Origin of the sequence: Streptomyces sp. NPDC050504, assembly GCF_044458065.1 — a bacterium.
In the GTDB taxonomy this organism is placed as follows: Bacteria; Actinomycetota; Actinomycetes; order Streptomycetales; family Streptomycetaceae; genus Streptomyces.
Map to the genome: position 1 here is coordinate 169,016 of NZ_JBITHO010000006.1, position 225,816 is coordinate 394,831.

Here is a 225,816-nt window from a genome sequence, read left to right on the forward strand (position 1 = left end):
CAGGGACTGCCGGTCATGGTGTATCCGGGATCTTTCAGCACCCTGTCGGAGATCGCCAAGGGCGAACATCCAGGAGCCCCGGAAGAACTGCGTGACCTCGCCGTGGTCTCCCTCCACCTGAAAGGCCGATGAGCATGGCATCCGAAGTGCGCAACCTGGTCCCCGAAATACGGCGGGGAAAAATATATCAAGACGTTTACGAGAAGCGTTCGCCCGACCGTCCCGCACTCGGCGAAGCGCGCCTCGAAAGGGCCCGCGCGGCAGGCGGGGGGCTGGACTTCGGTGGCACCGAGGCGCGCGACCGGGCGTTCAGGGACGGCGTCTTCCTCCTGGAGATCCCGGGCGATCTCGACGTGTCGACGGGTGACGCGTTCGCGCGCCAGTTCTACGAGGGTCCGGCCGCGGAGCCGTACGGCCGGTTCCGCGACATCCACAGCGACCGCTTCGGGGACCCGTTGCTCGGCTTCCACCAGCGGATCAACCAGATCGAGCAGTTCCTTCTCGAACGCCGCTTCTGGGCCACCGCCTACCCCCCGGAGATCAGCGCCCTGGGCGAGTCCCTCACCCGGCTCTCCCAGCACGTCCTGCGATCCGTCCTGTCCACCGTGGGCATACCGGAGCGGGACTGGCGGCGGGCGACCGGCGGCTGCTCCCAGAGCGCCGGCTCCTACCACCTGACGTTCAACCACTACCGGCCCGCACACCAGGACATCGGGCTCAGCTCCCACAAGGACGACGGGTTCCTCACCATCCTGCGGACGACCGCCCCGGGCCTCGAAGTCAGCCGCGAGGACCACTGGGAGACCGTCCCGGCCGACCCCGACTGCTTCATCGTCAACTTCGGCCTGTCCATGGAGATCCTGACCGCGGGCAGCCGCACGCCCGTGGCCGCCATCATGCACAGGGTCGCCCGGCAACAGGACGACCGGTCCAGCTTCGGGCACTTCAGCTCCAGCGGCTGCCTGCCGGGCGAGGACGAGGGCGTCTACCGCTACGCGCACGGCAGCGGACTGGAGCGCGTCTGCGGCTCGCGGGAACTCATCGACGAGAACGACCACGAGATCTACGCCGGTACGGACGCGCCGGACGGGACGGACACCACCGGCGCCCCGCGCCGCGCCGAACTCCCCACAGCAAGGGGCGTACGCCGATGACCGTGGACACCATGCCGCTCCAGCGCGCCACCGCGGCGGGCTCCGGCCTGAGCTTCGACGCCGCCGACGGCCTGCCCCGGGCCCTGCGGGACGGCTGCTTCCTGCTCGCCGCACCAGCCGGATTCGATCCGGGTCCGGGCATCGCGCTGTGCCGCGAGTTCCACCGGGCACCCGACGAAGGGCCGGATTCCACCCGGGCGTACCGCGGCTTCAAGGACGTGCCCGGCGTCTACTTCGACCGGGAGCACTTCCAGACCGAGCACGTGCTCATCGACGGCCCCGGCCGGACGCGGCACTTCCCGGGCGAACTCCACGCCATGGCGGAGGAGATGAGCGCCCTGACGCTCCTCGTGCTGCGTGCGGCGATGACCGAGCTGGGCATCGAGCACGCGCTGTGGAGCGAGATCACCGGTGGCGCCGTCGACGGCCTCGGCACCCACTGGTTCGCGGCGAACCACTACCGCTCCGAGCGCGCCCAACTGGGCTGCGCCCCGCACAAGGACACCGGATTCGTGACCGTGCTCTACAACGAGGAGCCCGGCCTGGAGGCGTCCGTCGACGGCGCCTGGGTGCCCGTCGATCCCGTGCCCGGCCACTTCGTGGTGAACTTCGGAGGCGCCTTCGAACTGCTCACCGCTGCCCTCGACCACCCGGTGCGGGCCATTTTGCACCAGGTGCGGCAGTGCGCCCCGGCCGAGGGCGGCACGGACCGCTTCTCCTTCGCGGCCTTCGCCAACCCACCCGCCACGGGCGACCTCTACCAGGTGCGCGAAGACGGCTCGGCCGCGCCCGTACGCAGCTCCGAGGACTTCCTGCGCGAGTTCAACGAACAGACCTGGTCCGACCGGCACGCCGACTTCGGCATCGCCAAGGCCGTCGGCGCGAGCGGAGGCGGTACGTCATGAGCGTCTCGCAGGACAGCCTCAGCACCCCGCGCCGGGGCAGGACCGTCGTCCTGCCGCAGGCCCCCGGAGCGCCCTTCCCCGGAATCGTCGCCCATCACGACGGACCCAGCCGGCTGCACGGCCACGCACCGGCGTTCCACGAGGCGACCGTGGTACGCGGTGAACCCGCCTCGCACTACTTCCGCGCTTCCGGCATCAGCGCCCGCGCCGAGGAGAACGACGGTCTGTGCACGTTCTGGATGGGCCCGAAACTCGCCGTCTACCAGATCACCAACGAACCGCTCGTCGGCGACGACGTCCTCGCGCCCTCCACCGATGCCAACCGCGAGCTGTTCGGCGACTTCATGGGCTCCTTGCCCCACGACCACCCGGACCGTCCGGGGAAGCGGGCCGTGGTCGAACGCTCGCTCGGCAACGCGAAGTTCGTCGATCGCCTGGAGCCCGCCGTCCGGCGGCACACGGCCGACCACCTCGGCCGCGCGGCGGGCCGGCCCGTCCCGCTCGACGAGTTCACGCTGTCCCTGACGGCGTACGTGGACAGCATGGTCCCCGGCGTCCTCGACCTCACGCAGCGGCCACTGCCCGAGTACCTGGACTCCGACGAGTACGGCCGTGTGGTGCGCGGCTTCTTCGACCTCGCCTCCGACGTCATCAGCAACGACAACCCAGCGGCGATGCGCGAGTTCGACGTCATCGTGCCGTTCGTGCGCGACCTGCTCACGGACAACTTCGACGCTCTGGCGGACGCACCGGAGTCCAACATGGTCCGGCGTCACTTCGCGCTGTGGGACGTGCCCTTCACCCGCCGGTCCGTGGCCGCGCTGGACGCCGCGCGGATCAAGGAGCTGGGGACGGTCGTCGTCGCCACGTACGACACGACAGCGCTCAGCCTGCTGTGGGCGATCGGCTACGTGGAGGCCACGCCCCACGTCAAGGAAGCCGTCGTGGCGGAGGCCGGGCGGGCCACGGGGGCGGGGTGCCCGTACGCGGACCCGTCTGCGCACGCGGGCGCCGCCCCGTCCGTGATCGACCTCGCGGTCCTGGAGGCCGTACGCCTCGGCGGCAGCAACCCCAGCGCCCTGTGGCGCCGTACGACCGCGCCCTTCGCCCTGCGCCGCCGGGGCGCCTCGGTGACCGTGCCACCGGGCACCATGATGTGGCTGGACCGCAGGCAGGCCAATCGCGACCCCGCCGTCTTCCCCGAGCCGTGCCGCTTCGCCCCCGCCAACATCGGGGCCATCGTCCGCTCCGACCGGGAGACGGTCTCCTCGCTGCTCTCCCGCGGCCGCTACGAGATCAACTCGTTCAGCATGGTCAACGCCGACCGGAACCCCCGCAAGTGCCCCGGCAGGCTCTTCTCGGTACGGATGCAGTCCATGGTCCTCTCGGAGCTGTACGGCCGCTGGACGGTCACCACACGGGACACCGACCTTCAGCTCAAGCACCACGCCTCCATGCCGCGCCCGGCACGACCGGGAACCATCACGATCAGGCCCGCCCCCGGCACGCCGCGCGACACCGCACCCCTGAGGGAGCCGACCCCATGACCACCGCCAACTCCCGTACCGTCCGGGCCCACTTCCACCCCACCACCGCCCGCGAGCCGGTCAGCCTGCCGCCCATGCCCGGCGAGCGGCAGGCACAGGCCTCCTACCCGCCCGTGGACCTCGAACGCTCCTGGTTCGACGGGGAGGAGCTGCGCTTCGCACGCGAGGGAGGCTTCGAACGCGCCCTGGACATGGGGTTCTTCCTGCTGCGCATACCCGACGGCCTCGACACCTCCCCCGGGGACCGGTTCGCCTCGCACTTCCACGAGGAACCGACCGGCGACGACCTGGACCCCTACCGGGGCTACCGCCACGTCGACGTCCGCGACGCCTACCAGGGCTACTTCGACCGCGAGCACGACCAGTGGGAGAACTTCTACGTCGAGCGCGCGAACTGGTCGCTGCTGCCGCCCGAGGTCACCGAACTCGGCCACCGGATGACCGCTCTCGGCGTCGCCGTCCTGCGCGCGGTGCTGCGGCACGTGGAGGTGCCGCACGACCTGTGGAGCGAGGTGTCCGGCGGCCTGACCGACGACGGCGGCCACCAGATGCTCGCCTTCAACCACTTCCGTTCGCAGAAGGAGACCCGCGGCTGCAAGTTCCACCGGGACTCCGGGTGGGTGACCGTGCTCCGCTCCGTCGAGCCCGGCCTCCTCGCGCTCATCGACGGAGAGCTGGCCGCCGTCAACCCCCGGCCGGACCACTTCGTCGTGAACTTCGGCAGCTCGCTCGAAGTGCTCACCGCCGCCCTGCAAAGGCCCGTGCGCGCGAACGTGCACGGGGTGGTCTCCACCGAGCGGGCGGCGGGACGCGCCGACCGCATCTCGTACGTGACGTTCCTGGACTCCGCTCTCGACGGCACCCTCTACCAGCTCGACAACGGCACGGCGCGCCCCGTGCAGTCGGTCGCGGACTTCGCCGCCCAGGAGGTGAGCCGGACCTATGACAACGACGGCGCGCTCTGACCGGGGCGCGGGCACGGCACCGGTGGAAACCGACCAGAACGGGAGTCGCACCATGACGGACACTGCGCAGATGGAGCGGGAGGGGGCCCGGCTCGCCCTCCCCGTGGCCGAGGTCGATTCGGGCACTCTGCGGTTCGCCACCGCGGACGACACCGAGCGGGCGCTGCGCATCGGCGCGTTCAACGTGGCGGTCCCCGAGGGCCTCGACGCGCGCGCCGGGCTCGACTTCTGCCGCACCTTCTACGAGCCGGGGACCGGCGATCCGGCCGACCGCCGCCGGGGGCACCGCGAACACGGCCACCCGGCCTCCAAACTGGGCTACGAGGACCGGCCCGACCAGGTCGAACAGCTCCAACTGGAGAGCTTCCTGTGGCAGGCGTACCTGCCGGACGACGTCACCGCGGTGCTGCGGCGCATGCGGCAGCTGACTCTGGACGTCCTGTACGGCGTGTTCGACGCGGCGGGGGTTCCCGGGGCGGACCGCGACCTCATCACCGGCGGTGCCGCGCGGGACACGGGCCTGTGCTACACGACGGTCAACCACTACCGTGCGGGACTGAGCGACCGCGCCGGGATCGTCGAGCACTCCGACAGCGGTTTCATCACCACCATCTGCACCGACCAGCCCGGCTACGAGATCCTCCACGAAGGCCGCTGGCTGCCCGTGCTGGAGCGCGCCGGCCACTTCACGGTCAACCTCGGCGACGCCTTCCGGGTCCTGACCAAGAACCTTCCCAGGCCGGTGACCGCCGTCTACCACCGGGTGCCGGAGCTGCGCCCTGACGCGGGCGTCCCGGACCGCTCCTCGTTCACCGTCTACATGGGGCCCCGCTACGACATGCCGCTCTACCAGTACGACTCCGGGGGGAAGCTGCGTGAACACCAGAGCTTCCGCGCCTTCTCGGTGGAGAAGGCGGGCAAGCTCGGCTACGACTTCCACTCCCGCGTATGAGCACGGCGGCAAGGCGCCCGCGCACCCTCACGTCGCAGGGCTGGCAGTATGCCGAACTGCGGGGCGGGGAGCTGCACTTCACCGCGGAGGACGGATTCCGGCGCGCGCTGAAGGACGGCTTCTTCTACGTACGGCAGCCCGCGGGGACGGACCTGTCGGCCGGGGACCGCTTCGCCCGCTCCTTCTACCTCCCGGACCCGGACCCGGCGGCCCCCGACGCGGAACCCTCCGATACCTACCGGGGCTTTCGCCGCTGGACGGCCGGGCAACTGGGCCGTCACCAGGGCTACTTCTGTCGCGACGCCGACCAGACCGAGCAGTTCTTCCTGGAGAGCGCCTGGTGGGACCAGGTCTACCCGGCCGCGCTCGCCCGTCAGGCCGAGCGCATGCGCGACTTCGCGCTCGACGTCCAGCGCGCGGTGCTCGCCCGCCTCGACCTGCCGCGCGCGCTGTGGGACGAGGCCACCGGGCACAGCCTGACCCCGCACGGCACCCACACCCTGACCTTCAACCACTTCCGTCCGGAGGTGGCCGCGCGCGGCCTGAACATCCACAAGGACTCCGGGTGGGTGACGGTGCTGCGCTCCACCGAGCGCGGACTCGAAGTGGACCGCGACGGGCAGTGGCATCCCATCGACCCGGTCCCCGGGACCTTCATCGTGAACTTCGGCTGCGCGATGGAGATCCTGACCCGCCGGACCGCCACGCCGGTGGCCGCGGTGGCCCACCGCGTGGTGCGCCAGCCGCCGAGCGGCGGGGCCAGGCCCGACCGCTTCTCGTACGCGCTCTTCGTCGACAGCAGTCTCGACGAGAGCGTCTGTCCCGGCCTGTTCGCCTACCAGCCGGGCAGCGGCCTTCACCTCACGTCGGGGTTCGGGGCCTTCCTCGACGACATCCTCGACAACACCTACCGGGAGGACACGAGCGGTCTGTACTGAGGCGGCGCCGCCCGTGGGGCGGCGGGCCGTCGGCGAAGCGTGAAGAAGGGTTCCCCCGGGCGGCCTTGACGCCCGGGGGAACCCTTCGGACGTTCACGGCCGGGCCACCGGAATTCCTCCTGGGCAGCACTTCCCGCCCTTATGCTTCTACATGCGTGTAGAAGCAGCGGGCGCGGCTGGGTTGTTTCCGGCTGCCCCGATGGCGTCGCGCGCGTTCCGATCCATCCGTACGTTCCCCGGGAGGACTGTCGTGGCTTCGATCGACCTGGACAAGGTGCTGGACAAGGCGTGGGCGGACAAGGGCCTGCCGGAGATCCTCGCCGCTCCGGTCTCCGCGCTGAAGGGGGTGTCGGACAGGGACGGCGAACTCCTCGACGAGGCGTTCGGCGTCAAGACCGTCTCCGACCTCGCCTCACTGAAGTACGCGCGCTGGGCGCAGGCCCTGGCCGCGCTGGACACCTCCGCCAACTGATCCCCGCCGCGGGCCCGGGGAACCCGCCGCGGCGGGTTCCCCGGGCCCGCGGTCGCGACATCCCGTACAACTGAAGGAGTGAACGCCACGATGGTGTTCAAGCGACTGCTCGGCTCGCTCGGCGTGGGCGGGCCCACCGTGGACACGGTCCTCGACCCGGCCCCGGCGGTGCCCGGCGGCACCCTGTCGGGGACCGTGCGCATCAAGGGCGGCGGTGCCGACTTCACGGTCGAGGCCGTCACCCTGGAACTGGTCGCCCGGGTCGAGGCCGAGCACGACGACGGGGAGTCGGAAGGCACCGTCGCCTTCGAACGGTTCACCGTGGGCGGTGGCTTCCGCCTCGCCGAGGGCGAAGAGCGCGGCGTCCCGTTCAGTGTGAGGCTGCCCTGGGAGACCCCGCTCACCGAACTGCACGGCCAGGGCCTGGGGGTCGTACTCGGGGTGCGTACCGAGCTGGCCGTCGCCGGAGCCAAGGACAAGGGAGACCTCGACCCGCTGGCCGTACGCCCCCTCGCCGCGCAGGAGGCCGTGCTGGAGGCGTTCGGCCGGCTCGGCTTCGGCTTCAAGTCCGCCGACCTGGAACTGGGCCGCATCCACGGCACCGGGCAGCGGCTCCCCTTCTACCAGGAGATCGAACTCACCCCCGCGCCCGAGTACGCGCACCTGGTCAGCGAGATCGAGGTGACCTTCCTCGCGGACCCGGCCGGGGTGGAGGTGGTCCTGGAGGCCGACAAACGCGGCGGGCTCTTCTCCGAAGGGCACGACGCGGTCACCCGCTTCACCGTCCACCACCACGATGTCGACCGCACCGACTGGAGCGCCGAAGTCGACCGATGGGTCAGGCAGTTGACCGAAAGCCACGCCGCCCGTCACGCCTCCCACGACGAGTACGCCCACAAGGAGGAGCACGGCCACGGCGGCCACCACGGGGAGGGGCGCCACCGCTCCGGGCCCGGCGTGGGCACCGCCGTCGCGGTCGGCGCCGCGGGGCTCGCCGTCGGGGTGGTGGGCGGCATGGTGGCCGCCGAAGTCGTCGACGAGGTGGGCGACTTCTTCGAAGGCGACGACGAAGAAGAGGACGACGAGGGATAGCCGTTCGATCGACGTCCATCCGGCTGGCCCCCCTCCGGAACGGGCGCAGGCCGGATGGCCGGACGCCGGTGCCGTTCCTAGCCTCGGGGCATGATCCTTCGTCGCTTGTGGTCATCGGCGGCCGTGCTGGCGCTGGCCGCGTCGTCCCTGCCGTCCGTGGCGGCCGCCGCCTTGCCGCGCTCGTCCGGCACGGCCTGGTCCGTGCAGCGCGACGCCGACGCGCTGCGGGACACCGGGGTCACCGGGGTGGCGGTCCGCCTGGAGACCCCGCGCGGCACCGTCACGGCTCGCTCCGGTACGGGGGACCCGGTGACCGGCCGTCCGGTTCCGAAGGACGGTTACCTGCGGCTGGGCAGTACCACCAAGACGTTCGTCGCCACCGTCGTGATGCAACTGGTCGGCGAGAAGCGGCTCTCCCTCGACCGGACGGTGGAAGAGGTGCTGCCCGGGGTCGTGTCCGGTGCCGGACACGACGGCCGGACCATCACCGTCCGCGACCTGCTCCAGCACACCAGCGGCCTGCCCGACTACATCGCCGACGTCTTCCCCGACCCCAGCGCCCGGACGTACTTCGCCCACCGATGGCGCGCCTACGAACCCGAGCAACTGGTGGGCCTGGCCCTGCGCCATGGGCCGGACTTCCCGGCAGGCACCCGCTGGGCGTACTCCAACACGAACTACCTGCTCGCCGGAATGATCGTCGAGAGGCTCACGGGCCGCACCTGGGAGCAGCAGGTCCACGACCGCGTCCTGCGCCCGCTCGGCCTGCGGCACACCGAAACCCCCGGCACCCGGCCCTTCCTTCCTCATCCGCACGCGGCCAACCACCAGCAGTTCACGGCGGGCGGCCCGATGGTCGACACCACGATCCCCTACCGTCCCTTCGACAGCGGGGCCGACGGCTCGATGACCGGTACGGCACGCGAGCTCAACCGCTTCTTCGCCGCGCTGGCCGGCGGCAAGCTGCTGAAGCCCGCCGAACTCGCCGCCATGCGGGAGACCGTGCCGGTGCCGCACGACAGCGGCCACCCCGAAGGCACCCGGGACGGACCGGGCCTGTTCGCCACTCCCCTGTCCTGCGGCGGCACCTACCTCGGGCACGGCGGAAGCGGCTTCGGATACGTCGTCCGGGCGGCGACGACCACGGACGGCCTGCGCACGATCACCGTCTCCGCGCACAGCCGCCCAGCGGACCCCCGGACCGCGGCGCGCCAGGAAGACGCACTGCGCGCTCTCATCGACCACGCCCTGTGCCGCACCGCCTGACCGCACGCCCGGCGCCGCGACGGGGCGCGGGCCGGTCCTGCCGTCGGCGGTGACCGGATGCGACTCGACAACGGCTTCGGACACGAAGGGCGCGCCGAGAACGTACCGTCGGTTCCGTCCCGGGGACGACAACGGCCGCCACCGGCAGCACCCGCGCGAGGGAGAGATCAGCATGGCGATTCAGCGAATGGACAACGTCGGCATCGTCGTCGACGACCTGGACGCGGCCGTCGGGTTCTTCGTGGAGCTCGGGATGGAACTGGAGGGCAGGGCCGAGGTCCAGGGCCCCTTCGCGGACCGGTGCACCGGACTCGACGGAGTGCGCTGCGACATCGCGATGCTCAGGACCCCGGACGGTCACAGTCGGCTCGAACTGGCGAAGTACCGCAGCCCCGCGCCGATCGACGCCGGGCCGCGCGACCGGCCGCACAACGTCCTGGGCACGCACCGCGTCATGTTCGCCGTCGACGACATCGAGGACACCGTCGCCCGCCTGCGCCCGCACGGCGCCGAACTCATGGGCGGGATCGCCCGGTTCGAGGACGTCTACCTACTCTGCTACGTCCGGGGCCCCGAGGGCGTCATCGTCGGCCTGGCCGAGCAACTGCGCTGAGCGACGGCCGAGCCGCACGGCCGGACCCGGTGCGGGACGCGATACGTCATGTCCATTAAGGTTCCACCGGGCCGACGCCCCGAAGTCGGCATACCTCCACCGAGAGCTGGGGAGGATGCGGCGAGTACCGCGGCGATACGACCGCGGACCTGAACGAGTGAAGGAACCGGTTATGGCGCAGGGCAGTGTGAAGTGGTTCAACGCGGAGAAGGGGTTCGGGTTCATCGAGCAGGACGGCGGCGGCCCCGACGTCTTCGTCCACTACTCCGAGATCCAGGGCAACGGCTACCGGTCCCTCGACGAAGGCCAGCGCGTCGAGTTCGAGATCGGCCAGGGCCAGAAGGGCCCGCAGGCCCAGCAGGTCCACGCCATCTGACCGGCGACGCGTGCCTGCGGCGCCCCGGCCCGCCTCTGTGGCGGGCGGGGCGCCGCGCTCGTGCTCGTGCCGGGTCAGGAAGCCCTGAACAGCTCGTCCTGGCGGTCGACGTACGGCTGGAAGAGTGCGGCGGGCCAGTTGGGGTCGATGTCCGAGACGCGCTCGATCACCTTCCACACTCCTGCGCGCCGCTCGAAGCGGTCCTGGTAGGTGCCGCTCGACACCACCCCCTCGTCGCCTTCCTTCCAGTTGACCCGCCAGCGCCACGAGACGGTGGCGAAGTCACCCGCGCCGGTGATCTCGAACCAGCCGACCTCGTGGAACCACATCGACAGCGGGAAGACGCTGTGCGCGTAGTCGTAGAGGTTCTTCAGCTCTTCGGGGCCGGTGAAGGTCTGGGTGCGCAGGTCGTGGACGGTGAAGCTGGCCTCCGGCCAGTACAGGTCCACGTACGCGTCGGCCGACGCGCGGCTCGCGTCGTTGTCGATGCGGCGCTGGTGGAGGGTGAGCTGTTCGAAGATCTCGAACCGGTCCACGGCGGTGAGGGGTGTCTGCTCGGTCATTTCCTCGGTCTTTCGGGTGGGGAGGGGTCTGCTCGGGCGCACGGACGCGGCCGGTCTCACAGGGCGGCGAGCGCCTCGTCGCGGGTGACGGCCCTGCCGAGCGCGCCGAACTCGTGGAGGTCGCCGAAGACCTCGATGCGGATCGACTCGTCGAGACCGCCGATCCTGACGGGGTCGAATCCCGCCGCGGCGATCAGTTCCGCGACCGCCTCGCCCGCCGCTTCGTCGTCGGCCGCGTAGAACCCGACCGCGGGCTCCGGGGTCCGGCGGGACGCGGAGGTCAGGGTGTCGGCGGAGAGCGTGCCGAACGCCTTGACGAGCTTGGCGCCCGCGGGCGCGAGGGCTGCCAGGAGCCGGCCGGAGGACTCCTCGGCGCCGATGGTCTTGACGAAGCCGCCGTCGCCGTCAGGGGCGATCGGGTTGGAGGGGTCGACCAGGACCTTGCCGACCAGCGCGTCACCGTACTGGGCGATGAGCTGCTTGGTCGTGTCGAACCACACGGCGAAGACGATCACGTCCGCCTTGTCGATCGCCTGGTCGACCGTCAGCGGGACGGCACGCTCCCCCAGGGAGGCGGCGAGCGTCCGCGCGGCCTTGAGGTCGCTGCCCGCGAGGAGCACGTCCTGGCCGCCCGCGACGAGGTTCGCCGCCAGACGGCCGCTGATGTTTCCGGTGCCGATGATCGCTGTGGTCATGGAGATTCTTCCTTCTGGTGATTGCGGTTGGGAGCACCGGGGTTGAGCCAGCGGCGCAGGGCGCGGGTGACGACGGGCATGGACACGTAGGTCATCAGCACGCTGAACAGCAGTGCGAAGACGGCCGTCCGGGCCACCGGCGGCAGCGCCGTCAGCCGGGGCGTGAGGTACAGGCTGCCGAGCAGGGAGATCGGGAAGATCCCGATGGCGGAGCTCGCCGCCATCTTCCAGCGGGGCGGGGCGCTCACCGTACTGCCGGGTTCGGTGAACCAGGCTTCGAGGCCCGCCAGTTCGCGGCGGGCGACCTCGTGGTGGTGGTGCCTCTCCTGGTGGGCGAAGAGCCCGGCCCGCTGCGGGGAGTCGAGCCAGCGGCCCAGCGCCTGTCGGTCGCGGAAGCGGTGGACGACGATCCACGGGCTGTCGTCGTCCACCGGGCGGAAGAGGCCGCCGCCCAGGTTGCCGGGGAGGGCGGCGGCCGCGGCCAGGACGTCCCGCGCCCACTCTTCGAACGCTTCCTCGTGTCCTGGCTCGACCATGCGCGCCGCGATCAGGGCCATGTCCCCGCGGGAGGTGAGGACGGTGCTTTCGGAAGGGAGGGTCACGGGACTCCTGGTCGGGTTCGGCTTCGGGGCGGGCCGGTGGTTCAGGCGCGCGGCGCGGCGTGGACGTAGTGCTTGGTCTCCTGGAACTCCTCCAGGCCGCGCACCCCGTTCAGCCGGCCCACGCCGGACTGCTTGAAGCCGCCCTCTTCGAACATGTCGTGGACGACGGCCCAGGTGTTGGTCCACACCGTGCCCGCGCCGATCTCGCGGCCGACGCGCAGCGGGCGGTCCACGTCGCGGGTCCAGATCGACGCCGCCAGGCCGAACTCCGTGGCGTTGGCGCGGGTGACGGCCTGCGCCTCGGTGTCGAAGACCTCGAAGGTGGCGACGGGGCCGAACACCTCCTGCTGCACGATCGGGGCGTTCAGGTCGGCGACCTCTACCAGGGAGGGCGTCAGGAACGCGCCGTCGCGCTCGCCGTGCACGAGGACCTTCGCGTACGCGGCCGCGTCGGCGACCACTTCCTCGACGCGCCGGGCGTTGCGCTCGTCGATCAGCGGGCCCATCTCGCTGGCCGGGTCGTCGCCGGGGCCGACCTTGACGGCCCGCAGCGAGGCGACCATGCGGCGGCGGAACTCGTCCGCGATGCCGCTCTGGACCAGAATGCGGCTGCCGGTCATGCAGAACTGGCCGGTGAAGGTGGTGATGGCCTTGGTGAGGACCGGAACGGCGGCGTCCAGGTCCGCGTCGTCGAAGACGATCATCGGGCTCTTGCCGCCGAGCTCCAGGGAGAGCGCCTTGAGGGTGGGGGCGGCGTTCGCGGCGATGACGCGGCCGACGACGGTGGAGCCGGTGTAGCTGATGACGTCCACGTCCGGGGACGTGATCAGCAGCGGGGCGCCGTCGTTGCCCGACTCGGTGAAGACGTTCATCACGCCGGCCGGGAGGCTTTCGGTCTGCGCGACGAGCTCACTGAGCAGGCCGTTGACCAGGCCGGTCTGGCCCGGGAGCTTCATGGCGACGGTGCAGCCCGCGGCCAGCGCCGGGGCGAAGGACCGGACGGCGAGGACCACGGGGGAGTTCCACGGTGCGATGACGGCGGCGACGCCCGCGCCCTCGCGGAGCGTCATGGAGTAGAGACCGGGACGGACCTCGGCCGAGCTGCCGTGGTCGCTCAGGGCGAGGGCGGCGTAGTAGCGCAGCTTGGGAATGGTGAGGTCGATCTCGAAGGCGGCCTCCTGGAGGATCTTGCCGTTCTCCCGGGCGAGCAGCGTGACGAACTCGTCGCGTCGCTCGGCCAGACGGTCGGCCATCTCGAACAGCGCCTTGGCGCGCAGGTTGCGGTCGCGCGCCCAGTCGGTGGTGTCGAAGGCGCGGCGGGCGGCGGCGATGGCGGCCGTCGCCTCGTCCGCTCCGGCGTCGGCGAAGGTGCCGAGGACCCGGCCGGTGGACGGGTTCAGCGACTCGGTCTTCTTGGCGGAGTCGACCCACTGGCCGTCGATGAAGTTGCGGGCGTGCTGCATTGCGGAAGTTCCTTGCATGGGTAGTGGAGCGGGCTCTGGTGCACGGAGCGTGCGAGGGGGGCGGCCCCGATGGGCGGTGCGCCCGGGTCGGGGCCGCAAGGGGCGGCGTCCACGGGCTTGTGCGTGGACGCCGCTCACCGGTCGGTCGGCCGGACGACTACGACGTTACGGAGGTCGGCGCGTCCCGAAATCGGTCACGGTATCGGTCATGGCGACCGGGACGCGGCGGGACGCCCGTGCGCACGGACGGGTTCAGGCGGTGCGGGCCAGCGACTTGTGCTCGGCCAGCACGACCAGCTCGGCCAGCAGGGCCCGCAGCAGGCTCTCGGTGAAGTCGTCCCCGGTGAACGTGCCGTCGGCGGTGAAGCGCTGGTGGGACTGGAAGACGGTGACCTCGGGGTGCGCCACGACGGGGGCCTGGATGCGGTGGAGGATCTGGCGCAGGACCAACTGGCCGCGGGCGGTGCCGAACTGGGAGGGCGAGGCACCGAGGATCGCGACGGGCTTGTCGCGCAGGACGGGGTCGACGTCGGCGGGGCGGGAGAGCCAGTCGAGGGCGTTCATGAGCACGCCGGGGATCGCCGAGTTGTACTCGGGGGTGGCGATGATGACGCCGTCCGCCTCGCGCACGCGCCGACGCAGGTCGGCGACGGCGGCCGGTCCCGCCCCGGTCTCCAGGTCCTGGTCGAAGAAGGGGAGCGCGCCCAGGCTCTCGTAGAGGTCGATGGTGACACCGGTCGGGGCGAGGGCCTGCACGGCGCGCAGGAGGCCGGTGTTGTGGGAGGACTTCCGCAGGCTGCCGGAGAGGGCGAGGAACGTCTTGTCGGACATGGTTGGGATCCGTTCGATGGTGGAGAAGGGGCCGGGAGCCGGCCCTGTTCGGTGGCGCCGCGCGAAGGGGCGTGAAGTGCCCTGTGCCGGGGCGCCGTTGTGTGGGGATCGGGTGTCAGCGGGTGGCGCGGTGGTGGATGAGCACGCGCCGACGCGGTGTCAGGTCAGCGCGGGGCTCGGACGTCCGGACGGTACGGGTCCGGTGCGGGTGACGACGCTCCAGACCAGGGCCGCGCAGGCCCAGGCGGCCGCGGCGAAGACGAGCGTGCTCACCAAGGAGTCCTCTCGCCAACTGGCCACCAGGGCCGCGATCGCGGCCGGAAGGAGCAGTGCCCATGCCAGTGACCGGCCCAGCGGTGTGCCCGGCCGGGTTCCGGGGTTCAGGAAGCGGTGGGCGGCGCGGTGGCTCGCGCAGGCCAGGAGGGTCGCGCCGAGCACGTCGCTGGGCCGGTGCCAGTACATCGCCTGGACCGCGCCCGCGGTCGTCGCGAGCCAGGCGGCACCGGCGGCCGTGACGTGGGGCCGCCACCTCTCGGAGGCGACGAGCGCGAGTCCCAGTGCCAGCGCGGCGGCGATCGCCGCGTGGCCGCTGGGAAAGCTCCCTTCGCTGAGGTTGTGGTCCGCGCCCACGAGGTCCGGACGGCCGAGGACGACGGTCTTGAGCGCTTCGGCCGCGGCGAGCGTGACGAGGACCGACACCACCGCCGTACAACCGGCGCGCCAGCTCCTGCGGACGGCGGTGATCGCGGCGATCGCGCCCAGGCCCACGGCGACGGTCTCCATGTCGTGGGTCAAGGGCGGCGGCCCCCAGGACTGGGCCGCGGGGAAGAACCACGCCTGGTCGGCGTAGCCGACGACCAGCGCGTTCTCCGCACGCTGGCCGAGCGGCGTCCATACCGCCGCCAGGTGTACGGCGGCGAACGCGAGGAGGAGTCCCGACGCGGCTCTGGTGCCCGCGGCCAGGAGACGTACGACGTGCGCGGGACGGGAGGTGGTGTGCTCCCCCGGTTGTGCCATGGTGCTCTTCCGCATTCGTGGGTGGGTGGACAGTGGGGTCCCGGGGCGGCCTACCGGGTGAGGCGGTCGGCGATGACGCCGACCGCCTCCTCGATCACCTCGCCGCCGACGGCACCCGCGAGGTTGAAGAGGTGGAAGGATCCGGCCAGCCGGTGCAGGTGGACGTCGACGTCGGCCGCGCGCAGCCGCTGGGCGTAGGCCTCGCCCTCGTCGCGCAGCGGGTCGAACTCCGCGGTGACGACCGTCGTGGGTGCCAGGCCGGTGAGACCGGGCGTGAGTCCGGGGGCCAGCAGCGTGTCGTGGTACTGGTCGGGGGTGGCGTAGTGCCGCAGGAACCAGGTGAGCAGGGCGTCCGTGAGGACGTGGCCGGTGGCGAACTCGGTGCGGCTGGCGGAGCCGGTCGCGGGTGTCAGCCAGGGGACGACGAGGATCTGGTGGTCCAGGCGCAGGCCTTCCCTGGCCGCGCGCTGGGCGACTCCTGCGGCCAGGTTGGCACCGGCGCTGTCACCGGCCACGGCGAGGCGGGCGGGGTCGAGCCCGAAGTCCTGTGCGTGGGCGGCGACGTGCCAGGTGGCGGCGTACGCGTCCTGGGCGGCGGCCGGGAAGGGGTGTTCGGGTGCCAGCCGGTAGTCGACGGCCACCACGGTGCGTCCGGTCGCGTTGGTCAGGGCCGCCGCCCAGGCGTGGTGGCTGTCGAGCCCGCCGACGACGAAGCCGCCGCCGTGGAAGTGGACGATGCCCGCCCGCGGCGGGCCCGCTTCCCCCGCGCCGAGCGGTTGGTAGATCCGCACGGGCAGGTCACCGGCGGAGGTGTCGAGTACGTGCTCGGTGACGGTCCCGGTCTCGGGGACGGGGCCGGCCAGGGCCGCGACCGCCGGGTCGGTGCGGGCGGCTTCGACGCTCGGCGGCAGCGCGTCGCCGCCGCCGTGGGCGGCGTGCAGGGCCAGGGCGCGTCGGGTGTGGGAGGTCCAGTTCATGGTGCCGTGTTCGTCGCGGGGCGGGTGGTCGTCGCGGGGCGGGTGGTCACGGGTGCTGGGTGGTCACGCGTGGTGGGTGAGGACGGCCTTGACCGCGGTGCCGTTCTTGACGTCGGCGATGGCCCGGTTGATGTCGGCCAGCGGGTAGGTGGTGACGAGCCGGTCCAGGGGGAAGCGTCCCTGGCCGTACAGGTCCAGCAGGCGCGGGATGAGGACGCCGGGGGCCTGGTGGCCCATGACGGATCCCGTGACGGTGCGCCCCTTGAGGAGTTCGAAGGCGTTGGCCTTGAGGTCGGCGTCCAGGGCGGCCACGCCGAGGACGGCGGCCGAGCCGAGCGGTGCGAGGACCGCGACGGCGGTGTTCATCACGGGGATGACGCCGGTGGACTCCACGCTGTGGTCGACCCCGCGCCCGCCGGTGAGGTCCATGACGGCCTGCGCGGTGTCGGCGGTGGAGGCGTCGACCAGGTCGGTCGCGCCCAGCTCCTCGGCGAGCGCGAGGCGTTCGGGCTTGCGGTCGATCGCGATGACGCGGGTCGCGCCGGACGCGACGGCGGCCATCAGCGCGGCGAGGCCCACGGTGCCGAGGCCGAAGACCGCCACGGAGCTGCCGGCCCTGACCCGGAGGGAGTTGAGGACGGCTCCCGCTCCGGTGATGACCCCGCAGCCCAGCGGGGCGAGCGTGGTCAGGGGCAGGCCGTCGTCGGTGACCTTGACCAGACCCCTGGGGTGTGCGAGGCCGTGGGAGGCGAAGGAGGACTGGCCGAAGAAGTGGTCGTGGACGGGGCGGCCCGCCGTGTCGCGCAGGCTCACCGAGCCGTCGGCGCGGCGGGAGTGGAAGTTGAGCGGGATGTGCTGCTCGCAGTAGGCGGGCTGGCCGGCCAGGCAGTTGCGGCAGCCGCCGCAGGAGTCCAGGCTCAGCACGACCCGGTCGCCCGGCGCGAAGCCGGTCACGGCCGCGCCGACGGCCTCGACGGTGCCGGCGCCCTCGTGGCCCAGGACGACCGGGTGCGGGGTGGGGAGGTGGCCCGCCGCCGCTTCCAGGTCGGTGTGGCAGATCCCGACGGCCTCGTAGCGGACCAGGACCTCGTCCGGGCGCGGGTCGTCGAGGGTCAGTTCCTCGATGAGGAACTCCTCACCGGCGTCACGGGACACGGCGGCGGTGACGGACGTGGACATGGTGGTGTGCTCGCATTCTCAGAAGGGGGGTGCGCTCTCGAAGAGGGGCGTCCTGAAAGGGGGCGTCCTCGAAGGGGCGCGCTCTCAACGGGGTGCGCTCTCAAGGAACAGGGGGCGCGGCGCCGCTGCGGCGCCGTGCGGTCCGGGGGCGGCGCCTGCCGCGCCGCCCCCGGACGGAGGGCACCGGCTAGCGCGCGGTGCGGCCGAGGACGAGGTCGGCGGCCTTCTCGCCGATCATGATGCTCGGGGCGTTGGTGTTGCCGCTGGGCTCGTGCGGCATGACCGAGGCGTCGGCGACGCGGAGGTTCCGCACCCCGTGGACCCGCAGCTCGGGGTCGACGACGGACAGGGCGTCCAGGCCCATGCGGGCGGTGCCGATCTGGTGGTGTCCGGAGACCACCGTCGCGCGCACGTGGTCGCGCAGTTGCGCACGGGTCGCCGTACCGGGACCGGGCAGTACCTCGCCGTCGTTCCACTCCTTGAGCGCGCCCTGTCCGGCGATGTCGCGGAGCGCCTCCAGGTTGTCGACCAGCGTCTCCAGGTCGCGCGGGTCGGAGAACACCTTCGGGTCCAGGACCAGCGGGGCCGCCGGGTCGGCGGAGCGCAGCCGGACTTCGCCCCGGCTGTACGGGTGCAGCAGCTGCCCCACCGCGGAGAAGCCGTGCTCGGGCAGCTCGGCGCCCGGCACCGGGTAGACGAACGACAGGAAGAGCGGCTGCACGTCGGGGACCGGCAGGCCCGGCCGGGTCGAGGCGAAGTAGTGGGCCTCCAGGCCCTGCGCCGCCCAGGCGGGCAGCGGCTGCTTCGACTTCCAGACCAGCGGCGCCGACCAGTGGTCCTGCAGGTTCTGCCCCACGCCCGGCAGGTCGGCCCGCACCCGCAGTCCGAAGTCACGCAGGTGGTCGGCCGGTCCGATGCCCGACAGCATCAGCAGCTGGGGGGTGCCGAACACGCCGCCGGAGAGCACCACGTCGCTCTCGGCGCGGGCGACGCGCTCCTCGCCGTCGACGACGTAGGCGATGCCGGCCGCGCGGTCGCCGTCGAACACGATCCGGGTCACCAGGGCGCCGGTGACCACCGTCAGCAGCGGGTTGTCCTGCACGGCGCGGCCGTAGGCCACCCACGTCGACTGCCGGCGGTGGTCCTTGATGGTGTGCTCGGTGTAGCTGACGCCGTGCTGGTCACCGCTGTTGTAGCCGTCGTTGAAGGGCAGGCCGTACTGCTGGGCCGCCTCCACCCAGGACCGCACCAGCGCGTCGGGGCCGGGGTTGCGCTGCACGTTCAGCGGGCCGCCCGTGCCGCGCCCTCCCGCCGGGCCGCCGTCGAAGTTCTCCATGCGGCGGAAGTAGGGCTCGACGTCCTTCCAGGACCAGCCCGCCGCGCCCTGGTAGGCCCAGGAGTCGTAGTCCGCCGCGGCGCCCCGTACGTAGATCATGCCGTTGAACGAGCTGGAGCCGCCCAGTCCCTTGCCGCGCGGCCAGGGCAGTCGGCGCCCGTCCGCGTGGGTCTGCGGCTCGGTCTGGAAGGCCCAGTCCCACGGGCTGTTCCACAGCTGGATCGAGCCGGTGGGGTCGTGGATGGCCTCGGTGTCGTCGACCGGTCCCGCCTCCAGGAGGAGGACCCTGCGGCCCTCGTCCACCAGGCGCCGCGCGATCACCGCTCCGGCCGATCCGGCGCCGACGACGATGTGGTCGAACTCGTTGTTGCTCATTGCTGTTCCTTCTGTTCCTGACCTGCTGTTCGGGCGGTTGCCCGTCTTCGGCCTGGCTCGTTCTGTCGGTGCGGCCCACTCTGTCCGTGCGGCGCTCGCACCGCATCGGTCATCGGATCCGTCACCCCCGGATCAGATCTGGCGGGCGATGTGCTCGGCCGCCGCGATGACGGTGAGGTTGGTGGCCGCGGACGGTACGTCGGGGAAGATCGAGGCGTCGACGACCCGCAGTCCGGGCACTCCGCGCACCGCGCCGAGCCGGTCGGTGACGGCCGTGGGGTCGTCGTCGGCGCCCATCGGGGCCGTGGAGGTCGGGTGGTGGTAGGTGTCCAGGGTGGCCAGGACGGATGCCTGGATCCCGGCGTCGTCCGTCGCCTCCGGGCCCGGGTTGAGCTCGCGGTCCACCAGCTCGGCCAGCGGCCTGGTGGCCCCGAGGCGGCGGGCGAGCTTGACGCCCTCGACGAGCCGGCGGCGGTCCTCGGGCTCGGCGAGGAAGTTGAGGTCGATCCTGGGGGCGTCCGCCGGGTCCCGGCTGACCAGGGTGAGGGTGCCCTGGGACTGCGGGCGGACCAGGGCGACGGCGAGCACGAAGCCGACGCCGGTCGGGCTGGTGGAGTGGTCGAACAGGTGGGTGGCGGTGATGTGCAGGTCCAGTTCGCCCGCGGCGGCGGCCGAGCTGGCGGTCCACGCCTTCGCGCCGATCACGGGGCTCTGCTCGCCGATCCGGTCGGGGTCGGCCGCGTACGCGTTGTAGTAGAAGGGGTGGTCCTGCAGGCGCAGGCCCACCGGGAGGTCGGCGACCACCGGGACGTCCAGCGCCCGCAGGTCGTCGGCCGGGCCGATGCCGGAGCGCAGCAGGATCGCCGCGCTGCCGTAGGCGCCCGCGCTGAGGATCACCTCGGCGGCGCGCAGTTCGGTGCCGTCGGCGAGGCGTACGCCGGTCGCCGTCCCGTCCTCGAAGAGGACCCGGTCCACGAGGGCGTCGGCGCGGATCGTCAGGTTGGGCCGGGAGCGGACGTCCTCGGTCAGGTAGGCCATGCCGGTGTTCACCCGGACCCCGTCCCGCACGTTCATCGGGTACGGGCCCACGCCGTGCGGGTCGGCGCCGTTGAAGTCGTCGACGGGCGGGATGCCGTCGGCGAGCGCCGCGTCGACGAAGGCGCGCTGCATGGGGCTGATCCCGTCGCGGGTGAGCTGGGTGACGGGCAGCGGGCCGGTGCGGCCGTGCAGCCGGTCCTCGCCCGCCCCGGTGGTCTCCAGTGCCTTGAACGCGGGCAGGAGGTCCTCGTAGGTCCAGCCCTTCAGACCGCGCTCCGACCAGCGGGCGAAGTCCGAGGGCAGGGAGCGGACCGCGACGGAGCCGTTGACGGCCGAGCTGCCGCCGAGGACCTTGCCGCGGAAGGCGTCGACGGGGTGGCCGATGACGCCGGGCTCGGACCGGTAGCCCCAGTCGTGGCCGGTCCAGCCGCCGAGCGTGCCGCTGTCGGCGACCTCCGCGGGATAGGCGTCCGGCTCGTAGGCGGGGCCCGCCTCCAGGAGGAGTACGCGGCGGTCGGGGCGCTCGGTGAGCCGGGCGGCCAGGACGGCTCCGGCGGAGCCGCCCCCGACGACGATGGTGGTGATCGCTGTGTCGTTCATGCCGACGACGCTAGGCAGCGGCGCCCGCCCCGACATCGGTCACCGTATCGGTCACGGTGGTGCGGCACCCGTCGTGTCTCACGGGACCAGCCGCAGTCCGTTGTCGAAGTCGACGCGGGCCAGTTCCGCGCGGGCCACGATCCCGAGCTTCGGGAACACGTTGGACAGGTGGTGGCCCACCGTCCTGGGGCTGATCAGGAGCCGGGACGCGATCTCCTTGTTCGTGAGGCCTTCCGCGCCGAGCCTGGCCACCCGCAGCTCCTGCGGTGTCAGGCCGCCGTCCTCGCCCGTGCCTGACGGCCTCAGCTGCTGCCCGGTCAGCTCCTGTTCGCTGCGGGCCCGCGCGAGCAGCGGCCGGGCGCCGAGCCGCAGGAAGACCTCGGCCGCCTCGGCGAGCTGGGCCCTGGCCTCGGTGCGCCGCCTCGCGCGGCGGAGCCACTCGCCGTAGAGCAGCCGGGTCCTCGCGTGCCAGAACGGCCGGTCGGCGGCTCCGGGGACCCGCAGCGCCCGCTCGAACCACTCCTGCGCGCCGTCGCCGCTCAGGAGGGCCGTGCTGCGGTGCGCCGCGGCCACGGCCCATGCCGCGCCCGTGCGCCGGGCCCAGCCGTCCAGTGCATCGGCAGCGGCCCGGCCCGCTCCAGGGCGGTCGGCGCGGACGGCTGCTTCCACCGTGTCGGCGGCGGCGAGGAGCGCGAAGGTGCCGTGCGCCGCCTCGTGACCGGTCTCGGTCAGCCGGACCAGCTGTTCCAGGGCCTCTTCGGCCCGTCCGGCGAACAGGGCCGCCTGGCCCTGGTTCCAGTAGGCGGCGGCGGTCAGCGCGCGCACCCGCCGCGGCACCGACAACCGCAGGGTGAGGGCACTGAGTTCGGCGACCTCCTGTTCGTCGCCGCGCAGCGCGGCGAGCCATGCGAGGGAGTTGCGGCACTGCGAGGCCGCGTGATCGGCGCCGATCTCCTCGGCGAGCCGCAGCGTCTCGGTGGCGTTCGCACGGGCCTCGTTCCAGCGGCCGGAGACGATGTCCAGGGTGGCCGTCTGCGGAACGGTCAGTACGAGGGCGCTCGCCGCGTCCGTGCGGCGCAGCGCCTCCAGCTTGCGGCCGAGCGCGTCCGACACCGCCTGCTCGGCGCCCCACGCCGCGGCGAGCGGCGCGGGCGGCATCAGCCGCCAGGACACCGTGCCCAGCGGGGCCACGGTCTCCTCGTCGACCGGTGTCACGGCGGGTCCCTCGCCGCTCCACCAGGGCATGAGGGCGGACAGTACGGCCACCTCGGGCGTGTCCGCCTCACGCGTCAGCTCCGACACCCGGCCCAGCGCCGCGGCCTGCCGGTCCGGGTCCCCGGCGGCCCAGCCCGCCCGGACCGCCAGGCACGCCAGTTCCACGGCCCTGGTCCGGTCGGACACCACGAGGGCGTCGCGCAGCAGCAGCCGGTGCGCGACCTCCTGGTCGCCGTGGGCGAACTCGATGAGACCTCTCAGCCCGCCGCTGTCCTCGGCCACCGTCTGCGCCGGCACCAGCCGTCCCGCCCGCTCCAGCAGGTCCCGGGCACCGTCCACCTGTCCGCACTCCCAGGCGGCGAGGGCCCCCAGGGACAGGCGACGGGCCGCGTCGACGGGGGCGGGCGACAGTTCGGCGGCCCGCAGCAGTGCGCGGGCGGCCGAGGTGTTGCCGCCCGACGTCCAGTCGTGCCGCGCGGTGTGCTCCAGCAGTTCCGCCACCGCTTCGTCGGGATCGTCGGTGGCCGCCGCCAGGTGCCAGGCCCGCAGTCCCTCTCCGTCCGCGTCCCCGTGCAGCTCCTGTGCCAGGGCCCGGTGCGCCGCCTGGCGGTCGAAGAAGGGTGCCGCGTCGTACACGACGGCGCCGACCAGCGGTGCCCGGAACCGGATGGTGGCGCCCTGGGCGGTGAGCAGCCCGGATGCCAGGACCTCGTCCCAGGCGGCCGTGCCCGCGCCGAGCGCTCCGGCGGCCCTGCGCACCAGGCGCTGGTCGCCGCGGTCCTCGGCGGCCGTCACGAGCAGCAGGGTCCGTGCGCCGGCGGAGAGCGCCGCGGTGCGGGCGCCGAAGGCCCGGCGCAACCGGGGGCCGACGGGCAGCCGCTCCCCGGAGTCGGCGGCGACGGCGGGCAGTTCCCGCAGGGCCAGCGGGTTGCCTCCGGCGGCCGCGACGATGCGGCGCACGCTCTCATCGGCGGTCGAGGGCCGCTCGGCGCGGACCAGCCGGGCCGCGTCGGCGTCCCGCAGCGGGGCCACCGCCAGGGAGGGCTGGCCCTCCCAGGGGCCCCCGGCCGTCGGATCGGTGTGTGTGGTGAGCAGCATCGCCACCGGTGCGGTGCGCAGTCGGCGGGCGACGAAGGCCAGGCACGCGGCGGTCGGCCCGTCCAGCTGGTCCGTGTCGTCCACCGTGATCAACAGGGGCCGTTCGGCGGCGAGTTCGGTGAGCAGGGTGAGGGTGGCGACGCCGATGAGGAAGCGGTCCGCCACGTCCTGGGTGTGCCCGAGGGCGCCGCGCAGCGCGTCGGCCTGGGGCGTCGGCAGGGTGCCGATCCGGTCCGCGAGGGGCCACAACAGCCCGTGCAGGGCGGCGAAGGCCAGTTTGGACTCCATCCGGCTGCCGCGGCAGCCCAGTACGGTGAAGTCGGCCGCTCCGGCGGTCGCGTACTCCAGCAACGCGGTCTTGCCGATGCCGGGATCCCCCCAGAGCACCAGGGCCGACCCGTTCCCCCGCCGCGTCTCCTCCAGGATCCGGTCGAGCTCCCGCTGCTCCTGGTCCCGCCCGTACACGTTCACTTCCGTACTCTCCACTCCCCTACGAACCTGCCACGCCCGCTTTGCCTCCCTCACGGGGGGGGCTCGGGTGGCAGGTGCGACCGATACGGTGCCCGATGCGCCCGTACGGCCGGATTCCCTACCGTCACCGCCATGACCAGTACTTCTTTCGAACACGGCGCTCAGCTCGCCGACCAGGTGGCCTCCGCGACGGGCGCCGATCCGGGCGACCGCCTCCTGCACACCCGTGGCGTCTGGGCGGCAGGTGAGTTCACGCCGTCGGCCAACGCCGCCTCCATGAGCGCGGCCGAGGTCTTCGCCGAGGCCGGCACTCCTGCCACCGTCCGGTTCTCCAGCACGCTCGGAGGCCCCGGCGGGCACGACGGGGACCCGTCGGACCACGGCATGGCCGTCCGGATCGGCGGCCTCGACCTCGTGATGTTCACGCTTCCGGTCTTCTTCGCGCGCACCGGCGCGGACATGGTCGAGTTCCTCAGGGCAGCCAACTCCCCCGACCCGTCGTCGGCCGTCCCCGCCTTCGTCGCCCGCCACCCCGAAGCGGCCGCCGCCCTCGGCCTGGCCCAGCAGGCCCGCCCCGCCGCGGGCTTCACGGGCCTGGCCTACCACTCGGTGCACGCGTTCGGCCTGGTGGACGCGGCGAGTACGACCCGCTGGGCCAGGCTGGGCTGGCGGCCGCACCGCCCGTTCGAGCCGCTGGCCCCCGAGGAGGCCCGCAGCCGGCCGAGCGACTACCTCGGCACCGGCCTGCCCGGCGAACTGCCCGCCCATTTCGACCTGGTGGCCCACCTACCGGCGGCGCGGGACGACGTGCACGACCCCACCCGGCTGTGGTCGTCCGAGCAGACGGTGACGCTGGGGATCCTCACCCTCGACCGGGCCGAAGCCCCTGACGTGGAGCCGGGTTTCGATCCGCTGCGCCTGCCGGAGGGCGTCGCCGCCCCGCTCGACCGGCTGGCTAGCGACCGCAGCGCCGCGTACGCGGCCGCGCGGCGGCGACGCGGCTGACCGGTCACCGGCCGGTGCGCACACGAAAGACGTGCGCGCCTCCTCTTTGGTGGTCGGTCCGGCCGGTCTCGTCGTGACGTTCATGCGGTCAGCCTCGCAGGCCGCACTGAACGCGCTCTCAACGTCCGCCGAACGCCGTGCCCGCGACGCGGCGCCGTTCATTCAGCACCGGACAGTTCTTCCAGACATGTCCCGACTTCGGCGGTGAACAGGGCCAGTCCCCGGGGTTCGGACAGCTCGCGGGCTTCCAGCAGGAGTTCGCGAGCGCGCTTCCGGTCACCGGCGTCGGCGCGGGCCCGAGCCAGGTCGATCAGGGCCGGGACCAGCTCGGTCAGGGCCTCGCCGCGGCGCAGGTGGTCCACCGCCTGCTCCAGCAGGGGCAGGTCGGTGCCTCCGGCGGAGGTCAGCGCGACGGCCCGCAAGGCGCGTCCGACCACCACGGGGGTGTCCCACCGCCGCGCGACGGCGAGTTCGGCCACCGCCAGCTCCCTGGCGCGCTCGCCTTCACCCGCCGTGAGCAGCTGCAGGGCGGCGGAGCTGCGCCAGGCGAGGTAGCCGGGGTTGTCCAGCCCCCAGGCGGCGTTGCGCCGACCGCAGTCGAGGAAGTACGCGGCGGCCTGGCGCGCCTGCCCGCGGGCCGCGCAGACCAGTGCGCGCACCCACTTCACCACCGTCCACTCCCACGTCTCGGGGTTCGCGTGCTCCGTCACGCTGTCGAGCCACTGGTCCGCCTCGTCCACCCGGCCCAGGCCCAGGAGCGCCTGGGCGTACTGGGCGACCAGGGCGGGCGGGCGGCGCGGCACCTGTTCGAGGGGCAGGTCGGCCATCGGGGCGCACGTGTCGAGCGCCTGCCGGTAGTCGCCGCGCCGCATGTGGACCTCCGCGCGCATGATGCGGCGGTAGATGTCCAGGGTGCCGAAGTAGTGGTCCTCGTCGAGGTCGCTCAGCTGCCCCGCGAGGGTGAACTGCCCGGCCCACTTGGCGATGTGCGTGAGGATGCCCACCACCTCCCGCGGCAGCCTCCCCCACTCCCCGCCCTTGTTGCACTCGGTGGGGAAACGGGACAGCGCCTCCGCGGCACTGCACCGTACGCCGAACGCGTCGTCCCAGGTGAGGACGGCGGTCGTCACCAGATCACCGGGTCCCTCGCCCGCTGCCCGCTCGGCGCGCAGCCGCCGCACGAACGCGGCCCAGCCCTCGTGGGTGAGCGCGGCCACCATCCAGGACGACGCCCGCACGGTCGCCGCCGCCACCGGATCGCGCCGTTCGGTCTCCGCGATCACCTCGTCCATGAGCGCGAGCGCTGCCCGGGACTGGCGGTTCGAGGCCATCGTCCAGGCCAGCGGGATCAGTGCCGTCGGCACCGCCTCCGTGGCACGCTGCCCTTTGAGCGCCAGCTGGAGGTGCGCCTGCGACGCGGCGGGGTTCACCCACAGCTCCAGCTGTCCGAGCTGCACGAGGACGGCGTCGCGCCGGTCGGGCCCGGCGATCCGCAGGGCGGCCTGGAGGTGGCGCAGCGCCTCCTGTACCGCGTTGTGCCGCAGACACTCGTCGGCCGCGTCCACCAGGACCGCCGTCCAGTCCGACCACTGCGTGCCCGTCAGGTCGTCCAGGTACCGGGCGGTCTGCCGGGTGCTGTGCCCGCCGCACAGGGCGTGCTGTGCGGCCGCCACCCGGAGGCGGGTGTGCTCCTGCGGCGAGCACAGCCAGCGCAGGGCGTTGAGGATGAGGGGGTGGCGGAAGGTCGGAGGGTCGGCCACGGCCAGGACGCTGCTCGTCGCGAACCGCTCGCACCGGTCCCGGATCGTCGCCACGGACTCCTGGCACACCGCCGCGAGCACGTCCGGCGTCGGCTGGCACTCGTGCAGGACGGCGATAGCCCGCAGCAGCAGTGAGCGGTCCTCCGTGTAGTTGTCCAGGATCAGTGCCAGTGCCCGTGTGTAGCGGACGTCCGGGGGGTGTGCGGGTACGTGCCCGGGGTCGAGGTCGGGCAGCGTGCACAGGTCGGCGATGAGTGCCGTCACGAGCATGGGGATGCCGGCCGTCGCCTGGTGGATGCTCTTGGCGAACTCCTGGACGTGCCGTGTCCCCACCCGGGGCGCCGCGAGTTCGGCGATCGCGGATTCACTGAGCCTGCCCACGTACAGAGCGGCCGACGCGGCGTTCCCCAGGACCAGGGCCCGTCGGCACACCTCCGGGTCCCACGGCCGGTCCTCCAGTCCCAGCACCATGAGGACGTGCGTGGTGCGCAACCTTCGTGCCAGGAGCGCGAGCACCCGCATCGAGCACTCGTCGGCGCTGGTGACGTCGTCGACCAGGAGGACCAAGGGGGCGCCTGCGGCGCTGTCGGCCAGGAGGCCGGCCACCCGGTCCGCCAGTTGACGGTCCGTCGTGCCGGTCTGGTCGGCAGTGGATTCCTGCCCGCCGACGGACGGTACCGGTACCGGTCCCACGCCGAGGTCGAGGCCGAGGCCGCTGAGGATCGCGTCCAGAAGGCCGTACGGAACGCTGTCGGCGGAGGGAGTCCTCGACAGGCCGACCCGTCGCGCTCCTGGTACCAGCCGCGCCACTTCGTCGAGGAAGCGGGACTTGCCGTGCCCGTAGATGCCGGAGACGACGGCCAGGCCGCCTTCGCCGGACGTGGCGCGGGCGGCCAGCGCCATGACCGTCGCGAGTTGGTCCTCACGCTCCACCAGCGGAGCCGCCTCGGAAGGCGCCTCGCCGGAGGGCCTGCGCGACACCGGCTGCACAGCGGTCGGCGCCGGGGTGGTCACGGCGGCCAAGGACGTCTGCTCGCGCGTGCCCGGGAGCGCCCCCGACAGGATCTGGCCGTGCAGCGTGCGCAGCTCGCCGCCCGGCTCGACCCCCAGCTCGTCGGCCAGGATCCGCCGGGTCCTGGCGTAGACGTCCAACGCGTCGGACTGGCGGCCGACCAGGTGCAGCGCACGCATCAGCAGGGCCCGGGGGCGTTCGCGCAGCGGGTGCTCGGCCGTCAGGACGCGCAGCCGGTCGATCACGGAGTCGGCGCGGCCGCGGGTGACGGCGATGTCGAGGCTGCCCTCCAGCGCGGCCAGGCGGCGCTCGGTCAACGTCGTTCGCCACATCGCGGCGTAGGGACCCGGTACGCCCGCCAGGGGCTCGCCGCTGTACAGCCGCAGCGCCCCCGCGTACAGCCGCTCGGCCGCCTCCCACTCGGAGCGGTCGCGGGCGCGCTCGCCCTCGGCGACCAGGCGGTCGAACTCGCACACGTCGATCCGCTCGTCCTCGATCCGCAGCTGGTAGCCGCCGTGGGCGTACAGCAGCACGGAAGGCGGGGTCCGGGGCCTCCGCTCCGGCTCCAGCACCCGGCGCAGTCCCGCCACGTGGGTCTGGATCACCCCGACGCCGCTCGCCGGTGCGGACTCCTCGTACAGGGCGGAGAGCAGGCTCTGGGCCGACACCCACTGACGGCGCCGGAAGGCCAGCGCGCACAGCACCGCCTTGCGCTGGGGCGGGCCCAGGAGCAGCGGCTGCTCGCCCCGGCGGGCTTCGACTCCGCTGAGGAACGTGAGGCGCACCTCCTCCGGCAAATGCCCCTTTTCCCCCGAGCGCCCCACAACACCCTCCGAACCCCGCTGATACGCGACCAAAGAGGCGTACTTTACCTGGGCCCACCAACCCGACGGGCACCCGCGCACCCAGCGGGTACCCCGTACGTCATCGGGTGCCTCGGAGGTCCCTGCCGCGTGTCGTGGAACGGGTGACGCGCGCCCCAGCGGCGGGGCATGCTCCTGACCGGCGCCCGTGGTCCTGACCGACGGCCCGTGTTCCGGACCGACGGCGTGACGGACGTGGTCGTGCCGCACGGAGTACGGAGTGCGGAGTGCGCGGAAACCGGTGCCGGGCGCGGCGGGCTCTTCTACCGTGAGAGCACCCACAGGAACGGCCACACGGGGGGCGGAGCTGGTGGACGCTCGGGCGGAACACCCTGGAAGACCGGACGTACCGGCGGACGGAGGCACCGGACCGGGACCTGCCCCCGGGGACGACGCCCGCCCGCCCGCGCCGCTCTCCGACACGCGGCTGCCCGGTCCTGCCGCTCCGGGTCCGGTGCGGCAGGACCCCGGACCGCTCGCCTCCGGGGAAGCGGTCCGCAACGACCTGTCGGGAACGGTCCACGGACCGGCGCTCCAGGCCGGAAGCATCCACACCCTCAACTACACCGTCGCCCCTCTGTCCGACGCGACGGCAGGGTGGCCGTTGCGGGTCGGCGCCGTGCCCGACCTCGCCACCGCCCACCAGCCCCGTACCGCGCTGCGGGACCACGTCGTGGCCGCCCAGGACGACTGCGGCACGGTCGTGCTCAGCCAGGTCCTGTCGGGCGGGGGCGGCGTCGGCAAGACCCAGCTCGCCGCCGCCCTCGCCCACCAGGCTCTGCACGGAGGCACCGACCTGGTCGTGTGGGCCGACGCCTCACGGCCCGAGCACGTCCTGGGAACGTACGCGAGGGCCGGAGCGGTCGTCCGGGCGCCGGGGGCCACGGGGCAGGACCTGGAGACGAACGCGCGGGCGTTCCTCGACTGGGCCGCCACCACCGACCGGTCGTGGCTGATCGTCCTGGACGACCTCGGCGATCCCGCCGCCCTGCGCGGCTGGTGGCCGCCGACCCACGCGGGCCGTACGACGGGACCCTCGAGGGGAGGCCCGTCGCGGCGGGCGGTGATCACCACTCGCCGCAAGGGTGCCGACATCGGCGGCGGTGGCCGGCAGGTCATCGACGTGTCCGCCTACACCGCCGCCGAATCCGCGAGCTACCTCCACGACCGGCTGACCGCCGCGGACGCCCCGCACCTCCTCGACGGTGCGGTCGAGGAGGTCGGCGAGGCACTGGGACACCTGCCGCTGGCGTTGGGCTACGCCGCCGCGTGGATGATCAACGAGGACCGGCCCTGCGCCGCCTACCTCCGGCACTACCGCGATCAGGAACGACGCTTGGACGACGTCCTGCCCGCGGACGGGGACGGCGACGGTTACGGACGCGAGGTCACCGCGGCGCTGCTGCTGTCCCTCGACGCCGCCCAGTCGGCCCGGCCTGCCGGACTGGCCGCCCCGGCCCTGGCCCTGGCGGCGTTCCTCGATCCCGCCGGACACCCGGCGGAGTTCTGGGAGACCGACGCCGTCACCGCCTTCCTCGGCGCGCGGCGGACCCCGCCCCCACCGGCGGAGCCCGGTCGTTCCCGGCCGACGGAGCCCGGTCGGCCACGGGTCGCCGGACGGCCGGCGGGCGAGGCGGGCCCCGAGGCCGCGGCGCCCGGAGCTCCGGTGGCCGCGGGGGCGGCGCGGTCGGCGATGCGGCTGCTGTACCGCTACGGCCTGCTCACCGTGCACCGGGACGACCCGCAGCGCACCGTGCGCGTACACGCGCTGACCGGCCGGGCCGCCCGCGAATCCCTGGAGTCGGGCGCACGGGCCGCTGCCGTACGGGCGGTCGCCGACGGGTTGCTCGCGCTGTGGCCCGCCGAAGACCACCAGGACCTGGCCCGCGCCGCCGCGCTGGCCGCCAACACCGACCATCTCCTGCCCCACACCGCCGACCTGCTCTGGCGGCCCGACGGGCACCTCCTCATCTACGCGACGGGCAACTACCACCGGGACTACGGCCTGCCCGCCACGGCCGTCGCGTACTGGGAACAGCAGACCGACCGCGCACGGCGGTTCTTGGGCGACCGGCACACCGAAACCCTGCTCACGCACGCCAACCTGGGCACCGCCTACCGCAAGGCAGGGCGCAACGCCGAGGCCACCCTCATCCGGGAGCAGGTCCTGGCCGACAGCGAAAGGCTCTTCGGGGAGGGGAACCCCCAGACCCTCACCGCCCGCGCCAACCTCGCCGTCTCCTACGCGAACGCCGGGCGCACCGACGAAGCGATCGCCCTCGAAGAACGCGTCCTGGCCGACCGCGAACGGTTCCTCGGCCGACAGCACCCCCAAACCCTCATCGTCCGCGCCAATCTCGCCGTCTCCTACGCGGACGCCGGGCGCACCGCCGAGGCCATCGCACTCCAGGAGGACGTCCTGGCCGACCGCGAACGGTCCCTCGGGCAACAGCACCCCGACGTCCTGCGGGCCCGTATCAACCTCGCCGCCTCCTATGCCAGTGCCGGTCGGTCCGCGGAAGCCATCGCACTGGAGGAGCGCGTCCTGGCCGACCGCGAGCGCCTCCTCGGGCACGACCATCCCGACACGTTGCGGGCCCGCGCCAACCTCGCCGACTCCTACCAGGACACGGGGCGCACCGCGGAAGCCATCGCGCTCCAGGAGGACGTCCTGGCCGCCAGCGAACGGCTTCTCGGGCACCAGCATCCCGACACCTTGCTGGGCCGGGCCAACCTCGCCGTCACCTACGCCAATGCCGGGCACACCGCGCAGGCCATCGCCCTCCAGGAGCGCGTTCTGCCGGACAGCGAGCGTCTTCTGGGACAGCAGCATCCCGATACCCTCACCGCCCGCGCCAACCTGGCCGACTCCTACCGAAGGGCCGGACGCACCGGTGTGGCCATCGTCCTCCAGGAACAAGTCCTGGCCGACAACACGCGACTACGCGGCCACCTGCACCCCGACACCCTCGCCTGCCAGACCAACCTCGCCCTCTCCTACTGGGACGCGGAGCGCGGAAAGGAGGCGACAGCTCTGTTGCGGCAGGCGGTGGAGGCGTCCCGCCAGGTCCTGGGGCCCGAGCACCCTCACACCAGGAGACGGCAGGAGAGGCTGAACGCGTGGACCGCCCCGGACCCTTCGGGCCCTTCCGGCGACGGGCCGTGAAAACCGCCCGGCCGTCAGCCCGACCCCTGGCCCGCCCGCTCTCTCGGCCGGGCCGCTTCCCGGCCCGAAGAGTCCGGTCGAGCGGCGGCGGAGGTGTGGGCCAGGAAGCCGACTCCGACGAGCGCGATCAGCGATACCCCGGCCAGGGCACCGAGGGTGTCGACGTCGGGGTGCGCAACGGACTGTCCGCGCTTCGCCTGCCAGGTGAGCACCGCGAACACTCCCGCGTACCAGAATGCGCACAGGCCGATGACGCGGGTCCTGGTGCCGTCGTCGAGCGGGCGGCCGCTGCGGGTTCCGGCGAGCCACATGACGGCGAGGACGAGCAGCAGTACGTGCAGGGCGTGCATGCCCATGAAGTGAGGGACCCTCAGGTCTCCGCCGGTCAGGCTCCAGTTGGTGAGCGGCATGCCCCGCCCGTCCGGGTCGCCGATCCCGTGGCCGCCGCTCAGCGGGACGGGGTTTCCTGCGGCGTCGGGGACGGTGCGCGGTGCCCCGGTGCCGCTGAGCCAGACCGCGACGCCCATGCTGGCAACCGCCAGCAGGAGACCGGCGGCCAGGGCGAGCTTGAGGGCCCGGTCGCGGGCGGGCTGGGCCAGGACCAGTACCGCGGCGACCAGCGTGGTGGCCATGAGCGGCATGACGCCGATCCCGAACGCCGTGTGCACGGTGTCGGCGACGTCGCCGGTGCTGTCGTTGAAGTGGCTGAACGTGCCGTGGGCGGCGGCGTAGGCCACGGCGCCGACGTCGATCGGTCCCGCGACGGCGAAGACGGTCCCGGTCCACCAGCCGGTGCGTCTGGCTCTGGTCAGTCTGCTCAACAGCCAGGCGAGGGTGAGACCGTAGGCGGCGAAGCCGAAGCCGAACTTCGCCGGCTTCAGCCAGACGGACTCGCCCAGGATCTGCCGGTCGTCGACGGCCATGCCGACTGCCGAGAACACGGCCAGGGCCATCATGAGCGCGGAACTCAGGGTCAACGGACGGTGCCAGCTGCGTAACGCGCCGAGCCGGACGATGCTGTTCATCACGGACACTCCGGGTGAAGGGCAGTGCGCGGCGGCGGCCTTCGTCGAGTGAGGACCGGTCCCGCCAGGACAGGTGAGCGGCCGCGGCGGGCCTGCTCACACCTTCCGACAGCGGCGGTGGCCCGGTCACTGCGGTCCCCACCCCACCCGAGGTGGGGATAACCCCACCCGGAACAACCCTCCCGGTCGGCCCCGATCAGCGCGGCGTACGGTCCGGCGCCCGCGCCTCACCGCTCATGGCGCATCCGCCGGGCCAACTGAAGCCCGCCAGAGGCCCGTTCACACGGTCGGTCAGGCGCGGCCTTCGACGGAGCCGACGTCGGGGAACTCCCCCAGGTACTTCCTGATCAGCTCGTACGAGCCGACGCGGTCGCGGAAGTCGTAGACGGGCGTGGTGAGCATCAGCTCGTCGGCCCCGGTCTCTTCGGCCAGTTGCGCGAGCCTGCGGACGACGGTCTCGGGGGTGCCGACGGCCTGCCGCGCACGGAAGCCGGCCAGGGCCCGCGCTTCCTCCTCCGTGAAGGGATGGGCGGCGGCCTCGGCGGGCGTGGGGAAGGGCAGGTCGCCGATTCCCTTGAGGAGCCCGGCCTTGACGACGTTCATCGGCCCCCCGCGCCACTGCGCCTCCTCCTCCGTCTCCGCGCACACCGTCTCCACGCACAGCAGGACCCTGGGCCGCGCGCACCAGCGCGAAGGGGCGAACGCGGCCCGGTAGTGCTCCACGACCGCACGGGTGTTCTCGGGCCTGATGTGGTGGGCGACGGCGACCGGCAGGCCGAGTTCCGCGGCGAGGGCGGCCCCGGCGGGGCTGGAGGCCAGGAGCCACGGCTCAGGCAGCGGGCCGAGTGCGACCTCCTCCACCAGGAAGGCCAGGATCGCGGCGACGTCGTCCCGGTACTCGGAGTCCGTCGCGGGTCCGGCTCCGCGGCGCAGGGCCCGTACGGTGGCCTCGTCGAAGGTGCCGGGGCCACGCCCGACACCGAGGTCGATGCGGTCCTCGTGCAGGGCGGCGAGGGTCCCGAACTGCTCGGCCAGTGTGATGGGCGCGTGGTTGGGGGCCAGCACGCCGCCCGAGCCCAGCCGGATCGCCGAGGTGGCGGCCGCGGCGTGCGCGATCAGCACGACGGGCGGGAACGCACCGATCGCGGGGGAATGGTGGTGCTCGGCGTACCAGACCCGGTGGTAGCCCAGCCGTTCCAGCTCCTGCGCGAAGGCCGCGGTGTCGCGCAGGGTGTCCACGGCCCGGGTGCCGGTCTGGACCATCGCGACTTCGAGCGCGGAGAGCGGGATGTCGATCATGCCCGCCATCATAGGTATCCGCCGCCGCGACGAAGGGCCCGGTGATCCCTTTCTCGCCACACGACAACATCCGCCCCCGGTATCCGCCACGCGGCGTCGGGGAGCGCTCCGGAACGGGGGTCGTGGACGTTGCGGGCCAGCGGGCGTCTCCGCCGTGCGGGCCGACCGGCTGGCTGATCGACATTGGCGGAATCATGAATTGCCGGGAACGGGCGACCTGTTGAGGATGTGCGCCATGGGGAACCAGGAGGGAACAGACCCGGAACAGGCTCAAGACCCCGCCGGCCTGGTCGCGCTGATGCGGGAACTGCGTGACCGCTCCGGACTCACCTATCGGCAGCTCGAACAGATCTCCGCCGACCACGGCACCGTTCTCGCGCGGAGCACCGTCTCCAACACGCTGGCACGGGAGACCCTGCCGCGCCCCGAGATGCTCGCCGCGTTCGTCGCGGCCTGCGGGCAACCGGACCGGGTGGAGGCGTGGCTGGCCGCGCGGGAGCGGATCGCCGCACGTGAGGCCGACGGGGCCGACGGGGCCGACGGGGCCGACGGGGCCGACGGGGCCGACGGGGCCGACGGGGCCGACGGGGCCGACGGGGCCGACGGGGCCGACGGGAGCATCGCCGGTACGACCGAAGCGGATGCGGATCCACTGGTCACGGCGGCCTTCGAGCCGTCACGTGAGGAGTCGCACAGCGACGGACGGGCCCGGGGCACGCGCCGCCGTCCGCTCGTGTTCCTGACCGTGCTCGTGGTCGTCTCACTGGGTTCGTGGGTGCTCGGCGGCGGGCCGGGCCTCGACTTCGAAGACGGCTCCGACGCTTCCGGCCCATCCGCCCCGGCATCGCCGACCGCCGTTCCCGGGACCGCCTTCTCACTCTTCGAGGGGCGTACGACGAGGGGCGCGACGTCCGCCAGCGTGGGTTACCGCTACTGGGACAGCGGGGACGGCTGGTACGGAATCGAGTACGTGATGCCGCGCTCCGTGGACGACCGCGCCTCGTACGGCGACGGCTGGGGCGGAAAGCTCCTCATGCACTACCAGGACCGCTTCGGCAGCCACACGAACGGGCTCACCGACAACCCCGACGGCGAGCAGGACACCGGCAAGGACAGCATCCGGTACGGCATGAAGAACGTCTGGTTCGAGGTCTGCGACTCCGACGGCCGTCGGCTCCGCGACTGCCAGAGGCTGCGCAAGGCCCGCGCCTGACACGTGGGGGACCACGGGCCAGGAGCTCGCCCGTCGGCCCTCTCACGCATACCGTGCCGTCCGCCCTGGGTAGGCGATCCGTCGGACGGCACCGCTCCGCCGCGGGTCTGCCCGTACCGCGCACGCCCCGGACGGACCACCCAGCCCAACACCGAGGAGAACACCGTGGACCGCACAGGTGACCACCCGTCGACACCGGGTCCCGGCAGCGACGTCGCGGCCGGGGAGCAGCACGGCGGCGCGGCGGGCCCCGCCGTGCCCCTCGCCCGCACCCCGGAAGGGCGCCGCGACGTCGCGCGGATATTCCGGGACATCGACACCTTCGACCCCGACAGGTTCGTCGCCCACCTCACCGAGGACGTGGTGTTCCGCTTCGCCAACGCCCCCGAACTGACCGGCCGCCCCGCGGTACGGCAGGGCGTCGCCGATTTCTTCGCCACCATCACGGGCCTCTCCCACCACCTGCTGCGCGTCTGGGAGGAGGGCGACACCGTCATCGTCCAGACCGAAGTCACCTACACCCGCACGGACGGCAAAGAGGTCACGGTCCCCAACGCCGACATCCTCACCTTCCGCGGCGACAAGGCACGGGACTGGCGCATCTACATCGACCTCGCGCCGGTGTACGCCGACTGAGGCCTGCGGCGGGCGCCGTTGGCGGCGGGCAGCCCGCCCCGGCCTCCGTCACAAGGCTTCCGTCATGAGGTTTTCGTCACGAGGCTTCCGTCACGAGGGCAGGGCTGCGAGCCAGTCGAGGAGAAGGGCGTTGGTCTCCTTCGGGCGCTCCTGCTGCACCCAGTGGCCGCAGCCGTCGAGGACGTGCGAGGCGGTCAGCGCGGGCATGGTCGTCGGGAACGCGGCGATGGCCTCGCCGAACCACCGGGTCGGCCCGTCCAGGCTTCCGCCGATGAACAGGGAAGGCTGGACCAGGGGGGCGCCGTGGTGCTCGCGCAGGTCCTGGCCGTCGTGGTCCATGGCCCGGTAGCGGTTGAGCCCTCCGGTCAGCCCGGTGCGCTCGAACTCGGCGGCGTAGCGGTCCAGGTCGGCCTCGGAGAGCCAGTCGGGCAGCGGCCCGGTGGGAAAGCGGTCGCGCATCCGGGCGCCCGGCGGGATCGTGAACGGGTCCGGGCGGCCGGGATCCGCCATGCCATCGGCCGCCAGGGCCGTGTAGAAACCGGCCAGCCAGCCGCGCACGTCGGGTTCGATCTCGGCTTCGGCCCGGCCGGGCCGCTGGAAGTAGTCCAGGTAGAACTCGCCGCCCCGGGCCAAGGGGGCCAGCGCCTCGGTGAGTTTGATGTCCGCGGGCGGCGCGTACGGCACGCTCAGCAGGCCCACGGCGCGGAAGGTCTCCGGGTACGACAGGGCGGAGGCGGTGGCGATGGGCGCACCCCAGTCGTGTCCGACGACGACGGCCGTCTCCTCGCCCAGAGCCGTGACCACGGCGTGGTTGTCTGCCGCGAGCGCTCCGATCCGGTACGCGTCCCGCTCGGCCGGTTTGGAGGAGCGGCCGTAACCGCGCACGTCGATGGCGACCGCGCGGTAGCCCGCCTCGGCCACCGCGGGCAGCTGATGCCGCCAGGAGTACCAGGACTCGGGAAACCCGTGGACGAACAGGACCAGCGGGCCGCTGCCCATCTCGACGAGGTGGATGCGCCCGGCCGGCGCGGAAACGACTCGGTGGGTGACGGGGGGCTGGGGCGACGGTGACACGAGCGCCTCCATGACGAGGGAGCGGAAAACCCGCCGGACGCCCTCCGAACAGGCCCCGGATCGGAATTTCCAGCCGCATCATGCCCCATCCCGACCTCCCCGAACCCGTCGCAGGACGCGAGCGCACCCGCGTCCGTGCGCCGCTGACGGCGAACTCTGCGGAGAACCGTTTCGCCCCGCCGTACCCCACATCCATCGGCCGCCTGTCACACTCCGCTGCCGGGGCGGGTCAGTCGGGCATGAACGCCAAAACCATCGCCCTCGGCATCGCACTGACCGCCACCGTGGTCTCCGCTCCCGCCACCGCGTCCGCCCGGCCCGCCCCCTGGCGCAGCGCCTGGGCCTCGTCCCAGCACGCGCCCGCCGACACCTCGTGGAACCCCAACTGGTCGACGGACGGTTTCGACAACCACTCCGTGCGCCAGGTAGTCCGCGTCGGTTCGGACGGCACCTCGCTGCGCGTCCGGGTCTCCAACGCCTACGGGACGGCTCCGCTCCGGCTGACCGGGGCGACCGTCGCGCGCAGCGCGGGGGGCGCGGCCGTTCGGCCCGAGACGGTGCGCGAGGTGAGGTTCCACGGTGGTGGGTCCGTCACGGTCCCCGCGGGCGGGGAGTCGTCCAGCGACCCGGTCGCGCTGCGGGTCCGGGCCTTCGAACGGCTCACGGTCACCTTCTACTTCCGGGGCGCCACGGGCCCGGCGACCTTCCACAACGCCGCGCTCACCACCTCCTACCGGGCCTCGGGGAACCACCTGCGCGACGCGTCCCAGGACGCGTTCGCGGGGCGGTCGAGCGCGTCCTGGTACTACCTGGCCGGGGTGGACGTGAAGGGCGGCGCGCGACCGTCGCGGTCCCGGAACGCGGTCGTCGCGTTCGGTGACTCCCTCACGGACGGCGTCGGCTCGACGCCGGACGCGGACCACCGCTACCCGGACGCGCTCGCCGACCGCCTCGCGCGGTCCGGTGCTCCGCGTCCCGTGCTCAACGCGGGCATCGGCGGCAACAAGGTGCTCACGGACTCGGTCTGCTCCGGCGAGAGCGCGCTGGACCGGTTCGGACGCGACGCGCTGGACCGCACCGACGTGGGGACGGTGATCGTCCTGGCGGGCACCAACGACATCGTGCAGCCCGCGATGCCCGACGACCTCTGCACGCTGCCCACGACGAAGGTCACGGCGGCGCAGATCATCGCGGGGCACCGGCGGCTCATCGGACAGGCCCACGCACGGGGGGTGCGCGTCCTGGGCGGCACGCTGCCGCCGTACGGGGCGTTCCCCTACTGGAACGCGGCGGGCGAGAAGCTCCGCGTCGAGGTCAACCGGTGGATCCGGACGAGCGGCGCGTGCGACGGGGTGGTGGACTTCGACCGGGCGGTGGCCGACCCGGAGCACCCTGAGAGGATCAGGGAGGAGTACGTCTTCCCGTTCGACGGGATCCACCTCAAGGACGCCGGGTACAAGGCGATGGCCGACGCGGTCGACCTGAACGTCCTCTGACGCGCGTGGGGCGGCTGGGCGGGGCGCGGACGAAGGCGCTCTGCCCGGCTGCGCGGAAGGCGCCGCGACCGTACGGATGCGACGGTCCGGTGCCTTCCGTACGCGTCACCGCAGTTCGGCCGATTCCTCCCGGGCCGAGGGCGCGGGCTGCGGCTGGTCAGGGACGTCGGTCGGCGCGGCGGCGCGCAGGGCCGCCTCGACCCGGCGGTTGCTGGTCATGGTCGCCGTGACCGCGGTCATGACGAGGAGGAGGCCGGCGGCGGTGTAGAGGGGGGTGCGTATGTCGTGGGTGGTGGCCAGCCAGCCGCCGAGGAAGGCGCCGAACGGGGCGGCGCACATGGCGAGCATGCGGGAAGTGGAGGCGACCCGGCCCATCAGGCGGGCGGGGACGATCGCTTGGCGGAGGGAGGGGCCGAGCACCATCGTGGCGCCCATGCCCGCTCCGCAGACGGCGAGCGCGAGTGCGGCGACGTATGCGTTCGGGGCGGTGGCGAGGCCCAGGATGGCGAGGCCTTCGACCGCTGCCGTGCAGGTCAGTGCGGTGCCGGTGCCGAGTCGTCGGCCGAGGAAGGAGGCGATGGCCGCGCCGAGCAGGCCGCCGGTGGCCTCCGCGGTGAGGAGCAGGCCGTAGCCGAAGGTGCCGATGCCGAGGCGTTCGTGCGCGAAGAGGGCGAGCACGGTCTCCACGGCGAGGAAGGCGACGTTCCCGACCGCCGGACGGAGCGCGAGCCCGAGCAGCAGCCGGTCCCGGAAGACGTACGCGGCTCCGGCCCTCGCCTGGCCGAGCAGCGACTCGCGGGCCTGCGGTGCGGGCCGGGGCGTGCTGGGCAGGGACCGTACGAGCAGTGCGGAGAGCGCGAAGGACACGGCGTCCGCGAGCAGCGGAACCGCCCGCCCGAGTGCGAGCAGCGCGCTGCCCGCCGGCGGTCCCGCGAAGCCGGACGCGGCGGTCTGGGTGCCGCGCAGGCGGGAGTTGGCGCGCTCCAACAGTGCGGGATCGCGGCCCAGCAGGTCCGGCAGGTAGGCCGTGGCGGCCGTGTCGAAGAAGAGTCCGCCGAGGCCGAGCAGGAAGGCGACGGCCGCGAGGAGCGGGATGCTCAGTACGTCGAGCGCGGCGGCGGCCGCCGGTACGGCGAGCAGCGCCGCACGCGCCGCGTCCGCGACCCACATCGTGCGGCGGCGGTCCCAGCGGTCCACCAGCGCGCCGCCGAGCACCCCGAAGAGCAGCCACGGCAGTGTCCCGGCCGCCGTGACGACGGCGAGCGCCATCGGGTCCCGCGTCAGGGTCAGCGCGAGCAGGGGAAGCGCGGCGTGCATCACTCCGTCGCCGAGCGAGGACACCGTCTGCGCGGTCCACAGCCGTCCGAACCCGGTCGGCAACTTGCCTGTTTCCGAGGTCACTTGGCGTCCCCCTCCGCCTCTCCGCGCGGTGCCGGGCGGAACAGCGCGAAGGCGAGCGAGACGTCGGGGAGTGACGGGTCGGACAGTTCCCGGTACTCGTCGGCCAGTGCCTGCAGCCGCTCCCCCAGCTCGGCGAACTGCTCTTCGGTGAGGCGCAGGTGTGCCATCCGTACGTGTCGTTCGCTGTCCGCCGGTACCGCTTCCAGGTCCGCCACCATGTGCCGCATCAGCACGTCCGGCTGCCCCGTTCCCGTCTCCGGCAGGACGATCGCCCGTGCGGCCATCGCGTAGTACCGCTCGGTGACTCCCCGCACCTTCCGCGTCCGCACCACCTTCACCAGGCCGGCGCGTTCGAGCAGCCGCACGTGGTAGCTGGAGCTTCCCTTCGCCAGGCCCACCCGCTCGGCGATCTGCGTGATCGTCGCCGGCTCGAAGCGGAGCACGGCCATGATCCGGTGACGGGTGAGGTTGGAGACGGCGCGCAGCTGCTCGTCCGTGGTGACGTGGAACGTCTCGGAAAGATCGTCGGTAGGCATGCGCCCAATGGTCAACGTTTCTTGACCATTGGGCAAGGGGTTTTCACCTGCCTTTTCGAACCGCATCGGCGGCGGGTAGGGTGAGCGGGCCCCGGGTGCTCGCAAGCTTGGGGACAGGGACCGGCGGCCGCGCAAGGTGTGCACTCGCGTTCGAGCGAGGTCGTCCACGGACGGGTTGCCGCCGGTTCAACGACGTGCGCGGCCGACACGGTCCCGACGGGAAACGCGCCGGAGGGGCGGCGTCAGGGCCTTTCGAGCTGTGCGGCGGCCCGCTCCAGGTCGGTGACGGTCCCCGACATGATGGTCCGCACGTGCTCGGTGACGTGCTGTACGGGCCAGTCCCACCAGGCCACGGCGAGGAGCCGGGCGATGCCCGCGTCGTCGTAGCGGGTGCGGATGAGACCTGCCGGGTTGCCGCCGACGATCCCGTAGTCGGGTACGTCGGCGGTGACCACGGCGCCGGACGCGACGATCGCGCCGTGGCCGATGCGCACGCCGGGCATGACCGTCGTGCCGTGGCCGAACCAGACGTCGTTGCCGACCACGGTGTCGCCCCTGTTCGGCAGGCCGGTCAGCAGGTCGAAGTGCTCGGCCCACGAGCCGCCCATGGTGGGGAAGGGAAACGTGGAAGGGCCGTCCATGCGGTGGTTGGCGCCGTTCATGATGAACCGCGTGCCCGTGCCCAGCGCACAGTACTTGCCGATGATCAGCTTCTCCGGACCGTAGTGGTAGAGCACGTTGCGCGTCTCGAACGCGGTCGGATCGTCCGGGTCGTCGTAGTACGAGTACTCCCCGACCTCGATCAGCGGGGACTTCACCAACGGTTTGAGCAGGACGACGCGCGGGTGCTCGGGCATCGGGTGGAGCACGGAGGGATCGGCGGGAACGGGCGTCACGGGAAGGGGAGTTCCTCTCGGCTGAACCACTAGAGCGACAACTGTCGTTTTAAGATGCTGGCACAGTACAGCCATGTCGATCAACCGGATGGGGAGTCGTCGATGACGGACCCGGCAGGCACCTCAGTCACGTCACCCGGCAGTCGTCCGGGCGGCCGCACGGCCCGCGTCCGCGCCCAGGTCCTCGACGCGGTGCGCGCCGAACTCGCCGAGAACGGCCACGACGGACTCACGGTGGAGGGCGTCGCGGCCCGCGCGGGAGTGCACCGCGCCACGGTGTACCGGCGCTGGCGTGACGTGGGCGGCCTGCTCGTCGACGTCATCGAAGCCGCGGGCGAGACCGACTGGCGGCCGCCGGACACCGGCTCCCTGCTCGGCGATCTGACGGCCCTCAACCAGGAGATCCAGGAATCCCTCGTCGTACGGCCGTCGTTCGCCGTCGCACTGATGGCCGCCTCGTTCCACTCGGAACGGGCCTCGCAGGCCCAGACACGGCTGTGGGCGGACCGGTACGCCCAGTGCGCGGTCCTCGTGGAGCGCGCCGTCGAGCGCGGCGAACTCCCCGCGCGGGAGACGGACGCACAAGGCCTGCTGGTCGCCGCCACGGCGCCGGTCTACCACCGGCTGGTGCTCCTGCGCTCCGCCCCCGACCCGCGGCTCCCCGAGCAGGCCGCGTCGGCGGCGGTGCTGGCCGCCGCGGCAGGCGCCTTCACCGTCCGCCGGGAGCGGACGTGAACGCGATGCGACCGTCCCGGCCTCGGCGCCGTACGCGCCGCCCCGCCCCTCTCTCTCAGTGCAGGATCTCGGCGCGCACCTTCTCCTGCGGGGTGGCGATGTCCGAGTAGCGCGCGGTGCCCCGGGCGTCCTTGAAGGCGCCCGTGCCGCCGGTGATGGCCATGTCGAGCGAACTCCCTTCGCCCGTGCGCAGCGCCTGCATGGTCAGGGTGCCGCGCCCGATCTCTATGGTGATCACGACCTGCGACATGGTCTTTCCGCCTTCGACGCGCACGACGTGGGACGTCCCGGCACCGTGCCCGACCTCCCGGCCGTTCTCCACGGCAGTACCGGAGTAGACGCTCATGTCCCCCAAGGTCGGCCCTGTCGCGCCGAGGTCGACGGCCTCGTACTGAAGCCCCTGGAGCTGGAGTTCCACGACTTCGACCCGGCCCCTGTCCGAGGTGTCGGCGTCGGCGCTGCCCACTGCGAAGGCACCGACCGCGGCGGTGGCCAGCGACAGGGCCGCGAACTTCCCGAGCACAGGGCGCGCGCTGTTCTTCCTCATGGTGAAATCCCCTCGTCGCGATCTGTGTGTGCGAACAACTCGACGCTATGCAGAGCGCGTTGAGGCGTCCAAGACCAATACCGCCATGACGTCATCACGCCGACGGCATGAGGTGGCGGGCTACGGTTGCGGCCCGCACCGGGGGAAGTCCACGTCGACGTAGGGCGCGTACGACCACTGCTTCGCCTGGGGCTCCCCCACGTCGTACCACTCCGCCTCCACGCGCAGCCGGTAGACCTGCGGCAGGCGGGAGACCAGTTTGACCACGAAGGCCGCCGTCTCGCCCTTCTCGAAGTTCAGGGGCTTGACCTGGCTGCTGAAGGACCTCGCGCGGACGTCGACGCGCGCCTTTCCCGGGGAGAGTTCGACCCTGTGCTGATAGACCTCGACCGGCGCCGCCGTGATGGTGCGGTGGAGCGTCCCGCTGGGCGCGAACGACTCCACGAACAGTTCCAGGGACACGAGGACGGCCGGTCGGCCGCCCGCGTTGGACACGGTGAAGCTCAGCTCGTGCGCGGTGCTCCACTCCGCGGGGCCGCTGAGGTGCAGCGCGGCGATCTCCAGCCTCGCGGTGTCCTCGGCCTTCTTCCGCCGCGCGTCCAGGGAGGGGCGCAGCAGGGCGACGACCGCGGCGAGCAGTCCGATCGCGGCGACGACGGCCGCGAAGACGCCCGCGTCAGCGGTGAGGAACCCGACGAGTGACGTCACCTCAGCCCCCGATCCCCTGGCGCGCGTCGGGCGCTAGCCGCTTCTGCCCCGGCGGAACAGCCGGGAGATCCGCGACGCGGCACCGCGTCCGGGCGTACCGGGTGAACCGGGCATGCGGGGAGGGACGTCCGGGGCGTCCGGGGCGTAGGGGTCGTCCTCGCCCTGTGGGCGCTCCCCCTGTCCTGGCCCGCCCCCGCGCCACTCCAGGTACTCGCGTCCGGTCACCTCCTGCATGAAGTTCTTGGTCACGTCGACGACGATCCCGGACTCGGGTCCGGTCTCGACCAGGTTCAGCACGTGGTCCTCCCAGATGACGTCCCCCATGTGGACCGTACGGATCCATTCCCCCCACCCGTGGGTGACGATCTCGATCGCCGCGTCGAACTTCTCGGCCTCCTGTGCGGAGAGCTGCGAGCGGTACTCCTCGCGCAGGCCCGAGACGGCCTCCCGGTAGAACTCCTCGGCTTCTTCGCGCCCCATGTGGGAAGGCCTCGGCACGCGGTAGTAGACGGCGCCCCGGTCCTGCCAGTAGAGCAGTCCGGGCGTGTCCAGCCGGGCGCTCGTGCCGCAGAAGACGCACTGCGCGCGGTTCAGCGAGTCCCTGAAGTAGAGGGTCCCGTTGCCCTCCGAGATGCTGGGGCTGTACTGGTCGAGGGCCAGGGGGCTCCGCGAGGAGAAGTGCATGGCGCAGTTCACGCACGGTCCGGCCCCCACCGGCCAGCGCTCCTTCGAGTCCGCGGGCATGCGGGCGAGGTCCACCGCTTCCAGGACGTCGGCGAGGTCCTCGACGGCCGCCGCACCGTGGGCCACTTCGCCCTCGGCCAGTCCCACGGCGAAACCCCGCAGCATCGTCACGTACCGGGCTAGGCCCTCGAAGGAGGCGAACCGCCCCGACGGCAGGATGGACATGGGAAGGCCGCCCCACTTCCCGTCGGGCGCGAACGCGAGGCCCATCAGGGGGAGCCGCGTGTACGGCCCGTCCATGAGCAGCAGATGCAGGTTCCACAGGAATTCGGAGACGATCGAGCCGAGGAGCTCCCCGTCCCCGCACGCCTCCACCGAGGCACGCAGGTCCGCGCGCAACCGGTCGATCCGTCGGCCGTTGCCGGGCAGCGTGCCGAACGAGGCGCCGAGCACGTCACGCGCCGTACGGATGTGGAGGGCCATCGAGCTGCCCTTCCCCTCGGACATCGCACGCACGTAGGCCTCGGCGGCGCCGTCGACGGCCTGCGGGGTGATCGCGCCGTCCTCGGCGCGCAGCCGCAGGTTCTCCCCCGCCGTCAGTACGGAGAGGGTCACCGAGATGTGCCCCAGCAGTTCCCTGCCCTGCTCCGGGGTGGCGTGCCGGGCACGGTAGTCCAGCTCCGAGAGGAGGCTCGGATGGAACCGGTCGCGGCAGAGGTCGACGGCCTCGTTCCACGCCTCTTCCGATCCCACCTCCATGACAGCGGCCAGGACTGAGATGTTGTCGAGACGTGTGCGGTGGCCGTAGGTGTGCGCGGTAGCGGAATGGTCCACGTCGTCTCCCCCGCCGAGGCTGCCGGACACCGGCACGCACTTCGGTATGTTCCGCACCATAACCGATCCACGCCTGTTTCCAAGGGAGTTGGCGAGGATTCGTACGGTTCACCCGGTGTTGGCCCCCGGGTCGGGCGCGAGAGCACGCGCCGGGGCGGGCGCCGGGCCTGCGCGGTGGTGCGGCGGCGCGATGGCACGGTGGTCCAGTGGGCCGCATATGCTCCTTGCCGCACGTGGCCACGCCCGCCCGGGGAGAATCGATGGACGTCCGCCAGCTCACGTACTTCCTGGCGATCGTCGACACCGGGGGCTTCCACCGGGCGGCGGGCACGCTGTACGTGTCCCAGCCGTCGCTCTCCCAGGCCGTCCGCGCGCTCGAACGCGACCTGGGGTCCGAGCTCTTCCACCGGATCGGCCGACGGGCCGTGCTCACCGAGGCGGGCAGGGCCCTGATCGAACCGGCCCGTGCGGCCGTGCGCAGCCTGCAGACGGCGCGGGCGAGCGTCGCGGCCGTGCACGAGCTGCGGTCGGGGCGGCTGGACGTGGCCTCGATGCCGTCCCAGGCGATCGAACCGCTCACCACGCTGATCCGCGCCTTCAGCCGCCGCCATCCCGGTGTGGTGGTGGGCGTGAAGGCGGTGTCCACCAGCCGTGACGTGATCGAGGCCGTGCGCACGGGTGCCGTGGAGTTGGGGCTGGCCGCGTCGCACGGCCCGCTGCCGCAGAAGGAGGTCTCGTCCCTCGAACTGGGTCGGCAGCGGTTCGTGCTGCTGGCCCCGCCGGGTGGCCCCTTCAGCGGCCGTACGGGCGTGGAGTGCGGGGAGCTGGCGGGCGAGCGGCTGATCGTGGGACAGCCGGGAACGGGCATGCGGGCCTACGTCGACTCCCTGCGCGAGCGGGGCGTGGCCTTCACCGTGGCGGCGGAGACCGAGCACCGGGCCGCGCTGCTGCCGCTGGTGCTCGCGGGTGTCGGGCTCGCGGTGGTGACCGAGTCCTGGCGGGACCTGGCACGCCGGGCGGGGGCCGAGGTCCTGGACATCGAGCCCGCGACCGCCTTGCGCATCGGCCTCGTCAGCCGCCGGGGCTCCTTGTCCCCCGCGGCCGCCGCCTTCCTCGACACGGTGCGCACAAAGACGGCGGCCCCCTAGAACTCAGCAGGTCAGGTTGGCGCCCGGGGTCGTACCGAGGATCTGCGTGAAGCGCTGGTAGCTGTTCACCCGGCTCTGGACCTGGGCGGGGTTGCGGCCGTCGCACTCCTGCGCGCCGTTGATGCTGCGGATCGTCTCGCCGAACCCCCGGCTGTTGACCATCGCGTCGTGCGGGGTCATGGTGCCGGGGCCGCGCTGGGTGTTCCAGTACCAGAGTGCCGTCTTCCAGGCCACGGCCGGGTCGTTCTGCACGAGCCAGGGGTTGTTCAGCAGGTCGATGCCGAGCGCGTCGCCCGCGGCCTTGTAGTTGAAGTTCCAGCTGAGCTGGATGGGGCCGCGCCCGTAGTAGGCAGCCTGTCCCGCCGGGCACCCGTAGGGCCGGCTCCAGTCGCAGTACGTGGGGTAGTTGGCGGTGTTCTGCTCGACGACGTGCACCAGGCCGCCGGTCTCGTGGTCGACGTTGGCGAGGAAGGCGGCCGCCTCCTGGCGCTTGACCGTGTCGCTTCCGGTGTTGGCGAAGCCCGGGTAGGCGCCGAGCGCGGCGACCAGGCCGCTGTACGTGTAGAAGCCGTTCCGGTTCGGGAACATCTGCCGGAACTGCGCTTCGCTGACGAGGAAGGGGCCGGGCTGCTGGCCCCCCTGACAGGTGTACGGATCCCAGTACCAGGTGCTGATCAGCGGGTCGTAACCGGGATTGTCGTGCTCGGCGACGTAGTAGCGGCCGTCGGTGTACTTCACGACCGTGCCCGCCGTGTACCAGGCCCCGGCCCTCCAGGCGGGTGCGGTGTCACAGGGCGTGGCGGCCGCGGGAGCCGCACCGGAGGCGGGGGCGGTGCCCATGACGGCGGCCACGGCCAGGGCGAAGGCCGACAGGGGTAGGGCAGCGATGCGGCTTCTTCTCATTCTCGGCTCCTGCGGGGGAGAGGGAGGGAAGAGGGACTGTCCTGCCGATCGGTGGGTCCCGGCGAGTGAAGCGCTAATGGTCTGTACCTGTCAATACCCGCAACGCCCGTCCAGGGCGCGGAGGAAGCGCGGGCCCCGCGCGCTCCCGCGCGATCCGCGCGGCGGTCGTGGCGCCCTGCCGCGGGCCGCCCACTCAGCGGCCCGCGGCCCCGCACGAGGCGGTGCGGCAAACGGTTCAGACGACGATGACCCGGCGCCCGCGCGTGTGACCGGCGCGGCTGTCGATGTGCGCCTTCGCGGCTTCGGTGAGCGCGTACGTCTTCTCGACCGGAATGCGGAGCGCGCCCCGCGCGACGAGGTCGGCCGCCTCGGCGAGGGCCTTCGGCACGTCCCCGGTGACGCCGGAGAAGCGGACACCGAATTCGGGCGCGCCGAGATCGGCGATGGACACCACCTTCCGGGGGTCTCCGGTCAGCCCGACGAGTTCGCGGATCACCCCCGAGCCGGCCAGGTCGAGGGCCGCGTCGACCCGGCCGACGCGCCGCACCCGCTCGACCCAGCCCTCGCCGTACGTCGTGGCGATGGCCCCCAGGCCGCGCAGGTACTCCTGATTGGCGGCGCCCGCCGTACCGATCACCGTGATGCCCCGGTCGCGGGCGATCTGCAACACCGCCGAACCGACTCCCCCGGACGCCCCGCTGACCAGCAGCGTCCCACCGGGCTCCACGCCGACCTCCCGCATCACGCGCAGCGCGGTCTCCACCACGGATGGGTACCCGGCCGCCTCCTCGAACGCCATGCCTTCGGGCATGCGGGACCAGGCCGACAGCACGGCGAATTCGGCGTAGGTGCTCGCGCCCCGCCCGAACACGCGGTCGCCGGCCTCGATCCCGACGACGCCCTCGCCGACCTCGTCCACCACTCCGGCCGCGTCCTGCCCGACCCCCGAGGGCAGCTCGACCGGACGGACCTTCTGGAACTGCCCTTCCCTGATCCTCCAGTCGACGGGGTTCACCCCCGCCGCCCGCACGGAGACGCGCACCTGGCCGGGGCCCGCATGGGGCTCTTCGGCGTCAATGAGTTGCAGGACGTCCGGACCGCCGAACTCGGCGAAGCTCACTTTTCTCATGGCACCGACCATAGGACTAACGGTTAGTGTTTCACAACGGATAGCTTTAAGTAACGGATGCAGTTTCGCATCTGGTAGCTTCGCCGCATGACCGCGCCCACCGGACGCCGCGAGCGCAAGAAGGCCGCGACCCGACAGAAGATCGCCGACACCGCCCTGCGGCTCTTCCTGGACCGCGGCTACGACGCGGTGGGCATCCGCGACGTGGCCGCCGAGGCCGACGTCGCCGTCACCACGCTCTTCTCCCACTTCGCCTCCAAAGAGGCCCTGGTGTTCGAGCAGGACCAGACCTTCGAACAGGGCCTCGTCCGGGCCGTCACCGACCGGGCACCGCACGAATCGGTCGTCCCCGCGTTGCGGCGCGAGATCCACGCCCTGGTCCGGCACTGCGCCGCGGACAGCGCGGATCCGGTCTGGCGCATGATCGCGACGTCACCGGCCCTGCGGGAGTACGAGGAGTCGATGAGGCTGCGCCACGCGGAATCGCTCGCGGCGGCCCTCGCCGCCGATCCCGAACTGCCGCAGACCGCGACGGCGTGCCGGGCGATCGCCAGGTTCGCGGTCGACGCCTACTCGCTGGCCCGCGAGGCCGCCGACCCGCAGGCCGCGGTGGACGAGATCTTCCACATGATCGAAGCGGCCTGGGAAGCAGCCGCGCCCCCTCGGCGCGGGTGAGGAACCGCCCTTGCGGACGGGGCGGAGGCCCACCTGGTCGTCGCATGCCGAACGCGTTGTCGTTTCTGTCCAAGACGGCCTCGGCCGCGCGTTCTACTGTTGCCCCAGTGGTTCGTTCAGTCTTGAGGAGACAGCATCATGCGCAAGTTGGTCTACACCGGTTTCATGTCGCTCGACGGCGTGGTGGACTCGCCCGGTGGGCCGGAAGAGGGACACCGCAGCGGCGGTTGGGTGGTCAAGGACCTCGACTTCGTCCCCGAGGCGTGGGCGTTGAAGGGCGAGGAGCTCGCCGACACCACCGCGCTGGTGTTCGGGCGGCGCAGCTACGAGGCGTTCGCCGCGGTGTGGCCGGGCTCGGAGGACCACGCCGCCTACAAGGACCTGCCCAAGTACGTGGTGTCGTCCACGCTGTCCGATGACGCCCTCGTCGAGGGCTGGGGACCGACGACCATCCTGCGCTCCACCGAGGACGTCGCCGCGCTGAAGGAGAGCGAGGGCGGGGCGCTCTTCATCCACGGAAGCGCGGAGCTCGCCGGACGCCTGTCGGACGCGGGCCTGATCGACCAGTACAACCTGCTCGTGTTCCCCGTGCTGCTCGGCGCGGGCAAGAGCCTGTTCGGCCGGACCGACCGCGACAAGCAGATGCTGGCACTGCGCGAGTCGGAGACCTACTCCAACGGAATCGTGAAGCTGGTCTACGACGTCAAGCACTGACCCGGGCCGAGGCCGGAGCCGTGGGACCGCGTGAGAGCCGATGCCGCCGCACCGGCGGTTGTCAGTGCCGGGTGCCAGGATCGTGGCATGCCTCTGTACGACTACTTCTCAGCTTCCGGTGACGACACGGCTGTCGGCGCTCTCGACCAGCTCGGTGGGCCCGGATCTTCGGGGTTCGACACAGTTCCCCTCAAGGGAGTCGATCCGATCGTGACGATGGCCTCCCTCGAAGCGATCCTCACCGGCCGCACCTACGACGAGGCGTCGGCGAGCCCGCGCGCCGGCCGCCTCGTCTCCCCTCCCGAACACGAGAGCGCGTTCGTCATCAGCCTGTCCGACACCCTGCGGGACGCCTTGGCCGCCGCCTCGCGCGACGGCCTGGCCGAGGCCGCGGGCACATGGGCCGAGACGGACGAGCTACAGGCGTACGGCATCACCGCCGACGGCGCCCGGGAGGTGCTGGCCCAACTGTCCGCTCTGGCAGCACGCGCCTCCTCGGGACGTCTCCGCCTGTACTGCTGGTGGGCCTTGTAGGGCAGGTCCCTGGCGGTGGGCCTTGTAGGGCAGGTCCCTGGCGGTGGGCCTTGCAGGGCGGGTCCCTCACCGGCCCGCCCTCCGGCGCTCTCCGCCGTCTTGGCCGAATCGGGGACCCCTCGCGCGTCTCTTTCCCCCGGGAAGCCCTGCCGAGGACGCGATCCCCCTACCGTGGGCTTCGCGGAGCACGTTGTCGGGACGTGCTGTCGGGACACGTCGCCGGGCAGGCGACCGAGGAGCGCCGGTGAGCGATCAGAGTGACGCTGCGCGGGCGGGCGCTGCCGGCTCCTCGTCGGGTACGGAGCCCGTGCGCAACGAGGTGTCGGGCAGTGCCGTGTCGGGCGGTGTGGTCCAGGCCGGGAGCATCGAAAGCTTCCAACAGCACGCGGCGTCGCCGACCGCCGTCGGCCAGGGCAGTGCGGCCATCGGCTTCGCCGCGCAGGTCGTGCTGACGGGCGCGCAACCGGTGCTCGTCGCGTGGCCGCACCAGACGGGTGTCGTTCCGCGCCAGGCCGACTGCTTCCGGCCCCGCGCCGAACTCGCCGAGGCCTTGCGCGCGGCGTCCGGCGACGAGGGAGCGGGCGAGTGCCTGGTCCTGTCGGGGGTCGGCGGGGTCGGCAAGACCCAACTGGCCGCCCATCACGCCCGTCGGGTCTGGCAGGCGGGCGAGGTGGACCTCCTGGTGTGGATCACCGCTTCCAGCAGGGAGGCCGTCATCGCGGCGTACGCCCAGGCGGCGAGCGAGACGCTGGGCGGGCCGCTGTCCGAACCCGACCGGGCGGCATCCGCGTTCCTCGCCTGGCTCCATCCCAGGCCGCGCTCGGCGGACGGCGACGCCCGCCGGTGGCTGGTGGTCCTGGACGACGTCGTCGATCCCGCCCATCTGCGGGGCCTGTGGCCGCCGCGCAATCCCGGCGGCCGGACGCTGGTCACCACCCGCCGCCGGGACGCCGCCCTGGCCGGTCACCACCGCAGCCTCGTGGAGGTCGGATTGTTCACTCCAGCCCAAGCGCTCGCCTACCTCAGCGACACCCTGGCTGTCCACGGCCGCCAGGAGGCGCCCGATGAACTCGCGGCCCTCGCCGAGGACTTGGGGCACCTTCCGCTGGCCCTGTCCCAGGCCGCCGCCTACCTCGTCGACGCCGACCTCGACTGCGCGAGCTACCGCGCCCGGCTGGCCGACCGGAACACCACCCTCCACACCCTGTTGCCCGAACCGTCCGGTCTGCCCGACGACCAGGCCGTCGCGGTGACCGCCGCCTGGTCGCTCTCCGTGGAACTGGCCGACCGCACGCGTCCGCGGAACCTGGCCGGTCCGATGCTCCAACTGGCCTCGGTGCTGGACCCCAACGGGATACCCGCCCACGTCCTGACGAGTCCCCCGGCCCTCGCCCACCTCGCCGACCGGCGCGCCGCCGCCACGTCGTCCGGCGCGCACCCCGGCGAAACGGCAACCGCCACGGCGGAGGAAGCCGCCGAGGCGGTACGCACCCTCCATCGGCTGAGCCTCGTCCACCACACGTCCAAGAACCCCTACCGGGCCGTGCGCGTCCACCAGCTCATCCAGCGCGCCGTACGCGACAGCCTTCCGCCCGGTCAGGTCGAGTCCTGCGGCCGGGCCGCCGCCGACGCCCTGATGTCCGTGTGGCCCGAGGTCGAGCGCGACACCACGCTCGCCCAAGCGCTCCGCGCCAACGGGGAGGCACTGCGGGAACTCGCCGAGGAGGCCCTGTGGCAGCCGACCCCCCACCCCCTGCTCCTCCGCATCGGCCAGAGCCTGGGCGGAACCGGACAGGTGACCGCCGCGTGCCACCACATCGGCCGCCTCGTGGAAACCTCACGAGCGCGCCTCGGCCCCGACGATCCGTACACACTCGACGCGCGCCGCGTGCTCGCCCTTTGGCGCGGGGAATCGGGGGAGGCCCAAAACGCGGTGGCCGAACTCGCCGACCTGCTGGCGCACCAGCGGCAGTTGCTGGGTCCCGACCACCCCGACACCTTGCGCACCCGGAGCAGCCTCGGCCACTGGCAGCGGTACGCCGGGGACACCGCCGGTGGCGTCACGACCTTCGCGGACCTGCTGGCGGACCAGCGACGGCTACTGGGAGCCGATCACCCCGACACGCTCGTGACCCGACGCGACCTCGCCCACTGCGAGGCCCGGAACGGTGATTTCGCCACCGGGGCGAACGCACTCGCGGAGGTGCTCCCCCGCCTCACGGAAAAACTCGGAGCGGAACACCCCACTACGCTCCTGACCCGCCACGACCTCGCCTTCTGGCAGAGCAGGGCGAGCGGCGACACCTGCCGCGCCGTCGAGGAGCTCACCCGGCTGCTGCCCGACATGGAGCGCGTGCTCGGCCCCGAGCACCACCACGCGCACATCACCCGCAGCAACCTCGGCAACTTCCAGGGCGAGGCCGGAGACGTGGCGGGAGCCGTGGCCACCCTCACCGCCCTGCTGACCGACCGCAAACGGGTGCTGGGCGCTGACCACCCCAAGACGCTGCTCACCTGCGGCGACCTCATCCGGTGGCAGGCCCGCACCGCGGATCCCGCCCTCGCCGCCGCGGCGTTCACCGATCTGCTGGAGAGGTTGCACCACGTTCTCGGCCCTGACCACCCCACCACGCTCAAGATCCGCAGCTACTTCGCCCTCTTCCGCGACGCGGCAGGGCGCTGAGGAGCGGACCGTGGCCCGGGGTCAGCGAGGGGAGAGGAGGCAGAATTCGTTGCCTTCAGGGTCGGCCAGGACCGTCCAGGAGATCGCGGACTGGTCGATACCGGGGTCGGTGGCGCCCAGGGCGCGCAGCCGGTCCGCCTCCGCTGCCGGGTCGTCACCGACGTAGGGGCCGACGTCCAGGTGGACCCGGTTCCACCCGCTCTTCGTGTCGGGAGTGCGAACGAACTCCAGGTAGGGGCCGACCCCCTCGGCCGAGCGCATGGTCGCGAAGTCGTCGGTGACCTCGTGCGTCGTCCAGTCCATCGCCTCGCCCCAGAAGCGGGCCATCTCCCGGGGGTCGGCGCAGTCGACCACGACGGCGGCGACCGGCCCGGTGTCCCGGTAGACCGGGCGGGGCTCCAGGACGCAGAACTCGTTGCCCTCCGGGTCGGCCAGAACCGTCCAGGGAACGTCGCCCTGGCCCACGTCGACGGGCGTCGCGCCGAGTTCCTTCAGGCGCGCGACCAGTTCCGCCTGGTGGGCGGTCGAGGTGGTGGCGAGATCGAGGTGCACCCTGTTCTTCACCGCCTTGGGTTCCGGACTGGCGACGAGGTCGATGCAGACGGCCACGGGGTCCGGGTAGGAGAAACCCACGGGTTCGAGGTTGGTGACGCCGGGGCCCTCGCTGTCGACGCCCCACCCCAGCGCCCGCGCCCAGAACCCGCCGAGCGCGGAGTCGTCCTCGGCCTTCATGTTGATCTGCACGAGCCTCGTTGTCATGCGCAGATACTAGACGCCGTCGCCGCCCCCCGGCCCGTGGACATGTGTGTGCGGCGGCCGACGCCGATCCCTGCTCCGAGCTGGGCATGTGCACTGCTCAGCGCCGCCGCCCCGAGCATCCCTCAACTACCCTGAACGGTCCCCGATCCGCCCCGGAGAAGTCCCTGACAGAGACATCGCGGGGGCGACGGAGCCTCTAGCGTGACAACCGTGCCCCCGGCCGGTCCGCACACCTGACACGACCGCTCTCGTCACCAGGAGGATCCATGTTGTTCAGGGGCAGATCCGCACCGAGGCGCCTCGCCGCGCGGGGTACGGCCATGGCCGTGGGGGCCGCAACGGCCGTCGTCACCGCTCTCGCCGCCGCCCCCGCGGTCGACGCATCGCCGTCCGCGGGCGGGGACTTACGGTGGGCGCCGTGCGGCGACCCGGCGAAGCCCGGAGCCGAGTGCGCCTCTCTTTCCGTGCCCGTCGACTGGGCCGACCCGGACGGGCCGAGGCTCGATCTGGCCGTGGCCCGCCGGAAGGCCACCGGACCCGGCGCCCGCGTCGGTTCGATGGTGTTCGGTCCCGGCGGGCCCGGCGACTCGGGCGTGGAGACGGTGGTGCGCCGCGCCGGCCGGTTCAGCCCCGAGGTCCGCCGCAGGTTCGACGTCGTCAGCTTCGACCCGCGCGGCGTGGGCCGCAGCAATCCGGTGGTCTGCTCCGACGACCTGCTCGCCGAACGGCCGTCACCGCGGCTGAGGAGTCAGGCGGACTTCGAAGCGACCCTGAAGTACAACGAGCGGCTCCGTGCCGACTGCCGGGCCCGTACCGGCCCGGTGTTCGAGCACCTCGACACCGCTCAGACGGTCCGCGACCTGGACGCCCTTCGGGCCGCCCTCGGCGAGCCGAAACTGACCTTCCACGGCAGCTCGTACGGCACGCTGATCGGGGCGCAGTACGCCGAGACCCATCCGGGGCGTGTGCGCGCGATGGTGCTGGAGAGCGTCATGGACCACAGTGTCGCCACCACGCGCGCCTTCCTGCGGGCCGAGGCGGCCTCGGCGCAGGATTCGTTCCGGGAGTTCGTGAAGTGGTGCGGCGTCGCACCGGACTGCGCGCTGCACGGCCGCGACGTACGCCACGTCTGGCAGGGCCTGTTGGCCCGCGCCGGGCGCGGCGAGCTGGCGGACCCGGCGCGGCCGGGGGTCTCGTTGTCCTCTTCGGACCTGGTCAACAAGGTCGCGTTCCGGAAGTTCTACCAGGCCGATTACGCCTTGCTCGCCACCGCGATCGCGGGGATGGAAGCGAGCGAGCCCCTGTCGGCGTCGCCCACCACGACGGCCCCGCTGCCTTCGGCCGTCCCGGTCTTCTGCTCGGACTGGCACCTGCCGGTGCGCGACTACCGGGAGTACGCGTCGCTCGTCGCCACGATGGGAGCGACCGCGCCCGATCTGCCCTACCTGCTGCCGATCCAGATGGTGGCGGCGTGTCTGGGCGCGCCGACCGCCAACCCGCAGCACCGCCTGGACGTGCGCGGCGCGCCGCCGATCCTGCTGTCCAACGCGCTGCACGACCCGGCCACCGGACATCCGTGGGCGGTCTCGGTGGCCCGGCAGCTCGGCCGCGGCGGCGTACTCCTCACTTACGAGGGACACGGGCACGGCAGTGTCACCAGCGGCCCGTGCATGGAGGGTGCGGTGGACGGCTACCTCGTCCGGCTGGCAGTCCCGCCACGGGGCACCAGCTGCCCCGCGGTTCCGTCCTGACGGCCCGCAGGACCGGGCAGGGCAGGGCCGGGCAGGGTCGGTGCCGACCGGCACCCCGGAGGCGGTCAGGGTGAGGGCGGTGACGCCGCCTGTGCCAGGAAGCGGTCCTCGCACCAGGCGACCGCGTCGTCGCGGGTGGCCGCCCAGAAGCCGGGGTGGCCTTCGGCGCGGCCCAGGAGGGGTTCTTGAACCGCGACGGCCACCTGGTGACCCCGTCGTTCGAGGTCCCTGAGGGCCGCGTTGATCATCGTGGCCGGTCCGCGGCTGATACCGGTGACCGCCGTGAGGTCAAGGACCATCCCGCCGGGCGCGGCGGGGACGGCCTGTGCCACCGCGTTCAGGAGTTGCTCGGTCTCGGTGAACTCCAGGTCGCCCTGGGCGCCGACGACGGCGATGAGCCGCCGGTCGCCGTCCAGGGCAGCGGTCCTTTCGGCATCGCGTGCGCGGGAGGACCGTGCCGCGTGCACGGTGTCGGTGACGGTGGCCGTCAGGTGCACGGGGGTGTTCATCAGGTGCAGTGCGAACTGCTGGGACATTTCGGTGAGGGCGGCCACGCCCCGTACCGAGTTGCCTTCCGCGTCCAGGGGCGGGCTGTAGACCGCGACGCCGAACCGCCCCGGGCTGGCCGCGATCAGCCCGCCCGCGACGCCGCTCTTGGCGGGCAGGCCGACGTTGAGCAGCCACTTCCCCGCACCGTCGTACATCCCGCAGGTGGCCATGACCGCCAGGGTCCGCACCGCGACGTCCTGGGCGACGACGCGCTCGCCGGTGACCGGGTTGCGGCCCCCCTTGGCCAGGGTCGCGGCCATGACCGCCAGGTCGGCGGCGGTGACCCGTACGGAGCACTGGCGGAAGTAGCTGCCGGTCACGGCGTAGGGGTCGCCCGCCAGCGATCCGGCCGAGCGCATCAGATAGGCCAGCGCCCGGTTGCGGTCACCGGTGGCGGCCTCGGAGGCGTACACCTCCTCGTCGTAGTCGAGGCGGCGGCCCGCGAACGCCGACAGCCACTCCAGGATGCGGGCGTCCCGCTCCTCGGGGTCGGCCGCCGCGACCAGCGCGGTGGTGGCGATGGCACCGGCGTTGACCATCGGATTGGCCGGTCGGCCCGTGCCAGGCTCCAGACTGATCGCGTTGAAGGCCTCGCCGCTGGGTTCGGCGTCGACGTGCCCGAGCATCTCTTCGGGCCCCAGGTCGGTCAGGGCCAGGGCGTAGACGAAGGGCTTGGACACCGACTGGATGGTGAACGGGGTGTCGGCCTTCCCCGCGTGGTAGGAGCGGCCGGCCATGCTGGTGATGGAGATCCCGAAGTCGTCCGGGTCGGCCTGGGCGAGTTGGGGAATGTAGGAGGCGACTTCGCCGTCCTTCAGCGCGCTGATGCGCCGGTGGAACTCGTTGAGGGCCTCCGTCACCGGATCCATGGTGTCTCGCGCTTTCTGGGCCGCCGGTCGTCCAGCGGACGGCGCTCGGTGGGCACCCTCGCCGCTCACGCTCCGGAACGTGGGGGACGATCCCGAGTGTGAGGGAAGGCCGGTCGCCCCGCACATCGACGGGACCGGGCGGGACGCGGGGCCTCGCTCCTGCGGCGTACGGCGTCCTGCTGTCCGTGGTGACCGGCGGAGGCGGGAAAAGCGGGTTCGGCCTTCCCTCGCCTCCGCCGGATGCGCGTCAGTCGCAGAACGCCTTGTCCAGGAGGGCGTCGACGGCATCGTCGGGGTCGCCTCGGAAGTCGGGCGTGAGCGCGATCGTGGCCTGCCTGCGGCCGTCCTCCGTGGAGAACGACCAGGACTGGTACGCCAGGGCATCGCCGTCGTTGCCGTACACCGGCACCCCGCACGAGGTGCCCCGCCGTCGCAGCCCCAGCCCGTACGTCCCGTCCGTGACACCCGGTGTCTTCATCTCGTCGAGCAGGTGACCCGGCAGGAGGCGCCCGTCGAGCAGCGCGGTCATGAACCGGTTGAGGTCGTTCGTCGTGGAGACCATCTCGCCGCCCGCGCCCATCACCGAAGGATTCATCACGGTGAGGTCGACGAGGCGCTTCTCGGCGCCCTGCTGTATCGGTACGTAGCCGTGCGGGTGCGGACCTCGAATGCGCGGGGACGTTCCCGGCAACGAGGTGCCGCGCAGCTTCAACGGGCGGATGATCCGGCGCTCGATCTCCTTGCCGTACGACCGGCCGGTCGCCTTCTCGATGATCTGACCGAGCAGGAGGTAGCCGGTGTTGGAGTACGCGTAGCCGGATGCCCGCGGTTCGGACGTCTGCGGGCCCGCCACCGCCCGCCGGATCAGCTCGGCCGCGGACCAGGTGCGCAGCCGGTTGTCCAGGAACTCCCGCGTCGGCGGCATCGGCAGCGTACGACGGTAGTCGGGCACCCCGCTCGTGTGGTTGAGCAGCTGCCGTACGGTGATCCGGTCGCCGCCCGGCACGGTGCCGGGCAGCCACCTCTCGACCGTGTCGTCCAGCAACAGCCGCCCCTCGTCGACGAGTTGCAGCACGACGGTCGCGACGAACGTCTTCGTGATGCTGCCCGCCCTGAACCGGTCGCGCGCCGAGACCGCCCGCGTCGTGCCCAGTTCGGCGACACCGCTCGTACCCCGCCACACGCCGTCCTCGTCACGCACCTCCATCAGTGCGCCCACCGCGCTCTCGGCGGTGATGCCGTCGAGCCCTTCCTGGAGCCCGGCACGGCCCGCGCCCTGCGACCTCGCCGGCTTCGTCGGCTCCTCCGACGCCGCAAGCGCGGCGGTCGGCGCCGCGAGCACCACCAACGCGGTCGTCACCGTCACCAGCATCCGGTGCGCTCGCTTCATCCCTGCCTCCCTCGGAACGCCCTGTCTCTTGGGCAACAAGCCTGCTGGAGAAGGCCGATGGCATCGATGGGGCCCGTCACCGTATCGAGCCTGGGGCTACCCCCACCGGTCGGAGCGCTCCGCATCGCTCAAAAGACATATGGGATGAACTGTCCTAAACTGGTTCACGGCTGGCCGTCACTGGACACAGTGACGACATTCCTATGAGGAGGCACCGATGCTTGCTCACCACACACCGCTTCTCACCGCTCCGACGGACACCGCGTTGCTCGGCAGCGTCATGGTGGAACCCGAAGCGGTTCTGAGCGACGCTCCCACGTACGCGCCGGAGGCCGCGGGCTTCCTGCTGCTGCTGGCGCTGATCTCGCCGAAGGAACCGAAGGAGCCGAAGGACAAGTGAGCCCCGATCGGTCGCAGGCCGCGTACGCGGGATCGGCGGCTGATCTGGCACTCCGTGCCCTCGATGCCCTGCGCGGCATCGGGGGCACCGCCATGATCGCCGGCCATGCCGAACAGACGGATGATCCGCAGGCGGCCCTCGCTGCCATCCGCATCGTCGGGGCGGACGCCTTCGCCCCCTGTGTCCTGGCCGGAGCGGAGTTCCACCCGGCGGACGCGGCAGCCGTCGCGCAGTCCTTCGCGGTGTTCCCGCCCCCCGCGCACGCCCCCGCTCCCCCGCCGACGGGCCCCGCCGAGCCCTGGCTCGCCGCGTGGCGGGACTGGGCGACGGCAGCGATGCTCACCCGTTTCACCGAAGACCCTCAGGGCCTCGCCACCGGAAGCCCGACCGGGCAGAACGGCAGCGCCGAGGGCGGCCGCGCGGAACCCCTCTCCGGTACGGGCCCCGGTGACGCCCTGGCCCCCCGGCCCTCCGTCGCCCCGCTCCTCGTGGACACGGAACCGGGACCGGAAGGCGGCGCGGAGGGCGGTCGGGCCGCCGACGGGCCGGGCGCGCCCTGGCAGGTCTGGTCCGTCCGGATGGGCCAGCTCTCCCCGCTCGCCCTGCCCGGACTCGACGGCCCCGTCCACGGCGCGGCCCGCTCCGCCCCGCTGGCCCTCGCCAGGGGCGCCACCCGGGCGGTCCTGCGCCGCGACTTCCCCACCGCCGCCCGCATCACCCGCTGGCTCGCCCTGCTGGCAGCCGACGGCGTGCCCCTGCCCCTCGATCCCGTACCGCTGGTCGAACACCTGCGGCTGCACGGCGGCGGCCCGCGCCTGGGCCTCGACGTCGCGATCGCCCGGCGCCTGCTCGCCCTGGAGGACGCATGACGGCATCGGTGACGCGTACCGCGCACGAGGTGAGCACCCGGGCGCTCGGCTGGCTCCACGCCCACCGGGAGCTCGGCGCCCTGCCCGCCGACACCACCGCCGACCTCGGCGACCCCGACAGCGTGTACAAACCGCTGGGCGAGAGCGCGCTCGCCGCCTCGCTCGTCCTGCGGGAGTCCGTGGCGGGCAGCACCGAGCTGCGGCAGGCCCGCGAGCTGATGGACTTCTGCTGGCTCCAGCTCAGCGACGGCGACATGCTCTACGAGCGGTTGCTGCGGTACTCGCTGATGACCGACCCGCTGGAGACGTACGCGCCCTTCGCCCGCGTCGGGCTGCGCCACGCCCCCCTGGAGAAGCTCCTCGCCCACACCAACGCCCTGCGGTCGGTGCGCGGCGCCGAGGTGCTGCCCAACCGGCGGCTGGCCGTCGCCAACGCGGCCCGCGTCGTCGGCCTCGAAGAGGACGCGCTGCCCTACGACTGGCAGGCACTGGGCCGCGCCACCTGGCTCGGTGCCGCTCCCGAACCCTGGCTCATCGACTGGATGACCGGCTACTGCGTCACCCACACGGTCTTCCACCTCACCGACTGGGGCGCACTGCCCGGCGGCCTGCCCGACGACCTCGCCGCCTACACCGCGACCTGGCTTCCCGTGTGGATCGACATCTGGGCCGAGATCGAGCAGTGGGACCTGGTGGCCGAGCTGATGATCGTAGGTTGCTGCCTCCCCGAGCCGTACTGCACCGCGACCGACTGGGCGCGGCTGGCCCGCGCCCAGCAGCCGGACGGCCTGGTGCCGCGCGACGGCTCGCCCGTGCCCGACGATCCCGCCCGGCGCTTCGCCGACCACCAGCACACCGCCGTGGTCGCGGCCATCGCGGGCACACTGGCCGTGTCCCGGACGCTCGGCGCGACGGCGTGACCCCACTCGGTTTCCCGTCCACCGCACACGGCCGCGCCCCGGCCGACCCCGTCTGGGCGGCGGACGCGCTGGCCGCCCTGCGCGGCGCCGCTCCCGGCGCGAGCGCGGTCGCCCTGGCCGTACGGCGCGGCTCCGAGCGGGTCCTGCTCACCACCGGTGCCGCTGATGCCGCGACCCGGCACCGCCGCACACCGGCCGATCCCGACACGCGGTTCGAGATCGGCTCCCTCACCAAGACCCTCACGGCCCTGCTGCTGGCCGAGATGGTGGCGCGCGGCGAGGTCGCCTACGACGATCCGATCACCCGCTTCCTGCCCCGGGGCGCCGCCCCCCACCTGCCGGGCGGCACCCTCACCCTCCTGCACCTGGCCACCCACACCTCGGGCCTGCCCCGCCTTCCGCCCGGTTTCCTGCGTCGCGGAGCCCCCGCGTGGTTCAGCAACCCTTACGCCGACTACTCCCCCGCCGACCTGCGCCACGCCCTGGCCCGCACCCGGCTCAGGACGGCACCGGGCACCCGCGTGCACTACTCGAACTTCGGCGTCGGCCTCCTCGGCGAGCTCCTCGCGCACGCCGCCTGCGGCCGTTCCGGCCCCGGTTTCGCCCCGCTGCTCGCCGACCGCGTCCTGGACCCGCTCGGCCTCACCCGGACCAGCTGCGCCACCGACCGGCCGCAGGCCACCGGCTACTGGCACGGCAGACCGCGCCCCGCCTGGCAGATCCCCGCGCTGCCCGCCGCGGGGGCGGGCCGCTCCACCGCCCGCGACCTGCTGACGGTGCTCGACGCGCTCCTGGACCCGAGCGTGCCCGACGCCGTCCCCGATGCGTTGCGCACGGCACTCGCCGACGTCGCCACGCCCAGGATCGCCCTGCCGCGCACGGGCCGGCGCATCGCCCTGATCTGGAACGTCCGGCCCAGGCCAGGCCACGACCTGTACCACCACTCGGGCGGCACCCGCGGGTTCACCGCCTTCGCGGGGTTCAGCCCGCAAAGGGGCGTGGCGCTCGCCGCACTGGCCAACACGAGCCCCACCCTGACCGGCGCGTTCATCCAACGCGCCTACCTGGAACTGTGGAGCCTGGCGCGTACGGCCGACTGACGACTGGGTCGGCCCCGAGGCGTGCCGTCCAGGGAGCCGCTCGGGGCCCTTCGGCCGCGGCCCGGCGTATCCTTCGCGCGTGGAACTGAGCTTCGAGGCACGCCAATCCGATTCGCCGTGGGTCGACACGGTGTGGACCTGCACGAGCGAGCGGGTCACGACGATGACGTCGGTCGCGGGGGTGCGCTGGGGCCTGGTGTTCTGGGAGTGGGACGGCCGGGGGTACGCGAGCGTCACCGGTCCCGAGACCCGGACCGGTACGTCGCCGGTGCCGGAGGGGGCGGTCTTCACGGGCATCGAGTTCGCCGTGGGCACGTCGTTGCGGGCCGTGCCCACGTCCTCGTTGGTCGACGGCGGGATCGAGCTGCCCGTCACCGGGCGCGGGACCTTCCAACTGGACGGCGTGCGGTGCGAGATGGCCGGTGCGGACGACGCCGAGGCACTGGTCGGACGGCTCGTCGGGGCCGGGATCGTGGTCCGTGACCCGCTGGTCGCCGAAGTGCTGCGCGGACACCGGCCGTCGGCCGTATCGGACCGTACGGTCGAGCGCCGGTTCCGTGCCGCGACGGGCCTGACGCAGGGCGCCGTACGGCAGATCGAGCGGGCCCGCACCGCGGCGGAGATGCTGGCGACCGGCACCCCGGCCGCCGACGTCGTCGCCGGCCTCGACTACTTCGACGAGCCGCACCTGGCGCGGGCACTGCGCGCCTACATCGGACGCACCGCCGGGCAGTTGCGCGGGGGCCTCTGCGAGGCGATCGCCCTCGACCTTGACTGCGTCCTCGACGCGAGCCGGTGCGTGACGCCGTAGCCCGGCCTCACGAGGTTCTCGACCGACCGACCGGCCGCGACAACGGAGGCGCCCCTGTGTTGAGGCGCCTCCGGGTCGGCCTGGCCGAGGTCAGCACATGACGTAGTCGTACCTGGTGGAGTTGTACGAGCAGGCGTCGACGCGGGCGCCGTTGGACTTCTTCAGCGTCGCGGTGTCCCTGTCGTTGTTCCACACGTACCAGGAGCGGCCCTGGTAGAGGTTGGTGGCGGTGTTCGTGCCCTTGCCGGTGCGGACCGTCACGGTCTTGCCCTTGCCCAGGGTGTACGCGCCGAAGGTGTACACGTGCCGGGACGCGTCGACCAGGGTCCAGCCGCGCAGGCTGACGGCTGCGTTCGTGGTGTTGCGGATCTGGACGTACTCCGCGTTGAGGCTGGTCCTGGAGCCGCGGTCCGAGCCGGGGCTGTCGTAGTAGATCTTGTACAGATGAACCGATCCGGCGGCGTGCGCGGGCGTGGGCAGGACTATGAGCCCGGCCAGCGCCGCCATGGTGGCAGCGGCGGCCAGTGAGCCAGTACGAGACATGGAGATCCCTTGCGTTCAGGGCCGGGCACCCCCCTTGAACCGGGCCCGGCAGACGGCCAGGATAGGCCGCCGGCGACGGACTTTCAGACGAACGCCTGTTACTGGCGGGAGAGCCGCGGAGAAAGCCGGGTCACCCGGCGGTGGGGGCACCCGGGACGCGGCGCTCGCCGCCGTTGCGCTCCTGCCAGAACCGGTACACCTCGACGGCGTCCTCCCGCTCCTCGTAACGCATCGGCATCCGGCGCTCCTGCCAGGGCTTGGCGATCTCGTCGTAGAACGTGGCGAGCTCGAAGTACTTGCGGTCGTCCACGTAGTGGGGCTCGTAGGCGTCGCGGGTGGTGAGGAAGACGACCTCGTCCGGGGAGCAGTAGTAGAGCGACCCCAGGCACATCGGGCAGGGGTGCGCGAGTACGTAGATGGTGGCGCCGGTCAGGTGCTCGGTGCCGAGCTTGGTGCAGGCGTCGCGGATGGCGAGGATCTCCGCGTGGGCGGTGGGGTCGCCGGTCTGGGCGACCTTGTTGGGGCTCTCGGCGAGGATCTCGCCGTCCTTGACGATGACGGTCGCGAACGGGCGGCCGCCCTCGGCGACGTTCTGGCGGGCGATGTCGACGGTGCGCTGGACGAAGTCCATGGAGGTCCTCCGGAGGCGGGCGGGGCGGGGCCGCCGGTCGGCGGCCCCGCGAAGACGAGTGGGGTTCGGGGGGCTACGGCTCCGTAGCGACGCGGGTCAGAAGGGCTTGGTCGGCAGGTACTTGCCGTCCAGTGTGATGACGGCGCGCTCGCCGCCCTCGGGGTCGGCGACCTTCCGCACGTCGAGCCTGAAGTTGATCGCCGAGATGATGCCGTCGCCGAACTGCTCGTGGACCAGGGCCTTGAGGGTCGTGCCGTAGACCTGGAGCATCTCGTAGAAGCGGTACATGGTCGGGTCGGTCGGGATCCGGTTCGGCATCGAGCCGCGTACCGGGACGGTCTGGAGCAGCAGCGCCGCATCGTCGCCAAGATCCAGCAGGTCGGCGACCGCCTTGGCGGACCCCTCGGGCAGCGGGTGCTGGCCGAGGACGGCGGCGGTGGTGAAGGCCACCGACAGGCCGGAGGCGTCGGCGATCCGCTGCCAGGTGAGGTCCTTGACGATCTTGGCCTCCACGGCCTTGGCGGCCAGGGCCTCGCGGGCGGTCGGGTCCAACTGGGCGTGCACCATGGTCGGTACGTCCTTTTCTCGGGTGTGCCGCTTCACGGACAACGAACAGGGGTGGGTGGAGCGGCGGGTGAACGGGGGTGTTCGAGGGCGTTCGGGGGGGCTTCCCGCGGGCGGACGCGGGCGGAAGTCCGGTCGGCGGGGGTCAGGCCGCGAGCGGTGCGGTGCGGCCGACGGCGGCTGCGGCGGTCAGGTCTTCGACGCGGCCGGTGGGGATGTCGTAGACCCAGCCGTGCAGTGCGACTTCCTCCGCCGCCAGGGCGTGGGCCACCGAGGGGTGCGTGGCCAGGTTCGCCAGCTGGGCCAGCACGTTCTGCCGCACCAGGGCGGGTACGTCGCCGCGGGTCGCGGTGCGGGCCCGGGAGGCGTCCGCGTGCCGCAGCCAGGTGGCGACCGCCGGGGCGCCGCTGAGGTCGTGCCCCTCGGCGATGGCGGTCATCGCGCCGCACGCCGAGTGGCCGCAGACGACGACGTCCCGCACGCCCAGTACGGCGACGGCGTACTCGATGCTCGCCGCGATCCCGTCGGCGCCGGGGGTGTGGGCGGGCACGAGGTTGCCCGCGGTACGGATGACGAACAGGTCGCCCGGCTCGGTGCCGGTGATCAGCTCGGGGACGACACGGGCGTCCGAGCAGCCGATGAACAGCGTGTGCGGCGCGTGGTGCGTGGCCAGACGGGCGAAGAGCTCCGCCTTGGCCGGGAAGACGTCCCGCTGGAAACGGGCGACGCCGTCGGCGAGATCCTGCATGGTCACTCCCTCCGGGTGGTGACCGACCCCTGTGGGCCGGTGAGATCAACCATGCATGACCTGCTTTTATAGTGTCCAAGAGCTGATACCGATAGAGGTCATTGATGACATCTATAGTTCGTTCCATGGCTGCTCTCGAACTGCGTCACCTGCGCTATCTGCTCGCCGTGGCCGAACACGGCAACTTCACCCGCGCCGCCGAGGAGCTGCACGTCTCGCAGCCCACGCTCTCCCAGCAGATCAAGCAGCTGGAGCGGACGCTGGGCGTGCAGTTGCTGGACCGTACGGGCCGTGCGGTGCGGCTCACCGACGCCGGAGCCGTCTACACCGACCACGCCCGGCGCGCGCTGCGCGACCTGGCCGCGGCCGAGCGCGCCGTCCACGACGTCCAGGACCTCTCCCGCGGCCATCTGCGCCTGGGGGTCACCCCCACGTTCACCGCCTATCTGGTCGGCCCGCTCACCGCCGAGCTCCACGCCCGCCACCCCGGTGTCGGCCTCACCCTGGCGGAGATGCCGCAGGACCGCATCGAGGCCGCCCTGCTCGCCGACGACCTCGATCTCGGCATCGCCTTCGCCGGAGCCCACCTCCCGGGCATCGCCGCGACCGCGCTGTTCACCGAGACGCTCAGCCTCGTCACCGGCGTTCCGCGCACCCCCGCGACGCCGGTCCCCCTACCGGTGCGCGACCTCAGGGACGAACAACTCGCCCTGCTCAGCGGCGACTTCGCCACGCGCGGCCACATCGACGCCTACTTCGAGCGGCACCGAGCCGCGCCGCGCATCACGGTCGAGGCCAACTCCATCCAGGCACTCACCGAAATCGTCCAGCGCACCGGCCTGGCCACCGTCCTGCCCGAGGCCATCACGCACGACCACCCCCGCCTCACGCCCGTCCCCCTCGACCCTCCCCTGCCCACCCGTACCGTCGCCCTCCTGCACCGCGAGGGCGCGTACCGCACCGCGGTGGCCCGCGCCTTCACCGGGCTCACGCACGACCTGGTCCGCGCCCGCGGCTACGCGCCCGCCCCGCGAACCGCCGGGCCGACGCCGTAGGCCACAGGGCCCGGCGCTCCGCCGATCGCCCTGTCGATGGGGTGAACAGGCATGTCCCCCGGTACGCACCGGTCGTTGCCCCGGACATGAAGAAGATCACCGCTACCGTCGTGCTCGCCCTCGCGAGCCTCGCCCTCGCCACTCCCGCCCACGCGGACGACGACACCGACTTCGGCCCCGGCGTCAACGCCGCCAACAACTGGAACTTCACCGCCGCCGCCGTGTGCTTCCAGGAACTCGCCGTGGTCCCCGTCGGCGGCGCCTGGAACGGCAACACCGTCAACCACTGCGTCAACGGCAACGTCCTCGACCACGCGTCCTGACCACCCCCACAACGCGCACGCTCCGGGCGCCATGCGTCCCGGAGCGTGCGGTGGGGTGCGGCTCCGCGCGAGCCGTCACCGGGGTTACTTGATGACCTCGACCTTCTTGTCACCCGCGGTCGCCTGGACGACCCACTTCACCGTGCCCGTCTCGCGGTCGCTCGCCGTGGCGGAGTCGCTGCCGAAGGGCGCGGCGGCGAGGGCGAGGGCAGCGGCGGCGACTGCGGCGAGAGCGGTCACGGCAATGGCGTTCTTCATGAACTTCCTCCCATGGGTGGCGCAATGTTGTGAAGGTGCAGTGAACCTATCGTGTGACAGGCGTTCTTGGAATGGGAGAAGTGGATCACTTGGGCCCGTGGTGCGGGTGTCAGCAGGAGATGCTGCCCCTGCGCAGGGCGTGCCCGCCGTCGTTGGCGTCGTCGGCCCAGTAGACGGGCTTCGAACCGGCCACGCATTCGCCGCCGCCCGCGAGGGCGAAGCCCTCGTTGTTGTAGTTGGGCATGCCGCTGGGGCGCTTGTGGACGGCGTTGACCGCGAAGGCGCCGGTGGCATTGATCTTCAGGGTGCGGTGCTGGCCGTCGCAGTTGTCGTCGCAGACCGCCCACAGGCGCGCGGCCTGCGGCTCCCACTGGAGTTCCATCACCGCGGACATGCCGCTGCCGAAGGACGCGACGCGGGTGTACGCGCCCGAGTCGGCGAGGACGTACCCGTGGATCGTGCCGGTGCCCTCGACGCCGACGAAGAAGACGCCGCCGCTGTGGGCCGCGTAGCGGGCCGGGTCGTAGGCCGCGCCGGTCGAGGCGTCCTTGAAGCCCGCGCCGGTGAGGTAGGTGTCGGGGATCCAGGTGATCCCCTCGAAGCCGAGGTTGGAGCCGGTCCTGGGCAGGTCCGAGGTGAGGTTCCACTCCTTGGACGCGGTCAGCGTCGTACCGGAGCCGCCTACGGCGTACTTCAGCACCGACAGACGGCTGGTGCCGGAAGCGTCGTCGTTGCGCTCGCTGGCGACGAACGCCCCGCCGGCCGAGCCCGAGCCGGTGAAGGTGACGCCCTCGCCGTCGGGGCTGCCAGAGCCGCCGGGGAAGCGCAGCTTCTTGCCGGAGGACCAGCCGCCGGCCGTGTCCGGCTTCCATCCGCCGGAACCGTTGCGCACCAGCCGCCACAGCTTTCCGCTGTTCTGCGCGCCCCACAGCACGTCGCCCTCCTGGTACAGGCCGCTGAGGTCCTCGCCGAACACGTTGGAGCCGTCCGCGGTCGCCACGCTGCCGCTGCCGGGCCACGCCACCGGCGTCGTCGAGCCGCCGTCTCCGCCGCTGGTACCGCACTTGTTGGGGCCGCCGAGGGTCACCGCCGCGGCCTGCTTGAAGCCGCCCGTACCGTCGGAACAGCGCGACCAGGACGGGTCGGAGTGCTCGCTCCAGGAGAAGCTGTCCACCGGGGTCCTGCCGTCCGCGAGGAAGAGCCGCGCCTTGTCAGCGGAGCCCAGGCCGAACTTCCCCTGGACGTCGAAGGCCCGGTAGCCGCCGGGTCCGAGCGTGGTCCCCGAGGCGATCTTGTACGTGTGGCTGTTGTCGTCGTCCTTCAGGACCCAGCCCGACACGTCGACCGCGGCGGTGCCCTTGTTGTACAGCTCGATCGAGTCGTTGACGTCGCCCGTGGTCACCACCTCGTTGACGCGGACGTCGTCGGCCGGGGCCGCGTGGGCCACCGGCGCTCCGGTCAGGGTGCCGGTGGCCAGCAGGGGCGCGGCGACGAGGATGCGGGCGAGAACACGACGCCGGCGGCGGGCGGTCGATGAGGTCACGGAGGTTCCGTCCTGACATTGTCACGGGCAGGGCGGGCCGAGATTCCCCGTCCAGGGCGAACGGGGCTCGTCCGCCGAGGAAGACTGCCCGCGAACGGCAGGCGAAATCCTGTGCCGCTTCCGGCGGCGAAGGCGCCCGCACACAAGGCGGGTTGGCCGTGCGCCCCGGCCCCGCCCCTCTCAAGGGGGCGGGGCCGGGGCGCGTTCCGGTCTCCGCTCACTTCGCGTTGAGCGGTGTGTCGAGGTCCCAGGTGACGGGGATCTCGTTCTGCCCGAACGCCTCGGCGATCAACGCGTCGTCCCGCTTGTCCTGCTCGGCGTACGGGTCGCCGGTGACCAGGGCCCGGGTGGGCTTGCGGCCGTGGATGTACAGGCGGTCGCCTACCTCCAACAGTTTGAAGAGCCGTTTCGCGTCCTTGACGTACATGTTCACGCAGCCGCCCGAGCCGGACTTGAACAGGTCCTTGTAGGTCCCGTGCAGGGCCTGGCCGCCGTTGAAGAACTGCGAGTACGGCATCGGGGCGCCGTCGTAGATCGTCGAGAAGAAGGTCCGCTTCTTCTGGTAGACGCGCTGCCAGCCCGTCCGCGTCTCCAGGCCCTTGCGCCCCGAGCGGATCGGGACCGGCGAGAAGACCACCTTCTTGCCCTTCTGCACCCAAAGGATCTGCCTCGTCAGATCGACGCAGGTCACGCGGTAGCGGCGCACGGGGCAGCGTTTGCGCGCGTTGGGGTTCTTGCGGACGTCGTCGACGAGCATCAGGCGGTACGTCTTGAGGTCCGGGTAGCCGTTCGCGGGCGAGATGTGCAGCCGCTTCTGGAGCTTGCGGATCGCCACGCAGTCGGCGGGTGACATCCGGCCGTCCTGCTTGAGCTTCAGCCGCTTCTCCAGGTCCCACTGGTACGGGCCCGTCGAAGCCGTGCACGCCGCCGGGCGCTTCTTCTTCGGCTTGGGCTTGGTGTTGTGCTTGGCCTTGGCCGGGCGTACGGGTTTCTTCTTGGGCTTCTTCTTGAGCCCGGCCTTGGCGGGGCGCGCGGGCTTCTTCTTCGGCTTGGGCGCGGGCCTCTCGGGCGCCCCGGGCCGTTCCGGGAGCGTCCGTGCCGTCTCGCTCCGCGCCGTCTCGCTCCGCACCGTACCGTTCCGCGGCACGCTCTCGTCGGCGACCGCGGCGGGTATCCCGGACGCGAGGAGTGCACCGAGTACAACGGTGCCCATCGCCGTCCGTATCCCTAGAGTCGCCATGTACCGCTCCTTGCTTCGGTCCGACACCGCTTCCGTCCCTCCCAGCAAGCCCCCTGCCCGCCCGGGAGGCCAACGCCGGGTGGGCCATGTGCCGCAGCCGCCCACCCTGAAGGCTGACCCCGGACCCGGCCGCCGCCGTCGGATGCCGCGTCACCTCAGACGGACGCCGTGCCGGGCCAGGTACGCCACCGGGTCGATGTCCGACCCGTAGGGCCGCCGCGCCCGGATCTCCAGGTGGAGGTGCGGACCGGTCGAGCGGCCCGTACTGCCGCTGTGCCCCAGCCGGGCTCCCGCGCGCACGCTCCCGCCCTTGCGCACGGAGATCCGGGAGAGGTGGGCGTAGATGGCGTAACGGCCGTCGCGCATGCGCACGGTCACCGCGTTGCCGTAGTCCCCCGAACGGCGCGCGAGGACCACGACGCCCGCCCCCACGGCGTGCACGGGGGTGCCGTGCGGCACCGCGAGGTCGATTCCGGTGTGGCGGCCCGCCAGCCAGTCGCCGGGGACGCCGTAGCGCGTGGTGACGCGGTAGCGCCTGCGCAGCGGTCTGGCGAACTTGCCCGGCGGGCCGTACCTCTCCTGCGGCAGTGCCGGCGCGTCCGGCACCTCGACGTCGGCGCGCGCGAGGTCCGCTTCGAACCGCGGATCGTGGCCGGTCGCCGCGCAGTCGTCGTCCTGCGCGGCGGCGGCCGTTTCGGGGAGGGCCGTCCCGACCAGCAGACCTGCGGCCGCGCCCAGTACCGCGCGCCGTCCCATCCGAGTGTCGGGTGGCCCGACTATGAACTCGTCCATGACCGCCACCTCACCCGGACGGAGCGACGACCGCACGTCCGAGGGGCCCGACCGGGGTAGTCGCCTGGGCCCCTCGAACGGTGGAACGGCGGTGCGCCAGGCCGCGGCGCCCGTCAGATGTCCCCGTCGGGATTCTTGTTGATCCGCAGGTTCTTCGGAATCGCGGGGAGGATGCGCCGTGTGGAGACCAGCTCGGGGATCCGCTCCGGACGCGTGTAGGTCTGCCGGTCGGTCCTGACGAACGTGACGACCGGACCGCCCTTCCTCAGGTTGCCGCCCTTCGGGGCCGCGCCGTTCAGGGCGGGCAGCCGGTAGGTCCTGGCCTTGAACAGCGCGTCGCACAGGAAGGCCGCGGTCAGCTGGGCGACCTGTGCCCGCGCGACCACCGGCTTGGCGATCCTGGCCGCCCGGCAGCCGCCGAGCCGACCGTCGTCGTCGCGGGTCGAGACGAGGTTGGAGTTGAGCATGCGGTGACCGGTCCCCGCGACCAGGACGTCGGCGGCGACCCCCGTCCTCCGGGACTTGGCCAGCGCCTTCATCGTGTCCCGCCCCGCGTCGGACCCGGTGTCCTCGTCGCACGCGCCGCGGATGTTGAGCACCGGCACCCGGTGCGTCGCCGGCTCCCCGCCCACGGCGGGCTCGACGGCCACGGCACCGAAGAGACCGGCGCGCCCGGCCGCCTTGGGCCCGAGGACGTAGCCGCCGCCCCTGCTGTGGCCGACCAGCCCCACCCGGGACGTGTCGATCCGCCCCCGCACCCCCTTGATCCTCAGACCGTGGTCGATGCCCCTGTTGAGGTCGGCGAGCAGCCGCAGGTGCGCGTCGACGAGTTTCGTGTAGCCCTTCTCCGGGTCGGTCTCGCCGCCCCACCAGACCTCGGGGGACAGTACGTCGATGGAGACCGCGACGAAGCCCTTGCGGGTCAGCGACTGGACCATGTACGACAGGCCCACGTCGTTGCGGAGGTAGTCGGGGCCGACTCCGGGAGTCGCCTTCGGCTTCTTCGGGTCCGCGCACACCAGCGGCCACCGCGTCTTCACCACGCGCCGGGCGACGCCGGGCGTCCTGCCCACGGTGACGCAGTTGGGGTGCAGCCCGTGCAGGACCACGACGACGGGACGGGGCCCCTGCCCCCGGGGCATGCCGAGGACCCCGTGCACCTGGCTCGGGTTTCCTCCCTTGCGGTCGTGGGTGATCTTCAGGAGGCCGGGGGCGAGCCGGTAGCCGGTCAGGAAGGACCGGCCGCTCGTGGTCATGGGGGCGCCCGGGGCCGAGGGGGCGGCGGAGGCCACGGGGGCGAAGGAGGTCGCGGACAGCGCGAGGGCGGTTGTCGCGGCGAGCAGGCTCAGCGGACGCGGGCGGGAGGTCGTCATGGCCTGGATGGTAGGGAATCAGACGTTTCGTTCCGGTGATACGAGCAGTCCGGTACGACGTGTCGGCCGCGCGAGGGTTCCGGCGGCCGTGACCGGCCCCCGGTCACCGGTCGCATGCCCCCGATGCCCCCGATGCCCCCGGTGGCGAGGACGGTCTTCCCCGTGCGGTGGTTCGGGCCGGTCATCCCGCCAGAGCGTGCGCGATGTGGTCCGCGAGGCGGGGCAGCCAGTCGGCTCGCGCGTTCCCGAGGAGGTGGTCGCCGTGCGGGACGCGGAGGTAGGTGCCGTGCGGCGCCAGACGCGCCAGGCGCTCGCCGTTCGTCACTCCGGGGATGACGTCCTGGCCGCCGTCCACGACCAGCAGCGGGGCCGCGATGCGGGGCGCCAGGGCGGCGAGGTCCACTTCGCGCACGAACGCGCGGGCCGCGTCCGCTCCCCCGGCACGCCGGGCCATGATGTCGCGTACGGGCGGAGGAAGTTGCTCCCAGTCGAGACGGAAGGGGCCGCTGACGGTGGCCACGGCCGCCGCACGCGGCTCCAGCGCGGCGGACCGGGCCGCGAAGTAGCCGCCCAGGCTCAGCCCGACGAGCCCGACGCGCTGGGCGCCGAGTGCGTCGACGACCCGGCTCACGACCCGCTCGTAGTCCGGTACGAAGGTCGTGGTGGCCGCGAGCGCACCCTGCCCCGGGCCGTCCATCGCGAACACCGCCAGCCCTCTGGCCAGCAGCGCGGACACCAGGTCGAGGAACTCCTCCTTGGCCGAGTCCAGGCCGGGGACGACGATCACGGTCCCCGGTGCGTCGGCGGGGCCGCGCAGCCAGCCGGTGAACCCCTCGCCGCTCAGCCGCCGCGCGCCGGGCTCCAGCACGGTGAGGGCCTCGCCCAAGGCGCGGTCCGCCTCCTCCGCGGCGCGCCGCGCTTCCTCGTACGGCGCCAGTGTGGCCAGGTGGAACCACCGGGCCGCCATCAGGAGGTGCGCACCCGCCGAGAGGGGCGACGCCGCGTCCCGCGCGCGCTGGAGGTGGCCGTGTGCGGCGCGGACGAAGGACGGCCCCCAGTCGGTGACGTGGGCGAGGCCGTCGGTGACGCGCCGGTATTCGTGCGGGTCCACGCCCGCGCCGGTGGCACGGGTCCACTGGGCCGCGGCGAACTCCGCGACGTTCATCGTGCTCCTCCTGGAATCCGTGCGGCTGTGGAACGTCGTGCTTCCGCGGCTGGTCGCGTCCCTCCGACGAGCAGGACCGCCTTGCCGCGTATCCGGCGCTCCCTCAGGTCGATCAGGGTGTCGGCGGTCTCCTCCCAAGGGGCGGTGCGGCCGATCTCCGGGTGCAGCCTGCCCTGTTCGACGAGACTCACCAGTGCGGTGAGGTCGGGGCCGTAAGGGGCGCCCGCGTAGTGGAAGTGCTGGATCGTGACGCGTTCGGGGCCGCCGAGGAGTTGGAAGAAGTCCAACGTGACCGGGGCGCGACCGGCTTGGCCGAACCAGACGAGCAGGCCGCCGGGACGCACCTTCAACAGGGCGGCGTGCAGGTCGGGCCCGCCTATGGACTCCAGCACGACGTCGAACGGGCCCCGCGCGGCCGCGACCTCGTGCACCACGCGCGCGCCCAGCTCCGCGAGCCGCGCGCCCCGCTCCGGCGTGGCCGTCACCGCCGTCAGCTCGGCCCCGCCGGCCACCGCCAGCTCGGTGACGAAGTGGCCGACGCCGCCCGACGCACCCGTCAGCAGCACCCGCCGGCCGACCAGGGAACCCGCCGTGCGCAGCAGCCGCAGGGCGGTGATTCCGGCCAGGGGCAGGGCCGCCGCCCGTACGCGGTCGACGCCGTCCGGGAGCACCGCGAGCGAGTGGGTGGGCACGGCCGCGTACTCGGCCCAGCCGCCCTGCGGCGGGTGCCCGACCACCCGGGCGCCGATGGCCGGACCCGATCCGTCGGCCGCCGCCTGTACGACGAGCCCCGCGACGTCCTTGCCGGGCAGCAGCCCCGGCCGGGGGTGTTCGAGGAGGAACGTCTCGCCCCTGTTCGGGGCGAACGCCTCGACCTTGACCAGCGCCTCGTCGGGCTCCGGTACGGGCTGGGGGACCTCGTCGAAGGCGACCGGGCTCGCCGGGTCCCCCGTGGGAATCAGTCTTCGCATGGAGGCGATGCAACTCCACGGCCCGCCCCGTGATCCAACAACGGACGGGCAAGACCGACAACCTTTGGTTGTCACCTCAGGTGAGGGTCCGGTGAGGGCCGTGGAAGCGTGGATCTAGGGTGAGGGCCATGGATCTCGACGTGGCGCACGTGCGTGCTTTCGTGCGCACCGCCGAGGAACTGCACTTCGGGCGGGCGGCGGGGACGCTCGCGATTTCCCAGCAGGCGCTGTCCAAGAGGATCGCGCGGCTTGAGTCCCTGCTCGGCACCGCGCTGTTCCTGCGCGGCGGGAACGGGGTGCGCCTCACCGGGGCAGGGGAGCGCTTCCTCGCCCCCGCCCGGCGGACCGTGGCCGCCGCCGATGCGGCGGTCGCGGCGGTGGTCGGGGTGGGGGCGGAACGACCGCTGCGCGCGGACGTGTGGGGGCACCTCTACGCGCCGATGCGGACGCTGGCGCAGGTAGCAGGACAGACGAAAGGCGCGGAGCGGGCGCGGGACACAGGGCGGGCGCAGGACGAAGGGCGGGCGCAGGTTGCCGGGCAGGCGCAGAACGCAGGGTGGGCCGGGGAGCTGGCGCTGGGGCACGGGCGCGATCTGCCGTCGGTGGCTTCGGCACTGCTGCGCGGCGACGTCGACGCGGCTTTCGGCCGGGTCCATCCTCCGCTGCCCGCCGGGCTGACACACCGCCTCGTACGCCTCGAACCGGTGGACGCCGTGCTGAGCGCGGACCATCCGCTCGCGGCCGAACCGGTGCTGCGGCCCGACCAGTTGCGCGACAGCGTGCTGTGGGCGCCGGGGGCGCTCGACCGGCTCGACTTCCTGCACCGGTTCGCCGACCGGTTCGGCATCCGGAACACCGCCACGAGCGTCAACCTGGGGCTCGCCCACTTCCTCGCCGAGGTGGCGGCTCGCCCCCGGCGATTCTCGCTGGTTCCCGCCGACGTACCGCTGCCCGAGGTCCCCGGCCTGCGCTCGGTCCCCCTGGCGGACCCCACGCCGCTGTACGCGTGGTCGTTACTGTGGCGCTCGGGGAACGCGCATCCGGGGCTGGTGGACCTCGCCGCCGCCTGTGCCGAGGAGGCAGGGCGGAGCCGGTGGCTGGAATACGACCCGACCCGGGACTGGCTGCCCGAACCACCCGCGAGCGGATGACAGTACTGCAAAATCACATATTTACTCGACCGGGAGCGACGCCCCCCGCACGGGATCCCGATATTCCGCAACAGCGTTCGGCCGCCGCCCCGTTGATCCCGCACGCCGCCGCGTCGCCCCGCCCCGCCGGCCCGCCCCCACGGACTCCGTGGCTTTCACGCGTACATCTGGCTTAAAACCACCGGTTAGGGTGACCTATCCCCCTGGGGTGACTTTCCCCCACCTCCCCCACAACTAGATACATAAGGTCTTCCCGCATGCACGGCACGATCGACGGCTTCTACTACGGCCTGGTCACTCCCATTTCCGGCTACCTCATGGCGTTCCTGGGCGCCGCTCTGGGGCTGCGCTGCACGGTCCGCTCGCTGCGGACCGACCGCTCGTGGAAACCGGCCTGGCTGGCGCTGGGTGCGGCGTCCATCGGCTGCGGCATCTGGACCATGCACTTCATCGCCATGCTCGGCTTCCGGGTCGACCAGGTCTCCATCAGCTACGACGCACCGCTGACCGTCCTCAGCCTCCTGGTGGCCGTCGTGGTCGTGGCCATCGGCATCTTCACCGTCGGCTACCGCGGCACCGCTCCGCGCGTACTGCTCAGCGCGGGCGTGCTGACCGGCGCCGGGGTCGCGGCGATGCACTACCTGGGCATGTCCGCGATGCAGATGCACGCCCGCGTCGACTACGACCCGACCGTCGTCGCCCTGTCGATCGTCATCGCCGTCGTCGCGGCGACCGCCGCGCTGTGGGCCGCCGTGTCCATTCGCGGGTTCCGCGCCAGCCTGGGCGCCAGCGTCATCATGGGCCTGGCCGTGACCGGCATGCACTACACCGGCATGGCCGCCGTCAGCGTCCGCGTCCACGAGCACTCCGTGGGCGCCACCCTCAAGGGCGCCCAGGCCCTGGAGATGCTGCCCATGCTCATCGGCCCGCTCAGTTTCCTGGTCGTCGCGGGCGCCATCGTGATGTTCGATCCCCTGCTGATCATGGGCGACGACGAGCCGCACCGCGCCGGGGGCGGCACCGGCCCCGCCCACGGCAGGACGACGCCGGTGGACGAGACCCGGACGGCACCCCAAGCGCCGCTTTCCGGGTCGCGGTACTGACACGGAGGATCCGTACTGACGCGGGGAATCCGTACTGACACGGAGGATCCGTTCCGCCACCAGCTCGACCGGCCCCGACGGGGCCGGTCGAGTTCTGCTTTCCAGCCGTGGAAACCCCCGGACGGGAAGAGACGGGGCGGGAAGGGGCGTTGCCCCGCGCGAGCCGACCGGCTTGTGATAGACCGTACGGCACAACTCACGCGTCACGTTGAGTCAGTTGGCGGTCACGCAGCCGGATCGGCCGTACTGGGAGGTGCCTTCGAGTGGTCGCGTCGAGCAGTTCCGTACTGTCTACGAGAGCAGTCGCCCACGCGTCGCGCGCGACGGGTGCGTCTCCCTGACGCGGCCCGTCCGCCTTCCCGCCACCCGTCACGCACCGGAGCCGTCCCGTGTCCCACCCTCCCCTGACGTACGCCGACATCGAGTCCGCCGCCGACACCATCCGCGGCCGGGTCCGCCCCGTCACCCTGTCCGCCCTGGCCCCAGGAACGGCCCCTGCCGGTCCGGACGACCCGCTCGACAACGGCTACCGCCCCGTCGGCGAGGTGCTGCTGGCCCACGAGTTCGAGCAGCACACCGGCAGCTTCAAGGCCCGCGGCGCGCTCACCTTCCTCGCCGCCCACCAGGCGACCGGCACCCTGCCCGACGCCGGAGTCACCATCGCGTCGGGCGGCAACGCGGGCCTGGCCTGCGCGTGGGCCGCCCAGCAACTGGGCGTGCGCGCCACGGTGTTCCTGCCCGAGACCGCCCCGCCCGTCAAAATCGCCAAGCTGCGGGGCTACGGCGCGCAGATCCACCTGGCGGGCCGCGAGTACGCCGAGGCGCTCGCCGCCTGCGAGGACTTCGCCGCCGCCACCGGAGCGCTGGCCAGCCACGCCTACGCCCATCCGCTGATCGCCGCCGGAGCCGGCACCCTCCTGGAGGAGATCGTCGCCCAGGTCCCCGACCTGGACACCGTGGTGGTCGCGGTCGGCGGGGGCGGTCTGTTCGCCGGTGTCGCCACCGCCGCGCGGAAGCACGGGGTGCACACCGTGGCCGTCGAGCCCGAGCACTGCCGCGCCCTCAACGCGGCGGTGGAAGCGCGCGAACCGGTCGACGTGAGCGTCGACTCGGTGGCCTCGGACTCGCTGGGCGCGCGCCGCGCCTGGCAAGGAGCGCTGGACGCGGCCCTCCACGACAGCGTCTCGTCCGTGCTGGTGTCCGACCCGCAGATCGTGGCCGCCCGCGAGGCCCTGTGGAACCGGCACGGCACAGCCGTCGAGCACGGCGCGGCGACCGCGCTCGCCGCGCTCCTCGCGCCCGCCCCCCACGGCTATCGGCCGCGGCAGGGCGAGAAGGTCGTCGTGGTCCTGTGCGGCGCCAACACCGACCCCAGCGATCTCACGCCGCCCGGCCCGACGCCCGACGCGGCCTGACAACCGCCAGAACCGCCCCACGCACCCCGCCGACACGTCTGCCGGGCAGGGCGGTCCCGTCGGTTCCCGGGCCTTCGCCGAGCAGGGCCCGCGCCCTTCGGACCACCACTCAAGGACCGCCGATGACCGGGCCCACCATCACGACAGCGCGCCATCAGGTGCCCGTCGACGTCCATCTGATCCTGCGCCGGGACGGCGCGCGCGGCGCCGAGGTGCTCCTGTCGCGGCGCGCGGGCGACGTGTACGCCACAGGGCTCCTCCACTGCCCTTCCGGTCACGTCGAACCCGGGGAGGACGTGGTCACGGCCGTCGTCCGGGAGGCCGGGGAGGAGACCGGAGTCGTCATCGACCCGGCCGACGTCCGTGCCGCGGTCACCCTCCACCACCGCAGTCCCGCCGGGCACATTCGCATCGGCTTCTTCTTCGAGGTGCTCGTCTGGCAGGGCGACCCCGGCATCAGGGAGCCGGACGTGTGCAGCGAAATGGGCTGGTACCCGCTCTCCGACCTGCCGACCGACATGGTCGCCTACTGCTGGGCCGGGCTGGACGCCTACCGGCGCGGCGCGCGGATCGCCCGCCACTTCCAGGAGCCCGACGACCCCGTTCCGTACCGGGCGGACGCCGGGCAGCGCCTCACGCTCCTGGCCGATGCCACGCCCCGTGGCGGCGGTCTGGACCTGCTGGACGAGGCGCGGCGGGCGTTCGCCGAGCACGCGGTCGGGCGCCTGGCCCGGGTGAGCGACGCCTCCCGGCCCCGGGCCTCCAGCCAGGTCTGGCGGATCGAAGGGGTCAACGGCGGCGTCTGGTATCTGAAGGCGCACCGGAGCGACCGCTTCCACCGCCGTGAGCGGCATGCGTACGAGAGTTGGGTGCGGTCACTCGGCGAGCGGGCGCCGCGCCTGGTCGCGGCCGACGGCGCACTGCGGGCGATCGTCGTCACCGAGCGACCGGGACGCAGCCTGCACGGTCTGACCCTGCGCCCGCCCGTCGAGCGGGAGGCGCACCGCCAACTCGGCCTGCTCACGGCCCGCTTCCACGCGGTGGCCCCCTCCGTCGCCGCCCCGCCGCGCGGCCCGGACGAGGTGGCTCGGCACTTGGAGCGCGCAGGGCCGCACCTCGCCGACGGGGACGCGGAGTTGGTGCGCGAGCTCGCCGCGCGGCGCGATGCGCTGCCCGAGGAGCGGTGGGTGCCGACGCTGGGCGGTCCGCGACCGACGAACGTCCTCCTGGACGACGCCGGTCCGGACCTCGCCGTCGGTTTGGTCGACTTCGAGCGCGCCGAACTCGGTCCACCGGTAAGGGACTTCGTGCGGATCGCCGACGTCTGGGACGGCCGCCCCGACCTGGCCGACGCGTTCTTCTCCGGGTACGGGGCCGTCCTCTCGCCCGAGCGGATGCGGCGCCTGGAGTGCGAGGCGGGCCTGGACGCGGTGAGCGGCGTGGGCCACGGAGCCGAGCACGGCGACCCTGAGCTCGTCACCCGCGGGCTGCGCACCCTGCGCCGCCTGCGCACCGGCGCCTTCCTGTGATCCGCCCGCTTCCCACGCCGAGGAGACCTGTCCATGGAGCACACCGCGCGCGCCGGATGGAACGAGTCGTACGCCTCGGGACGCCGGTACAAGTCGCTCTCCGACGCCGAACGGGCCCTGTTCGCGGCGCGGCTCCCCGCTCCGCCGGGGGCGCTCGCGCTGGAGGTCGGCTGCGGAACGGGCGGCCTGGCCCGGCACCTGGGCGGTGTCGGATACGCGGTGGACGCGGTCGACTTCTCCGAGGTCGCGATCGAGGCCGCCCGCGAACGGACCGGGTCCGGTGCGCGGGTGACGTACGTCCACTTCGACGTCGAGGAGGACGACTTCGCCGCGCTCCCCCACTCCGCGTACGACCTGGTGGTCTTCCGTCAGAGCTATCCGTTCGTCCGCGCCCGTACGCGGGTGGTCAACCGGCTCCGCGAACTGCTGCGCCCCGGCGGCGCGTTGTGCGTGATCACGCCGGTCGCCGACCTGGTGCCGCGGGACCAGCGCGGCATCGCCCTCGACGAGGGCGAGATCGACCTGCTGACGGCCGGGTGGGGGCTGGCCACCCGGGACGACGCCGACGGGCTGGCGTTCATCGTGCTGCGGGACCCCGTCCTGTCCGCAGTGACCACGGCCGACAAGCCCGGACCCGCACCGCGGGCACTGGTCGGCACGGGCGTGATCGTCACCGATCCGCGGGGCCGGGTGCTGCTGGGCCGCTCCGTGCACGGCACGTGGGAGCTGCCGGGCGGGAAGCCGGACGTCCTGGCGGACGGCCGGGCGGAAACCCCGGAGGAGACCGCCGTACGCGAACTCCGTGAGGAAACGGGGCTGGTGGCCTCCCCGGACGACGCCCGGGTCTTCGCGGTCCTCACCGACGCCACGCACGGCACCGTCCGCCAGACCACCGCCGTCCACGTGACCGCGTTCAGCGGCGAGCCCGCCGTGACCGAGCCGATCTTCACCCGGTGGGAGTTCATGGACCCCCACGACCTGGCGCACCTGCCGTCCCCGCTGTTCACCCCGGCGGCCCACATCCTGGAAGCCCGCTGGCCCGGTCTGCTCCCCCACCTGCCGCCGGTCGTCCACCTACGGGTCGACCGGCCGTCGGCACCGGTCGGCCGCGGCGGATCGGCGCGGCTCAGGCCGGACCGACCGGGTGGTGGGTGATCAGGTCGCCCGGTTGGCACTCCAGGACTTCGCAGATCTTCGACAGCGTCGAGAAGCGGATCGCCTTGGCGCGGCCGTTCTTGAGGATCGACAGGTTCACCACCGTGATCCCCACCAGCGACGACAGCTCCGTCAGGGTCATGCCGCGCTCGGCCAGCAACCGGTCGAGGTGGATCTGGATCGCATGCAGCTCCTCGTCGGACATCACACGGTCCCTTCGAGGTCCTCCCGCATCCCAACTCCCTGACGCATGATCTTACCCAGGATCAGCGCGGCGAGGCCCGCGAAGACCAGTGCCAGGGAGTCCTGCATCCGCACGTCCGATCCCACCATCGGCGCCATGCTCTCCACCAGCCAGGAGTGCGACCAGCCGACGACCAGGGAGGCCAGCGGGGCACCCAGGGTGACCACCCACCCCAGGCGCGTCAGCCCCCGGGCCGCGGCGTCGGTGAACGGGCCGTCCTTGATGACCGTCTTCAGCAGGAGGGCGAAGACCAGCAGGGCCACCGCCGCGAACACGCCCCACGTCACCTCGTCCCCCACTCCCGCGACCCGCTGGGCGAACGACGGATCCTTCTGGCACAGCCTCGCCGCGCTGCTGGACGCCTCCACTCCCCTGCCGACCGGCAGGGGCATCGCCAGGGGCGCGTTCGCCCAGAACCCGGTCTGCACGCACACCGACCCGTCGTCGGACAGGCCCACGACGCCCTTCCCCAGGGCGAACATCCCGAAGAGCACGGCCAGCAGCAGCGCGACCGAGCCGACTCCCCTGGTCAGACGCGTGTTCACAAGCAACCTCCCACATCAGGCATATCGAGTTTCGATACGTCTCACCTTAGGCGAACATATCGATAATCGACAAGCTCAGGGCCGGTCCGCGCACGCGAGCACGACGACCTGGTCCTCCTCCGACAGCCGCACCGCCCGCTCCCTGTCCGGGTTGAGCCTGATGCCGAAGTCCGGCGGCGTGCGCGCCTCGCGGCGCAGCCGGTAGCCGATGGCGACCTCGCCGCGCAGCCGGGCCGCCTCGGCCACCGTGCGGAAGGTCACCGCCGTGTCCGTACGCACATAGGAAGCGGCCCGGTGCAGGGCCACGGACCAGCCTCCCGGGCGGAACAACTCCTCGAACACGTCGTTGAGTCGGGGGTTCTCGGAGACCTGGGCCATGCACAGGCTCACCAGGTTCCCGCTGACGATGAAGTCGTCCGCGTGCGCGGCTTGCGCCAGTGTGCGGTTGCGGTCGTCGCCCATCTCCGTGGTGACCGAGTGGCGGTGGCCGTTCAGGGCCGCGAGGTCGCGCAGGTGGAGCAGTGTGATCAGGGTGCGCGAGTCGGCGTCGCAGGACCCGGTGCGGTCCCCGCTCACCACGATGACGTGGTCGTACGCCTCCAGGCGCAGGCTCTCCAGCAGTTCCCGGGAGGTGGTGTCGCCCTGTCGCCATTCCGGGCTGAGCACCTGGAGCGCGCCCGACGCCTTCCGTGCCGTCCCGGTACCGCCGTCCCCGGAGATGACGACGTCGAGCGTCGACCCGTGGGGCGCGTAGGCGTCGAGCTGCTGGACGACTTCCGCCGCGTGGTCGTTCCAGCCGAGCAGCAGGATGCGGCGGGCCGTCCGCGGGGCCTCCCGGCCGGGCGCGACGATCGCGGCGCGGTCGATCCGCGGTGGCCGCTCGGCGAGGACCATCGTGTCGTCGTCCTCCGTGATGGCGATGACCTTGTCGCCCGGGGCGATCCGGGTGTCGCCCGGCGGGCTCAGCAGGACCCGGCCGTCGTGCGTGGCCAGGCCGATGACGCTCGACGAGCGGTATCCGCCGACGGCCTCGTCGAAGGTGCGGCCCACGAGCAGGGGTTCGTCCGCCATGTAGACCTCGCACCCGTCGAAGTCGAGCAGTTGGGTGTAGATCGTGGACAGCCCCGACTGCAGGGCGGTCTGGACGAGCAGGCGGGCGATGAAACCGTGCACGTTGATCAGCAGGGCCCCGGACCCGCCCGCGATCCGCGCCGCCCGCAGGTTGTGCGCGTCCTCGATCCCCGCGACCAGGCGGGGGACTTCGCGCTCCGGGGCGTCCTCGATGTCGGCCAGCGGTCCCGCCGTGACGGCGAGCAGGGACTTGATGACCGTGATGTCGGGGCCGTCGCCGACCGGCGGGAGGACGATCACGGAGCGTGCGGTGCCCGGACTGGTGATCTGGACGTCGCGGATGTCCGTGGGGTCGCCCGCGCGGCAGACGACGCGGGTGGGCCCCGTGCGGGGCACCCGGCGGCGGATCGCGTCGTCCATCTCCACCTTGTCGCGGTCCGCGAGGACGACCACACAGGCGTCCCGCTGGTTGAGGTTGGCCTTCACCAGTTCGGAGACGACGGTGAAGACGTGCGGGGACCAGCCGAGGATCACCGTGTGGCCCGACTCGACGACGAGCGACCGGCCCTTGCACAGCAGGTCGAGCCGTTGGCTGATGCCCGTGCCCAGCACACCGACGAGCAGGCTCACCAGGAGCACGCCGCCCACGGTCAGCACGACCATCACCGCCCGCACCCACGGCGGCCCGTCCTCGCGCACGAGCATCGACCCCGGGCCCAGGGAGTGCAGGACGCCGTCCCACAGCAGGGGCAGCGTGCCCTTCCCCGTGCCGGAGACCAGGTCGGCGGCGATGTGCAGCAGTACGTACAGAACGATCAGCACGCCCATCGCCAGGCCGATGATCCCGATCATCGCGGGCGTGCCGCGCGCCATCAGGTTGTCGAATCGGTAGCGCATCCGGCGCGTCGTGATCCGGCTGTCTGCCACGTCTCCCCTTCCGTCGTTCCGCTGTTCGGTTGTTCCGGCGCCCCGTCGGGAACACCGGGCGGGGACGCGGTGCGGTGCGTGCGCGACCGAGCTCCGGACGTCACCGTCCCCGGTGCGACGGACAGCATCACTCCGGCCCGTGCGCCGGAAGCACGACACGCGGAGTGCGCATCCGATTGGTACGACAAGCGGGTGAGCGTTGCGCCCGCATCCGTGGTTCCGCACGCGCGCCACACGCGCGAGAGCCCCCGAGTGGCCCGACAGTGACCCCCATGAAGCCTGATCTGTCACGCCGCGTTTTCATCAGCGCCGGTGGAGCCGGGGCGCTGGCCGCCACGGTGTCGCCCGCCACCGCCGCCACGCCGTCGGCCGCCGCAGCGGCAGCACCGTCCGCCGGCGCCGCCGCGCCGTCGTGGGACGCCTGCCTGGCGGTGGCGCGCGCCGTGCTCCTCCTCGGGCCGGACGACGCGCCGCTGCTCCCCGAGTACGAACGCGTGCTCAAGGACGGCCTGCCGCGCTCGGGCGGCGGTCCCCGTCGGATCCTCGTCGTGGGCGCGGGCCCGGCCGGTCTCGTCGCGGCGGACCTGCTGGTCCGGGCCGGGCACGAGGTCACCGTCGTCGAGGCGAACGGCAACCGGGTCGGCGGGCGCGTCAAGACCTTCCGCACCGGCGGCCACGAGCACGCCGCGCAACCCTTCGCCGATCCGGCGCAGTACGCGGAGGCGGGTGCCATGCGCATCCCCGAGAGCCATCCCCTGGTGAACGGCCTCATCGAGTCGCTCGGGCTCGCCCGCCGCCCCTTCCACCTGGTCGACGTCGACGCCGCCGGTGCGCCGGTCGGGCGCACCTGGATCCACGTCAACGGCATCCGCGAACGCCGTGCCGACTACCAGCGCCGCCCCCGGCGGATCAACCGTTCCTTCGGCGTCCCCGCCGAGTTGGAGGACACCCCTGCGGCGGACATCCTCCGTACCGCGCTGGCTCCCGCGCGCGACCTGGTCACCGGCAAGCGGGACAAGGAACTGCTGGAGGGGTGGGCCACGCTCGTACAGCGCTACGGCGCCTGGTCCATGTACCGCTACCTCACCGAGCACGCCCAGCTGGACGACGCCACGATCGACCTGGTCGGCACGTTGGAGAACCTGACGTCGCGGCTGCCCCTGTCCTTTCTGCACAGCCTCGTCTCCAGCGCGTTGATCAGCCCCGACACCCGGTTCAACGAGCTGACCGGCGGCACCGCCGCCCTGGTCGACGCGCTGTACGCGCGGGTGAAGGACCGGGTGCGGCTCGACCGCCGCGCGGTGCGCGTCGAGCAGGACGACCGGGAGGTGCGGGTGCACACGGTCTCCGAGGGGCGGGACGCCCCGCCGGAGACCGAGGTGTTCACCGCGGACAGGGCGATCGTCACCGTGCCGTTCGCCGGACTGCGCCACGTCACGTTCCGGCCCGCGCTCTCCTACCCCAAACGGCGCGCGGTCACCGAGCTGCACTACGACGCGGCCACCAAGGTGCTGTTGGAGTTCTCCCGCCGGTGGTGGGAGTTCTCCGAGGAGGACTGGGAGCGCGAGCTGGAGGTCATCCGCCCGGGGCTCTACCGCGACTACCGGCTCGGCAGCGTGCCGGCCGACGGATCGCTCCTCGCCTCGCACCCGTCCGTCCCGCCCGGCCACCTCTCCGACGCGCAGCGGATCCACTACGCCGCGCACCGCACCGTCCAGGACCACGAAGGGCAGCCCCCCGCGGCCCGGGTCATCGGCGGCGGTTCGGTGAGCGACAACGCCAACCGGTTCATGTACGAGCCCTCCCACCCCGTCCCCGGCAGCGAGGGCGGTGTGATGCTCGCGTCCTACAGCTGGGCGGACGACGCGCTGAAGTGGGACGCCTACGACGGCGACGAGCGCTACCCCAGGGCCCTGGGAGGGATTCAGGAGGTCTACGGCCAGCGCGTCGAGGTCTTCTACACGGGAGTGGGCCGCACCCAGTCGTGGATGCGGGACCCCTATGCGTACGGGGAGGCTTCGGTGCTCCTGCCGGGCCAGCACACCGAGCTGCTGCCCCACGTGCCCACGCGGGAGGGCCGTCTGCACTTCGCCGGCTGCCACACCTCCGCCAAACCCGCCTGGATCGAGGGCGCGCTGGAGTCCGCCGTCCGCACCGCCGTCGAAGTGCAGCACTGACCGCTCGCGACAGCGGCCCGTCCGGGGCCGCGACGAGTGGTGGCCCGTCCTGAGCGGACGGGCCACCACCTGTGCGCCGTGCGGGCCGGCTCCCGCCTTCTCGGCCCGCTCCGCCGGTGGGCAGCTCTCCGGCGGACACCTCCTCGCAACTGGCGGTACGGGCCGTCAGGTGTTGCGGATGAGGGCGACGACGTCCTTGCGGCCCGACGCGGCGATGAGCGCGGTGTCGTCGGCCGAGGCCGCGGCGAGGCTGACGCGCGCCGCCTGGACGACCTGCACCACGGGGTTGGCCGCGCCGCCGGGTTCGTTCTGCTTCTCGTGGAGCTTCTTCGGGTTGAGGTAGTCGTACGTGTCGCCGCGCTCGCGGCGCGTGCTGATCGCTTCTTCGAGGCGCCGGACGTCGCGGGCCGCGATGTAGTCGGCCTGGGAGACGCCCGCCCAGACGCCGTCGCCTCCGGTGACGAAGAAGTGGTTGGGCGAGCCGTTGGGGTTCAGGGCGCTGTTGTCCACGAGGTAGGTGCGTCCCGAGCGGACCACGAGGCTCTTGCCGAACAGCGCCTGCCAACCGCTCTTGGGCTTCGCGAGGATCTTCTCGATCTGCTCGCCGACCTCGACGGCCTCGGCGGTGATGGTGGCGTCGTCGACGCTCGCGTGCAGGAGGCTGTTGGTCACCGCGGCGACCGTCGCGGTGGCGCAGTGGCGGTAGGAGTGACGTTGCAGGGACATGCCGATCTGGAGCGGAGTGGTGCCTTCGACCCTGACGTTGACGACGTTCCCGGTGATCGTTGCGGTGGCCATGGCGAATCCTCCCTCACGGGTCGGTGCCGGCGCTCCTGACGGACCGGCTACCTCGGCTTCACAGCACGATTACTATGTCAAGATTTAATTAACATGTCATCAATATTCACTAAATGCGTGACGTTCGGGGCTCGTCAACGGACCGGGAAGCCGAACGTGTAGCCCTGGTCCTTGAGCCAGGGCAGGAGGCGGCGCAGCGCCTCGACGGTCTGGGCGCGGTCGCCGCCCGCGTCGTGGAAGAGGAGCGTCGGGCCGTTGGACATCTCCCGCTTGACGGTGGCGACGATGGCTTCCGTACCCGGGCGCTCGAAGTCCTTGGTGTCCACGTTCCAGCCCAGCGGGCGCATGCCCCGCGAAGCGGCGAGCTTGCGGCTGTAGGGGGTGAAGGCCCCGCCCGGCGCCCGGTAGTACATCGGCCGGACGCCCCCGGACGCCTTGGTGATCATGCGCTCGGCATCGAGTATCTGCTTCGACTGGTAAGTCTGGGACTGCTTGTCCATGCCGGTGTCGTGCGACACCGAGTGGTCGCACAGCCGGTGCCCGTCCGCGAGCACCTTCTTCACGAGGTCCGGGTGGGCCTGCGCCTGCGTGCCCACCATGCAGAACGTGGCCTTCGCCCCGTGCTCCCGCAGCAGGTCGAGCATCTGGGGCGTCCACCGGGGGTCGGGGCCGTCGTCGATGGTGATGTTGACGCCGCGCGGCCCCTTGTCCGACGCGTGCACGATGCTCTCCGCGACCGGCTTGACGTCGCTGGTCGGCCTGGCGGCGGCCTTCGGGGCCGAGTCGCCCGACGAACCGGCCTGCGCGGTCCACACCGAGGCGCCGGTGGCGAGCAGCGTCACGCCGAGAGCCGCCCCGACTATCTTGCCGTTCCAGCCGCGCGCGCTGTGCCGTGCCATGTCCGCCCCTTTTCCCGCAGTCCCTCACCCGTACCCGGTCACCTTGCGACCAACCGGCAGGACGAGGAGCGGAGGCCGGGGGATCCCTCCGTTACCAATCGCGGACAATTCCAGGAGCGTTCGCGGACATCTCCGCGTGATCGGTGTCCGGAATCAGGCCAGTTGGCCCGTTCTCGCCCCCAGTGCGCCGCAGGAGCCGCCCCGGCTCCGGAAGCCTCGTACGCGCCGATCTCTTCCGGGTGATCCGCCCGCCTCCCTCCCCCGGCGGCTCGCCGCCGCACGGCGGGCTGAATTCGGAGTCCCGGAGCAAACGCCCCGGTGGCGTTCATTATCGGCGCCGACGAAGCTGAGTAGGATCGCCCCGGACATACGGCTGAAAGCCGTTTCCCCCCGGCCGAATTCGACCTCCTCGTACGAAAAGAGTGCGCATGGCGCCGCACGCGGCCGGGAATTCGGTGCGGCGTCAGAAAGCCCGCTCAGAAGGAGAAAGACCCATGACGCAGGACCTGCTGATCCGCAAGATCCTTCACGGCTTCGACCAGTTCGACGCGGACGGCAGCGGCGAGCTGACCGAATCCGACCACGTGCTCATGGGCCAGCGGACCGCCCAGGCACTCGGCCACGCGTCCGGGTCCGAGAGCGAGCAGGGCATCGTGGACGCGTACGTGAGCGTCTGGCGGAACCTGCACCTGCCCCGTCTCGCGCCCGGCACGGAGTCGATCACCCGGGAGCAGTTCGTCGCGTCCACCCTGGCCCTGGCCGACGACCCCGCGGCGGGCAGGGCCACCGTGGGGGCTCTGGCCGAGGTCTTCCTGACCGTCGCCGACGCGAACGGCGACGGCGTGGTGAGCCCCGACGAGTACTTCTGCTTCCTGCGGGGCCACTTCCCCCAGGTGACCCGGGAGGCCGCGGACATCGCCTTCGGGCACCTGGACCGTGACGGCAACGGCACGCTGTCGCCCGAGGAGTTCACCTCGGCGATCGTCGAGTTCTGGTCGAGCAGGGACCCGCACGCGCCGGGCAATTGGTGGACGGGCACGGACTTCACCGCGTAGTCCCCGCCGAGCGGCCCGGGATCGGCCGCTGCCCCGTACCGCGAGCGGTCGGCCCCGGAATTCCGGGGTCGGCCGAAAACGTGCGCGTCCGGTCACTTCGGCGGAACGCACCCGACCGAATCACAGGAGGGACCGGGTCGATGTGCCAACTATTGGCCAACAAGATTGATTTATCGTTCCTGCATATCGATATCGACCGCAACGGGGTCATCGAACGTCAGGATCTGCTCGGTCTGGCGGCGCGGCTGCTGCTCGCTCTCGGAGAGCCGTCGTCCACTTCGAGGGGGCAGCGGCTCCTGGGCGCCTTCGACCTGTTCTGGGACACGCTCGCCGCGCACTGCGACGTCGACCGCGACGGACGGATCACCCCGGTCGAGTACCGCACCGGCATGCTCACCGCGTTCGTCGACGGCGACCGCTTCGACGAGGTCTTCCTTCCCGCTGCCGCCGCGCTGGCGGGCGTCGCCGACACGGACGGCGACGGTCTGATCGACCGGCCGGAGTTCCAGACCCTGGAAACCGTGCTGGGCGTCGCGGAGCCCGACAGCCGCGCCGCGTTCGACCGGCTGGACACGGACGGCGACGGCACGCTGCGCGTCGCGGAGTACCTCGTCGCGGTACGCGACTACTACACCAGCCCTGATCCAGAGGCCCCGGGAAACTGGCTGTACGGAGCCGCGTTCCAGGTCCCACCCCCGAGGCGGGGATGACCCGGGGGCCGGCAGCGCCGACGGACACGGGCTGCCCTCCGCCGTCCGCAGGCGCCGCTGCGGCCCCCGTGGACACGAGCGCCTGGGCCAAGGAAGCACTGCCCCGGGCCAGCCGCTGGCTCCAGCTCCCCTGCCGCCGTCACCGCCACGCCTCCCTCCTGGAGCACCAGGCCAGGCGCTGGGCCGCGGAGAGCGGTCTGGCGACCGGCGCGGCCGGGTCCCGGCTGCGCGCCCACGGCCTCGAACGGCTGGCGGCCACCGCCATGTCCGAAGAGCGCGACGACCAGGTCCTGCTGTACGCCCACTGGCTGGTCTGGGTGTTCTGCCTCGACGACCACGTCGAGACCCGTACCGGGCCGCAGGAGATCGACGCCCTGTTCCGCGCGTTGACGGCCCGTACCGGCGGGAACCCGCCCGGGGACAGGGGCGGTCGGCCCCCGTGCGCCGTCGAAGCCGCGCTGGGCGACCTGTGGGAGCGGACCTGCCCCCGCACGAGCCACCACTGGCGCGCCCGCTTCCGACGCCATCTGCGCGAGCAGCACGCCGGGTGCCTGCGCGAACACCGGATGCGCCGCGCGGGCGCCGTCCCCACCCCCGAGGAGTATCCGCTGCTGCGCCGGCGGTCCAGCGGGCTGTGGCTGTACGACCTGCCCGAGGCGGTCCTGGACATCGAGCTGCCGCCCGCCTTCGCCGCCACCGCGCTCTGGCGCGAACTGGTCCGTCACATCAGCGACGCGGCGAACTGGTGCAACGACGTCCTGTCGCACCCCAAGGAGACCGCCGACGAGCTGACCGTCAACTACCTGCTCGTCGCCCGTCACCACCTCGGTCTGGCACCCGGCGCCGCACTCCACTGGGTCACCCGCCGCATCGTCGACCGGCTCGACCGGGCTGCCGCGCTGGGGACGCGCGTCCCCGACACCGCCCAGCGCCTCGGCCTGTCGCCCCACGCCGTACGCGGCGTCAGCCGCGTCGCCTGCGCCGTCCTCAACTTCCCTTCGGCCTACCTCTCCTGGGCCCTGGAGTCGGGCCGCTACACCGACCGCACGAGCCCCACCGCCCCGCTCTCCCCCACAGCCACCGGGGTCTCGCCGAGAGCCCCGACGGCCTACGCTGGCGCCCGGACGCTCCACCGCGCCCCGGCCGATCCGCCCGCACCCCGGCCCGCCCTCGGCCCGTACGTCTGAAGGGACCTTCCGCCGTGACGACACCGCCCGCCGCTCCGATCGTCCTCGACCCCACCGGATCCGACCCGCACGCCGAGCACCTGCGGTTGCGCGGCCACGGTCCGGCGGTCCGGGTGGACGTCCTCGGGGTCCCCGCCTGGTCGGTCAGCGATCCCGCGCTCCTCAAACAACTGCTGACCAGCCCCGACGTCTCCAAGGACGCACGCGCCCACTGGCCGGCGTTCGGTGACGTCGTACAGACCTGGCCCCTGGCGCTGTGGGTCGCGGTCCGGAACATGTTCACCGCGTACGGCCCGGACCACCGGCGGTTGCGCCGCATGATCGCGCCCGCCTTCAGCCACCGCCGCATCACCGCCCTGCGGCCGGACATCGACGCCCTCGTCGAGGGCCTCCTCGACGAACTCGCCGCGCTCCCCGCCGACCAGGACGTCGACCTGCGCGAGCACTTCGCCTATCCGCTGCCGATCGCGGTCATCTGCCGGCTCATGGGCGTCCCCGTCGAACAGCGCGCCGCGTTCCGTACCGTCGTCGACGGCGTCTTCGACACCACCTTGACCGGTGAGGAGTCCGCCGCCAACACCACCGAGCTGTACCGGGCCCTGGACGCGGTCATCACCGCCAAGCGCGCCGCGCCCGGTGACGACATGACCTCCCTCCTCGTCGCGGCCCGCGACGAGGAGGGCGACGGGACCGGGCTGTCCGAGGCCGAACTGCGCGACACCCTGCTGCTGATGATCAGCGCCGGGTACGAGACCACGGTCAACGTCATCGACCAGGCCGTCGCACATCTGCTCACCCACCCCGACCAGCTCGCCCGCGTCCGGGCCGGGCAGGCGCACTGGGACGACGCCGTCGAGGAGACCCTGCGCCTCGAACCGGCCATCAAGCACCTCCCCCTGCGCTACGCCCTCGCCGACATCCCCCTGCCCGACGGCCGGACCATCGCGCGGGGCGAGGCCATCCTCGCCTCCTACGCCGCTGCCAACCGCCACCCCGACTGGCACGGCGACAGCGCGGACGCCTTCGACGTCAGCCGGTTGAACAAGGAGCACCTGGCGTTCGGCCACGGCATCCACTTCTGCCTCGGCGCTCCCCTCGCCCGCCTCGAAGTCGCCACGGCCCTGCGCCTGCTCTTCGAGCGCTTCCCCGGCATCGAACTCGCCGTACCGGCAGCGACGTTGAGGCCGTCCGGGTCGCTGATCAGCAACGGGCACCAGGCCCTGCCGGTCCGCCTCGGCGCGGCCGCCCGCTGACCGGCGCGTGCCGCCCTACCGCGCGGACACCGCCATGGCGACGTCGTCGTCCGCGCCGCCCGCGATCAGGAAGCGGGGCCGGAACCCTTCCGGGACGACGAAGCAGAGGCGCGAGGAGGGCGGGGGCAGCGCGGCGACGTGCCCGTCGAAGGCACCGGGCGCCGTTCCGCACTCGTCGGCCTCCAGCAGCGAGGCCTTCCCCCTTCCACTGCCGATCAACTCCAGCTGGAGGTATCCCTCTTCCTTCCCTTCGTTGCGGACGGCGACGTCCGCGACGAGCACGCGCAGCCCGGAGAGCCTGCCGGGCGCCCCCTCCGGCGTCTTCTCCGCCATCGGGGCGCCGATGCGCAGCGAGTAGCCCCTGACGGTCGCCGCGTCACCGGCCCGCACCACCGTCTCGGGGAAGAACTTCGGGGAGTCGTAGACGCCCATGCCGTCGAGCGTCCAGGGACGCCCGCCGGGCGCGTCCGAAGTGAAGAGGGAGGCGGACACGGCGATCGCCCCCGCCAAAAGGGCCGCGGGAGGAACCAGTTGGCGTACGGCACCCGGGCGCAGCGCTCGTCGCGCGGCGACGAGGACGCGGCGACCGAGCCATGCCGTGACGCCGAGGAAGGCCACCGAGAGGGTGACCAGGACGAGGATCCCCGTGTGGTGGTGCAGGTTCACCTCGCCGTCGGGTCCGCTCACGGAGATCGCGCGGTCCGTGACGCGGGACCGCGCCACGACGACCGCGTCGCCCAGGTGGATCGGCTCCAGGATCCCGCCGCCTTCCCCGAGCGGCACCTCGGCGCCGCTGTCGGTCAGCGCCTCGACGAAGAAGCTGTTCGGTTCGCCCTCGTCGGTCCCGTCGCTGGAGTGGCCGATCACCGCGGTCTCCCGCACCACCGGCGCCACGGCTTCCGTACCCCACACGGCCAGGAAGGCCACCGCGGCTCCCAACACCGCCAGCCAGAGCAGCCCCATGACTCCCAGACTCCGGGCTCTCTCCGTGTCGGCCGCGTTCATCGGGCGCCTCCCGACGCCCTGGCGACCCGTACGGTTTCCCCGCTGTTCCCCCGGCCGACGTCCCACGTCCCCCGCATGCCCCGCACTTCCCCTCCGCGTGCCGTTCGTGACGGCACGAAGCTACGTCACCCGGTTGAACACCGGCATGAGCGCTCCTACTCAGGCATGCGCCGAGGCTCGGGAAGGGTGCGGCAGGGCGGGCGCGAGGCACTGCCTCTACAGGGGCGGCCACCATGATTTTCGGCCATATCTGCATGGTGCACGTACAACGTGGAGGCAGGGAGTGATCCGAAAGATCTTCACGATCAGGGCACACGCACAACGGAATCTGCACTTCCGGGGCGAATGGATGCTTGTCCCAAGCAAGATCGAAGACGGCGGCCGCCGCACGGCCCGTTGCAACATGTCCGCCGGACGACCCATCGGCCGGACGCCTTCTACCGCGAATGATCACCCTCCGTTTAGGTATGGCCAAGGCGGTCCCACTCCATCCGGGGTCGTCTTCAGCCATACCTTTAGGGGTTATCTGTCATGTTCAGACCCACCCGCCGTCAGGCCGTGAAAGCCGTCACAGGCGCCACCGCGGGCGTGGCGCTCGCCGGCATGGCCACCGCTTGGGCGGACACCGGATCCGACGACAGGGGCACGACCGCCCCGTTCGGCTCGAACACCGATCTCGCGTCCTTCGACGAGGTCTTCGAGGGCCGCCGCATCCAGGGGCAGCCGGTCCGGGCGGCCGGATCCCACGCGTCGGGAACGCGCGCTTCCGGGCACGGCAGCCACGGCGGACACGCGGGCCACGGCACCTTCCGCGTCCTGATCGACGGCCGGGACCTCCAGGTGATGCACCACGAGGGCACCGGCTGGAGCAGCGCGATCAACCACTACGAGAGGTTCGCGACCCCGCTCGACGCCGCACGCACCGCGGTCACCTCCCTCAAGGGTGCCTCCCTCGTCCCCTTCGACCCCACCGCCTGAGCCGGGAGCACTCGCCATGACCGTACGCAAGAACCAGGCGAACCTCACGGCCGCCGAGAAGAAGGCATTCGTCGACGCCGTGCTGGAGGTCAAGCGCATCGGCAAGTACGACGAGTTCGTCGCGGCCCACCGCCTCCGCTTCGCGCTGGACATGAACACCGGTGTCTACGTGGGCCACTTCGGCCCGTCGTTCCTGCCGTGGCACCGCAAGTTCCTCATCGACTTCGAGAACGAGCTCCAGAAGGTCGACGCCTCGGTGTCGATCCCCTACTGGGACTGGACCGCCGACAACACCGTCGCCTCCTCCGTCTGGGCGCCCGACCTGCTCGGCGGCACCGGACGCCCCCTGGACGACCAGGTGATGGACGGCCCCTTCGCGTACTCCGCGGGCAAGTGGCCGATCACGGTCCAGGTCGACAGCCGCCCGTTCCTCGCCCGCAACCTGGGCTACCGCGTCTCCACGCTCCCGACGAAGGCCGAGGTCGACGCCGCCCTCGCCGTCCCCACCTACGACTCCGCGCCGTGGCGCGACGGCTCGGCGGGCTTCCGCTCCGCGCTCGAAGGGTCGGCGGGGTACATGAGCATGCACAACCGGGTGCACACCTGGGTCTGGGGCCAGATGGAGTCGAGCGTCTCCCCGAACGACCCGGTGTTCTGGCTCCACCACGCGTTCGTCGACAAGCTCTGGGCCGACTGGCAGGCGCTCCACCCGGCCAGTGCCAAGTACCTGCCTGCCGGGGGCACGGCCGACGTGATCGACCTGAACGAGACCATGCCGCCCTGGACCGACACGACCCCGCAGAGCATGCTCGACCACACCCCGTTCTACACCTACGCCTGACGGCCGATCTGCCGCGCGGCAGGTGGTGCGGCGAGTCCCTCCGGCCGACGGCTGGAGGGACTCGCCGGTGCCGGGTCCGCCGGAGACCCCCGGTGCCCTGCCGCTTCGCCTCATGGCGGCGGGCCGCTTTCGGGCAAGAGCACGTCTCCCCCGGGAGCGGCCCGCCCCCTCACGAAAGCTGTGCGACACCCGTATCCGGAGGCGAGCACACCTCTGTCCGATTGTCGTACCCCCGGCCTAAAATGGCCCACATGCCCCCAACTCCTGCGCACCCAGGCCCCGCACGCCCCGCTGCGGTGATCAACGAGGAGATCCGAGCCCTCGTCGAGAGCGGGCACGTCGGCAGCGACGAATACCTCGCGCTGCTGGTCGAATGGGTCGCAGCCGCTCGCGCCGAGCAGAAGCACGCGGCGTAGCCGAGGCGTTCCGCCCCGGGCCCCGCCGTCGTCGCGCCGAGGGCCACGGCCTGGCCCCGGCCGCCGGTGGAGCGGCGGCGCCGCGAGCCCCCGGCCGCCTCGGTGCCCGCTTATCCCGTTGAGCCCGCACCCTGCGATCGTGTTGGCTGGCGGCACCGGACCGTCAGTGCCGCAGCTGTCCGCGCGGCCGCACCAGGGAGTTGAACGTGAAGGACATCGATGTCGACCCCGTCGCCCACAATCGGGCGGCCTGGGACAGGTACGTCCAGGAGGGCAACGAGTGGTCGACGCCGGTGAGCACCGAGGACGTCGAGCGCGCCCGCACGGGTGACTTGTCGATCGTCCTCATCGGGCACGAGCCGGTCGACCGCTCCTGGCTGCCGACGGACCTGACCGGCAAGGACGTGCTGTGCCTGGCCTCCGGCGGTGGCCAGCAGGGGCCGATCCTCGCCGCCGCGGGGGCGCGGGTCACCGTGTTCGACAACTCGCCCCGCCAGCTCGGCCAGGACCGGACTGTGGCGGCGCGCGACGGGCTCGAACTGCGCACCGTCCTGGGCGACATGCGCGACCTCGGCGACTTCGGCGACGCGGCGTTCGACGTCGTGTTCCACCCGGTCTCCAACCTGTTCGTACCGGACCTGGCACCGGTGTGGCGCGAGTGCTTCCGCGTCCTGCGGCCGGGCGGCACCCTGCTCGCGGGCTTCCTCAACCCCGACGCGTACCTGTTCGACCACGAGGCGCTCGACGAGCGCGGCGAGCTGATCGTCGCGCACAAGCTGCCCTACAGCGACGTCGCGCAGTACTCCGCCGAGGAACGCGCCACGAAGTTCGGCGCGGACGCCGCTCTTGAGTACAGCCACACCCTCACCGACCAGATCGGCGGGCAGCTCGCCGCGGGGTTCGCCCTCACCGGTTTCACGGAAGCGCCGCACCATTCGAACGCGTCCGCTCCCTACATGTCGAGCTATTTCGCGACGCTGGCGGTCAAGCCGGGTTGACCCGGCTGCGGGGCCCGCCGTCGATTCCCTTGACAACTCGCCATGCCCCTGACAGGAGTGACACCTGCACCACCCCCACTCCTGTGAACGGCACACCCCCAGAGGGAGCGATCAGCGGATGGCCAAGCCCGAGAGCGCGGGACCCGAGTACGACGTCGTCATCAGCGGAGCCAGTCTCGCCGGGAGCGCCGCCGCGATCCTGCTCGCGCGCCGCGGCGCGCGCGTCGCCCTGCTGGAACGCCGCTCGGATCCCGGGGCGTACAAAGTGCTGTGCACCCACTCCCTCACGGCCAACTCCTATCCGGTGCTCGACGAGTTGGGGCTCATCCCCGCCCTCGAAGAGACCGGAGCCATTCCCAACCACGCCCGCTGGTACACCCGTTGGGGGTGGATCGAGCCGAAGGACACGCCGAACGGGCCCGCGCTGCCGCACGCGTACAACGTCCGGCGCAGCACCCTCGATCCGTTGATCAGGGCCCGTGCGGAGCGGACGCCGGGCGTCGATCTGCTCCTCGGCCACCAGGTGACCGGGGTGGTGCGGGAGGCCGGCCGGGTCGCGGGGGTGCGCGTGTCGGCGCCGCGCGGCGAGCGCGAGATCCGGGCCCGCCTGGTGGTCGGCGCCGACGGGAAGGACTCGCCCGTGGCGAAGTTCGCCGGGGTGCCCGCCCGGCCGTACGAGAACGCGCGGTTCGGCTACTTCGCGCACTTCCGCGGCCTTCCGCTGCGCGACGGGATCAGCCACGTCTGGTTCCTCGAACCCGACATGGCGTACGCGTTCCCGAACGACGACGGGGTGACGGTCGTCGCCGTGCTCCCCGACAAGAAGCGGCTGCCGGCCTTCAGGGAAGACTTGGAAGGCAGCTTCTTCGCGTTCGTACGCGCCCTGCCCGAGGCGCCGCCCGTCGACTCGGCCGAGCGCATCACGAAGATCACCGGGACGGTCGACTACCCGCTCCACAGCCGCAGGCCGACCGCGCCGGGCGTCGCCTTCGTCGGCGACGCCGCTCTGACCAGCGACCCCTTGTGGGGCGTGGGGTGCGGTTGGGCCCTGCAGACGGCACAGTGGCTCGCGGACGCGGTCGCTCCAGCCGTCACCGGCCGGGGCGACCTCGACAAGTCCCTCGCGGCGTACGCCCGTACGCACCAGCGGCGGCTGCTCGGCCATCAGCGCCTGGCCGTCGACTTCGCGAGGTCGCGTCCGTTCAACCCCCTGGAGCGGCTGATGTTCTCGGCGGCGGCGCGGGACGAGGCGGTGGCGCGGCACATCCATCTGTTCGCCTCCCGGCTGATGAGTCCGCCGCGCTTCCTGAGTCCCACGGCGCTGGCCAGGGCGTCGGCCGTCAACCTCAAGCACCGCAGGGCGACGGCGCCGTCCGCGCGCCTGTCGCGCACGGGGGCGTGATCCTGGCGGCGTACGCACCCGTGGTTCCTGCCCGGCCCTGAACCGCCGCCCTGACGCCCCCTGCGGCTCTCGCCTACGCCTCGGTCCGCTTCTCCAGGCGGCTGCCGCGCGGCAGGGTGATGGACATGATGTCGCTGGGGGCGTCCAGGGCGATGCGGTGCCACCGTCCGCGCGGCACGACGACCGCGTGTCCTGCCGCCACCTCGATCTCCTCCTCGTCCTCCCCCGGCCGTCGCGGGCGCAGGTGGAGGCGTATGCCGCCGGTGAGGCAGGAGACGACCTCGTCCGCGGCGGTGTGCAGCTCCCAGTGGTCGCCGTGGACGTCGGCGTCGGTCTCCACGCGGAAGGTCATCACCTGCCAGGCCTCCCCTTCGTGGTTGAACACGGGCTTCTCGGCGCGCACCCTGCCGTCCTCGTCGAGGTGGACGAAGGAGGCGAAGAGGTCGAACGGGGTGACGGTCACGTCGTGACTTCCTTACGGTGACGGGGTTCGGGCGATGGGTTCTTCGGTGCGTGTGCCGCGGCGCGGCAACCAACTCGTCGCTCCGCGGCAGCGAAAGGGCCGCGTCGACGATGTGGTGACCGGCCGCTTCCAGGGCGCGGAGGGTCGCGTCGACCGCCGTCAGGAACGCCGGATCGACGGGCAGCCCGTCGACGGGCGGGGCGACGAGCACACCGGCCCGCAGGCCCGGCCGCGGCGAGTTCGAGCGCCGACGCGAACGGGTCGAATGGCTGGTGCGTCACGAACCTTCCCCTCCTGTACGGGTGTTGTGCCGCCACTTTCACCGCGCGCCCGGTGCCGCGTCTTGGACGAATGTTCCGCGGGCGGCGGCGGGGCACGGCGACGGGGCTCGTAACCTGGTGCCATGCGCCGCCCCGAGTCGACCCGCGCCGCCGCGGCCAGGTGGGCCATCGCCACCCCGTCGCCGCACGACCGGTTGCCCGGGGTCGACATGGCGGGGTTCCGCGACCTGAGCACGGACCTCGTCGACCTCCGGGTGGTCCCGTACCCGGCCGTCACGGTGGTCGTCGACTTCGGCGACGGGGTGCTCGTCGACGACGCCGACGGCCGGCAGCGGCGGGGCAGCGTCGTCCTCGGCCTCGCGCCCGGCGGCGTCCGGGTGAGCGGCCGGGACATCGAGTGCCTACAGGTGCGGCTGTCGCCGCCGGTCGCGCGCGCGGTGCTGGGCGACTTCCCCGGACCGGGGTCCGCGGCGCTCCCCCTCGAAGACCTCTGGGGCCGCGACGCCGTACGGCTGCGGGAGAGGCTGCGCGACGCCGCGTCCTGGGACGACCGGTTCGCGATCGCGCGGGCCGCGCTCGCCCCGGGGCGCGGGGCGGGCCCCGGGGTCGATCCGGAGGTCGGCCACGTCTGGCGGCGGATGGTGGACAGCCGGGGCCGGCTCCGGGTCGAACCGCTGGCGACCGAGGTCGGCTGGAGCCGCAAACGGCTGTGGTCCCGCTTCGGGGCGCAGATCGGCCTCACGCCCAAGCGCGCCGCGCAGTTGGTCCGCTTCGACCACGCGGCCCACCTGCTCGCGGCGGGGCACAGCGCTTCCCTGGTGGCCGTGGAGAGCGGCTACGCCGACCAGTCCCATCTGCACCGGGACGTCATGGCCTTCGCCGGGGTGACGCCCACGGCCGTCGCGGCCGCGCCCTGGCTCGCGGTCGACGACGTCGCATGGGCGGCCCCGGAGCACCCGGCGAGGCGCTGACCTCGCATTCCGGACTTTCGGCCTGACCGTTTCAGGACCAATAGCCCCCATTCCCCCGAAAGCGTGCGACTAGCTTTACCGGGTCTTGACGATTTCTTTAAGTGGGAGGGGATCCTGTGTCAGATGGCCCGCAGCGGCGCACGCTTCGCAGAGTGGGGGTGGTGAGCAGTTGTCTCGCGCTGTCCGGACTGCTCACCTTCGAAGCCGTGGCCTCGGGTGCGACCGCGCTCGAAGCGGTCGCCGCGCCGCGCCCCGACGGCGCGGCCACCGGCAAGCCGAAGCCCGCGACCGACGCCTCCGGCGCGCTGCTCGACGCGCGCCTCAAGGGCAGCCGCGTCGAGGTGCTCGACGCGCGCACCGAAACCCTCACCGTCTGGGCCAACCCCGACGGCACCCTGACGGAGGACCGGTCCGCCGGGCCCGTGCGCTTCCGCGACGCGGACGGCGACTGGACGGACGTCGACATACGCCTCGCCCGGCAGGCGGACGGCGGTGTCGCCGCCAAGGCACACCCCCTCGGCCTGACCCTCGCGGGCCCCGCCCCCGAGCGCGCCGACACCGCGGCCACCCGGCGGCTGCGCGCCTCCGCTCCGGTGCCCGCCGCCACGCCCCTGGTGTCCCTGGACTCCGGTGACGGCCGCCGCGTCGAACTCGGCTGGCGCGGCGCCCTGCCCGCGCCCCGCGTCGACGGCACGAAGGCCACGTACCCCGACGCCCTGCCGGACGCCGACCTCGTCGTCGACGCCACCCGCACCGGCTTCGAGCAGTTCCTCCTCCTCAAGTCCCGCGAGGCGGTGGACGAGGCGGGCACCCTGCGCATGACGCTCTCCGCCGAAGGCCTGACCGCCAAGGCGGCCCCGGACGGCGGCGTGACCTTCACCGACGCCAGGTCGGGGAAGGTCGCGGGCACCCTGCCCGCCCCCGTCATGTGGGACGCCCGCACCGACCCGCGCTCCGGCGACCACCCGCACCGCGCGCCCGTCGCGATGTCGTTCGTCCAGCACGGCGACGAGATCGACCTGACGCTCACCCCGGACGCGGCGTTCCTCGCCGACCCGAAGACGCGGTTCCCGGTCACCGTCGACCCGTCGGTGAACCTGCTGACGACGTTCACCACCTTCGTGCAGCAGGGCTACGGGACCGACCAGTCGACGTCCAAGGAACTGAAGCTCGGCAACAACGGGTCGGGCCAGGTCGCCCGCTCGTTCCTGAAGTTCGACAACAAGCCGGTGAAGAACGCCGAGATCGCCTCGGCGACGCTCAAGCTGTGGAACCACCACTCGTGGTCCTGCCAGGCCCGTGCCTGGGAGGTGTGGGACACCAGCTCGGCCTCGACCGCGACCCGCTGGGACAGCCAGCCCAAGTGGAACCGCAAGTGGGCGACGTCCACCCAGACCAAGGGCTTCGGCGCGGGCTGCGACGACGGCTGGGTCACCGCCGACGTCACGAACCTGACGCAGGCGTGGGCGGCGAACCCGTACAACGAGAACAGCATGGGCATCCGGGCCACGGACGAGAAGGACTCGTACGCCTGGAAGCGCTTCAACTCCCGCAACGCCGCGAGCAACGTGCCCGTCCTCTCGGTGACGTACAACCGGCTCCCCGCGGTGCCGGGCGCGGTGACGGTCGACCCGTCCTCCTACAACACGTTCAACAAGCGCACCTACGCCACCTCCGAGACGCCCACCTTCGCCGCGAAGGTCTCCGACCCGGACGGCGGCACGGTCAAGGCGCAGTTCGAGGTGACCGCCTCCCCCGAAGGCGGCGGCGGCTCGTACTCCTGGACCGGGACCAGCGCGGGCGTCGCGTCCGGCGCCACCGCCAAGCTGGCGCTGCCCGCCGACAAGAAGCTGGGCTCCTTCGGCTACCGGGTGCGCGTCCGCGCCCACGACGGCTCGGCCTACGGCCCGTGGAGCGGGTACACGCCCTTCCACGTGAACGTGCTCAAGCCGCTCCGCCCCGCGATCAGCTGCGACGGGTACGCGCAGGACCAGTGGACCGACAAGAACGGCGAGCTGACCTGCACGCTGGCCACCACCTCCAGCGACGGCCGGGGCTACCGCTACGGCCTGGACGACCCGAACACCCCGCACGAGGTCAACGACCCGGCGGGCACCGGAGGCAAGCCGCAGACGGTGAAGCTGAAGGCCGCCAAGGGCTGGCACACCCTGCACGCCCGCACCGTCGACTCGGCGGGGCTGCTCTCGGGCACCGCCTCCTACCAGTTCGGCGTCGGCCCCAAGCCCGTCGTGCTGCCCGTCCCCGACGTGCCCGGCACGCTCCAGGAGGGCGCGACCGACACCCCGACGCCGCTGCTCTCGGGCGTCGTGACCTCGGGCGACCAGTCCCGGGTGACCGGCGAGTTCGCGCTCTACGACGCCGCGGGCAAGGAACTGCCCGGTGTGGCCCTGCCCCCGTCCACCGAGGAGAGCGGCAACCGCGTCGCCACCGCCGTCCCCGAGGACACCCTCGTCCCGGGCCGCGCCTACCAGTGGGCGATGCGCGCCTGCGGCGACCACGCGTGCTCCGCGTGGACCCCGAAGCGCCCGTTCACCGCGAAGCCCCCGAAGGCCGACCCGGTCCCGGCCACGCGCACGGTCGAGATCACGGCCCTCTCGGACGCCACCGCCCCGGTCGGCGCCCGTGACTGCGCGGACCAGGACTGTGCCGCCGTCCGCGACGAGACGCTGCGCGTCGGCACGCCCGGCGGCGTCTCCTGGCGCTCCTGGCTCAAGGCCGACCTGTCCGCCGTCCCCGCGGGAGCGCGGATCACCGACGCCCGGCTGAAGCTGCACCGCGCCGACTGCTCCGCCGACGAAGGCTGCGAGGAGCCCGCCGCGACGCTGAAGGACCTCGCCGAGGCGTGGGGCCCCGAGCTGAGCGGTCAGGCGCTGGCCGCCGCCGCGAGCGACGAGCCGTTCGTGACCGAGGAGGAGCTGCCGCTCGCCCTGGGCGACCTGAACGTCGGCCCGCTGGTCGCGGACTGGCTGGAGACCGGCGAGAACCACGGGCTGAGCCTCCAGCTCGGCGACGAGACCGACCACGCCCCGGGCGTGGTGTACCACTCCTCGCGCGCCGCCGACCCGGCGAAGCGCCCCGTGCTCGTCGTCTCCTACGTCCCCTCGGGCGCGCCGGGCGCGCCCGAGGACGTCAAGGCGGTCCCGGCCGGCGGCGGTCTGCTGGCCACCTGGAACGCCCCGCGGGACCCGGGCGCGGCCACCGACGCGCTCACGTACACCGTGGTCGTCCGCAAGGGCGCGGACGAGGTCGCCCGCCGGACCGTGGACGGCACCCGCGCGGTCTTCGACGGGCTCGCCAACGGCGCCGACCACACCGTCACCGTCACCGCGGCGTCCGGGTTCGGCACGTCGAAGGCGGCTTCCGCCGCACCCGTGAAGCCGGTCGCGATCGCTTCCCAGGACCGCTACGCCCAGGCCGTACGGGACTACTTCACGGCCCGCGCCGCGCTGCTCACCGGCGCGCACACCAGCGCCGAGAAGGCCGCTGCCGCGTCCGCGCACGGGGCGATGTTCCGTGACCTCCTCGCCGCGCAGGCACCGGAGCTGAACCGGATCCGCGAGGCGGGCGCCCGGCACGGCCGCCGCATCACGGAGGCCACGGCCGTCCTGGACGAGCCGCTGACCGGGGCGGGTCCCGACAGCACCGTGGTCGTGCGCGGCCGGGTCACCGAGCGGACCGTCCTCACCCACGAGGACGGCACCCGGGAGCCGGAGGAGGGCGAGTCCCCCGGCCGGTTCGTGTTCGCCGGCGACGTCCTGCGCGTGGAGGCCAACGACGCGGCGGTGGAGGTCACCATGCCCTCCGGCACGGCCGCGGTGGAGGCCGCCACCGTCGCCCCGCCCGCCGAGGACAGCGTCGGCGACATCGTGTCGCCCGAGGACGAGGCGCTGCCCGTCGTGCTGGACGCCGACGGACTGGCCGTCGACGCCCCGGCCGGTGCCGCTCCGCCCGTCGCCTACGCGGCGCCGAACCACAGCGGCACGTCGAGCTGGGCCAAGCGCAACGTCAACATCAAGTGGGACCACGGCAACGACTGCGCCAACTTCGTCTCCAAGGCCCTGCACTACGGCGGCAAGATGAAGCAGCGCAAGGGCGGCCGCAAGAACCCGTCCCGCTGGTTCATGAACCGCATCGGCCCGATGAAGCTCGACAGCTACACCTGGGCCGCGGCGGCCAACCTGCGCCAGCACCTGAAGGACCACAGGGGCGGCCGGGAGATCTCCCGCTACGACGTCCGTCCCGGTGACGTGATCTTCGCGTACTACAAGAAGGACCGCCGCTGGAACCACGCGGGCGTCGTCACCGGCGGCAAGGGCGGCAACGTGAACATCAGTCAGCACGGCAGCAAGAACCACACCACGCTCAACCAGTGGCTCAAGCCGGGCAAGATCACGGCGGTCAGCATCATCAGGCCCGGGAGGCGCAGTTGAGACGAGCACGACGGACGGGCACGGGCCTGGCGGTGGCGGCCGCGCTGCTGCTGGCCGGGTGCACGACCGACCACACCCCGCCGTACGTCAAGGACGGCACCGCCGACCTCGACCTGTCGGTGACGGGCCGCCCGGTCCCCAAGACCCTGGCCCTGGTCGAGAAGGCCCTCGTCCGCATCCAGCGCGGCGACGCCAAGGGCCTGGCGAAGCTGTCGTACGACGGCGAGAACGCCGAGGAGACGGCCCGGGAGTGGGTGGACAAGTGGCGTGACGCCGCGCAGCGCCCCGCGGTCGCCGAGTTCCTCGTCAGCCCGAAGAAGTACGTGGACGTGGTGGTCCGCTTCGAGGGCTCGAAGGACCGGCTGCAGCTCACGCTCCAGGAGGACACCGACGACTGGTCCTACGGCGTCGTGACCCGTGAGGGGTTCTACGACGAGTAGGCCGCGACTGCCCCGGCCGGTCCGGGGAACGTGAACCGTGTGCCCCGCCGCCTCTTGGTGGCGGGGCACACGTGTGCGATCAGCGGCGGCGCAGGGCCGGGTCGAGCAGGGAAGGGGGCGTGTCGTTCTTCTCGTGGGCGGCCAGGTCGACGCCGGGCGCGACGACGGCGTCGATCGCGTCGAGGACGTCGGCGGTGAGCACCGTGTCGGCCGCCGCGAGCTGGGAGCGCAGGTGGTCCGGCGTGCGGGGGCCGATGAGCGCGCTGGTCACGGCGGGGTGCGCGGTCACGAAGCCGAGGGCGAGCTGGATCAGGGTCAGACCGGCCCCGTCGGCGATCGCGGCCAGTCGCTCGACCACTTCGAGCCGCGCCCGGTTGGCGGGCAGGGTCAGGTCGAAGCGCTGCGGCATGAGCGTCGAGCGGCTGGTGGTGACGGCGCGGCCCTCGCGGACGGCGCCGGAGAGCCACCCCGAGGCGAGCGGGCTCCACGCGAGCACGCCGAGTCCGTACTCCTCGGCCACGGGCAGGACGTGGGACTCGATGCCCCGCTGGAGGATCGAATAGCTGGGCTGTTCGGTCGCGTACCGGCCCAGGCGGTGCTCGCGGGAGACCCACTGGGCCTGCACGATGCGGTACGCGGGGAAGGTCGAGGTGCCGAAGCAGCGGATCTTGCCCGCGCGCCGGAGGTCGGTGAGGGCCGCCAGCGTCTCCTCGTCGCCGGTGCCGGGGTCCCACCGGTGGATCTGGTAGAGGTCGACGTGGTCCACGCCGAGGCGGCGCAGGCTGTTGTCCAGCTCGGTGACCAGCCAGCGGCGCGAAGCGCCGCGGTGGTTGCGCCCTTCGCCCATCGGCAGGCCCGCCTTGGTGGCCAGCACGACGTCGTCCCGCCGGCCCGCGATGGCCTTGCCGACCAGTTCCTCCGACTCGCCGCCGCTGTAGGCGTCGGCCGTGTCGATGAGGTTGACGCCCGCCTCCAGGGCCGCGTCGACCAGGGCGGTCACCTCTTCCTGCGAGGTGTTTCCGACCCTGCCGAAGTTCATCGCGCCGAGCGCGAGAGAGCTGACCTGCACGCCGGTGCGGCCCAATGTGCGGTACTGCATGACTGTGTCCCTTCGTCACGGACGGACGTCACGGGCGGACGGGCCCGGACGGAGCGGCCCGGATTGTCGTCCGCCCTCCGCTCTGGCACCATCGGCGACAGAAAAAGCGGAACGCCGCTCCGTTAAAGACGATACGGAGCAGTGTTCCGCTTTGCAAGGCCGGGATCGAAGGAGTGCCACGGTGAACGACGGCAAGCAGGACGCGGGAGGCCCGCCCACGCCCAGGCGGAAGGACGCCAGGCGCAACCAGCAGGCCCTGCTGGACGCGGCGGCGGCGGTCTTCGTCGCCTCGGGCGTGGACGCCCCGGTGCGCGACATCGCGGCCAGGGCCGGGGTCGGGATGGGAACGATCTACCGGCACTTCCCCACCCGCGCGGACCTCGTCGTCGCGGTCTACCGCCACCAGGTCGACGCCTGCGCCGAGGCGGGCCCTGCCCTGCTGGCGGCCGGGCCCACCCCGCACGCCGCACTCGCGCGCTGGGCCGACCTCTTCGTCGACTTCCTGGTGACCAAGCACGGCCTGGCGAGCGCGCTGCACAACGACGGCGACGGCTTCGACGCGCTGCACACCGTCTTCCTGGAGCGCCTGCTGCCGGTGTGCGCCGAGCTGCTCGACGCGGCGGCCGCGTCCGGCGAGATCCGGGCCGGCCTCGACGCGTACCAACTGCTGCGCGGCATCGGCAACCTCTGCATCGGCGACGACAGCGATCCGCGGTACGACGCGCGCGGCCTGGTCGCGCTCCTCGTCGCGGGGCTGCGCACACCCGCGCCCCAGGATTCCGGCCGGGCATGAGAGATGCCCCTGCGGGCCGACCGGAAGGTCGGCCCGCAGGGGCATCTCGGGGGCGGTGCTCGTGACGCCTACCGGGGGCCGAGGATCCTCCGGTCGGCCTCGGCGATGCGCAGGTCGTTGATGCTGGCCTCGCGCCGCCGCATGAGCCCGTTCTCGTCGAACTCCCACTGCTCGTTGCCGTGGCTGCGCCACCACTGGCCGTCGGCGTCGCGCCACTCGTACTCGAAGCGCACCGAGATGCGGTTGCCCGTGTAGGCCCACAACTCCTTGCGCAGGGCGTACTCCTGCTCCTTGGCCCACTTGCGGGTGAGGAAGGCGACGATCTCCTCGCGGCCGGTCAGGAACTCGTCGCGGTTGCGCCAGGCCGAGTCCGGCGTGTAGGCGAGCGAGACCCGCTCGGGGTCACGGCTGTTCCACGCGTCCTCGGCCGCCTGGACCTTGGCCGCGGCCGTCTCGGCGGTGAACGGGGGAACGGGGGGTCGTACGTCGGTCATTCCGGGCTCCTGATGATCGGTTGTCGGTCGGCGGTTGCCGCCCGGCGGTTGTCGGTCGGCGGTTGCCGCCCGGCGGCTGGCGGCTGGCGGCTGGCGGCTGGCGGCTGGAAGGGGAACGGGTCATCCGCACGCGCCCACGAGCGCGGGGACGGCGTCGAGTTCGGGAAGGGCCTCGATGGCGTCGAGTTCGGCGGCGGAGAGGACCAGGTCGGCGGCGGCCGCGTGCCCGGCCAGGTCGCGCAGGTCCTTCGTGCCGGGGACCGGGACCACGTACTCGCCCTGCGCCAGGAGCCAGGCCAGGGCCACCTGCTCCGCGGTCGCCCCGCGGCGCCGCGCGACGGCGCGCACGGCCGCCGACCCGGCCGGGCCGACGCGACCGAGCGGCGCGTACGGCAGGAAGGCGATGCCCCGCTCGCGCAGGCAGGGCAGGATCCCGGCCGCGGAGCCGCGCGCGACCGGCGGCATCTCCGCCTCGACCGCGTCGACCCGGTGGATCTCCTGCGCGCACCGGATCTCCGCAGGCCCTGCGTCGGAGAGACCGACGGCCCGCACCTTGCCGGTGGCGACGATCTCGGCCAGGACGCCCCAGCTCTCCTCCAGCGGGACCAGCGGGTCGATCCGGCGCAGGAAGTAGAGGTCGACGTGGTCGGTGCCCAGCCGTCGAAGGCAGGCGTCGACCGCCGCGCGCAGGCGATCGGGGTGCCCGTCGTGGCCCAGCCCGTCCTCACCCATGGTGAGCCCGGCCTTCGCGACCAGGACGGCCTCGTCACGGCGGCCCGCCAGCGCCCGGCCCACCAGCCCCTCGCGGGTGTAGGGGCCGTAGAGGTCCTCGGTGTCGATGAGGTTGACGCCCAGGTCGAGCGCCCGCCGGAGGACGGTCACGGAGGTCGCGTCGTCGCGGCCCAGCGGGTCGTACCCGAAGGAAGTGCCCGTCGCGCCCAGTCCGATCCGGCCGACGGTCGCGCCAGTGGCTCCAAGGGTGGTGGTGCGCATGTGCCGTACCTGCTCTCTCTGATCGCGGGGCGGGCCCGGAAGGGGGCACGCGTCGGGCACCGGGCGTCGAGCACCGGCCGTCACCCCGAGCACGCTAGACCGGCCGCCCCACAGAGTCAACCGATCGGTTCATTCCCAAAACTGATCGGTTCAGTATTGACAGTGAACCGAATGGTGTAGTTCATTCGTGTCATGGCCACCAACATCGGAGCGGCCCCGCCCGCCCCCAACGCCGCCGACCCGCCCACCACGCGAGCAGGGGGCCGCCGGTCCGGCGGCCCCCTGCTCGTCGCGCTCGCCGCGCCCGCCGCGATGGGGGTCTCCGGGCCCTCGCTCGCCCTGTCGGCCGCCGCCCGAGACCTGGCCGTCTCCCCCGCCTCGGCCGCCTGGCTGATGACGGCCTTCGGAATCGGCATGGCGATCGGCACCCCCTTGCTCTCCGGAACGGCCGGGAAGCGCGGGCCCGCGGGGATCATCCGCGCGGGCGCCCTCCTCCTGGCCGTCGGCGCGCTCCTGGTCCTGCTGGCCCCGGGCCTCCCCGCGGTGGTCGCCGGGCGCGCCCTGGAGGCGGCGGGCGCGGCGGGCATGAACGTCGCGGCCTTCCAGATCGCGGGCCGGGACGGCAGGGGCCGTACGGCGGGGCTGGTCGCCATCGGAAGCGCGGCGGGCGGCACGGCGGGCCTGTTCGCCGGGGCGGCGGTGGCCGACGCGGTCGGCTGGCGCGGCGCCATGGTGCTCCCGCTCCTGAGCCTGCTCGTCCTGCCGCCCGCCCTGCGCCTGGCGGGCAGGGACCGGCCGAAGGCGGGCGCGGGACGCGCCGCGGCCCGCCCGGCCGACATCCTGCGGGACCGTGGATTCCGTGCCGCCGCGGGACTGATGCTCGCGCTCTCGACGGTCAACTTCGCCCTGATGTACGCCGCTCCGCGCCGCGTCGCCGATCTGACGGGCTGGAGTTCCGTGGAGACCGGCGCGGCGGCGTCGGCGGCCGCGCTGGCCGGGGCCCTGCTGTCCTGGTCACTGATCCGCGCCGCCCCTTCGCTGGGCGAGCGCGGGACGCGGGCGCTGCTGGCCGCCGGGTCGCTCGCGGCCCTGGCCGTCGCGGCCTTCTCGCCCTGGCCGACGGCCGTGCTGCTCGGCTCGGGGGCGAGCGCACTCGTGACGGCGGCCGGTCAGGGACTGCTGACCGTGGCGGCGACGAGGGACCTGGACGACGACCGGCACGGCCTCGCGGTCGGCTGGTTCAACCTGGCGTTCCTGGTCGGCGTGGCGGCCGGGCCCGCCCTCGCCTCCTTTGCAGACCAAACCGTTCAGTTCATATACTGAGCCCCGCCCTCCCCTTCCCAGTTCCCTCCCCTTCTCCCAGCTCTCCCCCTCCACGAAGCCCCGACCCCAACCGCGTAAGGACTCCCATGGGCGCCGAAACCCAGGACACCGTCGACCAGTACGGCATCCCGATCATCCCGGACCCCGCCGACGCGGCCTCGCGCAAGCACCAGGCCATCGTCGACGCCGCTCTCACCGAGTTCCTCGCCGAGGGGTACTCGGCGGCGTCGATGGAGGCCATCACCAGCCGGTCCGGCGTCTCGAAGGCGACGATCTACAAGCACTTCGGCAGCAAGGAGCGGCTGTTCCTCGCCGTCGTCGGTGGCGTCCTGCCGAAGACGTACGCCGGTCTGAAGCCCTTCAACTCCACCATCGCCGAGGCGACCGACCTGCGCGCCGCCCTCGTCCAGCTCACCACCGACTGGGCCCGCATCCTGCTGCGCCCCGACATCATGTCGCTGCGCCGCCTGGTGATCGGCGAGATCGACCGCTTCCCGCAGCTCGGCCAGCTCTGGTACCGGGTGAGCTACGAGATGAACAACGGGCCGCTGATCGACGCCTTCACCGAGCTTCGCGCCCGTGGCGCCCTGGACGTGCCCGACCCCGGTCTCGCCGTGCAGCAGCTCGTCGCGGTCACGGTCGGGGTGCCCCAGCTCGTGCACACCTTCTCCACCGGCACAGAGGTCGACGGGGCCGAGCTGGACCGGATGATCAGCTCGGGAGTGGATCTCTTTCTCGCCCGGTACGCGCGCTCCTGACGCTCCGGTACCAGGCCCAGGCCAGCAGTCCCGCCGTCCAGGCGCCCGTGGTCAGGATCTGCGTCCGGCTCTCCGCGTCCCCCAGCATGAAGAGCAGGATGCCGCCGATCGTGGCGAGCGCCGCGGCCGCGGGCACGGACGGGCCGTGCAGCCGCAGGTGGGAGGCGGCGATCAGCGCCCAGACGACGAGGATCGCGGCGCCGATCGAGTTGAGCAGGAACGGGAAGACCGTGCGCGGCCAGAGCAGGCTCAGCACGACCGAAACGAAACCGAAGGCAGCCGAGGCCAACACCGCGGCGTACGGCACCGAGCCCCTGGTCAACCTGGCCAGGGGCCGCGGTGCGTCGCCGCGTCCGACGAGGGCGTACAGCATCCGGGACGAGCCGTAGACGTTGGCGTTCATCGCCGACAGCAGGGCCACCAGCACCACGGCCTTCATCAGGTCGGCTGCTCCCGGCACGCCGATGCTCTCGATCGCGGCGGCGTACGGGCCGTCGGCCACGCCCGGCGCGTTCCACGGCACCAGCGCCACGATCACCGCCATCGACCCGATGTAGCAGACCGCGACCCGCCACATGACGGCCCGTACGCCCCTGCGCACCGCCCGGACCGGGTCGTCGCACTCCGCCGCGGCGATCGTCACGGTCTCCAGGCCGCCGAAGGCGAACACCGCCGCGACCATGCCGACGGCCACCCCGTGCCATCCGTGCGGCAGGAAGCCGCCGTCCCCGAAGAGGTGCGACGTTCCCGGTGAGGCGTGGCCCGGCAGCGCCCCGGTGACGGCGGCGGCCCCCAGCGCGAGGAAGCCGAAGATCGCGGCGATCTTCAGTCCCGCGAACCAGAACTCCAGCTCGCCGAAGTGCCGCACTCCCGCGAGGTTGCTGAGGGTGAACAGGCTCATGAACGCGGCCACCCACGCCCAGTCGGGCACGGCCGGCACCCAGCCGCTCATGATGCGCGCGGCGCCCAGGGCCTCGGCGGCCACGCTGACGACGAGCAGGGCCCAGTACATCCAGCCGGAGAGCAGCCCCGCCCACGGCCCGAACGCACGCCGCGCGTGCTCCGCGAAGGAGCCCGTGACCGGCCGTGCGGCGGACATCTCCCCCAGCATCCTCATCACCAGGGCCGCGAGGACGCCCGCGAGGAGGTACGAGACGAGGATTCCGGGTCCGGCGGCCGTGATGCCGATCCCCGACCCGACGAACAGGCCGGCTCCGATGGCGCCACCCAGCGCGATCATCGTCAGATGGCGTTGGCGCAGTCCCGCGCCCAGGCCGTGCTCCGTCATGCGTTCCCCCCGGAAGTCCCGCCGCACGTCCGGAAGTCCGGACGAACAGCGCCCGATCATGGCCGAATGGGGCGGGTGCGACAAGCGGGTTCCGGCCCCTGGGAGTCCCGCGGTCTTCCCTGGGACGGAGTGGGACGGCGCGGGACGGCGCGGGACGGGCGGGGAGGCCGGGGAGGGTGGGGAGGGAACGCCGAACGGGTGGCACAGCGTCTGCTGTGCCACCCGGTGCGGGAGGAGGGGGGGGCGCCGTCCGTGAACGGTTCGGGCGGCGGGAGCCGGTCAGAGCGTACGGGCGAGGAAGTCGCGGATGAGGGCGGCCAGTTCGGGTCCGTGGGTCTCCAGGGCGAAGTGGCCCGCGTCGAGCAGGTGGATCTCCGCGTTCGGCAGGTCGCGGGCGAACGCTTCGGCGCCCGCCGGGCCGAAGATCTCGTCGTTCTCTCCCCAGGCGATCAGGGCGGGCGGCTGGTGGGTGCGGAAGTACTCCTGGAAGACGGGGTAGCCGTCGAGGTTGAACTGGTAGTCCCAGAACAGCTGGAGCTGGATCTCCTTGTTGCCGGGCCGGTCGAGGCCGGCCTGGTCGAGCGTCCAGGTGTCGGGCGAGATCCGGTCCAGCCGGTCGGCGGGCACGCCGTGGGTGTACTGCCAGTGCGTGGCCTCGGCGGTGAGCAGTTCGCGTACGGCGGGCTCGTGGGCCGCGCGGTCCTTGGCGTGGGCGAACAGGACGTCCCAGAAGGGGGTGAAGCCTTCCATGTAGGCGTTGCCGCTCTGGCTGACGAGCGCGGTCACCCGGCCGGGGTGGCGGGAGGCGATCCGCAGGCCGATCGGGGCGCCGTAGTCCTGGATGTAGAGGGCGAAGCGCTCCACTCCCAGGGTGTCGAGGAGGTTCAGGGTGATGTCGGTCAGCGCCTCGAAGCTGTAGGTGAACTCGCTCGTCGACGGGGTGTCCGACTGGCCGAATCCAAGGTGGTCGGGGGCGATCAGGTGATACGAATCGGCCAGGTCGCGCAGCAGGTTGCGGAACATCGAGGAGCTGCTGGGGAAGCCGTGCAGCAGGACCAGGGTCGGGTTGGCCGGGTCGCCGGCCTCTCTGTAGAAGATCCGGTGGCCCTGTATCTCGGCGGTGTGGTGGCGGACCTGGTGCAGGGCGGTGGTCTCGGCGGTGGTGACGGTCTGCGGCATGTCGTCGTCCTTGTGGTGGTGGGGCCTCAACGGCCCTGGAAGGGGTGTTCGTGGAGGAATCCGGCAGCCCGGGATCGAGGGCTTGGTCCGGAGGCGAAGGTGCGGGCCGGAAGCAAAGGTGCGGGCCGGGATCCAGGGCGGGCGCCGGGGTTCAGAGGTGTTCGGGGACGCCCGGGGCGAGCCAGCGGAGGCGTCCGGCCAGGTCGGGCGCGGTGAAGGCCTCGGTGATGCGGGCCGGGTCCTCGGCGAGGTGGTCCCAGGAGTCGAAGTGGAGCGGGACCACGGTGCGTGCCCGGAGAGTCCGGGCGAGGGCCGCGCCTTCCCGTGCGCTCAGGGAGAAGGCGCGGTCGCCGGTGGAGGGGAAGCGCGCGTCGCCGAAGTGGAGGAACGCGGTGTCCACGGCGAAGCGTTCGCCGATCTCGGCGAGGGCGTCGTGGCGGACGGTGTCGCCGGAGACGTAGAGGGTGCCGCCGTCGTACTCGACGACGAAGCCGGTGACGGGTCCCGTGGCCTGTTCGGTGCCCTCGGGGCCGTGCCGGGCGGGGGTGGCCGTGACGGTCACGGTGGTGGTGCCGGTGGAGACCTTCCGGGCTTCCCAGGTGCGCAGCCCCTCGGCCCGGCCGCCGAGCCTGTCGGCGGCCTCCGGCGTGGTCAGTACGGACGCCGCCCGGCCGATGACCCGGCGTCCCGCGTGGTCGAGGTTGTCGAAGTGCTGGTCGTGCGAGAGCAGCACCAGGTCGATGGGCGGCAGGCGGTCGGCGGACAGCGCGGGTCCCGTCGTGCGGTGCAGCGGGCGTACGGCGGGGTAGTCGGCGGGGCCGGGGTCGAGCGCGGGGTCGGTGAGGACGGTCAGGTCGCCGATGCGCAGCAGGACGGTGGCGGTGCCCAGGTAGGTGGCGGTGACGGCGCTCACGACCGGTCCCGCGCCGCTTCCGCCTTGGAGCGGAGCTCGGAGAGCAGGCCCTGGAGCAGGTCGATGGTGACCTGGTCGGTGAGGTTGCCGTCGCCGTCGAAGCGCTCGTGCGAGCGGAACACGTGGACCTCGGGCTTGACCACGACGTCGCTGTTGGTCCAGACGAAGACCTGGCGGAGGGCCAGCTGGGCGCGGACGGTGCCGAAGTTGGTGGGGGCGGCGCCGAGGATGGCGGTGGGCTTGCGGTGCAGCGGCAGCCCCTCGGTCTTGGTCCAGTCGGTGCTCAGCCAGTCGAGCGCGTTCTTGAGCACTCCGGGGATGGAGTAGTTGAACTCCGGGGTGGCTATCAGGAGTCCGTCGGCCTCAAGGACGCGGCGGCGCAGCTCCGCCACGACGGCCGGACGGCGCTCGGGGGTGTCGAGGTCCATGTCGTACGGCGGGATGTCGCGCAGGTCCTCGTAGATCTCGATGTCCAGGCCACCCGGGTTGAACTTCTGGGCCGCGCGCAGCAGTTGGGTGTTGTGCGAGTCGGCGCGCAGCGAGCCCGAGATGGCGATGATCTTCGAAGCGGTCATGGGGTGGCTCCTCGGTGTGGTCGGTCGGGGTGGCGCGGTGCCGCCCTGACACCGAGAAACTTAAACCGATCGGTTCACCCTGTCAACCGATCGGTTCAGTCTTCAGATCGAACCGTTCAGTTGAGTGTATGAACCAGTCGGTTCAGGCATGGGTGGGCCCGGAAGCCCCTGACGGGAGGCGGTGGTTGTGTTCGATCACCGTTGAATACATGGCCGATCCCGTGCCGCGTCACGGACGATGTCCTGGCAGGCGCGGCGTGCAGCGCAGGGGACTGCACGCCGGGCTGCCACCTCGGAAGGGCGGCAGCCGGTCGACGGACAGCGGGCGCCGAACGGCGGGCGTGCCCGGCGGTGTCAGTCGTGCCGGACGTGCGACTCCAGCAGGGCGATGCCCAGGGAGGTGGCGGCGTGCAGCACGGCCTTGCCCTCGCGCCTGGTAGTGATCAGCCGGGCGTTGCGCAGCACCTTCGCGTGGTAACTCGCGGCCGCAGCCGAGACGTTGAGACGCCGGGCCAGCTCCAGCGTGCTGCACCCGTCGGCCGTCGCCTCCAGCGCCTCCGCCCTGGTCCGGCCCAGCAGGTCGCCCAGGGAAGGGGCGCCGTCCGCGTCCGCCTCCCACAGGGCCCGCAGGGTCTCGGCGTCGCCCGCGGCGGGCACGGCGAGGACCGGTGCCCGGCCGGGGTCCAGCGGGGCCATCAGCAGTTCCGCCCGCGACGAGGAGAACATCGTGGGCGTGATCACGATGCCGCGCCCGTCCAGATGGATGTCCCCGTCCCCGGGGTTGCTCATTTCGAGCACGGGCGGCCGCCAGTTGAGCATCGGCCCGCTGAGCGCGGCGAGCAGCCGCTCCACTCCCCCCTCGCTGAGCGTGCGCGCGTACCCGGAACGCGTCGCGGCCAGGTGGGTCCGCACGCGCTGCCAGTAGGGGGCGACCGTGACGCCGTGACAGGCCCGCAGCGCCCCGGCCAGCTGGAGCCTGGTCTCCCGGTCGCCTTCCACCAGGAGCCTCGCCCAGGGGAGGTGCGCCCGGTCGAACGCGATGTGCCCCAGCTCCGCGCGCAGCAGGGCGCGGGGAGCGGCCAGGAGGTTCTCCACCGCTTCGTCGATGGAGGTGGAGTCCCCCGCGAGGCCCGACATGTCGACGACGGGGCCGCGCACGGGCACCAGCGCGGCGAGCGGCGCGACCCGGTCGTCCAGGCGGTGCGTCAGCGACGCGCGCCACGGATCGAACGCCCGGCGGGTGTCCTGGCCCTTGAGGAGCTTGAAGCTGTCGAGCGTCTCCGCCGCCACCCCGATCGTCGGGCCCAGCCTGGTCCGCGCTATGTCCTCGGCCGTGAAGTGGATCCGTTTCACTGAAGCGTTCCCGTTCTGGTCGTACCTGCGCCCAGACTCGCAACCCGCCCGGGATCCACGCAACGATCCTTCAGGCCAGAGCTGTCGCGGCGAAGGGACTCCGGGCACGGGAAATGCGGACATTTCGGAGTAACCTTTCTGCGGTCGCGGCGGTTAAGGGTGCGTTCGCCGTCCCCTCCCGCACCGGAGCTCCGCATGCCCCGTTTCCGCACTCGCCTCGCCGTGGCCCTGCTGGCCGCGGCCGGTTCGCTCGGGTTCGCCTCACCGGCCCTGGCCCACTGCCCCGACCCCGCCCCCCTGCTGCTCTCCGACGAGAACTTCGTGCGCTTCGTCCAGGAGTCCCCGGAGGAGCAGCGGCTCATCCTGGAGAACGCGGAGTACCGCGCGGTGTGGCTGGAGTGCCCGCGGCCCGACCACGTCGAGAAGAACATGTGGGGGCCCGGGTACATCTGCCTTCCCGAAGGCGTCGTGCAGTAGGACCGTCCGCCGGGGCGATCCCGTTGGAGGCGCGCGGGCGGGGTCCGAGAGCCCCTGCCCGCGCCCCGGGCCGGCCGATCCATCGGCCGGCCCTTTCCGTTGCCCCGCGGGAGCGGCGTCCCTGCGCGACGACGTCACGAGACAACCTTTACCCAGCAGGGCCACGGCGCGACCCCGACCGCCCCCGCGCCCGCCCAGCCCCTCTGACCAGCGGGCCCGCCGCGCACGGCGCCGCGCACGGTCGCCCGGGGTCGCCGACACCCTTCAAATTGGTCTAGTCCTCATTTGGTTCAGACCATTGACATGCCTATGACCGCCGGACTATCCCGGAGGGCGACGTCAGTTCCTCATCCCCACTCGACACCCCCCTCACCTCTTGGATGGCCATGAGACGTATGCGTTCCCTCCGTGCCGCTCTCACCGCGGCGGCCACCGCACTGGCCGCACTGGGCCTGACCGCGATCTCGGGCTCCCCGGCCCAGGCCGCGACCCCGCTCCCCCCGCACGTCTTCGCCCCCTACTTCGAGTCGTGGACGGGCGAGAGCCCCGCCGCCCTCAGCGCCCAGTCCGGGGCCAAACACCTGACCATGGCGTTCCTCCAGACGGCGACCAAGGGCTCCTGCACCGCCTACTGGAACGGCGACACCTCGCTGCCCATCGCCGCGTCCTCCTTCGGCACCGACATCAAGACCATCCAGGGGCGCGGCGGCGACGTCATCCCCTCCTTCGGCGGCTACACGGCCGACACCACCGGGACCGAGATCGCCGACAGCTGTACGAACGTCGACCAGGTCGCGGCCGTCTACCAGAAGGTCGTCACCACCTACGACGTCCCCCGGCTCGACATGGACATCGAGGTCGACGCGCTGGACAACACCGCTGGCATCGACCGGCGGAACAAGGCCATCAAGAAGCTCCAGGACTGGGCCACCGCCAACGGCCGCAAGCTGGAGATCTCGTACACCCTGCCGACGACCACCCGCGGCCTGGCCGCCAGCGGACTCGCCGTGCTGAAGAACGCCGTGAGCAACGGCACCAAGGTCGACGTCGTCAACCTCATGACGTTCGACTACTACGACAACCAGCCCCACGACATGGCGCAGGACACCAAGACCGCCGCGCAGGGGCTCTACGACCAGCTCGCCCAGCTCTACCCGGGCAAGACCCCGGCCCAGCTCTGGGGCATGATCGGCATCACCGAGATGCCCGGCGTCGACGACTTCGGCCCCGCCGAGACGTTCACCCTCGCCAACGCCAGGACGGTCTACGACTGGGCCGTCGCCAAGGGGATCAACATGATCTCCTTCTGGGCGCTCCAGCGGGACAACGGCGGCTGCCCCGGCGGCGGCGCCAGGGACAACTGCTCCGGCATCGAGCAGAACACCTGGGACTTCACCCGCGTCTTCGCGCCCTTCACCAACGGCGGCACCGTACCGAGCAACGACTTCTCGCTCACTGCCGCCCCCGCCTCCGCCACCGTCACGGCGGGCGGCTCGGTGAGCAGCACGGTGAAGACCGCGGTGACCACGGGAACCGCCGAGACCGTGAACCTCACGGTCAGCGGCGCGCCCACCGGTGTCACCGCCACCCTCAGCCCCACGTCGGTGACGGCCGGAGGCACGTCCACGCTCACGGTCAACACCACATCGGCGGCCGTCAACGGCACGTACCAGCTCGTGGTCAACGGCGCGAGCCCCTCGGCCGCCCACTCCGCGACGTTCTCCCTGACCGTCACCGGCGGCAGCGGCAACCAGTGCACGGCCGCGCCCTGGTCGTCCGGCGCGATCTACACCGGCGGCCAGCAGGTGTCGCACAAGGGCCACACGTGGAAGGCCAAGTGGTGGACCACGGGCGAAGAGCCCGGCACCACCGGACAGTGGGGCGTCTGGCAGGACCTCGGCGCCTGTTGAGCCCTCCGCCGGGCCGGGAATTCCATCCCCCGCCTCCCCGGCCCGGCGGAGTCGCACCGGTGAGTGGGCCCGGCCGAACGAGGTCCGGGCCCACCCGCCACTGCGGGGCGCGCGTCAGACCACCGCGCCCGTGTCCCGCTCCCGCCTCCTCCGCCGCTCCGACGGGCCCTCTCCCCGGCCCCCTTCCGCGCCGCGGCCATCCGGCACGGAAGGGGGCGCCGCCGGGTTGCGGTGTTCGAGCGCGACGGCCAGCGGGACCGCCGTGAACACCGTCGACGCCGTCCCCGCCACGACCCCGGCGATCAGCGCCAGCGAGAAGTCCGCGAGCGAGTCGCCGCCGAGCACCGCGAGCGCGGTCAGGATGAACAGCGCGCCCATGCCGGTGTTCACGGTGCGCGGCAGCGTCTGTACGACGGCGCGGTTCGCGGTGGTCGCCAGGGCGGCCCCCGGATCGCGCCTGCGCGCTTCACGCACGCGGTCGAAGACGACCACCGTGTCGTTGACCGAGTAGCCGATCACCGTGAGCACGGCGGCGAGGAAGACGCTGTCGACCGGCTTGCCGAGCCAGGCGAACAGACCCGTCACCAGCAGCACGTCGTGGACCATCGCGGAGACGGCAGCCGCCGCGAACGTCCAGCGGAACCGCACGCTCAGGTAGAGGAGTTGGGCGGCGACGGCCACGCCGAGCGCGATGAGGGCCTTCTGGCGCAGCTCGGCGCCGAGGCTCGGGCCGATCAGTTCGTCGCGTTCGACGGTGACCGTGCCGCCGTGCTCCGCCAGGGCGGCCTTGACCCGCAGTTGTTCGTCGTCGGTCAGTTTCTCCGTCCGTACGGTGATGTCGCCGTCCCCCGACTCCTGCACCACCGCCCGGGGGAACCCCGCGTCGGACACGGCGGAGCGCGCGGTGTCGGCGTCGACGGGCCTGCTGGTGCCGTACTCGACGAGGCGGCCGCCGGTGAACTCCACGCCGAAGTCGAGCCCGCGCAGCACGATGCCCGCGACGGCCACGGCGACCAGGAGCGCGCTCGCGCCGAGCCAGCGGCGCCTGTGGCGCACCAGGTCGGGGTCGCGGCGGGCCAGCCAGCCGCGCACCCGCCCGGTGGCGGCGATGCCGGTCAGGGCCGGGCGCCTGCGCACGGGGCCGCGGCCGACGGCGAACTCGGCCAGGACGCGGGTGATGACCAGGGCGGTGACCATCGAGGCGAGGACGCCGATGCACAGCGTGACGCCGAAGCCCTTGACCGGGCCGGTGGCGAAGAAGAACAGGAGCCCCGCCGCGAGGAGCGTCGTCACGTTCGAGTCGACGACCGCGCTCCACGCCTTCGCGAAGCCGGTGCGCAGCGGTTTCGCCAGGTCGCGGGATCTGACGGCGAGGTAGTCCTCCCTGGCGCGTTCGAAGACGAGGACGTTGGCGTCCACGGCCATGCCGATGGCCAGGACGAATCCGGCGAGCCCCGGCAGGGTGAGCGTCGCGCCGAGCGCGACCAGGGCGGCGTACGAGATCAGTCCGTACAGGCCGAGCGCGAGGGAGGCGAGCGCGCCCAGGAGCCGGTAGACGACGGTGATGAACAGGGCGGTCAGCACGATGCCGATGACGGCGGCCTGGGTGCTCGCGGCGATCGCGTCGGCGCCGAGCGTGGGGCCGACCGTGCGCTGTTCGACGACGTCGACGGGGACGGGCAGGGCGCCGCCCTTGACGAGCGCGGCCAGTTCGCGGGCCTCGGACTGGCCGAAGCCGCCGGTGATCTGGGTGGAGCCGCCGGTGATGCCGGTCCCGCACGGCACGTCCGGGTTGACGGAGGGCGCCGAGATGATCCGGTCGTCGAGCGTGATGGCGACGCGCCGCTCGGGGGATCCCTGGGGCGCGCAGGCCGCCTCCCCGGTGATCCGGGACCAGGTGCCGCCGGCCTTCTTGCGGAATTCGAGGGAGACGGTCCAGCCCGCGAGGGACTGCTGGTCGAGGACCGCCTCGGCGTCCTTCACGCCCTCGCCGGTGAAGGCCGTGGGGCCGAGGACCAGGTGGCTGCCGGGCCGGTCGGGGTCGGGCAAGGTGCGCGAACCATCGGCTGCGGGCTTCGCCGCGCCCTTGGCCGCGGTCTCCCCCTTCACCGGGTGGACGGTCAGCTGGGCGGTGCGGCCGATGACCTCGGCCGCCTTGCGCGGGTCCTGGACACCGGGCAGTTCGACGATGATCCGCTTCTCTCCGGAGCGGGCGATGCTGGGTTCGGCGACGCCGAGTGCGTCCACCCGCTGCCTCAGTACTTCAAGGGCGCGGTCGGTGGAGCGGGCGTCGGCCCGGACGGTGGGCGAGTTCCTGGTCTCCAGGACGATCTGGGTGCCGCCGCGCAGGTCGAGACCGAGGCGGGCGGTTTGGGTGAGGGCGACGTACAGGGACAGGGCGACGACGGCGAGCGCGACGACCGCCCGCCACAAGGGCGCGCGTTTCATGGGTTCTCCACGATGAGGGCATGACGAAGGAACGCGTGACCGGTGGGCGCGGAGTGCGCCGGGTCAGGCGTTGGGGACGGTCTGCTTGCTCATCGGTGGGGAGGGCCGCGCGGCGCGGCGCTGCCGGCCGCCCCGTGCGGTGGTGTGCCCGGGGCCGCGGGGGCCGTGTCGGGCCCGCCGAGTGCGCGGCGCGGCGCGCTGTCGACGGGGGTGCGCGCGGCGGGTACGGGGTGCGGCTCGGGGGCGGGGGCGTCCAGCCGGTGCGGTGCGGTGACGCGGAGCGCCGGGATGTCCTCGGGGCTCGTCTTCCTGCCCGCGTCGGCCCTCTCGTGCTGACCGAGCGGGGTGAGTGCCGCGCTGTGCGCGGCGGCCGTGGACGGGACGAGGAAGACGAGAACGGTGAGGACGAGGGAGAGGGCGGACGCGGCGAGGCGCGCGGAACGGCCCTGTCGCACCATGCCTGCCCCCGATCCCTTCGCCCGCGCCCCGAACGGCCGGGCACGGAACGGAAGCGCACGACGCGCCCCGCCCCTCCCAACGTACGGAGCCGCGTGATCAGTTCCGCGTACCGGGAGCGACCGCCGTCAGCCAGGCGTCGGCGATCAGTCTGCTGCCGCGCGGGCCCGGGTGGACCCCGTCGGGGGCCAGCGCCGCGGGCCCCGTCTCCTCGGCGGCGCGGGGCAGCGCCAGGTCCGCGCGGACCGTCCGTGCGTCGTGGGCGCGCGCCACGCGCAGGACCGCTTCCGTGCGCGGCGCCAGGTCCTCGTACCAGGTCTCCTGCTCGGGTGTGACCGGGAGCAGGAACGGGGTGATGACGACCAGGCGGGCGCCGAGCTCGTCCCTTGTGCGCGCGAGGAGCCGGTCGAGGCACGCCTCGAACTCGTCGACCGGGCTGAGCAGGCCGCGGTCGTAGCGCCGCCAGGTGTCGTTGATGCCGATCTTGACCGTGACGACGGTGGGGCGGTGTTCGACGACGTCGGCGCTCCAGCGGGCTTCGAGGTCGTACACCCGGTTGCCGTTGACTCCCCGGTTGATGACGGTGGGTCCTGCCGCGGTGCGCAGGCTCCGCGCGATCTCCCGTACGTATCCGTCGCCGAGCGAGGCGATGTCCGCGCGGTCGCGGCCCGCGTCGGTGATGGAGTCGCCGACGAACAGGAGCCTGTCGGCTGCCGTGATGTTCATGTCCCTCTCCTCGGTGAGCGCGCTCGGGCACCCGCGTCGGCCGGATGCGCCGGGCGTGCCGGTCCGTCGGCCGCCGCGCGCCGCAGTGTGCCGGCCTCGCGCGACAGTACTGCGGGGTCGTTGTCCGGTACGAACTCCAGGAGCGCGTCGGGGCGCAGGCCGCGTGCGCGGAGCAGGTCGAAGACGCCCGTCCACAGCTCGTCGCGCGCGGCCAGCGGCAGTCGGTGGTTGCCGGGCCACCACGAGAAGACGTGCACCGCGCTGACGCGGTCGGCGAGTGCGGCGAGCCCCGCCAGTGCCTCGTCGTCCGGGGAGTCCAGGGGCGGCTGCCAGTACGTGCGCAGGTTCGGCGCGTCGGCCTCCTCCAGCAGCCGGAGCGTGGAGGCGACGGTGTCGGTGAGGGTCCCGGTGTGGAACTCCAGGGAGAGTTCGACGCCGTGGTCCGCGGCGATCAGGGCCGCCTCGCGCAGCCGGGCCGCGGTGCCGCGCCGCTCGGACGACCCGGTCTCCCGCGATCCGCTCCGGCCCGCCCAGACCCGCATCCGCGGTGCCCCGAGGAGCACCGCGGCGCGGGCGAGCGCCGGGAAGGAGGCGCTCTCGCCCGGGTCGGCCCTGAAGTAGGAGCCGTACGAGCAGCAGACGAGCCCGGCCCGTTCCGTGGCGGCGCGCACCGCGCGGACCGCGTCGGGGTCCTGCGGGGGCGCGTGGACGTCCGCGCCCCACTCGACCGCTTCGAGTCCGGCGTCGGCGGCGCGGCGCGCGACCTCGTCGGCGGTCAGGTGCCGGAAGGTGACCGAGCACAGGCCGAGCCTGTGCCCGGTCGGGGCGTACTCGGTCATGAGGCGTTGGGGCCCACGTCCGAGGGGGTGAGGGGGCGGCGCACCGGTGCGGCCGTCGCGTACTCGTCGGCGCCGACGTCCCGCGCGCTGCCGCGCGGGTGGCCGTCGATGTCGTCTGCGACGGTCGTCCCCAGCAGTTTCGCCTTCCCGATCGCCTGGCTGCCTGCCGTGAGCCGGAACACCCCGTCGGAGCCCTGGGCCAGGCCGGGGTCGACCCGGGTGAAGCCGCCGGAGGGGATGTTGCCGTCGGCCGCCGCGCCCCACAGGATGTTGCCCTGCCAGGTGAAGTCGGTGGTGGCGCCCATCTCGACGAGGGTGCCCGCGTCGCCGACGAGCAGGTTGTCGGCGATGACCACCTTCTGGGGCTCGTACGTCCTGCTCTCTCCCGAGAGCGCGCGGGCGTTCTTGTACAGGGTGTTGTGCACGATCACCGCGCGGTCGCACGCGTCGTTGCCGCGCCGCTGTTCGGGCGTCTCGCCTGAGTTGTGGTCGCGGGTGCTGCCGCTGCCGACGACCAGCGCGCGGCCCGAGAGGCCCGCCAGGTAGTTGTTGACGATCACGTGGTCGTTGCCGTAGAGGCGCAGGCCCTCCTTGCCGCCGATCAGGTGGTTGCTCTCGACGCGGGTGCGGTTGCCGTGGCGCAGGACGATGCCGCCCTCGCTGTCGCGGATGGTGTTGTACCGGACGGTGTTGTCCGAGGACTTGACCGAGATGGCCTCGGGGTCGCCGTCGCAGCGCTCGAAGAGGTTGTACTCCACGACGGCGCGGGCGCTGCTCAGCGCCCGGGGGCTCACCCCGAGGCGGATCGGCTCGCCGCCGTTGTCGCCGGGGAAGGTGTGGTCGGAGAAGTGGTTGCGGAGGATGTGCACCCGCTGGGCCATCGCCGAGGTGCCCGCGCCCTCGACGCCGAGGAAGACGCCGAGCGTGGTCTTGCCGTGGAAGTGGTTGCGGTCGATCTTGGTGTCGTCCGCGCGGACCATCACCCAGTGCATGCCCTCGATGTCGGCGAGCTGGAGGTCGTTGCGGGTCAGCCTGATGTGGGAACAGCTCTCGGGGATCTCCAGGGTGCTGCCCTGCCGCAGGGAGAAGTTGGAGATCGTCACGTGGCTGGAGTCGCTGAGGGCGAAGCCGTTCTCGCCCTTGAGGACCGCGCCGCCGCGGCTGGCGGCGGTGATGGTGATGGGGGCCTGTTCGGTGCCGTGCTTGCCCGACACCTCGATGGAGGTGCCCGCGGGGACGGTGTAGGTGCCGTTGGCCAGGACGATCCGGTCGCCGGGCGCGGCGTTGTCGATCGCGTTCTGGAGGGCGCCGATGGAGTTGACGGGGACGTCGGTGTACGCGCAGGCCTCCGCCGCGCTGAGGGTGCCGAGCGGAAGGGCGGCGAAGGCCGCTCCGAAGACGGTGCCGGTGAGAAACGTGCGTCGTTCCATGATGCCTCCGTGGGGGGGGTGCGGGGTGGATGACCGGACCTGCCTGGGGGTTCAGGCGTCGGCCGGGGGTTCCAGGAACAGCTCGATGACGGGCACGGGCGTGTCGGGTCTTTGGACGGGGAGTTGGAGGGTCAGGGTGCCTTCGGGCTGGCCGCCCATTTCGGTGTTGAGCGCGGGTTGTCCGGGGGCGATGTGGACGCGGACGATCTCGGACGCGTCGTTCAAGAGTTGGGCGTAGCGCACCCGGCCCGCGAGTCCTGGCAGGTGCAGATGGCGCAGCGGCCAGGAGAACAGGTGGAGGTAGAGCCGGTCGCCGCGCTGGGTGTAGCGGCAGTCCGCGGGGGCGGTGTACGGGGAGGGGCCGCAGCCCCGTACGGACCGCTCGTGCAGGTCCGTCCAGCGGCCGAGCCCGCCGAGGAGGGCGACGTCCCGGGGGTCGAGGTCGCCGCGGCCGTTCGGGCCCACGTTGAGCAGGAGGTTGCCGCCCTTGGAGACGCCGTCGACGAGCATCCGGATCAGCAGGTCGGCGCTCTTGTGGTCGAGGTTGTCCCGGTCGTAGCCCCAGCTCCCGTTGAGGGTCTGGCACGCCTCCCACACCACGGGCCGGCCGTCCTTGGTCATGGGGCTCGTGGGCTGGTACTGCTCGGGGGTGACGAAGTCGCCCGGCAGGCCGGTCCTGTCGTTGACGAGGACGTGCGGCTGGAGTTCGCGGATCGTCTCCAGCAGCTTCGGGGAGTCCCAGTCGTCGGGGCCCTTGCCGCCCCACCAGTGGCGGCCCGCGTAGGAGAAGTCGAAGAACAGGTAGTCGACGCGGCCGAAGCGGGTCAGCAGTTCGCGCACCTGGCCGTGGAGGTAGCGCCGGTACACGCGGATGTCGCGGTCCGCGGCCGCGGCCTTGAACTCCTCGTCGTCGCGCTGCGGGTGGGTGCCGTCCACGGGGAAGGACGGGTGGTGCCAGTCGATCAGCGAGTAGTAGAAGCCGACCTTGAGCCCTTCGGCGCGGCAGGCGTCGACGAACGGCTGGAGGAGGTCGCGGCCGTAGGGGGTGTTGGTGACCTTGTAGTCGGTGAGGTCGCTGTCCCAGAGGCAGAAGCCGTCGTGGTGCTTGGTGGTCAGGACGACGTACCGCATGCCCGCGGCCTTGGCGGTGCGCGCCCACCGGACGGGGTCGTAGCGGTCGGGGTCGAAGTGGTCGAAGTAGACCCGGTACTGCTCGTCGGTCTGCTCCTCCCGGTTCTTGACCCACTCGTGCCGGGCGGCGAGGGAGTACAGGCCCCAGTGGACGAACATGCCGAACCGGTCGTGGGTGAACCACGCCGTGTCGGGGGTGGGGGTCACGGGGTGCGGGTCCTTTCGGGGTGTTCGGGGGCGTGCGGGGCTCTGGGGATTCGCGGTCCCGCCCCGCTCAGCCCTTCAGCGCGCCGGAGGCGAGGCCGTGGACGAAGGAGCGCTGGAAGAAGAGGAAGACGATCACGGAGGGGAGCAGGGCCAGCAGCGAGGCCGCGAGCACGACGCCGGGGGTGACGTCGGGGTCGATGCGCAGGGTGCGCAGGGCCAGCGGCAGCGTGTAGGAGGAGGAGTCGGTGGCGACCAGGAGCGGCAGCAGGTACTGGTCCCAGATCATCGTGAAGCCGAAGACCCCGATGACGCCGAGCGCGGGCTTGCACATCGGCAGGATGATCTGGGCGAAGATGCGCAGGTCACCGGCGCCGTCGATGCGGGCGGCCTCTTCGAGTTCGCGGGGCACGTCCTTCATGAACTCGGTCATCACGAGGATGGAGAAGCCCCAGGCGCCGAGCGGGACGATCATTCCGGCGAGCGTGCCGATGAGGTTGAAGTGGACGACCGGCAGGTCGGCGAGGATCACGGACAGCGGGAGCGCCAGGATCTCCTCGGGCAGCATCAGCGTGGCCAGGATCGCCACGAGGACGATCGTCATGCCGGGGAAGACCTTCCGGGCCAGCGCGTAGCCGGCGAGGACGGAGACGGCGACCTGGAGCAGCAGGCCGAAGCCGACCACGAAGAAGGAGTTCAGCAGGTACGCCAGCACTCCCTGGTCGAAGGCGATGCGGAAGTTGTCCAGGGTGGCGCCGGAGGGGATGACGCTCAGCTGGGTGGGGTCCTTGACCTTGCTGAAGGCGCTGACCAGCAGCGCCAGCAGGGGACCCGCGAAGACGACGAGGACGAGGAGGTAGGTGACGGCCTTGACGATCCGGCCGCCGGGCCCCTTGCTCTCGGTGAGACCCAGTGCGGTCTCGGTCGGCGCGCTCATTTGCTCTCCCTGCGTCGCACCAGGTGCACGACGACGGTCAGGATCAGCGTCGCTACGAAGAGCAGGACGGCTCCCGCCGCTCCGACGCCGAGTCGGTTCTGTTCGAGGCCGAGCTTGTAGATCAGGGTCATTACGACCTCGGTGGAGCCGTCGGGCCCGCCGTTGGTCAGCAGGAACACCTCGGTGAACACGCGCAGGCCGCGGATCGCCGCGAGGATGAAGAGGATCGAGAACACCGACCGCAGTCCGGGCACCGTCACGTGCCACACGCGCTGGAACCTGGAGGCGCCGTCGACCTTCGCGGCCTCGTACAGGCCGCGGTCCACGCTCGCCAGTCCGGCGAGGAAGATCATCATGTCGTACGGGGCGCCCCGCCAGATGCCGGTGACCATGATGGAGGCGAGGGACGAGTCGGGGTCGTTGATGTACCCGGAGGGGCCGAGCCCGACCATGCCGATGAGGGAGTTGACCATCCCGTCCTCGGTCGGGTGGTACATGATCCGCCACAGTTCGGCGACGACCGCGATCGGCACGACGACCGGTAGGAACGCCGCGGAGCGCACGAACGACAGGCGGCGCCCCTGCCCCTCCATCAGGAGGGCGAGCACCAGGCCGAGGATCATCGAGCCCGCGGTCTGCCCCGCGGCCAGGACCACGGTGTGCCAGGCCGCTTCGCGGAAGCCCTCGGAGCCGAGCACGGTGGCGTAGTTCTCGGTGCCGACCCACCGGTTCCCGAGGTACGGCTGGACCTCCTGGAAGGACATGGTCAGCGCGTTGGCCATGGGGATGAACTTGAAGTACAGGAAGAGGAGCAGCGCCGGGGCCAGGAACAGCCAGGGCGTCCACCAGCGTCCCGCCCTGCGGCTGCGTGCCGTACGGCGTGCGGTGGCCGGCGGCCGGCCGGCGGCCGCCGACGCGGCCCGCGGGCCCGGGGGTGGCGCGTGCTTCAGCTGGTCGAGGCTCATGACGCGGCGATTCCCTGTTCTTCGAGGATGCCGGCGAGCTGCTTGTCGAGGGCGCGCAGCTTGATCCCGGTGTCCAGACCGCAGTCGGCCATCAGGGCGTTGACGGTCTCGGCGGTGACCTGTCGCACGGCGGTCCAGTTGGGGACGGAGGGGGCGTACCTGCCGGAGGTGCGGTACACCTCGTCGTAGGTCCGCCAGCGAGGGTCGGGGCGGACCTGGGAGATGTCCACCGTCTTGTTGACGGGCAGTTGCACAGTGAAGCCGGTCTCGCCCTTCATGCCGGTCTTCTGGCCTTCGGCGGAGACGGCGAAGTCGGCGAAGGCGTCCTGGCCCGCGCGGTTCTCGGAGCCGGCCATCAGGTAGACGGAGCCGCCCTCGGCGAGCACGGTCGCGTCCTTGGGGCCCTTGGGCATCGGGACGACCTCGTACTTGTCCTTGCCGAGCGCCTCGTCGAAGCGGGGCAGGAGGTAGGGGCCGACGGCGAACATGCCGGTCCTGCCCGCCTCGAACGTCTCGTTCGTGGGCGGGGTGTCCATGGTGACCGCGCCGGGCTGGATGGCCTTGTCCTTGCAGCCGAGGTCGCGGAACCACTGGACGGCCTCGACCGACGCGTCGGTGGTCATGGCGGGCTTGTACTTCCCCTTGCCCGACTCGGCTATGAAGTCGCCGCCCGCGGCCCAGAGGAAGTTGGAGAAGTACCAGGAGGCGTAGCCGCGCTTGGTGGAGAGCGGGGCGGCGAGGCCGTAGGTGTTCTTCTTGCCGTCGCCGTCCGGGTCCCGGGTGGTGAACGCCTTGGCCATGGCGGCGAAGTCGTCCCAGTTCTTCGGGGTTTCCAGCTTGAGCTTCTCGCGCCAGTCCTTGCGGATGAGCAGGGCGGTGGCCTGCGCGGAGTACGGCAGGCCGTACTGCTTGCCGTCCAGGCTCTTGCCCGAGCCGAGGCCCTGCGGGGTGATCTGCCCGCTGTTCTTGATCTTGCTGAGGTCGATCTCCCTGAGCAGTCCCTGGCTGTGCATGGCGCCGAGCTGGGTCACGTCGTTCAGGACGATGTCGGGGAGCTTGCGCTGCGCGGCCCGCTGCTGGAGCTTGGTCTCGAAGTCGTCGAAGATCGCGGTGACCTTGACCTTGTAGCCCGTCGCCTCGGTGAAGGCGGCGGCGAGCGCGAGCGTGCCCTTCTCGCCCGGTCCGCCCGGTGTCGTACGGGTCCACAGTTCGAGCGTCGCCTCGGCGTCCTGCTTGACGTCCGACCCCGCGGGGCCCGAGGTACAGCTGGTGAGCATCAGCGCCGACGCAAGGAAACCTGCACCGATCCACCGCGATCTCTGCATCGCAACTCCCGTTTCACCGCTTCACAGTCGCCTCTAGTAAGCGCTTGCCGGGGACGCTAACGGGGCACCAAATCCCGGGTCAATACTCCGATGAATACAATATTTTCGAGGGCGCTCGTGGAACGCCGGGTGAACAGTCCCCCGTACGTCGCTCCCCCGCGCCCGCCACCTCCCGACGGGAGCCCGGACCCGGGGGCCTCGCCCGTCAGCGCGGAGATCTTGCTGCACAGCGCGGTGACCGTACGCGTTCACCCCGATCCCCTACGATGTCGACGCCGCCCCGGCCGACCGCGCGCCGCCGTGCCGTGCGCCACCACTTGAAGTCAGAACATTCATCCGATGTATGGTCACCGCACCGGGTGGCGACGTACCTTCGGACCTGGCCCGTCGCCCCCTCCCTTCGCGCACGGGCCCCCGCCCTCGCGCGCCCGGCCGGCCGCCGGGGCGCGGACCGCACAGCTGACGGGACGTCAGCGCCGTAGCCGAGGAGCGTCATCGACATGCACGAGCCCGCGTCCGAACCGACAGCGCTGCTGGTGATGGAGGAGGAGCGGAGGCCTGACGTCTACCCGCCCGACGTGCTGGCCGACATCGACCGGCTCGTGCGACGCCCCGGCCCCGACCTCACCAGGGAGCAGCTGGCCGAGCGGCCCGACGCGCTGCGCCGCGCGGACGTCCTGCTCACCGGCTGGGGCGCGCCCGTCCTGGACGCCGCGTTCCTGGAGCGGGCGCCCGCGCTGCGGGCGGTCTTCGTCGCGGCGGGCTCCGTGCGGCACCTGACGACGCCCGCGTTCTGGGAGCGGAACATCCCGATCGTCTCCGCCGCCGCGGCCAACGCCGTGCCGGTGGCGGAGTTCGCCCTCGCGCAGATCCTGCTCGGGCTGAAGCAGACGTACCGCATGTCCCGCGAGGTGGCCGACAGCCGGAGCTTCCCGCGCGACCCGGCGGTCGCGGGCGCCCACCGCTCGCGCGTGGGCCTGCTCGGGCTCGGACACATCGGCCGTCTGGTGGCGGAGCACCTGCGCCGCTTCGACGTCGAGATACTGGCGACGGACCCCCTCACCGACGCGGAGGCCGCGCGGAAGTTCGGCGTGCGGCTCGTCGGCATCGAGGAGCTGTTCGCCACCTGCCACGTCGTGAGCCTCCACGCACCGCTCCTGCCCGAGACGCGCGGGACGGTCGGCGCGCACCTGCTGGACTCGCTGCCGCCGGGCGCGACGCTGCTCAACACCGCGCGGGGCGCCCTGATCGACGAGGAGGCGCTGACCGGCGTCCTGGCCGCGCGGCCCGACCTCACGGCGGTGCTCGACGTCACGCACCCCGAACCCCCGGTCCCCGACTCACCGCTCTTCACCCTCCCCAACGCCGTCCTGACGCCCCATCTCGCGGGCGCGCTCGGCGCGGAGCGCCACCGGCTGGGCCGGCTCGTGCACGACGAGTTGGAGCGCTTCCTGCGGGGCCGCCCGCTCCAGCACGCGATCGACCCGGCCCGCGCGGCGTCCCTGGCCTGATCCGGGAACCGGCCGTCCGCACCAGGAGGCTGTCACCGCGCACATCGCGGCGACAGCCTCCACGCGTACCCCGCGCGAGGGCACATCCGGTTGCCCGATCGGACATCGAAGAGGTGGGGCCACCTCCCCCGCGGATCGGGGAGGGAACCGTAGTGAACCGGAGAAATCGCGCGCATAACGTCTGAGGCACACGGTGCGGGTGGACGCGTTCGGCCCCAACGGGCCCCGCCCGCCCACCGTTTCGGCGACCAGTCCCCCAGCCTCAGGAGCAGACCGCGTGAGTCCTCTCAGCACCACCGCACGCCGCACATCGGCCGCGGGCCTCGCCCTCGCCGCCACCCTCACCGCGGCCCCCGCCCTGGCCGCCGGCTCCGGCACGTCACCGGCCGCGGGCGGCGCCGGTTCGGGCCTCGGCCGCTACTACACCCAGCAGTTGAACTGGGGAAGTTGCGCCGAGGGGCCCGACGACACGGTCGGCCGCGACCTGGACAAGGCCGGTGTGCAGTGCGCCGACGTGCTCGTGCCGCTCGACTACGCCGACCCCCGGGGCCGCACCATCACCGTCGCGGTGTCCCGGCTCAAGGCCACCGACACCCGTCACCGCATCGGCTCGATCCTGCTCAACAACGGCGGCCCCGGCGGCCCGGCGGTCGAGTCCCCGCCGGACGTCCGCAAGGCGATGAAGAAGGTCGGGCCGCGCTACGACATCATCGGTTTCGACCCGCGCTTCGTGGGCCGCAGCACCCCGCTGAAGTGCGGCTGGACCGTCGGCACCGACATCCTCTCGGCCGGTCTGAGCAGGGCGAGCTTCGAGCGCCAGGTCGCCTTCAAGAAGGGCCTGGCCGACAAGTGCCGCGCCACCAACAGCTCCGTGCTGCCGCACGTCAGCACCCGCAACACCGCCCGCGACATGGACGTGATCAGGGGCGCGCTGGGCGAGCGCAAGATCTCCTACCTCGGCTACTCGTACGGCAGTTACCTCGGCACGGTCTACACCCAGATGTTCCCCGGCAAGTACGACCGCTTCGTGCTCGACGGGGCGATAGCCCCCGACGACTACAACCCCCGGCTGCTCAAGGGCTCCGAGCGCGAGAACGAGCGGGCCATATCCGACTGGGCCGCCTGGGCCGCGAAGCGCCACGACGCGTACGGCCTCGGCCGCACCCGCGGCGCGGTGCTCGCCACCGTCGACCGCGTCGTCGCGGCGTCCGCACGCGCCCCGCTGACCATCGGCACCGGCAAGCAGACCTTCCGGCTCGACGACACCCAGGTCCCGTTCATCCTCATCTCCGGGAACGCGGACGACACTCCAGAGGCCCGGGGCGCGTTCTCCGAGCGGATCTCCGTCCTGGCGAAGGCCGCCGAGGGGAAGCCGACCGAGCTGTCGCCCGCCTTCGCCGCGCTCCTGAGGGACGCGCTGACGGAAGGCGGCCCGAACTCCGCCGCGCAGACCGCGATCATCTGCGGCGACAAGCCCGCACCGCGCGACGTGGAGACGTACTGGAAGGACATCCAGAGCAGCCGCGCCGCGCACCCGATCCTGGGCCCGCTGACCAACAACGTCAGCACCTGCGCCTTCTGGGACAAGCCCCGCGAGGAGCCCACCCGGGTGAAGCGCGACGCCAAGATGCTGATCGTGGCCGCGACGGGCGACACCCGCACCACCTACCGCAGCAGCCTCGACCTGCACGAGATGCTGCCGAGCTCCAAGCTGCTGACCCTCAAGGGCGCCAACCGGCACGCGCTCTACGGGCTCTACGGCAACGACTGCGTGGACAACAAGGTCAACACCTACCTGGCCACGGGCAAGCTGCCCGCCGACGACCAGACCTGCGTCAAGCCGACCGGCTGACCGACGACCGCCCCGTCGGCCGGTCGCCCGGCCGACGGGGCGCACGGGCGGGCGGCTGCCGGGACGCACCCGGCGGCCTCGGCGCCGTTACAGGCCCGCGAGGAGGGCGTCGAGCGGGGGCGGGACCTGCTGGGGAGTCAGGGCCTCGGCGAGAAGGCGGCCGTAACGGATCTTGCGGCCCTTCTTCGTGCCGAGGAAGCGCCGCAGCTGCTGCGCGCGGGGCCGCCCGAGCTGCGCGGGCTGGTGCTGAAACGTCTGCCAGGCCCGCAGGTCGCCCTCGGCCCCGACGATCTCCTCGACGCCCGCCGTGCCCAGCGCGCGGATGAACTCCTCCTCCAGGTCCGACACGCACACGAAGATGCCCCCGCGCGGTGCGCCCGCCCGCTCCAGACCCCGTTCGTAGTAGGGCTCTTCACGCTCGTCGCACAGCCCGGCCAGGCGCAGCCCGAGTCCCGGCGGCCCCAGGAGGCCCGCGTAGCGGCCGACGTTCATCGCCCCGCCCATCGACACGACGCACACCCCTTCGGCCGCGAGGTCCCGCCCGCGCCGCGCCGCCAGTGCCTCCACCGCTTCGAGGTCGCTCAGTCCTTCCAGCAGCACCGCCGTCCGCACGCCCGACCGCGCGGCCAGCTCGGCCGCCGCCCCACCGGGACCACCGCTCGCCCAGTCGCCGACCGCTTCCCTGAATGCCCGCATGTCCGCGCATGCCTTCGTGTCCGCCATGGGGGCGAGTGTGCACGCCGGACGGCAGAACGGCACCACGATTTCAACGGCGCCGCGCGGTGGAAGACCGCGTCACGCGCCGTGCCCGGCGCACAGGCGCCCCACTCCCCACTCCCCGCTCGGCCACGCGCCGCCTCCGGCGCCGACGTCCGGGCCGGGCCGGACGGCCCGGTCCTACGATGCGGTCCATGACGATCACGTACGAGTGGCGCGGCGGTTTCGACAACGAGGCCGTCAACGCCCTTCACGCCCAGGGGTTCGACCACGCGCCGATGCCCATCGACTGGCACGCCCAACTGCACCGCCACAGCCTGGGGTGGGTCTGTGCCCGCGAGGGCGACAGGCTCGTGGGTTTCGTCAACGTGGCCTGGGACGGCGGCGTTCACGCCTTCGTGCTCGACACCGTGGTCGCCCAGGACGTGCGACGGGGCGGAATCGGCGCGCTGTTGGTGGCGGCAGCGGCGCGGGGAGCCCGCGAGGCGCGCTGCGAATGGCTCCACGTCGACTTCGAGGAACACCTGCGCGCCTTCTACTTCGACGCCTGCGGCTTCCGCCCGACCGACGCGGGGCTCATCGCGCTGCGCTGAGAGCCCGTGTCCGGGGCTGTCCGGGGAGGCGCTGGAGAAGGTGCGCGGCGAGGACGGTTTCAGGCGCCCCGCACCTTGGCCGTGCAGCTCTCGGCGACCGTGTCGGCGAAGGCACGCGCCAGGGGCGGCAGCGCGTCCCAGCGGCGCACCGCCCAGCCCACGGCCAACGGGGGCAGGGCCGGGACGGGCACGAGGCGCAGGCCGCCGCCCGGGACGGTAAGGCCCTGCACGGCGGGCACGACCGCGCGGCCCACGCCGAGTTCGGCCAGGAGCAGGGCCGTGTCCCAGTCGGCGACGCTGGTGTCCGAGCCCGTACGGATGCCCAACTCGGCGAAGGCGTCTTCCAGTCGGGAGCCGGACACCGAGTTCGGGGGCAGCCGCACGCAGCGCGTTCCGTCCAGGTCGTGGGCGGTGATCTCGGTGCGGTCAGCGAGGGGGTCGTCGGTGCGTACGGCCAGCACCCAGGGCAGGTCGACCACGGGGCGCTGCTCGATGCCCCGTACCGGATCCCCGATGGTGATCCACGCCAGGTCGAGGTTGCCCGCCAGGAGGGCGTCGAAGCAGCGGCGGCCCGAGGTCTCCGTCCGGAACTCCAGGCTGACCTTCGGATGGCGGCCCCGGAACGCGACGATGGCGTCGGCCATGAAGTGCCGTACGGTCGTGCCGCCGGTGGCGATCCGCACCGAACCGCTCTCCCCGTTCACGAGGTCCCCGAGGCGGCGGAGCGCGAAGTCGAGCCCGGCGATCCCGTCGGCCGCCGCGTCGCACAGGATGCGCCCCGCGGCCGTGGGGACGACCCCGCGCGGCCTGCGCTCCAGCAGGCTCACTCCGGTCTCCCGCTCCAGTCGTTTGACGTGCTGGCTCACGGCGGACTGGGTGCAGGACAGCTCCCGCGCGACGGCGCTGAGGCTCTCCGCCCGGCACACTGCGACGAACACCCGCAGGTCTTCCAGTGTCATGAAACCCAAGCTACAGCTTGGATCACGGGAGGAATCCCCAGGATTGACTGAGGTGTGGGGGTGCCGGAGTATTGCCGCAGGGCCCAGGCGGCAACCCGTCCAGCACTTCCCGTGGATCCGGACCAGGCGAAGCGCCGGACGGGTGCCGACCGTTCACCCACGCGATCCGTCGGGTCCCCCGCCCGTGGAAGTGCCGGGCGGGGGCTGCCTGTTGAAGTACAGCCAGGCGGTGAGCACCGCCTGGAGTTCGGCGGCGCGGCGCCGGTCCAGGTCTTCGCTCACCGTGCCGACCCGCAGGCTCACGGTGTCGGCGGTGATCCGGTAGCCGACCGGCGAGCGCTCGTCCGACGTCACCGCTTCGCCGTGGGCCAGGGTGTGCCGCATCGCCTGGACGCGGGACAGCACCGGGGCCGGCGCCTGGGTCGGCAGCGTCCTGGTGAGACGGGGGCGGGCCGGGAGGCCGACGGTCGTGTAGAAGGTGCGGACCGCCTCTTCCAGGTCGCACGGCTCGGTGGGTGCGCTACGCACGAAGTCCTCCACCAACTCGGGGTGCGCCCGGGGCCGGTTCGCGCCGTGCGGGAAGTCGGACAGCGGATGCTCGTCAACGTCCAGGCGGACGCACACCGGGGGGATCAGGGCACGGTCGTAGCCGCGCCGCAGGTACAGCCCGTGGAGCTTGCGCAGCTCGGAGACCTTGTTGTGGATCGGGTTCTTTCCGATCGGCACGCCGGGCGGGGTGTACCGGGGGCGTTGGTCGTACGGGCCGTGGGCGAGGTGGTGCACCCCTTGCGCGGTCACCAACGCCGTGGCCTGCAGGCCGCGTTCGTCGCTGCCCAGACGGAAACCGATCACTACCGTCGACACCATTTCCTCCTCGCATGCGCACCGTGCCCGCGCCCCGCACCCAGCATGCCCGTCCGCACCGCCCGATAGAGCCGGAATACGCTCGTGCGGCCGGACTTCTCCCGTATGCCTGCCGGTTCCACGCTCCCGGGCATACGCTGCGAGCCCGCGTTTCATGTCCCTCTCACGGGGGCAAATCGCACCGGACGGTAACTACCCAGTCGTTCTTGTGAGTAGCATCCGGCAGCAACAACCCCCAGCGACAAGGAACGTGCTGCCTTGAGCAACGAGCGAGACACCACTCCCATCCAGAGCCGGTACGCACAGCAGTACTCCGAGGACCTCGCGGCCAACCGCGCGGAGCAGGCCGGCATCGACACGAAGATCACGACACTCCAGGAGCGCCTGGACCAACTCAAGCAGGACGAGAAGTGGTTGGTCCAGGCACAGACCCAGGCGGAGGGCGCCGCACGCAGTGAGGTTTCTGCGCCCGGGGTCGAGGCTCCGGCCGTGGTGGAGGCCGACGCTGAAGCCGACGCCGAGACCGACGCCGAGACCGAAGGCGCGTCCGGGAGCGAGGCCGCGCCCGACGCATCCGCCTCCGCCTCCGCCGAGCCGACGGAGCCCGCCGCCCAGACGCCCGCGGTGCCCAAGCCGCGCCAGGCCAAGCGCACGAAGGCGGCGGCGTCCAAGCCTCCGGCCAAGAAGGCGCCCGCCAAGCGGGCCACCGCGCGCAAGACGGCCGCGAAGCGCACCGCGCCCGAGGCACCCGCGGCCGAGGCACCCGATGCGCCCAAGGCCAAGGCCAAGACGAAGGCGGAGCCCCCGCTGCACGCGCTCGTCCTGGGCGTGCTGCTCAAGACCCCGGGCGAGGCGCGGGCGGTGCGGGACATCAGCAACGCGCTCTCGGCGGAGCACCCCCAGCGGGCCACCTCCATCCAGGTGGTGCGCAACAACCTGGAGAAGCTCGCCAAGGACAACTCCGTCACGAAGGCGACGGAGGGCGGTGCGGTGACGTACACGGCCAAGGCCGCTGACGGTCAGGGCGGTGCGGCCGAGCCGACCCCCGAGGCGGTTCCGGCCGAGGCGTAGTCACACCCGTGTCGACCCCGGCCGCGCGAGCGCGTCCCCACCCAGGACAGCGCCGCGCGGCCAGGGCGCCCGCCCCCCTGACCGCCGACCGCCGTCGCGCTAAGGCGCCTTCGCCGTCGGTCCGTCCTGCCCCTTGCCCGGGGGCAGGGCCGCCCTTCCCGTGACGTACTCGCTCCAGATCCGCAGCGGGAGGACGTTGCCCCGGTCCTTCTTCCGGCCGCCCACGTCGTGCATGCCCAGGAGTTGGGGCGTGCCCGGCTTGTTGCGGAACACGGTGACGGCCGTGGTCAGGTCCTCGGTGTGGCCGACGTACCAGGCCGACTTCATCCGGTCGCCCGCGTCGGTCGAGCCCGCCGACACGTCGCCCGTACGGCGCGCGAACACGCCGAACCTGCCGTCCTCCGCCAGCCGCCTCCAGGCCGACGACACCAGGGCGCTGTTCACGTCGCGCGCCACCGTGGCGGCCATGGCCCGCTCCTTCTCCGGCCTGTCGAAGCCCTTGACCGCCTTGCCGTCCAGGCTCAGCCCGGTCACCGAGTAGGGCTCGGTCCGCATGCCCCCGTTGTCGAAGGAGCCGTACGCGCTCGCCATCCTGACCGCGCTCGGCGTGGACGTGCCGAGCGGGAAGGACTTGTCCAGGCGGGCCAGGCTCTTCTCGTGCAGCCCCGCCGCCACGGCGAGTTCCTTCACCTTCCCCAGGCCGACCTCCTTGCCCAGCTCGACGAAGGTGACGTTGGCCGATGCGACCAGCGCCTGGAAGAGCGTGGTGTGCCCGGCGACCTCGGCCCCGGAGCCCGGCCGCACGGCCGCGTCCGTGACCAGGCGGCCCGTGCTGTCGTAGCCGCTGGTGAGGGTGATCCGCCCGTCGCCGTGCTGGAGGGCGGCAGCCAGCACGAAGGGCTTGAACGCCGAGCCGACGGGGACGCCCGAGGTGTCGGCGTTGTTGGCGAAGTGCTTGATCGCGTCCTCGCCGCCGTACACCGCGACCACGGCCCCGTCGTCGGGCCGCACGGAAGCCGCGCCCACCTCGACGTACCTGTCCTGGGGGCGCTTCTTCGGGTCGAGGTCGCGCTCGCGCACGCTCCGCACCGCCCGTTCCAGCTCCCGCACCTTGGCCTTGTCGAAGGTGGTGTGCACCCGGTAGCCACCCCGGGCGAGGTCCTTGTCGGTGAGGCCCGAGCGCTTCTTGATGTACTTGTTGGCGATGTCGACGAGGTAGCCGCGCTGGCCGCCGAGACTGGTCGGCTTGACGGCCGCGCGGGGCTCGGGGAACGTCCGGTACGCGGCCCGCTCGGCCTTCGTCATCGCGCCGGTCTCCACCTGCCGGTCGAGGATCCACTTCCAGCGGTCGACGGCGCGCGCGTGGTTGCCCCCGCCGCCCGCGGGGTCGTACTGCTCCGCGCCCTTGAGCAGCGCCGCCAGGAGCGCCGCCCTGCTGGGGTCGAGGTCCTTCGCGGGGATGCCGTAGTAGGCCTGCGCGGCGGCCTGGACGCCGTACGCCCCGCGGCCGAACCAGCTGGTGTTCAGATAGCCCTGGAGGATCTCCTCCTTGGTCTTCCTGTTGTTGAGTTTGAGGGAGATGAAGAACTCCTTGGCCTTCCGCTTCGCGGACTGCTCCTGGGTCAGGTAGGTGTTCTTCACGTACTGCTGGGTGATGGTGGAGCCGCCCTGGGTCTCGCCGCCGCCCACGACGCTGACGGCCGCCCGGAGTATGCCCTTCGCGGAGACCCCGGGGTCGGAGTAGAACGTCTCGTTCTCGGCGGCGATGACGGCGTGTTCGACGGAGTCGGGTATCTCGTCGAGCGTGACGTTCTGGCGGTTGACCGCGCCGACGCTGACGAGCTGCGTGCCGTCGGACCAGTAGTAGATGGTGCCTTCGCGGCGGGCCTCGTCGTTCTCGTCGGGGATGTCGACGGACACGTACACGACCACGAAGAGCCCCGCCAGCGCGCCGCAGCCGAGCAGGAACACGCCCGACGCCAGGCGCCAAGAAGGGATCCAGCGACGCCAGTTGCTTCTCCCCTTGCGGGGGTAGTCGACACGGAACCCGCGAAGGCGGATCGGGCGTTTGGCGCGTGGTGCCATTGCTCCAGCTCCTCGTTCACCTTCCCGCACCTGCGTGGCGCGGGCTTGTGAGAGGAGATGTTCCGGATCGCCGTCGGGTTGTCCCGAAGATCGTTTAGGCCTGATGTCGCCTATGGTCCGGGCGATATTTCCGGAGGAACGGCCATTCGTACAGCCGTCGTATCGCCACCTGGCGCCGCACGCCTCATCCCGCGCCGTCGTGGTGCAGTTGGATCAGGTCCCAGCGGTTGCCGTACAGGTCGCGGAAGACGGCGACCGTGCCGTACGCCTCCTGCCTCGGCGTCTCCTCGAACACGACTCCGGCCGCCCGCATGCGCGCGTAGTCGCGCTCGAACGCGTCCGTGTTCAGGAACCAGCCGACGCGGCCGCCCGTCTGGTCCCCGACGCGGGCCTCCTGTCCCGCGTCCGACGCGCGGGCCAGCAGCACCGCGGTCTCCGTCGACCCCGGCGGCGCCACGACGACCCAGCGTTTGCCGTCGTCGACGCGGGTGTCCTCGCGGAGTTCGAATCCCAGGGCGTCCACGTAGAAGGCGATGGCCTCGTCGTAGTCGCGCACGACCATTGTCACCAGTCCGAGATGGGGCATGGCCCCATCCTGCCCCGTCCGCCGTCCGCCGTCCGCCGGGCGCCGACAGCGCCGGTGCGGCCGGTGCGTCGGCGGCCGCGCGGCACGCCCACGGGGCCGTACGAGGACGGCCCCGCGTCACCTCAGACGCGGGCTCTCAGGCAGTCTGCGACCAGGCGGTGCGCGTACGCGGCGTCCAGGGCTCCCGGGCGGAAGAGGACGCGGTACACGATCGGCGCCACGACGGCGTCCAGGACGCGTTCGACGTCGGGGGCGGCCTCACCCCGTGCGGCCGCCCGGCGCAGGATGACGTCGACCGTCTCGGCGGCGTACACCGAGCACCGGCTCGCGTTGCCGCCGTCCCCGTCGCCCACGAGTGCGTCACGGACGTAGGCGCGGCCGACGTCCGAGGCCATCTCCTCGGCGAACTGTTCCGCCCAGGCCCGCAGGTCGGACGCCAGATCGCCCAGGTCGTCCGGATCGCCGTCGGGCCGCAGGCGCTCGACGGCGACGTCGGAGAGCAGTGCCGACAGGTCGCCCCAGCGGCGGTAGACCGTCGACGGGGTGACGCCCGCGCGCGCCGCGACCAGGGGAACCGTGAGCGCGCCCCGGCCCACCTCGGCTTCGAGCTCGTGGACAGCGGCGTGCACGGCCTGCTGGACACGGGCACTGCGCCCACCAGGGCGCACCATGGGTCTGGGCATGTTCGTCACCTTAATGCACGGTTGACGCGTCAACGACAGTCGTGGCGCGGCGCCCTCAGGCCACGGGGGCGAGTCCGGGAGCGGGCTCGGTGCGCTCGTACGCGTGCCCCACGCGCAGCAGCCGCGCCTCGCTCAGCGGCGGCCCCATGAGCTGCATGCCGATGGGCAGCCCGGCCGCGTCGCGGCCGACCGGCAGGCTCAGCGAGGGCATCCCGGTGACGTTGGCGGGGGCCGACAGCCGGACGTAGCTTTCGGACACGTCCTCGACGGTCCCGTCGGGCCAGGTGACGGTGGATCCGCCGACGACCGCCGCGGTCGTCGGCACGGTGGGCGCGGCGACCACGTCCACGGTGTCGTACAGGTCGAGCCACGCCCGGCGCATGAGCGTCCGGGCCCGCTGGGCCCGCAGGTAGTCGCCTGCGGACAGCAGTTCGCCCGCCTCCAGGAGGACGCGCACGTCGGGGCCGTACAGCTCGGGCGTCGAGCGCAGTGTCCGCTCGTGGTAGGCGGTGGCCTCGGGGACCATCAGGCCCCACTGGGTCGCCAGGACGTAGCGCGTCATCGGCGTCTCGACGTCGACGAGTTCCGCGCCGAGGTCTTCGAGACGTGCGACGGCCCGCCGGACGGCGGACTCGACTTCGGGGTCCACCCGCTCGAAGTAGTAGGTGCCCGGCACTCCGACGCGCAGCCCCGCGAGGTCGTCGACCGGGGCCGGGCGGTAGTCGACGGCGGGCGCGGACAGGGACGCGGGGTCGCGGTGGTCGTGTCCGGCGAGCGCGGTCAGGACCAGGGCGGCGTCCTCGACCGTTCTGGTGAGCGGGCCGACGTGGTCGAGCGACCAGGAAAGCGAGGTCACGCCGTGGCGGGGGACGAGGCCGTACGTCGGTTTGAGGCCGACCACCCCGTTCAGCGCGGCGGGGACCCGGATCGAGCCGCCGGTGTCGGTGCCGAGGGCGAAGAGGGCCGAGCCCGCGGCGACGGCCACGGCCGATCCGCCGCTGGAGCCGCCCGCGACGCGCTCCTGGTGCCAGGCGTTCCTGGTCTGCGGGGTGATCAGGCCGTAGGCGAACTCGTGGGTGTGGGTCTTGCCCACCAGCACCGCACCGGCCGCGCCCAGGCGCGCGGCGACCGTGCTGTCGGTGCCGGCCCGGCGGTCGGCACGCGCCCGTGACCCGGCGGCGGTCGGCAGGCCCGCCGCGTCGATCAGGTCCTTGAGGCCCATGGGGATTCCCTGCAACGGGCCGAGGTCGCGCCCCGCGGCGATGTCGCGCTCGGCGGCGAGGGCGGCGCGGCGCGCGTCCGCCGCCGTCACGGTCGCGTAGGCGCCCAGGTGCGGTTCGGTCCGGTCGATCCGGTCGAGCACGGAGTCCACCAGTTCCACGGGGGACAGCCGCCGCTCCCGCATCTCGTGGGCCGCGTCGGCCAGGGAGAGTTCATACGGCTGCATCGGTCTCCTCCCCCGCGTTCTTGCCGTCGGCCCGGTAGGCGGCGGCGGGAGGGGTTTCACCGAAGTCGAGTTCGCGCAGGCGGGAGACGACTGCGCGGATGCGGTCGGCGGTCGCCGCCACGTGGGCGTGGCGGTCTTCGGGCAGCGGGAGCCCGTTGCGCTCGGCCCATCGGGCCGCTTCCCGGGGCGTGAGGTCGGCAGGGGGCACGGGTGCTCTTTCCTCGTGTGGCCGGTGCGGTGGCCGGGGGTGCTCCACCGCGACGACTTAACGCTAACTGTTTGCGTTAGTGGACGATAGAGGGCTACGTTCACTTAACGCAAACCCATAGCTTTAGCGCGTGGGGCTGGACCGTGGCTCCGGGCCGTGCTCGTGGAACACGGTCTTGAACCGCGGCCTTGAACCGCGGTTTTGAACCGCGGCCTTGAACCGCGGCCTTGAACCGCGGCTTCGCATCGAGGGAGTGACCGCCATGCAGACCCGAGCGGCCGACGCCACCGGCCCCGCCCCGCTTCCCCACTGGCCCGTGGGCGGCGTCACCGTCCACCGGGTGGACGAAACGCCCCTGCCGACGGAGACCGGCCGCTGGCTGCTGCCCGGCGCGACCCCGGACCTCGTCGCCCGACAGGACTGGCTGCGGCCCGACTTCGCCGACGCCGATGGCGCCCTGCGCCTGTCCAGCCACAGTTTCGCGTTCACGGTGGCCGGGCTGCGCGTCGTGGTGGACACCGGCATCGGCAACGGCAAACCGCGCGCGAACCCGGCGTGGCACGACCTGCGCACCGACTACCTCCAGCGGCTCACGGCCGCCGGGTACCACCCCGACACGGTCGACCTGGTGATCCTCACCCACCTCCACACCGACCACGTCGGCTGGAACACCCGCGGGGCGAACGGCACGTGGGTGCCGACCTTCCCGCGCGCCCGCTACCTCGTCTCCCGCGTCGAGCGGGACTTCTGGGCGTCGTACGACATGGACGGACCGCGCAGGCAGATGTTCCGCGACTCCGTCGAGCCCGTCGAGGAGGCCGGGCTGCTCGACCTCCTCGACGTACCCGCGGACGGTCTCGACCTCGCCCCCGGCCTGCGCGTGCTCCCGACCCCCGGCCACACGCCGGGCCACCTCGCGGTCCGGGTCGCCGACGGCGGCGCGACGGCCCTGATCACCGGCGACTGCGTCCACCACCCCGTACAGCTGCCGCACCCGGACATCGGCAGCTGCGTCGACATCGACCCCGGGCGGGCCGAGGAGACCCGGCGGGCCCTGCTCGCGTCGCTCGCCGGGACGACGACCCTCCTGCTCGGCTCCCACTTCCCGCCGCCCACGGCGGGCCGGGTCGACGCACGCGCGGGCCGCTACGGGCTGACGCCGGTCCCCGCGCACGGCCGCCCGTCGTAGCGGGGGCGGCTCCGCGCGGCCGCCCCCGCCTCCTCACCGGGTCAGAGCGTGCGGCACAGCAGCGCCGCCGGTGCGCCGCTCTTCGCCCACGCCTTGGTGAAGGCGACACCGGCCGCGTACTCGCCGTTGGCGCACTGCCCCTTGTAGTTTCCGTACGCGAAGTCCCCGCCCGGGTTGCCGCCCGGCCGGTTGTCGCCCCGGTCGAACCACACGGTCCTGCCCTGCGTCGGGAGCGCCCGGTTCGCGGTGGCGCACAGGACACCGGAGACCGCCTGTCCCCGCACGCTGTGGCCGATCACGAACTGGTTCGGGCCGCACTGGTACTTGGTGTAGCCGGTGGCCCAGTCGCCCTGCTGGACGTACCGCTCGTCGCGCACCACGGTCGGGGCGGTGCCGGGGGCCGCCAAGGCGCCCGCCGCCACGTCGGTGCACAGCGCGCGGCCGTTGCGGTCGGACAGGCCGATCGTCCGCTGCCCGTCCGGGCACACGCCCTTGCGCGCGCCCGCGTCCCAGTCGCCCGCCGCCCGCACGGACGCCGACTGCACCGCGTCGGCGTGGTCGAGGTTGAGCATGCTCCAGGTGTCGGACGCGGGAACCGGGCCGCTCTTCTCCGGCGAGGAGACGAGGCGCCGCCAGTCGGCCGTTCGCCAGTCACCGCCGTCCAGGACGCCCGAACGGCCGCCAGACCGGTCGTAGTTGACGAGGGACCAGGTGCCGTGGCCGCTCCAGCCGATCAGCGGCCAGTAGGCGAAGTCGGCGTCCCTGGCGATCAGGTGGTCCACGAAGTTGCCGAACCAGGCGCGGGCCTGGGCGGACCCCTCGTCGCCTCCGATGCCGAACTCGCTGATCCACACCGGCGCGGTGAAGTGCTGACCCGTGCCCGGCGCTCCCGCCACGTAGAACGCCTGCCGGTCCAGGGTCGCGAACAGCTCGTCCCTGGACAGCTCCTGGTAGCGGGGGTCGTGGGTCTCGCCCATGCCGGTCGCGCCGGTGTGATTGGGCCCGGTGTACCCGTAGAAGTGCGCCGCGTAGACGAGTTTGTGCGAGCGGACCAGGGTGTGCGAAAGGGTCCGTACGGGCTCCAGCGTCGGACGGCCGTGGGGCAGCCCGTCGGCCGGTATGCCCTGCCAGTTGATCCCTTCGACGACGATCAGGAGATCGGGGTTGGCCTCGGTGAGGAGCCGGTCGCCGAGCCGCTGGGAGGCGGCCCACCAGTCGTGGTCGTTGCCCCAGTTCCAGTTGGCGTCGTCGGTGACGGTGCGGCGGACCTCGTTGTAGAGGTCGGCGCCCACGACCCGCTTGTTGTCCTTGTACCGGCGGGCGAGCGAGATCCAGTCGTTCTCCCACCGCGCCGTGCTCTGGCTGGTGTTCCAGCGCTCGTTGCCGTCGAGCCCGCAGCAGAACCGCGAGGTGTTGGTGTGGTTGTTGAGCACGACGGCGAAGCCCTCGGCGGTGGTCGCCTCGATCACCGCGTCGAAGACCTGGAGCGGCGTCTTGCCGCGCAGCTGCGGATTGGCGGCCACGGAGGCGTCCGGCACCGGCGCGGAGTCGTGGAGCATCTGGTTCGAGAACGGCAGCCGGATGCTGTTGATGCCGAGTTCGTGGAAGGTCGCGAGGATCCGGGAGATCGGCGCGCGGTCCAGGCCGAGCGGCATCTGGTCGGCCTTCTCGCCGTCGTGGTGGTTGGCCGGGTCGTTGATGTCTCCCGACCCGTTCCAACTTCCCTGTGCGCCTTGCCAGTTCGCGGACTTCAGCTTGAAGCGGTCACCGTCGGCGTCGACGATGTAGCGGCCCCGGGTGCTCAGGGGCGGGCTCCAGGTGTCGGCGAGCGGGACCGCCGGCGCCCCGGCCGAGGGGACGGCACCGGACGGGGCCGGGGACGCGCCGGACGGGGACGCGCCGAGCGCCCCCGTGAGGAGCAGGGCCCCGGCAAGCGCCGGAAGCAGCAGACGTCTCACAGTCTCCTCCAGGTTCTTCGGAGCTCACCGCGCGCGGGGATCACCGCACACAGGGCTCGGTGCGAGCAGATCTCAACATGATCGGCGCTCGATGTGAACAGACCCGACCATGAACAGAGCTGAACATGAAGGGAGTTAATCTTTTACGGAAGCCCGGAAAGACCACGAGACGTCCACGTTCCCCCCTTACCGGTTCAGGCGGTCCTCCCGCGCTCGCGGTCGTCCTGGCCGAGCCGGTACGCGTGCTGCCCGGCCGGGGCCCCGAAGCGGGCCAGGCAGTGCCACACCTTCTTGACGGCCTGCGGGTCGTGCTCGCCCGTGCGGGCCGCGTCCCCGACGACGCGCGGATCGAGCCTGCCGTCCACGGCGATCCGCGCGCCCAGCTCGACGTACTCCTGGCCCCGGTACTCCGGGTGCAGCCGCAGCTCGTCGACCGTGAGCCCGAAGCCCGGGTGCCATTCGACCGGGCAGGGCAGACGGCGGGCGGCGGTCTCGACGGGCGTGCCCCGGTAGCAGGGGTCCAGGACCAGGGCCTCGACGTCCCGCGCCAGCTCGACCCGGCCGTGCACCTGTGCCTCGATGTAGTCGTCGAGGGCGTCCCGCCGGTCGGCCAGGGCCAGTTCGACGAGGCCCATGCGGTGGACGGTGCCGAAGTCCGACGGTTCGAGGAAGCTGTCCGGGTAGCAGAACGTGGTGCGCGCGAGCGCCGCGGAGGTCAGCCGGAAGTGGGCGGAGCCGAAGCGCGGCGCGGCGCCGACCGGGTCGCCCCGGAAGTCCAGTGCGCCGTAGACGGGGCGCTCGTGGGGCGGTGCGGCGTCGTAGGCGCCGCCGAAGATCCGGCTCTCCCACCGCCACCGGTCGCCGCCCGGGTGGGCGGTCAGGCCTCCGTTGCTGGTCCCCGTGGCGAACTGCGAGAGGTAGACGCCGCCGTCGGCCAGCGCGTCGAGGATCGGCCCGCCCTTGGCGAGCCGGTCCGGATGGAAGTTGAGGGTCACCCGCAGCGCCGGGTCCAGGGGCGGCCCGTACGAGCGCCCGGCCACGTGTTCCAGGGCCCGTTGCGCCGCGGGTCCCGCGGCTGTTCTCGCGGCGGGCCCCGGGGCTGTTCCCGCGGCGGGTCCCGGGGCGGGTCGGACGGCGTCTGCGTTCATGCGCGCAGTGTGCCCCCGGGACGATCAGTGCGCGCACTCGGGTTCGTCCGCACGACATGCGTACGACACGTTCCGGCCGCGCCGCCCGCCTCCTCGTCGGATGCCGTCCGCGTGGGTACGACTGAAGCGTGCCCGGCCGTCGCGGCCGGAGCCGGAGGGAGGACGAGGTGCGCAGGATCGCGATCGTGGGGGCGGGTCAGGCGGGGCTCCAGCTGGGCCTGGGGCTGCTGGCCGCCGGGTACGAGGTCACGCTCGTCGCCGAGCGGCGGCCCGATGAGGTGCGGGGCGGTCGGGTCACGTCGACCCAGCTCATGTTCGGTCCCACGCTGCGCGTCGAGCGGGAGGCGGGGCTGGCGCTCTGGGACGACACGGCGCCCGTGATGCCGGGGTTCGAGCTCGGCAACTGGCTGCCGGAAAGCGATCCCGACACGTCGCTGCGGCGGTTCACGGCGTCGTTCGACGACGAGGTGCGCTCCGTGGACCAGCGGGTGAAGCTCTCGGCCTGGCTGGAGCTGTTCGAGGAGCGGGGCGGGCGCGCGGAGTACCGCTCGGCCGGGCCCGCCGACCTGGCGGCCGTCGCGGCGGCGCACGACCTCACCGTGCTCGCCACCGGGCGCGGCGAACTCTCCGCGCTCTTCGAGCGCGACACCTCCTGGCCCGGCTACGAGCGGCCGCTGCGCCACCTCGCCTGCTTCTACCTGGCCGGGGTCGACCACGACGCCTCCGACCCGGTGACGGAACACGCCAGGGTCACCGGCGTCCCGCCGACCGGCGACCTGATCGTCCTGCGGGCGCTGACCGTCGGCGGGACCTGCGACATCCTGCTCTTCGAGGGCAAGTCGGGCAGTGCGTACGACTGTTGGGCCGACCGTCCGTCCGCCGCCGACGGCACGCGGCGCGCCGTGGAACTGCTGCGGACGTACGCCCCCTGGGAGTACGAGCGGTTCCGCGACGCCGAGCCCACCGACCCGGGCGCCGCGCTGTACGGCGCGGTCACCCCCGCGGTCCGCCACCCCGTGGCCCACGTGGACGGCCGCCCCGTGCTGGGCCTGGCCGACGCCGTCGCCGTGCACGATCCGATCACCGGCCAGGGGTCCAACAACGCGGCTCGGGCCGCGGCGAGTTACCTCGCCTCCATCCTGAAGCGCGGCGATCTGCCGTTCGACGAGGAGTGGATGCGGGGGGCCTTCGACGCGTACTGGGAGTACGGCAGGCACACGCACGCCTTCACCGACTTCATGCTGCGCGAGCCGCAGCCGGACGAGGTGGTGCGGATCGTCACGGCCGCGTTCGAGCATCCGGAGATCGCCCACAAGTTCGCCAACGGCTATGCGGATCCGCCGGGCTACCGCGACTGGCTGATGGACCCCGCGGGGGTCGACGCGTACCTCGCCGGGTTCGGAAAGTAGCCGGGTTCGGGAAGTAGCCGGGTTCGGGAAGTAGCACCCGCGGAGCGTGGCCCACGGGCTCGTGGGCCACGAGCGGCGCTGCCGGCTGGTGCAGGCCAGGCCGTGGTCCGCCCCGAAGGCGTCCGCTGGGAAGGTCCGCCAGGCCCGGCCGACCCCGTACACCGGCGGCGGTTCAGGCGCCTTCGGCGTGCTCCTCGGCCCTGGAGGCGGGCTCGTGCCGCACCGGTCGACGGGGCGCGGGCACGGAACCGCGGGGCGGGGGCGGCTGGTTGAGGTGGAGCCAGGCCGTGAGGGCGGCGTGGAGTTCGGTGACGCGCCGCCGGTCCAGGTCCTCGCCCGCCGTGCCGACGTGCAGCCGGACGGTGTCGGCGGTGACGCGGTAGTTGATGGCCGACACGGGCGGCGAGGTGATCGTCCGGCCGTGGGCGAGGGTGTGCAGGAGTGCCTGGATCCGGGGCGGCGGCTGGGGCGGGGCGACCGGCGGCGGGACCGGCCGGGGGCGGGCCGGGACGCCGACGGCCGTGTAGAAGTCGTGGATCGCCTCTTCCAGTTCGCGGGGCTCGTCGGGGGCGGCGGCCACGAAGGCTTCCAGCAGTTCGCGGTGGCGCTCGGGCCTGTAAGCGTCGTCGGGGCGCGGGGGCATCGGGTGCTCGTCGACGTCCACGCTGACGCAGGCCGGCGGGATGAGGACGCGCGTGTAGCCGCGGCGGACGTACAGGGAGTGCTCGGCGCGCAAGTTGGAGATCTGGGCGTGTACGGGGTTCCTGCCGGACGGCGGGCAGGGGACCGAGAGGGTGCACCGCGGGCCGTAGGGGCCGCGCGCGAGGTGCCGTACGCCCGTCTGCGTCACCAGCACGGTCATCTGCCTGCTCTTGGCGTCGTCGCCCAGCCCGAAACCCACCACGGTCGTCGCCATGTGCCCTCCGCGTCACCGCTCCGCGCTGCTGTCGCTCACGTCAACGCTATCGGCTCTGCCCGGCCGTACAGGAGCGAACGGGAGGAAAAGCGGAGACTCCACGACCAATCCGTACAGGGGATCGAAAAAGGCGTACGTCAGTTCGGTCGCGCGACGGCCGGATCGCATCGGGGCCAAGGTCGGCGCATCGACGGGATGCATTGACAGGGACCCGTCACATCAGTTCACTTCTTCACGACAGGTACGGACCGGCACTCATGTCCCAGCCGACCGACGGAGCCACCGAACACGCACGTCAGTGGCGTGATGGCGACCCGTCGACACCTCTTCGCGCGGATCGAGGCGAGTTTCATGTCCTTACGCGTCCCCAAACGACCGCTCCTGGCCGCCGTCGCCGCCTTCGCGGCGCTGACCGCCGTATTGGCAGGCCCCTCCGGCCCCGCGGGCGCGGCCGACGGGCCACCCGTCGCCCAAGCCCTGAACACAGCGGACGCCACCGGTCTCAAGGCGGTGAACGCGGTCCCCTTCGAGGACACCTTCGACGGGCCCGCCGGATCGGCGGTCGACAGCACCAAGTGGCAGACCGAGACCGGCGACAACGTCAACAACCACGAGCGCCAGTACTACACCCCGGGCAACGCCAACGCCGCGCTGGACGGCCAGGGCCACCTGGTCATCACCGCGCGGCGCGAGAACCCCGCCAACCACCAGTGCTGGTACGGCAGGTGCGAGTACACCTCGGCGCGGCTCAACACCTCGGGCAGGTTCACCCGGGCCTACGGACGCGTGGAGACCCGGCTCAAGGTGCCGCGCGGACAGGGCATGTGGCCCGCCTTCTGGATGCTCGGGCACGACTTCGGACAGGTCGGCTGGCCCGCCAGCGGCGAGATCGACGTCATGGAGAACATCGGCCGCGAACCGGGCACCGTGCACGGCACGCTGCACGGCCCCGGCTACTCGGGCAGCGGCGGCATCGGCGCCGCGTACACCCTGCCCGGCGGCCGGGCCTTCGCCGACGGCTTCCACACCTTAGCGGTCGACTGGTCGCCCGCCGCGATCACCTGGTCCGTGGACGGCGTCGTCTACCAGCGCCGCACTCCCGCCGACCTCGGCGGCAGGCAGTGGGTGTTCGACAAGCCGTTCTTCCTGATCCTCAACCTCGCCGTCGGCGGCGACTGGCCGGGCGATCCGGACGGCTCGACCTCCTTCCCGCAGCAGCTCGTCGTGGACTACGTGCGCGTCAGCACCTCCGACAGCGGCGGCACCTCGGGGGCCCTCGTCGGACTCGCGGGCAAGTGCCTGGACGTCGCCGACGCCGACCCCGCCAACGGCACCGCCGTACAGCTCCACACCTGCAACGGCACCGCCGCGCAGCGCTGGACCGTGGGAGCCGACGGGACCGTCAGGGCCCTCGGCAAGTGCCTCGACGCGGCAGCGGCGGGCACCGCGGACGGCACCCGGGTCCAGCTGTACGACTGCAACGGCACCGGAGCCCAGCACTGGGCGTACAACGCCGCGGCCCGCGACCTCGTCAACGTGCCCGCCGACAAGTGCCTCGACGTACGCGAGAACAGCTCGGCCGACCGCACCCCCACGCAGCTGTGGACCTGTGCGGGCACCGCCAACCAGAAGTGGACGCTCACACCGTGACCGATCACACCATGGCCGTTCACGACTGAATCCATGTGGTAATTTTCCGAAGCCAGTCGCACTTTTGTACGCAAATGCTCACGCAATGCGTACGGAGTCAGGGAATCCGGTGGGAATCCGGAACTGACGCGCAGCGGTGAGGGTGACGGGCGGGGCATCGGCCACTGGGCGGCAGCACGCTCCCGGGAAGGCGCTCCGGCCGGACGACCCCGAGTCCGAAGACCTGCTGGTGTCCCGGCCGGGAATCGGGCGCAGCCCCGAGCCGTCCGGGAGGACCGCAAACAGGCTGACGGCTCCGCGCATGGGCCGTCGACTCAGAGGACTCGCCCGTGCCGTTCGCACCCACCGCCCGCCGCGCCGCTCTCTTCCTGGTGGGCGCCCTGCTCCTCACCGGCTGCGGCGGACCCGCGTCCGACCCTGGCGAGGACGGGGCCGCGAAGGCCCCGGGCTTCCCCGTCACGCTCGACGACTGCGGGAAGCGCGTCCGGGTCGCGAGCCCGCCGCAGCGGGCGGTCGCCCTCGACCAGGGCGCGGCGGAGATCCTGTTCTCGCTCGGCCTGGCCGACCGGATGGTGGGCACCGCGACCTGGACGGACCCGGTGCTCAAGGGCCTGGAGAAGGAGAACGCGAAGGTGGCGCGGCTGGCGGACCGCTACCCCTCCTTCGAGAAGGTGCTGGCCACCGAGCCCGACTTCGTCGCCGCCTCCTTCACGTACACCCTCGGCAAGGGCGGTGTGGCACCGCGCGACCGCTTCGAGCAGCTGGGCGTGCCCGCCTACCTCTCCCCCACCGACTGCGCGGACAAGGACAACAGCGGCGACGGGGACGGCGTCCGCACCAAGCCGCTGACCATGGAGACGGTGTACGGGGAGATACGCGACCTCGCGCGGGTCTTCGACGTGCGCGAGCGCGGCGAAGAGTTGATCGCCCAGCTCAAGTCCCGCCTGGCCAGGGCGACTTCGTCGGGCGACTTCAAGGGCGTCGACGTCCTGTACTGGTACGCGAACTCCGACTCGCCCTACATGGCCGGCTGTTGCGGCGCTCCCGGCATCGTCACCCGGGAGCTGGGCGTGAAGAACGTCTTCGACGACACGCGCGAGGAGTGGCCCCAGATCAACTGGGAGACGGTCGTGGACCGAGACCCGGACGTCCTGGTGATCGGCGATCTGACCCGCAGGTCCCAGTCGGCGGAGAGCGCCGCGCAGAAGATCGCCTTCCTGGAGTCCAACCCGGTGACGAAGAACATGACCGCCGTGAAGCACAAGCGGTACGTGCTGCTCAGCGGGCAGGCGCTCAATCCGACGATCCGCGGCGTCGAGGCCGTGGAGAAGGTCGCGGCGGCGCTGAGGTCGTACGGGCTCGCCAAGTGACGGCTCGCCCCGTGACCGCTCGCCCCGTGGCGGCGTCCCCGGCCGAGGAGGGCGCCGGCGCGGCGCACCGCCTCGCCGCACGCGGCTGGGTGAGGCCCCTGTTCTGGTCCGCCGCCCCCATCGCCCTGCTCCTGTCCGTCGCCGTCGCCATCACCATCGGGCCCGCAGACATCCGCGTCGCCGACGTGTGGTCCGTGGTCGGCGCCCACCTCGGCTGGGGCAGCGCCGACGTCTCGCCCATCCGCGACGGCATCGTGTGGAACCTGCGGCTGCCCCGCACGCTCCTCGCGGCGGTGTGCGGCGCCGGGCTCGCCGTCTGCGGGGCCGTCATGCAGTCGCTGCTGCGCAATCCGCTCGCCGACCCCTTCGTCCTCGGCGTCTCGTCCGGCGCCTCGACGGGCGCGGTGCTGGTCGTCGTACTCGGCGCGGGCGGCGGCGTCCTCTCTGTCTCGGGCGGGGCGTTCCTGGGGGCGCTGTGCTCGTTCGGGACGGTGCTGCTGCTCAGCCACACCCTGGGCGCCACGTCGGACCGCGTGGTGCTGTCGGGGGTCGCGGCGATGCAGTTGTTCTCCGCGCTCACCTCGTTCGTGGTGCTCACGGCAGCCGACGCGGAGACGACGCGCGGGGTGCTGTTCTGGCTGCTCGGCTCGCTCAGCGGGACCGGCTGGACCGACGTGTGGACGTGTCTGGCGGTGCTCGTGGCGGCCCTGGTGGTCTGCGGCGGGTACGCGAGGACGCTGGACGCGTTCGCGTTCGGCCAGGACGCCGCCGCGTCGCTCGGCGTCTCCGTCGCCCGTACGCGCCTCGTCCTGCTGTGCACCACCGCGCTGCTGACTGCCGTGCTCGTCGCGTCGGCCGGGGCCATCGGGTTCGTCGGGCTCGTGCTGCCGCACGCGGCGCGGGCGCTGGTCGGCCCCGGGCACGCACGGCTGCTGCCGGTCACGGCGCTGACCGGGGCGGTGTTCCTGGTGTGGGTCGACACGCTCGCGCGTACGGCACTGGATCCGCAGGAGGTCCCGGTGGGCGTCGTCACCTCGCTCGTGGGAGTACCGGCGTTCGTCCTCGTCCTCTACCGCACCAGGAGCACCCGATGAGCACCGGCACCTCGGGGGCGGCGGGCGCCGAGACCCCGGCGGCACCCGGCGCCGACGCACCGGCGCGCACGGGGCTGCGCGCCGAGCGCGTCTCGCGCAGCGCGTCGGGGACCCCGGTGCTCGACGGCGTGAGCCTCGCCCCGCTGCCCGGCACCGTCACCGGTCTGCTGGGCCCCAACGGCTCGGGGAAATCGACGCTGCTGCGCCTGCTGGCCGGGGTCCTCGCGCCGGACAGCGGAGTCGTCACCCTCGACGGCGACCCGCTGTCCGCCGTGGGCCGCCGCGCGGTCGCCCGCAGGCTCGCCGTGGTCGAGCAGCAGGCCGACGCCCAGGTCGATCTGACGGTCGCCGACGTCGTACGCCTCGGCCGCGTCCCGCACCGCAGGGCGTGGGCGCCCGCGTCCGCCGCGGACGAGGAGGCCGTGGCGTCGGCCCTGGAGCGCACCGGCCTCGCGGGCAGGTCCCGCCAGCCCTGGCGCACGCTCTCCGGCGGTGAGCGCCAGCGCGTGCAGATCGCCCGCGCGCTGGCCCAGGAGCCCCGCGAGCTGCTGCTCGACGAGCCCACCAACCACTTGGACATCCAGCACCAGCTGGACCTCCTCGCCCTGGTCAAGGACCTGCGGCTGACCACGGTCGTGGCGCTGCACGACCTGAACCTGGCCGCGATGTACTGCCACCGGGTCGTGGTGCTCAAGGAGGGCCGGGTGGTGGCCGCAGGCTCCCCCGCGGACGTCCTCACCGAGGAGCTGATCGCCGACGTCTACCGGGTGCGCTGCGCGGTGGGCCGCCCGAGCGCCGACGGTCCCGCGCACATCCGGTTCCTGGGCACGCTGCCCTGAGACCGGAGCGCGCGGGCGGCCCGCCCCGGCCCCGTCAGGAGGTGTGCAGGGTCAGCCCGTAGCGGCTCAGGATCTCGTTGACCGGCTGGAACCACGTGTTGCCGCCCGAAGAGCAGTTGCCGTACCCGCCCGAGGTGACGCCCTGTGCCTGGTCACCGGTGATGAACGAGCCTCCGGAGTCGCCCCCTTCGGCGCAGGCGTCGGTCCTGACCGTCTCGTACACCGCGCCCTGCGCGTAGTTCACCGTCTGGTTGCGGGCCAGGACCGTGCCGCAGTGCCAGTGGGACGTCGAGCCCGAGCGGCACACGGACGTGCCCGCGGGAGCCTCCCAGGAGCCCTTCACCAGCCGGTCGGGGATCTGGCCCCAGCCCAGCACCACGGGAACCGTCCACCAGCCGTGGCCGGTGCTCACCCACGCCATGTCGTCGCCGGGGAACGACGAGCCCTGGAAGGTGCCCATGTCGGACCCGTCCCAGCCGCGCACGGAGCTGCCCCGCCCCCCGCAGTGCCCCGCGGTGACGAACCCGCCGTGCACGGAGAAGCCGATCGAGCAGCGGACGTTGCCCGTGTAGTACGGATCGCCGCCGACGACCCCAGCGGCGAACGTCCTGGGCGCCTCGCGCACGGTCTCGACCCCGACGGGGCCGGTGCTCCGGGCGCGGGCCAGGAAGTCCTCGACCGCCGCGTCGCCCCGGTGCCCCGCGACGACCTGGACGACGACGCGGTTCGTGCGGGGGTCGACGCCCCAGCCGCTCACGGCGGCGGGGGCGGGCTGCCGGTCGATCTCGCTCTTGGCCGCGTCGAGTTGGGCTGCGGTGCGTTCGACCAGGCGCGTGGCGGCGCCCGTGGACCGTACGGCGGCCGCTTGCCGCGCGTTCGTCACCGCGACGGTGAGCCTGCCGGTCGCGGCGTCGAACCACGTGCCGGCGAAGGCGTCGCCCGCCGCGCGTTCGGCCCCGGCCCGCAGGGCGAGTGCGGTCCGTTCCCGGGCGAGGCGGCGGTGGGCCTGTGCCTCGGTCAGGCCGAAGTCCCGCTGCATGGCGGCGACCAGGCCCGGGGACGCGGGGGCGCCCGCGGCGAAGGGGGCGGAAGGCACGGGAGCGGCAGGAGCGGACGGGGCGGGAGCGGCGGAGGCCGCCGGGGCGAGGGCCGTGACGCCGTACGCACCGACGAGGAGTAACGCGGACAGGGCTGCGCGCAGGCCGGTCCTGCGGGACGCGGAGGTGCCTCTCATGTCGGTTGAACCCTTCTGTCGTACCGATGGGGGCGGAGAACAGGGGAGCAAGGGAACAGACGTGCTCTGAGAGCGCTCTCAAAGGAGAGTAGGGGCAAGGGAACTCCAGCACCAGGGTTCCCGCACGCCCCCGCGGACCGCGCACGCGTCGGGGCCCGCACCCCACGGGTGCGGGCCCCGACGGACCGTGCGCGCACGCGACCGGCCCGGTACCCCGACGGCCGGTCGCGCGACTCGGCGGCCGGTCGGGCTCAGCGGCTGCTCAGAGGCCGAACTCCTGCGGCGACACGCCCAGCGCCGCACACGCCTCCCGCAGCACCTGCTCCTCGGCCGGGGCCACGTACCCGTCCGCGCCGGCGACCACGAAACCGGTCTGCACGACCGCCTTGGCCTCCATCGGCTTCTTCGCCGCCTTGGCGATCTCCTTCATGGCCTCGGCCTTGCCGTGCTGGAAGTTGGCCGACAGCTGGTCGACGTGCTTGTTGAACCGCTGCCGCAGCTGGTCCGGCGGGAAGTTCTGCAGGACGTCGTTCTGCACGATCAGCGACTCCACGTGCTGCCGCTCGGCGGGGTCGACCGACCCGTCGGCGGCCGCGACCAGCGCGCACATCGCCATGCTGGCGTCCCGGTAGGCGCCGCTCTTCAGCTCCGTCTTGAGGGAGCTGAGCTGGGACTTGAGCACACCCACGAGCTGGGCCTTGGACCCGCTGCCCGAGCCGGAGCCCGAGTGTCCGTGGCCACCGGAACCCCGCGCGCCCTGCGCCTGCTGCTGCAGACCCTTGGCCTGGTCCTTGAGCCGGTCCCACATCGCCATCCGTGCCACCCCAACTGCCGTGTCGTCCACTCGTCCGCGCGCGATCCGCGCTTCGCCCTCCCAACGCCCCTCCCGCCCCGCAAAGTTCCCGGGCCGCGAGGACAGCGCTCCCGGTGTGCTTCCGTGTGCCCTCTTCTGCAGACGCCCGTTCCGCCCGCGCCATTGCCATCGGCGGCGCACGGCGGTGAGGTGTGCGCGAGAGCCATCGGTCAGCGCTCCGTCGGACTACGGGCAGGCAGCCATGGGGACTACGGGTGTACGGGGCGCGAAGCACGCGATCGTCGTGGGCGGCGGCTTCGCCGGACTGGTCGCGGCGCGCGTGCTGGGCGACCGGTTCCGTTCGGTCACCGTCCTGGAGCAGGACCCCCTCACCGAGCACCCCGCGCACCGCAGGGGCACCCCGCAGAGCCGCCATCCCCACGCGCTGCTCGCCGCGGGCGCGCAGGTCCTCGAAGGGCTCTTCCCCGGCCTGCGGGAGGAGTTGACCGCGCGGGGAGCACCCGTGTCCGACTTCGGGCGGTTTCCCATGCTCTATCCGACGGGCTGGTCCCCTCAGGTGCCGACGGAGCTGGTGCTCCAGACGTTCAGCCGCCCGCTGCTGGAGGCCTCGCTGCGCCGCCGGGTCCTCGCCCACCGGGCCGTGTCCCTCCTGGACGGCGCACCGGTCACGGGGCTGCTCACCGATGCCTCGCGCAGGCGCGTCACCGGAGTGCGGACCTCGGCCGGGGTCTCGTACGGCGCCGATCTCGTGGTCGTCGCCACGGGACGGCACTCCAAGCTGCCCGACTGGCTCCGCGCACGGGGCCTGGCCGGGCCCGAAGTCCTCAGCGTGGACGGCAGGCTGTCGTACGCCTCCCGCCTCTACCGGCGCTCGGCCGATCACGCGCCCGGCTGGCAGGCGTCGCTCCAGGCCACCCTCGCCCCCGCGGCCGACCGGGGCGGCACTGTCCTGGCGATCGAGGACGAGCAGTGGCTGGTCTGTCTCTTCGGCGCGGGCGGCCGACTGCCGCCGACCGACCCCGAGGACTTCGGCGCGTACGCGGCCTCTCTGGAGAACCCGCACATCCACGAGGTCACCGGAGCGGCCGAGCCCTTGGGCCCGGTCTACCGGTACGCGGGGCTCGGCGGGCAGTGGCGCCGTTACGACCGGATCCGCCCCTGGCCACCCGGGCTCGCCGTGCTCGGCGACGCGCTGTGCTCGCTCAATCCGCTGTACGGGCACGGCATGACGGTCGCGGCGCTCCAGGCCGAGCTGCTGGGCCGCACGCTGGACGGCGACCGGACCGCGGGGGCCACGGCGCGCTTCCAACGGCGTACGGCACGGACGCTGCGCCTGGCCTGGTTCATGTCCACCGGCCTCGACCGCGGCTGGGCCGGGAACGGCGACGGCTCCGCGCTCTCCTCGCTCTCCCGGCACCTGCTGCGCGGAGTGCTGCGGCGGATCCCGGACGACCCGGGCCTCTACCGGGCGTTCCTCGAAGTGCAGCACATGCTGGCGCCCCCGACGGCCCTGCTGCCACCGCTGCTGGCGCCCCTGTCGACGTCCCTGCCTGGGCCGCTGCGGCGCCGCACCCGCGCGGACGGTTCCACGTGAAACACCGTGACGACCGCCGCGCCGGACAGGAGGACGGCGACGCTCCCGGGGCCGTCGACGCCCTGCCGGGTCCGGGTCACATCCTGTACGAGCTGCCCGCCACCGCCGCCGTCCACCCCGCCGCCCTGGACGAGCTGGCCGTCGCGTGGGCGTCGGGGCACGGGATGCTCGGTGATCCGGCGGCGGCCGAGAGCCTGTCGCGGGCCGGGATGGGGGACCTCGTCCGGCGGGCCTACCCCGGACTCCGGCACGACCGGGCCGCCCCGCTGATGGGCTGGTTCAGCTGGCTCTTCGTGATCGACGACAGCTTCGACCGGATGGGCGCCCGCGCGCTGGAGGAACACGCCTCGATCAGCGGCAGGATGCTGGACGCCCTGCCGCTGACGCACCGCGCCGACGCCCCCGTGCCCGACACCCCGCTGGCCCGCTGCCTCGGCGCGGTCTGGGGCGATGTCGCACCCCGGCTCAGCCGCTGGTGGCGCATGCGGTTCACCACCCACGTCATGCAGTTCCTCACGGCCTTCCGGTTCGAGGCGCTCAACCGGCAGCAGTCCCGCGTCCCGCCCCTGGACGAGTACGTCCAGCTGCGCCGCGCCTCGGGCTCGGTGACCGCCTGCCTCGACATGCTGGAGTTCTCCACGGGCCTTGAGGTGCCCCCGATGATCCACGCGACGGACCAGCTGCGCACCATGTTCGACAAGGCCACGGACGTCGTCGTCTGGGTCAACGACGCGGTGTCGCTGAAGAAGGAGCTGGCCGGCGGGGAGACCAGCAACGGGGTGCTGGTGGTGCGCAACGCGCTGGGCCTCAGCACGCGGCAGGCGGTGCGGCACGTGTACGACAGGGTGGAGGCGGACGTCGTCACGTTCCTCGCGGCGGAGCGGGACCTGACGCGGCTGTGCGGACAGTGGCCCGGCATCACCGACCGGGACCGCGCGGCGGTGGCGTCGTACTGCACCGGGCTCAAGGCGTGGATGCGCGGGAACCTCGACTGGTCGACGCGGTGCGACCGCTATCTCGGCTCCCGCGGCTGAGACCGCGCGGGCGGACCTGGCCGTTCGCGGTCAGCGGCGCGGCAGGCGCAGGAAGAGCCTGCGCGGACGGTAGAACGCCGCCAGCGGTACGGGCCGCACGTCGGCGCCCGGTTCGCAGCGGATGACTCGCCCGCCCGCCAGGGTCGCCAGCGCGATGACGCACTCCGCCACCCCGAAGTCGTCCCCGACGCACTTGCGCGCGCCCGCCCCGAACCCGACGAACGCGCCCCGGGGCAGGGCGGCGGCCCGCTCCGGAAGCCACCGGTCGGGGTCGAAGTCCAGGGGGTGCGGGTGGACGCCGCCGTGGCGGTGGACCGGCGCGGCGCTGATGACCACGGTGGTGCCCCGCTCCAGGTGCCGCCCCGCCAGCTCGACGTCGGCCGTGGTGACGCGGGTGAACAGCCAGCCCGGCGGGTACAGGCGGACCGTCTCGGTGATGACGCGGTCGGTGTACGGCAGCCGGGGCACGTCCTCCAGACCCGCCGGGCGCCCCTTCAGCACCGTGTCGGCCTCCTCCTGGAGGAGGCGCTGCGCCTCGGGGTTCTGGGACAGCAGGTAGCAGGCCCAGGTGAGGGTGGCGGCGACCGTCTCGGTGCCCGCGGCGAGGACGGTGACGACCTGGTCGTGCACCTCGCCGTCGCCCTTCCCCGTACCGCTGCCGTCGGCTCCGCTCTCGTCGCGCGCCGCGAGCAGCACGGACAGCAGGTCGCCCCGGTCGGCCCCGCTGCCGCGGTAGTCGGCGATGATCCGCTCCACCGTGGAGCGCAGGTCGTGCAGGGCGCGCCGGTGGCGCAGGTTCGTCGGCAGCGGCAGCCGCCGCAGCGCGTCCGGCATGAACATCTGCCGGAAGAACCCGCTGAACGCCGTCTCGAAGGAGCTGCGGATCCCCGCGACGACGTCCTCGTCCACGTGCGTGCCGAACAGGGTGCGCGTCACGGTCCGCGCGGCGAGCGCGTAGAACACCGGGTACGCGTCGATGACCGGCTCGTCGTCCCACGCGCCGGTCAGCGCGCGCACCTCGGCCTCCATGACGGAGCCGTACCTCTCCAGCTGGTCGCGCTGGAAGGCCGGTTGGAGCATCCGGCGCTGCCTGCGGTGGTCCTGGTGGGGGCAGGTGGCCACGCCGTTGCCCGCCATGTCCCGCGCCTTGTCGTAGTACGCCCCGCCCTTGTCGAAGGTGCGGTCGTCGGTCAGTACCTGCCGGAGCAGTTCGGGGTGGCACGGCACGTACGCCTTGGTCCTGCCGAGCCTGATCTCCACCAGGTCCCCGTGCGCCGGCAGCGAGGTCAGGAACTCGGTGGGACCGCGCAGGAGCGGGAGCATGTGGCCGAGCACAGGCACCGCTCCGGGGGCGGTGCCCGCTACGAATGTCGTCACAGCCATGGGGTTCTCCAGCCGATGAGGTCCGCCCCGCTTGATGAACTCCCCGCACACCGAGCGTGCCAGCAAGTACCCGGGCCGAACAGGGCGCGGCGCCCCCTGCCCCGTATGCGCCCCGGGCGCACGCCCCTTGAGGGCCGCGCCCCGGGGCACACACCTGCGGCGCCCGTGCCCGTCGGCCCCTGCCCGTCGGCCCGCGCGCGGGTCGCGCCGGGCCCGCTCGCGACGGCCTGCCTGGCGCACGGATCGAGAAGACCCCGGGCCGATCCCCTGCGGTTGCATATTTCCCTTTTGGGGATCGATTCGGCAATTCGCTTTGCTTTTCGGGTTATTGGACACTGAATCCACCGGGATTCCGCTTCCCTTCGGAGCCATTCCCGCCGCGCCTTCCCGCCATTCGATCCCGGCTATAAACTCACCGCTCGTTCTCGAACCGTTCATACCCTCAAGGAAATCCCCATGGTTTTGTCCCCCTCACGAAGATTCCGCGCCGCGCGGCGGACCGCCGTCGGGTTCGCCGCCGCGGGAACCGCCCTGTTGCTCGCCACTCCCTCCGTCGCCGGTGAGTCCGTCGCGTCGGACGTTCCGGTGTGGGCCGTCCAGGACGGCGCCGCGTCGGCCGGGGGCCCGGCCGCCGCCTCCGCCGCCGGCGTCGCCACGGGCACGGCCAGCACACTGTCCGCAGCGGCGGTGCCGCCGGACAGCTGGTGCGCGAACGCCTACGGCTCCAAGGTGTGCTTCCAGCACGACGGCGACGTGGTCTGGGTGCTGGACACGGTGTCGGACGGCATGTCGGCGGTCGGCGGTGTCTACACGAACTACGGCCGCGCGCCTGAGGCGTGCCGGAACAAGGCCGGGGCCAAGCAGTGGGTCTACTGCGACAAGGACTACGCCGAGGACGGCAAGGTCCGGCTGCGCGCCCTGCGTTACGACGGCGACACCGGCAAGTACTACCAGCCGCAGGCGTACTCGGCCTGGCTGAGCGTCGACGGCTAGCGAAGGCCGACGGGGCCAGGCACACGGCAGAGGCCCGAACGAACGGGGCGCGTCCTGCGGCGCGCCCCGTCCTCGTCACTTCCGCACGCCCCGCTCCCCGCGCAGCACCCGCGCGCCCCTGCCGAGCGCCCCTCGGGACGCCACTCCATGCTTTTGGATGAACAGGGGTGCCGTTCGGGCTATTCCGCATCACTCCGGGCATGCCGTAGTCGCATATGCCATCGCCTCCGCACGGCGTTCACCGACGTGTACCCGATTCACCGAAGTGCACCCGAGCGGCACAGGCACGGCACCGGCACGAAAGTGAAGGAGAGCCCCCGTGGAAAACGAAGAGATCTATGAGCCGCCCGTGGTGGAGGAGATCGGAGACTTCGCCGAACTGACCCTGGGCACCATCAACGGCACCTTCTTCGAGGGCGGTTACGCCCCGTTCTACGTCTACCCCGGCCAGGTCTGACCTCTGTTGGCCAGTGACGTGTGGTTCGCGGTCCTTCCCGACGGCGCGGCCGGGCCCGGCGCGGCGCGAGCGCTGCGTACGGGTGCGGTCCAAACCGTCCGGCACGCGTCCGGCCGCCCGTGGCTCGTGGGCGGTTGGCCGGCCGGACACGTGCGGGTCGCGGCGGCGGGAGGAGCGCGACTGGCGGTGATCGGGCGGTGCCCGGTCACCGCCGAGGCGCTGACGGCGCGGCTGCGGCGCCTGGCGGGCGTCGACGACATGGACGACGTGCTGGCGGGGCTGCCGGGGAGTTTCCACGCCGTCGCGTCCGCCGGCGGCGAGGTCAGGGTGCGCGGCAGCGCGTCGGCGGTGCGCCGCGTCTTCCACGCCAGGGTGGCCGGTGTCACCGTGGCGGCGAGCCGCGCCGACACCCTGGCGGGGGCGACCGGCGCCGAGGTGGACGAACGGCAGCTCGCCCTGCGGCTGCTGTCCGCTCCCCCGCCGTACCCCTTGGACGACGACAGCCCCTGGCGCGGCGTCAGCGCCCTGCCGTCGGACAGCGCGCTGCTGCTCGCCTCGGACGGGCACGCGGCGGTCCGCAGGTGGTGGTGTCCGCCCGAGCCCGAGGTCCCCGCGGCCGAAGGGGCGGCCGAGGTGCGCAGGGCGCTCTCCGTCGCGGTGGGGACGTGCACCGCCGACGGCGGGGCGGTCAGCGCGGACCTCTCAGGCGGCATCGACTCCACGAGCCTGTGTTTCCTGGCGGCGCGCGGCCCGGCCCGGCTGGTGACGTTCCGCTGGGAGAGCGTCGATCCGGCGAACGACGACACCGCGTGGGCCGGCCGGGCCGCCGCGCACCTGCCGCGCGCCGAGCACGTACGGCCGCCCGCCGCGCGCGACCCCCTGTGGTTCAGCGGCCTCGGCGGCCCGTCGGGGGTGCGGGCGGGCGCCGACGAGCCGGGGTCCTGGGTGCGGGACAACGCCAGGCTCCGTACGCTCGCCGGACTGCTGACCGACCGCGGGTCGCGACTGCACCTGTCGGGCGGCGGCGGGGACGAGCTGTTCAGCGCGCACTCCCCGCACCTGTACGACTTCCTGCGCACCGACCCCGTCGCCGCTCTGCGCAGGGTGCGCAGACAGCGGGCGCTCCACCGCCAGCCGCTGCGCCCCCTGATGCGGGGGCTGGCGGACCGCAGTTCCTTCGGGCAGTGGCTGGCGGCCTGGGCGGCCCACCTCACCGACGAGCCGGGGAAGGCGCCCGCACGGCACGCCTCCGCGGCCGCCTGGGGCGTACTGCTGCGCATGCCGCCCTGGGCCACGCAGGACGCGGTCCGTGCGGCACAGGGCGTGCTGTGCGAGGCGGCGGCCCGGGTGCCCGAACCGCTCTCGCCCCAGCGCGGCCAGCACGCCGCGCTCTCCGCCGTGCAGTCCTGCGGACGCGCGTTCCGGCAGGTGGACCAGGCGGCGACCCGCCTCGGGCTGCCGTGCGCCGCGCCCTACCTGGACGACGGCGTGATCGAGGCGGCGCTGTCCGTGCGCGTCGCCGAACGCAGCGCCCCCGACGTCTACAAGCCGGTCCTCGCCACGGCGATGCGCGGCCTCGTGCCCGACTCCCTGCTGGCCCGTTCCACCAAGGGCGAGTACAGCGCCGACTTCCACTTCGCCCTGCGCCACAACCGGGACGCGCTGGAAGAGCTGCTCGACGGCTCCCGGCTGGCCGGCGCCGGCCTCCTGGACGCCAAGGCCCTCCGCGCGGGCCTGCGCCACCCCCATCTGACCCCGGAGGTGATGCGCTGTCTGGACACGACCGTGGCCTGCGAGGTCTGGCTGCGCGGCCTCCCCGGCCCCGGAGGACCACCGTGCGGCTGACCTTGCGCACCGACGTTTCCGCAGCGCACTGCGACGACGGCACGATCCTGCTCGACGAGGCCACAGGCCGCTACTGGCAGCTGAACGGCACGGCCTCGGCCATCCTGAGCGCCCTGCTCGACGGCGCGTCCCCGCAGCAGGTCGCCGACGGGCTACGGGCGAGACATCCCGCCCTCGCGGCGGAGCGCGCGGCCGAGGACGTCACGTCGCTCGTCGCCTCGCTGACCCGGGCCGGGCTGGTGGATCGCGCGTGAGCCAGCCCATGACGCCCGGGACCCGGCACGCCGTCCCCCTCGCCCGACGTCCCCTGGCGCTCGCCGCCACGGCCGCCGCCCGGCTGCTCGTCCGGCTGCCGCCCCGCCGCATCCGGCGGTTCCTGTCGGTGCTCGCCCGCGGCGCCGCCCCCGCCACGGCCGAGCAGGCGCTGACCGCCAGGCGGGCGGTCGTCGCCGTGAGCACGCGCTGCGCGGGCGAGGGGTGCCTCCAGCGTTCGGTGGCGACGGCCCTGCTGTGCCGCGTCCGGGGGACGTGGCCCGACTGGTGCACCGGAGTGCGCACCGCGCCGTTCCGCGCGCACGCCTGGGTCGAGGCCGAGGGCCGACCGGTCGGCGAGTCGTTCCCTCCGGGGTACTTCCGCCCGCTCCTGACGGTCCGCAGTCGGCGTCGCCCGCGCTGAACAGCCCCTGTCCGTAAGAAGATCCCGGACAGGAGGGCCGTTCGGGGCGGTGGTGTGATTGGCTGCGGCACATGAGTGCCGACGAAGGTCGTACGTCCCGGCGGTCCGGTCAGGACCCGGCTCCGCTCCCGGCCGCGGCGCCGCCCTTCGATCCCGAACTGACCCTCGCGCTGGCCGCCCTGGGCCCGGCGGCCCGGGAACCGCTCACCCCCGGCAACCTCGCGGCCCGGCAGGAGCGGGACGCCGCGTCCAGGCCCCGGCCGACCGCCGACGACCTGCGCGCCGACGGCAGGTTCGAGGTGTCCGAGCTGCGCGTGCCCGGACCGCCCGGCGGGCCCGAGGTCACGCTCGTGAGCGCGCGCCCCGCCGGGCTCGCGGGGCCGCTGCCCCTGCTGTACTACCTGCACGGCGGCGCGATGGTCATGGGCAACGCGTGGTCCGTGCTGCCGAGGATCCTGCGCGAGTGGGCCCTGCCGCTGGAGATGGCCGTCATCTCGGTCGAGTACCGGCTGGCGCCGCACACTCCCCACCCGGGGCCCGTGGAGGACTGCTACGCCGGGCTCGTCTGGGCGGCCGCGCACGCGGCCGAGCTGGGCGTGGACGCGGACCGCATCGTCATCGGCGGCAAGAGCGCGGGAGGCGGGCTCGCCGCGGCCCTCGCCCTGCTGACCCGCGACCGGGGCGGCCCGGTGCCGCTGGGGCAACTGCTGCTGTGTCCGATGCTCGACGACCGCGCCGCCACGTTCTCCAGCGGGCAGATGTCGGGCCTCGGCATCTGGGACCTCGTCTCCCACGCGACGGCGTGGCGCGCGCTGCTCGGCGAACGCCACGGCGCGGCGGACCTGTCGCCGTACGCCGCGCCCGCCCGCGCCACGGACCTGTCCGGCCTCCCTCCGGCCTATGTCGACGTCGGGTCGGCGGAGATGTTCCGGGACGAGGACGTGGCCTACGCGAACGCGATCTGGCAGGCGGGCGGCCGGGCGGAACTGCACGTGTGGCCCGGCGGCTTCCACGGTTTCGACGGCGTGGCGCCGGGGGCCGCCGTGAGCAAGGACGCGCGCGAGGCGCGCACCCGCTGGCTCCGGCGCCTCCTCGCGCAGTCCGGCGGGCGGGAGCGGCCCACGGGCTGAGCGGCACCGGCCCCCTTGCCCTCCTGGCGGGCACCTTTTCATTTTGAATCGATCGCTTCAGAACATGCTAACGTCCTGCCCGAAGGGGCGGGCAGCGGCTGCCGCCACCCCGATTTTGAAGCGCACGCTCTAAAACTGGCGCGTGCGCCGGGACCGATTCAGGGAGGGGACCCCATGCCGATCGCGGTGTACGTCCTGGCGCTTGGCATCTTCACGCAAGGAACCTCGGAGTTCATGCTCTCCGGGCTGTTGCCCGGCATGGCGGCGGACCTGGGGGTCTCGATCCCGGACGCGGGCCTGCTCATCTCGGCCTTCGCGATCGGCATGGTGGTGGGCGCGCCCCTGCTGGCCGTCGCCACGCTCAACCTCCCGCGCCGCACCGCGCTCGGCTGGCTCCAGGCGGTGTTCGTCGCGGCGCACGTCGCGGGCGCGCTCGCCCCCGGCTACGGCACGCTCTTCGCGACGCGTCTCGTCAGCGCCCTGGCGTACGCGGGGTTCTGGGGCGTCGCCGTGGCCACCGCCGTCGCGCTCGTGCCCGAGAGCGCCAAGAGCCGCGCGGTCGCGGTCGTCGCGGGCGGCCTCACGCTCGCGACGATCGTCGGCGTCCCCGCCGGCACCGTGCTGAGCCAGCACGCCAGTTGGCGCGCCGCGTTCTGGGCGGTGGCGGTGGCGACCGCGGTGAGCCTGGTGTGCACGCTCGTCGCCGTCGCGGCGGACCAGCGGGCTCAGGGCGCACCGGACGCACCGGGCGCGGGCGGCGAGAGCGGCGCGGAGGGCGGGAACGGCGCGCGCCGGTCGGTCAGGGCGGAGCTGCGCGGCATGGCGCGGCCGCAGCTCTGGCTGTCGTACGCCATCACGGCCTTCACCTTCGGCGCGGTCATCGTGACCTTCAGCTATCTGGCGCCGCTGCTGACCGATGTGACCGGGGTGTCCGAGGCATGGGTGCCCGGACTGCTGGCCCTGTTCGGCGCGGGCGGCCTCGTCGGTCTCGTCATCGGCGGGCGCACCGCGCACGCGCATCCGCTCGCGACGCTCGGCTGGGGGCTGGGCGCGCTCGCCGCGGTCTCGGTGCTGCTCGCGGTGACCGCGCGCAGCACGGCGGCCGTGGTCGTCCTCGTCTTCCTGCTCGGCATCGCGGGGTACGTCACCAACCCGGCGCTCCAGTCGCGGGTCTTCGCGCTCGCGCCCGGCGCCCCCACGCTCGTCGGCGCCACCAACACGGCCGCGTTCAACGTCGGCAACACCCTGGCCCCCTTCCTCGGCGGCCTGGCGATCGACGCGGGCCTCGGCTACACCTCCGTGGCCTGGGTCGGAGCGGGGCTCGCCGCCGCCGGTTTCGCCGCGGTGCTGCGGGCGGTGCGGGCGGGTCGGGCGGACGCCGGGCACGCGACGCCCCCGAAGCCCCGCCGACACGCCCCGGCCTGACGCCCCGGCCCCGTACGGGCACGCGCGACCGCGTTTTGTACGACCGTTACAAAACCTCTAGGGTGGGTCCATGGCCAGGCCACGGCAGTTCGACGAGGACCGCGTCATCGGCGCGGCCATGGACACCTTCTGGCGCCAGGGGTACGAGGGGACCTCCACCCGCGACCTGTGCGAGAGCACCGGACTCGGGCCGTCCAGCCTCTACAACACCTTCGGCGGCAAGCGGCAGCTCTACCTGCTCGCCCTGGAGCGCTACTACGGGACCGCCACCGCGGAGCAGGTGGAGCTGTTGGCCGGTCCCGGTTCGGCGGAGGAGCGGCTGCACGCGCTGATGGCGCACGCCGTCGACGCCGACGTGGAGGCGTTCGCGGCCGGGGCCGATCCGCGCGGCTGCTTCGCGATCAACGCGGCGATCGAGGCGGCGGCGCCGGATCCGGACGTGCGGAAGGTGGTGCGGCGCACCTTCGACCGCGTCGAGGACGCCCTCCGCACGGTCCTGGCCGCGGGCCAGGCCGCGGGCGAGATCCGTACGGACAAGGACCCGCGCACCCTCGCCCGCCAGGTGCAGAGCGCGTACTACGGCTTGCGGGTGCTGGGCAGGGTGCACGGCGAGCGCGACGTCCTGATGGCCACGGCACTGGCCACCGTCGACTCCCTGCGGGCCCACTAGGGCGCACCCGCCGACGGCCCCGGGGCGAGAACGGGCCCCGTGGACCGTCTGCCGCGCCTGGACCGCACGCCCGACGAGCCGGCCCGCTTCGTCGCGCGACCCGGGCCGCCGCGCCGCTCCGGCCCGGGGCCGGACACGGGCTCTCAGTCCGCGGACCTCAGGAGCGGCGCGTCCCGCGTGAACCGCCGGAACCCCACGCCGTAGTACAGCTCGCGCGCCGCGGGATGTCCCGGCGCGCCCAGGCTGGCGACCGTCACGTGACGGGCCCCGGCCGCCTTCGCCCGGTGCATGCCGTGCAGCAGCATCGCCCTGGCCAGTCCCCGCCGCCGGTAGTCGGGGTGCGTTCCGACCGGTTCGAACTCCGCGGTCCTGTTCGCCCCGTCGAGCCACATGATCGCCGAGGCGGCCATCGTCCCGTCCGGCGCCTCCACCAGGACGTGCAGGTCGCCGCGGTACGGCGGGGTGCGCCTGACGCCCTCGTAGGACTCGACCGTGTACGACGAGCCGGGCCAGGCGTCCGTGTGGGCCCGGACCACGGCGTGCGGCTCGACCTCGTCGGCGGTGCGGAAGCGGAACCCGGCGGGCAGCACGGGCGGCTCCACCTCGTCGAGGTCGCGTTCGTTGAGCTGGGTCCAGGAGCCGTTGTCGCCGAGCGAGTCGGGATCGGGTCCGTAGCCGCGCGCCGCCCAGCGTTCCAGGGCGAACGCGTCGACGCCGCTCGGCACCACCGTGCGTTCGAGGCCGGCCGCCGTGGCGTCGTACCAGTCGATGACCTCGTCCACGAGCCCGCCGTGGTCGGGGTGGACCTGGTAGACCAGATAGGCGCCGGTGACGTCCTTCACCGAACCGTCGTTCCGCCGTACCCGGTGCGGCAGTTGGGCCCAGCCCCAGGCGATCGGCTCGTCGCCGGAGAACCACAGCCGCCGCGTCCAGCTGCCGCCCTGGCTCGCATGCCCCTTGCCCCAGTTCCAGGCCAGCTCACCGAACGCCGCGTCACTGTTCACCAGGTCGGGCCGAACGGCGGTGACCCGCTGCGCCAGGTCCTGCATGAGTCGTAGGTCGGCGGCGGTCACGTGATCGAAGTCGTCCATGGCGCGCAACTGTGCCAGCGGCCCACCCGCCCGTCGAGCGGTTTTGGCGCGAGCCCCGCAGGACAGCCCCTGCGGAGGAGGGCGGCAGGGGCCCGTACGCACTGCCGCGTCAGGCCGGCACGTCAGCGAGTGACGTCCTTGAGGAACACGATCCCGTCGGTCGCGGCGAGGTGCGCCGGGTCGAAGGGGGCGTAGCCGTAGTACGGGGACACGCGGGCGTCCAGGGGTGCTTCGGCCAGGGCCGCGGCCAACCGGGGCGCGTCCACCACGCAGCGGTCCTCCGGGAGCTCGTACAGCAGCCCCTCGACGGTGTCCCTCGGCGGGTCGTCCACGCCGCTGTGCCGGATCGTGCCGAGGGCCGTGGCCAGGAAGGCGTACCGCGCACCGAGCCGGGCGTGCACCAGCGCCCCCGCGCTCCACCACTCCAGCGGCTGACCGCCCATCCGCATCCCGCTCTTCTCCCGCTGGAGATGGGCGTTGTGCGCGTGGACGAGCGCGGGCCCCCGGGCGGCCACGGCGAGGAGGTTGCGGGCCATCATCCGCCCCCGCAGGCCCAGCAGGCGGGGCATGCGCGCCAAAGAGCCGTCGGCCATCCAGTAGTGGTAGCGCAGCAGGCCGGTCGCGGTGCGGCCGTACAGCCCGGCCCTGTCCCACTCCTCGCGCCCGGCCGCCGCGATCAGGTGCGGCGTCTGCTCGTCGAACAGCGCGACCAGGTCGTCGGCGAGCAGCCGCAGTTCCCGGGCATCGGCCGAGCGGCCCGCCGACCGGGCCGGGTCCCTCATCGCGGCGGGTTCGGTCCACCGGCCGTCGGCGCCGAGCAGCCGGTCGAGGGTTTCCGCCGTGCACGGCAGCAGGGCCGCGGCCACGTGCGCGGCGAGGTGGTCGTGGAGCGCGGTGAGGGCTTCGCGGGGGCTCGCGGCGCCGGTGATCTCCAGCGGGCCGTCGAAGCCGGCGAAGCGCACCCGCTCGGACACGGGACGGTTCTCGTTGTGGGCGCGCATCCAGCGTACGAGTTCGCGGTTGGCGGCGGACGCGCCGAAGCCGTGGCTGAAGCCGCGCTCCATGGCCCGGTCCAGCGTGCCCGCGCCCGAGGTGACGTACGCGTCCACGACCAGACCCCGCAGGCAGTCGCTCTCGATCGCGATCGTGCGGTAGCCCTCCTTCTCGACGAGCTGCCGGAAGAGTTCGTTGCGCAGGTCGAGCAGGGCGTCCTCGCCGTGCGTCGGCTCGCCCAGCGCGAGCAGTCGGGGGCGGGACCGGAGCAGCCGCATGACGGGGGCGGACCCGAAGGAATGGCTGGTGTCCTTGATACCGGTTTCCATGCCATAAACGGTATCGTTGAACCTTCGGTTGAGGCTTTGTCGCGATACCTTCGCCCTCATGGGGAGAAACCTTCAAAGCGGTGTGAAGCTGAGGCCGGTCGACCTGGCACGTCGGCACGGACTTTCCACGCAGGCCGTCAGGAATTACGAGGAGGCCGGGATCCTCCCGGTCGCCGGGCGCACCCCCCACGGCTACCGCACCTACACCCCGCTGCACGCGCGGGCCCTGTCCGCGTTCCTCGCCCTGGTCCCCGGCCACGGCCACCGGACGGCGGCGTCGGTCATGCGGGCGGTGAACGAGGGCGAGGTGGACGAGGCACTGCGGCTCGTCGACGAGAGCCACGCCCAACTGCTGGACGACCGGCGGACGCTACGGGCCGTGGAGGACGCCCTGCGCGACCTGGAGCCCACCGCCGCCGACGCGTCCGGCGCTCCGGACGCGCCCGCCGCCACGTTCGTGGGGCCGCTGGCGCGACAGCTCGGCATCCGACCGGCGACGCTGCGCAAGTGGGAGCGCGCCGGGCTGGTGCGGCCGCGCCGCGATGCGCGCACCGGCTACCGGGTCTACGACGAGGCCGATGTGCGGGACGCCCGGCTCGCCCATCAACTCAGGCGCGGCGGCTACCTGTTGGACCAGATCGCGCCGCTCATCACCCAGGTGCGGGCGGCCGGCGGTCCGGCGCCGCTGGAGGCCGCCCTGCGCGACTGGCACGGCCGGGTGTCCGCGCGCGGGCGGGCGATGCTGGCGGGGGCCGCCGAGTTGGCGGCGTACCTGCGCGAGCGCGACGAGCACGACGCCTGAGGCACGGGCCCTAGGCGTTCAGGACGACGACGGCCTCGTCCGTGTACGGGAGGAAGGTCAGCGTCTCCTCCAGGTACAGCTCCACCGTCTCCGGGTCGTGCGACGCGTACCCGATGGCCACGTCCTGGCCGATGCGCAGTTCGAAGTCTCCGCCGCGGGTCGACAGGACGAAGGCACCGCTGAGCGCGGGCGCCCAGATCGGCGGGCCGTCCAGCATGCGCGCCAGGTGCGCGGCGATCGGGTGGCCGTGGTCGGAGGTCTCGCTGACGGCGGCGTACTCGTCGGCGCCCAGGAGCAGGGCGTAGGGGCCGTCCACCCCGGCGAGGCGCAGCGACGTCAGGGCGCGGCTGATCGCGTCGGGGTAGTCGCGCGGCTCGGCCGGCAGGTTCAGCACGGGGTTGGACGTACGGCTCCTGAGCCCTTCGACGCCCGCCGCCGCGTACCCGTCGAAGATCGCCCGGTCCTCGGCGAACGCGAGGGCGCGGGCCGCGTCCTTCACGGGCTGCCAGTCGGAGTCGTTCGAGCCGCGCTCGACGTCGTCCACCGCGGCCCGGCTGACGGTGAACGGCACCCGCAGTTCGACCAGGGGCTTCGCCTCGCGCAGCCGGGCCCGGACGCCGGGGGCGGGCGGGGTGACGTCCGTCAGGTGTCCGGTGCCGACGGCGGCCAGGCCGGGGCCCTCGGGGTCGGGGACGTCGACGACGCGGCGGCCCGCGACGTGGCGCCGGACGGTGCGGCGGGCCTCTTCCTCGATCTGGGCCCAGGCCGCGGGGGTGACCGGGGCGAGTTCGCGGTGCAGGTTGTTGGGGGTGGCGGTCATGGCGCTCACGCTCCTTTCATGCTGCCGATGCCGAGGGAGCCGTCCGGGAGGACGGCCGCCGGGGGAACGCCGTCGCGGTCCACGGGGTCGGAGCCCGCGGTCCCGGCGGGCAGGTCCGGCGGGTCCGGCAGGTCCGGCGGGGAATCGAGCGCGTCGGCGCTCGGGACGAAGAAGAGGCCGCCGGTCACGGCGGTCGAGAAGTCGAGGATGCGATCGGTGTTGCCGGGCGGGTCGCCGAGGAACATGTGGCCGAGCATCCGCTCGGTGACGTCGGGCGTGCGCGCGTAGCCGATGAAGTACGTGCCGAACTCTCCGCCGCCGACGCCGCCGACGCTGCCGAACGGCATGTTCTCGCGGACGATCTTCCGTTCGGTCCCGTCCGCGTCGGTGATCGTGTTGAGCGCCACGTGCGAGTCCGCCGGTTTGGTGTCGTCGGGCATCTCCACGTTGTCCGACTTGGTGCGGCCGATGACCCGTTCCTGCTCCTCCACGGAGAGCGCCCGCCAGGCCGCCATGTCGTGCACGTACTTCTGCACGATCACATAGCTGCCGCCCCGGAAGCCGGGGTCCTCGTCGCCCACGAACACGGCGTCGGCCGCCGCCCCTCCCTGCGGGTTCTCGCTGCCGTCCACGAATCCGAGCAGGTCCCGCTCGTCGAAGTAGCGGAAGCCGTGCACCTCGTCGACGACGGTCGCGGCGCCCGCCAGGCCGTCCACGACCAGCCGGGACAGTTCGAAGCAGAGGTCCATGCGCGGGGCGCGCACGTGGAACAGGAGGTCGCCGGGGGTGGCGGGGGCGTGGTGCCGCGGGCCCCGCAGCGGCGTGAAGGGGTGGAGGTCGCGCGGCGGCGGACCGGCGAAGAGCCGCGGCCAGGCGGCGGCGCCGATGCCGACGACACAGGTGAGCGGTTCGTCGGGGGCCCGGAACGCCACCGAGCGGGTCAGCCCGGCGAGGTCGCCGAGCACCTCGCGCGCCGCGGCCTCGCCGCCGGGGTTCAGGGTGGCCACCAGGAACACGGCGGCCTTCGCGGGAGGGACGACGACGGGCTGCGGGGTGACCACCGGACTCCTGATAATCGGTACATAACGGGCACAAGAATCGGATTCAGCGTAGCCGCGCCGGGAGCGGCACGCAGTCCGGCCGTACGCCGTCCGGCTCTCCGAGAGGGGGCGCCACCCCGGCTTGCGGCGCACTGTCCACGGCGTTTGAGTGTGAATGTCCCCCGTCCCGCCGCATTCCGCGCATTCCCTCGCACCTGGAGCAGGCATGTCGATGGCGTTCGGTTCTCCCTTCGGTCCTTCCGATCCGTTCAGCGACCTGTTGAACCGGTTCTTCGGCATGTCGCCCGCCTCCTCTCCCCCGGCGGTGCAACGGGTGCCGATCGGACGGCTGCTGACGGACTCCTCGCGCGACCTCCTCAACCTGGCGGCGAGCAGGGCGGCCGAGGACGGGACGTCCGACCTCGACACCGAACACCTGCTGTGGGCGGCCACCCAGGTCGAGCCCACGCGCGGGCTGCTGGCGCAGGCCGGGATCGACCCCGCCGGGCTGGCCGCGAAACTGGCCGAGGTCCTGCCCCGGGAGTCCGGCGAACCGTCGGCCGAGCCCGGCCTCACCCCCGCCGCCAAGCGCACCCTCGCCTTCGCGCACGCCACCTCGCAGGCGGCCGGAGCCTCCTACATCGGCCCCGAGCACCTCCTGGGCGCGCTGCTGAGCGACGCCGACTCGGGCGCCGGACGGTTCCTGCGCGCGGAAGACGTGGACGCGGCGAAGCTGCGCGGCCTCTCCGAGCAGCCGACGCGCGGGGAGAGCGGCGCCGCGGCCTCCAAGCAACCGGCCACGATGCTCGAAGAGTTCAGCAGGGACCTGACCGAGGACGCGAAGGCGGGCAGGCTCGACCCCGTGGTCGGCCGCGCCGAGGAGATCGAGCAGACCATCGAGATCCTCTCCAGGCGCTCCAAGAACAACCCCGTGCTCATTGGCGAGCCGGGCGTCGGCAAGACCGCCATCGTGGAGGGCCTCGCCCAGCGCATCGTGGCGGGCGAGGTGCCCGACACTCTCAAGGACAAGCGGGTGCTCTCGCTCGACCTGTCCGGGATGGTGGCGGGCGCGCAGTACCGGGGGCAGTTCGAGGAGCGGCTGAAGAAGGTCATCGAGGACGTCCAGGGGTCCGAGGGCGAGATCGTGCTGTTCATCGACGAGCTGCACACCGTCGTCGGCGCGGGCGCCACGGGCGAGGGCTCCATGGACGCGGGCAACATGCTCAAGCCCGCGCTCGCCCGCGGCGAGCTGCACGTGGTGGGCGCCACCACGATCGACGAGTACCGCAAGTACATCGAGAAGGACGCCGCCCTGGAGCGCCGCTTCCAGCCCGTGCTGGTCCCGGAGCCGAGCGTCGAGGAGACGGTGCAGATCCTGGAGGGGCTGCGGGACGCCTACGAGGCCCACCACCGGGTCCGGTTCGCCGACGGCGCCCTCGCGGCGGCGGCCGAACTGTCCGACCGGTACGTCAGCGACCGGTTCCTGCCCGACAAGGCGATCGACCTGATGGACCAGGCGGGTGCCCGCGTACGGCTGCGCAACGCGTCGCGCTCCACCGAGGTCGTCGCCCGCGAGGACCGGCTGGCGAAGCTGCGGCGCGAGAAGGACCAGGCCGTGGCCGCCGAGGAGTTCGCGCGGGCTTCGGAGCTGAAGCAGGAGATCGCCGAGGTCGAGGGCGAGGTGGCGGGCATCGAGGAGCGCCGCGAGGGCGTCGTGTCGGTGACCGCGTCCGACATCGCCGACATCGTCTCGCGCCGCACGGGCATCCCGGTCTCCCAGCTGAACTCCGGCGAGAAGGAGCGGCTGCTCAGGCTGGAGGAGGAGATGCACGCGCGGATCGTCGGCCAGGACGAGGCGGTCACCGCGGTCTCCGAGGCCGTGCGCCGCAACCGCGCGGGCATGGGCGACCCGAACCGGCCCGTCGGCTCGTTCCTCTTCCTCGGCCCCACGGGCGTGGGCAAGACCGAGCTGGCCAAGACCCTCAGCGAGCTGCTGTTCGGCGCGGACGAACGCATGGTGCGGTTCGACATGAGCGAGTTCCAGGAGAAGCACACCGTGGCCCGGCTCGTCGGCGCGCCTCCCGGGTACGTCGGCTACGAGGAGGCCGGCCAGCTCACCGAGCAGGTCAGGCGCCGCCCGTACAGCGTGGTGCTGTTCGACGAGGTGGAGAAGGCGCACCCGGACGTGTTCAACACGCTGCTCCAGATCCTCGACGACGGCCGGCTCACCGACGCGCAGGGCCGCACGGTCGACTTCCGGCACTGCGTCGTCATCATGACGTCCAACATCGGCGCCCACCGCATCCTCGCCCACGAGGGGGACGCGGCGGAGCTGAAGGACGAGCTGATGGACGACCTGCGGACGCGGTTCAGGCCCGAGTTCCTGAACCGCATCGACGACATCATCGTCTTCCACAGCCTCGGCCAGGACGACCTGTCGCGGATCGTGGAGCACCTGCTCGACCGGAGCAAACACCGCGTCCACGCGCAGGGCATGACGCTCGAAGTCACCGAGGCGGCGACGAAGTTGCTGGTGGCGCACGGCTACCAGCCGGAGTTCGGGGCCCGTCCGCTGCGCCGTACGATCCAGGCCGAGCTCGACAACCGCCTCGCGTCGCTGCTGCTGAGCGGTGGCGCCGAGCCCGGGGACACGATCGTCGCGGACGTCCGGGACGACTCGCTGCACCTCTCGGTCCGCCACGGTGCCCACGATGAGGGGGCCGCCGAGGACGGACCGCTCACACCGGATCCGGCCGGGGATCCCGCTCCGGCTGCGGAATGAGCCTGGCCAGCCCCCTCCGGTCGTAGTAGCGGGTCATGGCGAAGCCGAAGAGGAGCGCGACGGCGAACCCGATCGCGATCATCACCCACGCGCGGGCGAGGCCGGCGTCCGCGCGTGCGTCGAAGTAGAGGATGGCCCGTACGCCCCCGGTGAGCTGGCGCATCGGCTCGAAGGCGCCCAGGAAGCGGAAGAAGCCGGGGGTCGCCTCCAACGGGACGGTCGCGCCCGACGAGGGCAGGGCCAGCGCGATGAAGACGAACATGGACACCAGCTGGCCGATGCCGCCGAACGCGGCGTTGATGGCCTGGACGCCGAGGCCGACGGCGACGATGGCGCAGTAGGAGAAGATCCACAGCAGGGGTTCGTGTGCGCTGTCCATGCCCAGGATCGTGATCGTGCCGACCATGAGGAGGCTGGCGGTCACCAGCGAGATGCCCGCCGTCATCACCATCTTGAGCACGAGCGTCTGGGTGCGGTCGATGTGCACGGTCCTGTGGCGGTAGTGCCAGGGGCCGATCTCGCTGTCCGCGTACCCGAGTGCGGTGTCGACGCCGGTGTGGACCAGGTTCGCGCTGATGAAACCGGCGAGGACCAACAGGAGCGTGTAGTAGAAGGCGCTGAGCCCGAGGCCGCTGTGGCGCCCGAGCGGCTGCCCGACGCGGGTCTTCACGTCCACCGGATCGGCGAGGAGCAGACGCGTCGTCGGGTCCGCGGCGGAGGCGGCGGGCGAGACGGCGAGCTGCTTGCCGATGTTCGCGGACGCCTGCGCCGCGGCGGCCTGGTTGATCTGCGCGGCCATCGAGGAACCGAGGCTGCCCAGGCCGGGGTTGGTGAAGACGGTGAGCGTCGGCCGCGCCGTGGCGCCGCGCGTGGTCAGGGCCGCGACGGACGCGGTGAAGTCCCGGGGCACGAACAGGGCGCCGAACACCTTGCCCGCGCGCAGCTGGTCCTCGGCCTCCGCGCGGTCGAGGGTGCGCCAGTCGACGCCCTTCGCCGCGCCCGTCGCGGTGACGGCGGCCGTGACCTGCTTCCCCAGGTTCTCCCGCTGTCCGGGCAGCGGCGTGCCCGCGTCCTCGTTCACGACGGCGACGGGCAGCCGGTCGAGGTGGTCGTTCGGGGCGATGATGCCGCCCATGTAGAGCAGCGACAGCACGAGCGTGACCAGCCCGCTCAGGGCGGTCGGTACGATCCACAGCTTGGCGTGCTTGACGAGGGTCGCCGCGCGTTGGGGGGTCGCGGAGGTCATGTTTCTCCGTGGGGGTGGTGGGGGCGGGGGTGGGGGACGTGATCCCGTACGCGCCGGGGCGGCCCCTCGGACATCGTCGGCGCACGAGCGCCCGGAACCCCGCATTGACGCCGCCGCCCGCCGGAGGAGAAGAGTCCGGACGAGGAAGGAAGGGAGAAGGACCGTGGACGAGCAGCGGCGCGTTCTGATCGTGGCGTACGACGACGCCCAGATCCTCGACATCGCCTGCCCGGGAGGGGCCCTCGACATCGCCAACCGGTACGGGGCCGCGCCCCCGTACGCCATCGAACTGGCCACCCTCGGCGGGCGGGCCGCCCGCAGTTCGTCGGGGATCGTGCTCGGCGCCGGGCAGGTGCTCGAGGCCGTGGCGGGGCGGGTGGACACGATGATCGTCGTGGGCGGGGTGGGCTGCGAGGCGGCCTCGGCGGACGAGCGGCTGCTGGGGCACGTACGGCGGGTGGCGGGGTTGAGCCGGCGCGTGGCTTCCGTGTGCACGGGCGCCTACGTGCTGGCCGCCGCCGGGCTGTTGGACCACCGCAGGGTGACGACCCACTGGGGGTGGGGCGACCGGCTCGCCCGGCGGCACCCCGACGTGGCCGTGGACGTGGCCCCGCTGGCGATCCGCGACGGCAACGTCTACACCTCGGCCGGGGTCACCAGCGCCCTCGACCTGACGCTCTCGCTGATCGAGGACGACCACGGCCCCACGCTGGCCCGCGCGGTCGCCAGGGAACTCGTCACGCATCTGCACCGCCCGGCGGACCAGGCGCAGTTGTCGATGTTCCTCGCGGGTCCGCCGCCCGACGACCGCCTCGTGCGCGATCTGACGGGATACATAGCGGGCCATCTGGCGGAGGACCTCTCGCCCGCCGCGCTGGCGGCCCGGGTGAACATCAGTCCCCGCCACCTGACCCGGCTGTTCACCGCGCACCTCGGCATGGCCCCGGCGCGGGCCGTGCGCACGGCCCGCGCGGAGGCGGCGCGGCACCTGGTGCGCTCCAGCGGACTGTCCCTGGCGCAGATCGCGCGGCGCTGCGGATTCCGGTCGACACAGACGCTGCGGCAGGCGCTGCTGGACCAGTACGGCGTCACGGGGGACGAGCTTCGCAGGATGCCGGACATGCCGCCCCCGCGCGCCGCGCCGGAGCGGCAGACTCCCGGTCCATGACGAGCATCCCGCACACGACCACCCGCAGGAACGTCCTCATCGGCGCCACCGCCACCGCGATTCCCCTTTTGGGTACGGGAGCCGCGCACGCGGCCACACCGCGCGGCGGCACCGGGCCGCACGTCGGCGTCCTGCTCTACGACGGCTACAGTCTGCTGGACCCCACGGGACCGGCCGAGATCCTCTCCCGGCTGCCCGGTGCGACCGTCACGATGGTCGCCCAGGAGCGCGGCCCGGTCCGCACGGACACCGGGGACGTGGCGGTGCTCGCCGAGCGCTCGATCGACGAGGTCGACCGCCTCGACGTACTGCTGGTGCCGGGCGCGGGAAACCGGGGCACCGTCGGCGCGATGAACAACGACGCGCTGCTGGGCTGGATCCGCCGCGTCCACCGGCACACCGCGTGGACGACCTCCGTGTGCACGGGCAGCCTCGTCCTCGCGGCGGCCGGACTGCTGGACGGGCGCCGGGCCACCACCTACTGGGCCTCCGCCGCGTATCTGGAGAGCACGTTCGACGTGACGTACCTGCCGCGGCGCTACGTCCGCTCGGGAAGGATCGTGACCGCGGCCGGGGTGTCGGCGGGGCTGGACATGGCGCTGTACCTGGCGTCGCTCATCGCCGACGAGGAGACGGCCAGGGCGATCCAGCTCGCCGTCGAGTACGACCCCCGGCCCCCGTTCGACTCCGGCGACGCGGCTCAGGCCGGTCCGGAGCTGAAGGAGCGTGCGCTGCGGCTGCTCGCTCAGTCGCAGGTGTGAGGCGCCCTCGGCCGTGACGCCCCTCTCAGCCGGACACGACGCGCACGATCGCCGTGCCGTCCTCGCCCGCCAGCACCTGGATCACCACGGCGCCGGACCGCGGGTCCGGCCGGGCCGCGTCACCCAGGGCGCCGCAGGAGGTGCCGCTGCCGTGGGGGCGCAGCACCGTGAGGCAGCCCTGCCCCGGGCCCGACGCCCCGTTGTCGGACCGGCTGCCGCCCGACTCCACCGTGTACTCGATCCTGTTCGGGCCGACCTCGGTCACGGAGAGGGTAGCGGGGCCCGCCGGGCCATCGACGCGGATCGTCACCGGCCCGGACACGGCGATCTCGCAGTCGCCGTCGGCGCAGGCCGCCACGTCACCGCCGTCCGCGGCGGATACCCGCGGTGCCGGTGACGACGGCCCGGTCGACGGCTCCGCGGAGGCGGCCTGCGCGGGCGCAGACGCCGACAGCGATGCCGACAGTGAAGGTGGAGCAGAGGGTGAGACCGTCGGCGTGGCTCCCCGTCCCGGCGGGGCCGCGTCGTCGTCCCCTCCGGCGCCGCCGCAGCCCGCCACCGCGAGCAGTGCCAGTGCGGCGAGCAGGCGCCGGGGCCGCCCGAGCCGCCCAGGCCGCGAACGCGGCGGTCCGGTCACTGCGGCCGGTGCGGTGGATCCCGTCGCGCCCATGTCGCTCCCCGTGTCCCTCGCGTACCTGGTCCGGCGCGCCGGTGCGTCGACGCCGCCCGGCAGCCAGCCTGCCCGTTTCCCGCGGCCGCCACGCGCCCGTCAGCCGTTCGCCGTACGCCCCGCCCCGCCCCGGTCGCACCGCTTCCGCTTCCCGATGCCATCGGTTCATCGAACCCATGCCCGCGGGACACCCCTCCCTCACCCGCGCTCCTGATGATCAACCGCATGACCTCCTCTTCCAGGGCCCTGCGCCCCGCCACGGCCGGTTCGGCCCTCGCACTCGCCGTCTCCGCCGCGCTGCTGGCCCCGGCCTCCCCCGCACACGCCGCCTCCAACGCCGTGCCGACGTACGAGGTGAAGATCAACCTCACCACGGCGGCGCTCGACGCGGCGCACGCCCCGAGTTCGGCGGTCAAGTCGGCGTTCGGCATCACGGGCTCGGCCAAGGCCCGCTCGTACAGCTACTACGACACCGCCGCCGGCGACCTCGACGCCGAGGGCTGGAGCGTCCGCCTGCGCCACAAGGACGGCTCCTCCTTCGAGGAGACGTACAAGAAGCGCTTCCCGGTCACGAACGGCGACCTGGACGCGGCGCTCACCGCGGCCAACCAGGCGGGCTTCAACAGCTCCGACACCAACTACAAGGCCGAGGTCGACTGGGGCTACGCCAAGCAGACCCTCAGCTTCAGCAACGAGAAGAAGCGCAGCGCGAGCGGCTACTCCGGCACCACCCTGCCGTCGAGCGACACCGGCCGCTCGTGGCTGGTCGGCGACGTCCCGGGCAAGCTCGCGGACTGGAAGAGCGCCGGCTGGGGCACCGGAGTGCTCAAGAACACCCGTGCGCACGGCCCGGTGACGGCGAAGGTGTACGGCGGCGCGTGGGGCGCTTCGGACGACGCGAGCATCGAGGTGCTGCCGGTCGTCGGCGCGAACGGCACGGGCACGGAGTACGTGGTCGAGCTGTCCTTCAAGACCGACTCCAAGACCGACGCGGCCAAGCTGCACGACGACGCGATCGCCCTCGCCGAGTCCAAGGGCTGGCTGTACCGCGGCGACATCCTCAAGACGCAGCTGATCCTCGACCGCTACTAGAAGGCCCCGGGACGGCGGGGCGGGCCGTACGGAGACGTGCGTTCACCCAGGGCTCGCCCTGTCGTCACGGTCACGTTGTCCGGCGTTGCGCGTGGATACGGACCATGAGGCCGCCGCCATGGGTCACCCCCCCCCATGTTGTTCAGTTCAAAGGGAGTACAGATGAATCCGCGCCTCCTGCGCAGGCCCGCCGCCGTAGTGCTGCCGCTCTCGGCCGCACTCGTGCTCACCACGGTGGGGACGTCCGGGGCAGCCCCCTCGGCGCCCGCCCCCGGTGCCCGGGTCGTCTCCACCTCGACGCTGCCGGACATCCCGCTGGCCGCGTTCAGCAACAAGCTCGTCCCCGGCAGCGTCGACAACGACCGGGGCGTCGACCTGGGCGGCATCGGCAGCGACCTGTACCCGGCCGAGCGGCCCGGCGAGTACTGGACGGTCACCGACCGGGGCCCCAACGGCCAGATCGCCGTCGGCAAGGACAAGCGGCGCACCTTCCCCGTGCCCGGCTTCAACCCGGCCATCGTGAAGATCCGCGCCACCGGCCCCCGGATCCAGGTGCTCAGCTCCATAGCGATCACCACCGCCAAGCACACCCCCGTGACGGGCCTGCCCAACCAGCCGGGCCGCGACGAGGCGCCGTACACCTACGACGCCTCCACCCCGCTCCCGTACAACGTGAACGGCCTGGACACCGAGGGCCTGGTCAGGGCCAAGGACGGCACCTTCTGGCTGGTGGACGAGTACGGGCCCTCGCTGGTCCACGTCTCGTCGCGCGGCCAGGTCATCGCCCGCCACGTCCCCAAGGGCCTCGGGCTGACCGGCGCCGACTACCGGGTGGTCGAGTCGCTGCCCGCCTCCTTCCTGAAGCGCAAGCTCAACCGCGGCTTCGAGGGCCTGGCGCTGCTGCCGGACGGCGACCTCGTCCTCGGCCTGCAGAGCCCGCTGCTCAACCCGGACAAGGCCACCGGCGAGGAGTCGCGCACCACCCGACTGCTGCGCTTCTCGCCGAAGAAGAACCAGGTCACCGCCGAGTACGTCTACCGCTTCGACCCGGTCGGCGTGGTCGAGCCCGGCCAGACGAAGACGTCCGAGCTGAAGCTCTCCTCGCTGGTGGCCATCGGCAAGGACCGCCTGATGGTCCAGGAGCGCACCGACAAGTCGACGCGGCTGTACGCGGTCCAGCTGACCCCGGCCAACGACATCCTGCGCTCGCGCTGGGAGTCCTCGTCGAACCCCGCGCTGGAGCAGCTCGACGACCCGGCGGGCTACTTCGTGCCGGTGCTGCGCAAGAGCCGGATCATCGACCTGAACACCGTGAAGGGCGTTCCCGGCAAGATCGAGGGCATCGCGGTCGAGGGCAACTCGACCCTGGTCCTGCTGAACGACAACGACTTCGGCATGACCGACGGCCCCGAGGCGTTCGACGCGGCGGGCCGCCTGGTCGACAGCAACATCGAGACCAAGCTCGTCCGCGTGAAGCTGCCGCGCCCGGTGCGCTGACGCCACCGGCCCGGCCGGACGGCACCGCGGGCGCCGCGCGACCTCTCGGGGGGAGGCCGCGCGGCGCCCGCGCCCGTGGACCGGCGACCGGAGGAACGAGCCTGCGCACCCCTCTTGACCAACCTGGTCCAGACCAATAATTCTGTTCGCGTCAGCCCGCGTCCAGCATTCACGGTCCCCCAGGAATGAGCTTCCATGCGTCGAAGACTCCTGCACCAAGCTGCCGTTGCCGCCTGCGCCCTCGGCCTCGTCGCCGTCTGCACCCCCGCGTCCACCGCGTTGAACTCCCCTTCCGCACAGGCCGGTTCGGCCGCGGCGTCCGCGCAGAGCGGTACGCATTCCAAGGGCGGCGGGCACCACGACCGCGACCGCCTCAAGCGCGTCGGCTACTTCACCCAATGGGGCGTCTACGGGCGGGACTTCCAGGTCCAGGACCTGGACAAGAGCGGCGCCGCCGCCAGCCTGACCCACATCAACTACGCCTTCGGCAACGTCAGCCCCGAGGGCAAGTGCTTCCTGAACCCCGTCCCGGGCGAGAGCGACCCGTGGGCCGACTACCAGCGCCCGCTCGACGCCGAGAACTCCGTGGACGGCGTGGCCGACACCGACACCCAGGCGCTCGCGGGCAACTTCAACCAGCTGCGCGAGCTGAAGGCCAAGCACCCGGGCCTGAAGGTGATGATCTCGCTGGGCGGCTGGTCCTGGTCCACGCACTTCTCGGACGCGGTCCTCACCCCCGCCTCCCGCAAGGCCCTCGTCTCCTCCTGCGTCGACCTCTACCTGAAGGGCAACCTGCCCAAGGACGGTGCGCGCGGCGGCGCGGGCGCCGCCGCCGGGGTCTTCGACGGCATCGACATCGACTGGGAGTGGCCCGGCTCGTCGGGCGACGCGGACACCAAGTACCGGCCCGAGGACAAGCAGAACTTCACCGCCCTGGTCGCCGAGTTCCGCGCCCAGATCGACGCCCTCGGCAAGCAGAAGCGCAAGCACTACGAGCTGTCCGCGTACGTGCCGACCGCCCCCGCGAAGATCGACGCGGGCTTCGAGGTCCGCAAGATCATGAAGAACTTCGACTTCGTGAACCTCCAGGGCTACGACTTCCACGTCAGCGGCGAGAAGAACACCGCGCAGCAGTCCGCGCTCTTCGCCAAGGACGACTTCAGCGGCCACGGCACCGTCCAGGACTGGCTCAAGCGCGGCGCCCCCGCCCGCAAGCTGGTGCTCGGCATGCCGCTGTACGGGCAGGGCTGGACCGGCGTCACGGGCGGCGGCGACGGCCTCGGGCAGCCCGCCGCGGCCCCGGCTCCGGCCAAGTGGGCCAACGGCTACGCCGACTACAAGGAGCTCAAGGCGCTGGCCGACTCGGGGAAGTACAAGCTGTACCGCAACGCGCGCGACGGCCACGCCTGGCTGTTCGACGGCACCACCCTGTGGACCTACGACGACCCGAAGGTGCTGCGCACCAAGGCCGCGTACGTGAAGGCCAGGGGGCTGGGCGGCGCGATGTTCTGGTCGCTCGACGCGGACACTTCGGACGCCGAGGGCGTCACCGCGGTGGACCGCGCCCTGGGCCGCTGATCCGCTGACCACCCTGGCGCACCCGGGACCTCACCTCCCGACCGGGTGCGCCAGGGCTTCGCGGACCAGTTGCACCGGATGCCACGCGGTGCGCCGCGTGCCGTGGAAGATCTGCTGTCGGCACGAGACGCCGGTGGCGACCACGACCGTGCGCTCGGGCTCCGCGTCGATCGCGGGGAAGAGCCGGTCGCGCCCCACGGCCATCGACACCTCGTAGTGCTCTGCCTCGAAGCCGAAGGAGCCCGCCATCCCGCAGCAGCCCGCGTCGAGTTCGACCACTTCGACGCCGGGGATGCGGCGCAGCAGGGCGACGGTCGCAGCGGTGCCGACCTCGGCCTTCTGGTGGCAGTGGCCGTGGAACAGGAGTCTGCGCCCGCTCAGCCAGGAGTCCTCCGCGAGCCGCAGCCGCCCCCGGTCCAGGGCCTCGGTGAGCAGTTCCTCGATCTGCCGCACGCGTCCCGCGACGTCCTGCTGGGCGCTGTCGCGGGGCAGCAGCGCGCGGTGCTCGTCGCGCAGGGTCATCAGGCAGGAGGGCTCGCAGCCGACGATCGGCGAGTACGGCGGTGTGGTCTCGGCCAGCAGGTGCACCAGCCCGTAGGCCTTCTCCCCGGCCTCGTCGAGGAGCCCCTTGGAGAGCGCGGAGCGCCCGCAGCAGCCCCGGCTCTCCAACCGTACGTGCCAGCCGGAGAGTTCGAGCAGTTCGATCGCGGCCCGGCCGATCTCCGGTTCGGTGTACGTGGTGAAGGAGTCCGCGAGGTAGGTGACGGTGCCCTGGTCGGCCGCCGACGACGCGGGGCGCTTCTCGTACCAGCGCACCAGGTTGCGCCGGACGAACCGGGGCAGCGGGCGCCGCGTGGTGATGCCCAGGCCTCTTTCCAGGAGCCGCCGCAGCGGGCCGACGCGCCCCGGCAGGTTGGAGAGCGGCGCGGTCGCGGAGCCGAGCCTGTTGAGGGACCGGATCGCGGCGAACACCCGGGAGCGCGCGGGCACGCCGTGCCGGTCGTGGTGGTGGGACAGCGCCTCGGCCTTGAGCGAGGCCATGTCGACGCCGAGCGGGCATTCGCTCTTGCACGCCTTGCACATCAGGCACAGGTCCAGGGCCTCGTGCAGGCCCTCGTCGCCGAGCGCCCGCGCGGGGTCGGGCTCGGACAGCGCCTTGACGAGCGCGCCCGCCCGGCCGCGCGTGGAGTCGCGTTCGTCCTTGGTGGCCATGTAGGAGGGGCACATGGTGCCGGTGTCCGTCTTGCGGCACAGCCCGATGTTCATGCACCGGTCGGCGGCGCCGCGCATCCCGCCCAGCACCTCGAAGTCCAGCCGGGTGCGCAGCTCGGGCGCGGGCGGCAGGGCCGGGTCCCGCAGGTGGTCGGTCATCGGCGGGGCGTCGACGATCTTCCCGGGGTTGAGCACGCCCTCCGGGTCGAAGAGGCGTTTCACCTCGCGCATCGCCCCGTACAGCTCGTCGCCGAACAGCGCCCGGTTGAACTCGCTGCGGGCCAGGCCGTCGCCGTGCTCGCTGGAGTTGACCCCGCCGTACTCGTTCACCAGGTCCTTGACCTCCTCCGCGACCGCCCGCATGGTGCGCAGTTGCTCCGGGTCGGTGAGGTCGAGGAACGGCCTGACGTGCAGACAGCCCACCGAGCAGTGGCCGTAGAAACCGGCCTTGAGGCCGTGCCGGTCGAGCACCGCCTTGAGGCGCGCGGTGTACGCGGGGAGGTGTACGGGGTCGACCGCGGTGTCCTCGATGAAGGCGAGCGGCCTGTTGGTGCCCTCGCCCGCGGCCATGAGCAGCCCCAGGCTCGCCTTGCGGACCTTGAGCAGCGCGGCCTGCTCGGCGGGGGTCTCGGCGATCAGGGTGTGGTAGCCGTGGCGGTGGCGCTCCCACAGGCGGGAGAGCCGGGTCAGCCGGTCGGCGAGTTCGGCCGCGTCGTCGCCGCTGAACGCGACGAAGAGCAGGGCGTCGGGGTCGCCGTGCAGGACGTCGGCGAGGGCGGCGTACTCGATCTTCTGCCGGGACAGGTCCAGGATCGTGCGGTCCATCAGCTCGACCGCCGATGGGTCGAGGGAAAGCGCGTCCTGGGTGGCCTCGATGGCTCCCGCGACCGAGGAGAAGTGGCCGACGGCGAAGACGGTGCGGGCGGGTCTGGGCACCAGGGAGACCAGGGCGCGGGTGGTGACCGCGAGGGTGCCCTCCGAGCCGACGACGAACGTGGAGGGGTCGAAGGGCGCGTCGGGGCGGGCCAGCCGGTCGAGGCGGTAGCCGCCCGCGCGCCGCCAGAAGGTGGGGAAGCCCTTGGCGATGGCGTCGCGGTGCGTCTCGACCAGCTCGGGCAGCCGGGCGTGGACGCGGCCCGCGAGCCCCGGCAGCGCGGCGCGGGCCAGGCGCCCGGCCTCGTCGAGGGGCTCGAAGCGGGTGGTGGTGGCGTCGGCCAGGACCACGTCCAGGGCGAGGACGTGGTCGATCGTCATGCCGTGGCGCAGCGAGCCGCTGCCCGCGGAGTTGTTGCCGATCATGCCGCCGATGGTGGCGCGGTTGCTGGTGGAGGTGTCGGGGCCGAACATCAGGCCGTGCGGGGCGGCGGCGCGGTTGAGCTGGTCCTGTACGACGCCGGGGTCGACGAGTGCGGTGCGCTTGACCGGGTCCAGGTCGCGGATGTTGCGGAGGTGGCGCGAGAAGTCGAGGACGATGCCCGGCCCCACGGTCTGCCCGGCGAGGCTGGTGCCCGCGCCGCGCGCGACGACCGGCACGCCGTGCTCGGCGGCGGTCTCGACCGCGAGGCGGACGTCCTCCTCGTGGCGGGGGGAGACGACGACGAGGGGGGTGATGGCGTACATGCTCGCGTCGCGGGAGTAGAGGTGGCGGGTGTAGTCGTCGGACCGGACGTCGCCTTCGAGGCGGGAGGCGAGGGCGTCGGTGACGGCACGGCGGAGGCGGTCGTCGGGCGTGACGCTCATGGGGCGGCTCCAAGCGGCGGGTGGGCGGAGTGGGCGTCTGGAGGTCGGCGGGGGTTGCTCACGCGGTTCTCCGCGCCCCTCGAAGGGGCGCTTGCGCTGAACGTGCCGGGTACGGCGGACCACCTGGGGGCGCGGTGAACCGCGCGAGAGCGGGACAGCCGCCGCGGCCGGACAACCACCCGCAGCGGGCCCGCCACTCCGAACGGTCACCCCGTGCGCGGGCCCGCCACCCCGAACGGTCACCCCGTGCGCGGGCACCCCGCGAGCACGTCCAGTGCCTCGTCCAACCCCTGCCGCCGCACCGGGACCCCGGCCAGTTCCAGGCCCATCCGGACCCCGGCCAACGTCCCGGCCAGCGTCAGGTCGTTGAAGTGGCCCAGGTGGCCGATCCGGAACACCTTCCCCGCGAGCCGGCCAAGCCCCGTCCCCAGCGACATGTCGAACCGGTCGAGGACGATCTCCCTGACCTTGTCCGCGTCGTGCCCCTCGGGCAGCAGCACCGCGGTCAACGACCCCGAGTGCTCCCGCTCGTCGGCGCACAGCACCTCAAGTCCCCAGCCGCGTACGGCCGCCCGGGTCGCCGCCGCGTGCCGGGCGTGGCGCGCGAAGACCTGGGGCAGCCCCTCCTCGGCGAGCATCCGGAGCGCCTCTTCGAGCCCGTACAGCAGGTTCGTGGCGGGCGTGTACGGGAAGAAGCCCGCCGCGTTCGCCTCGATGACCGGCCCCCAGTCCCAGTACGAGCGCGGCAGCCGCGCCGCACTCGACGCGGCGAGCGCCCCGGCGCTCACGGCGTTGAAGCCCAGGCCCGGCGGCAGCATCAGCCCCTTCTGGGATCCGGCGACGGTGACGTCGACGCCCCACGCGTCGTGCCGGTAATCGATCGAGCCGAGCGAGGAGATGGTGTCGACCAGCAGCAGCGCGGGGTGGTCCGCCGCGTCGAGCGCGGCGCGGATCTCCGGGACCCGGCTGGTGACCCCCGTCGAGGTCTCGTTGTGCACGACGCACACGGCTTTGATCGCGTGCCCGGTGTCGGCGGCCAGCCGCTCCGCCGCGGCCCCGGGGTCCGCGCCGCGGCGCCAGTCGCCCGGCACGAACTCGACCCGCAGGCCCAGCTGTTCGGCCATCGTGCGCCACAGCGTGGCGAAGTGGCCGGTCTCGAAGCAGAGCACCCGGTCACCGGGGCTGAGGGTGTTGACCAGGGCGGCTTCCCAGGCGCCCGTGCCGGAGGCCGGAAAGACGACCACGGGCCCGCTGGTGCCGAACACCTCGGCCAGCGCGGGAAGCAGACGGTGCGTCAGATCGGCGAACTCGGGTCCACGGTGGTCGACGACCGGCGCCGACATGGCGCGCAGGACCTGCTCGGGAACGTTGGTGGGGCCGGGGATCTGGAGGAAGTGGCGGCCGGTGCGAAGGGTCATGCGGCGACTCCCGGAACATCTTGTGCCGTTTCACGGCACGCTGTATCGTGGTGCGGCACGGCGGAGCATAGGCGTGCGCCCGGAGGGAGTCAACGGATGCAGAACGTCCTCAACGCACTGCGCGCCCTGGAGGAGATCGCCGCGCTCCAGCCCGTCGGGGTCGGCGACCTGGCCAGGGCGATGGAACTGCCCAAGAGCACCGTCCAGCGCACGCTCGGCACCTTGAGCGAGGCGGGCTGGATCCGGCAGGCCGAGGGCACCCCCACCCGTTGGGTGCTCACCACCCGCGCACTGGTCGTCGGCCGCCGCGCGAGCGGCGAGCTGGGGCTGCGCGACGTGGCCGTGCCGGTCATGGAGCGGCTGCGGAGCCACGTCGACGAGACGGTCCACCTCGCCGTACCGGAGGGTGAGCGGGTGATCCTGGTCGAGCGGCTCGAAACCAGCCGGCCCGTACGCATCGTGCTGCCGCTCGGCCAGCAACTGCCCGGCCACGCGTCGGCGAACGGCAAGGCGATCCTCGCGGCGCGGCCCGACGGCGACGTCGAGCGCTACATCGCGGCGGGTCTGGCGGACTTCACCGACACCACCCTCACCGACCCCGAACGGCTCCGCGCCGAACTGCGCGCGATCAGGGCGCGGGGGTACGCGACCAACGGCGGCGAGTGGCGCTCCGACGTCTCGGCCGTGGCCGCCGCCGTCCTCGGCGCACACGGCCTGCCGGTCGCCAGCATCAGCGTCAACGTCCCGACGAGCCGGATGACCCCCGAGCTGAGCGCCGACCTGGGCGCCAGGGTCGCCGCCGCGGCCAAGGAGGTCGGCGGGGCACTGGAGCATCTGCGCCAGACCCCTTGACGGCCCCTGGGGTCCCCCAGATACTCGCCACCAACGAAATCGTCGTTCCGCACAGCGGAATCTTCGGGTGTGCGGGCGTCTTCGAACACCTCTCCCGCACCACCGCCATCCCCCTTCCGGCGCCCCGCGCCGCCTCCGTACGCCCCGCTCGCCCCGTACGCACGCCCGCGCCGCCGCGGCACGGCCGCAGACGTGCCGGGTCCGCCGTGCGGGCGTGCGGTCACGCCGTCACGCGCCTGGAGTCCGACCGTCGACCGACGTCGCTCGAAGGTGAGGCAGCCCCGTGTCCGACCACCTCGTCGCCCTCCTCGTCCTGGTTCTGATCTTCGCCGTCGCCACGTTCACCCACGTCCACATGGGAGTCCTCGCCCTGGTCGCCGCCTTCGCGGTGGGCACCACCGTCGCGGGCGAGAGCGCCGACGACATCTTCGCCGGATTCCCCGGCGACCTGTTCGTCGTCCTCGTGGGCGTGACCCTGCTCTTCGCCATCGCGACCAGCAACGGCACGGTCGACTGGCTGGTACATGCAGCTACCCGTGCCGTGCGCGGCCGAATCGCGCTCATCCCCTGGGTCATGTTCCTGATCACCGCGGCGCTGACCGCCGTCGGCGCGGCCGTGCCCGCCGCCGTGGGGGTCATCGCCCCCATCGCCATGGGCTTCGCCGTCCGCTACGCCATCAACCCCGTCCTCATGGGCCTGTTCGTCATCAACGGGGCCAGCGCGGGCGGCTTCTCCCCCGCGAGCGTCTTCGGCGGCATCACCAACGGGGTGGTCGAGCGCAACCACCTCCCCGGCAGTCCGACGGCGCTGTTCGCCGGGTCGTTCGTCTTCAACGTCCTGCTGTCGCTGGCCGTGTTCGCGCTCTTCGGCGGACGCGCACTGCTCGGCCGCCGCGCCGAGGAGCGCGATCCGGCCGCGTACGACACCGCTCCGTCCGGTACGGATCCCACGGACACCGCCCGCCCCGCCGCCTCCGCCGTCGCGCTCCGCACCGCTCCCGGAACCGCCACCGACACAGACACCGGCACCGGCACCGCCACCGCCACCGCCACCGGCACAGCGCCCCCGCGCCTGAACGCGATCCGCGCCCTCACCCTCCTCGGCCTGCTCTCGCTCCTGGGCGGCGCCCTCTTCTTCGACCTCGACGTCGGGCTGCTGGCCCTCGCGGTCGCCGCCCTGCTCACCCTGGTCGCACCCGAGACCGCCAAGGGCTCGGTGGACCGCTGCGCCTGGTCCACCGTGCTGCTCGTCTGCGGCGTGGTGACCTTCGTCGGACTGATGGAACGGATGGGCACCATCGACTGGCTCGGCGGCCGGGTCGCCGACATCGAGGCTCCGCTGCTCGGGGCGCTGCTCATCTGCCTCATCGGCGCGTCCGTCTCCGCCTTCGCCTCCACCACCGGCATCCTGGGCGCGCTCATCCCGCTCGCCGTACCGTTCCTGCTCGCGGGCGAGGTCGGCACGGTCGGCCTGATCACCGCCCTCGCGATCTCGTCCTCCGTGGTCGACTCCTCGCCCCTCTCCACCAGCGGCGCCCTCGTCACGGCCGCGTCCCCAGCCGAGCGGCGCCCCCGCGTCTTCCGCACCCTCATGCTCTGGGGCCTGAGCATGGCGCTGGTCGCCCCGGTCACCACCTGGCTGATCCTGGTGGTGCCCGGCGCCTTCTGACGCTGCGACACGCGTTCGACACGGAAGGCGAATACCCCGGAAAGGGTATGCACCCGGTTAAGGTGCACGCGGCAACGAAGATGATCTTGGGGTGGGAAAAGTGCGCGTACGACGACTCTCCGGCTGTACGGCCGTGGCGGCGGCGCTCCTGCTGGCCGTGACCGGTTGCGGCAGCGACGACAAGGCGGACGACGCCAAGGGCTCGGGCGGAAAGGGCGGTTCGAGTGCCTCGCCCTCGGCGCCCGCACCCGGCGGGTCCGGCAAGACCGACGGACCCGGCGGGACCGACGGGCCGAAGGAGCCGGAAGGCACCGCGAGCCCCGCGCCAGGCACTCCGGGCAACGCCAAGGACGTACTGCCCGGCATGGTCGACGCGGCCGTCGCCCGGACACAGCTCGCCGCGCTCAGGACCGGTGAGCCGGGCACGATGCAGGGGTACAGCAGGGCCCGGTTCCCGCACTGGTCGGAGCAGGGCAAGAAGTGCGACACGCGCGAGACCGTGCTCGCCAGGGACGGCAAGGACGTCGAGCGCAACGCGGAGTGCAAGGCCACCGGCGGGACCTGGGTGAGCCTGTACGACGGACTGACCGTCACCGACGCGGCCAAGCTCGACATCGACCACATGGTGCCGCTCGCCGAGGCATGGCGCTCCGGCGCCCGCGCGTGGACCGACGAGCAGCGCAAGGGCTTCGCGAACGATCTGACGCGCCCCCAGCTGCTGGCCGTCACCGCCAGGACCAACCGCTCCAAGGGCGACCAGTCCCCCGCCCTGTGGCAGCCGCCGGCCAAGGAGTCCTGGTGCCAGTACGGCAGGGCCTGGACGACCGTGAAGTCCCACTACGAACTGACCGTCACGGAGGCCGAGCGGACGAAGCTCGGCGAGATGCTCGACACCTGCGGGACCGCCAGGTGACCACCCCGTCCAGCGCCCCGCGGGACAGCTGGGAGGGCCGGGTCACGGCGGGTCCCGGCGGCGCGATGACCGACGAGGTCGGCGTCGTCACGGGCGACCTCACGCTGCGCACGACGCCCGTCGACGGCGGCCGGGCCAGGTTCCTGGTGCAGTACACCGGCGCCGACGAGTGGTACGAGCTGACCGGCAGCCCCTCCCCCGTCCCCGACGGATCCACGCCCCGGGACCTGCACGAGGCCGCGCTCCGGGCGATCGCGGAAGGTGGCCCGGCCCACGCCCCCGGCCATACCCCGGAGGGCTGAAACCGCAGGGCCGACGCGCTCGGCGGCCGACCGCCGCGTACTGGGCGACCGACCGCCGCACGACGGATGGCCGGCCTCCGACGGGTCGGCGGCCGGCCACCGGGCGTCAGCGCTCCGCGGTCACCCGCACCGCCTCGGTCCCGGCCTCCGCGTGCCGCTCCGCCCAGTTCTCCAGGGCCGTGCGGCAGGCGTGGTCCAGGTGGTGGAGCCCCGAGAGGTCGAGTTCCACGGGCCGGTCCCCGGGCAGGGCCTCAAGGCCGTCCAGTATCTTCGGCAGCCGCAGGAAGGTCGCGTTGCCCGACAAGTACACCTGGATCGGTCCCGATCCCTTGTCGATGACGTCGAACTTCAGGTGCGAGGCGTCCCACGCGGTCTTCGCCACGGCGAGCGCGAGACCGATCAGCACGCCCTCGAACATGCTCACGGCGACGATCGCGCCCGCGGTGACCACCAGCACGAGGACCTCGCCCCGCTGCCCGCGCCACATCGAGCGCAGGGCGCCCAGCGGCACCAGCTTCGCGCCGGAGTAGACGAGTATCCCCGCGAGCGCCGGAATCGGGATGTACGCGAGGGCGGAGGGCAGCAGCGCGGCGAAGAGCAGCAGCCACACGCCGTGCAGTACGCGCGACGCCTTCGTACGGGCCCCGGCCTGGACGTTCGCCGCGCTCCGCACGATGACGGCGGTCATGGGGAGCGCTCCGAGAATCCCGCAGACGGTGTTGCCCGCGCCCTGCGCGAGGAGTTCCTTGTCGTACTGTGTGCGCGGCCCGTCGTGCATCCGGTCCACGGCGGCCGCGCTGAACAGCGACTCGGCGGAGGAGATCAGGGCGAAGGCCACGATCGTGCCGAGCGCGCCGACCGTCGCCAGGTCGCCGAAGGCGCTCAGGGGCGGCGGCTGGATCGACTCCACGAGGCCCTTGACCTCCACCGTGGCGACGGGCAGCGCACCGGCCCAGGCCACGAACGTGGCCAGGCCCACCGCGGCCAGCGGCCCCGGGACGGTCCGCACCGCGCTCGGCAGCCGGGGCCACAGCAGCAGCACGGCGACGGTGCCGACGCCGACCCCGAGCGAGGCCAGGCCCTCCTGGTCGCGCACGGCGTCCACCAGCGCGGCCGGCATTCCGATGATCTTGTCGATGCCCGAAGCGGGAGCCTCGTCCGCGACCATGGCGTAGAACTGCCCGGCGATCAGGACGAGTCCGATCCCCGCCAGCATGCCCTCCACGACGGAGAGCGAGATGGCCCGGAAGTAGCGGCCGAGCTTCAGGGCGCCCATGCCTATCTGGAGCAGGCCCGTGATGAGCACGATCGCGCCGAGCACCGGAAGCCCGAACTCCCGCACGGCCTCGAAGACCAGCACGGTCAGACCGGCCGCGGGCCCGGACACCTGGAGGCTGCTGCCGCGCATCAGACCGGTGACGACACCGCCCACGATGCCGGTGACCAGGCCGAGTTCGGCGGGAACGCCGGAAGCGACCGCCACCCCCACGCACAGCGGGAGGGCGACGAGGAAGACGACGAGTGACGCGGCTAAGTCCTGCCGCAAATAAGGAAATTCGCGCCCCTTGGTGCGGGCACGGTCGATGAGGGACTGCATGGCGAAGGGGTCCTCCTGGCGCGCTGAGGGGTACGCGTCGGAACGGAACTGCGTCGACGAACGGTCCTGCCGAAGGCCATGGCCCCGGGCTCCGACGGCCCCTGGGAAAGGTCAAGAGAGGGTCAACGGAAGGTCAAGGGGAATGCTAGACGGAGGAAACCGGGGGACGGGTTAACAGCGCGTTTCAGACGCCAGAAGGTCTGAAAAGCCAGCGTGAGTTGGCAGGAATCGACCAGTCCGATTCGCAGGCGGAAACATGTGCGCCGAGGGGTCCCGACATGCGAACGGGAGCGACCCCTGGGTAAAGGGGACGCTCCCGTGAAAGCTGAGAAAGACGTGAAAGCCGTGAAGTCCGTGGCTCAGTGCGTCGGATCGGACGGCGCGATGCGGCGGTAGGCGGCGCGCGCGTGCAGGACTCGTCCGGTGACCGTGCCGATGACGGCCGCCAGGAGCAGACAGGCCATCCACTCCGGATCCCGGTGCCCGGCCCAGGAGAGCTCGCCGATGGGGTGGGTGGCGAAGATGTTGAGCAGCGCCCAGCACAGGAGCGCGGTGCCGGGGGCCGCGACGAAGCGGCCCCGTACGCCCAGTGCGGCGGCCAGCAGCGACAGCATGGCGAGCGCCAGTCCCGTACGGTCCAGGGCGTCGAGCCAGTCGAAGACCGTGACGAGCGCGAACGCGCCGCCGTAGGCAGCGGCCCAGACGAAGGGCGTGGCCATCGGTTCGGGCACCGCCCGCGCGCCCCGGCTGATCGTGCGCCACTCGACCGTCATCGGCCCCTCCCCACCCGCGGCCGCCGACGCGGCCCGTACTCCCTCGGTCGCCGGGCCGTCACCAGGGACGGCCTCGACGCGGTCCTGCGCCAGATTCTCCCATCCCAGCAGGTGGGGGACGACGCGCGGGAACGCGGTGAACCGGGACGGGGTGCGGAGACGAGAAAAGGCAAGGAGGTCGTAAGCACTCCTTGCCACTCTCAACTTATAGCGCACCGGGGGGCTTGCGGCAAGGCCCCGGTCGTACCGCAGAATCGCTGGCCTGAGCTTGGCTTCCAGACCTCGAAGCGATCGGGAGATCCACGAATTGCAGCCGTCTTCGCCCGCCCCCGCCACGTCCGCACCACTGAACACCGCGGGTACGACCCGGAACGGAGCCACTGACATGCCCTCTCTGGCCACCAGTGCGTTCGACCTTCCCGACCGGCTCTCCGCCAAGGCCGACCCGCGGCTGATCGCTGCGGACGAGCAGCACTTCGCGGCGATCGCCGAGAGCCTGGAGCAGGCGATCGCCGAGCTGTCCGACCGGCTCGTCGCCGAGCGCAGGGCGCCCGGCGGCATCGGCCGCGAGGCCCTGGAGCGGGACCTGGAGATCCACCGGCTGACCGCCAGGCTGCGCGCCCTGCGCCGCTTCGGCCTCGACCTGTGCCTGGGGCACGTCGTCTGCGCCGACGGCGAGGCCCTGTACGTCGGTCGGCTCGGCCTCACCGACAGCACGGGCCGCCGGCTGCTGGTCGACTGGCGCTCCCCCGCCGCCGAGCCGTTCTTCGGCGCGACGCACGCCAACCCGATGGGACTGACGAGCCGCCGCAGGTACCGCTGGGCCCGCGGCCGGATCAACGACTACTGGGACGAGGTGTTCGCCGCGGACGGGCTCGACCGGCACGCCGCGCTGGACGACCAGTCCGCCTTCATCGCCAGCCTGGGCGGCGAGCGGTCGTCCCGCATGCGGGACGTGCTCTCGACCATCCAGGCCGACCAGGACGCCGTCATCCGGGCGGGCTCCCGCGGCGCCCTCGTCGTCGACGGCGGTCCCGGCACCGGCAAGACCGTCGTCGCCCTGCACCGCTCGGCCTACCTGCTGTACTCGGACCCGCGCCTCGGGCACCGGCGCGGCGGCGTGCTGTTCGTCGGTCCGCACGACCCGTACCTGGCGTACGTCGCCGACGTCCTGCCCAGCCTCGGCGAGGAGGGCGTTCAGACGTGCACCCTGCGGGACCTCGTCGCCGAGGGCGCGGGAGCGCGGGAGGAGGCCGATCCTGAGGTGGACCGGCTGAAGTCGTCCGTGGACATGGTGAAGGCGATCGAGACGGCCGTACGGTTCTACGAGTCGCCGCCCGCCTCCGGAATGACGGTCACGACCGCCTGGTCCGACGTGTGGCTGAGCGCCGAGGACTGGGCCGAGGCGTTCGACGCGGCGACGGGCACCCCGCACAACGAGGCGCGCGACCTGATCTGGGAGGAACTGGTCTCGATCCTGCTCGACAAGCACAGGGGTGACGTGTCGGAGGAGGAGTTCCGGCGGTCGTTGACGCAGGACAGGGAGCTGACGGAGGCCCTCAACGGGGCCTGGCCGCTGCTGGAGGCGGCCGATCTCGTCGGGGACCTGTGGTCGGTGCCCGCCTACCTCCGGATGTGCGCGCCCTGGCTCGGTCCCGACGAGGTGCGCGCGCTGCGCCGCGCGGACGCCCAGGCGTGGACCGTGGCCGACCTGCCGCTCCTGGACGCGGCGCGGCAGCGGCTCGGCGACCCGGAGGCGGCCAGGCGGAAGCGCTGGCACGATGTGGCGGTCGCCGCGGAGCGCGCGCGGATGGGCCTGGTCATCGACGAGATCCTGTCGGCCGCCGACGTCCAGTCGGCCGGTGACGAGAGCGAGGGCGCCGTGCGGATGCTGCGAGGCAAGGACCTCCAGGACAGCCTCGTCGACGACGGCGCGCTGCCGACCGCTGCCCCCGACCTGCTCGCGGGACCGTTCGCGCACGTCGTCGTGGACGAGGCGCAGGAACTCACGGACGCCCAGTGGCAGATGCTGCTCCAGCGCTGCCCGTCGCGGAGCTTCACCATCGTCGGGGACCGCGCCCAGGCCAGGCACGGCTTCACGGAATCGTGGGAGGAGCGGCTCGGGCGGGTCGGCCTCGACCGGGTCGAGGTGGCGCCGCTGAACATCAACTACCGCACGCCCGAAGAGGTCATGGCGGAGGCCGAGCAGGTCATCAGGGCGGCGCTCCCCGACGCCAACGTGCCGACCTCGGTGCGCAGCAGTGGCGTCCCCGTCGTGCACGGGTCGGTGGCGGAGCTGGACGCGGTGCTCGAAGCGTGGCTGGAGGAACACGACGAGGGGATCGCCTGCGTCATCGGCGACCCGGAGTTCCGGGCGACGCGGCGCGTCCGCTCGCTGACGCCCGAGCTGTCGAAGGGGCTGGAGTTCGACCTGGTGGTCGTCATCGACCCGGAGGGGTTCGGGGAGGGCATCGAGGGCGCGGTCGACCGCTATGTGGCGATGACCAGGGCGACGCAGCGGCTCGTGATCCTCACGGACTCCTGACCGCCCGGAGCGCGTCGTGCGCCGGGGCGCGTTCGGCACCCGGGCGCTTCGAGGGGCGGCGCGGCCCCGTCACCCCGCCGGTCGCGGGGTCGGGGTCCGGCGCGCCGTCTCTTCCCGCTCTCCTCGCTCTCCTCCAGGGCGGCTGCCGGCCCTTCGCTGTGGCCGTCAGCCCTTCAAGGCGTAGAAGTGCAGGGGCGAGTTCGGTTCGAAGCCGATGCGGGGATACACCGGGGCTCCCGCGGCGGTCGCGTGCAGGGTGGCGCGGGTCAGTCCGGTGGCCCGCGCCCCCTCGTACAGGGCCTTGCGGGTCACGGTCTCGCCGTAGCCCCGGCGCTCCCACTCAGGGGCCGTGGCGACGAGTACGACGAAGAGGCGGCCGTCCGCCTCGACGGCCCCGGCGCACGACACCGGTTCGCCGTCCCGCAGGGCAAGGTAGGCGTGCACCCGCTCCTTCCAGAGCGCGGAGCCCTGGAGCCCGTCGCGCCCTTCCTCCAGAGGGAAGCCGTACGCGCGGGAGTTGAGGTCCGCGTAGGCCAGCAGCTCCTCGTCGGTGGTCACGCGGACGAACGTCAGGTCGGGGTGGGCGGGTTCGGGGACGGGCAGCAGGTCGCCCGCCATCCCCGTTCCGGAGAAGGCCCGTTCGAGGCCCGCCCGCTCGGCCGCTTCCGCCAGTCCCGCGCGGGCCTCCTCGTCCAGCAGGTCCTCGAAGAGCCACAGCAGCCCCGGCCGCTCCTTCGAGCGCATGATCTCCGCTGCCTGCCCCAGCCGCTGTCCGAGGAGCGCCGGGTCCGCGCCGACGTCGGTGAGCGTGAGGCAGTTCCAGAAGCCGAACCGGCAGTCGGCCCAGCGGACGGCGATGCCGGGGAGGTCCCGTACGTCCGCGTCCGCGTCGCGGTCGAGCACCATGGCGCGCCAGACCACCGAGAGCTGTTCCATCGATTCGATGGACGCCGCAAGATCCGTCACAAGAGCTCCAGGGTTAGTCGGGTGGCCGTTCGAGGGCCCCTCACGTACGGCGCCACTCTGCCCCGCCCTGCCGTCTGCGGCCAACTCGCCCCGCGATCCGGCCCAGTCGGCACGGCAGAAGGCCGATGGATCCGGTGCCGGGGTCAGGGCTTGTCGGCCCAGTGGGGGACCGTCGGCAGGACCGACCGGGCGACGCGGAGCAGCAGTTGGTCGCTCGGCACCGTGCCGTCCTCGCGCCACAAGGTCACCGTGTACGAGCCTCCGCTGTCCTTGGCGTCCCTGGCGACGGTGAGGGAGCGGGCCGGGGCGCCGGGGCCCGACTTCCCACCGCCGAAGCGAAGGACGATGGTCCGGTCCGCGTACAGCACGGCCGCACGGTTCAGCACTTTGCCCTGCCGCGCGTCCTTCCCCATCAGGGTAGCGAAATCGGCGACCGGCAGGCGGTCCTGGCTTGCCGCCAAGGCCACCGTGTAGGTGTCGAGTTCGATCTGCGCGGAGGGTTCGACGGCCTTCCCTCCGTCGGTGGACCCGCCCGAATCCCCGCTGACGCCGACGCTCTTCGCGACCTCTCCCGTCGTGCCGAGCAGCGCGGGAAGGTCGGGCCTGTTCAAGGCCGCGCACAGCTGCGCGCCCGAGAGGCGCGGGGGCTTCCCGTTCCCCTTGCCGGAGGGCCCCCCGGACTCGCCGTTCGGGCATGCGGCGGCCTTTCGGGTGGTTTCGGACGACCCTTCCGTGAACGTCCAGAGTCCGACGCCGAGCGCGGCCACGACCGCCAGGGCCGCGAGCGCCTGTCCCCATGCGCCCGCGCTCTTCTTGGGCACGCCGTTGTCGTCGTCCATGTCCCCCACCTGCTGTGATCCCCCGTCGTGAGCCCCCGCTGCGTGCCCGGGGACCCTAACCCGCGATCACCGCGCGGACAAGGAGTGCAGGAGCCGGGCCGCGGGCGCCGGGGCGACGAGCCACTTCAGGTGGCTGCCCGGCAGGGTGCGGACGCCGTACGGGTTGTGACGCAGACGAGGAGGTCGATCAGGTCGGGCCCGGCATTGGCGGCTTCGGGGGCAAGCCGCCCCGCCCAAGATCATCCGCGCCACCGCCGCGGCCGCGGGGCGTCAGGCGAGCGCTCTGCGCAGGGTGACGACGGCGAGTTCGATCGCCGACCGGGCCGCCTGGGTCTCCCGCAACGCGTTGAGCAGGACGAAGTCGTGGATGATGCCCTGGTAGCGGACGGCGGTCACCGGTACGCCCGCGGCGCGCAGCTTGTTGGCGTACGCCTCGCCCTCGTCGCGCAGTACGTCGGCCTCGGCCGTGATGACCAACGCGGGTGGCAGGCCCGCCAGTTGGTCGGCGCTCGCGCGCAGCGGCGACGCGGTGATCTCGGCGCGCTCGGCCTCGTCGGTCGTGTACTGGTCCCAGGACCAGCGCACGCCGTCGCGCTCCAGGAAGTACCCCTCGGCGAACCGCAGGTAGGAGGGGGTGTCGAAGGACGCGTCGGTCACCGGGTAGAACAGCACCTGCTGGCGCAGCGGCAGTCCGCCGCGCTCCTTGGCGAGCAGCGTCAGAGCGATGCTCAGGTTGCCGCCGACCGAGTCTCCCGCCACCGCGATGCGGGTCGCGTCCAGGCCGTGGGCCTCCCCGTCCGTGACCACCCAGCGGGCCGCCGTCCAGTTCTGCTCGATCGCCACCGGGTAGCGGTGCTCGGGCGAGAGGCCGTACTCGGGGAACACCACGGCGGCCCCCGCGCCCACGGCGAGCTCGCGCACCAGGCGGTCGTGGGTGCGGGCGCTGCCGAACACCCAGCCCGCGCCGTGCAGGTAGACGAGCACGGGCAACGGCCCGGCCGCGCCCGCGGGCCGTACGATCCGCACCCTGACCCCGCCGGTGGGGCCGCCGGGCACCGTGACCCACTCCTCGTCCACCTCGGGCAGCTCCACGTCGCCCGACTGGACCTCTTCCACCGCCTCGCGCCCTTCGGCGGGCGGGAGTTGGTACAGGAAAGGGGGCTTCGCCGAGGCTGCCGCGAACTCGGCGGCGGCAGGCTCCAGGACGGGTTCGGCGGAGCTGTCGGGGGTCGTGTGGGCTGCTTCTGGTTCGGACATGGCTGGGACGCTATCCCCGGACCCGGCGCAGGTGTTCACCCGTGTGCGCACAAGTCTTGCCCGTGTGCGCACGCGGTCGCCGCACCGTGCGTCATCAGGGCCGGCTCCTGCTGCCGTGCGACCGGCTTTACGCTCGCTGCCCATCGGGCATTCCCCAGTTGGCGATGCCACAATCAGCGGTGTAGCAGACAGGGGGACGACACATGGCGACACCGCGACCGGTAAGTCCCGCTATTCAACGCCTGCAGTTGCGCACGGAGTTGCGCAAGGCGCGCAAGGAGGTCGGGCTGACACAACGCGAGGTGGCCCGGGAGATGGAGTGGTCACCCAGCAAGCTCCTGCGCATAGAGGCAGGAGAGGTGGGTGTTTCCGTACACGACCTCAGGCCGCTCCTGGGGCTCTACCGGATCACCGACGAAGGGGCGGTCGAGCGGCTCCTCGGGCTGGCCCGGGGCAGCAGGAAGATGCCGTTCACCGAATACCGGGACATCTACGGTCCGCAGTTCCTGAACTTCCTGGCCATGGAGTCGTCGGCCTTCGTCACTCGGGCGTTCCAGCCGCTCGCGGTCCCCGGGCTGTTGCAGACGGAGGAGTACGCCGAGGAGATGATCCGGGCCTACAGCTCGGACAGGTTCTCCGGGCCCCAGCTCCAGCGCATGCTCGAAGGCCGCATGCTGCGCCAGGAGGCGCTGGACCGCGACGACGGCGAGACGTTCTTCATCCTGGACGAGGCGGTGCTGCGCCGACAGGTCGGCGGGCCGAGGGTGATGCGCACGCAGCTGCGCAGGCTCGCGGAGCTGGCCGCGCATCCCCGCCGCCAGATCATGATCTTCCCGTTCGCCAGCGGCACCGCCACGTTCCAGGGCCCCTTCACGCTCTTCGAGTTCGACGAGGGCATGCAGCCCTTCGTGTACTGGGAGAACATGCGCGGCCCCGCCGAAATCAGCACGGCGACCGAGGAGTTCGTCAAGCACCTGGAGATCTTCTGGGAGTTGGAGGAGCGGTGCGTCAAGGGCGACGCGGTGCCCCGCGTACTGCTCCAGATGGCCGATCACATCGAGACGGAACCGCTCGATCCGGCCCTGCCGCCCTCCACGGCGCCGCAGGACGGAGGCTGAGACGACGGCCGCGCTCGCGAGGGGCGCACGGAAGCAGGGAGGGGGATCACGGAGCACCGCGGCCGGACATGACTGTGGCTCCGCTTCAGCGAAGCCACAGCGGGAGCGGACCCGCTGCAACGGGGCGCACTCCCGTACTGATCGCCCGAGCCACCGGAGATCAGCGTATGGACCACGGTCGCGCATCACCGGCGTCTTGGCAATCGTCGCTGGTCGGCAATGTCCCGCTCGGGGCTACCCGCGCGCCGCGCACACATGGTTGTACATGGTGTGCTCGGCACCGTAGAGCGATAAACCCTCAATCTGCTAGGTAGCTTCTGGCGGTATCGCTATCCGCAGCGCATCCCGATGTCGCGGCGTTCCGCGCATCGCCGAGCCGGACTTCCCCGTTCCGCGCCCCGAGCGCTCACGGGCCCATGAATGACCAAGCGGGAGGCAGGGCAATGGCCTTGGTGACAGCCCCGCCGTCTGCAAGCGGCGGAACCGTCTTCCATGAAGTCCCGGGCCATCTGGAGTACAGCCTTGTCCGATCACGAGCACCCGTCCGAGAAACCCCCGGAACACGTCCACCACTCCACCGCACGGCCGACCGCCCGCGTATTCGCGGCCGCGGCTGTCGCGGTGGCCTCCCTGGCCACGGCCGTCGTCATCCTCTTCCTGACGCCGGGCGATTCCGGCCTCGCCGCGGCGGGCGCCGTGGCGACCGCGGGCCTGGCCCTCGCGGGGCAGTTGTCGGGCCCGTCCCGCTGACCGGCCCCGCGCGGAACGCGCGCGGCGCGAGGATGCGGGCACCGGGGAACGCCTTCGGTGCCCGCTGCGACCCGACGTCTCCGTCACTCGCAGGCGGCGCCGCTCCCCCGTCTGTCGGCGGCCGACACGAAGAGGCTCCAGGACCGGGCCGTGAAGGCGAGCCTCCCTTTGAGCGCGTCCTTGGTGTCGCGCACCAGGACGTCGCACCCGGTCCACGCCACCTCCACACACTGATCGCCTTGCATGTCGCTGTAGGAGGACTTCCGCCACGACCACGAAGGACCCATGTACGCGCCTAACTCTCACAGCCGCCGTGCAGCGGAGCACCCGGCCACCTATGTAGGGAAAAGTACCGAAATGTCGGTATTGGTGGCGAGTGTAGCGGCTGTGGAGCCCGTCGCTTTCCACGCGAGCGCCTGCCGCACCGGGGCCCGTGCAGGAGCCCCGGCGGGACAAACTCCTTACGGGGCCGAGAGGTTACCGTCACCCCCCGTCCGGCGCAGCCGCCGTGGAGAACCCTCCCGCCGCCGCGTCGGTCGCGCGCTCCCGGCGGGGCACTGCCGCCTGCTCCCCGGGGCGGTCGGGGTCGAACCTGGCGTACAGGTCGCGGTCGCGCCAGGAATCGGCACAGGCGTCCAGCATGGCCTCGTACAGCCGCAGGTCGCTGACGTTCCGCCGCGGGTCGGCGGCCCGGGACTCGATCGCCTCCCTCACACCGGGCCAGCGCAGCTCGTACATGGTGAAGGAGACCAGTTCGACCACACCCTCCCGGAGCCCGTCGAGCAGCGCGACGAGTTCCGCCTCGAAGCGCGGCCGCAGGGCGGGGTGGTCCCGTAGGAGGGCGAGGGCGGCTTCCAGGTGCGGTTCGAGGTCCTCCACTCCGCAGGTGAGGTCCGCCGAGTGGAGGAGCTCTCCCACCATCGCGCGCAGCCGCTCGACCGGGTCAGCAGTCGGGCCCGCCCCAGGCGGCGTTGTACTTTCCATCAGCCTTGAGTCCGTTTCTGTCGAACGCGTCGACGGCCGCCCTCGCCGCAGCGCCGTGCGGAACCGGGGCGACTCCTCAGCAGCGTACTCATCAACACCGTTTCAGCAGCCAGCACTTCGCGAACGCTGCGGCGCTCGCGCACACCGCCGTCCACAGCGCGGGACCGGACTGTCGGACCCCGCTGATAACGTGCCGTTCCAGCACTGATGATCATTGCGAAGGGGGCAGCGGTGCGCGAAGTGACGTGCCACGAGGTGAGTGGGGAGCGGCTGGCGCAGGCGCTCGACGGCATCGGCCGAAGGGCCTACGGAAGGCTGCACGGGCTGCGCTACGACACTCCGTCCCCGGAGAAGATGCGCGAGATGCGGGACGAACTCCTCGACCACGTCGCCGCCCGCACGGCGAAGGACCTCGCGCTCGACGAAACGGCGCTGACGGTGCTGCGCACCGCCGCGGAGTGCGACCTCGGAGCGCTGAGCGTCGGCTGTTTCCCCGACGGCGACCAGGAGATCGCCTTCCCCCTCCTGGACGAGACGCTCACCAGCGAGGACGTCTCCTTCGGGAACGCGGCATCGCGGGCGCCCACGGCCAGGACGTGGCTCGACACGTTCGCGTCGTCCGTGGTCAGCGGGGCGGTGTGGGACTGGCAGCGGGTCATCGGCCTGCTACTGCGCGACGACTACGCGCCCGCGATCCGGGACGGGGTGCCGTACTCGGAGCTGACCTCGGTGTCGGACCCGGCGGACCTCGCCGCGATGGACGCGCTGTGCGGCTATCTGACCGACTCACCCGGGCACCTGCCGAGCCACTGGCCCACCGTGCCCCTCTGCGGACCGAGCGCCGACGAGCGCGCCGAGGGCGCGAGGCGGCTGGACGCGGCCGGTGTCCTCTCACCCGACCAGCGCCTCCTGCGCGTCCTCCTCGACGACGACCGGGCGGCGTTCGAGCAGGCTCTGGCGGCCCGGCTCGACGAGCACCGGGAGAGCGCGGGCACCGACCCCGCGCCCAGGACCCTGCTGCCCCTCGACGCCCTCGCGCTGGCCGCGCTCGCGGTTCAGGTGCACGGGTGGGAGCTGGAGGTGCGGTCCGGCTACCTGCCGCCCGTCCTCCTGGGCTCAACGGACGCGCTGCGACGAGCGGCGGAGACGAACGTGAACGGGCTGGGCGGCTGGGCGGCCAAGTAGGGGCCGGCGGCGTCGGCCCGGGGTGGGGCCGTCCCGCTCAGGGCGCGGGCGTCGCGGCCAGTACCGCGCCGTGCACCGCGCGGGCCAGGCGCGCGCCCCACAGGGAGCGCGGCCCGGCAAAGGCGTGCGGTTCCTCCTGCGGGGCGGGGACCCGGGCGGCCACGCACACCGCGTCGGTGGGCGTGCCCGAGCAGTCGTACCCCCTGTCGAGGAGGGCCTGCACCTTGGCCTCGGTCGCGGTGGCGACGGCGTTCACCAGGGCGGCGTCCGTGAGCGGCACGGGGAGCGCGACGACGATGTTGATCGTGCCCGGCGGCTCGGGCCGGGTCGCCGCGTCGGGCCAGGAGGCCGCCCAGCCCCGTACGCCGATGCCGACGGTAGCGGTGGCCTCGGCACCCCCGCCGGTCGCACCTCCGCCGGTCGCACCTCCGTCGGTCGCGCTCCCGTGGCGGGAGACGTCGGCCGCCGTCATGAGCCCGACACCAGGGCCGCTCACCCGTGCGTCGCGGGCGAGCGCGGCCAGGTGCCGCTCCGGATCGGTACGGCGGTAGCCGTGGGAGACCTGGGCGTTGAGGATCCAGTGGCGCTCGCCGATGCCGCCGCCGAGCACCGCGCTGCTGACCATCCGCCATCCCGGGCCCGCCCGCCAGAGCAGGGCGTGCAGTTCCTCGCCGTCCTCCGTGCGGGTCAGCCGCTGCGGCCCGCCGAGTCCGACGGCCGGACGGGAGGGCGGGACGAGCGTGGTCACGGGGCGGACTCCTCGGATCGGGCGCGGGACGGACGGGCAGACAGACGGAGGCAGGTAGACAGACGGGTGGGCGAGGAGCGATCGTACGGAACCGCTGCCGCCCCGTCCCCGGCGGGGCGCCCGATTTCCCACCCCGTCGCGCCTATGGGAAGTCCCGGCGCCCACCGCTACCCTCCGCGCATGATTGCGACGGTTGTCTGGGGTACGGGCAATGTCGGCCGCGCGGCCGTTCGCGCCGTGACGGCGCATCCGGGTCTCGAACTCACCGGAGTCCTCGTCCACGATCCCGAGAAGGTCGGCCGGGACGCGGGCCGACTCGCCCAACTGGGGCGCGACGTGGGGGTCGTCGCGAGCGACGACGTGGCGGCGGCGCTCGCCTCGAAACCGCGCGCCGTGGTCTACGCGGCGTCCGGCGACCTGCGCCCCGACGAGGCACTGGCCGACGTCGTACGGGCGGTGCGGGCCGGAGCCGTGGTGGTGACGCCCTCCCTCTATCCGCTGTACGACAAGCGCGGCGCTCCGCCCGAGTTCCGCGACCCCGTGCTCGCCGCGGTCGCGGAGGGCGGCGGCTCGCTCCTGGCGTCGGGCGTCGACCCGGGGTGGGCCAACGACGTGCTGCCGCTGCTGGTGAGCGGGCTCGGCGGCACGGTGGACGCCATCCGCTGCCTGGAGGTCTTCGACTATTCCACGTACGAACAGGAGGATTCCGTACGGCTGTTGGTCGGCATGGGGCAGCCGATGGAGTACGAGCCGCCGATGCTCGCGCCGTCCGTGCCGACCATGGTCTGGGGCGGGCAGCTCCGGCTCATGGCGCGGGCCCTGGGTGCGGAGTTGGACGAGGTGCGCGAGACCGTGCTGCGGCGGCCCCTGGAGACCACGGTGAACACCCGCACCATGGGGAAGTTCGAGGCGGGGACGCAGGGCGCGGTGCGCTTCGAGGTGCAGGGCATCGTCGGCGGTGCGCCCCGGCTCGTCATCGAGCACGTCACCCGCATCCACCCGTCGTGCGCTCCCGACTGGCCGCTCCCGCCCGACGGCGGCGACGGGGCCCACCGGGTCATCGTCGAGGGGCGGCCGCGCATCGAGGTCACGGTGGAGGCCACCGACGAGGGCGAGAACCGCTCGGCGGGCGGCAACGCGACCGCCGCGGGGCGGCTGGTGGGCGCGATCGACTGGCTGGTGGACGCGGAGCCCGGACTGTACGACGCGCTCGACGTACCGCTGCGGCCCGCGTTCGGCCGCCTCGGGCGCGCCCAGGCCCGCGGCGCGGAAAGCACGGAAGACACGGAAGGCACAGAAGGCACAGAAGGCGCAGAAGACGCGGGAAGCGCGGGAAGCGCGGAAGGGGAGCGGTGATGGACATCGACATTCCGGCGGGCAAGGACGCCATCGCGTACGTCTGGGGCGAGATGGTCCCGGAGATCGGCGCCGCCGCGTCGGCGTTCTCGCTCGCGGTGTACGCCCATTCCTCGCTGGGGCTGCGGGAGTTCGAGGCGGCCCGGTTGCGCGTCGCGCAGCTCAACGGCTGCGCGTTCTGCCTGGACTGGCGTACCGAGAAGGACGGGGTGAAGGTCGAGGAGGGGTTCGCCGACGCGGTGGCGGCGTGGCGCACCACGGAGGCGTTCGACGAACGGACGCGGCTGGCGGCGGAGTACGCCGAGCGGTACGTCGCGGACCACCACGGTATCGACGGGGAGTTCTGGTCGCGGATGACCGCTCGGTACAGCCAGGCCGAGATCGTCGAGCTGAGCATGTCCATCGGCTCGTGGCTGGCGTTCGGCCGGCTCAACCACGTCCTGGGGCTGGACGCGATGTGCACGCTGCCGACGCGGCGGTGAGCGGGCGCGTCAGCGTTCGGAGAGCGGTGCCGGTGCTTCCTGGAGCACCCACCCGTTGCCGTCCGGGTCCGTGAAGAAGGCGAAGGCGTTCCAGGTGTCGCCCCTGCCGGGCTCCCAGGCGCCGGACTCTCCGACGTGCTGGACCTCCGAGACGGGGACGCCCCGGTCGGCCAGCTCGGCGCGGGCCCCGGCGATGTCGGTCACGCACATCTGCACGCCCTGCAGCGTCCCGGGCGCCATCTGCCCGACCCCGGGCGCCGACGGCACCCCGGAGGTCAGGGCGAGCGAACAGCGCGAGCCGGGCGGGGTGATCTGGATGATCCGGACTCCGGGGGCCACCTGCTGGTCCAGGTCGACCTTGAAGCCGCACTTGTCCGCGTAGAACTCCTTGGCCCGGTCCATGTCGGACACGGGGACCACGACGACCTCGACGGTGTATTCCATGCTCTCCTCGCTCTCCTCCAGGGTTCCTTCGATGGTGCCCGGCTTCCGGCCGCGGCGCAGCCCCGGCGGCGACGCCCGTCGCCGCCGCCGGTCCCCCCGTACGGGAATCGCCCCCTGTCCCGGGATCTGCCCGGGGACCTACGCGGTCGGCCGCCGTTGGAGGAGAAGGGCGCCGAGGGCCGCGTGCCCCCTGCTCAGCCGTCTGAAGTACGTGGCCCGGCTGAGGTGCAGGTCGCGCGCCACCTGGTGGTGGGTGCAGCCCGGGCGGAAGTAGTACGCCCGCAGGATCGCGCCCGCCTCCGCGTCGGCCCGCTCCTCGCTCCCGGCCAGCTCCCGTACGGCCTCGTGCAGCCGGTCCTGGAGGGTGCGGGCGTCCGGGATGCCCGGCAGGCCCACCAGGGGGTTGTCGGCGAGCGCCCCCAGGTTCCCGATCCGCCCGAGGGCCCGCGCGACAAGCATGTCGACCTGCGGTACGGCTCCGGGCGGCGCGCCCTGGTCCGGGCCGCCGAGGCCCGCCAGCCAGCCGGGCAGGGACGCGGCTCTGAAGTCGTGGCTGTAGACGCGGGGCCGCCGACCGCAGCGGTACACGTCGTCGCGGGTGGCGCCGTGCTCGGAAAATCGCAGCCGTCCCATCAGCTGCTGGTAGTCACCGCTGGTCGTGGAGACCACCAGGTGCTCGCGGCTGGTGGCGTTCTTGAGGATGTGCCGCAGGATGCGGGCGTGCGTGCCCCGGTCCGCGCTGTACGCGGCACCGAGGAACAGCGCGCCCGGTCCCGTGGCCGCCGAGACCGGCTCGGCGTGCTGCTGGAGCAGGGGCTCCACGCACTGCGCGGCGTTTTCGCCCATGGGGGCGAGATAGGTGAGGCCGACGGGGGTCCCCTCACGGTCGCGGGCCACGTGGAATCCGGATATTCCGGTGTCGAGCCAGGTCTCGGTGAGCCGTTCCGAGCGGCGCCTGTCGAATCCGTTGGTGAGCGTCCAGGCGTGCATGAGGCGGCCTATGTCGTCCGCGTCGCCCAGGTTCGCGGGCGCGATGCGGGCGGGCGTGTCGGCCGTGGGGAAGAGCGTCGCGCGCAGCATCGGGTCGCCGGAGAGGAAGAGCCCCTGTTCGACGAGGTCCGCGCGGCCTCCCGGATGCTGTTCGCGCACGAGCAGTTCGCGGCGGTAGCGCGCGGCGCGGTCCTGGGCGCTGCGGTGGGCGACGGGTTTGCGCCACTGGTAGGCCAGCTCGATGACGGTGCGGTACGGCTCAAGCACGGTGAGGCCGAGCGGTCCGCAGCCGACCACGCTGAGGTCGGCGAGCGAGGTGAACAGCCCGGGTCCGGTCCCCAGCAGGTGCTCGTCGCCGGAGCCGACGGTGGCGAGTCTGCGCAGCACGTACAGGCTCTGTCTGCCGGGCAGTTCGCGCTCCAGGCGGGTGAGTATCTCGGTGGCCACCCGGTCGGCCACGGCTCCGGGCGCCGCCGCGGGCACCCCGTGGTGCAGGGCGCGGCAGGCAGCGGCGGCGAGCAGCGGGACGCCGCCCGACAGGAGCCCGACGAGCGCCTGCTCCTCGGGGGAGGTGACACCGAGGGCCGCGGCCCGGTCCAGGACGGCCCGCTCGGTGCTGGGTGCCACGGCGACGTCCGCCATGGCCGTGTCCGCCCAGGCGCACTGCGCCCGCAACGGACGGCGGCTGATGAGCAGGGTGCGGTGGGGCTGTCGGCGCAACCCGTCGAGGGCGCGGCGCGCCCGTTCCGCGCGACCCGGGCCGTCCACGCTGTCGAGGACCAGCGGCCCCGGTTCGTCGCCGTCCGCGTACGCGCGCAGGCGCTGCGCCGCGTCGGGGCGGGCGAGGTCGATCAGTAAGGCCCCTTCGAGGGGGCTCCCGCGCCCCGGTGCGCGGGCCGTCGCCCGCTCGGCCAGCCAGGTCTTGCCGATTCCCGGCGGCCCGGTCAGATTGACCAGCGCGTGCCCGTCCAGCGCCGCCGCCAACTCCGGACACGTGTCGGTGGATTCACCGCCCGGCGCCGATCCGCCGCCGTTGCCCGGACAGTCCGTCTCCCCCTCGGCGCGCCCCTCTTCACCCGCTTCTCTCACGCGGTTGCCGTCCCCCTCGCCTCTCGCACAGTCCGCATCACCGACTCGTGTCACAACCAGACCCCTTTGCCGCACACGCCCGTCAGACCCCCCTGGCCCCAGTGGTGTTGGCGCCCGACGATACCCACCGAAACCCGCCGCAGCCAGACATCAACCCGCCAGGTCACAGCGACGGTTGAGACAGTCCCGAGACCCATCGGGGCGAGCACGCGGACAGCGCGGCCCGGCGGGCGGAGCGGGTCCGCGCGCACGTCGAGTGTCCGCACACAACGGGTGGCCGTACTGCGGTGAGTCACACAGCATCGAGTCGCACGGCGGTGAGTCGCACCGCGGTCTCACTTCGCGTCGGGCTCGGCCGGGATGCCGAGGGCCGTGAGGAAGGCGGTCGCCGCGGGGGTTCGGTGGGCGTGGCTCCACACCGCGTACTCGATGCGGCTCGGAGCGTCGGTGACCTCGACGGTGGTGACCCCGGCGAGCCGGGTGACGTACGCGGCGGGGAGCATCGCGACGCCGAGGCCCTGGCCGACCAGCCGGGCCAGGAAGTCCGCGTTGGTCACCTCGAAGGCGACGTCACGGGTGAGTCCGGCGGCCGAGAACGCCTGGTCGGACTGGACGCGCCCGGCCGTCCTGGCGGGCAGGTCGACGAACACCTCGGCGGAGAGCCTGCGCAGGTCGACCGCCTGCTCCCGGGCGAGGGGGTGGTCGGGCGCGACGACGGCGACGAGGCGGTCCCTGGCCAGTTCGTGTGCGTGGACGCCCTCGGGCCGCGCCGTGGTGGGCAGCCCGATGAAGGCCACTTCGACGGCGCCCTCGCGCACGTGCTCCACCAGTTCTTCGCTCGCGCCCACGCGCAGGCTGATGCGCACGTCCGGGTACGTGTCGTGGAAGTCGCGCAGCGCGCCCGCGACGTCGACGGCGGCGACCGAGGGGATCAGGCCGACGGCCAGCCGACCGCGCACCTCGCCCACGGCCGCGGCGACTTCGGCGGCCGCGCGCCCGGCGGCCTCCAGGCACTGACGGGCTGCCGGGAGGAACGCGGCCCCGGCCGCGGTCAGTCGCACGCGGCGGCTGGTGCGCTCAAAAAGCCTCGCGCCCAGTTCCTTCTCCAGGCGGGCTATTTGATGGCTGAGGGCGGACTGGACGACGTGGCACCGCTCGGCGGCGCGCGTGAAGCTGTCCGTCTCGGCGACGGCGACCACGTAGCGCATCTGCTGGAGCTCCATCGATCCATCGTGGATCCAGATCGATCACGTGACAAGCATGTGTTGGACTCATGGATCGGCGCCGGACGAGACTTCCCCCATGACACGTCCAGCAACACCGCTCGCCGCAACGGGAGTTGATACAGGCTCCCCCTCCGGCGGCCCGGCCCTCACGTTCCTCACCGCCCTGGCCCCGATGGCCTGGGGCACCACTTACGTCGTCACCACCGAGCTCCTGCCGCCGGGGCATCCGCTCTTCGCGGGGCTGATGCGCGCGCTGCCCGCCGGCCTGGTCGCGCTGGCGATCGGCCGGACACTGCCGCGCGGGGCGTGGTGGGGCCGGGCCGCGGTGCTCGGCGTGCTGAACATCGGGCTGCTCTTCCCCCTGTTGTACGTCGCGGCCGAACGCCTGCCCGGCGGGGTCGCCGGGACCTTGGCCGCCGCGCAGCCGCTCGTCGTGGCGCTCCTGGCCGTGGCCGTCCTCCGTGAACGGCTCTCCCTCTGGCGGCTCGCCTGGGGCGCGGCGGGCGTCGCGGGGGTCGGCCTGGTGGTGACGGGCCCCGCCGCGTCCTTCGACTCCGTCGGGGTGGTGGCGGGACTCGCGAGCGCGGCCTCGATGGCGCTCGGAGTGACGCTCACCAAGCGCTGGGGCCGTCCTGCCGGAGTCGGCCCCACCGCGCTCGCGGCCTGGCAGCTCACGGCGGGAGGCCTGTTCCTGGTGCCGGTCACGTTCCTCTTCGAGGGGGCGCCGCCGACGATCGACCCGGACGGCGCGCTCGGCTACCTGTGGATGGGGCTGGTCGGCGGTCTGCTCTCGTTCGCCCTGTGGTTCCGCGGCATCGGCGCGCTGCCCGTCGGCTCCGTCTCGGTGCTCGTACTGCTCTCGCCGCTGGTCGCGGCGGTGCTCGGGACCGTACTGCTCGGCCAGACGCTGGGGCCGGTCCAGCTCGTGGGGTTCGGGATCTGCCTCGCCGCCATCGTCGCGGCGCAACTGCCCGCGCCCACGCCCGGCCGCGCCGGAACCTGAGCGCCGCCCGGAGCCCGCGGCCGGAGCACGGCGGCCCATTGCGGAGCGGGGCCGACCGTCCTTACGATCACCGCGCACGCGTCCTGACCGGCCCGCCCGAAGCGCCCCGCCGCGCCCGCACCCTCCCGGGAGACCACGTGCTCGACCTCAAGCTGACGAACGCCCGCATCCGCACCATGGACGGCCGCCGTCCCACGGCTACGGTCCTCGGGGTGTGGCGGGGCCGGATCGTCGGGCTCGACGAGGAGGTCGCACACCTCCCGGCCCGCCGCGAGGTGGACCTGCGGGGCGCGACCGTGCTGCCCGGGTTCGTGGACGCCCACGTCCACCTGGCGTGGGCCGGGCTCAAGGCGCGCACCCCCAGCGTGGCCGCCGGACGCACCGCGGCCGACGTCCTGGCCCTGATCCGCACGGCTGCCGCGGCCGCCCCGCGCGACGGCTGGCTCGACGTCGCCGGGTACGACCAGCGCCGCATCGGCCGCGAGCTCACCGCGGCCGAGCTGGACGCGGCCGGGGGCGGGCGCCGCACCATCGTCACGCACGACTCGGGGCACGCCTGCGTGGTGAGCGGTTCCGTGCTCGCGATGCTGCCCGAGGGCACGCGGCACAGGGACGGGGTGCTCGCCGAGTCGGGCATGGCGGCGGTCCGCGCGCTGCGCATGCCGTACACGCGGGACGAACTGGCCCGTGCCGTCGAGCACGCGGCGGGCGTCTGCGTCTCCGAGGGCGTCACCGCCTGCGCTGAGGCGGGCATCGGCGGTGGCCTGATCGCCCACAGCCCGGCGGAGGCCGCCGCGTACCAGCTGCTGCGCGCGGGGGGCCGGCTTCCGCTGCGGGTCCAGCTGATGGTGGCGTCCTCGGCGCTGCACCCGCTCGCGGGCCACCCGTCCGACGGGCCGCAGTGGGGCCTCGACCTGGGGCTGCGCGGCGGCTTCGGCGACGACCGGCTCTCCCTGGGCGCGCTCAAGGTGTTCACGGACGGCGGCATGATGCCCCGCACGGCGGCGCTCACCGAGCCGTACGAGGGCCTGGACCACGGCGGCGAACTCTACGCGGACGAGGAAGAGTTGACCGACACGATCGTGCGGGGCCACCTCGCGGGCTGGCAGCTCGCCGTGCACGCCATCGGGGACCGCGCGGTCGACGTGACCCTGCGGGCGCTGCGCGAGGCCCAGCGCGCGCTGCCGCGCCCCGACGCGAGGCACCGGGTCGAGCACGCGGGGCTCGTACGCCCCGACCAGTTGCCGCTCTTCGCCGAGCTGGGTCTGACCGCCGTGGTGCAGCCGTCGTTCCTCTGGTACCTCGGCGACGACTACGCGCCGCTGATGGGCGAGCGGCGCGCGCCCTGGCTCTACCGGGGGCAGGGCTTCCTCGACCACGGCGTCGCCCTCGCGGGCAGCTCCGACCGCCCGGTCACCGACGGCGCGCCCCTGCGCGCGGTCCAGGTGATGGTGCAGCGCGCCTCCGCCACGGGCCTGCCGATCGGCCCCAAGGAGGCGATGGGCGTCCACGACGCGCTGTACGCGTACACCATGGGCGGGGCGTACGCCTGCCGCCGCGAGGAGGAGCTGGGCAGCCTGAGCGCGGGCAAGTGCGCCGACTGGGTGGTGCTGGACGAGGACCCCTGCGAGGTGCCGGTGGAGCGGATCGGGGACGTGGCGGTGCTCTCCACGCACGTGGCGGGCGAGCAGGTGTACGCGGCCTGAAGGCCGGTCGCGCGCGGCGCCCCGGCCCGTAGGTGCGTTCGGGTGGTTGACCGCGCCGACCGGGTGGCCCGGTACGCGTGCCGCCGCCGACGAGGTGCGTGCGGGTGCGAGTTTGCACCCAGCGCCCGCCGCGCCCGCCGTGGCACGCACGGGTGCTCCCCGTCGGCCGCGGACGCCGACCGGAGATCCCTTCGCGAGAGGCGTCGTACGTGATCCGTCGTCATCAGCCGGGCACCCGTCCGGCCCGCACCCTGTTGTTGCCCCTGACGGGGGCGTGCGCGGCCGCGGCCCTCGTCGCCGCGGTGCCGGTTGCGGCGACCCCCGTCCATCCTTCGGCGCTGCGCGGTGCGGGAACCCAGCGGCCGATCGGCCCCGACCCCGTCGTCACCCTGCTCACGCACGGCAACCTGACGATGGCCTCCAACTCGGTGCTGACCTGCGATTCGAGCGACGGAACCGTCTGTTCCGACACCGAGGGCACCAACAACGGCCGGACGATGTTCGTCAAGTCCGACCCCGACGCCCCCGGCCCCAACGCCTCGTCGGCGCAGTTGACCATCCCCGCCGGAGCCACCGTGCTGTCCGCGCGGCTGTACTGGCAGTTCAACCCGACGGGCACGAGCACGAACGGCACGTCGGGCGACCTCGACAAGGGCAACGAGGTGTCCTGGAAGGTACCGGGCGCCTCCGGCTACCAGCGGATCACTGCCGACACCTACGACTACTTCGACCAGAAGGTCGGCGGCACGCCGCCGGAGCCGCTGATGGCGGCCGGTGCCGTCAAGGACGTCACCGCCGAGGTCAAGGCCGCGGGCGCGGGGAACTACACCGTCGCCGACATCCAGTCCTGCAGCGGCCGGTCGTCCGCCCAGAACCACGGCGGCAACAACGTCGGCTGCTGGGGCGGCTGGTCCCTGGTCGTCGCCTACGAGTCCAGTGCGGAACCCCTGCGCTACCTCCAGGTCTGGGACGGCTACCAGCTGCTGCGCGACCCGAACAACCTCACCACCCTCACCATGGGCGGCATCCGCACCCCGGCGGGCGGGCCGCCGAAGGCCACCATGGGCGTCACGCTCGGCGACGGCGACGCGCCGATCGCGGGCGACCAGGCCCTGGTCGGCTCCGACTCGGACAACCTCACCGAGCTGCTGATGCCGGGGCCGAACGGCATCACCGGCGACAACGCCTTCACCAGCCGCATCGACCGGGTCGCGCCCGACGGCAGCGGCACCAACATCACCGACCGGGACCCGAACCCGGTCAACAACTACGGCTACGACGCCCGCATGATCGACGTCACCGGCAAGATCCCGGCGGGCAGCACCCAGGCCCTGCTGCGGATCAACGGCGCGGGCGACGCCCTGCACCCCCAGGCGCTCTGGCTCGCCCTGGAGGCCCGCGAGCCCGACCTCAGGCTCACCAAGGCCAACGACCCGGCCGGCGAGACCGACGACACCCCGCCGGGCCTCGTCGACCCGGACGGCACCATCACCTACACCTTCACGCTCACCAACGAGCACGCCGACGGCACCACGGCCGACCTCGACACCGCGACCGACGTCACCCTCACCGACCGGATCCCGGACGGCACCAGCTTCGTCGAGGGCTCCGGCGACTCCTGCACCGCGAGCGGGTCGACCGTCACCTGCACGGCCGCCGACCTCGCCCCGGGCGCGAGCAGGACCGTGTCGTTCAAGGTGAAGGTGGCCCCGGGCACGGCGCCCGGCTCGAAGCTGGACGACACCGCGAGCGTGTCCTTCAAGGGCGCGCAGACCGGTCGCTCCCAGGAGCGCGACAGCAACACGGTGCGCAACACGGTGGCGGCCAAGCCGGCCTACACCGTGGTGAAGTCCGCCGACCGCACCGAGGCGGAGGAGGGGGACAAGGTCACGTACCAGGTCGACGTCACCAACACCGGCAACGCGCCGCTGGACGCGCTGACGGTCACCGACGACCTGAGCGACGTGCTCGACGACGCGGTGTACAACGACGACGCCACCGCCACCGTCGGGGACCCCGTGTACACGGCCCCGAACCTCAGGTGGACCGGCGACCTGGCCGTCGGTGGGACCGTCCGTCTGACGTACAGCGTGACCGTCAAGGACCCGGTGACGGGCGACAAGAAGCTGACCAACGTCGTCACCGGCGACAAGCCCGGCGGCAACTGCCCCACCGGAAGCAGCGACCCGTCCTGCACCGCCACGGTCGATGTCACCGTCCCCCAGCCGAGCCCGTCCCCCTCGCCCTCACCTTCTCCCTCGCCTTCCCCTTCGCCCTCCCCGTCCCCTTCCACCAAGCCCTCCCCGACGCAGTCCCCTTCGCCGACGCCCGAGCCCACCACGGAGCCCTCGCCCACGGTGAAGCCGTCGCCGGGGCCCGACGGCGGTGAGCTGCCCGACACCGGCAGTGTCGCCGCGCAGACCGCCGCCGTCGCGGGGGCCACCCTGGCGTTCGGCGCCGCGCTCGTCTTCACCGTGCGCCGCCGGGCCCGCCGGGGCCGCTGAACGGCACACCGCAGGACGGCGCGGCTCTGACCGCCGCGTTCGAAAACCCGCATGCGTCCCGTCGAACACCTCTGGGACCATGCGGGTATGTCCCACCCTCTGGAACCCCTGGTGGTCCGCCACACCCTCCGTGTGCCCGCACCTTCCGGACCCGGCCGCCCGGCCGGGTCCGAGGGGCAGGGCGCGGCCGCAGCACGGCAGTTCGACACGGCGCTGATGTCCGTGGGGTTCAAACTCTCGGCCGACCTGCTGGAGCACCTGTCGGAGCTGCCCGGGGCCGTGGTGGCCGACACCGCGGCCCGGACGCTGGACACCGTGCGCCGCATGGTGGGCGACCACGTGCGGCACAACGTCTACTTCGTGGACTTCCCGGCCAACGTGCCGGACACCCACGACTTCTGGGCGGAGTGCGTCCTGCGGGCGCTCGTCGACGACACCGCGCGCGAGGGCACGCTCCCCGTGCTCTTCGACGGCCTGGTGAACCTGCTGGCCCTCCCGGCGTACGGCACGTACCAGCACACGTACACCGAGATGCTCGCCGCGCACGACGAACTGATCGTGGACGCCGGCGACCGCGTCACCCTGCTGCACCTGGGCGGGCCCGTGGAGGCCGAGGCCACCGCCCTCTACCTGGCCCTGGCAGGCAGCACCACGCCGCTCGGCAACGAGGACCTGCGCGACCTGGCGGTGCTCGCCGAGCACCGCGCGGCCGGTCCCCAGCCCGCTCAGATCCCGGTCAGGGAGAACCGCGCCGTCGTCAACCGGGCCCGGTTCGACGCGGGCGCCGACCTGCTCCTGGACACGGTCACCGATGTGCTCCGGCTCGCCTGCGCGCTGTCGGGCGGCGACGTGACGCTGCTGGAGCCGACCCGGTTCCGTTCGCTGTCCCGCCGGGACCGCCGGGCGCTGCTCGCGGGGCTCGACTCCGTCGTGGCGCACTCCCCCGGCAGGCTCGCCGACGTCCACGCGCACCGCGAGGCGTTCAAGCGCCTCGGTGAGCGGCTGCACGCCCACGAGTACGCGGCGCGCTGGCCGCACGCGGCCCGGGTGTTCGCCGTCGCCCGGGGCGAGGCCGAGGCGAGGTCCTTCGACGGCCGCGTCGAGGAACTGCTCGGCGCGGGCGACGTCACGGGGGCGGCCCGGCTGCTCGCGGGCGCGCCGGGCAAACTACTGCGCGCGCTGGACCGCCTGCTGTGCGCGTGCGCCACGCAGGAGGAGCGCGACGCCGTGACGACCGCAGCGGAACAGGTGCTCCCGCAGGCCTCCGGGCGGGTCCTGCTGTCGGTGCGCGAGCACCTGCACAACCGCGCGGACGGCGACCGCGCGAACAGCGACCGTGCGGACAGTGCGGCGCGGCGCGTCTTCGTCAACCGCACGGGCCGCGCCTGGGTCACGCCCGACACCCGGCCGCCGGTGCCCGCGCCGGAGCGCGAGCGGCTGATCGCCGCGCTCGACGCGGAGACGGCCCGCCGTCTGCCCGACCCAGGACACCTCTTGATCGACCCCGACGTCCTCGACGTGGCCCTGCCGCTCAGCGGCAAGGCGACGACGGCCGGACTCGGGGTGCTGCCGCGCGGCTCGGCATCGCCCGTGGAGGGCGAGCTGCTGCGGTTCTTCACGTACTGGAAGCAGGCCAGTCGCGACACCGACTTCGACCTGTCGGGGCTCGTTCTGAACGAGGCGTACGAGACCGTCTGCTGGCTGTCGTACACCTCGCTCACCGAGGTCGAGGGCGTGCACTCCGGCGACATCACACAAGCACCCGACGGCGCGTCGGAGTTCATCGACCTGCGGCTCGGCGCCGTGCGCGGCACGTACGTCGTACCGCAGGTCAACATCTACGCGGGCGAGGGCTTCGAGGACGTCGAGGAGTCGTTCTTCGGCTACATGCTGCGCGACGGCGAACAGCGGGGGCGCCCCTTCGAGGCGCGCACGGTGCGCATGAAGTCGGAACTGCGCGGGCCCGGCAGGGTCGCGCTGCCGCTGGTGTTCGTCCGCGGAAAGGACGGCGGCTGGCACGCGAAGTGGCTGCACCTGCACCTGAAGGGCAGACCGCACTCCAACCGGGTGGAGGAGAACCGGGTGTCCGTAGCGACGCTGGTGCGCGGCATCGTCGAACGCGAGCGGCTGACCGTCCGGTACCTCACCGGCCTGATGGCCGGCCGTGCCACGGCCACGACGCTGTGGGACGGCACGGCGGTGCCGGACGGCCCCGTCACGTACGTCGGCCTGGAGCGTCCTGAGGGGTTGCACCCGGACTCCCGGATCATCACGCCGGAAAACCTGCGCGACCTGATCCCGGGGTGACTGCTACGGTTTGCCCCGGGCGAGGCCATGAACGGGCTTCCTTCTCACCTTCCTGCAAAGAATTAGTCCCTTCGCTTTCCTCGTCCCTTCGACGTCACGCCGACTGCCCCTCCTGAGGGGCAGTCGGCGTCGTCGTTCCCCGGGTCAGTCGGCGAAGACCGCCGCTCGGCCCTGTTCCCGCTCCACCGGCAGCCACAGCTCGGCGTCTGCCTCGGCGCCGCCCGGCGCCATGGTCACGCGCAGGATCTCCGGGCCTGGCCTGCTGCGGTACGGGTTGGAGGGGAACCACTCGGTGAAGGCGTCCCGCCACAGTTCCTGGATGGCCTGCGGCGCGGGTCCTGAGACGGTGAAGACCGCCCAGGTGCCCGCCGGAACGGACAGCGTGGCCGTGCCTTCGGGCGCGGGCTCCGCGGTCACGACCCCGTGGTAGTAGTCCAGTTCGGTGCCCTCGGCGCGGCTGGGGTCCAGGTCGTCGCAGACCGCGACGATGCCCTGCGGCTCCTGGTCCGACAGCTTCGCCAAGCGCTCCACGAGCCGTGGGTCGATCCCCCGGACGAAGTCGACGATCGCCCGGTTGGGCCCCGAATGCACCAACGGCACCCTGGCCTTGGGGCCGACGACGGTGAATGCGGTCCTGTCCACCACGCGGTATCGCATGCTGCTGCTCCCTTCGACGGTGAGGCGGAAGGTCAACCGGGCCTGGGAGACGAGCTCGGTGCCGGTGCACCGGGCCTCGCCCGGTCCCACGCCGTGCATGGCGCGGAACGCCCTGGCGAACGCCTCGCCCGAGCCGTATCCGTACCGCACCGCGATCTCCAGCAGCGACGCGTCCCCCGCCAGCACCTCGGCGCCCGCGACGGTCAGCCGCCTGCGCCTGACGTACTCCGACAGCGGCATCCCCGCGAGCGCGGAGAACATCCGGCGCAGGTGGTACTCCGAGGTCGCGGCGCGGCGCGCCAGCTCGGCCGGGTCGATGTCCCGGTCCAGGCGGCTCTCGATGTACTCCAGGGTCTGGTTCAGCCGGTCCAGCACGCCCGGTCACCTTCCTCTTGTTCCTCTTGTTCCTCTTGACTGCGATCACCACGGTAGGCAGTGCGCCCGCTGCCCGACCCGACATCCTGTGCCCGATGAAGTCGGGTCCGGGCGGGCGGCGGACGTCGAGGCGTCCCGAGGTCGATAATCATGGGGAACCACAGTTCGAAAACCGGTCCCGTGCGTTTGGAGTATTCGATGGTTGTTCGCCGTGTCGTGCCCAACGTCCGCTCGGAGGCCGTGGAGGAGAGCCGGGACTTCTACGGCCTGCTCGGCTTCGAGGAGGTCATGAACCACGGCTGGATCATGACTCTCGCCTCCCCGACGGCCCCGGCCGCGCAGATCAGTTTCATGGCCGAGGACAAGACCGCGCCGGTCACCCCGGACATGAGCGTCGAGGTCGAGGACGTGGACGCGGTCTACGCGGCCGTCCGGGAGAGCGGCGCGGAGATCGTGCACCCCTTGCAGGACGAGGAGTGGGGCGTACGGCGCTTCTTCGTGCGCGACCCCAACGGCAGGGTGGTCAACGTGCTGGGGCACCGCTGAAGAGGGTGAACCGTGGATCTGCTCCAGTTGCGCCACTTCCAGACCGTCGCCCGCTACGAGCACATCAGCCGCGCGGCCGAGGAGTTGCGGGTCGCCCAGCCCTCGCTCAGCCGCACCATCGCGCGGCTGGAGGCCGAGCTGGGCACCCCGCTCTTCGACCGGCAGGGCCGCCGCATCCGGCTCAACCAGTACGGCGCCGTCTTCCTGCGGCACGTCGACCGCGCCCTGCGCGAGCTGGACGAGGGGTGCAGGGCGCTGCGCGAGGCGCGGGACACGGGACTCGGCCGGGTCGCCGTCGCCTCCGAGACCCTGCTGACGGTCACCGATCTCCTCGGCAGCTTCCGGGCCTCCCACCCCCGCGCCGACGTGCGCCTCTTCCAGTCGACCGCACAGGACATGGAGCGCAGGCTGCGTACGGGCGAGGTCGATTTCTGCGTGGCCTCGCAGCCGTTGACCGGCGCGCACCTCGAATCGGTCGAGCTGACCCGTGAGGAGGTGCTGCTTGCGGTGCCGCCGGGGCACTGGCTCGACGGGCGGGAGAGCGTGACGATCCCCGAGATCGCCGACGAGCCGTTCGTCACGACGCGCCCGGGACACTGGCAACGCGCGCTGCTCGACCGGCTGTTCGCCACCGAGGGGCTCGCCCCTGCGGTGTCCTGCGAGGGGGACGAGCCGGGCGCGAGCCAGAACATGATCAGCGCGGGTCTCGGCATCGGCCTCATCCCGGCGATCTCACGGCAGGTGGGGACGGAGACGAAGGTGCCGGTCGCATGGGTGCGGGTGGCCGCGGAGGACTGCTTCCGGGTGCTGAACCTGGTACGCAACCGCACGGCCCACCTGTCGGAAGCGGCCTTGCGGTTCCGGGAGTTCACGCTCGGCAAGCCCTTCGCGGCCCACTTCCCGTCCGGCACGCGAAGTGCCACCTAGCGTCTCTCCGTGCCCTCCCGCGGGGCCTTGGCGACGGTGGCGCTGTTCATCTGGCACGTCCCCGCCTCAGGGTCGCGTCCGGCCGTCGGCCGGGGCGTTCCCCGCTCGCCGGTCTCCCCGGCGGGCGGGGAAGAGCCCGTCGCGGGTCAGCAGTTGTTCAGGCCCACGATCCAGCTGAACGACCACACGGTGTGGCGTGTCACCTGGCCCGCCGGGGCGCTGAAACAGGTCGAGGAAACCTTGCCCACGCCGTCGACCCAGCGGACGGACACGTCATAGCCGCAGCCGTTGGTGAGCGTGAGGTAGCCGAGTCCGTCCGGGTTCGAGTGGCGGAACGTCACACAGCTCGGTGCGGTGCCCGTGCTCGTGACCGCCGCGGTGCTGGTGGCGGCTGCCGCGGGTACGGTGACGGCGCCCGCGAGGGCCAGACCACCGGCGATCCCGGCGAGGGCCTTGGCAGTACGGCGCATGAAGGTACCTCCTGAAGGTGAGTGACCGATACAAGCAAGGGATCGTAGGTACGCGCGGCGCCGCCGTGGGGCTCCCGTCGGCAGGCGGCGGGCGGTGAACCACACGGCACACGCCCGCCCGACCGGGCGTCGGCCGTGCCGATCAGTTGAGGTGCGGCACGCCAAGCGGAGGCGGCGGCCGTCGGTCCGCTTCGGCTCGCTCCCTGCGCGAACGACGACCGGTGGGGCCGTGCGCAAAGTCGGCCGGGTGCCTTCGTGCGGTCGGGCGGGTCCGGGCGCGCGGTCAGTCCGTTCCCCGGGAGAAGAGGGCACGACGAAGTCTCGCATCGCGGACGGCCGGTACGCGGACCGGGACCGGACACGACGGGGTCAGGCCGTCGGGTCCCAGAGGCCGCCCGCCTCGCCCCTGGCGAGGTGCTCGGCGTACACCCCCACCTTCCAGGCGATGACGGATCGGCACTCCTCACCGGTTACGACAAGTGGCTCGCCTACGGCCAGGCCAAGACCGCCAACAGCCTCTTCGCCGTACGCCTCGACGGGCTCGGCGGGCTCTACCTCGAAGACTGCGACGTGGCGCGCGCCGTGGCCGCCGACACGCCGATGGACGACGGCGGCGTCCGGGAGCACGCCGTCGACCCCGGGGCGGCCGTACGCCTCTGGGAACTGTCCGGCGCCGCGACGGGCGCCGCCCCGGTCATCCGCTAGGCACGGACGGCACGGGCCGCACAGGCGGGCGCCCGGCGGGCGGAGGTGCCCCCGGGCCGCCGGGGGCACCCGCGCTCAGCTCCTTCCGGGTTTCCCGCCGAGCACCTGCCGTGCCCGCGTCAGCGCCGAGTCGCGGCCGCCGTCCAACTCCTTCTCGGTGAACACCGGGGTCCGCAGGTGGGGCGGGATGCCGGGGCCGTCGAACGTACGCCCGTCGCGGTCCAGGTACTTCTCGTTCGGCACGACGGCGGTCCACTTCTCCGACACCGCGCGGATCATGATGTCCGAGAAGACCCCCTGGGTGTTCTCCCCGATCCTGGTCGCCTTCGGGCTCCGCCCGATCATGGCCTGGGTGAAGGTCTCCGCGGCGCTCTCCGAGCTGCCGCTGGTGAGGAGCGCGACGCCGCCGGTCCAGCGGGACGCGTCCGCGGGCCCGACCGTGATCGGTTGCGGGCGGGTGTAGCGGGTCGGGTCAAGCGGGTCGTTCCTGGCGACCTTGGTGTAAGCGGTGTACGCGCGGTCGGTGAGCCGGGCCGCGATCCTCAGCCCGAGCACGTCGTAGCCGCCGCCGTTGAGCCGGACGTCGATCACCAGGCCCCGCAGGGCTCGCGCGGGATCGGCGCCGGGGCCGGTACGACCGTCGAGCAGCGCGTCCAGGGCCCGGTCGAGCTCGGCCAGCTCCTGCCGGAACGTCCCGTCCTTCACGTACCCGCCGAAGCTGTCGACCCTGAAGTAGCCGATCCTTCCCGGTAGTTCACCCACGGCGAGCCGCCCTTCACCGAAGAGCCGCGGCGGTTCGACGAGTTGGCGCGCGATGGCGCGCCCCGTGCGTTCCCGCAGCTCGTCCGTGGCCTCCCGGGTGCCGGGGCGCAGTCCCGAGTGGACGAGCCTGCCGTCGTAGGCCAGCGCGGTGTGCGAGTCGTGCAGCGGCCGGATCATGGCGGTGAACATCCGCTGGAGCTGGGCGTCGGTGGTGCCGGGCGTGACACGGGCCCGGTAGCGGTCCCGCACGGCCTGCCAGTCGATGCCCTTCGCCGCGAAGAAGGGGTAGTTGTCGGCGAAGGTCTCCCAGAACCGGTCGAACACCGCGAGCGGCGCCTGGGACGCGGCCCGCCCGCACTGCTCGGGCAGCGCCGCGAGCCGCTTCAGGTGCCGTACGCCCACCGACTCCTCGACCTGCATGCGCGCGTGCCCGTGGGGCCGCGGGACGATGGTGAACGTGCCGTCCGCCCCGGCCTCGAAGCGCGTCGCGCCGCCGGGGCCCGGAGCGCCTACCTGGTCGGCGCTGGTGTAGCCGCGCACGCAACTGCCGCGCGTGGTGTCGTACATCGCGAGCTTTCCGCCCCCGATCGTCACGATCGTGCTGTACCCGTCCATGCGCCATGCGCCGTCCAGTCGGTCGCCGCTCCGGGCCGCCGCGGGCGTGGTCCCGGGGGCCGCGAGCGTCCCGGCGACCGCCAGTGCGAGCCCGGCGACGGCCGCACGGGCGGTCCGCCGTTTTCTGCCTGCCATGTACACCCTCCGATGCGTGGGTCGATGGCTCCGACGCTATGCGCGGCGCCCGGCCCCGCCATCGGCCGAAGCGGTCGAAGCGGCCCTACCAAAGACGGCGGATATCAGGGAAAGCGGGGACTCAGGACGTATCGACAGGAGTCGGTGGGCCTCGGAGCGCGCCCGGCCGTCAAGTCCGTTGAGACGACGGCCCGCGTCGGGCAGAGTCTGCCGACATGGAGTTCTTCTGCTACCACCGCGACCGGCCCGGCTCCCTCCCGCTGCGCGAGGAGCTGAACGAGGCGCACCTGTCCTACATGGACGGGTTCGCCAAGGGGATGATCGCGCGCGGTCCCACCTTCACCGACGGCGGCGGGACGCTGACCGGCAGCGTGCACGTCCTGGACCTGCCGGACACCGCGACCGCCCGCGCGTTCGCCTTCGACGAGCCCAACTACCAGGCGGGCGCGTACCGCGACGTGCTGCTGCGCCGGTGGGAGAACCTGCTCGGCCGTACGATGTGGGACTTTCCCGGCGGCCGCACCGCGGGCGACGGGTTCCTGGTCATCGGGCTCGGCGCGGGACGGCCGGTCGACCTCGCGCCGCCCGCCGACCGGGACGGCCTCGTCGCGTACGGTCCGCTGCTGGCCGACGACGGCACGACCTGGCTGGGCACCGCCGTACTGCTGCGGGCCGAGGACGCGGACGCCGCGCGTGCCGTGCTGACCGTCGAGGACTACGCGGCGGTCGAGGTCCACGAGTGGCGCTTCGGCGGGCGGCCCCCCGAGGACGAGGACGCCGGGTAGGAGAAGGGGAAACCCCGGCACGGCCGACGAGGTGCGCGCGTCGCGGACCCCCGTACCTCGTCGCGCGCCCCCGTTCCCCGTCGGCCGTACCTGTCCGTGGGTGCCCGGCTCAGCCGTAGAGCTTGTTCACGGCGGTGCGCGTCGTCGTCTTGAAGGCGGTGAGCGGGGCGTCCGCCAGGTCGCCCATCTGGCCCCACTCGACGAACGTGACGGTCCGCCCGTCGCGGCCCACGGAGTACAGGGCGATGTCCGTGTTGCCGACCTCGGGGTCCGCGGTGTCCAGGCTGTAGACGTACGCGCCCTCCTCGACGGTCAGCTTGCCGTGGTAGGCGCCCTTCGCGATGACGTCCGGGTACTCCTGCTGGACGCGCGTCGCACAGTTGGCGAGCAGTCGGCGCAGCTCGGTGACGAGGTTCGACGCCGCGGCGTCGGTCGCGGCGACCGTGGTGATCTGCGCGCCGCCGGTGTCCAGCTCGGTGCGGAACGTGCGGTGGCTGGTGCCCTGCGCGGGCAGGGCGCTCTTCACGCAGTACGGCACGGTCTCCGGCAGCCCCCTGGTGACGGCTCCGGCCGTCCACGGCGTCGCGGACGGCGGCATCTGGGCGGCGGTGAGGAAGGCGGGTGCGGTCGTGGTGCGCGCCGGTGCGACCTGGTCGCGGCCGTCGGCGGTGGCGGCGGCGAGCGGCGCGGCCGTCAGGGTGAGCGCGGCGGCGGTGAGGAAGGCGCCGAGGCCGGTGCGGGTCGTGAACATTGGGAGGTACCCCCGTGTCAGGTGGTCGGTACGGATGACGATCAGCTTCGGCGGACGGCGGGCCAAACGGCAACGCACACGCCGACCCCTGGCACGGTGAAACCATTTCACCCCCGATGACGTGGGGATACGTAGACGGGGTGAAACGCGGAGCGGAACGGGGCTGAGGACGATGGGCGAGGAGAAGGACGCCGCGGCGGGCGAGTTCGCCGAGCGGGTACGGGCCCTGAAGGACCGCTCGGGCCGCAGCTTCGAGGCCCTGGCGCGACGCCTGGACGTGAGTGCGTCGTCCCTCTACCGGTACTGCTCCGGCGCGACGGTCCCGGAGGAGTTCACCCCTGTCGAACAGTTGGCGCGGCTGTGCGGGGCGTCGCGCGAGGAGCGCGTCGAGCTGCACCGGCTGTGGATCCTGGCGGACGCGGCCAGACGCCCGACGGGCGGCGCCGTGTCGGGCGGAGCGGTGCCCGAGGAGCACCGCGGGGCGCGGCGCGAAGTCTCGGTCTCCGTGCCCGTCCCCGAGGGGGAGCCGGTCATCGACGGAGCACAGGACGGGCCGGTGCCGGAAGCCGCGGCCGCGCCGCCTGCCGTCCCGGATCCGGAGCCCGATTCACCGCCCGTGCCACCGGTGTCGCCCGAGCGCCCCGTACGCGCGGTGCGCCGCGGGCGCCTGCGGTGGGCGGCCCTCCTCGTCGCCCTCGTCGCGACCGTCGCCGCCACCGCCGTCGTCCTCTCCCGGTCCGACGGCGCCGACCGCAAGGGAGCCGCCGGGGGCAAGCGCCCCGCCGCCTCCCCCCGTACGGCCGAGGCGCCCTTCACCTGGACGGCCAACTCCCAGTCCTGGAAGCTCGACTGCGGCCACACCTATCTGGTCGACCGGGCCCCCGGCCGGGTCCCGCAGCCCCCGGTGGTGCAGGACGCCGCCGTCTGGGCCCGGTCGACGGCCGCGGTGCACGGCGGGGAGACCCAGGTGCGCATCACCCTCCAGGGAAGGTCGCCGCAGAAGGCCGTGGTCCTGGAGGCGCTGCACGTGCGCGTCACCGGCCGCGCACGGCCCCTGCCGTGGAACGCGTTCCGGATGGACAACGGCTGCGGCGGCGCCGTCACCCCGCGCTACGTGGACGTGGACCTCGACGGGCCGCGCCCCGCGGCCCGGCCCGTGAAGGGGTACGACGGGATCGCGAACAAGCCCATCGAGGCCGTCTCCTTCCCGTACGCCGTCACCTCGACGGCTCCCGAGGTACTGCTGGTGACGGCGCGCGCCACCACCTGCGACTGCCGCTGGTACCTGGAGCTGGAGTGGAGCAGCGAGGGCCGCTCGGGCACGGTGCGCATCGCGGACGGCGACGGCGGCCCGTTCCGCACGAGCGGCGTGAAGGGGCGCCCCCTGTTCTCGTACGACGGGCCGGGGCGCCGCTGGGTCCAGGAGTGACCACCGCCCGGCGCGGGCCTGCGGCCGGTTCCCGGCCGGAGCCGGCGTAGGGCGCACGGCGTTCCCTTCCCTGCCGACGCGCGAACGTACGAGCAGCCCACCACCACCGGCCGCTTCCCGCCCGGTGTCCCCGTGTGGGCTGCTCGTACGTGTTCGGTTGCGAACCTTACGGGCCAGGACATTAGCCACGCTTGTCATCGCATGCAAGGTCTGATGGAAAGTTTGCTGATCTTACGTCAACCATCTGATGCAAGCAGACGATCAACGTCAGCCGCGCAGGCAACCCCCTTCGGGACCTCGCCACGCCATGATGCGCCCAGTTCAACGCGCTGAGCTGCAAGTATCTATCCGCAACCGCTCATTGGGGCCGAGATCGAGACGACATCACCGTCCTGCAAGTGTCTGAAAGTCCTACATTCAACTCAGTCACAGGTATTGACAGTGTCACGTCACGAAGCCCTCAATACTCAACACGGTTGAACTTCTTCCAACATCCCCTGGGACGGAGGTCGACCGCCCTCGGAACGAAGAAGAACGAGGGACGCCCCCACACGAAAGGATCGATCGCGCATGCGTCGATTGGCCTGTGCACTATCCGTCGTCCTGGCAACGGTCGGCACCGCGACGTCCCTGCCCGCCTCGTCCGCGGCGGCGGGACCGGCCGGGGCGGCGGCAGGGCCCTACGTGCTCGAAATCGAGAAGATGGCGCTGACCAACTTCTCGACCGAGACCGTGAACCACACCTGGAACGACAAGCCGGTCGAGAACATCACCTACGCCCGGGGCACGGCGGGGCAGACGAGCACCGCCAGGACGGCCTTCGAGGGCGCCGCCGGGACGTACGACCTCATCACGCGCTACAACGGCAAGACCGCGAACGGCGTGACGTACAAGCTCACCGTGAACTCCACGCAGGTGGACTCCTGGACGACGAACCAGCGCCACGGCCGCGACCACACCGACCCGGTGAACGTCGACACCCGGACGTCGAGCAAGATCGCGCTCAAGGCCGGTGACGTCATCGAGCTGACGGCCACCTCCACGAGCGAGGTGCCGCGCGTGGACCGGATCACCGTCCAGACCCACGTCGGCCCGCCGACCAGCACGCTGACCCTCAACTCGCCGAACGCGGCGCTGAACGAGGGCTTCGACTGGGGCAAGGACCGCGCCCTGGGCATGACCTTCTACCCCGGCAACCCGATGATGGGGCACGAGCCGGAGTGGTGGCGCCTCAAGGACGCCAACCACACCACGGTGACGCCCGGCTACTGGGGCGCGTACACCAACCGGGAGTCCTTCTACAACCGGGACATCTCCCACCAGTCCGACGGCGCGCACGCGCTCGGCCTGGACGCCGAGACCTTCAACATGGTCAAGAAGTTCGCCGACGACGCCGACGACCCGGGCCAGAACGGCTGGCCGCTGTGGGCGCACAGCTCGTACGGCGCCATGTACTACATCGACGGCACCGGCTTCAGGGAGCTGCCGTCGCCGTTCAACCTGATGGCCAAGGCGTACAAGCAGTACCAGTGGACGGGCAACGCGGACTGGATCAACGACCCGACCCTCACCGCGTACTACGACTCGACGATGAACAAGTTCCTCACCGACCACGAGGTGGTGTGGAACGACGCGAACCCCTCCGCCGAGCAGCCGGTCCCCAAGAAGCAGCCCGGTGAGTACACGGCGACGTACTTCGAGTTCCCCAACGAGAACCTGGTCTCGGCCGCCGACTCGCTCGGGTACCAGTACCAGTCGATGCTGGCCTACGCGGAGATCCTGAAGGCGAAGGGCGACACCGCGGGCAGCACGAAGTGGACCGACCGGGCCAAGCGGGTGCGCGACCACTTCGAGTCGAAGTGGTGGGACTCCTCCACCAACCGCTACATCCGGGGCAAGGACGCGGCCGGTACGGGCTACAGCAGTTGGGGTCACGAGGCCAGCTTCCTGATGATGCTGACCGGGCTCGGCGACCACGGCCCCAGGACCAACGGCTACCTGGACTTCATCGCCGCCAACGACGACGACCTGAACGTCGAGGCGACCTCCTACCTGCCGGAGATGTACTACCAGTACAACCGGCCCGCCGAGGGCTGGGCCTGGCTCAAGAAGCTGATGGCCGACAAGAACAGCTACCCGGAGGTCTCCTTCCTCGCGGTCAGCAGCACCGTCGACGGCATGATGGGCGTCCAGCCCGACGCCCCGAACGACAAGCTCGCCACCGTCTCCCGGCTGACCTCCGACACGCCGTGGGTGGAGCTCGACCACCTCAAGGTCGGTGACAACGACCTCAAGCTCAAGCACACCGGCACGACCGCGTCCACGCTGACCAACAACTCGGGCGGCACGGTCAACTGGGAGGCGCAGTTCTACGGGACGCCCGCCTCGATCACCGTCAACGGCGTCGCGCACACCCCGCGGACCAAGACGCTCTACGGCAAGACGGTCTCCTACGTGAGCGTCCCGGTGGCCGCGGGCGCGTCCGTGACCGCGAGCACCGGCGCCACCGCCGGCGACACCACCTCCCCCAGCACGCCGACCGGTCTGACCGCGAGCAACGTGACGTCGCACAGCGCGGACCTGAAGTGGACGGCCTCCACCGACGACACCGGTGTGACCGGCTACCAGGTCTACCGGGGCGGCACGCTCGTCGGCACGTCCACGGGCACGAGCTACACCGCCACGGGCCTCTCGCCCTCGACGCCGTACTCGTTCACCGTCAAGGCGATCGACGCGGCCAAGAACCCCTCGGCCGCCAGCGCCGCCGTCTCCGTCACCACCGCGTCGGCGGTCGACCTGAGCGGGCTCGACTGGACCGAGGCGCGCGCCGACTTCGGCACCGTGCGCAAGGACCGGAGCGTCGACGGCAACCCGATCAGGCTGAACGGCACGACGTACGCCAAGGGCATCGGCACGCACGCCAACAGCACCGTCACCTACAACCTGAACGGCGCCTACGAGCGCTTCCGGTCGGACGTGGGCGTCGACGACGAGGTCAGTGCGAACTCGACCGTCAGATTCGAGGTCTGGGGCGACGGGACCAGGCTGTACGCGTCCCCCTCGGTGCTGACGCCGACGAGCCCCACCGCGTCCGTCGACATCAGCGTCAAGGGCGTGAAGTCCCTGGTCCTGAAGGTCGTCGACGCCGGTGACGGCATCAACAGCGACCACGCCGACTGGGCCGGAGCCCAACTCCTGCGGTAGCCGCGGGGACACCGCGACCGCACCACCACCGCCACCGGGCCGCCGCGTTTAATCGCTGGCGTGCGGCCCGGTGGCCTTGTACGTTGATGCCGCGCCCGCGCCCCCGATGCGCTCGGTGGCGGCTACTTCCCCTTCTGACACGAATGACGCCGCCGCCTCTTTTGATCTCGGCGGCGCGGGCGCCTCAGCCTGTCGGCCCTCGCGGCCGGGGCCCTCCAACTCCTTTGAATCCAGGGGGATTCACTGCCTCGTCACGCCCCACGCGTCTCCAAGGTCTGGTCCGAGATACTCGTGGCCCCGCACGTCTCGGCGGCCGCACGCTCCATGGCCCCACCGCCGTTCGCCCCGGCGAACCGCTCCCACGCCCCCGGGCCGTGCACCTACGAGGGCGGCCCCGCCTTCGTCCGGGAGCCCCGCGAAGAACTCTTCCTCCTCGCCGTCGGCAACTTCGTCTCCCAACGGACCTTCTACGAGAGCGGCGGGGAGCGGGACGGACGTTTCACCCGCCTCGTCGGTGAACTCGCCGTCCGGGAACCGGAGTGGACGGCCGGGCTGCTGCGCTGGCTGCGCGGCGAGGGCAACATGCGCACGGCGTCCCTGGTGGGCGCCGCCACCTACGTGCGGGCCAGGCTGGCGGCCGGAGCGTCCGCCGGCCCCTCCAACCGGTCCGTGATCGACTCGGTGCTCCGGCGCGCCGACGAGCCCGGCGAACTGCTCGCGTACTGGATCTCGACGTACGGGCGCCGGGTGCCGCAGCCCGTGAAGCGGGGCGTGGCCGACGGAGTGCGGCGGCTCTACACCGCCCGCTCCCTGCTCAAGTACGACACCGAGTCCAAGGCGTTCCGCTTCGGCGACGTGCTCAACCTGGTGCACGCCTCCCCCGACCCGGCCAAACCCTGGCAGGGCCCGCTCTTCCGGTACGCGCTCGACCGTCGCCACCGCCCCGACGACGCGGTCCCGCCCGCGTCCGACCGCACGCTCACCGCCCACCAGGAACTGGCGCGGACGCCCGTGGCGGAGCGACGGGACGTGGTGACCGGACTCTGGGGCTCCGAGCGGCTGGCCGAGGCCGGCATGACGTGGGAG

At 72.7% G+C, this 225,816-nt stretch carries 198 protein-coding genes, 3 pseudogenes and 1 riboswitch (2 of these 202 only partly in view); of the genes and pseudogenes, 102 read left to right on the forward strand and 99 right to left on the reverse strand.

Annotated features, from left to right (window positions below):
- From ACIBNE_RS23475 to ACIBNE_RS23530, 12 genes are all read left to right on the forward strand, one after another.
- On the forward strand, window positions 1-132 hold the 3' portion of the coding sequence (locus ACIBNE_RS23475) for a tRNA-dependent cyclodipeptide synthase (RefSeq protein WP_399274530.1). It extends 633 nt beyond the left edge of the window; 132 of the gene's 765 nt are visible here — the last part of the coding sequence; its start codon lies beyond the left edge, outside the window; its stop codon occupies window positions 130-132.
- On the forward strand, window positions 129-1,154 hold the full coding sequence (locus ACIBNE_RS23480; protein ID WP_399274532.1) for a 2OG-Fe(II) oxygenase family protein: 1,026 nt from the start codon (window positions 129-131) through the stop codon (window positions 1,152-1,154). The genes ACIBNE_RS23475 and ACIBNE_RS23480 overlap by 4 nt, the downstream gene beginning before the upstream one ends.
- The gene (locus tag ACIBNE_RS23485) at window positions 1,151-2,059 is read left to right on the forward strand and encodes a 2OG-Fe(II) oxygenase family protein (RefSeq protein ID WP_399274534.1); all 909 of its coding nucleotides are present in this window, start codon (window positions 1,151-1,153) and stop codon (window positions 2,057-2,059) included. Before ACIBNE_RS23480 ends, ACIBNE_RS23485 begins: the two co-directional genes overlap by 4 nt.
- Window positions 2,056-3,606 (forward strand): cytochrome P450, encoded by a 1,551-nt coding sequence (locus ACIBNE_RS23490; protein ID WP_399274537.1) that lies wholly within the window; start codon window positions 2,056-2,058, stop codon window positions 3,604-3,606. The genes ACIBNE_RS23485 and ACIBNE_RS23490 overlap by 4 nt, the downstream gene beginning before the upstream one ends.
- Entirely contained in the window at window positions 3,603-4,571 is a 969-nt protein-coding gene (locus ACIBNE_RS23495; RefSeq protein WP_399274539.1) for a 2OG-Fe(II) oxygenase family protein, read from the forward strand. The genes ACIBNE_RS23490 and ACIBNE_RS23495 overlap by 4 nt, the downstream gene beginning before the upstream one ends.
- Before the next feature lie 52 nt (window positions 4,572-4,623).
- Entirely contained in the window at window positions 4,624-5,523 is a 900-nt protein-coding gene (locus ACIBNE_RS23500; protein WP_399274541.1) for a 2OG-Fe(II) oxygenase family protein, read from the forward strand.
- Window positions 5,520-6,461 (forward strand): 2OG-Fe(II) oxygenase family protein, encoded by a 942-nt coding sequence (locus ACIBNE_RS23505; protein WP_399274543.1) that lies wholly within the window; start codon window positions 5,520-5,522, stop codon window positions 6,459-6,461. Before ACIBNE_RS23500 ends, ACIBNE_RS23505 begins: the two co-directional genes overlap by 4 nt.
- Before the next feature lie 250 nt (window positions 6,462-6,711).
- Window positions 6,712-6,933, forward strand: coding sequence for a hypothetical protein (locus tag ACIBNE_RS23510; RefSeq protein ID WP_399274545.1), 222 nt, complete (start codon window positions 6,712-6,714; stop codon window positions 6,931-6,933).
- A gap of 90 nt (window positions 6,934-7,023) precedes the next feature.
- Window positions 7,024-8,025 carry a sporulation protein gene (locus ACIBNE_RS23515; RefSeq protein WP_399274547.1) on the forward strand — a complete coding sequence of 334 codons (1,002 nt, stop codon included), beginning with the start codon at window positions 7,024-7,026 and terminating at the stop codon, window positions 8,023-8,025.
- A 90-nt stretch (window positions 8,026-8,115) separates the two neighbouring features.
- The gene (locus tag ACIBNE_RS23520; protein WP_399274549.1) at window positions 8,116-9,291 is read left to right on the forward strand and encodes a serine hydrolase domain-containing protein; all 1,176 of its coding nucleotides are present in this window, start codon (window positions 8,116-8,118) and stop codon (window positions 9,289-9,291) included.
- 172 nt (window positions 9,292-9,463) lie between these two features.
- A complete protein-coding gene (locus tag ACIBNE_RS23525) occupies window positions 9,464-9,904 on the forward strand; it encodes a VOC family protein (RefSeq protein WP_399274551.1) in 441 nt (146 codons plus the stop codon).
- Between the two features lie 172 nt (window positions 9,905-10,076).
- A complete protein-coding gene (locus ACIBNE_RS23530) occupies window positions 10,077-10,280 on the forward strand; it encodes a cold-shock protein (RefSeq protein WP_020140946.1) in 204 nt (67 codons plus the stop codon).
- Between the two features lie 74 nt (window positions 10,281-10,354).
- Here ACIBNE_RS23530 and ACIBNE_RS23535 read toward each other — a convergent pair whose 3' ends face one another.
- The 11 genes from ACIBNE_RS23535 to ACIBNE_RS23585 form a co-directional block, all read right to left on the reverse strand.
- Window positions 10,355-10,843, reverse strand: a complete 489-nt coding sequence (locus tag ACIBNE_RS23535; RefSeq protein ID WP_399274553.1) for a nuclear transport factor 2 family protein — start codon at window positions 10,841-10,843, stop codon at window positions 10,355-10,357.
- 56 nt (window positions 10,844-10,899) lie between these two features.
- Complete coding sequence (locus ACIBNE_RS23540; protein WP_399274555.1) at window positions 10,900-11,538, reverse strand: NADPH-dependent F420 reductase; 639 nt, start codon at window positions 11,536-11,538, stop codon at window positions 10,900-10,902.
- Entirely contained in the window at window positions 11,535-12,140 is a 606-nt protein-coding gene (locus tag ACIBNE_RS23545; RefSeq protein ID WP_399274557.1) for an antibiotic biosynthesis monooxygenase, read from the reverse strand. Before ACIBNE_RS23545 ends, ACIBNE_RS23540 begins: the two co-directional genes overlap by 4 nt.
- Before the next feature lie 41 nt (window positions 12,141-12,181).
- Window positions 12,182-13,621, reverse strand: coding sequence for an aldehyde dehydrogenase family protein (locus ACIBNE_RS23550; protein ID WP_399274560.1), 1,440 nt, complete (start codon window positions 13,619-13,621; stop codon window positions 12,182-12,184).
- Between the two features lie 234 nt (window positions 13,622-13,855).
- The gene (locus tag ACIBNE_RS23555; protein ID WP_399274562.1) at window positions 13,856-14,434 is read right to left on the reverse strand and encodes an NADPH-dependent FMN reductase; all 579 of its coding nucleotides are present in this window, start codon (window positions 14,432-14,434) and stop codon (window positions 13,856-13,858) included.
- A gap of 159 nt (window positions 14,435-14,593) precedes the next feature.
- The gene (locus ACIBNE_RS23560) at window positions 14,594-15,451 is read right to left on the reverse strand and encodes a phosphatase PAP2 family protein (protein ID WP_399274564.1); all 858 of its coding nucleotides are present in this window, start codon (window positions 15,449-15,451) and stop codon (window positions 14,594-14,596) included.
- 50 nt (window positions 15,452-15,501) lie between these two features.
- A complete protein-coding gene (locus tag ACIBNE_RS23565; protein ID WP_399274565.1) occupies window positions 15,502-16,428 on the reverse strand; it encodes an alpha/beta hydrolase in 927 nt (308 codons plus the stop codon).
- Between the two features lie 63 nt (window positions 16,429-16,491).
- Window positions 16,492-17,607, reverse strand: coding sequence for an NAD(P)-dependent alcohol dehydrogenase (locus tag ACIBNE_RS23570; protein WP_399274568.1), 1,116 nt, complete (start codon window positions 17,605-17,607; stop codon window positions 16,492-16,494).
- A 187-nt stretch (window positions 17,608-17,794) separates the two neighbouring features.
- Complete coding sequence (locus tag ACIBNE_RS23575; protein ID WP_399274570.1) at window positions 17,795-19,318, reverse strand: GMC family oxidoreductase; 1,524 nt, start codon at window positions 19,316-19,318, stop codon at window positions 17,795-17,797.
- Window positions 19,319-19,450: 132 nt separating this feature from the next.
- Window positions 19,451-20,956, reverse strand: coding sequence for a GMC family oxidoreductase (locus tag ACIBNE_RS23580; RefSeq protein ID WP_399274572.1), 1,506 nt, complete (start codon window positions 20,954-20,956; stop codon window positions 19,451-19,453).
- 78 nt (window positions 20,957-21,034) lie between these two features.
- Window positions 21,035-23,740: an AAA family ATPase gene (locus tag ACIBNE_RS23585; RefSeq protein ID WP_399274574.1), complete on the reverse strand. Its 2,706-nt coding sequence runs from the start codon at window positions 23,738-23,740 to the stop codon at window positions 21,035-21,037.
- A gap of 132 nt (window positions 23,741-23,872) precedes the next feature.
- Between ACIBNE_RS23585 and ACIBNE_RS23590 the strand changes: the two genes are divergently transcribed.
- Window positions 23,873-24,745 carry a catalase gene (locus ACIBNE_RS23590; protein WP_399274575.1) on the forward strand — a complete coding sequence of 291 codons (873 nt, stop codon included), beginning with the start codon at window positions 23,873-23,875 and terminating at the stop codon, window positions 24,743-24,745.
- A 158-nt stretch (window positions 24,746-24,903) separates the two neighbouring features.
- Here ACIBNE_RS23590 and ACIBNE_RS23595 read toward each other — a convergent pair whose 3' ends face one another.
- Entirely contained in the window at window positions 24,904-28,302 is a 3,399-nt protein-coding gene (locus ACIBNE_RS23595) for a BTAD domain-containing putative transcriptional regulator (protein WP_399274576.1), read from the reverse strand.
- Window positions 28,303-28,834: 532 nt separating this feature from the next.
- Between ACIBNE_RS23595 and ACIBNE_RS23600 the strand changes: the two genes are divergently transcribed.
- The gene (locus ACIBNE_RS23600) at window positions 28,835-31,546 is read left to right on the forward strand and encodes a tetratricopeptide repeat protein (RefSeq protein ID WP_399274577.1); all 2,712 of its coding nucleotides are present in this window, start codon (window positions 28,835-28,837) and stop codon (window positions 31,544-31,546) included.
- 14 nt (window positions 31,547-31,560) lie between these two features.
- Here the strand turns inward: ACIBNE_RS23600 and ACIBNE_RS23605 are convergent, their stop codons facing one another.
- The gene (locus ACIBNE_RS23605) at window positions 31,561-32,571 is read right to left on the reverse strand and encodes a hypothetical protein (protein ID WP_399274578.1); all 1,011 of its coding nucleotides are present in this window, start codon (window positions 32,569-32,571) and stop codon (window positions 31,561-31,563) included.
- A gap of 291 nt (window positions 32,572-32,862) precedes the next feature.
- Complete coding sequence (locus tag ACIBNE_RS23610) at window positions 32,863-33,870, reverse strand: MsnO8 family LLM class oxidoreductase (protein ID WP_399274579.1); 1,008 nt, start codon at window positions 33,868-33,870, stop codon at window positions 32,863-32,865.
- Between the two features lie 235 nt (window positions 33,871-34,105).
- On the opposite strand from ACIBNE_RS23610, the gene ACIBNE_RS23615 reads away from it, so the two are divergent.
- Both ACIBNE_RS23615 and ACIBNE_RS23620 read left to right on the forward strand, forming a co-directional pair.
- Window positions 34,106-35,083 (forward strand): helix-turn-helix domain-containing protein, encoded by a 978-nt coding sequence (locus ACIBNE_RS23615; protein WP_399274580.1) that lies wholly within the window; start codon window positions 34,106-34,108, stop codon window positions 35,081-35,083.
- A gap of 165 nt (window positions 35,084-35,248) precedes the next feature.
- Window positions 35,249-35,719 carry a nuclear transport factor 2 family protein gene (locus tag ACIBNE_RS23620; RefSeq protein ID WP_399274581.1) on the forward strand — a complete coding sequence of 157 codons (471 nt, stop codon included), beginning with the start codon at window positions 35,249-35,251 and terminating at the stop codon, window positions 35,717-35,719.
- Between the two features lie 90 nt (window positions 35,720-35,809).
- Here ACIBNE_RS23620 and ACIBNE_RS23625 read toward each other — a convergent pair whose 3' ends face one another.
- Window positions 35,810-36,793, reverse strand: coding sequence for an alpha/beta fold hydrolase (locus tag ACIBNE_RS23625; RefSeq protein ID WP_399274583.1), 984 nt, complete (start codon window positions 36,791-36,793; stop codon window positions 35,810-35,812).
- A gap of 239 nt (window positions 36,794-37,032) precedes the next feature.
- Between ACIBNE_RS23625 and ACIBNE_RS23630 the strand changes: the two genes are divergently transcribed.
- Window positions 37,033-38,289 (forward strand): SGNH/GDSL hydrolase family protein, encoded by a 1,257-nt coding sequence (locus ACIBNE_RS23630; RefSeq protein ID WP_399274585.1) that lies wholly within the window; start codon window positions 37,033-37,035, stop codon window positions 38,287-38,289.
- A gap of 105 nt (window positions 38,290-38,394) precedes the next feature.
- Here the strand turns inward: ACIBNE_RS23630 and ACIBNE_RS23635 are convergent, their stop codons facing one another.
- The 3 genes from ACIBNE_RS23635 to ACIBNE_RS23645 all read right to left on the reverse strand — a co-directional run bounded on the left by ACIBNE_RS23635 (window position 38,395) and on the right by ACIBNE_RS23645 (window position 41,083).
- Window positions 38,395-39,690 carry an MFS transporter gene (locus ACIBNE_RS23635; protein ID WP_399274587.1) on the reverse strand — a complete coding sequence of 432 codons (1,296 nt, stop codon included), beginning with the start codon at window positions 39,688-39,690 and terminating at the stop codon, window positions 38,395-38,397.
- The gene (locus tag ACIBNE_RS23640) at window positions 39,687-40,226 is read right to left on the reverse strand and encodes an ArsR/SmtB family transcription factor (RefSeq protein WP_399274589.1); all 540 of its coding nucleotides are present in this window, start codon (window positions 40,224-40,226) and stop codon (window positions 39,687-39,689) included. The genes ACIBNE_RS23635 and ACIBNE_RS23640 overlap by 4 nt, the downstream gene beginning before the upstream one ends.
- Window positions 40,227-40,468: 242 nt before the next feature.
- The gene (locus ACIBNE_RS23645; RefSeq protein WP_399275413.1) at window positions 40,469-41,083 is read right to left on the reverse strand and encodes a CatB-related O-acetyltransferase; all 615 of its coding nucleotides are present in this window, start codon (window positions 41,081-41,083) and stop codon (window positions 40,469-40,471) included.
- Window positions 41,084-41,224: 141 nt separating this feature from the next.
- Here ACIBNE_RS23645 and ACIBNE_RS23650 point away from each other — a divergent pair, with 141 nt between their 5' ends.
- Entirely contained in the window at window positions 41,225-41,857 is a 633-nt protein-coding gene (locus ACIBNE_RS23650) for a TetR/AcrR family transcriptional regulator (RefSeq protein WP_399274591.1), read from the forward strand.
- A 55-nt stretch (window positions 41,858-41,912) separates the two neighbouring features.
- Here ACIBNE_RS23650 and ACIBNE_RS23655 read toward each other — a convergent pair whose 3' ends face one another.
- The 3 genes from ACIBNE_RS23655 to ACIBNE_RS23665 form a co-directional block, all read right to left on the reverse strand.
- Window positions 41,913-42,404, reverse strand: a complete 492-nt coding sequence (locus ACIBNE_RS23655) for a hypothetical protein (RefSeq protein WP_399274593.1) — start codon at window positions 42,402-42,404, stop codon at window positions 41,913-41,915.
- 120 nt (window positions 42,405-42,524) lie between these two features.
- Complete coding sequence (locus ACIBNE_RS23660) at window positions 42,525-43,112, reverse strand: hypothetical protein (protein ID WP_399274595.1); 588 nt, start codon at window positions 43,110-43,112, stop codon at window positions 42,525-42,527.
- Between the two features lie 33 nt (window positions 43,113-43,145).
- Window positions 43,146-44,630 carry a hypothetical protein gene (locus tag ACIBNE_RS23665; RefSeq protein ID WP_399274597.1) on the reverse strand — a complete coding sequence of 495 codons (1,485 nt, stop codon included), beginning with the start codon at window positions 44,628-44,630 and terminating at the stop codon, window positions 43,146-43,148.
- A gap of 260 nt (window positions 44,631-44,890) precedes the next feature.
- Here ACIBNE_RS23665 and ACIBNE_RS23670 point away from each other — a divergent pair, with 260 nt between their 5' ends.
- A complete protein-coding gene (locus ACIBNE_RS23670; protein WP_399274599.1) occupies window positions 44,891-45,778 on the forward strand; it encodes a LysR family transcriptional regulator in 888 nt (295 codons plus the stop codon).
- A gap of 3 nt (window positions 45,779-45,781) precedes the next feature.
- Here ACIBNE_RS23670 and ACIBNE_RS23675 read toward each other — a convergent pair whose 3' ends face one another.
- Window positions 45,782-46,681 carry a glycoside hydrolase family 19 protein gene (locus ACIBNE_RS23675; protein WP_399274601.1) on the reverse strand — a complete coding sequence of 300 codons (900 nt, stop codon included), beginning with the start codon at window positions 46,679-46,681 and terminating at the stop codon, window positions 45,782-45,784.
- A 235-nt stretch (window positions 46,682-46,916) separates the two neighbouring features.
- Window positions 46,917-47,810: an NADP-dependent oxidoreductase gene (locus tag ACIBNE_RS23680; RefSeq protein ID WP_399274603.1), complete on the reverse strand. Its 894-nt coding sequence runs from the start codon at window positions 47,808-47,810 to the stop codon at window positions 46,917-46,919.
- Between the two features lie 87 nt (window positions 47,811-47,897).
- On the opposite strand from ACIBNE_RS23680, the gene ACIBNE_RS23685 reads away from it, so the two are divergent.
- The 4 genes from ACIBNE_RS23685 to ACIBNE_RS23700 all read left to right on the forward strand — a co-directional run bounded on the left by ACIBNE_RS23685 (window position 47,898) and on the right by ACIBNE_RS23700 (window position 52,416).
- Complete coding sequence (locus ACIBNE_RS23685) at window positions 47,898-48,485, forward strand: TetR/AcrR family transcriptional regulator (RefSeq protein ID WP_399274604.1); 588 nt, start codon at window positions 47,898-47,900, stop codon at window positions 48,483-48,485.
- A 138-nt stretch (window positions 48,486-48,623) separates the two neighbouring features.
- On the forward strand, window positions 48,624-49,199 hold the full coding sequence (locus tag ACIBNE_RS23690; protein ID WP_399274606.1) for a dihydrofolate reductase family protein: 576 nt from the start codon (window positions 48,624-48,626) through the stop codon (window positions 49,197-49,199).
- 210 nt (window positions 49,200-49,409) lie between these two features.
- Window positions 49,410-49,733: a hypothetical protein gene (locus ACIBNE_RS23695; RefSeq protein WP_399274608.1), complete on the forward strand. Its 324-nt coding sequence runs from the start codon at window positions 49,410-49,412 to the stop codon at window positions 49,731-49,733.
- 244 nt (window positions 49,734-49,977) lie between these two features.
- Window positions 49,978-52,416, forward strand: a complete 2,439-nt coding sequence (locus tag ACIBNE_RS23700) for a tetratricopeptide repeat protein (RefSeq protein WP_399274610.1) — start codon at window positions 49,978-49,980, stop codon at window positions 52,414-52,416.
- Window positions 52,417-52,437: 21 nt separating this feature from the next.
- Here the strand turns inward: ACIBNE_RS23700 and ACIBNE_RS23705 are convergent, their stop codons facing one another.
- Window positions 52,438-53,175 carry a VOC family protein gene (locus ACIBNE_RS23705; protein ID WP_399274612.1) on the reverse strand — a complete coding sequence of 246 codons (738 nt, stop codon included), beginning with the start codon at window positions 53,173-53,175 and terminating at the stop codon, window positions 52,438-52,440.
- A 266-nt stretch (window positions 53,176-53,441) separates the two neighbouring features.
- On the opposite strand from ACIBNE_RS23705, the gene ACIBNE_RS23710 reads away from it, so the two are divergent.
- Window positions 53,442-54,926, forward strand: a complete 1,485-nt coding sequence (locus tag ACIBNE_RS23710) for an alpha/beta hydrolase (RefSeq protein WP_399274614.1) — start codon at window positions 53,442-53,444, stop codon at window positions 54,924-54,926.
- A gap of 65 nt (window positions 54,927-54,991) precedes the next feature.
- Here ACIBNE_RS23710 and glsA read toward each other — a convergent pair whose 3' ends face one another.
- Both glsA and ACIBNE_RS23720 read right to left on the reverse strand, forming a co-directional pair.
- Window positions 54,992-56,344, reverse strand: a complete 1,353-nt coding sequence (glsA, locus tag ACIBNE_RS23715; protein WP_399274616.1) for a glutaminase A — start codon at window positions 56,342-56,344, stop codon at window positions 54,992-54,994.
- Window positions 56,345-56,591: 247 nt separating this feature from the next.
- Window positions 56,592-57,734: a serine hydrolase domain-containing protein gene (locus tag ACIBNE_RS23720; protein ID WP_399274618.1), complete on the reverse strand. Its 1,143-nt coding sequence runs from the start codon at window positions 57,732-57,734 to the stop codon at window positions 56,592-56,594.
- Window positions 57,735-57,951: 217 nt separating this feature from the next.
- Here ACIBNE_RS23720 and ACIBNE_RS23725 point away from each other — a divergent pair, with 217 nt between their 5' ends.
- The 5 genes from ACIBNE_RS23725 (at window position 57,952) to ACIBNE_RS23745 (ending at window position 61,834) form a co-directional block, all read left to right on the forward strand.
- Complete coding sequence (locus ACIBNE_RS23725) at window positions 57,952-58,134, forward strand: hypothetical protein (RefSeq protein ID WP_399274619.1); 183 nt, start codon at window positions 57,952-57,954, stop codon at window positions 58,132-58,134.
- Window positions 58,131-59,003 (forward strand): hypothetical protein, encoded by an 873-nt coding sequence (locus tag ACIBNE_RS23730; protein WP_399274622.1) that lies wholly within the window; start codon window positions 58,131-58,133, stop codon window positions 59,001-59,003. The genes ACIBNE_RS23725 and ACIBNE_RS23730 overlap by 4 nt, the downstream gene beginning before the upstream one ends.
- On the forward strand, window positions 59,000-59,923 hold the full coding sequence (locus ACIBNE_RS23735; RefSeq protein WP_399274623.1) for a DUF6895 family protein: 924 nt from the start codon (window positions 59,000-59,002) through the stop codon (window positions 59,921-59,923). Before ACIBNE_RS23730 ends, ACIBNE_RS23735 begins: the two co-directional genes overlap by 4 nt.
- Window positions 59,920-61,023, forward strand: a complete 1,104-nt coding sequence (locus ACIBNE_RS23740) for a serine hydrolase domain-containing protein (RefSeq protein WP_399274625.1) — start codon at window positions 59,920-59,922, stop codon at window positions 61,021-61,023. The genes ACIBNE_RS23735 and ACIBNE_RS23740 overlap by 4 nt, the downstream gene beginning before the upstream one ends.
- A gap of 79 nt (window positions 61,024-61,102) precedes the next feature.
- Window positions 61,103-61,834, forward strand: coding sequence for a helix-turn-helix domain-containing protein (locus ACIBNE_RS23745; RefSeq protein ID WP_399274627.1), 732 nt, complete (start codon window positions 61,103-61,105; stop codon window positions 61,832-61,834).
- A gap of 90 nt (window positions 61,835-61,924) precedes the next feature.
- Here the strand turns inward: ACIBNE_RS23745 and ACIBNE_RS23750 are convergent, their stop codons facing one another.
- The 4 genes from ACIBNE_RS23750 to ACIBNE_RS23765 all read right to left on the reverse strand — a co-directional run bounded on the left by ACIBNE_RS23750 (window position 61,925) and on the right by ACIBNE_RS23765 (window position 64,320).
- Window positions 61,925-62,377: a lamin tail domain-containing protein gene (locus ACIBNE_RS23750; protein ID WP_399274629.1), complete on the reverse strand. Its 453-nt coding sequence runs from the start codon at window positions 62,375-62,377 to the stop codon at window positions 61,925-61,927.
- Window positions 62,378-62,507: 130 nt separating this feature from the next.
- Window positions 62,508-63,008, reverse strand: a complete 501-nt coding sequence (locus ACIBNE_RS23755; protein ID WP_399274631.1) for a nucleoside deaminase — start codon at window positions 63,006-63,008, stop codon at window positions 62,508-62,510.
- 96 nt (window positions 63,009-63,104) lie between these two features.
- The gene (gene cynS / locus ACIBNE_RS23760) at window positions 63,105-63,575 is read right to left on the reverse strand and encodes a cyanase (protein ID WP_399274633.1); all 471 of its coding nucleotides are present in this window, start codon (window positions 63,573-63,575) and stop codon (window positions 63,105-63,107) included.
- A 142-nt stretch (window positions 63,576-63,717) separates the two neighbouring features.
- Complete coding sequence (locus ACIBNE_RS23765; protein WP_399274635.1) at window positions 63,718-64,320, reverse strand: carbonic anhydrase; 603 nt, start codon at window positions 64,318-64,320, stop codon at window positions 63,718-63,720.
- Window positions 64,321-64,445: 125 nt separating this feature from the next.
- Between ACIBNE_RS23765 and cynR the strand changes: the two genes are divergently transcribed.
- Together cynR and ACIBNE_RS23775 are read left to right on the forward strand one after the other, a co-directional pair.
- The gene (gene cynR / locus ACIBNE_RS23770) at window positions 64,446-65,375 is read left to right on the forward strand and encodes a transcriptional regulator CynR (RefSeq protein WP_399274637.1); all 930 of its coding nucleotides are present in this window, start codon (window positions 64,446-64,448) and stop codon (window positions 65,373-65,375) included.
- An 86-nt stretch (window positions 65,376-65,461) separates the two neighbouring features.
- Window positions 65,462-65,698 carry a hypothetical protein gene (locus ACIBNE_RS23775; RefSeq protein WP_399274639.1) on the forward strand — a complete coding sequence of 79 codons (237 nt, stop codon included), beginning with the start codon at window positions 65,462-65,464 and terminating at the stop codon, window positions 65,696-65,698.
- Window positions 65,699-65,782: 84 nt separating this feature from the next.
- Here ACIBNE_RS23775 and ACIBNE_RS23780 read toward each other — a convergent pair whose 3' ends face one another.
- From ACIBNE_RS23780 to ACIBNE_RS23810, 7 genes are all read right to left on the reverse strand, one after another.
- Entirely contained in the window at window positions 65,783-65,956 is a 174-nt protein-coding gene (locus ACIBNE_RS23780) for a hypothetical protein (RefSeq protein WP_399274641.1), read from the reverse strand.
- A gap of 109 nt (window positions 65,957-66,065) precedes the next feature.
- Window positions 66,066-67,499 (reverse strand): lamin tail domain-containing protein, encoded by a 1,434-nt coding sequence (locus ACIBNE_RS23785; RefSeq protein ID WP_399274643.1) that lies wholly within the window; start codon window positions 67,497-67,499, stop codon window positions 66,066-66,068.
- Between the two features lie 217 nt (window positions 67,500-67,716).
- Window positions 67,717-68,739: a L,D-transpeptidase gene (locus ACIBNE_RS23790; protein ID WP_399274645.1), complete on the reverse strand. Its 1,023-nt coding sequence runs from the start codon at window positions 68,737-68,739 to the stop codon at window positions 67,717-67,719.
- A gap of 150 nt (window positions 68,740-68,889) precedes the next feature.
- Window positions 68,890-69,531, reverse strand: coding sequence for a M23 family metallopeptidase (locus ACIBNE_RS23795; protein ID WP_399274646.1), 642 nt, complete (start codon window positions 69,529-69,531; stop codon window positions 68,890-68,892).
- 113 nt (window positions 69,532-69,644) lie between these two features.
- Entirely contained in the window at window positions 69,645-70,904 is a 1,260-nt protein-coding gene (locus tag ACIBNE_RS23800) for a dienelactone hydrolase family protein (protein ID WP_399274648.1), read from the reverse strand.
- 181 nt (window positions 70,905-71,085) lie between these two features.
- Window positions 71,086-72,069, reverse strand: coding sequence for an alpha/beta hydrolase (locus ACIBNE_RS23805; protein WP_399274650.1), 984 nt, complete (start codon window positions 72,067-72,069; stop codon window positions 71,086-71,088).
- The gene (locus ACIBNE_RS23810) at window positions 72,066-73,040 is read right to left on the reverse strand and encodes a zinc-binding dehydrogenase (RefSeq protein WP_399274652.1); all 975 of its coding nucleotides are present in this window, start codon (window positions 73,038-73,040) and stop codon (window positions 72,066-72,068) included. Before ACIBNE_RS23810 ends, ACIBNE_RS23805 begins: the two co-directional genes overlap by 4 nt.
- Before the next feature lie 128 nt (window positions 73,041-73,168).
- Here ACIBNE_RS23810 and ACIBNE_RS23815 point away from each other — a divergent pair, with 128 nt between their 5' ends.
- The 5 genes from ACIBNE_RS23815 (at window position 73,169) to ACIBNE_RS23835 (ending at window position 79,393) form a co-directional block, all read left to right on the forward strand.
- Window positions 73,169-74,191 (forward strand): LysR family transcriptional regulator, encoded by a 1,023-nt coding sequence (locus ACIBNE_RS23815; RefSeq protein ID WP_399274654.1) that lies wholly within the window; start codon window positions 73,169-73,171, stop codon window positions 74,189-74,191.
- A gap of 257 nt (window positions 74,192-74,448) precedes the next feature.
- Window positions 74,449-75,294, forward strand: a complete 846-nt coding sequence (locus ACIBNE_RS23820; RefSeq protein ID WP_399274656.1) for an MHYT domain-containing protein — start codon at window positions 74,449-74,451, stop codon at window positions 75,292-75,294.
- 389 nt (window positions 75,295-75,683) lie between these two features.
- Window positions 75,684-76,709, forward strand: a complete 1,026-nt coding sequence (locus ACIBNE_RS23825; protein WP_399274658.1) for a serine/threonine dehydratase — start codon at window positions 75,684-75,686, stop codon at window positions 76,707-76,709.
- Window positions 76,710-76,831: 122 nt separating this feature from the next.
- The gene (locus ACIBNE_RS23830) at window positions 76,832-78,238 is read left to right on the forward strand and encodes a phosphotransferase (RefSeq protein ID WP_399274660.1); all 1,407 of its coding nucleotides are present in this window, start codon (window positions 76,832-76,834) and stop codon (window positions 78,236-78,238) included.
- A gap of 33 nt (window positions 78,239-78,271) precedes the next feature.
- Entirely contained in the window at window positions 78,272-79,393 is a 1,122-nt protein-coding gene (locus tag ACIBNE_RS23835) for a bifunctional class I SAM-dependent methyltransferase/NUDIX hydrolase (protein WP_399274662.1), read from the forward strand.
- Here ACIBNE_RS23835 and ACIBNE_RS23840 read toward each other — a convergent pair.
- From ACIBNE_RS23840 to ACIBNE_RS23850, 3 genes are all read right to left on the reverse strand, one after another.
- The gene (locus ACIBNE_RS23840; RefSeq protein ID WP_399274664.1) at window positions 79,365-79,598 is read right to left on the reverse strand and encodes a helix-turn-helix domain-containing protein; all 234 of its coding nucleotides are present in this window, start codon (window positions 79,596-79,598) and stop codon (window positions 79,365-79,367) included. The genes ACIBNE_RS23835 and ACIBNE_RS23840 overlap by 29 nt on opposite strands.
- Window positions 79,598-80,182 carry a DUF2975 domain-containing protein gene (locus ACIBNE_RS23845; RefSeq protein WP_399274666.1) on the reverse strand — a complete coding sequence of 195 codons (585 nt, stop codon included), beginning with the start codon at window positions 80,180-80,182 and terminating at the stop codon, window positions 79,598-79,600. Before ACIBNE_RS23845 ends, ACIBNE_RS23840 begins: the two co-directional genes overlap by 1 nt.
- 75 nt (window positions 80,183-80,257) lie before the next feature.
- Entirely contained in the window at window positions 80,258-82,180 is a 1,923-nt protein-coding gene (locus tag ACIBNE_RS23850) for a potassium transporter TrkA (RefSeq protein ID WP_399274668.1), read from the reverse strand.
- Window positions 82,181-82,452: 272 nt separating this feature from the next.
- Here ACIBNE_RS23850 and ACIBNE_RS23855 point away from each other — a divergent pair, with 272 nt between their 5' ends.
- The gene (locus ACIBNE_RS23855) at window positions 82,453-84,357 is read left to right on the forward strand and encodes a flavin monoamine oxidase family protein (protein ID WP_399274670.1); all 1,905 of its coding nucleotides are present in this window, start codon (window positions 82,453-82,455) and stop codon (window positions 84,355-84,357) included.
- 165 nt (window positions 84,358-84,522) lie between these two features.
- Here ACIBNE_RS23855 and ACIBNE_RS23860 read toward each other — a convergent pair whose 3' ends face one another.
- Both ACIBNE_RS23860 and ACIBNE_RS23865 read right to left on the reverse strand, forming a co-directional pair.
- A complete protein-coding gene (locus tag ACIBNE_RS23860) occupies window positions 84,523-85,155 on the reverse strand; it encodes a hypothetical protein (RefSeq protein WP_399274672.1) in 633 nt (210 codons plus the stop codon).
- Window positions 85,156-85,289: 134 nt separating this feature from the next.
- Window positions 85,290-86,054 (reverse strand): polysaccharide deacetylase family protein, encoded by a 765-nt coding sequence (locus ACIBNE_RS23865; RefSeq protein ID WP_399274674.1) that lies wholly within the window; start codon window positions 86,052-86,054, stop codon window positions 85,290-85,292.
- A gap of 494 nt (window positions 86,055-86,548) precedes the next feature.
- Between ACIBNE_RS23865 and ACIBNE_RS23870 the strand changes: the two genes are divergently transcribed.
- The 4 genes from ACIBNE_RS23870 (at window position 86,549) to ACIBNE_RS23885 (ending at window position 90,259) form a co-directional block, all read left to right on the forward strand.
- Window positions 86,549-87,109 (forward strand): EF-hand domain-containing protein, encoded by a 561-nt coding sequence (locus ACIBNE_RS23870; protein WP_399274676.1) that lies wholly within the window; start codon window positions 86,549-86,551, stop codon window positions 87,107-87,109.
- Window positions 87,110-87,249: 140 nt separating this feature from the next.
- The gene (locus ACIBNE_RS23875; protein WP_399274678.1) at window positions 87,250-87,819 is read left to right on the forward strand and encodes an EF-hand domain-containing protein; all 570 of its coding nucleotides are present in this window, start codon (window positions 87,250-87,252) and stop codon (window positions 87,817-87,819) included.
- Window positions 87,820-87,887: 68 nt separating this feature from the next.
- The gene (locus ACIBNE_RS23880) at window positions 87,888-89,006 is read left to right on the forward strand and encodes a terpene synthase family protein (protein WP_399274680.1); all 1,119 of its coding nucleotides are present in this window, start codon (window positions 87,888-87,890) and stop codon (window positions 89,004-89,006) included.
- Window positions 89,007-89,020: 14 nt separating this feature from the next.
- On the forward strand, window positions 89,021-90,259 hold the full coding sequence (locus ACIBNE_RS23885) for a cytochrome P450 (RefSeq protein WP_399274681.1): 1,239 nt from the start codon (window positions 89,021-89,023) through the stop codon (window positions 90,257-90,259).
- Between the two features lie 15 nt (window positions 90,260-90,274).
- Here ACIBNE_RS23885 and ACIBNE_RS23890 read toward each other — a convergent pair whose 3' ends face one another.
- Entirely contained in the window at window positions 90,275-91,222 is a 948-nt protein-coding gene (locus ACIBNE_RS23890) for a hypothetical protein (protein WP_399274683.1), read from the reverse strand.
- Between the two features lie 573 nt (window positions 91,223-91,795).
- Between ACIBNE_RS23890 and ACIBNE_RS23895 the strand changes: the two genes are divergently transcribed.
- From ACIBNE_RS23895 to ACIBNE_RS23915, 5 genes are all read left to right on the forward strand, one after another.
- A complete protein-coding gene (locus ACIBNE_RS23895) occupies window positions 91,796-92,242 on the forward strand; it encodes a tyrosinase family oxidase copper chaperone (protein ID WP_399274685.1) in 447 nt (148 codons plus the stop codon).
- Between the two features lie 16 nt (window positions 92,243-92,258).
- Window positions 92,259-93,083 (forward strand): tyrosinase family protein, encoded by an 825-nt coding sequence (locus ACIBNE_RS23900; RefSeq protein ID WP_399274687.1) that lies wholly within the window; start codon window positions 92,259-92,261, stop codon window positions 93,081-93,083.
- Window positions 93,084-93,334: 251 nt separating this feature from the next.
- On the forward strand, window positions 93,335-93,499 hold the full coding sequence (locus ACIBNE_RS23905; RefSeq protein ID WP_399274689.1) for a hypothetical protein: 165 nt from the start codon (window positions 93,335-93,337) through the stop codon (window positions 93,497-93,499).
- A gap of 206 nt (window positions 93,500-93,705) precedes the next feature.
- Window positions 93,706-94,497, forward strand: a complete 792-nt coding sequence (locus ACIBNE_RS23910; protein WP_399274691.1) for a class I SAM-dependent methyltransferase — start codon at window positions 93,706-93,708, stop codon at window positions 94,495-94,497.
- Window positions 94,498-94,615: 118 nt separating this feature from the next.
- Complete coding sequence (locus ACIBNE_RS23915; RefSeq protein ID WP_399274693.1) at window positions 94,616-95,899, forward strand: NAD(P)/FAD-dependent oxidoreductase; 1,284 nt, start codon at window positions 94,616-94,618, stop codon at window positions 95,897-95,899.
- A gap of 73 nt (window positions 95,900-95,972) precedes the next feature.
- Here the strand turns inward: ACIBNE_RS23915 and ACIBNE_RS23920 are convergent, their stop codons facing one another.
- Window positions 95,973-96,362 carry a cupin gene (locus tag ACIBNE_RS23920; RefSeq protein ID WP_399274695.1) on the reverse strand — a complete coding sequence of 130 codons (390 nt, stop codon included), beginning with the start codon at window positions 96,360-96,362 and terminating at the stop codon, window positions 95,973-95,975.
- Between the two features lie 403 nt (window positions 96,363-96,765).
- Between ACIBNE_RS23920 and ACIBNE_RS23925 the strand changes: the two genes are divergently transcribed.
- The 3 genes from ACIBNE_RS23925 to ACIBNE_RS23935 all read left to right on the forward strand — a co-directional run bounded on the left by ACIBNE_RS23925 (window position 96,766) and on the right by ACIBNE_RS23935 (window position 102,505).
- A complete protein-coding gene (locus tag ACIBNE_RS23925; RefSeq protein WP_399274697.1) occupies window positions 96,766-97,614 on the forward strand; it encodes a helix-turn-helix domain-containing protein in 849 nt (282 codons plus the stop codon).
- Between the two features lie 161 nt (window positions 97,615-97,775).
- Window positions 97,776-102,065, forward strand: coding sequence for a DNRLRE domain-containing protein (locus ACIBNE_RS23930; protein ID WP_399274699.1), 4,290 nt, complete (start codon window positions 97,776-97,778; stop codon window positions 102,063-102,065).
- On the forward strand, window positions 102,062-102,505 hold the full coding sequence (locus tag ACIBNE_RS23935; protein WP_399274702.1) for a hypothetical protein: 444 nt from the start codon (window positions 102,062-102,064) through the stop codon (window positions 102,503-102,505). The genes ACIBNE_RS23930 and ACIBNE_RS23935 overlap by 4 nt, the downstream gene beginning before the upstream one ends.
- A gap of 79 nt (window positions 102,506-102,584) precedes the next feature.
- Here ACIBNE_RS23935 and ACIBNE_RS23940 read toward each other — a convergent pair whose 3' ends face one another.
- Entirely contained in the window at window positions 102,585-103,604 is a 1,020-nt protein-coding gene (locus tag ACIBNE_RS23940) for an aldo/keto reductase (RefSeq protein WP_399274704.1), read from the reverse strand.
- Between the two features lie 181 nt (window positions 103,605-103,785).
- Here ACIBNE_RS23940 and ACIBNE_RS23945 point away from each other — a divergent pair, with 181 nt between their 5' ends.
- Window positions 103,786-104,397: a TetR/AcrR family transcriptional regulator gene (locus ACIBNE_RS23945; RefSeq protein ID WP_399274706.1), complete on the forward strand. Its 612-nt coding sequence runs from the start codon at window positions 103,786-103,788 to the stop codon at window positions 104,395-104,397.
- Between the two features lie 68 nt (window positions 104,398-104,465).
- Here ACIBNE_RS23945 and ACIBNE_RS23950 read toward each other — a convergent pair whose 3' ends face one another.
- Window positions 104,466-104,891, reverse strand: coding sequence for a DUF1348 family protein (locus ACIBNE_RS23950; RefSeq protein ID WP_399274708.1), 426 nt, complete (start codon window positions 104,889-104,891; stop codon window positions 104,466-104,468).
- A gap of 120 nt (window positions 104,892-105,011) precedes the next feature.
- Window positions 105,012-105,884, reverse strand: a complete 873-nt coding sequence (locus ACIBNE_RS23955; RefSeq protein WP_399274710.1) for an aldo/keto reductase — start codon at window positions 105,882-105,884, stop codon at window positions 105,012-105,014.
- 192 nt (window positions 105,885-106,076) lie between these two features.
- On the opposite strand from ACIBNE_RS23955, the gene ACIBNE_RS23960 reads away from it, so the two are divergent.
- Window positions 106,077-107,207: an MFS transporter gene (locus ACIBNE_RS23960; protein ID WP_399274712.1), complete on the forward strand. Its 1,131-nt coding sequence runs from the start codon at window positions 106,077-106,079 to the stop codon at window positions 107,205-107,207.
- Window positions 107,208-107,293: 86 nt separating this feature from the next.
- Window positions 107,294-107,965 carry a TetR/AcrR family transcriptional regulator gene (locus ACIBNE_RS23965; protein WP_399274714.1) on the forward strand — a complete coding sequence of 224 codons (672 nt, stop codon included), beginning with the start codon at window positions 107,294-107,296 and terminating at the stop codon, window positions 107,963-107,965.
- Here ACIBNE_RS23965 and ACIBNE_RS23970 read toward each other — a convergent pair.
- The 5 genes from ACIBNE_RS23970 to ACIBNE_RS23990 all read right to left on the reverse strand — a co-directional run bounded on the left by ACIBNE_RS23970 (window position 107,919) and on the right by ACIBNE_RS23990 (window position 113,273).
- Entirely contained in the window at window positions 107,919-109,253 is a 1,335-nt protein-coding gene (locus ACIBNE_RS23970; protein WP_399274716.1) for an amino acid permease, read from the reverse strand. The genes ACIBNE_RS23965 and ACIBNE_RS23970 overlap by 47 nt on opposite strands.
- Window positions 109,254-109,532: 279 nt before the next feature.
- Window positions 109,533-110,432 (reverse strand): alpha/beta fold hydrolase, encoded by a 900-nt coding sequence (locus ACIBNE_RS23975; protein ID WP_399274718.1) that lies wholly within the window; start codon window positions 110,430-110,432, stop codon window positions 109,533-109,535.
- A 151-nt stretch (window positions 110,433-110,583) separates the two neighbouring features.
- Window positions 110,584-111,345 (reverse strand): MBL fold metallo-hydrolase, encoded by a 762-nt coding sequence (locus ACIBNE_RS23980; RefSeq protein ID WP_399274720.1) that lies wholly within the window; start codon window positions 111,343-111,345, stop codon window positions 110,584-110,586.
- A complete protein-coding gene (locus ACIBNE_RS23985; RefSeq protein WP_399274722.1) occupies window positions 111,342-111,920 on the reverse strand; it encodes an NADPH-dependent FMN reductase in 579 nt (192 codons plus the stop codon). The genes ACIBNE_RS23980 and ACIBNE_RS23985 overlap by 4 nt, the downstream gene beginning before the upstream one ends.
- 354 nt (window positions 111,921-112,274) lie before the next feature.
- Window positions 112,275-113,273 carry an ArsR/SmtB family transcription factor gene (locus tag ACIBNE_RS23990; protein ID WP_399274724.1) on the reverse strand — a complete coding sequence of 333 codons (999 nt, stop codon included), beginning with the start codon at window positions 113,271-113,273 and terminating at the stop codon, window positions 112,275-112,277.
- A 195-nt stretch (window positions 113,274-113,468) separates the two neighbouring features.
- On the opposite strand from ACIBNE_RS23990, the gene ACIBNE_RS23995 reads away from it, so the two are divergent.
- A complete protein-coding gene (locus tag ACIBNE_RS23995) occupies window positions 113,469-113,750 on the forward strand; it encodes a hypothetical protein (protein WP_399274726.1) in 282 nt (93 codons plus the stop codon).
- Between the two features lie 386 nt (window positions 113,751-114,136).
- A complete protein-coding gene (locus tag ACIBNE_RS24000; RefSeq protein ID WP_399274728.1) occupies window positions 114,137-115,660 on the forward strand; it encodes a glycosyl hydrolase family 18 protein in 1,524 nt (507 codons plus the stop codon).
- Window positions 115,661-115,774: 114 nt separating this feature from the next.
- On the opposite strand, the gene secD is transcribed toward ACIBNE_RS24000, so the two are convergent.
- From secD to ACIBNE_RS24045, 9 genes are all read right to left on the reverse strand, one after another.
- Complete coding sequence (gene secD, locus ACIBNE_RS24005) at window positions 115,775-118,108, reverse strand: protein translocase subunit SecD (RefSeq protein ID WP_399274730.1); 2,334 nt, start codon at window positions 118,106-118,108, stop codon at window positions 115,775-115,777.
- Between the two features lie 89 nt (window positions 118,109-118,197).
- Window positions 118,198-118,566, reverse strand: coding sequence for a hypothetical protein (locus ACIBNE_RS24010; RefSeq protein WP_399274732.1), 369 nt, complete (start codon window positions 118,564-118,566; stop codon window positions 118,198-118,200).
- A gap of 97 nt (window positions 118,567-118,663) precedes the next feature.
- The gene (locus ACIBNE_RS24015) at window positions 118,664-119,290 is read right to left on the reverse strand and encodes an SGNH/GDSL hydrolase family protein (protein WP_399274734.1); all 627 of its coding nucleotides are present in this window, start codon (window positions 119,288-119,290) and stop codon (window positions 118,664-118,666) included.
- On the reverse strand, window positions 119,287-120,129 hold the full coding sequence (locus ACIBNE_RS24020) for a sugar phosphate isomerase/epimerase family protein (RefSeq protein ID WP_399274736.1): 843 nt from the start codon (window positions 120,127-120,129) through the stop codon (window positions 119,287-119,289). The genes ACIBNE_RS24015 and ACIBNE_RS24020 overlap by 4 nt, the downstream gene beginning before the upstream one ends.
- Window positions 120,126-121,559, reverse strand: coding sequence for a polysaccharide lyase 6 family protein (locus ACIBNE_RS24025; RefSeq protein WP_399274738.1), 1,434 nt, complete (start codon window positions 121,557-121,559; stop codon window positions 120,126-120,128). Before ACIBNE_RS24025 ends, ACIBNE_RS24020 begins: the two co-directional genes overlap by 4 nt.
- A 51-nt stretch (window positions 121,560-121,610) precedes the next feature.
- Window positions 121,611-122,897 (reverse strand): alpha-L-fucosidase, encoded by a 1,287-nt coding sequence (locus tag ACIBNE_RS24030; RefSeq protein ID WP_399274740.1) that lies wholly within the window; start codon window positions 122,895-122,897, stop codon window positions 121,611-121,613.
- 67 nt (window positions 122,898-122,964) lie between these two features.
- On the reverse strand, window positions 122,965-123,831 hold the full coding sequence (locus ACIBNE_RS24035) for a carbohydrate ABC transporter permease (protein WP_399274742.1): 867 nt from the start codon (window positions 123,829-123,831) through the stop codon (window positions 122,965-122,967).
- Window positions 123,828-124,796 carry a carbohydrate ABC transporter permease gene (locus tag ACIBNE_RS24040; protein WP_399274744.1) on the reverse strand — a complete coding sequence of 323 codons (969 nt, stop codon included), beginning with the start codon at window positions 124,794-124,796 and terminating at the stop codon, window positions 123,828-123,830. The genes ACIBNE_RS24035 and ACIBNE_RS24040 overlap by 4 nt, the downstream gene beginning before the upstream one ends.
- The gene (locus ACIBNE_RS24045) at window positions 124,793-126,073 is read right to left on the reverse strand and encodes an extracellular solute-binding protein (RefSeq protein ID WP_399274746.1); all 1,281 of its coding nucleotides are present in this window, start codon (window positions 126,071-126,073) and stop codon (window positions 124,793-124,795) included. Before ACIBNE_RS24045 ends, ACIBNE_RS24040 begins: the two co-directional genes overlap by 4 nt.
- Window positions 126,074-126,621: 548 nt before the next feature.
- On the opposite strand from ACIBNE_RS24045, the gene ACIBNE_RS24050 reads away from it, so the two are divergent.
- Both ACIBNE_RS24050 and ACIBNE_RS24055 read left to right on the forward strand, forming a co-directional pair.
- Window positions 126,622-127,632 (forward strand): hydroxyacid dehydrogenase, encoded by a 1,011-nt coding sequence (locus ACIBNE_RS24050; protein WP_399274748.1) that lies wholly within the window; start codon window positions 126,622-126,624, stop codon window positions 127,630-127,632.
- Window positions 127,633-127,909: 277 nt separating this feature from the next.
- The gene (locus ACIBNE_RS24055; protein WP_399274750.1) at window positions 127,910-129,484 is read left to right on the forward strand and encodes an alpha/beta fold hydrolase; all 1,575 of its coding nucleotides are present in this window, start codon (window positions 127,910-127,912) and stop codon (window positions 129,482-129,484) included.
- Window positions 129,485-129,571: 87 nt separating this feature from the next.
- Here the strand turns inward: ACIBNE_RS24055 and ACIBNE_RS24060 are convergent, their stop codons facing one another.
- Window positions 129,572-130,207: a TOPRIM nucleotidyl transferase/hydrolase domain-containing protein gene (locus ACIBNE_RS24060; protein WP_399274752.1), complete on the reverse strand. Its 636-nt coding sequence runs from the start codon at window positions 130,205-130,207 to the stop codon at window positions 129,572-129,574.
- Between the two features lie 188 nt (window positions 130,208-130,395).
- Here ACIBNE_RS24060 and ACIBNE_RS24065 point away from each other — a divergent pair, with 188 nt between their 5' ends.
- Window positions 130,396-130,794 (forward strand): GNAT family N-acetyltransferase, encoded by a 399-nt coding sequence (locus ACIBNE_RS24065; protein WP_399274754.1) that lies wholly within the window; start codon window positions 130,396-130,398, stop codon window positions 130,792-130,794.
- Window positions 130,795-130,853: 59 nt separating this feature from the next.
- Here ACIBNE_RS24065 and ACIBNE_RS24070 read toward each other — a convergent pair whose 3' ends face one another.
- Together ACIBNE_RS24070 and ACIBNE_RS24075 are read right to left on the reverse strand one after the other, a co-directional pair.
- Window positions 130,854-131,753 (reverse strand): LysR family transcriptional regulator, encoded by a 900-nt coding sequence (locus ACIBNE_RS24070; protein WP_399274756.1) that lies wholly within the window; start codon window positions 131,751-131,753, stop codon window positions 130,854-130,856.
- 153 nt (window positions 131,754-131,906) lie between these two features.
- A complete protein-coding gene (locus tag ACIBNE_RS24075; protein ID WP_399274758.1) occupies window positions 131,907-132,620 on the reverse strand; it encodes a hypothetical protein in 714 nt (237 codons plus the stop codon).
- Window positions 132,621-132,875: 255 nt separating this feature from the next.
- On the opposite strand from ACIBNE_RS24075, the gene ACIBNE_RS24080 reads away from it, so the two are divergent.
- Window positions 132,876-133,688 (forward strand): hypothetical protein, encoded by an 813-nt coding sequence (locus tag ACIBNE_RS24080; protein ID WP_399274760.1) that lies wholly within the window; start codon window positions 132,876-132,878, stop codon window positions 133,686-133,688.
- Window positions 133,689-133,787: 99 nt separating this feature from the next.
- On the opposite strand, the gene ACIBNE_RS24085 is transcribed toward ACIBNE_RS24080, so the two are convergent.
- The 5 genes from ACIBNE_RS24085 to ACIBNE_RS24105 form a co-directional block, all read right to left on the reverse strand.
- On the reverse strand, window positions 133,788-135,773 hold the full coding sequence (locus tag ACIBNE_RS24085; RefSeq protein WP_399274762.1) for a transglycosylase domain-containing protein: 1,986 nt from the start codon (window positions 135,771-135,773) through the stop codon (window positions 133,788-133,790).
- 184 nt (window positions 135,774-135,957) lie between these two features.
- Complete coding sequence (locus ACIBNE_RS24090) at window positions 135,958-136,359, reverse strand: VOC family protein (protein WP_399274764.1); 402 nt, start codon at window positions 136,357-136,359, stop codon at window positions 135,958-135,960.
- A gap of 122 nt (window positions 136,360-136,481) precedes the next feature.
- Complete coding sequence (locus ACIBNE_RS24095; protein WP_399274766.1) at window positions 136,482-137,042, reverse strand: TetR/AcrR family transcriptional regulator C-terminal ligand-binding domain-containing protein; 561 nt, start codon at window positions 137,040-137,042, stop codon at window positions 136,482-136,484.
- A gap of 55 nt (window positions 137,043-137,097) precedes the next feature.
- On the reverse strand, window positions 137,098-138,489 hold the full coding sequence (locus ACIBNE_RS24100; protein ID WP_399274768.1) for an amidase: 1,392 nt from the start codon (window positions 138,487-138,489) through the stop codon (window positions 137,098-137,100).
- Window positions 138,476-138,697, reverse strand: a complete 222-nt coding sequence (locus ACIBNE_RS24105) for a hypothetical protein (RefSeq protein ID WP_399274770.1) — start codon at window positions 138,695-138,697, stop codon at window positions 138,476-138,478. Before ACIBNE_RS24105 ends, ACIBNE_RS24100 begins: the two co-directional genes overlap by 14 nt.
- Window positions 138,698-138,959: 262 nt before the next feature.
- Here ACIBNE_RS24105 and ACIBNE_RS24110 point away from each other — a divergent pair, with 262 nt between their 5' ends.
- Window positions 138,960-139,886 (forward strand): MBL fold metallo-hydrolase, encoded by a 927-nt coding sequence (locus ACIBNE_RS24110; RefSeq protein WP_399274772.1) that lies wholly within the window; start codon window positions 138,960-138,962, stop codon window positions 139,884-139,886.
- Window positions 139,887-139,927: 41 nt separating this feature from the next.
- Here the strand turns inward: ACIBNE_RS24110 and ACIBNE_RS24115 are convergent, their stop codons facing one another.
- Complete coding sequence (locus ACIBNE_RS24115; RefSeq protein WP_399274774.1) at window positions 139,928-141,844, reverse strand: glycoside hydrolase family 5 protein; 1,917 nt, start codon at window positions 141,842-141,844, stop codon at window positions 139,928-139,930.
- 194 nt (window positions 141,845-142,038) lie between these two features.
- Window positions 142,039-142,992, reverse strand: a complete 954-nt coding sequence (locus ACIBNE_RS24120; protein ID WP_399274776.1) for a DUF3626 domain-containing protein — start codon at window positions 142,990-142,992, stop codon at window positions 142,039-142,041.
- A gap of 167 nt (window positions 142,993-143,159) precedes the next feature.
- On the opposite strand from ACIBNE_RS24120, the gene ACIBNE_RS24125 reads away from it, so the two are divergent.
- Window positions 143,160-144,401 (forward strand): styrene monooxygenase/indole monooxygenase family protein, encoded by a 1,242-nt coding sequence (locus ACIBNE_RS24125; RefSeq protein WP_399274778.1) that lies wholly within the window; start codon window positions 143,160-143,162, stop codon window positions 144,399-144,401.
- Between the two features lie 172 nt (window positions 144,402-144,573).
- Here ACIBNE_RS24125 and ACIBNE_RS24130 read toward each other — a convergent pair whose 3' ends face one another.
- Complete coding sequence (locus ACIBNE_RS24130; protein ID WP_399274780.1) at window positions 144,574-145,317, reverse strand: hypothetical protein; 744 nt, start codon at window positions 145,315-145,317, stop codon at window positions 144,574-144,576.
- A 351-nt stretch (window positions 145,318-145,668) separates the two neighbouring features.
- Between ACIBNE_RS24130 and ACIBNE_RS24135 the strand changes: the two genes are divergently transcribed.
- From ACIBNE_RS24135 to ACIBNE_RS24150, 4 genes are all read left to right on the forward strand, one after another.
- Window positions 145,669-146,967, forward strand: a complete 1,299-nt coding sequence (locus ACIBNE_RS24135) for a ricin-type beta-trefoil lectin domain protein (protein ID WP_399275415.1) — start codon at window positions 145,669-145,671, stop codon at window positions 146,965-146,967.
- Between the two features lie 36 nt (window positions 146,968-147,003).
- A riboswitch (cobalamin riboswitch) is annotated at window positions 147,004-147,213 on the forward strand.
- Between the two features lie 83 nt (window positions 147,214-147,296).
- Entirely contained in the window at window positions 147,297-148,337 is a 1,041-nt protein-coding gene (locus tag ACIBNE_RS24140; RefSeq protein WP_399274782.1) for an ABC transporter substrate-binding protein, read from the forward strand.
- An 11-nt stretch (window positions 148,338-148,348) separates the two neighbouring features.
- The gene (locus tag ACIBNE_RS24145) at window positions 148,349-149,431 is read left to right on the forward strand and encodes a FecCD family ABC transporter permease (protein WP_399274784.1); all 1,083 of its coding nucleotides are present in this window, start codon (window positions 148,349-148,351) and stop codon (window positions 149,429-149,431) included.
- Window positions 149,428-150,270 (forward strand): ABC transporter ATP-binding protein, encoded by an 843-nt coding sequence (locus ACIBNE_RS24150; RefSeq protein WP_399274786.1) that lies wholly within the window; start codon window positions 149,428-149,430, stop codon window positions 150,268-150,270. The genes ACIBNE_RS24145 and ACIBNE_RS24150 overlap by 4 nt, the downstream gene beginning before the upstream one ends.
- Window positions 150,271-150,304: 34 nt before the next feature.
- Here the strand turns inward: ACIBNE_RS24150 and ACIBNE_RS24155 are convergent, their stop codons facing one another.
- Together ACIBNE_RS24155 and ACIBNE_RS24160 are read right to left on the reverse strand one after the other, a co-directional pair.
- A complete protein-coding gene (locus ACIBNE_RS24155) occupies window positions 150,305-151,504 on the reverse strand; it encodes a S1 family peptidase (protein ID WP_399274788.1) in 1,200 nt (399 codons plus the stop codon).
- A 262-nt stretch (window positions 151,505-151,766) separates the two neighbouring features.
- Window positions 151,767-152,318 (reverse strand): tellurite resistance TerB family protein, encoded by a 552-nt coding sequence (locus tag ACIBNE_RS24160; protein ID WP_399274790.1) that lies wholly within the window; start codon window positions 152,316-152,318, stop codon window positions 151,767-151,769.
- A gap of 241 nt (window positions 152,319-152,559) precedes the next feature.
- On the opposite strand from ACIBNE_RS24160, the gene ACIBNE_RS24165 reads away from it, so the two are divergent.
- Together ACIBNE_RS24165 and ACIBNE_RS24170 are read left to right on the forward strand one after the other, a co-directional pair.
- Entirely contained in the window at window positions 152,560-153,912 is a 1,353-nt protein-coding gene (locus ACIBNE_RS24165; RefSeq protein WP_399274792.1) for an FAD-dependent oxidoreductase, read from the forward strand.
- Entirely contained in the window at window positions 153,909-154,946 is a 1,038-nt protein-coding gene (locus ACIBNE_RS24170) for a hypothetical protein (RefSeq protein WP_399274794.1), read from the forward strand. Before ACIBNE_RS24165 ends, ACIBNE_RS24170 begins: the two co-directional genes overlap by 4 nt.
- 30 nt (window positions 154,947-154,976) lie before the next feature.
- Here the strand turns inward: ACIBNE_RS24170 and ACIBNE_RS24175 are convergent, their stop codons facing one another.
- Window positions 154,977-156,329: a cytochrome P450 gene (locus ACIBNE_RS24175; protein ID WP_399274796.1), complete on the reverse strand. Its 1,353-nt coding sequence runs from the start codon at window positions 156,327-156,329 to the stop codon at window positions 154,977-154,979.
- A 456-nt stretch (window positions 156,330-156,785) separates the two neighbouring features.
- On the opposite strand from ACIBNE_RS24175, the gene ACIBNE_RS24180 reads away from it, so the two are divergent.
- From ACIBNE_RS24180 to ACIBNE_RS24215, 8 genes are all read left to right on the forward strand, one after another.
- Window positions 156,786-157,322, forward strand: coding sequence for a hypothetical protein (locus ACIBNE_RS24180; RefSeq protein ID WP_399274798.1), 537 nt, complete (start codon window positions 156,786-156,788; stop codon window positions 157,320-157,322).
- Between the two features lie 319 nt (window positions 157,323-157,641).
- On the forward strand, window positions 157,642-157,779 hold the full coding sequence (locus ACIBNE_RS24185; RefSeq protein ID WP_399274800.1) for a lasso RiPP family leader peptide-containing protein: 138 nt from the start codon (window positions 157,642-157,644) through the stop codon (window positions 157,777-157,779).
- A 6-nt stretch (window positions 157,780-157,785) separates the two neighbouring features.
- Window positions 157,786-159,624, forward strand: a complete 1,839-nt coding sequence (locus ACIBNE_RS24190; RefSeq protein ID WP_399274802.1) for an asparagine synthase-related protein — start codon at window positions 157,786-157,788, stop codon at window positions 159,622-159,624.
- Window positions 159,615-159,878: a lasso peptide biosynthesis PqqD family chaperone gene (locus ACIBNE_RS24195; RefSeq protein ID WP_399274804.1), complete on the forward strand. Its 264-nt coding sequence runs from the start codon at window positions 159,615-159,617 to the stop codon at window positions 159,876-159,878. The genes ACIBNE_RS24190 and ACIBNE_RS24195 overlap by 10 nt, the downstream gene beginning before the upstream one ends.
- Window positions 159,879-159,886: 8 nt before the next feature.
- Window positions 159,887-160,300, forward strand: a complete 414-nt coding sequence (locus ACIBNE_RS24200) for a lasso peptide biosynthesis B2 protein (RefSeq protein ID WP_399275417.1) — start codon at window positions 159,887-159,889, stop codon at window positions 160,298-160,300.
- Between the two features lie 71 nt (window positions 160,301-160,371).
- Window positions 160,372-161,430, forward strand: a complete 1,059-nt coding sequence (locus ACIBNE_RS24205; RefSeq protein ID WP_399274806.1) for an alpha/beta hydrolase — start codon at window positions 160,372-160,374, stop codon at window positions 161,428-161,430.
- Between the two features lie 174 nt (window positions 161,431-161,604).
- On the forward strand, window positions 161,605-162,855 hold the full coding sequence (locus tag ACIBNE_RS24210; protein ID WP_399274808.1) for a Cmx/CmrA family chloramphenicol efflux MFS transporter: 1,251 nt from the start codon (window positions 161,605-161,607) through the stop codon (window positions 162,853-162,855).
- A gap of 70 nt (window positions 162,856-162,925) precedes the next feature.
- A complete protein-coding gene (locus tag ACIBNE_RS24215) occupies window positions 162,926-163,525 on the forward strand; it encodes a TetR/AcrR family transcriptional regulator (protein WP_399274809.1) in 600 nt (199 codons plus the stop codon).
- A 143-nt stretch (window positions 163,526-163,668) separates the two neighbouring features.
- Here the strand turns inward: ACIBNE_RS24215 and ACIBNE_RS24220 are convergent, their stop codons facing one another.
- Window positions 163,669-164,616, reverse strand: a complete 948-nt coding sequence (locus tag ACIBNE_RS24220) for a GNAT family N-acetyltransferase (RefSeq protein ID WP_399274811.1) — start codon at window positions 164,614-164,616, stop codon at window positions 163,669-163,671.
- A gap of 122 nt (window positions 164,617-164,738) precedes the next feature.
- Complete coding sequence (locus ACIBNE_RS24225; RefSeq protein WP_399274814.1) at window positions 164,739-165,938, reverse strand: erythromycin esterase family protein; 1,200 nt, start codon at window positions 165,936-165,938, stop codon at window positions 164,739-164,741.
- Between the two features lie 58 nt (window positions 165,939-165,996).
- Between ACIBNE_RS24225 and ACIBNE_RS24230 the strand changes: the two genes are divergently transcribed.
- Window positions 165,997-166,740: a TioE family transcriptional regulator gene (locus ACIBNE_RS24230; protein WP_399274816.1), complete on the forward strand. Its 744-nt coding sequence runs from the start codon at window positions 165,997-165,999 to the stop codon at window positions 166,738-166,740.
- A 10-nt stretch (window positions 166,741-166,750) separates the two neighbouring features.
- On the opposite strand, the gene ACIBNE_RS24235 is transcribed toward ACIBNE_RS24230, so the two are convergent.
- Both ACIBNE_RS24235 and ACIBNE_RS24240 read right to left on the reverse strand, forming a co-directional pair.
- A complete protein-coding gene (locus ACIBNE_RS24235; protein WP_399274818.1) occupies window positions 166,751-167,560 on the reverse strand; it encodes a family 1 encapsulin nanocompartment shell protein in 810 nt (269 codons plus the stop codon).
- Window positions 167,561-167,565: 5 nt separating this feature from the next.
- Window positions 167,566-168,621 (reverse strand): Dyp-type peroxidase, encoded by a 1,056-nt coding sequence (locus tag ACIBNE_RS24240; RefSeq protein ID WP_399274820.1) that lies wholly within the window; start codon window positions 168,619-168,621, stop codon window positions 167,566-167,568.
- Between the two features lie 205 nt (window positions 168,622-168,826).
- Here ACIBNE_RS24240 and ACIBNE_RS24245 point away from each other — a divergent pair, with 205 nt between their 5' ends.
- Window positions 168,827-171,382 carry an ATP-dependent Clp protease ATP-binding subunit gene (locus tag ACIBNE_RS24245; protein WP_399274821.1) on the forward strand — a complete coding sequence of 852 codons (2,556 nt, stop codon included), beginning with the start codon at window positions 168,827-168,829 and terminating at the stop codon, window positions 171,380-171,382.
- On the opposite strand, the gene ACIBNE_RS24250 is transcribed toward ACIBNE_RS24245, so the two are convergent.
- Window positions 171,339-172,628 (reverse strand): YhgE/Pip domain-containing protein, encoded by a 1,290-nt coding sequence (locus tag ACIBNE_RS24250; protein WP_399274823.1) that lies wholly within the window; start codon window positions 172,626-172,628, stop codon window positions 171,339-171,341. The genes ACIBNE_RS24245 and ACIBNE_RS24250 overlap by 44 nt on opposite strands.
- 163 nt (window positions 172,629-172,791) lie before the next feature.
- Here ACIBNE_RS24250 and ACIBNE_RS24255 point away from each other — a divergent pair, with 163 nt between their 5' ends.
- On the forward strand, window positions 172,792-173,796 hold the full coding sequence (locus ACIBNE_RS24255; RefSeq protein WP_399274824.1) for a GlxA family transcriptional regulator: 1,005 nt from the start codon (window positions 172,792-172,794) through the stop codon (window positions 173,794-173,796).
- Window positions 173,793-174,557 (forward strand): DJ-1/PfpI family protein, encoded by a 765-nt coding sequence (locus tag ACIBNE_RS24260; protein WP_399274826.1) that lies wholly within the window; start codon window positions 173,793-173,795, stop codon window positions 174,555-174,557. Before ACIBNE_RS24255 ends, ACIBNE_RS24260 begins: the two co-directional genes overlap by 4 nt.
- A 25-nt stretch (window positions 174,558-174,582) precedes the next feature.
- Here the strand turns inward: ACIBNE_RS24260 and ACIBNE_RS24265 are convergent, their stop codons facing one another.
- Complete coding sequence (locus ACIBNE_RS24265; RefSeq protein ID WP_399274827.1) at window positions 174,583-174,915, reverse strand: hypothetical protein; 333 nt, start codon at window positions 174,913-174,915, stop codon at window positions 174,583-174,585.
- A gap of 537 nt (window positions 174,916-175,452) precedes the next feature.
- Here ACIBNE_RS24265 and ACIBNE_RS24270 point away from each other — a divergent pair.
- The 3 genes from ACIBNE_RS24270 to ACIBNE_RS24280 all read left to right on the forward strand — a co-directional run bounded on the left by ACIBNE_RS24270 (window position 175,453) and on the right by ACIBNE_RS24280 (window position 179,394).
- Window positions 175,453-176,319: a hypothetical protein gene (locus ACIBNE_RS24270; protein WP_399274829.1), complete on the forward strand. Its 867-nt coding sequence runs from the start codon at window positions 175,453-175,455 to the stop codon at window positions 176,317-176,319.
- A gap of 162 nt (window positions 176,320-176,481) precedes the next feature.
- Window positions 176,482-177,816, forward strand: a complete 1,335-nt coding sequence (locus ACIBNE_RS24275; protein WP_399274831.1) for an esterase-like activity of phytase family protein — start codon at window positions 176,482-176,484, stop codon at window positions 177,814-177,816.
- A 195-nt stretch (window positions 177,817-178,011) separates the two neighbouring features.
- Window positions 178,012-179,394 (forward strand): glycoside hydrolase family 18 protein, encoded by a 1,383-nt coding sequence (locus ACIBNE_RS24280; RefSeq protein WP_399274833.1) that lies wholly within the window; start codon window positions 178,012-178,014, stop codon window positions 179,392-179,394.
- Between the two features lie 30 nt (window positions 179,395-179,424).
- Here the strand turns inward: ACIBNE_RS24280 and ACIBNE_RS24285 are convergent, their stop codons facing one another.
- On the reverse strand, window positions 179,425-182,346 hold the full coding sequence (locus ACIBNE_RS24285; RefSeq protein ID WP_399274835.1) for an FAD-binding and (Fe-S)-binding domain-containing protein: 2,922 nt from the start codon (window positions 182,344-182,346) through the stop codon (window positions 179,425-179,427).
- A gap of 239 nt (window positions 182,347-182,585) precedes the next feature.
- Window positions 182,586-183,764, reverse strand: a complete 1,179-nt coding sequence (locus ACIBNE_RS24290) for a pyridoxal-phosphate-dependent aminotransferase family protein (RefSeq protein ID WP_399274837.1) — start codon at window positions 183,762-183,764, stop codon at window positions 182,586-182,588.
- Window positions 183,765-183,860: 96 nt separating this feature from the next.
- On the opposite strand from ACIBNE_RS24290, the gene ACIBNE_RS24295 reads away from it, so the two are divergent.
- The 4 genes from ACIBNE_RS24295 to ACIBNE_RS24310 all read left to right on the forward strand — a co-directional run bounded on the left by ACIBNE_RS24295 (window position 183,861) and on the right by ACIBNE_RS24310 (window position 187,500).
- Window positions 183,861-184,616, forward strand: coding sequence for an IclR family transcriptional regulator (locus ACIBNE_RS24295; RefSeq protein ID WP_399274839.1), 756 nt, complete (start codon window positions 183,861-183,863; stop codon window positions 184,614-184,616).
- Window positions 184,617-184,899: 283 nt separating this feature from the next.
- Complete coding sequence (locus tag ACIBNE_RS24300) at window positions 184,900-186,285, forward strand: SLC13 family permease (protein ID WP_399274841.1); 1,386 nt, start codon at window positions 184,900-184,902, stop codon at window positions 186,283-186,285.
- A 100-nt stretch (window positions 186,286-186,385) separates the two neighbouring features.
- On the forward strand, window positions 186,386-187,198 hold the full coding sequence (locus ACIBNE_RS24305) for an HNH endonuclease family protein (protein WP_399274843.1): 813 nt from the start codon (window positions 186,386-186,388) through the stop codon (window positions 187,196-187,198).
- Window positions 187,195-187,500, forward strand: a complete 306-nt coding sequence (locus ACIBNE_RS24310; RefSeq protein WP_399274845.1) for a hypothetical protein — start codon at window positions 187,195-187,197, stop codon at window positions 187,498-187,500. The genes ACIBNE_RS24305 and ACIBNE_RS24310 overlap by 4 nt, the downstream gene beginning before the upstream one ends.
- A gap of 106 nt (window positions 187,501-187,606) precedes the next feature.
- On the opposite strand, the gene ACIBNE_RS24315 is transcribed toward ACIBNE_RS24310, so the two are convergent.
- Entirely contained in the window at window positions 187,607-189,097 is a 1,491-nt protein-coding gene (locus tag ACIBNE_RS24315) for a SulP family inorganic anion transporter (protein WP_399274847.1), read from the reverse strand.
- A 359-nt stretch (window positions 189,098-189,456) separates the two neighbouring features.
- On the reverse strand, window positions 189,457-190,068 hold the full coding sequence (locus tag ACIBNE_RS24320; RefSeq protein WP_399274849.1) for a hypothetical protein: 612 nt from the start codon (window positions 190,066-190,068) through the stop codon (window positions 189,457-189,459).
- A gap of 187 nt (window positions 190,069-190,255) precedes the next feature.
- Here ACIBNE_RS24320 and helR point away from each other — a divergent pair, with 187 nt between their 5' ends.
- Window positions 190,256-192,415 (forward strand): RNA polymerase recycling motor ATPase HelR, encoded by a 2,160-nt coding sequence (gene helR, locus ACIBNE_RS24325; RefSeq protein ID WP_399274851.1) that lies wholly within the window; start codon window positions 190,256-190,258, stop codon window positions 192,413-192,415.
- 165 nt (window positions 192,416-192,580) lie between these two features.
- On the opposite strand, the gene ACIBNE_RS24330 is transcribed toward helR, so the two are convergent.
- The 3 genes from ACIBNE_RS24330 to ACIBNE_RS24340 all read right to left on the reverse strand — a co-directional run bounded on the left by ACIBNE_RS24330 (window position 192,581) and on the right by ACIBNE_RS24340 (window position 195,477).
- A complete protein-coding gene (locus tag ACIBNE_RS24330) occupies window positions 192,581-193,381 on the reverse strand; it encodes a GNAT family N-acetyltransferase (protein ID WP_399274853.1) in 801 nt (266 codons plus the stop codon).
- A gap of 143 nt (window positions 193,382-193,524) precedes the next feature.
- Window positions 193,525-194,220: a DUF6215 domain-containing protein gene (locus tag ACIBNE_RS24335; RefSeq protein ID WP_399274854.1), complete on the reverse strand. Its 696-nt coding sequence runs from the start codon at window positions 194,218-194,220 to the stop codon at window positions 193,525-193,527.
- Between the two features lie 270 nt (window positions 194,221-194,490).
- Window positions 194,491-195,477 carry an alpha/beta hydrolase gene (locus ACIBNE_RS24340; protein ID WP_399274856.1) on the reverse strand — a complete coding sequence of 329 codons (987 nt, stop codon included), beginning with the start codon at window positions 195,475-195,477 and terminating at the stop codon, window positions 194,491-194,493.
- A gap of 203 nt (window positions 195,478-195,680) precedes the next feature.
- Between ACIBNE_RS24340 and ACIBNE_RS24345 the strand changes: the two genes are divergently transcribed.
- A complete protein-coding gene (locus ACIBNE_RS24345) occupies window positions 195,681-196,595 on the forward strand; it encodes a helix-turn-helix domain-containing protein (RefSeq protein ID WP_399274858.1) in 915 nt (304 codons plus the stop codon).
- 522 nt (window positions 196,596-197,117) lie between these two features.
- Window positions 197,118-197,345 carry a hypothetical protein gene (locus ACIBNE_RS24350; protein WP_399274860.1) on the forward strand — a complete coding sequence of 76 codons (228 nt, stop codon included), beginning with the start codon at window positions 197,118-197,120 and terminating at the stop codon, window positions 197,343-197,345.
- 83 nt (window positions 197,346-197,428) lie between these two features.
- Here ACIBNE_RS24350 and ACIBNE_RS24355 read toward each other — a convergent pair whose 3' ends face one another.
- Both ACIBNE_RS24355 and ACIBNE_RS24360 read right to left on the reverse strand, forming a co-directional pair.
- Entirely contained in the window at window positions 197,429-197,632 is a 204-nt protein-coding gene (locus tag ACIBNE_RS24355; protein WP_399274862.1) for a DUF397 domain-containing protein, read from the reverse strand.
- Window positions 197,633-197,828: 196 nt separating this feature from the next.
- The gene (locus ACIBNE_RS24360) at window positions 197,829-198,329 is read right to left on the reverse strand and encodes a hypothetical protein (RefSeq protein WP_399274864.1); all 501 of its coding nucleotides are present in this window, start codon (window positions 198,327-198,329) and stop codon (window positions 197,829-197,831) included.
- 231 nt (window positions 198,330-198,560) lie between these two features.
- Here ACIBNE_RS24360 and ACIBNE_RS24365 point away from each other — a divergent pair, with 231 nt between their 5' ends.
- Window positions 198,561-199,514 carry an immunity 49 family protein gene (locus ACIBNE_RS24365; protein ID WP_399274866.1) on the forward strand — a complete coding sequence of 318 codons (954 nt, stop codon included), beginning with the start codon at window positions 198,561-198,563 and terminating at the stop codon, window positions 199,512-199,514.
- Window positions 199,515-199,551: 37 nt separating this feature from the next.
- Here ACIBNE_RS24365 and ACIBNE_RS24370 read toward each other — a convergent pair whose 3' ends face one another.
- Window positions 199,552-200,262, reverse strand: a complete 711-nt coding sequence (locus ACIBNE_RS24370) for an adenosylcobinamide amidohydrolase (RefSeq protein WP_399274868.1) — start codon at window positions 200,260-200,262, stop codon at window positions 199,552-199,554.
- A gap of 180 nt (window positions 200,263-200,442) precedes the next feature.
- On the opposite strand from ACIBNE_RS24370, the pseudogene ACIBNE_RS24375 reads away from it, so the two are divergent.
- A pseudogene (locus ACIBNE_RS24375) lies at window positions 200,443-201,522 on the forward strand (dihydrodipicolinate reductase); the annotation flags it as partial.
- A 95-nt stretch (window positions 201,523-201,617) separates the two neighbouring features.
- A complete protein-coding gene (locus tag ACIBNE_RS24380; RefSeq protein WP_399274870.1) occupies window positions 201,618-202,100 on the forward strand; it encodes a carboxymuconolactone decarboxylase family protein in 483 nt (160 codons plus the stop codon).
- 9 nt (window positions 202,101-202,109) lie between these two features.
- On the opposite strand, the gene ACIBNE_RS24385 is transcribed toward ACIBNE_RS24380, so the two are convergent.
- The 3 genes from ACIBNE_RS24385 to ACIBNE_RS24395 form a co-directional block, all read right to left on the reverse strand.
- The gene (locus ACIBNE_RS24385) at window positions 202,110-202,544 is read right to left on the reverse strand and encodes a VOC family protein (protein ID WP_399274872.1); all 435 of its coding nucleotides are present in this window, start codon (window positions 202,542-202,544) and stop codon (window positions 202,110-202,112) included.
- 138 nt (window positions 202,545-202,682) lie between these two features.
- Window positions 202,683-204,623: a hypothetical protein gene (locus ACIBNE_RS24390; protein WP_399274874.1), complete on the reverse strand. Its 1,941-nt coding sequence runs from the start codon at window positions 204,621-204,623 to the stop codon at window positions 202,683-202,685.
- A 335-nt stretch (window positions 204,624-204,958) separates the two neighbouring features.
- Complete coding sequence (locus ACIBNE_RS24395) at window positions 204,959-205,846, reverse strand: LysR family transcriptional regulator (protein WP_399274876.1); 888 nt, start codon at window positions 205,844-205,846, stop codon at window positions 204,959-204,961.
- A 175-nt stretch (window positions 205,847-206,021) separates the two neighbouring features.
- Here ACIBNE_RS24395 and ACIBNE_RS24400 point away from each other — a divergent pair, with 175 nt between their 5' ends.
- From ACIBNE_RS24400 to ACIBNE_RS24415, 4 genes are all read left to right on the forward strand, one after another.
- Entirely contained in the window at window positions 206,022-206,852 is an 831-nt protein-coding gene (locus ACIBNE_RS24400; protein ID WP_399275419.1) for an EamA family transporter, read from the forward strand.
- 137 nt (window positions 206,853-206,989) lie between these two features.
- On the forward strand, window positions 206,990-208,558 hold the full coding sequence (locus ACIBNE_RS24405) for an amidohydrolase (RefSeq protein WP_399274877.1): 1,569 nt from the start codon (window positions 206,990-206,992) through the stop codon (window positions 208,556-208,558).
- A gap of 209 nt (window positions 208,559-208,767) precedes the next feature.
- Window positions 208,768-211,062: an LPXTG cell wall anchor domain-containing protein gene (locus ACIBNE_RS24410; RefSeq protein WP_399274879.1), complete on the forward strand. Its 2,295-nt coding sequence runs from the start codon at window positions 208,768-208,770 to the stop codon at window positions 211,060-211,062.
- Window positions 211,063-211,149: 87 nt separating this feature from the next.
- Window positions 211,150-213,369 (forward strand): hypothetical protein, encoded by a 2,220-nt coding sequence (locus tag ACIBNE_RS24415; protein ID WP_399274881.1) that lies wholly within the window; start codon window positions 211,150-211,152, stop codon window positions 213,367-213,369.
- Window positions 213,370-213,513: 144 nt separating this feature from the next.
- Here the strand turns inward: ACIBNE_RS24415 and ACIBNE_RS24420 are convergent, their stop codons facing one another.
- A complete protein-coding gene (locus ACIBNE_RS24420; protein WP_399274883.1) occupies window positions 213,514-214,401 on the reverse strand; it encodes a GyrI-like domain-containing protein in 888 nt (295 codons plus the stop codon).
- A gap of 198 nt (window positions 214,402-214,599) precedes the next feature.
- On the opposite strand from ACIBNE_RS24420, the gene ACIBNE_RS24425 reads away from it, so the two are divergent.
- Window positions 214,600-214,947, forward strand: a complete 348-nt coding sequence (locus ACIBNE_RS24425) for a VOC family protein (protein WP_399274885.1) — start codon at window positions 214,600-214,602, stop codon at window positions 214,945-214,947.
- 12 nt (window positions 214,948-214,959) lie between these two features.
- A complete protein-coding gene (locus tag ACIBNE_RS24430; protein ID WP_399274887.1) occupies window positions 214,960-215,874 on the forward strand; it encodes a LysR family transcriptional regulator in 915 nt (304 codons plus the stop codon).
- A 146-nt stretch (window positions 215,875-216,020) separates the two neighbouring features.
- Here the strand turns inward: ACIBNE_RS24430 and ACIBNE_RS24435 are convergent, their stop codons facing one another.
- Window positions 216,021-216,344 (reverse strand): hypothetical protein, encoded by a 324-nt coding sequence (locus tag ACIBNE_RS24435; RefSeq protein ID WP_399274889.1) that lies wholly within the window; start codon window positions 216,342-216,344, stop codon window positions 216,021-216,023.
- A 369-nt stretch (window positions 216,345-216,713) separates the two neighbouring features.
- Window positions 216,714-216,809: pseudogene (locus tag ACIBNE_RS24440) on the reverse strand (MerR family transcriptional regulator); the annotation flags it as partial.
- Between ACIBNE_RS24440 and ACIBNE_RS24445 the strand changes: the two are divergent.
- A pseudogene (locus ACIBNE_RS24445) lies at window positions 216,810-217,049 on the forward strand (hypothetical protein); the annotation flags it as partial.
- Window positions 217,050-217,124: 75 nt separating this feature from the next.
- Here the strand turns inward: ACIBNE_RS24445 and ACIBNE_RS24450 are convergent.
- The gene (locus tag ACIBNE_RS24450) at window positions 217,125-218,561 is read right to left on the reverse strand and encodes a S41 family peptidase (protein WP_399274891.1); all 1,437 of its coding nucleotides are present in this window, start codon (window positions 218,559-218,561) and stop codon (window positions 217,125-217,127) included.
- 215 nt (window positions 218,562-218,776) lie between these two features.
- Between ACIBNE_RS24450 and ACIBNE_RS24455 the strand changes: the two genes are divergently transcribed.
- Entirely contained in the window at window positions 218,777-219,346 is a 570-nt protein-coding gene (locus tag ACIBNE_RS24455; protein WP_399274893.1) for a YciI family protein, read from the forward strand.
- A gap of 109 nt (window positions 219,347-219,455) precedes the next feature.
- Here the strand turns inward: ACIBNE_RS24455 and ACIBNE_RS24460 are convergent, their stop codons facing one another.
- A complete protein-coding gene (locus ACIBNE_RS24460; RefSeq protein ID WP_399274897.1) occupies window positions 219,456-220,097 on the reverse strand; it encodes a hypothetical protein in 642 nt (213 codons plus the stop codon).
- 172 nt (window positions 220,098-220,269) lie between these two features.
- Here ACIBNE_RS24460 and ACIBNE_RS24465 point away from each other — a divergent pair, with 172 nt between their 5' ends.
- The 3 genes from ACIBNE_RS24465 to ACIBNE_RS24475 all read left to right on the forward strand — a co-directional run.
- Window positions 220,270-221,526, forward strand: coding sequence for a helix-turn-helix domain-containing protein (locus tag ACIBNE_RS24465; RefSeq protein WP_399274899.1), 1,257 nt, complete (start codon window positions 220,270-220,272; stop codon window positions 221,524-221,526).
- A 570-nt stretch (window positions 221,527-222,096) separates the two neighbouring features.
- Window positions 222,097-224,730, forward strand: coding sequence for an NPCBM/NEW2 domain-containing protein (locus tag ACIBNE_RS24470; protein ID WP_399274901.1), 2,634 nt, complete (start codon window positions 222,097-222,099; stop codon window positions 224,728-224,730).
- Between the two features lie 324 nt (window positions 224,731-225,054).
- Window positions 225,055-225,816 carry the 5' end (the start) of a TROVE domain-containing protein gene (locus tag ACIBNE_RS24475; protein WP_399275421.1) on the forward strand. 807 nt of this gene lie beyond the right edge of the window, so 762 of the gene's 1,569 nt are visible here — the first part of the coding sequence; its start codon is at window positions 225,055-225,057; its stop codon lies beyond the right edge, outside the window.

What these genes read in the sequence shown, in the direction of transcription:
- ACIBNE_RS23480 (WP_399274532.1), top strand. Translation starts at nt 129, where the DNA reads ATGAGCATGGCATCCGAAGTGCGCAACCTGGTCCCCGAAATACGGCGG.
- ACIBNE_RS23485 (WP_399274534.1), top strand. Translation starts at nt 1,151, where the DNA reads ATGACCGTGGACACCATGCCGCTCCAGCGCGCCACCGCGGCGGGCTCC.
- ACIBNE_RS23490 (WP_399274537.1), top strand. Translation starts at nt 2,056, where the DNA reads ATGAGCGTCTCGCAGGACAGCCTCAGCACCCCGCGCCGGGGCAGGACC.
- ACIBNE_RS23495 (WP_399274539.1), top strand. Translation starts at nt 3,603, where the DNA reads ATGACCACCGCCAACTCCCGTACCGTCCGGGCCCACTTCCACCCCACC.
- ACIBNE_RS23500 (WP_399274541.1), top strand. Translation starts at nt 4,624, where the DNA reads ATGACGGACACTGCGCAGATGGAGCGGGAGGGGGCCCGGCTCGCCCTC.
- ACIBNE_RS23505 (WP_399274543.1), top strand. Translation starts at nt 5,520, where the DNA reads ATGAGCACGGCGGCAAGGCGCCCGCGCACCCTCACGTCGCAGGGCTGG.
- ACIBNE_RS23515 (WP_399274547.1), top strand. Translation starts at nt 7,024, where the DNA reads ATGGTGTTCAAGCGACTGCTCGGCTCGCTCGGCGTGGGCGGGCCCACC.
- ACIBNE_RS23520 (WP_399274549.1), top strand. Translation starts at nt 8,116, where the DNA reads ATGATCCTTCGTCGCTTGTGGTCATCGGCGGCCGTGCTGGCGCTGGCC.
- ACIBNE_RS23525 (WP_399274551.1), top strand. Translation starts at nt 9,464, where the DNA reads ATGGCGATTCAGCGAATGGACAACGTCGGCATCGTCGTCGACGACCTG.
- ACIBNE_RS23530 (WP_020140946.1), top strand. Translation starts at nt 10,077, where the DNA reads ATGGCGCAGGGCAGTGTGAAGTGGTTCAACGCGGAGAAGGGGTTCGGG.
- ACIBNE_RS23535 (WP_399274553.1), bottom strand. Translation starts at nt 10,843, where the DNA reads ATGACCGAGCAGACACCCCTCACCGCCGTGGACCGGTTCGAGATCTTC.
- ACIBNE_RS23540 (WP_399274555.1), bottom strand. Translation starts at nt 11,538, where the DNA reads ATGACCACAGCGATCATCGGCACCGGAAACATCAGCGGCCGTCTGGCG.
- ACIBNE_RS23550 (WP_399274560.1), bottom strand. Translation starts at nt 13,621, where the DNA reads ATGCAAGGAACTTCCGCAATGCAGCACGCCCGCAACTTCATCGACGGC.
- ACIBNE_RS23555 (WP_399274562.1), bottom strand. Translation starts at nt 14,434, where the DNA reads ATGTCCGACAAGACGTTCCTCGCCCTCTCCGGCAGCCTGCGGAAGTCC.
- ACIBNE_RS23560 (WP_399274564.1), bottom strand. Translation starts at nt 15,451, where the DNA reads ATGGCACAACCGGGGGAGCACACCACCTCCCGTCCCGCGCACGTCGTA.
- ACIBNE_RS23565 (WP_399274565.1), bottom strand. Translation starts at nt 16,428, where the DNA reads ATGAACTGGACCTCCCACACCCGACGCGCCCTGGCCCTGCACGCCGCC.
- ACIBNE_RS23570 (WP_399274568.1), bottom strand. Translation starts at nt 17,607, where the DNA reads ATGTCCACGTCCGTCACCGCCGCCGTGTCCCGTGACGCCGGTGAGGAG.
- ACIBNE_RS23575 (WP_399274570.1), bottom strand. Translation starts at nt 19,318, where the DNA reads ATGAGCAACAACGAGTTCGACCACATCGTCGTCGGCGCCGGATCGGCC.
- ACIBNE_RS23580 (WP_399274572.1), bottom strand. Translation starts at nt 20,956, where the DNA reads ATGAACGACACAGCGATCACCACCATCGTCGTCGGGGGCGGCTCCGCC.
- ACIBNE_RS23590 (WP_399274575.1), top strand. Translation starts at nt 23,873, where the DNA reads ATGACCAGTACTTCTTTCGAACACGGCGCTCAGCTCGCCGACCAGGTG.
- ACIBNE_RS23605 (WP_399274578.1), bottom strand. Translation starts at nt 32,571, where the DNA reads ATGAACAGCATCGTCCGGCTCGGCGCGTTACGCAGCTGGCACCGTCCG.
- ACIBNE_RS23610 (WP_399274579.1), bottom strand. Translation starts at nt 33,870, where the DNA reads ATGATCGACATCCCGCTCTCCGCGCTCGAAGTCGCGATGGTCCAGACC.
- ACIBNE_RS23615 (WP_399274580.1), top strand. Translation starts at nt 34,106, where the DNA reads ATGGGGAACCAGGAGGGAACAGACCCGGAACAGGCTCAAGACCCCGCC.
- ACIBNE_RS23630 (WP_399274585.1), top strand. Translation starts at nt 37,033, where the DNA reads ATGAACGCCAAAACCATCGCCCTCGGCATCGCACTGACCGCCACCGTG.
- ACIBNE_RS23640 (WP_399274589.1), bottom strand. Translation starts at nt 40,226, where the DNA reads ATGCCTACCGACGATCTTTCCGAGACGTTCCACGTCACCACGGACGAG.
- ACIBNE_RS23645 (WP_399275413.1), bottom strand. Translation starts at nt 41,083, where the DNA reads ATGCCCGAGCACCCGCGCGTCGTCCTGCTCAAACCGTTGGTGAAGTCC.
- ACIBNE_RS23650 (WP_399274591.1), top strand. Translation starts at nt 41,225, where the DNA reads ATGACGGACCCGGCAGGCACCTCAGTCACGTCACCCGGCAGTCGTCCG.
- ACIBNE_RS23655 (WP_399274593.1), bottom strand. Translation starts at nt 42,404, where the DNA reads ATGAGGAAGAACAGCGCGCGCCCTGTGCTCGGGAAGTTCGCGGCCCTG.
- ACIBNE_RS23670 (WP_399274599.1), top strand. Translation starts at nt 44,891, where the DNA reads ATGGACGTCCGCCAGCTCACGTACTTCCTGGCGATCGTCGACACCGGG.
- ACIBNE_RS23675 (WP_399274601.1), bottom strand. Translation starts at nt 46,681, where the DNA reads ATGAGAAGAAGCCGCATCGCTGCCCTACCCCTGTCGGCCTTCGCCCTG.
- ACIBNE_RS23680 (WP_399274603.1), bottom strand. Translation starts at nt 47,810, where the DNA reads ATGAGAAAAGTGAGCTTCGCCGAGTTCGGCGGTCCGGACGTCCTGCAA.
- ACIBNE_RS23685 (WP_399274604.1), top strand. Translation starts at nt 47,898, where the DNA reads ATGACCGCGCCCACCGGACGCCGCGAGCGCAAGAAGGCCGCGACCCGA.
- ACIBNE_RS23690 (WP_399274606.1), top strand. Translation starts at nt 48,624, where the DNA reads ATGCGCAAGTTGGTCTACACCGGTTTCATGTCGCTCGACGGCGTGGTG.
- ACIBNE_RS23705 (WP_399274612.1), bottom strand. Translation starts at nt 53,175, where the DNA reads ATGACAACGAGGCTCGTGCAGATCAACATGAAGGCCGAGGACGACTCC.
- ACIBNE_RS23710 (WP_399274614.1), top strand. Translation starts at nt 53,442, where the DNA reads ATGTTGTTCAGGGGCAGATCCGCACCGAGGCGCCTCGCCGCGCGGGGT.
- glsA (WP_399274616.1), bottom strand. Translation starts at nt 56,344, where the DNA reads ATGGATCCGGTGACGGAGGCCCTCAACGAGTTCCACCGGCGCATCAGC.
- ACIBNE_RS23720 (WP_399274618.1), bottom strand. Translation starts at nt 57,734, where the DNA reads ATGAAGCGAGCGCACCGGATGCTGGTGACGGTGACGACCGCGTTGGTG.
- ACIBNE_RS23725 (WP_399274619.1), top strand. Translation starts at nt 57,952, where the DNA reads ATGCTTGCTCACCACACACCGCTTCTCACCGCTCCGACGGACACCGCG.
- ACIBNE_RS23735 (WP_399274623.1), top strand. Translation starts at nt 59,000, where the DNA reads ATGACGGCATCGGTGACGCGTACCGCGCACGAGGTGAGCACCCGGGCG.
- ACIBNE_RS23750 (WP_399274629.1), bottom strand. Translation starts at nt 62,377, where the DNA reads ATGTCTCGTACTGGCTCACTGGCCGCCGCTGCCACCATGGCGGCGCTG.
- ACIBNE_RS23755 (WP_399274631.1), bottom strand. Translation starts at nt 63,008, where the DNA reads ATGGACTTCGTCCAGCGCACCGTCGACATCGCCCGCCAGAACGTCGCC.
- cynS (WP_399274633.1), bottom strand. Translation starts at nt 63,575, where the DNA reads ATGGTGCACGCCCAGTTGGACCCGACCGCCCGCGAGGCCCTGGCCGCC.
- ACIBNE_RS23765 (WP_399274635.1), bottom strand. Translation starts at nt 64,320, where the DNA reads ATGCAGGATCTCGCCGACGGCGTCGCCCGTTTCCAGCGGGACGTCTTC.
- cynR (WP_399274637.1), top strand. Translation starts at nt 64,446, where the DNA reads ATGGCTGCTCTCGAACTGCGTCACCTGCGCTATCTGCTCGCCGTGGCC.
- ACIBNE_RS23775 (WP_399274639.1), top strand. Translation starts at nt 65,462, where the DNA reads ATGAAGAAGATCACCGCTACCGTCGTGCTCGCCCTCGCGAGCCTCGCC.
- ACIBNE_RS23780 (WP_399274641.1), bottom strand. Translation starts at nt 65,956, where the DNA reads ATGAAGAACGCCATTGCCGTGACCGCTCTCGCCGCAGTCGCCGCCGCT.
- ACIBNE_RS23790 (WP_399274645.1), bottom strand. Translation starts at nt 68,739, where the DNA reads ATGGCGACTCTAGGGATACGGACGGCGATGGGCACCGTTGTACTCGGT.
- ACIBNE_RS23795 (WP_399274646.1), bottom strand. Translation starts at nt 69,531, where the DNA reads ATGGACGAGTTCATAGTCGGGCCACCCGACACTCGGATGGGACGGCGC.
- ACIBNE_RS23800 (WP_399274648.1), bottom strand. Translation starts at nt 70,904, where the DNA reads ATGACGACCTCCCGCCCGCGTCCGCTGAGCCTGCTCGCCGCGACAACC.
- ACIBNE_RS23805 (WP_399274650.1), bottom strand. Translation starts at nt 72,069, where the DNA reads ATGAACGTCGCGGAGTTCGCCGCGGCCCAGTGGACCCGTGCCACCGGC.
- ACIBNE_RS23810 (WP_399274652.1), bottom strand. Translation starts at nt 73,040, where the DNA reads ATGCGAAGACTGATTCCCACGGGGGACCCGGCGAGCCCGGTCGCCTTC.
- ACIBNE_RS23815 (WP_399274654.1), top strand. Translation starts at nt 73,169, where the DNA reads ATGGATCTCGACGTGGCGCACGTGCGTGCTTTCGTGCGCACCGCCGAG.
- ACIBNE_RS23820 (WP_399274656.1), top strand. Translation starts at nt 74,449, where the DNA reads ATGCACGGCACGATCGACGGCTTCTACTACGGCCTGGTCACTCCCATT.
- ACIBNE_RS23830 (WP_399274660.1), top strand. Translation starts at nt 76,832, where the DNA reads ATGACCGGGCCCACCATCACGACAGCGCGCCATCAGGTGCCCGTCGAC.
- ACIBNE_RS23835 (WP_399274662.1), top strand. Translation starts at nt 78,272, where the DNA reads ATGGAGCACACCGCGCGCGCCGGATGGAACGAGTCGTACGCCTCGGGA.
- ACIBNE_RS23840 (WP_399274664.1), bottom strand. Translation starts at nt 79,598, where the DNA reads ATGTCCGACGAGGAGCTGCATGCGATCCAGATCCACCTCGACCGGTTG.
- ACIBNE_RS23855 (WP_399274670.1), top strand. Translation starts at nt 82,453, where the DNA reads ATGAAGCCTGATCTGTCACGCCGCGTTTTCATCAGCGCCGGTGGAGCC.
- ACIBNE_RS23860 (WP_399274672.1), bottom strand. Translation starts at nt 85,155, where the DNA reads ATGGCCACCGCAACGATCACCGGGAACGTCGTCAACGTCAGGGTCGAA.
- ACIBNE_RS23865 (WP_399274674.1), bottom strand. Translation starts at nt 86,054, where the DNA reads ATGGCACGGCACAGCGCGCGCGGCTGGAACGGCAAGATAGTCGGGGCG.
- ACIBNE_RS23870 (WP_399274676.1), top strand. Translation starts at nt 86,549, where the DNA reads ATGACGCAGGACCTGCTGATCCGCAAGATCCTTCACGGCTTCGACCAG.
- ACIBNE_RS23875 (WP_399274678.1), top strand. Translation starts at nt 87,250, where the DNA reads ATGTGCCAACTATTGGCCAACAAGATTGATTTATCGTTCCTGCATATC.
- ACIBNE_RS23890 (WP_399274683.1), bottom strand. Translation starts at nt 91,222, where the DNA reads ATGGGGCTGCTCTGGCTGGCGGTGTTGGGAGCCGCGGTGGCCTTCCTG.
- ACIBNE_RS23895 (WP_399274685.1), top strand. Translation starts at nt 91,796, where the DNA reads ATGTTCAGACCCACCCGCCGTCAGGCCGTGAAAGCCGTCACAGGCGCC.
- ACIBNE_RS23900 (WP_399274687.1), top strand. Translation starts at nt 92,259, where the DNA reads ATGACCGTACGCAAGAACCAGGCGAACCTCACGGCCGCCGAGAAGAAG.
- ACIBNE_RS23905 (WP_399274689.1), top strand. Translation starts at nt 93,335, where the DNA reads ATGCCCCCAACTCCTGCGCACCCAGGCCCCGCACGCCCCGCTGCGGTG.
- ACIBNE_RS23915 (WP_399274693.1), top strand. Translation starts at nt 94,616, where the DNA reads ATGGCCAAGCCCGAGAGCGCGGGACCCGAGTACGACGTCGTCATCAGC.
- ACIBNE_RS23925 (WP_399274697.1), top strand. Translation starts at nt 96,766, where the DNA reads ATGCGCCGCCCCGAGTCGACCCGCGCCGCCGCGGCCAGGTGGGCCATC.
- ACIBNE_RS23940 (WP_399274704.1), bottom strand. Translation starts at nt 103,604, where the DNA reads ATGCAGTACCGCACATTGGGCCGCACCGGCGTGCAGGTCAGCTCTCTC.
- ACIBNE_RS23950 (WP_399274708.1), bottom strand. Translation starts at nt 104,891, where the DNA reads ATGACCGACGTACGACCCCCCGTTCCCCCGTTCACCGCCGAGACGGCC.
- ACIBNE_RS23955 (WP_399274710.1), bottom strand. Translation starts at nt 105,884, where the DNA reads ATGCGCACCACCACCCTTGGAGCCACTGGCGCGACCGTCGGCCGGATC.
- ACIBNE_RS23960 (WP_399274712.1), top strand. Translation starts at nt 106,077, where the DNA reads ATGGCCACCAACATCGGAGCGGCCCCGCCCGCCCCCAACGCCGCCGAC.
- ACIBNE_RS23965 (WP_399274714.1), top strand. Translation starts at nt 107,294, where the DNA reads ATGGGCGCCGAAACCCAGGACACCGTCGACCAGTACGGCATCCCGATC.
- ACIBNE_RS23970 (WP_399274716.1), bottom strand. Translation starts at nt 109,253, where the DNA reads ATGACGGAGCACGGCCTGGGCGCGGGACTGCGCCAACGCCATCTGACG.
- ACIBNE_RS23975 (WP_399274718.1), bottom strand. Translation starts at nt 110,432, where the DNA reads ATGCCGCAGACCGTCACCACCGCCGAGACCACCGCCCTGCACCAGGTC.
- ACIBNE_RS23985 (WP_399274722.1), bottom strand. Translation starts at nt 111,920, where the DNA reads ATGACCGCTTCGAAGATCATCGCCATCTCGGGCTCGCTGCGCGCCGAC.
- ACIBNE_RS23995 (WP_399274726.1), top strand. Translation starts at nt 113,469, where the DNA reads ATGCCCCGTTTCCGCACTCGCCTCGCCGTGGCCCTGCTGGCCGCGGCC.
- ACIBNE_RS24000 (WP_399274728.1), top strand. Translation starts at nt 114,137, where the DNA reads ATGAGACGTATGCGTTCCCTCCGTGCCGCTCTCACCGCGGCGGCCACC.
- secD (WP_399274730.1), bottom strand. Translation starts at nt 118,108, where the DNA reads ATGAAACGCGCGCCCTTGTGGCGGGCGGTCGTCGCGCTCGCCGTCGTC.
- ACIBNE_RS24010 (WP_399274732.1), bottom strand. Translation starts at nt 118,566, where the DNA reads ATGGTGCGACAGGGCCGTTCCGCGCGCCTCGCCGCGTCCGCCCTCTCC.
- ACIBNE_RS24015 (WP_399274734.1), bottom strand. Translation starts at nt 119,290, where the DNA reads ATGAACATCACGGCAGCCGACAGGCTCCTGTTCGTCGGCGACTCCATC.
- ACIBNE_RS24020 (WP_399274736.1), bottom strand. Translation starts at nt 120,129, where the DNA reads ATGACCGAGTACGCCCCGACCGGGCACAGGCTCGGCCTGTGCTCGGTC.
- ACIBNE_RS24025 (WP_399274738.1), bottom strand. Translation starts at nt 121,559, where the DNA reads ATGGAACGACGCACGTTTCTCACCGGCACCGTCTTCGGAGCGGCCTTC.
- ACIBNE_RS24035 (WP_399274742.1), bottom strand. Translation starts at nt 123,831, where the DNA reads ATGAGCGCGCCGACCGAGACCGCACTGGGTCTCACCGAGAGCAAGGGG.
- ACIBNE_RS24040 (WP_399274744.1), bottom strand. Translation starts at nt 124,796, where the DNA reads ATGAGCCTCGACCAGCTGAAGCACGCGCCACCCCCGGGCCCGCGGGCC.
- ACIBNE_RS24045 (WP_399274746.1), bottom strand. Translation starts at nt 126,073, where the DNA reads ATGCTCACCAGCTGTACCTCGGGCCCCGCGGGGTCGGACGTCAAGCAG.
- ACIBNE_RS24050 (WP_399274748.1), top strand. Translation starts at nt 126,622, where the DNA reads ATGCACGAGCCCGCGTCCGAACCGACAGCGCTGCTGGTGATGGAGGAG.
- ACIBNE_RS24060 (WP_399274752.1), bottom strand. Translation starts at nt 130,207, where the DNA reads ATGGCGGACACGAAGGCATGCGCGGACATGCGGGCATTCAGGGAAGCG.
- ACIBNE_RS24065 (WP_399274754.1), top strand. Translation starts at nt 130,396, where the DNA reads ATGACGATCACGTACGAGTGGCGCGGCGGTTTCGACAACGAGGCCGTC.
- ACIBNE_RS24070 (WP_399274756.1), bottom strand. Translation starts at nt 131,753, where the DNA reads ATGACACTGGAAGACCTGCGGGTGTTCGTCGCAGTGTGCCGGGCGGAG.
- ACIBNE_RS24075 (WP_399274758.1), bottom strand. Translation starts at nt 132,620, where the DNA reads ATGGTGTCGACGGTAGTGATCGGTTTCCGTCTGGGCAGCGACGAACGC.
- ACIBNE_RS24085 (WP_399274762.1), bottom strand. Translation starts at nt 135,773, where the DNA reads ATGGCACCACGCGCCAAACGCCCGATCCGCCTTCGCGGGTTCCGTGTC.
- ACIBNE_RS24090 (WP_399274764.1), bottom strand. Translation starts at nt 136,359, where the DNA reads ATGCCCCATCTCGGACTGGTGACAATGGTCGTGCGCGACTACGACGAG.
- ACIBNE_RS24095 (WP_399274766.1), bottom strand. Translation starts at nt 137,042, where the DNA reads ATGCCCAGACCCATGGTGCGCCCTGGTGGGCGCAGTGCCCGTGTCCAG.
- ACIBNE_RS24100 (WP_399274768.1), bottom strand. Translation starts at nt 138,489, where the DNA reads ATGCAGCCGTATGAACTCTCCCTGGCCGACGCGGCCCACGAGATGCGG.
- ACIBNE_RS24110 (WP_399274772.1), top strand. Translation starts at nt 138,960, where the DNA reads ATGCAGACCCGAGCGGCCGACGCCACCGGCCCCGCCCCGCTTCCCCAC.
- ACIBNE_RS24120 (WP_399274776.1), bottom strand. Translation starts at nt 142,992, where the DNA reads ATGAACGCAGACGCCGTCCGACCCGCCCCGGGACCCGCCGCGGGAACA.
- ACIBNE_RS24130 (WP_399274780.1), bottom strand. Translation starts at nt 145,317, where the DNA reads ATGGCGACGACCGTGGTGGGTTTCGGGCTGGGCGACGACGCCAAGAGC.
- ACIBNE_RS24135 (WP_399275415.1), top strand. Translation starts at nt 145,669, where the DNA reads ATGTCCTTACGCGTCCCCAAACGACCGCTCCTGGCCGCCGTCGCCGCC.
- ACIBNE_RS24150 (WP_399274786.1), top strand. Translation starts at nt 149,428, where the DNA reads ATGAGCACCGGCACCTCGGGGGCGGCGGGCGCCGAGACCCCGGCGGCA.
- ACIBNE_RS24155 (WP_399274788.1), bottom strand. Translation starts at nt 151,504, where the DNA reads ATGAGAGGCACCTCCGCGTCCCGCAGGACCGGCCTGCGCGCAGCCCTG.
- ACIBNE_RS24160 (WP_399274790.1), bottom strand. Translation starts at nt 152,318, where the DNA reads ATGGCGATGTGGGACCGGCTCAAGGACCAGGCCAAGGGTCTGCAGCAG.
- ACIBNE_RS24165 (WP_399274792.1), top strand. Translation starts at nt 152,560, where the DNA reads ATGGGGACTACGGGTGTACGGGGCGCGAAGCACGCGATCGTCGTGGGC.
- ACIBNE_RS24175 (WP_399274796.1), bottom strand. Translation starts at nt 156,329, where the DNA reads ATGGCTGTGACGACATTCGTAGCGGGCACCGCCCCCGGAGCGGTGCCT.
- ACIBNE_RS24180 (WP_399274798.1), top strand. Translation starts at nt 156,786, where the DNA reads ATGGTTTTGTCCCCCTCACGAAGATTCCGCGCCGCGCGGCGGACCGCC.
- ACIBNE_RS24200 (WP_399275417.1), top strand. Translation starts at nt 159,887, where the DNA reads ATGACGCCCGGGACCCGGCACGCCGTCCCCCTCGCCCGACGTCCCCTG.
- ACIBNE_RS24205 (WP_399274806.1), top strand. Translation starts at nt 160,372, where the DNA reads ATGAGTGCCGACGAAGGTCGTACGTCCCGGCGGTCCGGTCAGGACCCG.
- ACIBNE_RS24210 (WP_399274808.1), top strand. Translation starts at nt 161,605, where the DNA reads ATGCCGATCGCGGTGTACGTCCTGGCGCTTGGCATCTTCACGCAAGGA.
- ACIBNE_RS24215 (WP_399274809.1), top strand. Translation starts at nt 162,926, where the DNA reads ATGGCCAGGCCACGGCAGTTCGACGAGGACCGCGTCATCGGCGCGGCC.
- ACIBNE_RS24220 (WP_399274811.1), bottom strand. Translation starts at nt 164,616, where the DNA reads ATGGACGACTTCGATCACGTGACCGCCGCCGACCTACGACTCATGCAG.
- ACIBNE_RS24225 (WP_399274814.1), bottom strand. Translation starts at nt 165,938, where the DNA reads ATGGAAACCGGTATCAAGGACACCAGCCATTCCTTCGGGTCCGCCCCC.
- ACIBNE_RS24230 (WP_399274816.1), top strand. Translation starts at nt 165,997, where the DNA reads ATGGGGAGAAACCTTCAAAGCGGTGTGAAGCTGAGGCCGGTCGACCTG.
- ACIBNE_RS24235 (WP_399274818.1), bottom strand. Translation starts at nt 167,560, where the DNA reads ATGACCGCCACCCCCAACAACCTGCACCGCGAACTCGCCCCGGTCACC.
- ACIBNE_RS24245 (WP_399274821.1), top strand. Translation starts at nt 168,827, where the DNA reads ATGTCGATGGCGTTCGGTTCTCCCTTCGGTCCTTCCGATCCGTTCAGC.
- ACIBNE_RS24250 (WP_399274823.1), bottom strand. Translation starts at nt 172,628, where the DNA reads ATGACCTCCGCGACCCCCCAACGCGCGGCGACCCTCGTCAAGCACGCC.
- ACIBNE_RS24260 (WP_399274826.1), top strand. Translation starts at nt 173,793, where the DNA reads ATGACGAGCATCCCGCACACGACCACCCGCAGGAACGTCCTCATCGGC.
- ACIBNE_RS24270 (WP_399274829.1), top strand. Translation starts at nt 175,453, where the DNA reads ATGACCTCCTCTTCCAGGGCCCTGCGCCCCGCCACGGCCGGTTCGGCC.
- ACIBNE_RS24275 (WP_399274831.1), top strand. Translation starts at nt 176,482, where the DNA reads ATGAATCCGCGCCTCCTGCGCAGGCCCGCCGCCGTAGTGCTGCCGCTC.
- ACIBNE_RS24280 (WP_399274833.1), top strand. Translation starts at nt 178,012, where the DNA reads ATGCGTCGAAGACTCCTGCACCAAGCTGCCGTTGCCGCCTGCGCCCTC.
- ACIBNE_RS24285 (WP_399274835.1), bottom strand. Translation starts at nt 182,346, where the DNA reads ATGAGCGTCACGCCCGACGACCGCCTCCGCCGTGCCGTCACCGACGCC.
- ACIBNE_RS24290 (WP_399274837.1), bottom strand. Translation starts at nt 183,764, where the DNA reads ATGACCCTTCGCACCGGCCGCCACTTCCTCCAGATCCCCGGCCCCACC.
- ACIBNE_RS24295 (WP_399274839.1), top strand. Translation starts at nt 183,861, where the DNA reads ATGCAGAACGTCCTCAACGCACTGCGCGCCCTGGAGGAGATCGCCGCG.
- ACIBNE_RS24315 (WP_399274847.1), bottom strand. Translation starts at nt 189,097, where the DNA reads ATGCAGTCCCTCATCGACCGTGCCCGCACCAAGGGGCGCGAATTTCCT.
- helR (WP_399274851.1), top strand. Translation starts at nt 190,256, where the DNA reads ATGCCCTCTCTGGCCACCAGTGCGTTCGACCTTCCCGACCGGCTCTCC.
- ACIBNE_RS24335 (WP_399274854.1), bottom strand. Translation starts at nt 194,220, where the DNA reads ATGGACGACGACAACGGCGTGCCCAAGAAGAGCGCGGGCGCATGGGGA.
- ACIBNE_RS24340 (WP_399274856.1), bottom strand. Translation starts at nt 195,477, where the DNA reads ATGTCCGAACCAGAAGCAGCCCACACGACCCCCGACAGCTCCGCCGAA.
- ACIBNE_RS24345 (WP_399274858.1), top strand. Translation starts at nt 195,681, where the DNA reads ATGGCGACACCGCGACCGGTAAGTCCCGCTATTCAACGCCTGCAGTTG.
- ACIBNE_RS24355 (WP_399274862.1), bottom strand. Translation starts at nt 197,632, where the DNA reads ATGGGTCCTTCGTGGTCGTGGCGGAAGTCCTCCTACAGCGACATGCAA.
- ACIBNE_RS24360 (WP_399274864.1), bottom strand. Translation starts at nt 198,329, where the DNA reads ATGGAAAGTACAACGCCGCCTGGGGCGGGCCCGACTGCTGACCCGGTC.
- ACIBNE_RS24380 (WP_399274870.1), top strand. Translation starts at nt 201,618, where the DNA reads ATGGACATCGACATTCCGGCGGGCAAGGACGCCATCGCGTACGTCTGG.
- ACIBNE_RS24385 (WP_399274872.1), bottom strand. Translation starts at nt 202,544, where the DNA reads ATGGAATACACCGTCGAGGTCGTCGTGGTCCCCGTGTCCGACATGGAC.
- ACIBNE_RS24395 (WP_399274876.1), bottom strand. Translation starts at nt 205,846, where the DNA reads ATGGAGCTCCAGCAGATGCGCTACGTGGTCGCCGTCGCCGAGACGGAC.
- ACIBNE_RS24400 (WP_399275419.1), top strand. Translation starts at nt 206,022, where the DNA reads ATGGCCTGGGGCACCACTTACGTCGTCACCACCGAGCTCCTGCCGCCG.
- ACIBNE_RS24415 (WP_399274881.1), top strand. Translation starts at nt 211,150, where the DNA reads ATGTCCCACCCTCTGGAACCCCTGGTGGTCCGCCACACCCTCCGTGTG.
- ACIBNE_RS24425 (WP_399274885.1), top strand. Translation starts at nt 214,600, where the DNA reads ATGGTTGTTCGCCGTGTCGTGCCCAACGTCCGCTCGGAGGCCGTGGAG.
- ACIBNE_RS24435 (WP_399274889.1), bottom strand. Translation starts at nt 216,344, where the DNA reads ATGCGCCGTACTGCCAAGGCCCTCGCCGGGATCGCCGGTGGTCTGGCC.
- ACIBNE_RS24450 (WP_399274891.1), bottom strand. Translation starts at nt 218,561, where the DNA reads ATGGCAGGCAGAAAACGGCGGACCGCCCGTGCGGCCGTCGCCGGGCTC.
- ACIBNE_RS24455 (WP_399274893.1), top strand. Translation starts at nt 218,777, where the DNA reads ATGGAGTTCTTCTGCTACCACCGCGACCGGCCCGGCTCCCTCCCGCTG.
- ACIBNE_RS24460 (WP_399274897.1), bottom strand. Translation starts at nt 220,097, where the DNA reads ATGTTCACGACCCGCACCGGCCTCGGCGCCTTCCTCACCGCCGCCGCG.
- ACIBNE_RS24465 (WP_399274899.1), top strand. Translation starts at nt 220,270, where the DNA reads ATGGGCGAGGAGAAGGACGCCGCGGCGGGCGAGTTCGCCGAGCGGGTA.
- ACIBNE_RS24470 (WP_399274901.1), top strand. Translation starts at nt 222,097, where the DNA reads ATGCGTCGATTGGCCTGTGCACTATCCGTCGTCCTGGCAACGGTCGGC.